The organism is Neptunomonas sp. XY-337 (genome assembly GCF_004959845.1).
GTDB lineage: Bacteria > Pseudomonadota > Gammaproteobacteria > Pseudomonadales > Balneatricaceae > Neptunomonas > Neptunomonas marina.
This window is the reverse complement of sequence record NZ_SPLL01000002.1, coordinates 402,654-633,339: the sequence shown is the minus strand read 5'-3', so window position 1 is coordinate 633,339 and position 230,686 is coordinate 402,654. Positions and strand designations below refer to the sequence as shown.

General features: G+C 50.9%; 225 protein-coding genes, 2 tRNA genes, 1 other RNA gene and 1 pseudogene (2 of these 229 only partly in view). 99 read left to right on the top strand and 130 right to left on the bottom strand.

Annotation, left to right across the window (positions count from 1 at the left end; genetic code table 11):
* The 3 genes in view from plsX to E4L36_RS06620 are tightly spaced (at most 18 nt apart) and all read right to left on the bottom strand, a layout consistent with a single transcriptional unit that may run on beyond the window.
* A protein-coding gene (gene plsX / locus E4L36_RS06630; protein WP_127695789.1) for a phosphate acyltransferase PlsX crosses the window boundary here: on the bottom strand, window positions 1–628 show its 5' portion. It extends 401 nt beyond the left edge of the window; only the first 628 of its 1,029 coding nucleotides appear in the window; its start codon is at window positions 626–628; its stop codon lies off the left edge, out of view.
* A 5-nt stretch (window positions 629–633) separates the two neighbouring features.
* Complete coding sequence (gene rpmF / locus E4L36_RS06625; protein ID WP_136679959.1) at window positions 634–813, bottom strand: 50S ribosomal protein L32; 180 nt, start codon at window positions 811–813, stop codon at window positions 634–636.
* Window positions 814–831: 18 nt separating this feature from the next.
* Entirely contained in the window at window positions 832–1,263 is a 432-nt protein-coding gene (locus E4L36_RS06620; protein WP_240770684.1) for a YceD family protein, read from the bottom strand.
* 211 nt (window positions 1,264–1,474) lie between these two features.
* Here E4L36_RS06620 and E4L36_RS06615 point away from each other — a divergent pair, with 211 nt between their 5' ends.
* Window positions 1,475–2,062, top strand: coding sequence for a nucleoside triphosphate pyrophosphatase (locus tag E4L36_RS06615; protein ID WP_136679957.1), 588 nt, complete (start codon window positions 1,475–1,477; stop codon window positions 2,060–2,062).
* Window positions 2,063–2,112: 50 nt separating this feature from the next.
* On the opposite strand, the gene E4L36_RS06610 is transcribed toward E4L36_RS06615, so the two are convergent.
* From E4L36_RS06610 to paaN, 5 genes are all read right to left on the bottom strand, one after another.
* The gene (locus E4L36_RS06610; RefSeq protein ID WP_240770683.1) at window positions 2,113–3,129 is read right to left on the bottom strand and encodes a S49 family peptidase; all 1,017 of its coding nucleotides are present in this window, start codon (window positions 3,127–3,129) and stop codon (window positions 2,113–2,115) included.
* The gene (locus tag E4L36_RS06605; protein ID WP_136679956.1) at window positions 3,126–3,788 is read right to left on the bottom strand and encodes an HAD-IA family hydrolase; all 663 of its coding nucleotides are present in this window, start codon (window positions 3,786–3,788) and stop codon (window positions 3,126–3,128) included. The genes E4L36_RS06610 and E4L36_RS06605 overlap by 4 nt, the downstream gene beginning before the upstream one ends.
* Window positions 3,789–3,846: 58 nt before the next feature.
* Window positions 3,847–4,593: an SDR family oxidoreductase gene (locus tag E4L36_RS06600; protein WP_136679955.1), complete on the bottom strand. Its 747-nt coding sequence runs from the start codon at window positions 4,591–4,593 to the stop codon at window positions 3,847–3,849.
* Between the two features lie 68 nt (window positions 4,594–4,661).
* Entirely contained in the window at window positions 4,662–5,447 is a 786-nt protein-coding gene (locus E4L36_RS06595; RefSeq protein ID WP_136679954.1) for an enoyl-CoA hydratase-related protein, read from the bottom strand.
* Window positions 5,448–5,458: 11 nt separating this feature from the next.
* Window positions 5,459–7,129 carry a phenylacetic acid degradation protein PaaN gene (gene paaN, locus E4L36_RS06590; RefSeq protein ID WP_136679953.1) on the bottom strand — a complete coding sequence of 557 codons (1,671 nt, stop codon included), beginning with the start codon at window positions 7,127–7,129 and terminating at the stop codon, window positions 5,459–5,461.
* Window positions 7,130–7,414: 285 nt separating this feature from the next.
* Here paaN and E4L36_RS06585 point away from each other — a divergent pair, with 285 nt between their 5' ends.
* The 7 genes from E4L36_RS06585 to E4L36_RS06555 all read left to right on the top strand — a co-directional run bounded on the left by E4L36_RS06585 (window position 7,415) and on the right by E4L36_RS06555 (window position 15,180).
* Window positions 7,415–8,608, top strand: coding sequence for a multidrug effflux MFS transporter (locus E4L36_RS06585; protein ID WP_136679952.1), 1,194 nt, complete (start codon window positions 7,415–7,417; stop codon window positions 8,606–8,608).
* A gap of 69 nt (window positions 8,609–8,677) precedes the next feature.
* Entirely contained in the window at window positions 8,678–9,223 is a 546-nt protein-coding gene (locus E4L36_RS06580) for a hydrolase (RefSeq protein ID WP_136679951.1), read from the top strand.
* Between the two features lie 183 nt (window positions 9,224–9,406).
* On the top strand, window positions 9,407–10,882 hold the full coding sequence (locus E4L36_RS06575; RefSeq protein ID WP_136679950.1) for an alanine/glycine:cation symporter family protein: 1,476 nt from the start codon (window positions 9,407–9,409) through the stop codon (window positions 10,880–10,882).
* A gap of 139 nt (window positions 10,883–11,021) precedes the next feature.
* A complete protein-coding gene (gene nadN, locus E4L36_RS06570) occupies window positions 11,022–12,857 on the top strand; it encodes an NAD nucleotidase (RefSeq protein ID WP_206064518.1) in 1,836 nt (611 codons plus the stop codon).
* 219 nt (window positions 12,858–13,076) lie between these two features.
* Window positions 13,077–13,667, top strand: coding sequence for a hypothetical protein (locus E4L36_RS06565; protein ID WP_136679949.1), 591 nt, complete (start codon window positions 13,077–13,079; stop codon window positions 13,665–13,667).
* Window positions 13,660–14,424 (top strand): phosphonate metabolism protein PhnP, encoded by a 765-nt coding sequence (gene phnP, locus E4L36_RS06560; RefSeq protein WP_136679948.1) that lies wholly within the window; start codon window positions 13,660–13,662, stop codon window positions 14,422–14,424. The genes E4L36_RS06565 and phnP overlap by 8 nt, the downstream gene beginning before the upstream one ends.
* 114 nt (window positions 14,425–14,538) lie before the next feature.
* Window positions 14,539–15,180 carry a TatD family nuclease-associated radical SAM protein gene (locus tag E4L36_RS06555; protein ID WP_136679947.1) on the top strand — a complete coding sequence of 214 codons (642 nt, stop codon included), beginning with the start codon at window positions 14,539–14,541 and terminating at the stop codon, window positions 15,178–15,180.
* Here the strand turns inward: E4L36_RS06555 and E4L36_RS06550 are convergent.
* From E4L36_RS06550 to E4L36_RS06525, 6 genes are all read right to left on the bottom strand, one after another.
* A complete protein-coding gene (locus E4L36_RS06550) occupies window positions 15,177–18,752 on the bottom strand; it encodes a PAS domain S-box protein (RefSeq protein ID WP_136679946.1) in 3,576 nt (1,191 codons plus the stop codon). The two genes, E4L36_RS06555 and E4L36_RS06550, sit on opposite strands and share 4 nt — an antisense overlap.
* Before the next feature lie 266 nt (window positions 18,753–19,018).
* Window positions 19,019–20,176 (bottom strand): type III PLP-dependent enzyme, encoded by a 1,158-nt coding sequence (locus E4L36_RS06545; protein ID WP_136679945.1) that lies wholly within the window; start codon window positions 20,174–20,176, stop codon window positions 19,019–19,021.
* 174 nt (window positions 20,177–20,350) lie between these two features.
* Window positions 20,351–20,953, bottom strand: coding sequence for a CBS domain-containing protein (locus tag E4L36_RS06540; RefSeq protein WP_136679944.1), 603 nt, complete (start codon window positions 20,951–20,953; stop codon window positions 20,351–20,353).
* A gap of 55 nt (window positions 20,954–21,008) precedes the next feature.
* The gene (locus tag E4L36_RS06535) at window positions 21,009–21,887 is read right to left on the bottom strand and encodes a PhzF family phenazine biosynthesis protein (protein ID WP_136679943.1); all 879 of its coding nucleotides are present in this window, start codon (window positions 21,885–21,887) and stop codon (window positions 21,009–21,011) included.
* Between the two features lie 18 nt (window positions 21,888–21,905).
* Complete coding sequence (locus tag E4L36_RS06530) at window positions 21,906–22,802, bottom strand: DMT family transporter (RefSeq protein ID WP_136679942.1); 897 nt, start codon at window positions 22,800–22,802, stop codon at window positions 21,906–21,908.
* Entirely contained in the window at window positions 22,803–22,973 is a 171-nt protein-coding gene (locus E4L36_RS06525) for a DUF1127 domain-containing protein (protein WP_127695752.1), read from the bottom strand.
* Between the two features lie 175 nt (window positions 22,974–23,148).
* On the opposite strand from E4L36_RS06525, the gene E4L36_RS06520 reads away from it, so the two are divergent.
* From E4L36_RS06520 to E4L36_RS06505, 4 genes are all read left to right on the top strand, one after another.
* A complete protein-coding gene (locus tag E4L36_RS06520; protein ID WP_136679941.1) occupies window positions 23,149–24,600 on the top strand; it encodes a PLP-dependent aminotransferase family protein in 1,452 nt (483 codons plus the stop codon).
* Window positions 24,601–24,645: 45 nt separating this feature from the next.
* Window positions 24,646–25,959 carry a guanine deaminase gene (gene guaD, locus E4L36_RS06515; protein ID WP_136679940.1) on the top strand — a complete coding sequence of 438 codons (1,314 nt, stop codon included), beginning with the start codon at window positions 24,646–24,648 and terminating at the stop codon, window positions 25,957–25,959.
* Window positions 25,960–26,044: 85 nt separating this feature from the next.
* Window positions 26,045–26,665 (top strand): TetR/AcrR family transcriptional regulator, encoded by a 621-nt coding sequence (locus tag E4L36_RS06510; protein ID WP_136679939.1) that lies wholly within the window; start codon window positions 26,045–26,047, stop codon window positions 26,663–26,665.
* A gap of 96 nt (window positions 26,666–26,761) precedes the next feature.
* Window positions 26,762–26,992 carry a hypothetical protein gene (locus E4L36_RS06505; protein ID WP_136679938.1) on the top strand — a complete coding sequence of 77 codons (231 nt, stop codon included), beginning with the start codon at window positions 26,762–26,764 and terminating at the stop codon, window positions 26,990–26,992.
* On the opposite strand, the gene E4L36_RS06500 is transcribed toward E4L36_RS06505, so the two are convergent.
* Window positions 26,989–27,864, bottom strand: a complete 876-nt coding sequence (locus E4L36_RS06500) for a LysR family transcriptional regulator (protein WP_206064517.1) — start codon at window positions 27,862–27,864, stop codon at window positions 26,989–26,991. The two genes, E4L36_RS06505 and E4L36_RS06500, sit on opposite strands and share 4 nt — an antisense overlap.
* Window positions 27,865–28,006: 142 nt before the next feature.
* On the opposite strand from E4L36_RS06500, the gene hppD reads away from it, so the two are divergent.
* A complete protein-coding gene (hppD, locus tag E4L36_RS06495; RefSeq protein WP_136679937.1) occupies window positions 28,007–29,041 on the top strand; it encodes a 4-hydroxyphenylpyruvate dioxygenase in 1,035 nt (344 codons plus the stop codon).
* Between the two features lie 98 nt (window positions 29,042–29,139).
* On the opposite strand, the gene E4L36_RS06490 is transcribed toward hppD, so the two are convergent.
* From E4L36_RS06490 to E4L36_RS06460, 7 genes are read right to left on the bottom strand one after another with little or no spacing between them, the layout of a single operon-like run.
* The gene (locus tag E4L36_RS06490; RefSeq protein ID WP_136679936.1) at window positions 29,140–29,916 is read right to left on the bottom strand and encodes an HAD-IIB family hydrolase; all 777 of its coding nucleotides are present in this window, start codon (window positions 29,914–29,916) and stop codon (window positions 29,140–29,142) included.
* A gap of 23 nt (window positions 29,917–29,939) precedes the next feature.
* Window positions 29,940–30,761: an endonuclease/exonuclease/phosphatase family protein gene (locus E4L36_RS06485; protein ID WP_136679935.1), complete on the bottom strand. Its 822-nt coding sequence runs from the start codon at window positions 30,759–30,761 to the stop codon at window positions 29,940–29,942.
* Complete coding sequence (locus E4L36_RS06480; RefSeq protein ID WP_136679934.1) at window positions 30,762–31,571, bottom strand: carbohydrate ABC transporter permease; 810 nt, start codon at window positions 31,569–31,571, stop codon at window positions 30,762–30,764.
* 12 nt (window positions 31,572–31,583) lie between these two features.
* Window positions 31,584–32,444, bottom strand: a complete 861-nt coding sequence (locus E4L36_RS06475) for a sugar ABC transporter permease (RefSeq protein WP_127695733.1) — start codon at window positions 32,442–32,444, stop codon at window positions 31,584–31,586.
* A 53-nt stretch (window positions 32,445–32,497) separates the two neighbouring features.
* Complete coding sequence (locus E4L36_RS06470) at window positions 32,498–33,784, bottom strand: ABC transporter substrate-binding protein (protein WP_136679933.1); 1,287 nt, start codon at window positions 33,782–33,784, stop codon at window positions 32,498–32,500.
* Window positions 33,774–34,814 (bottom strand): ABC transporter ATP-binding protein, encoded by a 1,041-nt coding sequence (locus E4L36_RS06465; RefSeq protein WP_127695729.1) that lies wholly within the window; start codon window positions 34,812–34,814, stop codon window positions 33,774–33,776. Before E4L36_RS06465 ends, E4L36_RS06470 begins: the two co-directional genes overlap by 11 nt.
* On the bottom strand, window positions 34,811–35,584 hold the full coding sequence (locus tag E4L36_RS06460; RefSeq protein WP_136679932.1) for a DeoR/GlpR family DNA-binding transcription regulator: 774 nt from the start codon (window positions 35,582–35,584) through the stop codon (window positions 34,811–34,813). The genes E4L36_RS06465 and E4L36_RS06460 overlap by 4 nt, the downstream gene beginning before the upstream one ends.
* A 567-nt stretch (window positions 35,585–36,151) precedes the next feature.
* Between E4L36_RS06460 and E4L36_RS06455 the strand changes: the two genes are divergently transcribed.
* From E4L36_RS06455 to E4L36_RS06435, 4 genes and pseudogenes are all read left to right on the top strand, one after another.
* A complete protein-coding gene (locus E4L36_RS06455; protein ID WP_136679931.1) occupies window positions 36,152–36,514 on the top strand; it encodes a DUF6232 family protein in 363 nt (120 codons plus the stop codon).
* 85 nt (window positions 36,515–36,599) lie between these two features.
* Window positions 36,600–37,780, top strand: a pseudogene (locus tag E4L36_RS06450) (IS3 family transposase).
* 121 nt (window positions 37,781–37,901) lie between these two features.
* Window positions 37,902–38,141, top strand: coding sequence for a hypothetical protein (locus E4L36_RS06445; RefSeq protein WP_136679930.1), 240 nt, complete (start codon window positions 37,902–37,904; stop codon window positions 38,139–38,141).
* 699 nt (window positions 38,142–38,840) lie between these two features.
* Complete coding sequence (locus tag E4L36_RS06435; protein WP_136679928.1) at window positions 38,841–39,407, top strand: hypothetical protein; 567 nt, start codon at window positions 38,841–38,843, stop codon at window positions 39,405–39,407.
* A 416-nt stretch (window positions 39,408–39,823) separates the two neighbouring features.
* Here E4L36_RS06435 and E4L36_RS06430 read toward each other — a convergent pair whose 3' ends face one another.
* Together E4L36_RS06430 and E4L36_RS06425 are read right to left on the bottom strand one after the other, a co-directional pair.
* Entirely contained in the window at window positions 39,824–40,516 is a 693-nt protein-coding gene (locus E4L36_RS06430) for a response regulator (RefSeq protein ID WP_136679927.1), read from the bottom strand.
* On the bottom strand, window positions 40,509–42,149 hold the full coding sequence (locus tag E4L36_RS06425; protein WP_136679926.1) for a sensor histidine kinase: 1,641 nt from the start codon (window positions 42,147–42,149) through the stop codon (window positions 40,509–40,511). Before E4L36_RS06425 ends, E4L36_RS06430 begins: the two co-directional genes overlap by 8 nt.
* A 216-nt stretch (window positions 42,150–42,365) precedes the next feature.
* Here E4L36_RS06425 and E4L36_RS06420 point away from each other — a divergent pair, with 216 nt between their 5' ends.
* The 3 genes from E4L36_RS06420 (at window position 42,366) to E4L36_RS06410 (ending at window position 45,489) form a co-directional block, all read left to right on the top strand.
* The gene (locus tag E4L36_RS06420) at window positions 42,366–43,346 is read left to right on the top strand and encodes a tripartite tricarboxylate transporter substrate-binding protein (protein ID WP_136679925.1); all 981 of its coding nucleotides are present in this window, start codon (window positions 42,366–42,368) and stop codon (window positions 43,344–43,346) included.
* 124 nt (window positions 43,347–43,470) lie between these two features.
* On the top strand, window positions 43,471–43,941 hold the full coding sequence (locus tag E4L36_RS06415) for a tripartite tricarboxylate transporter TctB family protein (protein ID WP_136679924.1): 471 nt from the start codon (window positions 43,471–43,473) through the stop codon (window positions 43,939–43,941).
* A gap of 3 nt (window positions 43,942–43,944) precedes the next feature.
* Window positions 43,945–45,489, top strand: coding sequence for a tripartite tricarboxylate transporter permease (locus E4L36_RS06410; RefSeq protein WP_136679923.1), 1,545 nt, complete (start codon window positions 43,945–43,947; stop codon window positions 45,487–45,489).
* A 46-nt stretch (window positions 45,490–45,535) separates the two neighbouring features.
* Here the strand turns inward: E4L36_RS06410 and cysG are convergent, their stop codons facing one another.
* The 5 genes from cysG to E4L36_RS06385 form a co-directional block, all read right to left on the bottom strand.
* Window positions 45,536–46,978: a siroheme synthase CysG gene (gene cysG, locus E4L36_RS06405; RefSeq protein WP_136679922.1), complete on the bottom strand. Its 1,443-nt coding sequence runs from the start codon at window positions 46,976–46,978 to the stop codon at window positions 45,536–45,538.
* Window positions 46,979–47,120: 142 nt separating this feature from the next.
* Window positions 47,121–47,744 carry a phosphoadenosine phosphosulfate reductase family protein gene (locus E4L36_RS06400; RefSeq protein WP_127695707.1) on the bottom strand — a complete coding sequence of 208 codons (624 nt, stop codon included), beginning with the start codon at window positions 47,742–47,744 and terminating at the stop codon, window positions 47,121–47,123.
* 20 nt (window positions 47,745–47,764) lie between these two features.
* A complete protein-coding gene (locus E4L36_RS06395) occupies window positions 47,765–48,250 on the bottom strand; it encodes a DUF934 domain-containing protein (protein WP_136679921.1) in 486 nt (161 codons plus the stop codon).
* Window positions 48,234–49,892, bottom strand: coding sequence for a nitrite/sulfite reductase (locus E4L36_RS06390; RefSeq protein ID WP_136679920.1), 1,659 nt, complete (start codon window positions 49,890–49,892; stop codon window positions 48,234–48,236). The genes E4L36_RS06395 and E4L36_RS06390 overlap by 17 nt, the downstream gene beginning before the upstream one ends.
* Before the next feature lie 67 nt (window positions 49,893–49,959).
* Complete coding sequence (locus E4L36_RS06385; protein WP_127695701.1) at window positions 49,960–50,745, bottom strand: sulfite exporter TauE/SafE family protein; 786 nt, start codon at window positions 50,743–50,745, stop codon at window positions 49,960–49,962.
* 261 nt (window positions 50,746–51,006) lie between these two features.
* Here E4L36_RS06385 and cysD point away from each other — a divergent pair, with 261 nt between their 5' ends.
* The 11 genes from cysD (at window position 51,007) to nth (ending at window position 62,841) form a co-directional block, all read left to right on the top strand.
* Window positions 51,007–51,924, top strand: coding sequence for a sulfate adenylyltransferase subunit CysD (cysD, locus tag E4L36_RS06380; protein ID WP_127695699.1), 918 nt, complete (start codon window positions 51,007–51,009; stop codon window positions 51,922–51,924).
* A gap of 54 nt (window positions 51,925–51,978) precedes the next feature.
* Window positions 51,979–53,637, top strand: a complete 1,659-nt coding sequence (gene cysN, locus E4L36_RS06375; RefSeq protein ID WP_136679919.1) for a sulfate adenylyltransferase subunit CysN — start codon at window positions 51,979–51,981, stop codon at window positions 53,635–53,637.
* Window positions 53,638–53,787: 150 nt separating this feature from the next.
* A complete protein-coding gene (gene rsxA, locus E4L36_RS06370; RefSeq protein WP_127695695.1) occupies window positions 53,788–54,369 on the top strand; it encodes an electron transport complex subunit RsxA in 582 nt (193 codons plus the stop codon).
* Window positions 54,370–54,382: 13 nt separating this feature from the next.
* Window positions 54,383–54,973 (top strand): electron transport complex subunit RsxB, encoded by a 591-nt coding sequence (gene rsxB / locus E4L36_RS06365; protein WP_127695693.1) that lies wholly within the window; start codon window positions 54,383–54,385, stop codon window positions 54,971–54,973.
* Window positions 54,973–57,678, top strand: coding sequence for an electron transport complex subunit RsxC (gene rsxC / locus E4L36_RS06360; protein ID WP_136679917.1), 2,706 nt, complete (start codon window positions 54,973–54,975; stop codon window positions 57,676–57,678). Before rsxB ends, rsxC begins: the two co-directional genes overlap by 1 nt.
* Before the next feature lie 14 nt (window positions 57,679–57,692).
* Entirely contained in the window at window positions 57,693–58,745 is a 1,053-nt protein-coding gene (gene rsxD, locus E4L36_RS06355) for an electron transport complex subunit RsxD (RefSeq protein WP_136679915.1), read from the top strand.
* Window positions 58,742–59,374 carry an electron transport complex subunit RsxG gene (gene rsxG, locus E4L36_RS06350; protein ID WP_136679913.1) on the top strand — a complete coding sequence of 211 codons (633 nt, stop codon included), beginning with the start codon at window positions 58,742–58,744 and terminating at the stop codon, window positions 59,372–59,374. The genes rsxD and rsxG overlap by 4 nt, the downstream gene beginning before the upstream one ends.
* Window positions 59,371–60,081 carry an electron transport complex subunit E gene (locus E4L36_RS06345; RefSeq protein WP_127695685.1) on the top strand — a complete coding sequence of 237 codons (711 nt, stop codon included), beginning with the start codon at window positions 59,371–59,373 and terminating at the stop codon, window positions 60,079–60,081. The genes rsxG and E4L36_RS06345 overlap by 4 nt, the downstream gene beginning before the upstream one ends.
* A gap of 116 nt (window positions 60,082–60,197) precedes the next feature.
* Entirely contained in the window at window positions 60,198–61,196 is a 999-nt protein-coding gene (locus E4L36_RS06340) for a response regulator (protein WP_240770682.1), read from the top strand.
* Window positions 61,193–62,164 (top strand): sensor domain-containing diguanylate cyclase, encoded by a 972-nt coding sequence (locus E4L36_RS06335; RefSeq protein WP_136679911.1) that lies wholly within the window; start codon window positions 61,193–61,195, stop codon window positions 62,162–62,164. The genes E4L36_RS06340 and E4L36_RS06335 overlap by 4 nt, the downstream gene beginning before the upstream one ends.
* Before the next feature lie 41 nt (window positions 62,165–62,205).
* The gene (nth, locus tag E4L36_RS06330; RefSeq protein ID WP_136679909.1) at window positions 62,206–62,841 is read left to right on the top strand and encodes an endonuclease III; all 636 of its coding nucleotides are present in this window, start codon (window positions 62,206–62,208) and stop codon (window positions 62,839–62,841) included.
* Between the two features lie 247 nt (window positions 62,842–63,088).
* On the opposite strand, the gene yfaE is transcribed toward nth, so the two are convergent.
* The 3 genes from yfaE to nrdA all read right to left on the bottom strand — a co-directional run bounded on the left by yfaE (window position 63,089) and on the right by nrdA (window position 66,830).
* On the bottom strand, window positions 63,089–63,355 hold the full coding sequence (yfaE, locus tag E4L36_RS06325; protein WP_127695677.1) for a class I ribonucleotide reductase maintenance protein YfaE: 267 nt from the start codon (window positions 63,353–63,355) through the stop codon (window positions 63,089–63,091).
* A gap of 11 nt (window positions 63,356–63,366) precedes the next feature.
* On the bottom strand, window positions 63,367–64,497 hold the full coding sequence (gene nrdB / locus E4L36_RS06320) for a class Ia ribonucleoside-diphosphate reductase subunit beta (RefSeq protein WP_127695675.1): 1,131 nt from the start codon (window positions 64,495–64,497) through the stop codon (window positions 63,367–63,369).
* Window positions 64,498–64,568: 71 nt separating this feature from the next.
* Complete coding sequence (gene nrdA / locus E4L36_RS06315) at window positions 64,569–66,830, bottom strand: class 1a ribonucleoside-diphosphate reductase subunit alpha (RefSeq protein ID WP_136679907.1); 2,262 nt, start codon at window positions 66,828–66,830, stop codon at window positions 64,569–64,571.
* Between the two features lie 442 nt (window positions 66,831–67,272).
* On the opposite strand from nrdA, the gene E4L36_RS06310 reads away from it, so the two are divergent.
* Window positions 67,273–67,356 (top strand) — tRNA-Tyr (locus E4L36_RS06310).
* Window positions 67,357–67,520: 164 nt separating this feature from the next.
* Window positions 67,521–67,727 (top strand): DUF2788 domain-containing protein, encoded by a 207-nt coding sequence (locus E4L36_RS06305; protein WP_127695671.1) that lies wholly within the window; start codon window positions 67,521–67,523, stop codon window positions 67,725–67,727.
* A gap of 14 nt (window positions 67,728–67,741) precedes the next feature.
* Here the strand turns inward: E4L36_RS06305 and E4L36_RS06300 are convergent, their stop codons facing one another.
* Window positions 67,742–68,221: a pyridoxamine 5'-phosphate oxidase family protein gene (locus E4L36_RS06300; protein WP_136679905.1), complete on the bottom strand. Its 480-nt coding sequence runs from the start codon at window positions 68,219–68,221 to the stop codon at window positions 67,742–67,744.
* 93 nt (window positions 68,222–68,314) lie between these two features.
* Between E4L36_RS06300 and kdsA the strand changes: the two genes are divergently transcribed.
* The 3 genes from kdsA (at window position 68,315) to E4L36_RS06285 (ending at window position 72,639) form a co-directional block, all read left to right on the top strand.
* Window positions 68,315–69,163: a 3-deoxy-8-phosphooctulonate synthase gene (kdsA, locus tag E4L36_RS06295; protein WP_127695667.1), complete on the top strand. Its 849-nt coding sequence runs from the start codon at window positions 68,315–68,317 to the stop codon at window positions 69,161–69,163.
* 71 nt (window positions 69,164–69,234) lie between these two features.
* On the top strand, window positions 69,235–71,202 hold the full coding sequence (locus tag E4L36_RS06290) for an SUMF1/EgtB/PvdO family nonheme iron enzyme (RefSeq protein WP_136679903.1): 1,968 nt from the start codon (window positions 69,235–69,237) through the stop codon (window positions 71,200–71,202).
* 24 nt (window positions 71,203–71,226) lie between these two features.
* Complete coding sequence (locus E4L36_RS06285) at window positions 71,227–72,639, top strand: hypothetical protein (protein ID WP_127695663.1); 1,413 nt, start codon at window positions 71,227–71,229, stop codon at window positions 72,637–72,639.
* A gap of 3 nt (window positions 72,640–72,642) precedes the next feature.
* On the opposite strand, the gene E4L36_RS06280 is transcribed toward E4L36_RS06285, so the two are convergent.
* On the bottom strand, window positions 72,643–73,125 hold the full coding sequence (locus E4L36_RS06280) for an SEL1-like repeat protein (protein WP_136679901.1): 483 nt from the start codon (window positions 73,123–73,125) through the stop codon (window positions 72,643–72,645).
* Window positions 73,126–73,294: 169 nt separating this feature from the next.
* On the opposite strand from E4L36_RS06280, the gene cysK reads away from it, so the two are divergent.
* From cysK to E4L36_RS06260, 4 genes are all read left to right on the top strand, one after another.
* Window positions 73,295–74,263 (top strand): cysteine synthase A, encoded by a 969-nt coding sequence (gene cysK, locus E4L36_RS06275; protein WP_136679899.1) that lies wholly within the window; start codon window positions 73,295–73,297, stop codon window positions 74,261–74,263.
* Window positions 74,264–74,370: 107 nt separating this feature from the next.
* Window positions 74,371–75,303, top strand: coding sequence for a bile acid:sodium symporter (locus E4L36_RS06270; RefSeq protein ID WP_169051492.1), 933 nt, complete (start codon window positions 74,371–74,373; stop codon window positions 75,301–75,303).
* An 81-nt stretch (window positions 75,304–75,384) separates the two neighbouring features.
* Window positions 75,385–75,684, top strand: a complete 300-nt coding sequence (locus E4L36_RS06265; RefSeq protein ID WP_136679895.1) for a hypothetical protein — start codon at window positions 75,385–75,387, stop codon at window positions 75,682–75,684.
* 2 nt (window positions 75,685–75,686) lie between these two features.
* Complete coding sequence (locus E4L36_RS06260; protein ID WP_169051491.1) at window positions 75,687–76,658, top strand: NAD(P)-binding protein; 972 nt, start codon at window positions 75,687–75,689, stop codon at window positions 76,656–76,658.
* Here the strand turns inward: E4L36_RS06260 and E4L36_RS06255 are convergent.
* The 6 genes from E4L36_RS06255 to E4L36_RS06230 all read right to left on the bottom strand — a co-directional run bounded on the left by E4L36_RS06255 (window position 76,655) and on the right by E4L36_RS06230 (window position 81,371).
* A complete protein-coding gene (locus tag E4L36_RS06255) occupies window positions 76,655–77,116 on the bottom strand; it encodes a DUF3833 family protein (RefSeq protein ID WP_136679890.1) in 462 nt (153 codons plus the stop codon). The two genes, E4L36_RS06260 and E4L36_RS06255, sit on opposite strands and share 4 nt — an antisense overlap.
* Before the next feature lie 72 nt (window positions 77,117–77,188).
* A complete protein-coding gene (locus tag E4L36_RS06250; protein ID WP_136679888.1) occupies window positions 77,189–78,517 on the bottom strand; it encodes an AarF/ABC1/UbiB kinase family protein in 1,329 nt (442 codons plus the stop codon).
* Window positions 78,510–79,076 (bottom strand): glutathione peroxidase, encoded by a 567-nt coding sequence (locus tag E4L36_RS06245; protein ID WP_136679886.1) that lies wholly within the window; start codon window positions 79,074–79,076, stop codon window positions 78,510–78,512. The genes E4L36_RS06250 and E4L36_RS06245 overlap by 8 nt, the downstream gene beginning before the upstream one ends.
* 29 nt (window positions 79,077–79,105) lie before the next feature.
* A complete protein-coding gene (locus E4L36_RS06240; protein ID WP_136679884.1) occupies window positions 79,106–80,071 on the bottom strand; it encodes a DUF523 and DUF1722 domain-containing protein in 966 nt (321 codons plus the stop codon).
* 35 nt (window positions 80,072–80,106) lie between these two features.
* On the bottom strand, window positions 80,107–80,781 hold the full coding sequence (locus E4L36_RS06235; RefSeq protein WP_136679882.1) for a ChrR family anti-sigma-E factor: 675 nt from the start codon (window positions 80,779–80,781) through the stop codon (window positions 80,107–80,109).
* Window positions 80,778–81,371 carry a sigma-70 family RNA polymerase sigma factor gene (locus E4L36_RS06230; protein WP_127695641.1) on the bottom strand — a complete coding sequence of 198 codons (594 nt, stop codon included), beginning with the start codon at window positions 81,369–81,371 and terminating at the stop codon, window positions 80,778–80,780. Before E4L36_RS06230 ends, E4L36_RS06235 begins: the two co-directional genes overlap by 4 nt.
* A 133-nt stretch (window positions 81,372–81,504) precedes the next feature.
* Between E4L36_RS06230 and E4L36_RS06225 the strand changes: the two genes are divergently transcribed.
* Genes E4L36_RS06225 through E4L36_RS06215 form a run of 3 tightly spaced genes read left to right on the top strand, consistent with a single transcriptional unit; the run spans window position 81,505 to window position 84,917 of the window.
* Window positions 81,505–82,890 (top strand): FAD-dependent oxidoreductase, encoded by a 1,386-nt coding sequence (locus E4L36_RS06225; protein WP_136679880.1) that lies wholly within the window; start codon window positions 81,505–81,507, stop codon window positions 82,888–82,890.
* Window positions 82,883–83,695, top strand: coding sequence for a DUF1365 domain-containing protein (locus tag E4L36_RS06220; RefSeq protein WP_136679878.1), 813 nt, complete (start codon window positions 82,883–82,885; stop codon window positions 83,693–83,695). Before E4L36_RS06225 ends, E4L36_RS06220 begins: the two co-directional genes overlap by 8 nt.
* Complete coding sequence (locus E4L36_RS06215) at window positions 83,682–84,917, top strand: cyclopropane-fatty-acyl-phospholipid synthase family protein (RefSeq protein ID WP_136679876.1); 1,236 nt, start codon at window positions 83,682–83,684, stop codon at window positions 84,915–84,917. Before E4L36_RS06220 ends, E4L36_RS06215 begins: the two co-directional genes overlap by 14 nt.
* Before the next feature lie 65 nt (window positions 84,918–84,982).
* On the opposite strand, the gene E4L36_RS06210 is transcribed toward E4L36_RS06215, so the two are convergent.
* Entirely contained in the window at window positions 84,983–85,336 is a 354-nt protein-coding gene (locus E4L36_RS06210; RefSeq protein WP_136679874.1) for a hypothetical protein, read from the bottom strand.
* 49 nt (window positions 85,337–85,385) lie between these two features.
* Window positions 85,386–86,546, bottom strand: coding sequence for an aromatic ring-hydroxylating dioxygenase subunit alpha (locus tag E4L36_RS06205; RefSeq protein ID WP_169051490.1), 1,161 nt, complete (start codon window positions 86,544–86,546; stop codon window positions 85,386–85,388).
* 89 nt (window positions 86,547–86,635) lie between these two features.
* Between E4L36_RS06205 and E4L36_RS06200 the strand changes: the two genes are divergently transcribed.
* On the top strand, window positions 86,636–87,208 hold the full coding sequence (locus tag E4L36_RS06200; RefSeq protein ID WP_169051489.1) for a TetR/AcrR family transcriptional regulator: 573 nt from the start codon (window positions 86,636–86,638) through the stop codon (window positions 87,206–87,208).
* 15 nt (window positions 87,209–87,223) lie between these two features.
* Here E4L36_RS06200 and E4L36_RS06195 read toward each other — a convergent pair whose 3' ends face one another.
* The 9 genes from E4L36_RS06195 to E4L36_RS06155 all read right to left on the bottom strand — a co-directional run bounded on the left by E4L36_RS06195 (window position 87,224) and on the right by E4L36_RS06155 (window position 94,515).
* The gene (locus tag E4L36_RS06195) at window positions 87,224–87,652 is read right to left on the bottom strand and encodes a nuclear transport factor 2 family protein (RefSeq protein ID WP_127695627.1); all 429 of its coding nucleotides are present in this window, start codon (window positions 87,650–87,652) and stop codon (window positions 87,224–87,226) included.
* A 13-nt stretch (window positions 87,653–87,665) separates the two neighbouring features.
* A complete protein-coding gene (locus tag E4L36_RS06190; protein ID WP_136679868.1) occupies window positions 87,666–88,442 on the bottom strand; it encodes an SDR family NAD(P)-dependent oxidoreductase in 777 nt (258 codons plus the stop codon).
* Window positions 88,439–88,993 carry a DUF3833 domain-containing protein gene (locus tag E4L36_RS06185; protein ID WP_136679866.1) on the bottom strand — a complete coding sequence of 185 codons (555 nt, stop codon included), beginning with the start codon at window positions 88,991–88,993 and terminating at the stop codon, window positions 88,439–88,441. The genes E4L36_RS06190 and E4L36_RS06185 overlap by 4 nt, the downstream gene beginning before the upstream one ends.
* Before the next feature lie 9 nt (window positions 88,994–89,002).
* Window positions 89,003–89,530, bottom strand: coding sequence for a chalcone isomerase family protein (locus E4L36_RS06180; RefSeq protein ID WP_136679864.1), 528 nt, complete (start codon window positions 89,528–89,530; stop codon window positions 89,003–89,005).
* Window positions 89,511–90,032 carry a DUF2878 domain-containing protein gene (locus E4L36_RS06175; RefSeq protein WP_136679863.1) on the bottom strand — a complete coding sequence of 174 codons (522 nt, stop codon included), beginning with the start codon at window positions 90,030–90,032 and terminating at the stop codon, window positions 89,511–89,513. The genes E4L36_RS06180 and E4L36_RS06175 overlap by 20 nt, the downstream gene beginning before the upstream one ends.
* 110 nt (window positions 90,033–90,142) lie before the next feature.
* Window positions 90,143–91,336 carry a Na+/H+ antiporter NhaA gene (nhaA, locus tag E4L36_RS06170; protein WP_136679862.1) on the bottom strand — a complete coding sequence of 398 codons (1,194 nt, stop codon included), beginning with the start codon at window positions 91,334–91,336 and terminating at the stop codon, window positions 90,143–90,145.
* 841 nt (window positions 91,337–92,177) lie between these two features.
* Entirely contained in the window at window positions 92,178–92,894 is a 717-nt protein-coding gene (locus E4L36_RS06165) for an aspartate/glutamate racemase family protein (RefSeq protein WP_136679861.1), read from the bottom strand.
* A 9-nt stretch (window positions 92,895–92,903) separates the two neighbouring features.
* Window positions 92,904–94,145, bottom strand: a complete 1,242-nt coding sequence (locus E4L36_RS06160; RefSeq protein WP_136679859.1) for an FAD-dependent oxidoreductase — start codon at window positions 94,143–94,145, stop codon at window positions 92,904–92,906.
* 22 nt (window positions 94,146–94,167) lie between these two features.
* Window positions 94,168–94,515: a RidA family protein gene (locus E4L36_RS06155; RefSeq protein WP_136679857.1), complete on the bottom strand. Its 348-nt coding sequence runs from the start codon at window positions 94,513–94,515 to the stop codon at window positions 94,168–94,170.
* A gap of 680 nt (window positions 94,516–95,195) precedes the next feature.
* On the opposite strand from E4L36_RS06155, the gene E4L36_RS06150 reads away from it, so the two are divergent.
* The 4 genes from E4L36_RS06150 (at window position 95,196) to E4L36_RS06135 (ending at window position 99,326) form a co-directional block, all read left to right on the top strand.
* Window positions 95,196–95,660 (top strand): tripartite tricarboxylate transporter TctB family protein, encoded by a 465-nt coding sequence (locus E4L36_RS06150; protein WP_127695609.1) that lies wholly within the window; start codon window positions 95,196–95,198, stop codon window positions 95,658–95,660.
* A 12-nt stretch (window positions 95,661–95,672) separates the two neighbouring features.
* Window positions 95,673–97,196 (top strand): tripartite tricarboxylate transporter permease, encoded by a 1,524-nt coding sequence (locus E4L36_RS06145; protein WP_136679855.1) that lies wholly within the window; start codon window positions 95,673–95,675, stop codon window positions 97,194–97,196.
* 85 nt (window positions 97,197–97,281) lie between these two features.
* Window positions 97,282–98,232, top strand: coding sequence for a tripartite tricarboxylate transporter substrate binding protein (locus tag E4L36_RS06140; RefSeq protein WP_136679853.1), 951 nt, complete (start codon window positions 97,282–97,284; stop codon window positions 98,230–98,232).
* 161 nt (window positions 98,233–98,393) lie between these two features.
* Window positions 98,394–99,326, top strand: coding sequence for a LysR family transcriptional regulator (locus E4L36_RS06135; RefSeq protein WP_136679851.1), 933 nt, complete (start codon window positions 98,394–98,396; stop codon window positions 99,324–99,326).
* Between the two features lie 42 nt (window positions 99,327–99,368).
* On the opposite strand, the gene E4L36_RS06130 is transcribed toward E4L36_RS06135, so the two are convergent.
* Together E4L36_RS06130 and E4L36_RS06125 are read right to left on the bottom strand one after the other, a co-directional pair.
* Window positions 99,369–99,821 carry a GNAT family N-acetyltransferase gene (locus E4L36_RS06130; RefSeq protein WP_136679849.1) on the bottom strand — a complete coding sequence of 151 codons (453 nt, stop codon included), beginning with the start codon at window positions 99,819–99,821 and terminating at the stop codon, window positions 99,369–99,371.
* Window positions 99,822–99,824: 3 nt separating this feature from the next.
* Window positions 99,825–100,571 (bottom strand): GNAT family protein, encoded by a 747-nt coding sequence (locus E4L36_RS06125; RefSeq protein WP_136679847.1) that lies wholly within the window; start codon window positions 100,569–100,571, stop codon window positions 99,825–99,827.
* Window positions 100,572–100,856: 285 nt separating this feature from the next.
* On the opposite strand from E4L36_RS06125, the gene E4L36_RS06120 reads away from it, so the two are divergent.
* From E4L36_RS06120 to mmsA, 5 genes are all read left to right on the top strand, one after another.
* Entirely contained in the window at window positions 100,857–102,320 is a 1,464-nt protein-coding gene (locus E4L36_RS06120) for a PLP-dependent aminotransferase family protein (RefSeq protein WP_136679845.1), read from the top strand.
* Between the two features lie 353 nt (window positions 102,321–102,673).
* Window positions 102,674–103,690, top strand: coding sequence for a TRAP transporter substrate-binding protein DctP (dctP, locus tag E4L36_RS06115; RefSeq protein ID WP_127695595.1), 1,017 nt, complete (start codon window positions 102,674–102,676; stop codon window positions 103,688–103,690).
* 67 nt (window positions 103,691–103,757) lie between these two features.
* A complete protein-coding gene (locus E4L36_RS06110; RefSeq protein WP_136679843.1) occupies window positions 103,758–104,393 on the top strand; it encodes a TRAP transporter small permease in 636 nt (211 codons plus the stop codon).
* Between the two features lie 2 nt (window positions 104,394–104,395).
* Window positions 104,396–105,697, top strand: coding sequence for a TRAP transporter large permease (locus tag E4L36_RS06105; RefSeq protein ID WP_136679841.1), 1,302 nt, complete (start codon window positions 104,396–104,398; stop codon window positions 105,695–105,697).
* Window positions 105,698–105,871: 174 nt separating this feature from the next.
* Window positions 105,872–107,398, top strand: coding sequence for a CoA-acylating methylmalonate-semialdehyde dehydrogenase (gene mmsA, locus E4L36_RS06100; RefSeq protein ID WP_136679839.1), 1,527 nt, complete (start codon window positions 105,872–105,874; stop codon window positions 107,396–107,398).
* Window positions 107,399–107,443: 45 nt separating this feature from the next.
* On the opposite strand, the gene E4L36_RS17900 is transcribed toward mmsA, so the two are convergent.
* From E4L36_RS17900 to E4L36_RS06055, 10 genes are all read right to left on the bottom strand, one after another.
* Window positions 107,444–107,617 carry a hypothetical protein gene (locus E4L36_RS17900; RefSeq protein WP_206064516.1) on the bottom strand — a complete coding sequence of 58 codons (174 nt, stop codon included), beginning with the start codon at window positions 107,615–107,617 and terminating at the stop codon, window positions 107,444–107,446.
* A 2-nt stretch (window positions 107,618–107,619) separates the two neighbouring features.
* Window positions 107,620–107,934 (bottom strand): hypothetical protein, encoded by a 315-nt coding sequence (locus E4L36_RS06095; RefSeq protein ID WP_136679837.1) that lies wholly within the window; start codon window positions 107,932–107,934, stop codon window positions 107,620–107,622.
* Between the two features lie 2 nt (window positions 107,935–107,936).
* Window positions 107,937–108,551 carry a LysE family translocator gene (locus tag E4L36_RS06090; RefSeq protein WP_136679835.1) on the bottom strand — a complete coding sequence of 205 codons (615 nt, stop codon included), beginning with the start codon at window positions 108,549–108,551 and terminating at the stop codon, window positions 107,937–107,939.
* 27 nt (window positions 108,552–108,578) lie between these two features.
* On the bottom strand, window positions 108,579–108,947 hold the full coding sequence (locus tag E4L36_RS06085; RefSeq protein WP_136679834.1) for a VOC family protein: 369 nt from the start codon (window positions 108,945–108,947) through the stop codon (window positions 108,579–108,581).
* Entirely contained in the window at window positions 108,948–109,451 is a 504-nt protein-coding gene (locus E4L36_RS06080) for a hypothetical protein (RefSeq protein WP_136679832.1), read from the bottom strand.
* Window positions 109,435–110,106 (bottom strand): YoaK family protein, encoded by a 672-nt coding sequence (locus tag E4L36_RS06075; protein ID WP_136679830.1) that lies wholly within the window; start codon window positions 110,104–110,106, stop codon window positions 109,435–109,437. The genes E4L36_RS06080 and E4L36_RS06075 overlap by 17 nt, the downstream gene beginning before the upstream one ends.
* Window positions 110,107–110,138: 32 nt before the next feature.
* A complete protein-coding gene (locus E4L36_RS06070) occupies window positions 110,139–111,200 on the bottom strand; it encodes a DUF3137 domain-containing protein (RefSeq protein ID WP_136679827.1) in 1,062 nt (353 codons plus the stop codon).
* A 5-nt stretch (window positions 111,201–111,205) separates the two neighbouring features.
* Window positions 111,206–111,769 carry a LemA family protein gene (locus tag E4L36_RS06065; RefSeq protein ID WP_136679825.1) on the bottom strand — a complete coding sequence of 188 codons (564 nt, stop codon included), beginning with the start codon at window positions 111,767–111,769 and terminating at the stop codon, window positions 111,206–111,208.
* A 170-nt stretch (window positions 111,770–111,939) separates the two neighbouring features.
* Window positions 111,940–113,337 carry an aminotransferase class V-fold PLP-dependent enzyme gene (locus E4L36_RS06060; RefSeq protein WP_136679823.1) on the bottom strand — a complete coding sequence of 466 codons (1,398 nt, stop codon included), beginning with the start codon at window positions 113,335–113,337 and terminating at the stop codon, window positions 111,940–111,942.
* Between the two features lie 118 nt (window positions 113,338–113,455).
* Window positions 113,456–114,361: a LysR family transcriptional regulator gene (locus E4L36_RS06055; RefSeq protein ID WP_136679821.1), complete on the bottom strand. Its 906-nt coding sequence runs from the start codon at window positions 114,359–114,361 to the stop codon at window positions 113,456–113,458.
* 174 nt (window positions 114,362–114,535) lie between these two features.
* On the opposite strand from E4L36_RS06055, the gene hisD reads away from it, so the two are divergent.
* Complete coding sequence (gene hisD / locus E4L36_RS06050) at window positions 114,536–115,846, top strand: histidinol dehydrogenase (protein ID WP_136679819.1); 1,311 nt, start codon at window positions 114,536–114,538, stop codon at window positions 115,844–115,846.
* A 9-nt stretch (window positions 115,847–115,855) separates the two neighbouring features.
* On the top strand, window positions 115,856–117,043 hold the full coding sequence (locus E4L36_RS06045) for an aminotransferase class I/II-fold pyridoxal phosphate-dependent enzyme (protein WP_136679817.1): 1,188 nt from the start codon (window positions 115,856–115,858) through the stop codon (window positions 117,041–117,043).
* A 39-nt stretch (window positions 117,044–117,082) separates the two neighbouring features.
* Here E4L36_RS06045 and E4L36_RS06040 read toward each other — a convergent pair whose 3' ends face one another.
* The 10 genes from E4L36_RS06040 to bktB form a co-directional block, all read right to left on the bottom strand.
* The gene (locus tag E4L36_RS06040) at window positions 117,083–117,745 is read right to left on the bottom strand and encodes a hypothetical protein (protein ID WP_136679815.1); all 663 of its coding nucleotides are present in this window, start codon (window positions 117,743–117,745) and stop codon (window positions 117,083–117,085) included.
* Between the two features lie 176 nt (window positions 117,746–117,921).
* Window positions 117,922–118,467: a hypothetical protein gene (locus E4L36_RS06035; RefSeq protein ID WP_136679813.1), complete on the bottom strand. Its 546-nt coding sequence runs from the start codon at window positions 118,465–118,467 to the stop codon at window positions 117,922–117,924.
* Between the two features lie 185 nt (window positions 118,468–118,652).
* Complete coding sequence (locus E4L36_RS06030; RefSeq protein WP_136679811.1) at window positions 118,653–119,303, bottom strand: hypothetical protein; 651 nt, start codon at window positions 119,301–119,303, stop codon at window positions 118,653–118,655.
* A gap of 8 nt (window positions 119,304–119,311) precedes the next feature.
* Window positions 119,312–119,791, bottom strand: a complete 480-nt coding sequence (locus E4L36_RS06025; RefSeq protein WP_169051488.1) for a sigma-70 family RNA polymerase sigma factor — start codon at window positions 119,789–119,791, stop codon at window positions 119,312–119,314.
* Window positions 119,784–120,332 (bottom strand): DNA-binding domain-containing protein, encoded by a 549-nt coding sequence (locus E4L36_RS06020; RefSeq protein WP_136679807.1) that lies wholly within the window; start codon window positions 120,330–120,332, stop codon window positions 119,784–119,786. The genes E4L36_RS06025 and E4L36_RS06020 overlap by 8 nt, the downstream gene beginning before the upstream one ends.
* Window positions 120,332–121,165 carry a DUF692 domain-containing protein gene (locus E4L36_RS06015; RefSeq protein WP_136679805.1) on the bottom strand — a complete coding sequence of 278 codons (834 nt, stop codon included), beginning with the start codon at window positions 121,163–121,165 and terminating at the stop codon, window positions 120,332–120,334. Before E4L36_RS06015 ends, E4L36_RS06020 begins: the two co-directional genes overlap by 1 nt.
* 16 nt (window positions 121,166–121,181) lie before the next feature.
* Window positions 121,182–121,454: a DUF2282 domain-containing protein gene (locus E4L36_RS06010; RefSeq protein WP_136679803.1), complete on the bottom strand. Its 273-nt coding sequence runs from the start codon at window positions 121,452–121,454 to the stop codon at window positions 121,182–121,184.
* A gap of 305 nt (window positions 121,455–121,759) precedes the next feature.
* Window positions 121,760–122,620 (bottom strand): hypothetical protein, encoded by an 861-nt coding sequence (locus tag E4L36_RS06005; RefSeq protein WP_136679801.1) that lies wholly within the window; start codon window positions 122,618–122,620, stop codon window positions 121,760–121,762.
* A gap of 682 nt (window positions 122,621–123,302) precedes the next feature.
* Window positions 123,303–123,390 (bottom strand) — tRNA-Ser (locus tag E4L36_RS06000).
* Between the two features lie 214 nt (window positions 123,391–123,604).
* On the bottom strand, window positions 123,605–124,789 hold the full coding sequence (gene bktB / locus E4L36_RS05995; protein WP_136679799.1) for a beta-ketothiolase BktB: 1,185 nt from the start codon (window positions 124,787–124,789) through the stop codon (window positions 123,605–123,607).
* Between the two features lie 175 nt (window positions 124,790–124,964).
* Between bktB and E4L36_RS05990 the strand changes: the two genes are divergently transcribed.
* Window positions 124,965–125,978 carry an AraC family transcriptional regulator gene (locus E4L36_RS05990; protein ID WP_136679797.1) on the top strand — a complete coding sequence of 338 codons (1,014 nt, stop codon included), beginning with the start codon at window positions 124,965–124,967 and terminating at the stop codon, window positions 125,976–125,978.
* 87 nt (window positions 125,979–126,065) lie between these two features.
* Here E4L36_RS05990 and ftsZ read toward each other — a convergent pair whose 3' ends face one another.
* The 3 genes from ftsZ to pspF all read right to left on the bottom strand — a co-directional run bounded on the left by ftsZ (window position 126,066) and on the right by pspF (window position 130,172).
* Complete coding sequence (ftsZ, locus tag E4L36_RS05985) at window positions 126,066–127,298, bottom strand: cell division protein FtsZ (RefSeq protein ID WP_127695545.1); 1,233 nt, start codon at window positions 127,296–127,298, stop codon at window positions 126,066–126,068.
* A 107-nt stretch (window positions 127,299–127,405) separates the two neighbouring features.
* Window positions 127,406–128,704 (bottom strand): cell division protein FtsA, encoded by a 1,299-nt coding sequence (ftsA, locus tag E4L36_RS05980; protein ID WP_136679796.1) that lies wholly within the window; start codon window positions 128,702–128,704, stop codon window positions 127,406–127,408.
* A gap of 412 nt (window positions 128,705–129,116) precedes the next feature.
* On the bottom strand, window positions 129,117–130,172 hold the full coding sequence (gene pspF, locus E4L36_RS05975) for a phage shock protein operon transcriptional activator (RefSeq protein ID WP_136679795.1): 1,056 nt from the start codon (window positions 130,170–130,172) through the stop codon (window positions 129,117–129,119).
* A gap of 200 nt (window positions 130,173–130,372) precedes the next feature.
* Between pspF and pspA the strand changes: the two genes are divergently transcribed.
* The 3 genes from pspA to E4L36_RS05960 are packed head-to-tail and all read left to right on the top strand — an operon-like array spanning window position 130,373 to window position 131,718.
* On the top strand, window positions 130,373–131,044 hold the full coding sequence (gene pspA / locus E4L36_RS05970; RefSeq protein WP_127695280.1) for a phage shock protein PspA: 672 nt from the start codon (window positions 130,373–130,375) through the stop codon (window positions 131,042–131,044).
* A 2-nt stretch (window positions 131,045–131,046) separates the two neighbouring features.
* On the top strand, window positions 131,047–131,289 hold the full coding sequence (pspB, locus tag E4L36_RS05965; RefSeq protein ID WP_136679792.1) for an envelope stress response membrane protein PspB: 243 nt from the start codon (window positions 131,047–131,049) through the stop codon (window positions 131,287–131,289).
* Between the two features lie 9 nt (window positions 131,290–131,298).
* The gene (locus E4L36_RS05960) at window positions 131,299–131,718 is read left to right on the top strand and encodes a PspC domain-containing protein (protein WP_136679790.1); all 420 of its coding nucleotides are present in this window, start codon (window positions 131,299–131,301) and stop codon (window positions 131,716–131,718) included.
* Window positions 131,719–131,777: 59 nt separating this feature from the next.
* On the opposite strand, the gene rmuC is transcribed toward E4L36_RS05960, so the two are convergent.
* On the bottom strand, window positions 131,778–133,172 hold the full coding sequence (rmuC, locus tag E4L36_RS05955; protein ID WP_240770681.1) for a DNA recombination protein RmuC: 1,395 nt from the start codon (window positions 133,170–133,172) through the stop codon (window positions 131,778–131,780).
* Between the two features lie 123 nt (window positions 133,173–133,295).
* Here rmuC and E4L36_RS05950 point away from each other — a divergent pair, with 123 nt between their 5' ends.
* The gene (locus tag E4L36_RS05950) at window positions 133,296–133,607 is read left to right on the top strand and encodes a hypothetical protein (RefSeq protein WP_136679788.1); all 312 of its coding nucleotides are present in this window, start codon (window positions 133,296–133,298) and stop codon (window positions 133,605–133,607) included.
* Here E4L36_RS05950 and E4L36_RS05945 read toward each other — a convergent pair.
* Window positions 133,576–133,929 (bottom strand): hypothetical protein, encoded by a 354-nt coding sequence (locus tag E4L36_RS05945; protein ID WP_127695288.1) that lies wholly within the window; start codon window positions 133,927–133,929, stop codon window positions 133,576–133,578. The genes E4L36_RS05950 and E4L36_RS05945 overlap by 32 nt on opposite strands.
* Before the next feature lie 227 nt (window positions 133,930–134,156).
* Between E4L36_RS05945 and E4L36_RS05940 the strand changes: the two genes are divergently transcribed.
* Genes E4L36_RS05940 through E4L36_RS05910 form a run of 7 tightly spaced genes read left to right on the top strand, consistent with a single transcriptional unit; the run spans window position 134,157 to window position 139,634 of the window.
* A complete protein-coding gene (locus E4L36_RS05940; RefSeq protein WP_136679786.1) occupies window positions 134,157–134,807 on the top strand; it encodes a class I SAM-dependent methyltransferase in 651 nt (216 codons plus the stop codon).
* Window positions 134,807–135,151, top strand: coding sequence for a hypothetical protein (locus E4L36_RS05935; RefSeq protein WP_136679784.1), 345 nt, complete (start codon window positions 134,807–134,809; stop codon window positions 135,149–135,151). The genes E4L36_RS05940 and E4L36_RS05935 overlap by 1 nt, the downstream gene beginning before the upstream one ends.
* A 26-nt stretch (window positions 135,152–135,177) precedes the next feature.
* Complete coding sequence (locus E4L36_RS05930; RefSeq protein WP_136679782.1) at window positions 135,178–137,496, top strand: YdbH domain-containing protein; 2,319 nt, start codon at window positions 135,178–135,180, stop codon at window positions 137,494–137,496.
* Window positions 137,497–137,522: 26 nt separating this feature from the next.
* On the top strand, window positions 137,523–137,720 hold the full coding sequence (locus E4L36_RS05925; RefSeq protein ID WP_127695296.1) for a YnbE family lipoprotein: 198 nt from the start codon (window positions 137,523–137,525) through the stop codon (window positions 137,718–137,720).
* 13 nt (window positions 137,721–137,733) lie between these two features.
* A complete protein-coding gene (locus tag E4L36_RS05920) occupies window positions 137,734–138,072 on the top strand; it encodes a YdbL family protein (protein WP_136679780.1) in 339 nt (112 codons plus the stop codon).
* 19 nt (window positions 138,073–138,091) lie between these two features.
* Window positions 138,092–138,616, top strand: coding sequence for a disulfide bond formation protein B (locus E4L36_RS05915; protein ID WP_136679778.1), 525 nt, complete (start codon window positions 138,092–138,094; stop codon window positions 138,614–138,616).
* A gap of 1 nt (window position 138,617) precedes the next feature.
* Window positions 138,618–139,634, top strand: coding sequence for a lipid A deacylase LpxR family protein (locus E4L36_RS05910; protein ID WP_136679776.1), 1,017 nt, complete (start codon window positions 138,618–138,620; stop codon window positions 139,632–139,634).
* A gap of 51 nt (window positions 139,635–139,685) precedes the next feature.
* Here E4L36_RS05910 and E4L36_RS05905 read toward each other — a convergent pair whose 3' ends face one another.
* The 4 genes from E4L36_RS05905 to E4L36_RS05890 all read right to left on the bottom strand — a co-directional run bounded on the left by E4L36_RS05905 (window position 139,686) and on the right by E4L36_RS05890 (window position 144,963).
* Window positions 139,686–141,653 (bottom strand): TonB-dependent copper receptor, encoded by a 1,968-nt coding sequence (locus tag E4L36_RS05905; protein ID WP_136679774.1) that lies wholly within the window; start codon window positions 141,651–141,653, stop codon window positions 139,686–139,688.
* Between the two features lie 112 nt (window positions 141,654–141,765).
* Window positions 141,766–142,689 carry a Dyp-type peroxidase gene (locus E4L36_RS05900; protein ID WP_136679772.1) on the bottom strand — a complete coding sequence of 308 codons (924 nt, stop codon included), beginning with the start codon at window positions 142,687–142,689 and terminating at the stop codon, window positions 141,766–141,768.
* Between the two features lie 127 nt (window positions 142,690–142,816).
* Window positions 142,817–143,653 (bottom strand): sulfurtransferase, encoded by an 837-nt coding sequence (locus tag E4L36_RS05895; protein ID WP_136679770.1) that lies wholly within the window; start codon window positions 143,651–143,653, stop codon window positions 142,817–142,819.
* A 26-nt stretch (window positions 143,654–143,679) separates the two neighbouring features.
* The gene (locus E4L36_RS05890; protein WP_136679768.1) at window positions 143,680–144,963 is read right to left on the bottom strand and encodes a tryptophan--tRNA ligase; all 1,284 of its coding nucleotides are present in this window, start codon (window positions 144,961–144,963) and stop codon (window positions 143,680–143,682) included.
* Between the two features lie 167 nt (window positions 144,964–145,130).
* Between E4L36_RS05890 and yaaA the strand changes: the two genes are divergently transcribed.
* The gene (gene yaaA, locus E4L36_RS05885) at window positions 145,131–145,907 is read left to right on the top strand and encodes a peroxide stress protein YaaA (protein ID WP_136679766.1); all 777 of its coding nucleotides are present in this window, start codon (window positions 145,131–145,133) and stop codon (window positions 145,905–145,907) included.
* 55 nt (window positions 145,908–145,962) lie between these two features.
* On the opposite strand, the gene E4L36_RS05880 is transcribed toward yaaA, so the two are convergent.
* From E4L36_RS05880 to dnaX, 6 genes are read right to left on the bottom strand one after another with little or no spacing between them, the layout of a single operon-like run.
* Window positions 145,963–146,406: a YcgN family cysteine cluster protein gene (locus E4L36_RS05880; protein ID WP_127695314.1), complete on the bottom strand. Its 444-nt coding sequence runs from the start codon at window positions 146,404–146,406 to the stop codon at window positions 145,963–145,965.
* Window positions 146,406–146,696 carry a YcgL domain-containing protein gene (locus E4L36_RS05875; protein ID WP_127695316.1) on the bottom strand — a complete coding sequence of 97 codons (291 nt, stop codon included), beginning with the start codon at window positions 146,694–146,696 and terminating at the stop codon, window positions 146,406–146,408. The genes E4L36_RS05880 and E4L36_RS05875 overlap by 1 nt, the downstream gene beginning before the upstream one ends.
* Window positions 146,697–146,698: 2 nt before the next feature.
* Window positions 146,699–147,877 (bottom strand): ribonuclease D, encoded by a 1,179-nt coding sequence (gene rnd, locus E4L36_RS05870; RefSeq protein ID WP_136679764.1) that lies wholly within the window; start codon window positions 147,875–147,877, stop codon window positions 146,699–146,701.
* Window positions 147,878–147,897: 20 nt separating this feature from the next.
* Entirely contained in the window at window positions 147,898–148,494 is a 597-nt protein-coding gene (gene recR, locus E4L36_RS05865) for a recombination mediator RecR (protein ID WP_136679762.1), read from the bottom strand.
* A 2-nt stretch (window positions 148,495–148,496) separates the two neighbouring features.
* Window positions 148,497–148,823: a YbaB/EbfC family nucleoid-associated protein gene (locus tag E4L36_RS05860; protein WP_127695322.1), complete on the bottom strand. Its 327-nt coding sequence runs from the start codon at window positions 148,821–148,823 to the stop codon at window positions 148,497–148,499.
* A 21-nt stretch (window positions 148,824–148,844) separates the two neighbouring features.
* Window positions 148,845–150,851: a DNA polymerase III subunit gamma/tau gene (gene dnaX / locus E4L36_RS05855; protein ID WP_136679760.1), complete on the bottom strand. Its 2,007-nt coding sequence runs from the start codon at window positions 150,849–150,851 to the stop codon at window positions 148,845–148,847.
* A 272-nt stretch (window positions 150,852–151,123) separates the two neighbouring features.
* Between dnaX and E4L36_RS05850 the strand changes: the two genes are divergently transcribed.
* Window positions 151,124–153,016 carry a DUF255 domain-containing protein gene (locus E4L36_RS05850; RefSeq protein ID WP_169051487.1) on the top strand — a complete coding sequence of 631 codons (1,893 nt, stop codon included), beginning with the start codon at window positions 151,124–151,126 and terminating at the stop codon, window positions 153,014–153,016.
* 2,240 nt (window positions 153,017–155,256) lie between these two features.
* Here the strand turns inward: E4L36_RS05850 and ffs are convergent.
* Together ffs and E4L36_RS05840 are read right to left on the bottom strand one after the other, a co-directional pair.
* Window positions 155,257–155,353, bottom strand: an RNA gene (gene ffs / locus E4L36_RS05845) — signal recognition particle sRNA small type.
* A gap of 111 nt (window positions 155,354–155,464) precedes the next feature.
* Complete coding sequence (locus tag E4L36_RS05840) at window positions 155,465–156,379, bottom strand: LysR family transcriptional regulator (protein WP_169051486.1); 915 nt, start codon at window positions 156,377–156,379, stop codon at window positions 155,465–155,467.
* 154 nt (window positions 156,380–156,533) lie between these two features.
* Here E4L36_RS05840 and E4L36_RS05835 point away from each other — a divergent pair, with 154 nt between their 5' ends.
* A complete protein-coding gene (locus E4L36_RS05835; protein WP_136679755.1) occupies window positions 156,534–157,103 on the top strand; it encodes a cytochrome b in 570 nt (189 codons plus the stop codon).
* A complete protein-coding gene (locus E4L36_RS05830; RefSeq protein ID WP_136679754.1) occupies window positions 157,100–157,678 on the top strand; it encodes a YceI family protein in 579 nt (192 codons plus the stop codon). The genes E4L36_RS05835 and E4L36_RS05830 overlap by 4 nt, the downstream gene beginning before the upstream one ends.
* A 67-nt stretch (window positions 157,679–157,745) precedes the next feature.
* Here the strand turns inward: E4L36_RS05830 and E4L36_RS05825 are convergent, their stop codons facing one another.
* From E4L36_RS05825 to E4L36_RS05815, 3 genes are all read right to left on the bottom strand, one after another.
* Window positions 157,746–158,219, bottom strand: a complete 474-nt coding sequence (locus tag E4L36_RS05825; protein ID WP_136679752.1) for a peroxiredoxin — start codon at window positions 158,217–158,219, stop codon at window positions 157,746–157,748.
* 71 nt (window positions 158,220–158,290) lie between these two features.
* Entirely contained in the window at window positions 158,291–158,758 is a 468-nt protein-coding gene (locus tag E4L36_RS05820; protein WP_206064515.1) for a DUF3465 domain-containing protein, read from the bottom strand.
* 69 nt (window positions 158,759–158,827) lie between these two features.
* Window positions 158,828–159,685, bottom strand: coding sequence for a DNA ligase (locus tag E4L36_RS05815; protein ID WP_136679750.1), 858 nt, complete (start codon window positions 159,683–159,685; stop codon window positions 158,828–158,830).
* A gap of 149 nt (window positions 159,686–159,834) precedes the next feature.
* Here E4L36_RS05815 and E4L36_RS05810 point away from each other — a divergent pair, with 149 nt between their 5' ends.
* Window positions 159,835–160,200 (top strand): STAS/SEC14 domain-containing protein, encoded by a 366-nt coding sequence (locus tag E4L36_RS05810; RefSeq protein ID WP_136679748.1) that lies wholly within the window; start codon window positions 159,835–159,837, stop codon window positions 160,198–160,200.
* A gap of 17 nt (window positions 160,201–160,217) precedes the next feature.
* On the opposite strand, the gene E4L36_RS05805 is transcribed toward E4L36_RS05810, so the two are convergent.
* Entirely contained in the window at window positions 160,218–160,691 is a 474-nt protein-coding gene (locus E4L36_RS05805; protein ID WP_136679746.1) for a DUF2947 domain-containing protein, read from the bottom strand.
* A gap of 99 nt (window positions 160,692–160,790) precedes the next feature.
* Here E4L36_RS05805 and E4L36_RS05800 point away from each other — a divergent pair, with 99 nt between their 5' ends.
* From E4L36_RS05800 to E4L36_RS05785, 4 genes are all read left to right on the top strand, one after another.
* On the top strand, window positions 160,791–161,111 hold the full coding sequence (locus E4L36_RS05800) for a hypothetical protein (RefSeq protein WP_136679744.1): 321 nt from the start codon (window positions 160,791–160,793) through the stop codon (window positions 161,109–161,111).
* A gap of 152 nt (window positions 161,112–161,263) precedes the next feature.
* Window positions 161,264–161,641 carry a ribosome-associated translation inhibitor RaiA gene (gene raiA / locus E4L36_RS05795; protein WP_127695352.1) on the top strand — a complete coding sequence of 126 codons (378 nt, stop codon included), beginning with the start codon at window positions 161,264–161,266 and terminating at the stop codon, window positions 161,639–161,641.
* A 103-nt stretch (window positions 161,642–161,744) separates the two neighbouring features.
* Window positions 161,745–162,200, top strand: a complete 456-nt coding sequence (locus tag E4L36_RS05790) for a MaoC/PaaZ C-terminal domain-containing protein (protein WP_136679742.1) — start codon at window positions 161,745–161,747, stop codon at window positions 162,198–162,200.
* Between the two features lie 285 nt (window positions 162,201–162,485).
* Window positions 162,486–163,085, top strand: coding sequence for a discoidin domain-containing protein (locus E4L36_RS05785; protein ID WP_136679740.1), 600 nt, complete (start codon window positions 162,486–162,488; stop codon window positions 163,083–163,085).
* An 81-nt stretch (window positions 163,086–163,166) separates the two neighbouring features.
* Here E4L36_RS05785 and E4L36_RS05780 read toward each other — a convergent pair whose 3' ends face one another.
* From E4L36_RS05780 to E4L36_RS05760, 5 genes are all read right to left on the bottom strand, one after another.
* Complete coding sequence (locus tag E4L36_RS05780; protein ID WP_136679738.1) at window positions 163,167–163,601, bottom strand: universal stress protein; 435 nt, start codon at window positions 163,599–163,601, stop codon at window positions 163,167–163,169.
* Window positions 163,602–163,613: 12 nt separating this feature from the next.
* Complete coding sequence (locus tag E4L36_RS05775; RefSeq protein ID WP_136679736.1) at window positions 163,614–166,193, bottom strand: TRAP transporter permease; 2,580 nt, start codon at window positions 166,191–166,193, stop codon at window positions 163,614–163,616.
* A gap of 100 nt (window positions 166,194–166,293) precedes the next feature.
* Complete coding sequence (locus E4L36_RS05770) at window positions 166,294–167,262, bottom strand: TAXI family TRAP transporter solute-binding subunit (protein ID WP_136679734.1); 969 nt, start codon at window positions 167,260–167,262, stop codon at window positions 166,294–166,296.
* A gap of 155 nt (window positions 167,263–167,417) precedes the next feature.
* Entirely contained in the window at window positions 167,418–168,248 is an 831-nt protein-coding gene (locus E4L36_RS05765) for a 3-keto-5-aminohexanoate cleavage protein (RefSeq protein ID WP_136679732.1), read from the bottom strand.
* On the bottom strand, window positions 168,230–169,591 hold the full coding sequence (locus E4L36_RS05760) for an aspartate aminotransferase family protein (RefSeq protein ID WP_136679730.1): 1,362 nt from the start codon (window positions 169,589–169,591) through the stop codon (window positions 168,230–168,232). Before E4L36_RS05760 ends, E4L36_RS05765 begins: the two co-directional genes overlap by 19 nt.
* A 132-nt stretch (window positions 169,592–169,723) precedes the next feature.
* On the opposite strand from E4L36_RS05760, the gene E4L36_RS05755 reads away from it, so the two are divergent.
* Window positions 169,724–170,620, top strand: a complete 897-nt coding sequence (locus tag E4L36_RS05755; protein ID WP_136679728.1) for a LysR substrate-binding domain-containing protein — start codon at window positions 169,724–169,726, stop codon at window positions 170,618–170,620.
* On the opposite strand, the gene E4L36_RS05750 is transcribed toward E4L36_RS05755, so the two are convergent.
* From E4L36_RS05750 to E4L36_RS05730, 5 genes are read right to left on the bottom strand one after another with little or no spacing between them, the layout of a single operon-like run.
* Window positions 170,617–171,066 carry a hypothetical protein gene (locus E4L36_RS05750; protein ID WP_136679726.1) on the bottom strand — a complete coding sequence of 150 codons (450 nt, stop codon included), beginning with the start codon at window positions 171,064–171,066 and terminating at the stop codon, window positions 170,617–170,619. The genes E4L36_RS05755 and E4L36_RS05750 overlap by 4 nt on opposite strands.
* Before the next feature lie 9 nt (window positions 171,067–171,075).
* Entirely contained in the window at window positions 171,076–171,849 is a 774-nt protein-coding gene (locus tag E4L36_RS05745; protein WP_136679724.1) for a heme ABC transporter ATP-binding protein, read from the bottom strand.
* Window positions 171,846–172,910, bottom strand: coding sequence for an iron ABC transporter permease (locus E4L36_RS05740; protein ID WP_136679722.1), 1,065 nt, complete (start codon window positions 172,908–172,910; stop codon window positions 171,846–171,848). Before E4L36_RS05740 ends, E4L36_RS05745 begins: the two co-directional genes overlap by 4 nt.
* On the bottom strand, window positions 172,910–173,773 hold the full coding sequence (locus tag E4L36_RS05735) for an ABC transporter substrate-binding protein (RefSeq protein ID WP_240770680.1): 864 nt from the start codon (window positions 173,771–173,773) through the stop codon (window positions 172,910–172,912). Before E4L36_RS05735 ends, E4L36_RS05740 begins: the two co-directional genes overlap by 1 nt.
* A complete protein-coding gene (locus E4L36_RS05730; RefSeq protein ID WP_136679719.1) occupies window positions 173,770–174,855 on the bottom strand; it encodes a ChuX/HutX family heme-like substrate-binding protein in 1,086 nt (361 codons plus the stop codon). Before E4L36_RS05730 ends, E4L36_RS05735 begins: the two co-directional genes overlap by 4 nt.
* An 81-nt stretch (window positions 174,856–174,936) precedes the next feature.
* On the opposite strand from E4L36_RS05730, the gene E4L36_RS05725 reads away from it, so the two are divergent.
* The 3 genes from E4L36_RS05725 to E4L36_RS05715 all read left to right on the top strand — a co-directional run bounded on the left by E4L36_RS05725 (window position 174,937) and on the right by E4L36_RS05715 (window position 179,748).
* Window positions 174,937–175,905 carry a ChaN family lipoprotein gene (locus E4L36_RS05725; protein ID WP_169051485.1) on the top strand — a complete coding sequence of 323 codons (969 nt, stop codon included), beginning with the start codon at window positions 174,937–174,939 and terminating at the stop codon, window positions 175,903–175,905.
* A gap of 76 nt (window positions 175,906–175,981) precedes the next feature.
* Complete coding sequence (locus tag E4L36_RS05720) at window positions 175,982–178,120, top strand: TonB-dependent hemoglobin/transferrin/lactoferrin family receptor (RefSeq protein ID WP_136679715.1); 2,139 nt, start codon at window positions 175,982–175,984, stop codon at window positions 178,118–178,120.
* 254 nt (window positions 178,121–178,374) lie between these two features.
* Window positions 178,375–179,748, top strand: a complete 1,374-nt coding sequence (locus E4L36_RS05715; RefSeq protein WP_136679713.1) for a GGDEF domain-containing protein — start codon at window positions 178,375–178,377, stop codon at window positions 179,746–179,748.
* A gap of 17 nt (window positions 179,749–179,765) precedes the next feature.
* Here E4L36_RS05715 and E4L36_RS05710 read toward each other — a convergent pair whose 3' ends face one another.
* From E4L36_RS05710 to E4L36_RS05670, 9 genes are all read right to left on the bottom strand, one after another.
* Window positions 179,766–180,551, bottom strand: coding sequence for an amidohydrolase (locus E4L36_RS05710; RefSeq protein ID WP_136679711.1), 786 nt, complete (start codon window positions 180,549–180,551; stop codon window positions 179,766–179,768).
* Window positions 180,552–180,563: 12 nt separating this feature from the next.
* Window positions 180,564–181,712: a pyridoxal phosphate-dependent aminotransferase gene (locus tag E4L36_RS05705; RefSeq protein ID WP_136679709.1), complete on the bottom strand. Its 1,149-nt coding sequence runs from the start codon at window positions 181,710–181,712 to the stop codon at window positions 180,564–180,566.
* Between the two features lie 65 nt (window positions 181,713–181,777).
* A complete protein-coding gene (locus E4L36_RS05700) occupies window positions 181,778–182,335 on the bottom strand; it encodes a DUF3299 domain-containing protein (protein WP_240770679.1) in 558 nt (185 codons plus the stop codon).
* A 23-nt stretch (window positions 182,336–182,358) separates the two neighbouring features.
* Window positions 182,359–183,609, bottom strand: coding sequence for an ABC transporter permease (locus E4L36_RS05695; RefSeq protein ID WP_136679706.1), 1,251 nt, complete (start codon window positions 183,607–183,609; stop codon window positions 182,359–182,361).
* Window positions 183,599–184,315, bottom strand: a complete 717-nt coding sequence (locus tag E4L36_RS05690) for an ABC transporter ATP-binding protein (protein ID WP_136679705.1) — start codon at window positions 184,313–184,315, stop codon at window positions 183,599–183,601. Before E4L36_RS05690 ends, E4L36_RS05695 begins: the two co-directional genes overlap by 11 nt.
* An 8-nt stretch (window positions 184,316–184,323) precedes the next feature.
* Window positions 184,324–184,992: a DUF2796 domain-containing protein gene (locus E4L36_RS05685; RefSeq protein ID WP_136679703.1), complete on the bottom strand. Its 669-nt coding sequence runs from the start codon at window positions 184,990–184,992 to the stop codon at window positions 184,324–184,326.
* A gap of 78 nt (window positions 184,993–185,070) precedes the next feature.
* Window positions 185,071–185,826 (bottom strand): transporter substrate-binding domain-containing protein, encoded by a 756-nt coding sequence (locus E4L36_RS05680; RefSeq protein WP_169051484.1) that lies wholly within the window; start codon window positions 185,824–185,826, stop codon window positions 185,071–185,073.
* 4 nt (window positions 185,827–185,830) lie between these two features.
* Entirely contained in the window at window positions 185,831–186,559 is a 729-nt protein-coding gene (locus E4L36_RS05675; protein ID WP_136679699.1) for a HAMP domain-containing protein, read from the bottom strand.
* A 138-nt stretch (window positions 186,560–186,697) separates the two neighbouring features.
* Window positions 186,698–186,952, bottom strand: a complete 255-nt coding sequence (locus E4L36_RS05670; RefSeq protein WP_136679697.1) for a GIY-YIG nuclease family protein — start codon at window positions 186,950–186,952, stop codon at window positions 186,698–186,700.
* A 245-nt stretch (window positions 186,953–187,197) separates the two neighbouring features.
* Here E4L36_RS05670 and E4L36_RS05665 point away from each other — a divergent pair, with 245 nt between their 5' ends.
* Both E4L36_RS05665 and E4L36_RS05660 read left to right on the top strand, forming a co-directional pair.
* Complete coding sequence (locus E4L36_RS05665) at window positions 187,198–188,406, top strand: cation:proton antiporter (RefSeq protein WP_136679695.1); 1,209 nt, start codon at window positions 187,198–187,200, stop codon at window positions 188,404–188,406.
* Window positions 188,407–188,449: 43 nt separating this feature from the next.
* A complete protein-coding gene (locus tag E4L36_RS05660) occupies window positions 188,450–188,971 on the top strand; it encodes a hypothetical protein (protein ID WP_136679694.1) in 522 nt (173 codons plus the stop codon).
* A gap of 10 nt (window positions 188,972–188,981) precedes the next feature.
* Here E4L36_RS05660 and E4L36_RS05655 read toward each other — a convergent pair whose 3' ends face one another.
* Window positions 188,982–189,314: a multidrug efflux SMR transporter gene (locus E4L36_RS05655; protein WP_136679692.1), complete on the bottom strand. Its 333-nt coding sequence runs from the start codon at window positions 189,312–189,314 to the stop codon at window positions 188,982–188,984.
* A gap of 156 nt (window positions 189,315–189,470) precedes the next feature.
* Here E4L36_RS05655 and E4L36_RS05650 point away from each other — a divergent pair, with 156 nt between their 5' ends.
* The 10 genes from E4L36_RS05650 (at window position 189,471) to E4L36_RS05605 (ending at window position 202,489) form a co-directional block, all read left to right on the top strand.
* Window positions 189,471–190,502 (top strand): nitronate monooxygenase, encoded by a 1,032-nt coding sequence (locus E4L36_RS05650; protein WP_136679690.1) that lies wholly within the window; start codon window positions 189,471–189,473, stop codon window positions 190,500–190,502.
* Window positions 190,503–190,511: 9 nt separating this feature from the next.
* Complete coding sequence (locus E4L36_RS05645) at window positions 190,512–190,982, top strand: DM13 domain-containing protein (protein WP_127695413.1); 471 nt, start codon at window positions 190,512–190,514, stop codon at window positions 190,980–190,982.
* A 20-nt stretch (window positions 190,983–191,002) separates the two neighbouring features.
* Window positions 191,003–192,001 carry a hypothetical protein gene (locus tag E4L36_RS05640; protein ID WP_136679688.1) on the top strand — a complete coding sequence of 333 codons (999 nt, stop codon included), beginning with the start codon at window positions 191,003–191,005 and terminating at the stop codon, window positions 191,999–192,001.
* A gap of 14 nt (window positions 192,002–192,015) precedes the next feature.
* Window positions 192,016–192,819, top strand: coding sequence for a class III extradiol ring-cleavage dioxygenase (locus tag E4L36_RS05635; protein WP_136679686.1), 804 nt, complete (start codon window positions 192,016–192,018; stop codon window positions 192,817–192,819).
* Between the two features lie 338 nt (window positions 192,820–193,157).
* Entirely contained in the window at window positions 193,158–194,504 is a 1,347-nt protein-coding gene (locus E4L36_RS05630; RefSeq protein WP_136680038.1) for a sodium-dependent transporter, read from the top strand.
* 286 nt (window positions 194,505–194,790) lie between these two features.
* Entirely contained in the window at window positions 194,791–194,997 is a 207-nt protein-coding gene (locus tag E4L36_RS05625) for a cold-shock protein (RefSeq protein ID WP_127695419.1), read from the top strand.
* A gap of 247 nt (window positions 194,998–195,244) precedes the next feature.
* The gene (locus tag E4L36_RS05620; RefSeq protein ID WP_136679684.1) at window positions 195,245–196,528 is read left to right on the top strand and encodes an FAD-binding oxidoreductase; all 1,284 of its coding nucleotides are present in this window, start codon (window positions 195,245–195,247) and stop codon (window positions 196,526–196,528) included.
* Window positions 196,529–196,577: 49 nt separating this feature from the next.
* On the top strand, window positions 196,578–198,083 hold the full coding sequence (locus tag E4L36_RS05615) for a Na+/H+ antiporter NhaC family protein (RefSeq protein WP_136679682.1): 1,506 nt from the start codon (window positions 196,578–196,580) through the stop codon (window positions 198,081–198,083).
* A gap of 192 nt (window positions 198,084–198,275) precedes the next feature.
* Entirely contained in the window at window positions 198,276–199,358 is a 1,083-nt protein-coding gene (locus tag E4L36_RS05610; protein WP_240770678.1) for an efflux RND transporter periplasmic adaptor subunit, read from the top strand.
* Window positions 199,359–199,363: 5 nt separating this feature from the next.
* Entirely contained in the window at window positions 199,364–202,489 is a 3,126-nt protein-coding gene (locus E4L36_RS05605; RefSeq protein WP_136679680.1) for a multidrug efflux RND transporter permease subunit, read from the top strand.
* 80 nt (window positions 202,490–202,569) lie between these two features.
* On the opposite strand, the gene E4L36_RS05600 is transcribed toward E4L36_RS05605, so the two are convergent.
* The 4 genes from E4L36_RS05600 to E4L36_RS05585 form a co-directional block, all read right to left on the bottom strand.
* Entirely contained in the window at window positions 202,570–202,797 is a 228-nt protein-coding gene (locus E4L36_RS05600; RefSeq protein WP_136679678.1) for a DUF1272 domain-containing protein, read from the bottom strand.
* Window positions 202,798–202,915: 118 nt separating this feature from the next.
* The gene (locus E4L36_RS05595) at window positions 202,916–203,551 is read right to left on the bottom strand and encodes a cupin domain-containing protein (protein ID WP_136680036.1); all 636 of its coding nucleotides are present in this window, start codon (window positions 203,549–203,551) and stop codon (window positions 202,916–202,918) included.
* 25 nt (window positions 203,552–203,576) lie between these two features.
* Complete coding sequence (locus tag E4L36_RS05590; protein WP_136679676.1) at window positions 203,577–204,230, bottom strand: TetR/AcrR family transcriptional regulator; 654 nt, start codon at window positions 204,228–204,230, stop codon at window positions 203,577–203,579.
* Between the two features lie 18 nt (window positions 204,231–204,248).
* The gene (locus E4L36_RS05585; RefSeq protein ID WP_206064514.1) at window positions 204,249–205,526 is read right to left on the bottom strand and encodes an FAD-binding oxidoreductase; all 1,278 of its coding nucleotides are present in this window, start codon (window positions 205,524–205,526) and stop codon (window positions 204,249–204,251) included.
* Window positions 205,527–205,740: 214 nt separating this feature from the next.
* Here E4L36_RS05585 and E4L36_RS05580 point away from each other — a divergent pair, with 214 nt between their 5' ends.
* Together E4L36_RS05580 and E4L36_RS05575 are read left to right on the top strand one after the other, a co-directional pair.
* Window positions 205,741–207,084, top strand: coding sequence for a glutamine synthetase family protein (locus E4L36_RS05580; RefSeq protein ID WP_127695435.1), 1,344 nt, complete (start codon window positions 205,741–205,743; stop codon window positions 207,082–207,084).
* A gap of 162 nt (window positions 207,085–207,246) precedes the next feature.
* On the top strand, window positions 207,247–208,365 hold the full coding sequence (locus tag E4L36_RS05575) for a polyamine ABC transporter substrate-binding protein (RefSeq protein WP_136679674.1): 1,119 nt from the start codon (window positions 207,247–207,249) through the stop codon (window positions 208,363–208,365).
* A 77-nt stretch (window positions 208,366–208,442) separates the two neighbouring features.
* Here the strand turns inward: E4L36_RS05575 and E4L36_RS05570 are convergent, their stop codons facing one another.
* From E4L36_RS05570 to E4L36_RS05545, 6 genes are all read right to left on the bottom strand, one after another.
* Window positions 208,443–209,165: a glutamine amidotransferase gene (locus tag E4L36_RS05570; RefSeq protein ID WP_136679672.1), complete on the bottom strand. Its 723-nt coding sequence runs from the start codon at window positions 209,163–209,165 to the stop codon at window positions 208,443–208,445.
* A 68-nt stretch (window positions 209,166–209,233) separates the two neighbouring features.
* Entirely contained in the window at window positions 209,234–210,055 is an 822-nt protein-coding gene (locus tag E4L36_RS05565; RefSeq protein ID WP_136679670.1) for an ABC transporter permease subunit, read from the bottom strand.
* Complete coding sequence (locus E4L36_RS05560) at window positions 210,052–210,903, bottom strand: ABC transporter permease subunit (protein WP_240657020.1); 852 nt, start codon at window positions 210,901–210,903, stop codon at window positions 210,052–210,054. The genes E4L36_RS05565 and E4L36_RS05560 overlap by 4 nt, the downstream gene beginning before the upstream one ends.
* Window positions 210,904–211,004: 101 nt before the next feature.
* Window positions 211,005–212,174 carry a polyamine ABC transporter ATP-binding protein gene (potA, locus tag E4L36_RS05555; RefSeq protein WP_136679668.1) on the bottom strand — a complete coding sequence of 390 codons (1,170 nt, stop codon included), beginning with the start codon at window positions 212,172–212,174 and terminating at the stop codon, window positions 211,005–211,007.
* 182 nt (window positions 212,175–212,356) lie between these two features.
* Window positions 212,357–213,448, bottom strand: a complete 1,092-nt coding sequence (locus tag E4L36_RS05550) for a polyamine ABC transporter substrate-binding protein (protein ID WP_136679666.1) — start codon at window positions 213,446–213,448, stop codon at window positions 212,357–212,359.
* Between the two features lie 250 nt (window positions 213,449–213,698).
* Window positions 213,699–215,036, bottom strand: a complete 1,338-nt coding sequence (locus tag E4L36_RS05545; RefSeq protein ID WP_136679664.1) for a glutamine synthetase family protein — start codon at window positions 215,034–215,036, stop codon at window positions 213,699–213,701.
* Between the two features lie 222 nt (window positions 215,037–215,258).
* Between E4L36_RS05545 and E4L36_RS05540 the strand changes: the two genes are divergently transcribed.
* From E4L36_RS05540 to E4L36_RS05530, 3 genes are all read left to right on the top strand, one after another.
* A complete protein-coding gene (locus E4L36_RS05540) occupies window positions 215,259–215,966 on the top strand; it encodes a GntR family transcriptional regulator (RefSeq protein WP_136679663.1) in 708 nt (235 codons plus the stop codon).
* A gap of 229 nt (window positions 215,967–216,195) precedes the next feature.
* Complete coding sequence (locus tag E4L36_RS05535; RefSeq protein ID WP_127695451.1) at window positions 216,196–217,584, top strand: aspartate aminotransferase family protein; 1,389 nt, start codon at window positions 216,196–216,198, stop codon at window positions 217,582–217,584.
* 158 nt (window positions 217,585–217,742) lie between these two features.
* On the top strand, window positions 217,743–218,576 hold the full coding sequence (locus E4L36_RS05530; RefSeq protein WP_136679661.1) for a LuxR C-terminal-related transcriptional regulator: 834 nt from the start codon (window positions 217,743–217,745) through the stop codon (window positions 218,574–218,576).
* A gap of 30 nt (window positions 218,577–218,606) precedes the next feature.
* Here the strand turns inward: E4L36_RS05530 and E4L36_RS05525 are convergent, their stop codons facing one another.
* The 6 genes from E4L36_RS05525 to speB all read right to left on the bottom strand — a co-directional run bounded on the left by E4L36_RS05525 (window position 218,607) and on the right by speB (window position 228,198).
* Entirely contained in the window at window positions 218,607–221,756 is a 3,150-nt protein-coding gene (locus E4L36_RS05525) for a CusA/CzcA family heavy metal efflux RND transporter (RefSeq protein ID WP_136679659.1), read from the bottom strand.
* A 10-nt stretch (window positions 221,757–221,766) separates the two neighbouring features.
* Window positions 221,767–223,476, bottom strand: a complete 1,710-nt coding sequence (locus E4L36_RS05520; RefSeq protein ID WP_136679658.1) for an efflux RND transporter periplasmic adaptor subunit — start codon at window positions 223,474–223,476, stop codon at window positions 221,767–221,769.
* A 10-nt stretch (window positions 223,477–223,486) separates the two neighbouring features.
* Window positions 223,487–224,878 carry a TolC family protein gene (locus tag E4L36_RS05515; protein ID WP_136679656.1) on the bottom strand — a complete coding sequence of 464 codons (1,392 nt, stop codon included), beginning with the start codon at window positions 224,876–224,878 and terminating at the stop codon, window positions 223,487–223,489.
* Window positions 224,879–224,978: 100 nt separating this feature from the next.
* On the bottom strand, window positions 224,979–225,338 hold the full coding sequence (locus tag E4L36_RS05510; RefSeq protein ID WP_136679654.1) for a hypothetical protein: 360 nt from the start codon (window positions 225,336–225,338) through the stop codon (window positions 224,979–224,981).
* Window positions 225,339–225,459: 121 nt separating this feature from the next.
* Window positions 225,460–226,947 carry an aldehyde dehydrogenase gene (locus tag E4L36_RS05505; protein WP_136679652.1) on the bottom strand — a complete coding sequence of 496 codons (1,488 nt, stop codon included), beginning with the start codon at window positions 226,945–226,947 and terminating at the stop codon, window positions 225,460–225,462.
* Window positions 226,948–227,232: 285 nt separating this feature from the next.
* On the bottom strand, window positions 227,233–228,198 hold the full coding sequence (gene speB / locus E4L36_RS05500) for an agmatinase (protein ID WP_240770677.1): 966 nt from the start codon (window positions 228,196–228,198) through the stop codon (window positions 227,233–227,235).
* A gap of 111 nt (window positions 228,199–228,309) precedes the next feature.
* Between speB and E4L36_RS05495 the strand changes: the two genes are divergently transcribed.
* Together E4L36_RS05495 and E4L36_RS05490 are read left to right on the top strand one after the other, a co-directional pair.
* Window positions 228,310–229,227 carry a LysR family transcriptional regulator gene (locus E4L36_RS05495; RefSeq protein WP_136679650.1) on the top strand — a complete coding sequence of 306 codons (918 nt, stop codon included), beginning with the start codon at window positions 228,310–228,312 and terminating at the stop codon, window positions 229,225–229,227.
* A gap of 137 nt (window positions 229,228–229,364) precedes the next feature.
* Window positions 229,365–230,686, top strand: partial view of a TonB-dependent receptor gene (locus E4L36_RS05490; RefSeq protein WP_136679648.1) — the 5' portion only. Its footprint extends 802 nt past the window's final position; only the first 1,322 of its 2,124 coding nucleotides appear in the window; the start codon lies at window positions 229,365–229,367; the stop codon falls past the right edge of the window.

The window sequence follows — 230,686 nt, the reverse complement described above, 5'->3', positions numbered from 1 at the left end:
CTTCCTGCTGAAGGATCAGCTCATTAGCCATCCTCACCAACTCACTTCCCTTGATGCTCTCCTCACCCACATTGAGCAACCCTACCGTTGGGCGAGCGATACCATCGACCGTTTCTGCCATCACACTCCCCATGATAGCGAACTGCAAGAGGTTCTCTGGCGTGCAATCAACATTCGCTCCCAGATCAAGCATGTAGCAATGCCCAGACTGGGTTGGAACAGACGTGATAATTGCCGGACGATCAATCCCCGGCTGCATTTTTAACACCAACCGCCCAAAAGCCATGAGCGCCCCGGTGTTACCCGCACTAACACACGCATCCACCTCGCCTTCTGAAACGAGACGAACAGCCATAGCCATCGAAGATTGCTGCCTATTGCGAATAGCAAGTGACGGCTTTTCATCCATAGGAACTGCATCAGGTGCATGAACTAGTACTAAACGAGACACAACCGAGAGCGGCAGACGCTGCTTCTTGAGCCGCCTTTCGAGCTCAGGCTTATCACCAATCAGATGAATTGTTAGAAAAGGATATCGGCGCAAAGCCGATAGAGATGCAGGGAGGGTGATGCGGGGACCGAAATCCCCGCCCATCGCATCAACAGAGAGAATGACGCGATCTGACAAGAATATTATTCGCTGTCAGTAGATACAGCCTGACGGCCGCGGTAGAAGCCATCAGCTGTCACGTGGTGACGACGGTGAATTTCACCAGTCGTAGCATCTACGGACAGAGTTGGACCACTCAAAGCATCGTGAGAACGACGCATGTCACGACGTGAACGAGACTTTTTACTTTTCTGAACTGCCATGGTTAGCTAACTCCTAAATCATTTCTTATCGGCCTTCAACTGGGCCAATACGCTGAACGGGTTCGTTTTTTCTGGTTCGGGCTCGTCGATTGCCTCTGCGTCGCCAAAGGATGTCTGAACACTGCAATCCGCATGGTATGGAACAAGCGGCAGACTCAGTATAAGTTCCTCTTCGACTATCGGCAAAAGTTCAATATCTTCTTCCTCAACGATTAACGGATCATAGTAGCGAGGTAGCTGTTTAGCCCTCTCTTCGTTAAACGCGATCGCTAGATTGAACTCTGCTTTAACATCAACTTCTACCGGATCTAGGCATCGCTGACACGTCATGTGAACACGACCTTCAGCACTACCTGTAATAGTACGAATTCTCAATTCGTCCAACGAAAAGAGCAGATCAACACTGATCTCATCTTCACCTTGGCACAGATAAGAGGCAAGACGAGGCATTTTTTCAGCCTTTACTTGACCTGCAATTCGTACCTCCCGCTCAGCAAGCTTTCGCGGGTCAATTATTTTCGGCAAGTTACCGTACGACATAAGCGCGCAATTCTAGGGGCACATGGCCCATCTGTCAAAGGAAAACGGGTTGCAAACCCGAAAAAAGCGCGAGTATTCTACGCCTTTCTTTCACGATAGATAACCCCTTAGGACAATAAAGATGCAAACACTGGTGTTAGCCTCTAGCTCCCCATATCGACGTATGCTGCTCGACAAATTGGAACTCCCCTACCAACATGCAAGCCCTGATATTGATGAGTCACCAAAACCAGCCGAACAACCCGCCGCACTCGTAAAAAGGCTTGCCATTGAAAAAGCACAAGCCATTGCAACACAGTTTGATAGTGCGATTATTATTGGCTCTGATCAGGTTGCCGTTTGTGATGGTGTGATTCTCGGCAAACCGGGGACTGCCACGAAAGCGCACGAACAACTTAAGCTACTATCAGGCAAACGCGTCACGTTTCTAACAGGCTTGGCGGTCATTAACACACAACATCAAACGATAGATGCCATAGTAGAACCCTTCAACGTGCAGTTTCGCACCTTAAGCGAGCAACAGATAGAAAACTATGTAGCCAAAGAGCAGCCGCTCAACTGCGCTGGCAGCTTCAAGTCAGAAGGCTTAGGAATAGCGCTGTTCGAGAAGCTAGAAGGGGATGATCCCAATAGTTTGATCGGCCTACCACTCATTCAGCTCACAAAGATGCTGCTAACACAGGGCATCGATGTGCTCAGCTCTCAGTAAGCGCAAGTAATAAAAAAGGGAGCTAAGCTCCCTTATTTTTTACGCTGACATTAACGCAACTGCACACCGTCGGTTAGGCCAACTTGGCTACTTAACGTCTTCGCGAAGATAACACCAAAACGCTCTACCACTTCGTCCAGCGCTGACTTGCGCGGCGAATAGTCACGCAGCTTCTCTATATCTAGCTTATCGCGTGCCACAGAACTTGCACTGCCCAAGCCGTCGATTAGGCCGCTTTCGAGAGCTTGTTCGCCCGTCCAAACCAAACCACTAAACAGCGCTGGGTCATCCTTAAGACGATCACCACGGCCTTTCTTAACTTGGTCGATAAACTGCTGATGTGTTGTATCTAAAACCGATTGCCAAAACACCTTATCCTGCTCTCGCAATGGGCTAAATGGATCCAGCAGCGCTTTGTTGTCACCAGCCGTGAACGTGCGGCGCTCCACACCAAGCTTGTCCATCAGATCAACAAACCCAAAGCCACCCGAGACAACCCCGATCGAGCCCACTAAACTTGCTTTATCTGCGTAGATCTCATCAGCAGCGGCTGCAATATAGTATGCACCCGAAGCACCGATATCCGTGATCACAGCGTACAACGGTTTTTCGGGGTATATTTCCCTAAGGCGCTTTATCTCGTCATAAACATAGCCCGACTGTACAGGGCTACCGCCAGGACTGTTGATGCGCACAATAACGGCTTTCGCAGCATCGGCCTCAAATGCATTGCGCAGCGACCAAATGATAGAGTCAGCATTGGCTTCCTCTTGAGCGGATATCGGACCAACAACTTCGACCACTGCGACGTGAGGCAGCGAACTATCACTCTGCTCTGGTGCAAACCCATAACGGAACAGAAACGCACCGAGAATAATAAACAGATAAGCAAACGTGAGTAGTTTGAAAAAGATGCCCCAACGCCGAGCACGGCGCTGCTCGACAAAGAGACCATTAAGCATTCGCTCAATGAGTTTCCACTCTTTGCCCGAGCCTTTCTTAGCCGCATTTTCTAGCTTACGCTCAAGTTCCTCTTCCACGCTTTCTCCCCATTGATTCTGACTCACTCACACACTCCTTGAACCGTTTCGAGCCACCGCGCAATCTCCGCAAACGCATGCACTTCCAAGACCGGCTCATACTTACCCAAGCGGTCGATATGATGAGCGCCATAACTAACAGCAATTCGCCCAACATTCGCTCGCTGCGCCATCTCCATATCGAACTCGGTATCACCCACCATCAGCGCGTGCTCTGCAGCAACCCCTGTTTCGGCAAGAATCTCATGGAGCATGTGAGGATCTGGTTTTGATGTTGTCTCGTCAGCACACCGCGTAATTTCAAACAACGATCCCAGTCCTGTCTGCGCTAATACTCGGTCCAACCCTTTACGGCTTTTTCCGGTTGCGACCGCTAGGCGGTAACCCCTATCGCGCAGCGCCTCTAGAGTTGCTTGCACGCCTGCGAAGAGTGCCGTTGGCGTATTATCGCCTTCTAAATAGTAGTACGCATATCGCTCACGCATTGGTTCAATCATGTCGTCGTTAATGCCCGGAAAGAGCTGCCGAATCGCCTCCGGTAGCCCTAAACCGATTATCTCACGCGCTTCATGATCTTCTAAGCTTGGCAAGCTCAAGTCGCGCGCTGCCGCCTGCATACTTGAGACAATGCGGGCTGTCGAGTCGATGACCGTACCGTCCCAATCAAAAATCAATAACTTGTACAACTCATCACTCCTTAAAAACTACAGCTATCCAAACCGCTAACAACGCAAAGTAGACTGATCAATCTTCCTGAATCACGGGGCGAATATGCAGCTCACTCACATCGATGTAAGCAGGCTGTGTCAGCGCATAGTAAATTGCGTTTGCGATATCGTCAGGCTGCAAAATCTCACTGCCCTCAGCATACATATTCGCTTTAACGGCATCACGAATCTTCGGATGGTTAATGCTATCGGGTAGCTCCGTGGCCACAGCTCCTGGCTGAATATCGGTTACCCGCACACCAAAGCGAATCGCCTCTTTACGCAGCGTATCGGAAATTGCCCGCACAGCGTGCTTAGTACCCGCATAAACGCCCGCACTCTGGTACGTCTGGCGCGCAGCGATTGAGCTGATGTTGACAATGTGCCCTGACTTTCGTTCCGCCATCCCTGCGTAAACAGCATTGATAGCATAGAGCACACCCTTGATATTCACGTCAATCATCTGCTCCCATTCATCCACTCGGCCAGATAAAATAGGGCTGATTGGCATCGTACCGGCATTATTGATCAGAATATCAACACCGCCGCGCTCTGCGATCTTTTCGCCTATCACCTCCATTACCGGACGGTCAGAGACATCGGCAACTTCTAAGGCAACCGCCACGCCGTATTTCGCCTCAAGCTCTGCCGCGAGCGCCACTAGCTTTTCTTCGCGCCGCGCCGTCAAAACTAAATTCACACCCTCTTTCGCGAGGCGGCGTGCTGTCGCCTCACCAATACCGGAACTTGCGCCGGTGATCCAAGCTGTTTTTCCTTGCAGCATGCTTACTCTCTCTGTACCAAATAAAACGGGCGCCTATGCGCCCGTATACTTTCTACACTGTAAAGAAATCAGCGGTGTTTGAAAACCGGCTTACGCTTCTCTGCAAATGCGTTCATGCCCTCTTTGCAATCTTCGAATGCAAAGGTCGCGGCAAAATTGCGGCGCTCGAACAACAACCCGTCCTGCAGATCGGCATCCACTGCAAGATCAACAGACTCTTTGATCATCATAACCGCAGGGCGCGAATGGCTAGCAATCTTCTTAGCGACTTTGCGTACTGTATCAAGCAGAGCGTCCGCAGATACAATTTGCGAGACAAGCCCAGCACGCTCGGCCTCTTCTGCATCCATCATGCGGCCGGTCAAGCACATATCCATCGCCTTCGCTTTACCCACCGCCTTAGTCAGACGCTGAGTACCACCCGCTCCTGGCATGGTACCGATGCAAATTTCGGGCTGGCCGAACTTCGCGCTATCCGCAGCGACGATAAAGTCACATGCTAGCACCAACTCACAACCACCGCCCAATGCAAAACCTGCTACCGCAGCTACCACCGGCGTACGCGCTTCATCAATTGCACGCCAGCAATCACGTTGGATACGCGGAAAATCCGAGACGTAGAGATCATGGAAGGAGAGGTCCTTCATCTCTTTAATATCAGCACCTGCGGCAAATACTTGGTCACCACCTGTTAGTACGATACAGCCGACAGCCTGATCGGCCTCAAGTGCATCAACAGCTTCGCCTAGCTCGCGCGTCAGCGTTTGGTTTAAAGCGTTCATCGCCTTCGGGCGATTAAGGGTAATCACCCCTACGCCATCAGCAACCTCAACCAGAAGTGTTTCGTACGTCATAACCCCTCCGATTAACCTTTTGGGTGGCGACGGCTTTGCACCACGCGGAAACGGTTTGCAACGTAAGCCAAGTCTGACAAACACGCATTAGCAGCAGGGTTTGCACCCGTTGCATGGAAATCACTGTATGCCGCGCTTTGGTTCACAAAGATACCGCCAGTCAGGTTACAGCTTAGCGCCACACCTGCATCCAATGCCGCATCTTCAATCTGGTCGAGTACCGCATCGCTGCTCGAGTAGCAGCCCATGGTAATAGCACCGTGGGCTTTAACCGCACGACGAGCTAGCTCAATTGCGTGATTGGTATCGTCGGCCTTAACAACAAAGCTGATTGGACCGAACAGCTCTTGCATATATGTTGCTTCATCCGCTGCATCAATGCTCATCAGCAATGGGGAGCGCATACGCGCATTCGGGAAATGTGGATGTTCAACAACGTCAGACTCACGTACAACCGTGCCCAGCTTGTTGCTGCCATCTACGCGTGCCGCTGTTGCATCCGCTTGGATCGCACCCAAGACCATAGCAGCGCGCTCGGGATCAGACAGGAACTTAGTAATTGCCATACCCAGATCCGCCGCAACGTCGTCAAAGCTTTTATGGCCAGCATCCGTTTCGATTCCGCCTTTTGGCACGAAAATATCTTGCGGCGTTGTGCACATCTGGCCAGAGTACAAGCTCAACGTAAACGCCAAGTTACGCAACATACCTTTATAGTCATCAGTAGAGTCGATAACGATGGTGTTTACACCCGCTTTTTCAGTGTAAACCTGCGCCTGCGTGCAGTTTTGCTCCAACCAGTCACCAAATGCTGTGTTACCGGTGAAGTCGATCAATTTAATCTCATCACGTTTAGCAAGTTCAGCCGTACCCGGCTTCGCAGCATCTTCGTCGATCACCAAAGAAACGATATGCGGCGGTAGGCCATGCTCCTTGAGCACATCTTGAGCAATCTGAACGCTGATAGCCGCTGGCAAAATTGCCGCTGGGTGCGGCTTAACGATCACTGGGTTTCCAGTAATCAGGTCAGCAAACATACCTGGGTAGGTGTTCCATGTTGGGAATGTAGAGCAACCGATTACCAAGCCGATACCGCGACCAACAGTGGTGAACTTCTTCTCCAGTACTAGCGGATCGTGCTTACCCTGTGGTTTAGTCCAAGTCGCAGCCCCCGGTGTGTGAGTCATTGCCGAGTAGCCATAAGCTACCGCTTCCAAGCCGCGATCTTGCGCGTGAGGGCCACCCGCTTGGAAGGCCATCATGAAGCCCTGACCTGAGGTATGCATAACCGCATAAGCAATCTCAAAGCTACGCTTGTTCAGACGCTCTAGGATTTCAAGACAGACAGCTGCACGGCCATCTGCACCTTGATCACGCCATGCTTGGCGTGCGCTTTCCATCTCGGGCAACAACACATCAAGATCAACTAACGGGTATTTTACATTGAGATCAATACCATAAGGAGAAACCTCAGCACCCGCCTCGCCAACAATACCCGGCATATCAAGAGAGAACGCGCCGTTCAGGTGCGCCTTAAACGCCGCTTCACCGTCAGCGTTAGCCGTTTCGCCATAAGCGCGCGGACTTGGGTTCTCTGAGTATGGGCTCCAGTAGTCACGCGTCTGGATGGCATTTAGGGCGGATTTAAGTGTGTCCTGATGTTTTTCAAACAGTGTGCTCATGAGGATTCTCTATCATTATTCTGGTCTTTGTTACTTGCCAAGATACACCAAAGCTTGTGATACATAAATACTGATCAAAAACTATTTTGTGTATCTCTTTAGTATAAATGGAGTGGCATCTTTATACGTATCATCAAGGTAGCCCCTACCTAGCACCGTTAAAAGTGATGCAGCCTCGGTAAAAACCTGACATAAGAAGCGCAATAATCTTTTGCGATTTTGTAACTTGTTGACTGAAATTATTCTCCGTTAAAGTAGCCTCGCCACTACTATAAGAGTCACCTCATGTTCGCACCTACTTCACTCGCTACGATCTTAGTCCTCGCATCCGTGGTTGCATTGGGCCCGCTTTCCACAGACATGTATCTGCCTGCACTCCCCAGTCTTGTTGATGAGCTTAACTCCTCGATTGATCAGGTTCAGATTACGTTATCGATTTTTTTTGGCGGCTTTGCGGTCGCACAGCTCGTTTACGGGCCACTCGCCGACCGCTTTGGCCGTAAATCGATTCTGCTCGGTGGGCTGGTACTATTTACACTGGCGTCTTTTGGCTGCGCAATGGCCACAACTATTGAAGAGTTGATTGCATATCGCTTCTTGCAAGCCCTCGGAGCCTGCGGCGGCCCTGTTCTGGGCCGCACAATGATCAGAGACATCTACGGCCCCACTCAGTCTGCCAAGGTGCTGTCGATGATGGGTACAATTATGGCGCTCGCACCGGCAATCGCACCGATTATTGGTGGATATATGCTGCTATCACTTAATTGGGCGGCGATCTTCGTATTTTTGGGGGTATACGGTGCAATAACAACGCTACTCATTGGCTTGAAGGTTTCGGAGTCTTTAGCGCCTGAAAATGTCAGTAGCCTCCACCCTAAAGCCATCTTTGCCAACTACAAAACGCTATTCAGCAGCCCGGTTTTTCTCGGCTATACACTGTGTTGCAGTTTTACCTTTTCAGGCCTTTTCTCATTCCTCTCAGGCTCCTCGTTTGTATTGATCGACTTCTTTGGTGTACCGGAAGATCACTACGGTTTTTACTTCACCGCCGTTGTACTGGGTTATATGTCAGGAACGCAGATTGGCCAGCGTATTGGGCCGCGTCTGGGCATTAACAGGATGCTATTGCTCGGCACATTGCTCGCAGCCATTGCAGGTAGCGCCATGATGGGAGCATCGCTCTTAGGTTTACATAACTTATATTGGGTGATTTTTTGCCAAGTCTTATTTATGGCGGCCGTCGGTATCGTGATGCCACAATCTACCGCCGGTGCCATGAGCCCCTTTGCTAAAATGGCAGGTACTGCATCTGCACTACTGGGTTTTACGCAGTCGGCAATCGCTGCAGGCGTGGGTATGGTGGTAGGACATACATACTCAGGAACTCCGACCGTCATGGCAACGAGTATCGCGCTAATGGGCTTTCTGGCGCTACTGAGCTTTATTTTTATCGTAAGGCCTGCCACCGCGCAGCAATAACGCTCGACCACAGGGTAAAAGCCCTGTAAAAAATAGAGATCAAACCAATCTGCTATCGAGGGAAAGCATATGCTGATACAACCGGACCGCTCTAGCCTCTTGATCATTGATATCCAAGCTAAGCTTGCTCCCGCGATTCATGATGCTGATCGACTTATAAAAGATTGCCGCTGGCTGGTTGAAATCGCTCAAAAGCTCGACATCCCAACACTGGCAACAGAACAATACCCTGCAGGCATCGGCAGTACGGTACCGGAACTGGCGGAACTCATCTCCGCTGAGCAAATGGTAGAGAAAATCTACTTTTCCTCCGTCGCAGACCCCGATGCAGGCCAAGTGCTTGAAGCGCAATGTAAAGAACAAGTCGTTGTTATAGGGACGGAGTCCCATGTGTGTGTCTTGCAAACAGCAGTACAGTTAAACGAACAAGGGAAAGGTGTATTTATTGTCGCCGATTGCGTTGGCTCACGGAGCCCCGCAGACCGCCAACTAGCACTAGATAGAATGCGCCAGCTAGGCATCCATGTTGTTTCCAAGGAGATGGTGGTATTTGAATGGCTACAGAAAGCCGGTACCGATCAATTTCGAGAGATCAGCAAAAACTACCTTAGATAGCGCTTTTTGCATCCAAAACTTTGGGGTTAACGCCGCAAACAGAAAAATACACCACATAGAAACCCTACAGCATACTTTCGTCTAAACATTAGAAAAAAATAATAAAAATCTACTAATCCAAACAAGGTAGACTCTCCGGCGATAATTCTAACTAAAATCTGCTTCTCTTATGGAGAGTCCCTTATGCAATCTGTTGTCGATTTTTTAAACGGCATTATCTGGAGCCCTGCACTTATTTACCTGTGCTTGGGCGCTGGTTTGTTCTATTCCATTCTTACGCGCTTTGTCCAAGTGCGCATGTTCGGCGAAATGTGGCGCCTACTTTTCTCAGGCAATGCATCTGATAAAGGTATCTCATCATTCCAAGCACTGGCTGTATCCCTATCCGGGCGTGTCGGTACGGGTAACATCGCCGGTGTTGCTGCGGCAATCGGCTTTGGTGGCCCAGGTGCGGTTTTCTGGATGTGGGTAGTTGCCTTCCTTGGTGCTGCTACGGCATACGTTGAATCAACACTTGGTCAGATCTACAAAGAGGAACATGAAGGCCAATACCGTGGTGGCCCAGCGTTCTATTTTGAAAAAGCGATGGGCCAGAAGTGGTTCGCGTGGGTTTTCGCAATCGCAACGATCATGGCATGTGGCTTCTTGCTACCAGGTGTACAGTCAAACAGTATCGGTAATGCAGCAGAGATCGCCTTTGGCGCAGGTGCAACTATCGAAACCAGCTTCGGCGCATTGAGCTTCACTAAGATCTTAACGGCCGTAGGTATTATCCTAGTACTTGGTTTCATCATCTTTGGTGGCGTAAAGCGTATCGCGCAGTTCACTCAGGTTGTCGTGCCATTTATGGCGCTAGCCTACATTTTGATTGCATGTTCAATCATCGCGCTTAACATCGACCAGCTACCGGGCGTTATCAGCATGATTCTTGCTGATGCGTTCACTCCAATGGCAGGCTTTGGTGCTGCGATTGGTTGGGGTGTAAAACGCGGCGTTTACTCGAACGAAGCTGGCCAAGGTACAGGTCCTCATGCAGCAGCGGCGGCAGAGGTTGACCACCCAGCACAACAAGGCTTGGTACAGGCGTTCTCTGTCTACATCGATACCCTATTTGTATGCTCTGCAACAGCGTTCATGATTCTGATCACCGGTGCTTACAACGTACACGGTGCTGGAGATGCATTCCTAGTTCAGAACATCGCAGCGGATATCGCAGCAAACAGTCCAGCCTTTACACAGGCTGCCGTTGAGCAAGTATTACCTGGTGTGGGTGAGCCGTTCATCGCACTGGCATTGTTCTTCTTCTCGTTCACAACGATTTTAGCGTACTACTACATCGCTGAAACCAACCTGGCTTACTTAAAGCGTACCATCAACCTTCCGGGTCTGGACTTCTTGCTAAAAGCAGGCCTACTGGCAGCAACATTCTACGGCGCGATCAAAACAGCAGACCTTGCATGGGGTCTGGGTGACGTAGGTGTTGGCTTGATGGCATGGTTGAACATCGTTGGTATTCTGATCATCTTCTTCATGGCAAAACCTGCGGTAAAAGCCCTGAAAGATTATGAAGCACAGCGTAAAGCAGGCGTTAAAGATTACACATTCGATCCACAGAAACTTGGCATCAAAAACGCTGAGTTCTGGGAAAAGAAAAAGTAATGCGATAGCATATTAACAACTAAAGCCCCGACCTAATTCGGGGCTTTTTTCCTTCAGATGACAACATTTTTGCAGTAAAAGTGTCACTTTTCTAAATTAGTCTAGCCCTTATCAAGACATCGTATTAGGGATTAGACTCATGCCGCATTTCACCATGTTCAAAAAGGCCGCATTCGCTGTTGCGGTTACCACTGCACTGGCAGGCTGCAACGACAGCAACAATGACTCACAAGCCGCTAGCGAACTTACACTCAAAATTCTGCACATTAACGACCACCACTCTCACTTACGCGGAAACAGCGGTGATATCGAAATAGCAGGCGCAAGCACGGATGTAAAAATGGGCGGTTTTGCGAAGGTCGTGCAGAAGATGAACGACCTACAAGCAGGCGCCACCAACGTGCTTAAGCTTCATGCAGGCGATGCCATCACGGGGGATCTTTACTATACGCTTTTCAAAGGCGAAGCGGACGCCGCCATGATGAACCAAGTCTGCTTTGATGCTTTCGCACTTGGTAACCATGAATTTGATGATGGCGATGCTGGCTTAAAAGCCTTCCTAGATCACCTCAATAGCGGTGCCTGCAACACCGATGTACTGGCCGCGAATGTGATCCCAGAAGTGGGAGTCTCGCCACTCGCGCAAAGCAGCGCCACCGATTATTTCAAACCTTATACCATTAAAACCTTCGGTGATCAGAAGGTGGGGATTATTGGAATCGATATCGCATCTAAAACCAAGAACTCCTCAAGCCCAGATGCAACCACCCAGTTCCTCGATGAAACAAGCACTGCTCAGCGCTACATCGACGAACTAAGTGCAATGGGTATCGACAACATCATCTTAATGACCCACTACCAGTACAAAAACGACCTAAAACTGGCCCAAAGCCTTACCGGTGTTGACCTAATCGTCGGCGGTGACTCCCACACACTACTCGGCGATCAGTTTACTGCGCTCGGCCTTAACAGTGCTGGCCCTTACCCCACTCAACTCACCAATAAAAGCGGCGAACCGGTGTGTATTGTGCAAGCCTGGGAGTACTCGAACGTTGTTGGTGAGCTAGATATCACCCTGCAAGACGGCAAAGTGAAAAGCTGTATCGGCACACCCCACTTGCTACTGGCCGACACATTTGAACGCGACGACACAGAGCTTGCGGGTACTGAACGCCAAACCGTGCTGGACGCTATCGCTGCCAACGATGTGCTATCGGTCGTAATGGATGACCCAACCGCTGCCAACGTGCTTGCTGGCTATTCAGACCAAGTTGACTCACTCAAGCAAGCGGTGATCGGCTCCAGCACAGACGACCTTTGCTTAGAACGCATCCCAGGCCAGGGCAAAAGCGCGCTATGTGACGCTGCAGCCACCCAGTCAAACGGTAGCGATATCTCCAATATCGTTGCCAAAGCGTTCCGCACGATGAGTCTGACCTCAGATATCGCAGTTCAAAATGGTGGCGGTGTACGCGTCGACATTCCACAAGGCGATATCACGGTGGGTGACGCGTATACGCTACTACCTTTTGCCAACACGCTGGTTGAACTCACGATGACCGGTGCGCAGATTAAGGCGGTTCTCGAAGATGCCTTCGATTACGCTATCTCACCTGACGGCTCAACAGGCGCATACCCCTATGCCGCTGGTTTGCGCTGGGATGTTGACCGCTCCCAAACAAAAGGTATGCGCTTCAGTAACCTAGAGGTGATGCGCAAAGGCACAAGCACATGGTCAGCGCTCGACCTTAGCGCGTCTTATAAAGTCGTTACAAACAACTATATTGCCGGCGGACGTGACGGCTACCTAACCTTCGGCGTGATCTCGGCTGAAGAGGGTAAGGTCGTTGACACATTCCTCGACTACGCACAATCATTTGTCGACTACGTAGAAGCTGAAGGCTCTATCAGTAAGCTGCCACTGAGTGAGTACAGCACACAGAAATACTACGATGAAAACGGCGTACTCCAGTAACCCTCCAAGCCTCTGAAAAAAAGCCCGCAACAGCGGGCTTTTTTTCATTTCAAACCAAGGTCTAAAAAAGATCTTAAGAACAAGCTTCTTCAAACTGTCATAATTTATTTGTAGCCTGCCGCTACACTTATAGATGCCACTGAACGTGCAAGGATGAGAGCCTCCAGCACAAACGGCGGACGATATACGTCACAAAGTTTGCCAATGAATGGAGTGTAAATGGCTAACGTTTTTTACCTAATGGGTGCCTCCGGCAGCCAAAAAGATACACTAATCAACGCTCTAAAGACGCTGATTACCAATGACTCATTAATGATCGCTCCCCGCTACCGCGCCCCACTTCCAGCCCACATAGATCGTAACGATATTGGCCTATCATCAGAAGAGTTTCAACGACGCAGCGCCATGCAGCGCATCATTTTTCGCTGGGAAGCCAACGGTAATAGCTACGGACTGGGTAGCGAAACTGAAGCTTGGCTTGCGCTGGGGCAATCAGTACTCGTGAAAGGCTCTCGCGAAAGCCTAAAAACCGCCAAAGCTCACTTTGGTAAAAAACTGGTCCCCATTCTAATACATGCCGATAACAACCTGCTGCGCAGCCAAATGCTGCAATCAGGCACAGCATCATCCAGTGAGATTGAAGCACGCTTGATACGCGCGCAAGCGTACGTCACATCATTAGCCCCCCACTGCCACCTCATAAAGCTTGAGCGTGACATCAACAAAACTATTCAAGCATTGGAAACTTTGATTCGCATGCACTTAAACACCGAAAAAAACCACCACGAGGTGTGCGTAGATCATGCTTGAGTTTGTCTTCCTTGGCACAGGAGGCGCAGCACAAATACCGGTATGGGGCTGCACATGCAACGCGTGTCAACGCGCGACAAAAGACGCAACTAAGCAGCGCAAACCCGCCAGCGCCATGCTGAGCACTCCGAGTGGTAACACCCTAGTTGATGCCGGTAGAACAGACCTTGCCGAGTTATTCGCCCCAAGCGATATTCAGCGCGTACTCCTGACACACTTTCATATGGATCACGTACAGGGGCTATTTCACCTACGCTGGGGCAACATCGATCATGCCATCCCAGTATTCCGCCCCGATGACCCAAAAGGCTGTGATGATCTTTATAAACACCCCGGATGCCTAGCCTTTCAGACGCCGCTGACCGCATTTGAATGTGTTGAGTTTGACCTGTTCACCGCAACACCCGTTCCACTGCAGCACTCTAAACCAACGTTCGGCTATGTAATTCAAGCAAAATCCACTCGACTCGCCTATTTAACAGACACGAGTGGCATCGCAGATGAAACCGCAGACTTTCTAAACCAAACCCCTTTGGACATCCTTATCTTGGATTGCGCAGAGCCTCCCCGAAAGGAACGCCCCAGAAACCATAATGACCTCAATGAAGCACTACGCATTGTGCAAAGGTTACAACCCAAACAAACATTCCTGACGCACATCAGCCACAAGCTAGAGAACTGGCTTGATAAAAACCCCGGTTCCCTGCCGGCGAACGTTACACTGGCTTATGACGGTATGCGCATACCTTTAAATTAGAAAATGATGATATAAATATAAGACGTTTGTTGTATGTGCTTGACGCTCATCAAATCGCGAGCGCAAGTGGTGTTCATATAATAGGGGTGCCGTTTAACCAGTCAGGGATTCACCATGAAAGCGCGCCCTAATCCAACCAAGCGTGCTTGCCAACAGCAAGCCGACATACTGGTCTATCAAATTGATAACCGCCTTTACATCAACCTCACTGATCGATGCACACTTGCCTGTAAGTTCTGCCCTAAGCACAACGGCACCACAAAGGTACACGATTATCAGTTAGCACTAGGATCACGGCCAAGCCCAGAAGCTATTATTGAAAAGATCGGCGACCCAACGGCCTATGAAGAGATTGTTTTTTGCGGTTATGGCGAGCCAACACTGCGCTTAAAAGCGCTTGTAAGTGTTGCAAATGCCGTCAAAGCAGCGGGCGGAAAGACACGGCTGAATACAGATGGCTTAGGCAACCTCTTCCATAAAGAGGACATTATTCCACTACTCTCTACCTGCATTGACGCTGTGTCTGTTTCGTTAAATGCTCAAAACGAATACCTATACGAAAAGCACTGCGCGCCAAGCCTACCTCATAGCTATCCGGCAGTTTTAGCATTCATTGAACGCTCCGCCAGCTGGATCCCCGACACCACTGTCACTGCCATCGAGGGCTTAGAGGGGATCGATATACCCTCGTGCGCGCGTATTGCAGCGGAGCGTGGAGCAAAGTTCCGCTCCCGCGCGCTAGACGTTGTCGGTTAAGCGTTAGCGCGCTTCGGAAACGCGGTATAGATCAACTGCCCCTGAGCGAGGAAAGTCGATACTAACTCGCTCCCTAGCGGCATTCCCAAAAAATACCCCTGCACAACATCACAACCTAGCTCACGCAAAACCTCGAGCTGCTGCGCGGTTTCAACACCCTCTGCGACGACTTCAAGGCCTAACGAGTGGCCAAGCGCGATGGTGGCACTCACAATCTGTCGATCATTTGGGTCATCCAACATATCACGCACAAAGCTACGATCAATCTTCAGCCGAGACGCACTCAACTGCTTCAACGCGACCATGGAAGAGTAACCCGTACCAAAGTCATCAATAGCCAAACGCAGGCCCGACGAAGCGGCACTCTCGAGCATATCAAGCACCTCGCTACCAGCATCCATACACGCTGACTCAGTGATCTCCACTTCAAAGGTACCGAGCGGTAACTCCGAATCGATCAGCAGCTCAAGAAGCGCCTGAACGCCCTCCTGATTGCGCAGTTGCACGGGCGAAAGATTGAAAGAGACTGCACCAAACTGGTAACCGGATTCATCCCAGCTCGCGATCTGTGTCGCAACATGCTGCGCCACCCAAAAGCCGATATCGTCGATCATGCCACGCTTTTCAGCGACAGGAATAAAGGTCAATGGCGAAATCGCGCCGATCTCAGGATGCTGCCAGCGCAATAGCGCCTCAAAACCGATCAACTTACCGCTTTGGCAGCAAAACTGTGGCTGGTATTCCATATGCAGCTGCTGCAAGAAGCGCGCGCTACTGAGCATATGTGCAAGTTCGGCCTCGCGCTGGACACGCTCAGTCATCTCTGACTGATAGAAGATGTAGCAACCTCGGCCACGCTCCTTCGCCTGATAAAGCGCGATATCAGCCCGTGTAATCAGATCATCCGCACTCACGTGCTCATCGCACAGGACAATACCGATGCTGGTATTGGTTTTGAGTTTATTCCCTAAAAAGTCAAACGGCTGTTCAAAACACTGAATCACCTTCTCAGCCATGACCGCAATATCCGACGGCGTTGTCACACTGCTTTGCAGTATCGCAAACTCATCGCCCCCTAAACGCGCGAATGTATCGCCATCACGCAGGCTCTCTTGAATCCGCTTTGCGACCTCAATCAGCAGTTGATCACCTGCAGGATGCCCAAGCGAATCGTTCACCTCTTTGAAGTGGTCGATATCCAAAAGATGCAGGGCCGAGTGCTGACCAGAACGCCGATCCAAGCTCAACTCATGCTCAAAACGATCAAGGAACAAACGCCGATTCGGCAAACCAGTCAACGCGTCATGAAAAGCAAGATAACGGATCTGCTCCTCGGCTTTACGTCGGTGGGTAATATCGTGAAAGGTAACTACCGCACCAGAAACGCGATCATCGTCGTGAATTGGCGAACTCCAATACTCCACTGGAATTGAGTGGCCATCTCGGCACCAAAACACATCATGCTCAATTCGATAGCTGCGGCCATCTCTGATCGACTTCATGATACTGCACTCAAACTCATCAATAGCGGAGCCATCCTCACGCTTTGAATGAATCAGAGTACCTGCTTTGCGGCCGATCAGCTCATAAGCACGATAGCCCAACATCTTCGCTGCAGCCGGGTTGATAAAGGTCATCACACCGCTAGCATCGACGCCAAAGATCCCTTCATTGGTGTGCTCAAGCAACAAGCGTGAACGCTGCTCCGCAGTTTTCACCGCCTCTTCATAACTGATCCGATCACGAATATCCTTAAATACGGTGATCATGTAAGTGGTGTCTTCATAGACAAAAGGCCGTGATGAAACCTCAACGGGAATCTCTTCGCCACTGCGCAGTCTGTGCGTTGTGCGTGCGATACGCTGTGTATGCTGAATCTCCTGCCAACGCCGCTGTATATCCTCAAGCGAACATTTTGTATCCCAATCAACGAGCTTGGTTTGGTAAAGTTGTGTAGCGGGCACGTCAAAGTGCTTAATGGCGGCACTGTTCGCGTACACGATCTTAAAACCCTTATCTGGCACCGTGCAAATAAGCGGATCTAAGCTGATATCCACCATCGCATTGACCAACGATAGCTGCCCACTGAGCATCGTGTTCTCAGTAATATCGCGGCTCACGCCCAGTACGCCAACCATCCGTTGGTCACCGTCGTAGACTGGCGTTTTAAAGGTATCTAGGAGTACTTTTCTGCCATCTGCATAGGTCACCCATTCGTTGATGCGTAACGGCTTTTGGCTACCAAGCACCTCCTCGTCGCCACCACGCATCCGTTTAGCGCTCTCAGTATCTCCAAAGAGGGTGAAATCATCTGTGCCCACCAGCTCAGACTCAGCTTTGCCACTCATCATCTCGAAGGCTTTATTACAGCCAAGATACCGCGACTCGTTGTCTTTGAACGAAACCAAATCCGGGATCGAATCAATCAAGGTGCGAAGCCGACTCTTCTCCGCCAATAACGTCTGCTCTGACGCACGCTGGGCGGTAATATCGCTCCCAGATGAGAGAATTCCGATACGCTCACCGTTCTCGTCTTCGAGCATACGATTGTTCCAACGAATCAAACGATACTCACCTTGCTGGGTGATAATAGGACGCTCAATCTCTTGCTTAGGCTGTTTATCCGAGGCGAGTAAACGCTGGTAGGCATCAGATGCAGGCTGGCGGCTCTCTGGCGGCAGAAAGCTATCAAACCAGTTAAGCCCGATAGCGGCGTCTTGCTCGATCCCAAACAGTTCACATGCAAAACGATTGAGCATCGTGACACAGCCGTTATCATCGAGCGTGACAATGATGACTCCCGCAATATCGAGATAATAGTTGGCGCGGTGATGCTCCTGTTCTAGCGCACGCAGGGTTCTATTACGATCCTCAAGACTTTGCCCAATGCCCACGTAAACATCCTTACCACTGCTTGAGAGCAACTTCTGCCCATGCACTTCTAATGCATACATGGAACCATCTTTGCGCTTGTGCAAGGTTTCAAAGTGGAACAAGTTATCGTCTTGCAGTTGGGAGTGCATAATCTGCTTAAAACTGCCGCGTGCTACAAAGAGATCAAACGCAGAGACCGGCAACCCAATCAGCTCTTCGCGCTGCATTCCTAAATTTCGATAGGCAGCCTGATTGCAGTCAAACACAACACCGTTAGCATCAACCCAATAAACTGTAAAGTTAACCCGTTCAAGAACGTCGCGAGCATCACCCGGCGAAAAATGCTGTTTGCCGTGCGCAATCAACTCAACACCCAACAGGTTTTTATCATCAGCATGGGCACGAAATAGGTAGCAATCAACTGCATGATAACGCCCAGCCTCGCCTTTTAAACGCAAGGATTCGGCGTAGCTTTCATGCTGAATCTGACCGCCAGAGGGCAGGCGCGGGCGATCTTCAGGGTGCACTCTGCTGATAAAAAAATCCGCAGCTTGCCACTGTTCGATCGAAAAGCCTAAGAAGTCCGTTTCCTTTGATTTGAGATCCAGAAGGCATCTATCGCCACAACGGTAGCGCCCAATAATCCTTCTATCACCAGACTCCAGACGTGCTAAATCAAGCGTCTCACTGATGCTCATTTTTCTTCTTTTAATTGTCGAGTTGGAAAGCCGCAAAGAAAGCAAAAGGCGTTAATGCTCGTAAACTGCAGCCTTGCTATGTGACTCAACTATAGCACCAAATAAGCGACAACCCCTACGAGCTAAGACAAAAGGCTAACATCGCATAACCTGGATCAACACAAGCGAAATCATACCTAAATCGCGATAGCTGAACCCAGCAAAATACGTGCTGCCATACCCGCAGAAAAGCGCCCAAATGAGCGCTTTCAGCCGGTAGAGTTCAGCTAGACAAAGTAGGTCTTCAAGGGCGGAAAACCATTGAACTCTACTGAGCAATAACTGCTGGTATAGGCCCCCGTGGCTAGCCAATACATCCGATCACCTGGCTGCAAAGAGAGCGGTAATGTGTACTTGTGATTTTCGTACATGATATCCATGCTATCGCAGGTTGGCCCGGCAATAACCACCTCCTCCTCTTCACCATCACGCTCGGTACAGATCTGATATTTAATCGACTCATCCAGCGTTTCGATCAAGCCATTGAATTTGCCAACATCCGTGTACACCCAACGCTCTAGCGCGGTAGCTGACTTACGAGAAACCAATACCACCTCTGATACCATCACCCCAGAATCACCGACGAGTGAGCGGCCAGGCTCTAAGATAATTTCAGGTACTTCATCTGGAAAATCCTCTGAGAGAAAACGGGTGATCTCCTGCACATAGGTCTCGAATGGATTGGTTTTTTGAATGTACTGAGCAGGAAAGCCGCCACCCAAGTTGATCATCTTCAGTTTGATGTCATATTCGTTGTACAGACGATCCCAAACCACTTTTACCTTCGCGATGGCACCATCCCAAATATCGATTTCTCGCTGCTGAGACCCCACATGGAACGATACACCATACGGCTCAAGGCCAAGATCACGCGCCAAAACAGCCAACTCCACAGCCATCTCTGGGTTGCAACCAAACTTACGTGATAGCGGCCAATCAGCGCCTTCAGAGCCCTCGGTCAGAATACGAATATAGATACGTGAACCCGGCGCGACCTCAGCAATTTGACGAATATCTTCCTCTGAGTCTGTGGCATACATACGCACACCCCTCTCATAGAAGTATGCAATATCACGCTTTTTCTTGATGGTGTTGCCGTAGCTACAGCGCGCCGGATCGACGCCATGACTCAAAACCCGATCCAACTCATAGATCGAGGCGATATCAAAATTAGACCCCAGCTCAGCCAGCAGCGAGATCACCTCGTTGGCTGGGTTCGCTTTAACAGCGTAATATACGCTCGCGTATTTGAAACCATCCACAAGCTCAAGGTATTTCTCGCGGATTGTGTTTAGGTCAACAACCAAAAAGGGTGTTTCTTTGCGCTCAGCAAAGCTCAAAATACGTTGCCACGCCTCAGGGCGCAGATGATCTGGGCAGTTCACTCGTAGCGATACTCCAAAAGCAAAAACATAAGTAGTAAAATTTGTAAATACCCCCTAAGGGATAGGCGGCGGAGTATAGATAAAAGTGCGGTCTCAAGAAAGTGAATTTTATTAACAAAAAAAGGCTGTACCGATGAAATTCAGTACAGCCTTGGATACCACCTCACAACGCGGCTAAACCTCTACACCATGCCCCAGCACGCGCTCGATATCAGCGAAGGACTTAGCCTCGTACATCACATCAAAACCAATCTTTAGGAGCCGCGAGATATCACTCGCGGAGATGATTCCGCGGATGCGTTTCACTCCCGCAAGGCTGGTATCGATAACCAACACGTGCTGCCCACCCGAGTCTTTCAGCGTCAACATAACATCGCCAATCTTGGCATGTTGAACCTGCTCATGGGTTAAGGCTTGTAGCTGATCTCGCGGCATCATGATGTGTTTAACTTGAACATCCTCCCGCGCGAGCCCTCTGGTCTCCATGCACGAGATGACGCGCCGACCCATAATATCGCGTGCACTGATAATGCCCGCCACATCTCCAGACTCATCAAGCGTAAACAACAAACGTACATGCTGGTGTTTCATGTACTCTAGCGCTTCATCAACCTGCATGTTTTGTGACACGGTAACAGGTTCGGTGTGTTCAAAATCGGTCATGACATCGACGGCCGGGCTGTGCAAGCCCACTTGAGCTTGCAACTGAGCCGGCGTTAACAGGTGTGTGACATCGGTAATCTCTTGCAGACGGATATGGCGAAACTCCTGAAACATAATAAGCCTCCGGCGTTTTTGTTTTTCTTTTAGCTTAGCAGTTAACCGTAAGAGTTCACTTTGGCAACATCAGTTCCCCGCGGGCAACCACCACAGCATGCCCACCAACGCTAACAATATTTTCTTGCCCAACACGTTCGGTGCCAGCTTCAATAAGCGAAGGGCGGCCAATCTCCGCACCTTGAGTAATCTGCCAAGTGCCAAACCACCCATTACGCAGCGCCAAGCTGCCTACCAGTGCCGCAGCCGCGCTGCCCGTTGCTGGATCTTCCAAAACCCCACAAGCAGGGCAAAACATACGCATATGGATTGTCTGATTGGCTTTGTCCGCTACGAACAAACACAGATCAGGCACCGCATCGGCCCCTAAATGCGCTCGCCATGCGGCAAGATCTAGCTGAACACTCTCTAGCTGCTGCGAGTTGCTCAATTGCACCAACTGATAAGGCACACCGCTATTACCAATCCATGGTTCACCAACCACCGCATCACTCGCTAACCCCACCATTTCGCTTACCGATTGAGCGGTTAAATGGCTAGCTTTATAAGTGGGAGTTACCGCACTGCGCAGCGTGGCTTTGACGCTATCCGCTCCACGCTCAATCACTATCGGCACCGGCCCAACCTGCTCATTTAACACTAAATTGTCAGCCCCCTCTGGCAGCCACTTTAGATAATCCAGCAGTACCGCCGTACCCACAGTAGGATGCCCTGCAAATGGGATCTCGCCTTGAGGCATGAAGATTCGCACAGACCAAGCGGCATCCCCTGCTTTTTCCGTGATGAACACTGTTTCAGATAGGTTCATTTCACGCGCAATCTGCTGCATTTGTTGATCGGATAACCCCTGCGCATCCACAAATACTGCCAGCGGATTACCGGTAAACGCCGTTTGCGTAAACACATCTAACGTGTAGTAAGTTAAAGTTTTCATCTGCGCGACTCCTTTTGGTTATTTAAAACGCCGTCCCCAATACACCAACGCGACGACCGTTAACGCACAGGCCAATGTCCATTGATCTAGCACCTCGCCCATAAAGGTGACAGCAAACGCTATGGTAATAAATGGCTGCAACAGCTGTGTTTGGCTCACCGCAGCAATACCGCCCAACGCCAAACCCTTGTTCCACAGGAAAAAGCCGAACAGTTGGCTCACGAGCGCTAAATAGAGAAAACTCCCCCACCCTATCCAACTGTGGGTATTAGGCTCCACACCCAGCAGCAGATAAGTGGGCCACGTAACCGGAGCAGCTAACACCAATGTCCAGCAGATCACTTGCCAACCGGGCATTTCGCGTGAAAGCTGGCCGCCTAACGCATAACCAAGGGCCGCCAACACAACCGCTGCAACCAACACAAGATCACCAGCAGCTAGCGCGCCAACACCATCACGGGCCATAAAAAGCGTTACGACCAGCGCGCCTGACACACTACAGAGCCAAAACCCCAAACCACAGCGCTCCTTTGCAATCCAGGCCGCACAGATGGCGGTTAGCAAGGGCAGAATCCCCATCACGACACCACCGTGGGACGCTTCAACGCTTTTCATAGCGATCGCAGAAAGCACTGGAAAGCCAAACACCACACCACACGAGGTCAACAGCAAGCGCTTAATCTGGCTCCTAGAAGGCCACTGCGCGCGATAGAGCAACAGCAGTGCTGCAGCAACCACAGAAGCGATGGCCGAACGGCCAAAACCCACACTGACCGGATCAAAATAGGTCACGCTCCAGCGCGATGCTGGCAGCGTTAGGCCAAACAGCACCACAGCGAACGTGCCATAAAGCAAGCCTTTTACATCGTCCGAAAGCCCCGACTTTTCCGCTAGCGGGGTGCTACCTGCCCACATCTAGCACCTCCAAAATGGCTTACGTGATTCTTCCAACGCATCCGCGCGCGATACACCAATATCTTTTAGTGCTCGTGCATCAAGCATGGCTAGTTGTTTGCGGGTGCGATAGCAGCGGGCCATGCGCTGCAACTTTTGCCAAACTGTATTAAGCAAACCGATAACGAACATGTGAACTCCCTCCACGTAATTGAATTTACAGCATCTATGCTATGCGCTACCCTGAAGCCATTACAGATTTAGAAACAAAAAATAAAACCAGCACAGATAAAACAGCACAGATAACTGTCATGGCTTCTAAGCTATAAACTGTACTGGTAGCGATAAACCAAGGCGACAAACTGTCATGAAACTTTATGAACAAGTGGCGGATGCCATCGCGGCACGGATCGATCAGTCTTACTATCAAGTTGGCGAAAAGCTGCCCTCTATCAGAGCCATCAGCCAAGCGCATGGTGTTAGCATCTCAACAGCACAAGAAGCCTACCGCCTCCTTGAAGAACAAGGCCGAGCAGAAGTTCGGCCCAAGTCAGGCTTCTATGTCTTAGCACAAAGCAAGTCACCTCAGCAGCTACCCGATCTAAGCCGCCCCGCCCAGCGTCCGATGGAAGTATCGCAATGGGAGGATGTACTGGAGCTGCTGTGCGCCAACACAAATAGGGAGATGATCCAGCTCGGGCGCGCTATTCCGGAACTAGGGGCCGCAACGCTTAAACCCCTAAGCCGCATCATGGCGGATCTCAACCGGCAAGACCCGCTGGCCACGCTCAACTATGAACACCTAAGAGGCTCCGATAATCTGCGTTTGCAGATTGCTCGCCTTATGGTGGATGCTGGTTGCGTGCTGCACCCTGATGACATCGTCACCACCACGGGCTGCCAAGAGGCGATTTCCACCAGCTTACGAGCAGTGACAGAACCCGGTGATATTGTTGCGGTTGATTCACCCAGCTTCTATGGCTCGATGCAAGCGGTGAAGGCGCAGGGTTTAAAAGCGCTCGAAATCCCTACGCATCCTGAAACGGGCATCAGTCTTGAAGCCCTTGAGCTGGCTTTGGAACAGTGGCCGATCAAAGCTATTCAAATCACCCCTACGTGCAACAACCCGCTAGGCTACACAATGCCAGAGGCGAACAAAAAGCGCCTACTCGCAATGACTAAGCGCTACGACCTGCCCATCATTGAAGATGATATCTATGGTGATTTGGCCTATCAGGCGCCGCGCCCCCCTGCGCTGAAATCCTTTGATACCGAAGGGCGTGTACTTTATTGCTCATCCTTCTCGAAAACACTCGCGCCGGGGCTGCGCGTCGGTTGGTGCGCACCGGGGCGCTATCTCAATCAAGTGATCCATATGAAGTACGTGGTCACTGCCAGCACCGCCACTTTGCCGCAAATGGCGATCGCCGAGTTTATCGCGCAGGGTGGCTATGAGCGCCATGTACGTAAGATGCGCGCCCAGTATCAGCAGAGCCGCGACGTCATGATTGGCTGGATCGAGAAGTACTTCCCGGCTGGCACCAAGATCAGCTACCCCCATGGCGGCTTTCTTTTATGGGTCGAGCTGCCATCAGAACTCGATACAAGTGAGCTAAACGAATACCTGATCCCGGAAAATATCTGCATCGCCCCCGGTGTACTTTTTTCGGCATCTGGTAAATATCAAAACTGTATGCGCCTCAACTTTACCGATCCACCCAACGCCAAGAATGAAGCGGCGGTCAAGCGCGTGGGTGAACTGGCCGCTCAATTGATCACAGAGCAAAAAGCCACCCTTAACGGAACGAAGCGGGTATAATGCCGCGCTCTTAAACTGACTTTCAAGACAGGAAACGACCACCTTATGACTGCATCACGCCATGCCTATCGCGCTGCCATTATCCATATGCTTGACGACCCAGCTAGCAGCGCCGAGCAAGATAGCTATGAGTATTTTCAAGATGGTTTGCTGGTCGTTTCCGATGGCAAGATCGTACAGCTAGGCGAAGCAGAACAAATCCTGCGAACACTGCCTGCCGATGTGCCCATCACCCATTACCCAAACCATCTGCTAACTGCTGGGTTTGTTGATACTCACATTCACTACCCACAAACAGAGATGATCGCCTCCTACGGAGAGCAGCTCCTCGATTGGCTCAACAACTACACCTTCCCAACCGAGCAAGCCTTCGCCGATGCAGACCATGCCAAGCGCGTCGCTACGCTCTTTCTCGACGAGCTAATGCGCAACGGCACCACCACTGCGCTGGTCTTTGGTACGGTGCATCCAGAATCAGTGGATGCGTTTTTCACTGTGGCGCAGCAGCGCAAGCTGCGGATGATCTGCGGCAAAGTGATGATGGACCGGAACGCACCGGATTACCTGACGGATACGCCCGAGCAAAGCTACACCCAGAGCAAGCAGCTCATCGAGAAGTGGCACCATAAAGATCGGCTGGCATACGCCGTGACACCGCGCTTTGCGCCCACCAGTACGCCAGCGCAGCTTGACCAGGCCGCACGCCTGCTAAGTGAGTACGAGGGTTTGTATCTCCACACCCATCTTGCCGAGAATAAGCAAGAGTGCGCGTGGGTGAGCGAGCTATTCCCCACCAGCGAAAGCTACCTTGATGTCTATAAACAGCATAATTTACTGGGTAAACGTAGCGTCTTTGCGCATGGCATCCATCTTAACGATACCGATTGCTGCCAACTGCGTGATTCCGAGTCAGCCATTGCGTTTTGTCCAACCTCAAACCTCTTTCTCGGCAGTGGCCTTTTCAACTTACCCATGATGGAGCAGCATGATGTTGCTGTTGGGCTAGGCACCGATGTGGGGGCTGGTACCAGCTTTTCTATGCTGCAAACCCTTAACGAAGCCTACAAAGTGATGCAGCTACAAGATGCCAAACTCTCACCGCTGAAATCACTCTACTTAGCCACACTGGGCGGTGCACGGGCGCTGCACATTGATGACAAAGTCGGCAACCTAACCTCTGGTAGCGAAGCTGATTTTATCGTGCTGGATCTCAACGCGACGCCGCTGATCTCCGCCCGTATGGCCAACGCAAGCGCCATCGAAGAGCAGCTATTTGTCTTGATGATGCTGGGTGATGATCGCGCTATCGAGGCAACCTACGTCAGTGGCGACTTAGCATGGCGTAAACCCAGCGCTTAAATCACCGCTCCACTATCGTCGCCTTGCGGCTTGGCAACAGGCCGCATAGCATTGCCCCATTTACTATCGAGCACACCCCAGCACCATGAGCCGTATCCGCGCACGTAATCACGAAATTATCCTTCGCGCCGCTTGCATCGAGTTTGCAAAAAGTGGCTACGCAGGCACCAAAATCATCGATATCGCCAAGCAGGTTAACCTGCCAAAGCCCAATATCTATTACTATTTCCAAAACAAGCAGAACCTCTACCGCTGCGTACTGGAATCGATTATCGACCCTATTCTGGCGGCCTCTGACCCGTTTGAGCGCCACGATGATCCAGCTATCGCGCTGGCGGAATATATCCACACCAAAATTCGCATCTCCCAAGAGCACCCCGACGCCTCCAAGGTGTTCGCAAACGAGATCATGCACGGTGCGCCCCACCTGCCTGCGGATATCGCAGCCAAGCTGATGGCACAAACGGTGATGTGTACTGCAAAACTCAATGAGTGGATGGATGCTGGCAAAATGGATCGTGTTGATCCACACCATCTACTGTTTACCCTGTGGGCCTCGACTCAAACCTATGCTGATTTCGATTGGCAGATACGCTCCGTCACAGGAAAAGCGCAGCTGGATACTGAAGATTATCAAACCGCGGCCGACCTAATATGCCGTCTAACACTACGCGGTTGTGGTCTGAGCTTGCCAGAATCGTCGTAAAATTGCGCTATGCTTAGTTGGAAAGGGACCCACGACGCGTCATGAGCACGTCGCTTAATGTAGGGAAGTTTTTTGATTGGGGAACAAAAGCGACCAATGAGCGAAGATCCGATCCAGACCTTATTGCGCCACTGCACCTTGCAGCAGCTAGAGGCAATCCATACTGCACTTGAAAAACGTGCTGCAGAGAGGGCCGCTGAAACGGCCGCACGCCGTGAGCGTCAGAAGCTCGCTGCGCCGCCACGTAGCAGCACCGATGTTGAGAAAATGGCCGATGATCTTGGCTTAGACCTCTCTGGCTTAATGCGCGAGATTTCCAAGCGCTAGCTAAATGCAGCCGCCAGCTGCGCCTTAAGGTGCAGCCCGGCTTTGCCAAGCGGTTGGCTGGCACGCCAGACTAGGCGTGGCGTATAGCTTAACCGAGCCCCACCAATATAAGAGACCTCCACCAGCTCACCTTCGGCTAACTCGTCCTTAACCAGAAACTCAGGCAGCCAGCCAAAACCAAGCCCCTGACAGATGGCTGCTTTTTTGGCTGCAAAATCGCTCAGATAAAAGACCTTCTCGCCACCAAAGGTTTGCCGCCCACCATGCGCACGATCAAAGCTCGAATCGTGCACTGTCAGCTCGACATACTGGCGCAGCGTTTCGAGCGTACAGTGCGATTGCCCCGCTAATGGGTGCGCCGGAGAGGTCATCAGCATGGTATTAATTGGCGCTAACCGTTGCTGCTCTAGTTGTTCTGAAGGCTCATGAACAAGCGCCAACATCAGATCAGCTTGCGCCCTTTCAAAGCGCTGCTGAACCCCTCCTAAAAACTCTGTACGCAGCTGAATACGGGTTGGAATATCCATATCCGTCATCGATTTCAACACCTGCAAGATCGGCGGCAGCGGCAACATACCATCAATCACTACTTCCAGATTAGGCTCCCAACCTAGGCGAAACTGTTCAGCGATACGGTCCAGATTATCCGCTTGCAGCAGTAACCGCTGCCCCTCTTCCAGAATACGGATACCCAGCGGCGTCAGCTGCGCCCGATAATGGCTGCGATCAAATAAAGCACCGCCAAGCTGCTGCTCTAACTTACTCACCTGATAGCTGATGGCAGATTGAGTTTTATGTAGCTGCTCAGCCGCTTTCGCGAAGCTACCGGCCTCCACAACCGCCTGCATTACCCGTAACGCATTCAGATCCACTCACACACTCCATCAAATTTTTTAATAATGTTAAGCAAAATATTGCGCTTTCTTTAAACATTCAACCCTTTTAACGTAGCGACTAACGCCCTTAGGCGATTACAACAAGAATCTGTTCCACCCAACACAGGAGTAGCACGCTATGAGTCATAACCCCATTGGTCTGCGCGGTATCGAGTTCACAGAGTTTGCCAGTAACGATAGCGACTTTATGGAGAAGGTTTTCTACGCCTTTGGTTTCTCTAAGCTCAAGCAGCATCGCAGCAAGGCGATCGACTACTTCAACCAGAACAATATCCATTTTTTGCTCAACCGCGAGAAGCAGGGTTTTGCGGCGGATTTTACCCGCTCCCATGGGCCAGCGATCTGCTCAATGGGCTGGCGGGTCGATAATGCCGAGCAAGCATTGGCAGAAGCGGTAAAACGCGGTGCTAAGCCTGCCGACCCCGCCACAACCGATCTCAACTACCCTGCCATCTATGGCATTGGTAACAGCTTGATCTATTTCATAGATACCTTTGGCGAGAAAGGCTCTATCTATGCTGATGATTTTGTCGCGCACCAAGAGCCCGTTATTCGCGAGAACCTTGGCTTTATTGAGATCGACCACCTGACCAACAACGTCTACAAAGGCACGATGCAGACGTGGTCCGACTTCTACAAAGATGTTTTCGGCTTTGAAGAGGTGCGCTACTTTGATATCAAGGGGCAGAAAACTGCCCTGCTATCCTATGCACTGCGCTCGCCTGATGGCAGTTTCTGCATTCCGATCAACGAAGGCAAAGACGATAACAACAACCAGATTGATGAGTATTTGGATCAATACAATGGCCCGGGTGTGCAGCACATCGCGTTTCGCTCCGATGATCTGCTTGGCTCACTGGACCGCTTAGATCGCAGTGTTATCGACACGTTAGATATCCATGATGATTACTACGATGAGGTCTTTAATCGGGTTCCAAATGTCACTGAGGATCACGCCCGTATCAAAGACCACCAAGTGCTGGTTGATGGCGACGAAAAGGGCTACCTGCTACAGATTTTCACCAAGAACCTGTTCGGCCCTATCTTTATCGAGCTGATTCAACGCAAAGAGAACCTTGGCTTTGGCGAGGGCAATTTCCAAGCACTATTTGAATCGATCGAGCGCGACCAAGAGCGCCGCGGCGTGATCTAAACCCCGCACCATTATGTCTTCACATCTTTCGATGTGACCCTCTTAGGGCGCCACTGGCGCCCTGTTTTCGTTGATACGCTACAAACTTACAGTCCAACTTACAGCCCAACTAAGTGCTCAGCCAGCTCCGCAAAGCCGTGCCCACCCGGCTGGGAGCACAAATAGCGTGGTGGTACTGATAGCTCTGGTAAGAAAGGCGTAATATTGGCAACCCCCACCGTATGCGTGAGCTTAGCGAACATCGATTCATCATTGGGCGAATCACCAATAAACGCGCACTCCGATAACGCAATATCCGGCTGCAGATCTAACCACGCTTGCGCGGTATCGGCCTTACTGTAGCTGCCCAACCATGCGTTGATGTGAATTGAGCTGAGCCGCGCATGGAGGCCTTGCTCTCTTAACCACTGGGTTGCTGCTAGCGCCGTCTCACGCTCAATCTTGATCTCTTGGCCAATATCAAATGCGATATCCGTTAAACGATAGGCTTGATCACCCGTTACAGGGATCTGCGGAAAACTGCGTTGGAATGCAGCACTCACGTGCTGAAAACGCAGCTGATTTTGTGCTCTTTGCTGTTCAGGCTCACGGTAGTGGGTTTCGATCTTGCCCTGCGGGGTACGTGTCATCCAGAAGGCGCCGTTCTCGCCAATCACCGTATCAACCGGCCACGTGCGGATCAGGCAATCACACCAACCGGCACAGGCTCCCGTTACCGGTATCACTTTGATGCCTGCACGGCGCAAGCGATCTAGGGCGATGAAAGTATCTACAGGCAGCGTTCCCTGCCAAGTTAGCGTATCGTCCACATCGGTAAACAATACACGGATGGGAGTTTGTAGCTGAGCAACTGGCTGAATGTTTGCAGCAGTCATGAAAAGTCCTTAAGCGTCCAAAATCAGGGATAAAATTCGAGGATAAGCGGCTGATGATCTGAGGCGTCGCAGGTTTGCTCCGCGCCAATATCCGCTACAGAAAGCGCCGCCGCATGATTCAACAAACCAAAGTCTCGGCAATGCGGCCCCTCTGGCCATTGGTGTTTATCAAACACCCCGCAGGTGGGTGCATGGGTTTGATCACCGTGGCAGATATGCCAGCTATCCAACCATCCCTGTGCGAGCAAAAACTGATAGTCGTCACTTTCGGGGGTGAGGTTTAGATCGCCACATAGCAGCACACCTGCAGGTGATGGCGGCTGTCGATAACTGCCTTTGCTGCCTGCTGGCGCGCGGCGCAGAGCTTGTTGCTCTGCACGTGTTTTTTGCGCGCTCAGATAAGCCAGCTGCTCGCGCCGCTCCTGCGCACAATGAAAGGCTAAATGGGTATTAAAGATACGCAGCATCAAACTGGCACTGGTAACGACCACCTCTGCTGCGGTGCGCGGCATCTGCAGGTGTTCACTGCTCACTGGCGCCGGTAACAGGTGCGTGCGCGCATCCACCAGCAGCGGGCTGCGCACTAACGTCAGGTTGCCAAATTCGCTGCACCCCTCAGGGTGCTGCCAGCTAAACCCCGGTGCCCAAACGGGCGTAAACCCTGCGAAATATTGGCGAATAGTGTCGAGCTGATCGGTATTGCCGTGCTCTGGCAGGTGCCGCGCCACCTCTTGCAGACAGATCACATCCGCATTCTGCGCATGTAATAACGCGAGGATATCCGCCATTGAGTTGCGGCCATCACACCCCAGTGCGGCCTGAATATTCCAGCTAACCACTCGCATCTACTTAATCCCCGCGCGCATAAACGACTGCACAAACTGGCGCTGAAACACCAAGAATAGGATCAGCAACGGGCCAACAGCGATGAGTGTTCCGGCACAGATCACCGACCAATCAACACCCGACTCAGGCGCCCCGAAGATCGCCATACCCACCGTCAGCGGGCGGCTTGCGCTGGTATTGGTGATCACCAACGGCCACAGAAAGTTGTTCCAGTGGTAACTAATCGACACAAGCGCAAACGCCAGATAGGTCGGCTTGGCGAGCGGCACATACACTTTCCAGATCACCCCAAGGGTGGAGCAGCCCTCAAGCCGAGCCGCATCTTCTAGCTCTTGTGGAATAGTCTTGAACGTTTGGCGCAGCAGAAAGATGCCAAACGCACTGGCAAGATAGGGCAGCGCCACGCCAAGGTAGGTATCCACTGCCCCAATACTGGCAAGGGTTTGGTAGTTCTCAACAATCAAGATCTCTGGCACAACCATCAGTTGCAGCAGAATCAGGCCAAACACCACACCACGGCCAAAAAAGGGTAACCGCGCCAAGGCATAACCGGCCAAGGTACAGAGCACCAATTGGCAGCTTAAAATAAGTAACGTGATCGCCAATGTGTTGATCATGTAGCGCACGAACGGGGCTTGCTCCCAAGCGGTATAGAAGTGTTCCAGCGTCAGTGGTGCCAGCAAGCTGAAACGGGTTGCGAACTCTGCTGGGTGAAAGGCTGCCCAAAAGGCGTATAGCAGTGGCAAGATCCAGATGAGGCCAAGGCTCCATGCTGCCACTGCGCTCAGTGAATGCGTCAGTTTATTCATCGCTGGCGTCTCCTATCGATAGTGCGTTCGGCGCTCAAACACACCAAACTGCAACAGTGCTAACGCAACCAGTGCCAGCAATAGCAGTAGCGTTAAGCTGGCTGCATAGGCTGTATCAAAAAAGCTGAAGGCGTTTTCGTAGATGTAATAGAGCAGCAGGTTGCTGGCGTTGTTTGGCCCGCCCTTCGTCAAGATAAAGAGGTGATCCACCATCTTGAACGCGTTGAGCACTGCGTTCACCAGAATAAACAGTGTGGTGGGCATCAGAAGCGGAAAGGTGATACGGCGAAACTGTGTCCAGCGCCCTGCCCCCTCAATAGACGCCGCTTGATAGAGCTCGGGGCTGAGGCTCTGCAGGGCGGCAAGATAGAAGATCATAAAAAAGCCTGCCTCTTTCCAAACCGTAATCACCATCAAGCAATACAGGCTCAAGTCAGGATCGCCCAACCAGTTGTAGCCACGGTGTTCAAACAGGCCCAATAGTTGATTTAACAAGCCGATCTCGGGGCTGTAGAAAAACAGCCAGATATTGGCCACAGCGATCATCGGTAGCACCGTGGGGGTAAAATACGCTAAGCGCAGCCAGCCACGCCCTTTCATCTGGCTATTCACCCACAGCGCCATTACCAGCGCGATACCGATAGCCAGCGGCACAGTAAACAGCGCGTACAGTGCGGTGTTCACAATGACCTGATGCAGCACATCGTCTTCCATCATGAACTGGTAATTTTCGAGCGTGAAATCACTTGGCTGGGTGCCCAGCGAAAACACACTGCGCCATACCGTTTGCACCGTTGGGAAATAGGTAAAGGCCATCAGCAAACACAGTGCGGGTAGTAACAGCAGCCAAGCTTGAACAGAATGTCTGGACATAAAACAGGTACTCGATCAGGGGCCGGTTACCCAGCCCCTGCATAGGTTTAGAACTAACGGTAACGCTTCAGAATACGATCAGCTTTTTTCTGAGCGCCATCCAACGCCTCTTGTGCGCTAGCGCTGCCAGTTAATGCGCTTTGAATCGCATCATCTAACAACTTGCGTACACGGCCCGCTTGGTGGGTGGATAGCTCAGCCGTTGCGTGCGCTAGCTGATCCCGTGCAACCGCCGCAGGTGGGAACGTTTTCACATAGTCTTGCAGCGCTTGGGTATCGTAAGCGGCTTGGCTAACGCCCATGTAGCCGGTGGCGATACTCCAGTTAGCAGCTTGCTCTGGAGAGGTCATAAACTTCACCAGTTTCAGTGCCGCTTCGCGCTCTTGCGCAGTGGAATCTTTAAACAGGTAGAAGTTACCGCCACCTGTTGGGCTACCCAAAGATTGCTTGGCGGGCAGCATGGCGACACCAAAATCAAAGTTGGCGTTTTTCTTAACCGCCGTCAGGTTACCCGTGGAGTGCCACATCATGGCGGTTTTCTGCTCGAGGAAGTTTTGGCGTAGTGTTCCCCACTCGATCGCGCCTTTAGGCATAATCTGGTGCTCGTTGCCGAGCGCTTGCCAAAATTGCAGCGCTTCAACCACCGCTGGCTGATTGAAGTAGGTTTCGTTACCTGCCTGATTCATCAACACCGCGCCGTTTTGCTTGGTCAGCGCACCGAACATCCAGTATGGATAGCCTGTGGATGGGATCATCGCGCCCCACTGTGTCGTTTTGCCCGACGCATCTTTTTTCGTTAGCTGCTTACCCATTGCAGCAAGCTCATCCCACGTTTTGGGTGGCTGCTCTGGATCTAGGCCAGCGGCGCGGAATAGATCTTTGTTGTAGTACATCACGATAGTCGAGCGCTGGAACGGCACGCCCCACGTTTTATCATCAACGCGGCCATTCTCCATAAGCGCGGGATAGAAGCTTTGTAGCCACTTACGGTCTGCTTCTGTTTCCACAACGTCATCAAATGGGATGATTGCATCCAGATCCATCAGCTCATGCACATCAATAGAGAACATCACAGAAAGTTGCGCAGGCTTACCACTTTTTAGCGCTGCCAACGCTTTGATACGTGCATCGTTGTAGTTACCAGCGTAGATCGCTTTTACATCGATATCGGGGTTATTTTTCTCGAACTCTGCAATCATGCCATCCACCACTTTAGTGAGTGGCCCACCCACCGCAACGGGGTAGTACATCGTCAGTTCGGTTGCTGCGTGCGCCATCGACGTGAAGCTTGAAGCAATGAAACCAGTAGCTAATAGCCACTTTTTACCCTTAGTAAACATGTGCAAGATCCTTTGAATGTGGATTTAACAATGGAGTTTGATTGGCCAAACGTTGGCCGGTTTTGTGGGAAAAGTAGTGCTCTTGGCCCGCAGGCCATTGCAGTGTTAGGTGCTCATCCGCATTAACCACCTGATGCCCAGGCAGCGTGAAGCTGACCATTTGGCCGGGGAAGCGCGTCTCTAGGCGCGCCTCTACACGGGTTTCAGCGCCCTGATATTCTGTATGCACAGCGCGGGCAGCCACCCCTTGGGTTGCAAGACTGATATGCTCGGGCCGCACGCCAACAAGGTGCTCATCGCCCACCAAGAGATTCATGGGCGGCTGGCCGATAAACTCAGCCACAAAGCGGCTAGCAGGTTGGCTATACAGCTGGTTAGGCGTGCCGATTTGTTCGATCTTGCCGTTGTTGAGCAGAATAATCCGATCAGCCATGCTCATCGCTTCAATCTGGTCATGGGTGACGTAGATCACCGTGAGATTGAGCTGTTGTTGCAGGCGGCGAATCTCACTGCGCATCTCGTGGCGCAAACGGGCATCAAGGTTAGATAGCGGCTCATCCATTAAGCAGATCGGCGCTTGGCTCACAATCGCGCGGGCCAGCGCCACACGTTGGCATTGGCCGCCCGAAAGCTGCCCCGGCTTTTTATCTGCCTGCGCCACTAGCGATACACAATCCAACGCATAGGCCAAGCGGCGTTGTTGCTCATCTTTGGGCACACGGCGCGCTTTAAGCCCGAACAAAATATTCTCGGTTACGCTAAGGTGCGGAAACAGTGCATAAGACTGAAACACCATGGATAGCTGGCGCTTACCGGGCGCGGCCTGCGTAACATCGTGGCCATCTATCTTGATCTGGCCAGCATCGGGCTTTTCTAGCCCAGCAAGCATCTTGAGGGTGGTGGACTTACCGCACCCAGATGGGCCCAACAGCGCAATAAACTCACCCTTGCTAGCGGTAAAGCTGATGCCATCAACCGCGGCCTTCCCTTGCCAGTGTTTCTCTAACTGGTTGATCTGGATAAAGCTCATAGCGCGGCCTCCGCACATACCACCACATCGATATCGTGACGTAGGCATAGGTCTTCGAACGGTGCGGGTAGCTGATCAACAAAGAGGCGATCAATATCGTTTAGGTGGCCTGTTTTGACCGGCGCACTGCGCAGATACTTGCTGGCATCCGCCACCAGAAAGCGCTGCTCGCAGTTCTCTAAAATCGCTTGGGAGATGTGAGACTCTTCCGGGGAGAAATCCAGCAGCGCCCCATCGGCGCTTAAGCCGCCAATACCGAAAATACCAAAGTTAACCTGAAAGCGGCGCAAGTAGGCGGTCGCATCTTCACCCATTAAATCCTGATCGGATGGGCGCAACCGGCCACCACATAGATAAGTGCTAATACGGCTATTCCGGCACAACGCCAGCGCCGCATTTAGGTTGTTGGTGATTACCGTGGCACCCGGGTGGTTTAACATCGCCTCGGCCACCTGCTGAGGTGTCGTGCCAATGCCCAGAAACAAGCTGCACCCTTCTGGCAGCTGCGCAACCACGCGCTCGGCAATCCGCTGTTTTGCTCTTAGGTTGATAACGCAACGGTTTGCAAAGGATAGATTATGGGTTTGTACCGGCAGCGTGATCCCGCCATGGACACGCTTTACCAGCCCCATATCGCTAAGATCGTTTAGATCTTTACGAATGGTTTGGACAGATACATCAAAGTGGTCGGTAAGGTCTCCGCTGGCCAAAACCCCACCCTGCTCTCTGAGCAATGTAAGAATGGCCTGCTGGCGGGTAGAAAGCTGCATGTTCGAAACTCCGATTAGATTTCGAACGAAATTATCGAAGCTTCTTATGAAACTAATATTGCTTAAATATGAATAAAGCGTGACACAAATATTTCATACGAAAGGCATAGATAGACGCACAGACGCTCTTGCGCTACTGGCTTCTAGGTAAGCTCTGCAAGACCATTGCAGCACAGCGGCTTTGCACCAACGACTCCCCTTTCAAGCCTTGCCATTGTATACATCAGCGAGTACTGTTTTAGCAGTGTTGTGGCAAGCAAACGCACCGATTGTGTTGCTTGAAAGCAGGAAGCTGGGCCATAAGAAAGAACACCATTATGCTGTATGGATAGCCAACCTATTTTTCCTGCCGTTTTTCGAGCCTCGCAAGGCGAATACTCGCCACTTTATTTTTCTGAAGCTGGTGGTGCTGATTTAAGCCCTTTTAAAACAGCGGCTTAAAAAAACAGCTTAAAGATCAGAAGGTAAAATTAGTTCACTTTAATAATTACTATGTTGCTCGATGGCGCCACAACCGGAATTTTATGCAACACTAGTAGTTTTTAAATTTTATGAAAAGAGGAAGTTATGGAAGAGAAAGTATTTTTTGAGTATGAAGATGTAAAAATAACCAACTCAAGGTTTTTGACTGATAGTCAAACTTTTGCAATGAGTAACGTGACATCAGTTAAACCTCATAGAAAATCACCAAATCGCACTCCTGGCGTAATAGGCATTATGATTGGTCTTTCTCTATTTTTTGCTCAGTCATTTATTATAGGCTTGATTGTTATTGGTCTTTCGATATATTTCATGACAAAGCAAAAACCTCTTTATACTGTTATATTGAAAACATCTTCAGGTGAAAATCGAGCTTTAAGCACTTACCAAAAAGAGTATTTAAATCAAGTAATAGATGCATTAAATGAAGCAATTATTTATCGTGGATAATTTTGCCTAACAAGTGCTATATCTCAAGATACTGTAGTTCCCCCGGTTTAGTGGACACCTCAAACTAATTGAGTTGAGGTGTTCAGTGCCAGCCCATAAAAATCCAAAGAAGACGCGACATTACAGCAATGAGTTCAAGGCTAAAGCTGTTAAGCTGAGTCACTTAAAAGGGGCAAGCGTGAAAGGTGTTGCGGAGTCACTCGGCATTCACCCCTTCATGTTGTCTCGGTGGCGAAAGGAATATCGAGAAGGAAAGATCGTGTCGGACAACCGGTAAAAGCTGGTTAAAAAACCGCGTACAGTCAGTGAAAACGAACGAGTTCGTCAGCTGGAAAAGCAGGTCCAGCAGCTGAAAATGGAGAATGATCTGCTAAAAAAGTGGCAACAATTTCTCGCGGAGGAACAGCGGAAAAGTTCAGGTTCATAGACCGTTATAGAAGGCTTTATAAGGTCAACATGCTGTGCCGGTTTCTGGGTGTATCGCGCAGCGGTTTTTATGCTTGGTGCGGGCGTAGTCAGAGCAAACGAGCGCAACAAGATCGGCGCTTATTGGCGTATATACGAGACATCTTTCGTAAAAGCCGTGAAACATACGGCAGTCCGCGTGTTTATCATGCCCTCAAGCGACAGGGCATCGTTGTGAGCAAGAAGCGGATAGAGCGGTTGATGCGGGAGGATGGCCTAAAAGCCCGGGTCTCTCGAGTCTATAAGAAGGTTGTGGGGCTGCATCGTTTTTACCAGCGCTCACATAATTTACGTAAAGACCTTCCGAAGCCGGCGCGCAGGGACCAACACTGGGCGGCTGATCTGACCTACATTCGGGTAGGCAAGCAGTGGCTGTATTTGGCTGCTGTGATAGACCTGTATTCGCGACGGGCTGTTGGTTGGTCTTTAGGTAAACGGAAAACAGTGGCGTTAACAAAGTCCTCACTGATGATGGCCATTTGGAACAGGAAGCCGCCACCGGGTTTGATCTTCCATACGGATCGGGGCGTTGAGTATCGTGCTCACGAGTTCCAGGCGGTGTTAGATCGGCACGGTATGCATGCGAGTACAAACCGGCCGGGCTGCTGTACAGATAATGCGGAAATGGAGTCATTCTTCCATACGCTAAAGGGTGAGTTCATCAAAGGGAGAAATTTCTTTGGTGAGATGCATTTGAGGGATAAGCAGGCTGGTTACATCCAGCATTTTTATAATCGAATTCGATTGCACTCCAGTTTAAATTATCAGAGTCCGGTCGAATATGAAGCTATGACGGCGTAAGCGAAAGTGGTGTCCACTTTTTCGGGGGAAGATCATCCGGCCACGAAAAGCGTGGCCTCCACCGGACTCGCTAACGCTCGCCGTTTAGCGGGGCGTTAAATATCCTCAGGAGGAGGTATCTATGAAAGACATTAACTCTGATTTGAGAAAGTTAGTTCTCGGAAATGGAATTAGAGGGACTTTGCTTCTTATATTTTTTAACTACGGCTTTTTCTCTTTCGTCCTTAATCTTGCGGAATTGGCGACAGACTTTGGAACGCCGGCGTTTGGTGGGCCGTGGGGTGTGCTGTTATTTTCCTGTGGCATGGCATCAATCTGGTTGAGGTGGCCGCATAACCTGAGGGATGAAAAGAATATTTAACAAGCGGCTGTTGTCGCCACTTCGTGGCTGGGACTGTCTTTTCGCTGCTTTGCAGCTACAAGCCAGCCCCAAAGCTGAGCGTTATGAGCCTCGTACTTATTGAAGCACATCTTGCAGTAGCGGTTGTATGATTTATAACCTAAGTGTGAGTGGTACAGGTAAATCAATGGTCATGGAGGACTTGGATAATGTTGGAAAAAGTAGAGCAAATACTTGATAAGAATGACTTGTCTTATAAAACTGTAGGTAACTCTCTTCACTTAAAGTTAGCTCGAGCAGGCGGAAATGTCACAATCAAATATGACTATTCGACAAATTCGTATCTATATAGTTGCAATGAATACCTATTAGGTTTCTCTAGTATTATTTTCTTTATGTTATCTTTCAACACGTTATACCAGCCTGAGAAGCAAATGTGGTCTGGCTATGTAGCTGGGTGCATGTTTGCAGCAGCAGTGTTTAATCTATTCCAAATAGTACTGGCTCACATACAAATGTTGGATTTAAAATCTCAATTTAGAGAAGTAGGCGTTTATCTAAAGTCCGGCTCATAACAAGTATAAAACAAGTGCTTGGTACCAAAATCCATAACAAGCGTAAGCAGGTTCAGGCCTGCGGGCTTTGGGCAATAAACTCACTTGGGTTCGTTTATTGCCCCTGTTACGAACGTTATGTAGCTTTCAAATCAAGGAGCACAACATGCTTTTGGAAGAAGATATAAAAACATATTTTAATCATTTTAACCTTCCCGAAAAGTTTCTCTCATTGGTAGAGTTTGATAGAAATATTGCCAAAGGCGAGCGTTTCTCCGAAGGGTTTGAGCTTTCATTACAAACTGATAAATTTGGGCTTAAAACCTACTCAGGAAATGAAGAGTTTCTAAATTCTATATATGAATTTTCTCTAGCAGATGGAACTGGATCAACATATGCATTTTGGGTTAAAAATGGAGAGTCTAACCTTGCAGAAATGCCAATTATTGCTTTTGGTAGTGAGGGAGGGTTCCATGTTGTGGCAAATAACTTTGATGAGTTTCTGCAAATTCTAACTTTTGATAGTGAGCCAATGATTGATTGGGATAGTATCAATTACTTCAAAAGTCCCGAATATGATGAACCAAGTGCTAGAGTCGAAGATTATATAAATTGGCTAAAATCTGCTTGTAACCTTCTGCCTATTTCTGATGCAAATTCAATTGTTGAGAATGCGCAAAAAAACCACAAAGATTCATTGCAAAAGTGGTTTAATAAATTTTATAACCACTAAAGTAGCAACCGCCACATAACAAGTGGTTCCAGGTGACGCCAACGGCACACCTGAATCAAGCGTTATGTTTCATTTGAGGTAAGTGCCGCAAGATGTTTTATCGATTTATTGGCCTGCCTATTCTCGCACTGACCTTTCCCCCGAATTTAACACCATGACGACGATGAGATTTCCAGATAATCTAGGATCTAAATGGAGATCTCGACATGAAGAAGCGTTATACGGAATGATCTTCCCCCGAAAAAGTGGACACCACTTTTTCGGGGGAAGATCATAGCCTTCGGCGTCGCGTGATGCGGGCGTTATATTTTTTGAAGCGATAAATAAATGGAAGTTTTAGCGAATAGACCTTCTGCATGGTTTCTATTGCAAGAAGGTTGTGATTACTACAAAGCCCTTATGCACCGTGTCACGTCTTAGCCTTGCTTACTATGGTATCGCCGCTCAGGCCGTCCTACCGAGCCGTAGCTGACTTCGGCGAGTAGTTGCTGCTCAGCAACAAGATATTCCAGATAGCGCCGCGCGGTGGTGCGGCCTGCGCCGATGCGCTCGCCGACCTCTTCGGCGTTTAAGCTACCCGTCTCGGCTGCAAAAACCTGCTGTACTTTTTCTAGCGTCAGGGCATCAATCCCTTTAGGCAAGCGGTTAGATACCACCGGCGGTTCGTTGGTATGGCTGCGGGGCAGCAGGCGGTCTACTTCGCGCTGATCAAGGGCGCTCAGTGCGGTTAGCTTTTCAAGGTGTTGCTGATAGTTAAGCAGGGCTTCTTGAAGGCGTTCATACACCAAGGGTTTGAGGATGTAATCGAAGATGCCGCTTTGCAGCGCGGCTTTTAGGGTTTTTACCTCTTTGGCTGCGGTAATCAAGATAACGTCGATATTGCGGCTTTGCGCACGTAGCTCGCGCAGTAACTCTAGGCCAGTGCCATCAGGGAACTGGATATCCAGCAGCAGTAGCTCAGGCGCGAACACCTCTATCAGGTCGCGTGTCTCTTTTAACCCGTGGGCAATGCCCACCAGCTCAAAGCCTTCAACACGTTCTAAAAAACGCTTTTGAATCTCCGCAATTTGCGGGTCATCTTCTGCAATCACAACCCGGATATTAGCCATCTCTGCTGTCCTCTGGTTCGCCGGGGGTTACTAGCTGTTTAGGTAGGTAAACCACAAAGCGTGCGCCCTGCGGCGAAGGCTCTAGCATTATGGTGCCGTTTAGGTCCTCTAAAATGCCTTTTACAAGGTGCAGCCCGTAGCCGCGTCCGGTTTCGCCTTTGCTCGAAACGCCCTTTTCAAAGATGCGTTCGTGTTCGGTCTCGGCAACGCCGCCACCTTGGTCCTCAACTTCAAAGACAAGGTCATTGCCAACATCGGTCATGGATAGGAACACTTGCCCGCCCTTGCCTTGGTGCGCAAGCGTGGCCTCTAGCGCATTATCAAGTAAGTTACCGATAATAGTGACCAAGTCCTCTGCGGGGATGTTGGCGGGCAGCTCCGCCATGTGGCTTTCTGGGTCGATCTCTAGGAGCAAACCCATCTCTTTGGCGCGGTTATATTTACCGAGCAAACAGCCCGATAGCACTGGATCGGGCACGGCGTTTAGCAGCAGTTTAATCAGCGCTTGGTGGGCTTTTGTCTCTTGGCCAATCAGCGCGAGTGCCTCGTCTGTGGCGCCAATTTGGATCAGCCCCGCAATGGTGTGCAGTTTGTTGGCGTATTCGTGGGATTGGCTGCGCAACGAATCGGCATACTGCTGTATCCGAGTCAGTTTCTTACTCACCTCAGCCAGTTCATCTTTGGGGCGAAAGCTTGATACCACACCGGTAATCTCATCACCTTGGCGCAGCGGAATGCGGTTGGCGATGATGATGCGCTCGCCCCGGCGCACCTCGCGGTCAAACTGCGGCTCGCCAGACTGCAATACATCGAGCATTGCGCTGTCTGGCAGAACCTCTTCAATTGGGCGGCCAACATGCGGCTGGGCTTCCGGTAAGCCGAGCGCCACCACCGCGGTGCGGTTAATTGTTGTGATATGGCCGGTTGCATTGATGGCGATGATCCCCTCTTTTACCGACTCAAGCGTTGCGCGCTGTTCGCTAAAGAGGCGTCCGATCTGCTCGGGCTCTAGCCCAAAGATCGCTTGTTTGAAGTGGTTCGCAAACCAGATGGCGATCATGGCACTCACACCAAACGAGAGCAGAATCACCACAATTAGCGTAACGCTGTAGCGGGTGATTGTTAGCGCCACCTGATCAAGGTGATAGCCCACCGATACAATGCCCAGCACCTGCTCGCCATATTCATCAAAAATGGGAGCTTTGCCACGCATCGACCACCCCATACTCCCTTGCGCTTTCGCCAAGTAGGTTTGGCCAAAACGCAGCGCGGGGGCGTTGTCATCACCATCGTCATCGGCCATCGAGTAACCGATCATCTCCGCGCGTGGATGCGCCAGCCGCACGCCATCACGATCACCAATCACAATAAAACGTGCTTGGGTTTGCTCCGCCAGCGTCAAACTCAAAGGGACCAGATAGTCGGAATCACGCCGTTCTACAGCGCTGCGCACATTGGGCATGGCTGCGATTGTTTTGGCAACATCCAATGCCCGCTGGCCAATTTGCTCATCTAGTGAGTGGTGCAGCGTTAAAACGGCCACCAGCCCTATGACACCCGTTTGCACAACGGTCATTATGCCGAGTACGAGGATCATACGAGTTTTGAGTTTTAGTGCTTGTAACTTACGCATGTGTGTCTTTTATTGTTGTTAATAACACGCCTTTCACGATCAGCATGGTAGCGCCTTGTTTACGTTAAATAGTAGCGAACCCAGACGGCCATTACCCGTGAACAATATGAACAAAACGCTCTTTATGGCCTTAAATCCCATTAAAACCACAATATTCCCACCATCAGCGCCCACTTCTAAGCTAGCCCCATAAAACAAAAACAAGAGGTGCTAACTATGTTTCTGAACAAGCTATCTAAAGGTCACTTTGCCGGTGCTGTGCTAGCGGCGGCAATTTCTAGCGTATCGTTATCGGCGCAAGCATTGGAAAGTGTTCACTTTCTGATTCCTGGTGGTGCTGGCGGTGGTTGGGACTCAACCGCCCGTGGTACCGGCGAGGCGCTATCTAAATCAGGCCTTGTGGAGACTATCTCGTACGAAAACATGTCGGGTGGCGGCGGTGGTAAAGCCATTGCCCACCTGATTGAAACGGCGAGCCAAAAACAAGATACGCTGATGGTTAACTCTACGCCCATCGTGATCCGCTCGTTATCTAAGGTGTTTCCGCAGTCGTTTCGTGATCTCACGCCTGTTGCTGCCACCATTGGTGATTACGGCGCTTTCGTGGTGAAGAAAGACTCGCCCTATACCTCGTTTACCCAAGTGGTCGAAGATTACCGCAAGAACCCACGCGCCATTAAAATTGCCGGTGGTTCGGCACGCGGCAGCATGGACCACCTAGTTGCAGCAATGGCCTTTAAAGCCGCCGGCGGTGAGCCGCGCCAAGTTCGCTACGTGGCGTATGATGCCGGTGGTAAAGCGATGGCGGGGTTACTTTCTGGCGAAACCCAGCTTCTCTCAACGGGATTCAGTGAAGCGTTGGCACTGGCTGACGCTGGCGAAGTGCGCATTCTGGTAATGACGGGAACCGAACGCAATGAAGCGGCGCCCGATGTACCGACGCTAAAAGAGCTGGGTTACGACGCAAGCTTTGTTAACTGGCGTGGTTTTTTTGCAGCGCCCGGCCTTGCAGACAGCAAAAAAGCTGAGTTTATCGATACGCTCACCAAGATGTACGACACACCTGAGTGGGAAGCGGTGCGTGCCCGCAACGGTTGGACAGAGATTTTCAAACCCGATGCTGAGTTTGTCTCATTCCTAGAGGCACAGGAGCAAGAGGTGGGCGCTTTAATGAAGGAGCTTGGATTTCTGAAGTAGTGCTAACGCGAGCGTGATCTTATCTCGTAAGCCTATCTACACGCTCGCTTTCCAGGCTTTGTCGCTCTGTCGGGCAAAGCCTGCTTTTTGATTGTGCAGCGCGTTGCTGCTCGGAGCTTCCCTTATGACAATGACAAAAGACCATATAGGCGGGTTGATCTTTCTGCTGCTCTCCATCGCCTATGGCTACTACGCACGCCAAATCCCCCTGCTACCCGGTGATGAGTTCGAGCCGTTCCATGCCCAATCGCTACCCAATGCGCTGGCGATAATCGGTGCGGCGCTGGCCTTGGTGCTGTTGATTACCGCATCAAAACAACCGGATGACCGACTGCAGTTATCTGGCTACCACTTTTTGCTGGTCGCAAAGTTGCTGCTGCTGACTGTTGCTTTCGCGCTGGCACTGAACTGGATCGGTTTTCTGCTGGCTACGCTACTGTTTTTAATCGGCGGGTACTGGCTACTGGGTGAGCGCCGTATCAAGGTGCTGTTGATCGCGTCGGTCCCTTTTGCCGTGGCGATCTGGTTTATTTTGACGCAATTGCTCGATATCTATTTGGCACCCGGGCGCTTATTTGCTGGGTTAGGAGGCTAAACGATGTTAGACGGTATTATGACAGGCCTCACCACCGCGGTGATGCCCTTTAATCTGCTGATGGTCGTTGTTGGCTGTTTCGCGGGGACCTTTATCGGGATGTTACCGGGCCTTGGGCCGATCTCGGCAGTCGCACTGATGATCCCTGTAACTTACGGGCTAGATCCCTCTTCGGGCATTATTTTAATGGCCGGTGTCTACTACGGCGCGGTGTTTGGTGGCTCGACCTCCTCTATTCTGATCAACGCGCCGGGCTGTGCGAGTACGGTTGTCACCTCTTTTGATGGCTACCCGTTAGCACAACAAAACCAAGCAGGTAAGGCACTCGCGCTGGCGGCGTACTCTTCGTTCACTGGCGGTACCATCGGTGCCATCATCTTACTGTTTGCCGCACCTGCGCTGGCCACTGTCTCTTTGAGCTTCCAATCAAGTGACTACTTCGCGTTGATGATTTTAGGGCTGACCGCTGTCGCGGCTTTCTCTGGTAAGGGCCAAGTGATTAAAGCCCTCATCATGACAACATTCGGTTTGATGATCGCAACCGTGGGCACTGATGTGACATCTGGTACCACGCGCTTCACGTTCGGCAGCGTAGACCTTATTGATGGCATCAGCTTCTTGCTACTGGCGATGGCGACCTTCGCCCTCACCGAAGTGATTATGACGGTGCTCAAAGGCCAGCATGCGCAAGAAGAAGCGCAGATGGATATGAGCCAGCTTGGTAGTATGAAGCTAAGTAAAACCGAAGTGCGGGAGGTGGCCCCTACTGTGGCACGCTCCTCTGTATTTGGGTTCTTAATCGGCGTGCTGCCGGGTGCGGGCGCGACCATCGCGTCATTCCTTGCCTATGGCTTTGAGCGCAACCTTGCCAGTGCGAAGGAGAAACTCAAGTTTGGTAAAGGTGCGCTGCGCGGTTTAGCTGCACCGGAGTCTGCTAACAACGCAGCATCGACCGGTTCGTTTGTGCCGCTACTGACGTTGGGTATTCCGGGTTCTGGCACAACAGCGATTATGCTCGGTGCGCTGATCGCTTACGGTATTCAACCGGGGCCGCGTCTGTTTGTGGATAATCCCGATGTTTTCTGGTCGGTCATTATCTCTATGTACTTCGGCAACTTGGTATTACTGATTCTCAATTTGCCGCTCATCCCTTACATTTCGCGCTTACTCGTGATTCCGCGCCCAATACTGATACCGCTGATCCTGTTCTTCTCCATCACTGGGGTTTATCTGGTCAGCTTTAACACCTTCGATATCCATATGATGGTGCTAATTACCGTGATCGCCATTGGGCTTAAACTACTCGAATTCCCTATGGCCCCTATGCTGCTGGGCTTTATTTTGGGTGGGTTGATGGAGAACAACCTTAGCCGTGCGCTAATGATCTCTGATGGCAGCTTCGCATTTTTGTGGGAGCGGCCGCTGTCGGCCAGTATTGTCGCCATCGCATTGCTGGTACTTATTGTTCCGCCGCTGTTGGAGCATTGGAACCAGCGCAAAGGCCGCTCAAAAGGCATTGAGTCAGCGGTTAATGAGGGAGAGGGTTAACTCTAAATCGAGCACGCCAATCGGCGTGCTCTTTGGGTAACAAGCGCTACTTCTGCAAACGATTTGCAGCCATATTTAACGCATGTGCTTGGTTCTCTTCGATAACAGCATCACCGAACCACGCCAGTTTGTCTTGCAACGATACCACTTCACCTACAATCACCAGCGCCGGTGCTGGTAGTTGAGCCTCTTGCTGCTGTGCCACGATGGTTTCCAAGGTACCGGTCAGTACTTTTTGGTCTGGCGCAGTACCACGCGATACGATGGCAACAGGTGTTTGCTGCGGTTTCCCGTGGGAGGTCAAACCTTCAACAAGATCAGGCAACGTGTGCAGCCCCATGTAGAACACCACGGTTTGGTTGGGGTGCACCAGCTCGTCAAAATTAAGTGCTTCTTTACGGTTTTTTAGCTGGCCCGTTACAAACTTAACCGACTGGGCGAAGTTGCGGTGGGTAAGCGGAATACCCGCATAGGTAGAACACGCGCTAGCCGCAGTAATGCCGGGCACCACCTGAAACGGTATGCCGTGCGCTTTTAGCTCTTCTAGCTCTTCACCACCACGGCCAAAGATGAACGGGTCGCCCCCTTTTAGGCGCACAACACGTTTGCCGAGCTTGGCGTGTTCCACAAGCAAGGCATTGATGCCCTCTTGCGGTACGGCGTGGTCATCACGCTTTTTGCCTACGTAGATCAGATCAGCATCGCGGCGGCACATCTCTAGTACCTCAGGTGATACCAAGCGATCATAGAAGACCACATCAGCCTGCTGCATTAGGCGCAGGGCTTTAAAGGTGAGCAACTCTGGATCACCCGGACCTGCACCCACCAGATATACCTCACCAATCTGGTGCTCTGGGTCAGCCGCTTGGATGCTCTCACGCAATAAGGCTTCTGCCTCTTCATCGCGACCGGAGAACACTTTCTCTGCAATCTGCCCCTCCAGTACCGACTCCCAAAAACGGCGGCGCTCGTTTACGGTTGCAAAGCGGGCTTTGACCTCATTGCGAAAACGCCCCACTAACTGTCCTAGGCGGCTGTAACCCGCTGGGATAAGCGTTTCTAAACGCGCGCGCAGCATCCGCGCAAGTACGGGTGATTCACTACCCGAAGAGATGCCAATTACGATGGGCGAACGATCCACAATGGCCGGAAAGATAAAGGTACACAGCTTTGGTGTATCCACCACATTAACGGGTACATTGCGCTCCACCGCATCAAAATGGATACGTTCATGGAGGTCATTGTCGTTCGTTGCGGCCACCACCAGTACTTTGTCATCCACGAGCGCGCTGTGGTATTCCCCCACGATCACTTGATCTTCCTGATCTGTTGCCATGGCTCGCACTTCATCAGACACATGATGCGCAACAATTGTCACAAACACACCGGCACGCTTGAGTAAACGCAGCTTGCGCAAGGCGATATCGCCACCGCCCACAACCAGTGCATGTTTGCCTTTTAGATCAAAAAACAGAGGAAGATAATTCACGGACTCGGCCCCAGATGAATAGGAATAACGTTAAGTATAGCGATACCCGAGCGCAGAGACGATATTTGATGCAGGCATCAGGAACTCAGGAAGAGAGGCACCCCGCAAAAGCAAACATCGCCTAAGCGGGGCAAGTCGCGGGTTATAGCTGGGTGTGAAGACCACACTCACGCGTTTCAACCGCTTTGGTTGGGTCGAAGTAATCGTGTTCGTTTGGCAAGTTGTGCTCAGCAAGGTAAGCGTCAAGGTCGGCCTCTGTTAGGTTAAACAGTGGCGCTACTTTCAGGATGCCATCCTTACTTTGTGACACGATCTCTAATGATTGGCGGAACTCTGTTTGATCTTTACGGATCGCATTCAGCCAGACATCAGGCTTGATCTCGGCCAACGCACGCTGGAACGGCTCCAACTTCACTTGGCGCGTGAACTCTTCGTGCAGTGGATCATCGATATCCGGAATACCTTTCATCAACACGTTACGGCGCGCAGCGGTTTCACGTGGGATATAAACCTCAACATTAAGGTTCAGATCTTGGATCACTTGCTCCGCAAAGCGGTACGTGGCTGATGTGTTATAGCCCGAGTCCACCCACAATACGCGGATATCCGGTTTCGCCTGAACCGCCATGTGCAGAATCACTGACTCATACGGGCGAAAGTTTGTTGTCACTACCGGGTTCTCTGCCTGAGCGATTGCCCATGCAATGATCTCCTGTGGTGACTTATCAGCAACCGCGGCATTCGCAGCTGTTAGGTCGATACTCATTGAATAACTCTCCTTTGTGCTCAGCGGCGGAAGATAGGACGTGGATCTGCCACCGATCCTTGATAGTTAACGCTCATCTCGGTGAAGGCTGCCACATCTTCAGGTGTGAAGCGATCTTCAGAAAGCTCGTATGCAGTAAAGCCGCAGCTATCCATGTAACCCAAGCGATCTCGTGAAACATCGCCAACCGCGCGGATCTGACCTTTAAACCCATCACGCGCAAGGTAACGTGCGATGCTAAATCCACGGCCATCACGCAGTACTGGAAAGTCGATAGCGATCACGGCAAAGCGCTGCTGTTGCTCGCGCAGGGCAACGATATCATCATCACCATTGACGCAAACACCCAGCGCTTCGCTAGCCGCCAGTGCATCTTGGTTCGCTAGGAAATAGGTAAACGGGACGATCACTTTACCTTCGGGTAGCTCAGGATTAGCCTCAAGCTGGTCCGCGTCAAGGCGTACCCATTCATCCGTAACGACGGTTTGATTAATGAGCAGCGGCATAGACTCTCTCCTTAAATGGCTGGATACCCAAACGCTGGTAGGCATCAGCAAAACTTTCTTCTTCTTGGCGTTGTTCGAGATAAACGGCAAGGATCTTCTCGAGCGTGTCTGCTACTTGATCAGCAGCAACGGCCTTACCTAAGATTTTACCCAAACGGGCGTCCTCTTTAGATGAGCCACCCAAGGTGATCTGGTACCAGTCTTCACCTTTCTTATCGACACCTAGAATGCCGATATCACCCACATGGTGGTGGCCACAGGCGTTGATACAGCCAGACATGTTCAGGTTAATTTTGCCCAGATCATAGAGGTAGTCGAGATCATCAAACTTCTCGTTGATCTGATCGGCAATGTTCAGTGTTTTCGCGTTCGCCAGTGCACAGAAATCGAATCCTGGGCAGCAGATCATATCCGTTAGTGTGCCCACGTTAGCGCGGGCGAGGTCGGCACTGTCTGCAACCTGCCAAAGCGCGTAAAGATCGGCTTTTTTCACATCGGCCAACACGAGGTTCTGATCGTGTGTCGAACGAATTTCACCAAAGCTGTAGCGATCAGCAAGGTCTGCGACCAAGTCCATCTGCGCATCGGTGATATCACCCGGCGCTTTGAGATAAGGCTTCAGCGATAGCACCACGATACGATAGCCCGCTTGCTTGTGCTCGACGGTGTTACGCTCATACCAAGCTGCAAACGATTTATCAGCGGCGAGTTTTTCATCCAGCGTGGTGTCATTCGCGGCATCTGCATCGTAATCGAAGGGTTTAAAGAAGGATTTCGAGCGTTCAATCTCGGCCTCAGTCAGCGTTAGCTCCCCATCACGTGAGAACGCCCACTCCTCTTCCACCAAGCGCGAGAACTCCTCCACACCCAGTGCATTCACGAGAATCTTAATACGTGCTTTGTACTTGTTGTCACGGCGGCCATTCATGTTGTAAACACGTAGGATGGCATCCAAGTAAGACAACAAGTGCTGTTTAGGTAGGAAGGATTTCACCACTTTACCCACCACTGGTGTACGGCCAAGACCGCCACCCACCAACACTTCAAAGCCGATTTCACCCGCTTCGTTTTTGACCAAGTGCAGACCAATATCGTGCACCTGCGATGCAGCACGGTCTTCCGGGCCACCCGTTACCGCGATCTTGAACTTACGCGGCAGGTAAGCAAACTCAGGGTGCATCGTCGACCATTGGCGGATAATTTCACAGTACGGACGTGGGTCTTCAAGCTCGTTCGCAGAGACACCGGAGTACGGGTCCGTTGTGGTGTTACGAATACAGTTACCCGATGTTTGGATAGCGTGCATCTGTACTTCGGCAAGCTCTGCCAGAATATCTGGAACCTCTTCAAGCTTAGGCCAGTTGTACTGGATATTGGTACGCGTCGTGATATGGCCATAGCCTCTATCGTAGGTACGCGCGATATGAGCCAATTTACGCAACTGAAGCGAAGACATTAGTCCATATGGAATCGCAACTCGCAGCATGGGTGCTTGGCGTTGTATATAAAGGCCGTTCATCAATCGCAGCGCCAGGAACTCATCCTCTGGTAGCTCGCCTGCCAGAAAACGGCGCGTTTGATCGCGGTACTGTTCTACCCGCTCATCAACCAACTTCTGGTCTACTTCGTTATACTGATACATGAATGATTCACCCATTTTGGCAGCAAGCTGCCGTTTTCTGATTCCTGAAATTCAACGTTTTTAGTTATTAGCTGGCGAGGACAAAGCGTAGTCCAATCGCCAGTAGCACCGACCCCATAATGGGCTGCATCACCTGAGGTGATAGTCGTGCGCCTAGATGGCTGCCAAGGAATACCCCCGGTAACGATCCCAACAGCAGGAATGCCAATAGCTCCATATCGACATTACCCATCGTATAGTGCCCCGCTCCAGCCACACCGGTCAGTACCACAGCGTGTACGAGGTCGGTACCAACAATGTTCTGCATGCTCATGCGTGGATACAGAGTAATCAGCAGCGCCGTACCCAGTGCCCCCGCACCCACTGATGACAACGTCACAAGACCGCCTAAAACCAATCCGGCAGTCACCGTGATCATCGGGCGAGCGCGACGAAACACCTGCACCCAAGGCCGATCTTCCACTCGTAATGCCAAGTCGCGAATGCGGTTACGCGCAAACACGGCGATTGAGGTTAAGATCAGCGAGATACCCAGCGTCAGGTTCATTAGCGTCTCGATGCTGGATAGCTCTTCTAAACTCTTTAAATACTCAAGCGTAAGCAAACTGCCGGGAATACTGCCGGCCAACAGCAGCAACACAACGCGCCACTGCACCAGTTGCTTGCGCGCATAGGCAAAAACACCGCCTGCTTTCGTAAGTGCCGCATATAAAAGGTCGGTACTTACCGCCACCACGGGCGGGATACCAAAAATCACGATCAAGATAGGTGTCATTAATGCGCCGCCACCAATACCGGTCAGGCCGACGATGAAGCCCACTACTAACCCTGCAAAACTGTAGGCCAGTTCCATATATGCGTTACCTATCTAATGCCACACTAACGAAGTGGGCATAATACCGATGCACCAATATAACCCAAAATAATAAATTTCTATTTTGTTATTCTATTTTTGAATTAAAAAATCAATCCATCATATATAACAAAAGGAAATATAAAGATGAATATTTATTACTTTTGAAATATATAACGCTCTGCAATAATGCGTCGAAAATTACGGGAGCCCTGTCTACAGGCCCTAACAACACACGAGAAACCGAGCAGGCTGAAGCTGATGACATCAATACCAGAGCGCCGTCTTACCCATTTAAAGCAATTGGAAGCTGAGAGCATCCAAATCATTCGCGAAGTTGCAGCCGAGTTTGATAACCCGGTTATGCTGTACTCCATCGGTAAAGACTCTGCGGTGATGCTGCACCTTGCTCGCAAAGCATTCTTTCCTGGTAATCCACCGTTTCCGCTGATGCACGTTGATACCACGTGGAAGTTCAAGGAGATGATCCAGTTCCGCGACAAAATGGCGAAAGAAGCGGGCATGGACCTGATCGTGCATATTAATGAAGAAGGTGTAGAGATGGGCGTTGGCCCCTTCACTCATGGCTCATCAAAGCACACTGACATCATGAAAACCCAAGCACTCAAACAAGCACTGGATAAGTACAAGTTTGATGCCGCATTTGGTGGTGCACGCCGCGATGAAGAGAAGTCCCGTGCGAAAGAGCGGGTGTTCTCGTTCCGCGATCAGTTCCACCGTTGGGATCCAAAGAACCAACGCCCTGAGCTGTGGAACATCTTTAATACGCGTGTTGATCAAGGTGAAAGCATCCGTGTATTCCCACTCTCTAACTGGACCGAGCTAGATATCTGGCAATACATCTACCTAGAGAGCATCCCGATTGTTCCACTGTACTTCGCCGCTGAGCGCCCCGTCGTTAACCGCGATGGCATGATGATCATGGTGGATGATGAGCGTTTGCCGCTGCAACCGGGCGAAGAGCCAGAGCTGCGCAAAGTACGTTTCCGTACACTGGGCTGCTACCCACTTACCGGTGCAGTTGATTCAGAGGCGGATACGCTGCAAGAGATTATTCAAGAGATGCTGCTCACCACAACATCAGAACGTCAGGGCCGCGCAATCGACCACGATTCGGCAGGTTCTATGGAGAAGAAAAAGATGGAAGGTTACTTCTAACCGCCCTTTTTCATCACACGCTAAACCACCGAATTCGACAAGAAGAGTGTTAACATGAGCCACCAATCTGACCTAATCGCAACAGATATCGAAGCGTATCTGCAGCAACACGAAAACAAAGAGCTACTGCGCTTCCTAACGTGCGGTAGCGTAGACGACGGCAAATCCACATTGATCGGCCGCCTTTTGCACGACTCAAAAATGATCTATGAAGATCAACTCGCCGCCATCAAAAACGACAATGCGCGGGTAGGTAACGCGGGTGATGCGCTTGACCTCGCGCTACTCGTAGATGGCCTGCAAGCAGAACGCGAACAAGGCATCACCATTGATGTAGCCTACCGCTACTTCTCAACGGCGAAGCGCAAATTCATCATCGCAGACACACCAGGGCACGAACAGTACACGCGCAACATGGCAACAGGCGCATCCACATGCGACCTTGCAATCATCCTGATCGATGCTCGCCACGGTGTGCAGATTCAGACCAAACGCCACAGCTTTATTGTGTCTCAACTGGGTATTAAGCACACGATCGTTGCGATCAACAAAATGGACCTTGTTGAGTTCAGCGAAGCACGTTACGAAGAGATCAAAGCCGAATACTTGGCGTTCGCAGCGCAGCTCGATCTGCCTGATGTGAAGTTTGTGCCGCTGTCAGCACTGAACGGCGATAACGTGGTTAACAGCTCTGACAATATGCCTTGGTACCAAGGCGAACCGCTGATGGAGACGCTCGAAAACGTCGAGATCGCCAACGACTACAACTTCGATACGCTGCGCTTTCCGGTGCAGTACGTTAACCGCCCTAACCTCGATTTCCGCGGCTACTGCGGCACCCTGACATCAGGTGTAGTAAGGCCGGGTGATGAGGTTACCGTGCTGCCTTCGGGCAAATCTTCACGCGTTAAGTCGATCGTGACCTTTGATGGCGAGCTAGAAGAAGCATACCCACCCATGTCTGTGACACTCACGCTAGAGGATGAGATCGATATCTCCCGCGGCGACGTGATCGTGCACAGCCATGCCGTGCCAGAGCCAACAAACCGCTTTGACGCGACGCTCGTTTGGATGTCAGAAGATGCGTTAGTGCCCGGCAAAAACTACGAGATCAAGCTGCTCACAGGGCGTGTAGCGGGATCCATTACCGCGATTCGCCACCAGATCGACGTCAATACACTGGAACGCTCTGATGCAGCATCACTGGCCCTAAACGAGATCGGTGTCTGTGAGTTAACCTTAGAGCGCTCGATTTTATCGGATAGCTACAAAGCGTTTCGTGGCACTGGCTCATTCATCGTGGTTGATCGCCTGACCAACGGCACCGTCGCTGCAGGTATGATTATCGGGGCGCAAGCCGCGCAAGAGATCACGCTAGAGGACGCGCCAGCGGTTAGCACAACAGCGAAAGCCCGCCGTTTTGGCCAGCAAGCGACAACGTTGCAGCTATCGGGCAGCCAGCAAGCACTCGCGATCGCCTACACGCTAGAAAAAGCGCTGTTCGAGCAAGGCCGCGCCGTTGCAACACTGGTGAACGACGCTCCGGTATCTGCCGCCGTTGCAGCAGAGCTACTGAAGAGCCAAGGCTTAATCGTTATCAGCACTGTTAACCTGGCGCAGGCGGATATCACAATCGAACTGAACGATACCGAAGACAGTATCGTACAAGTACGCAATGTGTTAGCCGAGCTAAAGGATAAGAATCTGATATAATGCCGCGTCTCGTAAGAGCGTTGGTGCTGCCAACGCTCTTATTGAGTTAGGTCAAGCCTTTAACATCCATTCTGAACAGAATGTAATATAAAATCAGACACTTCTAATATTAAGGTTTATCACAGACGTTTTCAGCGTTAGATTGAGATCATGACAGACTTCCTACTCATTCTTGTCAGTACCGTTTTAGTGAACAACTTCGTGCTCGTGCAGTTTCTTGGACTGTGCCCGTTTATGGGTGTGTCGAATAAGCTTGAAACCGCGATGGGCATGTCGTTGGCAACCACGTTCGTTCTGACGCTGTCGTCTGTTTGTAGCTACTTGGTGTACACCTATTTATTGGCACCGTTTGAGCTTGGCTACTTAAAAACGATCTCCTTCATTCTTGTGATCGCCGTGGTGGTGCAGTTCACCGAGATGGTGGTGCATAAAACCAGCCCCCTACTCTATAAAGTGCTAGGTATCTTCCTGCCGCTGATCACAACGAACTGTGCAGTGCTCGGTGTTGCGCTGCTAAACATCAAAAAGCAGAACAGCTTTATTGAATCGATCTTTTACGGCTTTGGTGCGGCTGTAGGTTTCTCGCTTGCACTTATTCTTTTCTCTGCCATTCGCGAACGTGTTGCTGTTGCGGATGTACCTACACCGTTTCGTGGCGCGGCCATTGGTATGGTGACCGCCGGCCTGATGTCCCTAGCCTTTATGGGCTTTACCGGCTTAGTTAAGTTCTAAGCAGGAGCTATTGATGAGTACTGTTGTTATCGCAATTTGCGTATTGCTCGGATTAGCTGCGGTATTTGGCATAATCCTCGGCTACGCAGCTGTTAAATTTAAAGTCGAAGGCAACCCGATTGTTGACCAGATCGACGGACTACTGCCGCAAACTCAGTGCGGCCAATGCGGATATCCGGGCTGTCGCCCCTATGCTGAAGCCATTGCTAACGGCGATGCCATCAACAAGTGCCCTCCAGGTGGCCAAAGCACCGTCGAGGCATTAGCCGACCTGCTTGATGTTGAAGCCGTGCCCCTTGATGCCGTTGAAGAAACCGTTAAAAAAGTCGCCTACATTCGTGAAGATGAATGTATCGGTTGTACTAAGTGCATCCAAGCCTGCCCAGTAGACGCTATTTTAGGAGCGGCGAAGCAGATGCACACCGTGATCACCGCTGAATGCACCGGCTGTGACCTTTGCGTTGAACCTTGCCCTGTAGACTGTATTGATATGCTGCCACTAGAAACCACGCTAAATAACTGGAAATGGGATGCTCCACGCCCAGGTATTGAGCTCATCGCAACCGACGCAGGCCGCGGCACTGAACAGCGGGGAGCAGCATAATGGGTAAAGTGTTTGCGTTTCATGGTGGCATCCACCCACCAGAAAACAAGAAGCAGTCCACACGCACACCTATTGCAACCGCGCCTATTCCAGCGGTGCTGACTGTCCCGATTCAGCAGCACATTGGCATACCCGCTAAAGTGTTGGTCAATGTGGGAGATCAGGTGCTTAAGGGGCAGATGATTGCTGCCGCCGAAGGCCGCATTAGCGCTTCTGTCCACGCCCCAACATCAGGGAAAGTCGTCGATATCAGCATGCAGCCGGTTCCTCATGCGTCAGGGCTGTCGGCCCAGTGCGTCGTGATTGAAACCGATGGCCAAGAGCAGTGGAGTGAGACCCAAGGCCTTGCTGACTACACCGCTCTTTCCAAGCCTGAGCTGATCGACTTTATCCGCGATAAAGGGATTGCTGGGATGGGGGGCGCAGGCTTCCCAACAGATGTAAAGCTGCATCTGGGCGATGACCATATCGTCAACACATTGATCATCAATGCGGCGGAGTGTGAGCCTTACATCACTGCCGATGATATGCTGATGCGCGAACGCGCAGATCGCATCGTGCGCGGGATTGAAGTGATCCACCACCTGCTCAAACCACACCATGTTGTGATCGGGATCGAAGATAATAAAGCGCACGCCATCCGTGTGCTTGAAGAGCAACTTAAAGGCCACCCGCTTAACATCGATATTGTTGTGGTGCCCACAAAGTATCCTTCGGGCGGCGAAAAGCAGCTGATTAAGTTGCTCACGGGTGTCGAGGTACCCAGCGGAGGAATCCCTGCTGATGTGGGTATCGTCTGCCAAAACGTCGGTACCGCTGCGGCGATCAGCGATGCAGTATTTGATGGTAAGCCGCTCATCTCACGTATTGTAACGATCACCGGCGATGCAGCACGCAAACCGCAAAACTTCGAGGCTCTGATCGGCACTCCGTTTGATACGCTACTGGAAGCGGCCGACGTTGATCGCAACGCGCTTAGCCGCTTGGTCTGCGGTGGTCCGATGATGGGATTCACCATCAACGATGGCTCCATCCCTGTTATCAAAACATCGAACTGCGTTATTGCCGCAACCGCTGACGAGATGCCACCAGCCCCGCCTGCGCAAGCCTGTATACGCTGTGGTATGTGTGAACAAGTCTGCCCAGCAGAGTTGCTGCCACAACAGTTACACTGGTTTGCTAAAAGCCGTGAACTGGATAAAGCCAAACACCACAATTTGTTCGATTGCATTGAGTGCGGCGCTTGCGCTTACGTTTGCCCAAGTAGCATCCCGCTGGTTCAATACTACCGTTTTGCGAAAAGCGAGATCCGTAACGAAGAAGCCGAGCAGCGTAAAGCTGAGTTGGCTAAGCAGCGTTTTGAAGCACGCCTCGCGCGTCAAGAGCAAGAGAAGCTCGAGAAAGAAGCGCGCCGCAAAGCCCGTGCCGCAGACGCCGCAAAAGCACAAGCGCAGAAAGCGGCTGCACCTGTCAGCCAACCTGCATCGTCTGAAGATGAGCTCAAAAAACTTAAAACTGCCGCAGCGGTCGCACGCACCAAACTGAAAAAAGCGCAAACCGCACTCGATAAAGCGAAAGCAGATGGTGGCGACGATATCGCCCAGCTGGACCTGCAATTTCAGCAGGCCCAACAAGCCTCTGACAAAGCAGCTGCAGCATTGGCCAGCGCGGAAGTAGGCCAAACTGACGCAGCAAAACCGGCCGTTGATACCAAACAGTTAAAAACCGCCGCTGCGGTTGCGCGTACCAAACTCAAGAAAGCTGAAAAAGCCCTTGCTAGCGCCGAGGAGAAAGGCCAAGACGACCTCGATGCACTGCGAGCAACGGTCAAAGAGCTAACTCAAAAGGCAGACGCAGCGCAGCAAGCACTCGAGCAAGCAGATAGCGGCACGAGTGCCCCAGCAGCACCTGATACCAAACAGCTGAAGACCGCTGCAGCCGTTGCACGCACGAAGCTTAAAAAGGCGCAAAGCGCCCTCGCTCTTGCCCAAGAACAAGGCGCAGACAACGCAGATGAGCTGGCGAAAACAGTCGCGGAGCTAGAGGCAAAAGCCGCCGCTGCACAAGCAGCATTTGATGCAGCCGAATCCGGCTCATCTAGTGCACAGCCACAGGACAAAACAGCAGAGCTGCAAGCCGATGTCGATAAAGCCAAACAGACGTTAGAGAAAGCACAAAAAGCGCTAACTGCTGCACAGGCCAGCGGTAGCCCGGCCGTTGATAAGATGCGCGCAGGCGTCGAGAAGCTTGAGAAGAAATATCAAGACGCGGTAGCAGCGCTGCAAGCGGTAAAAGGCAGCACAGAGAAACCCGCTGCCGAGCCAGAGCTCGACTTAAAAGCACTTAAGCAAACGGTGTCGATTATGCGCACCAAGCTAAAGAAAGCAGAGAAAGCATTGGCAGAAGCACCTGACGATACCGCACTGGCTGACGAGGTCGCCCGCTTAACGCAGAGCCACGATGAGGCCAAGCAAGCGTTTGAAGCCGGTGAGGCCAAACAGATCGAACAAGCCGCAGCGCAAGGCATCGACCTGAAGCAGCTTAAGATTGACGCTGCCATGGCACGTGCAGCGGTTACCAAAATTGAACGCGCTATCAAGAAAGCAAGCGAACAAGATAGTGACTTGCGTGAGTTGGAAACAGAGCTTGTCGGTGCGCAACAGCATGCCGATAAACTCAACACCACGCTAAGTCAATTTGAGTAGGACAACGTTAACTAATGTCGCTAATTAGAATTACATCACCCCACGTCCATAAGCCAGCGAGTACCGCTGATGTAATGCGCTTGGTGCTGCTTGCAACGATACCTGGCGTTATCGCGATGACGTTCTTCTTCGGCTGGGGCACCTTGATCAATATCGCATGGGCAAGTTTACTCGCTCTCACTTTTGAAGCGGTTTGCGTTAAAACCCGAGCACGCCCAGTTAGCTTTTACCTCAAGGATAACAGCGCGCTTGTCACCGCGTTCTTAATTGCACTAGCACTCCCCCCATTTGCCCCGTGGTGGCTGACGGCAGTGGCAGTGTTTGTTGCCATTGTGATTGCAAAGCACCTGTACGGCGGCATGGGCCAAAACCCCTTCAACCCTGCCATGGTCGCTTATGCACTCGTCCTGATTTCATTCCCAGTGGAGATGACCCGCTGGACAGCGCCTTTTGTGATGTTAGGCGAAGGCTGGAATGTTGCTGGATTCACCGATACTTTGCAGCTGATTTTTGGTGGCTGGAGTAACACAGCAGATGCATTCACTGCCGCAACACCATTGGATGAGATGCGCCACCGCGGCGGCTTAACCACCGAAGAGGCATGGCGCGCTTCCGCAGTTTTAGCTAACGTCGGTGCTTGGCATGCCGTCAGTGCAGCGTATTTTATGGGCGGCATCTTCTTGCTCTACAAGAAAATTTTCACATGGCACGCACCCGCGGCGTTTCTCGGCTCACTCGCTGTTATTTCGACGCTATTTTATCTCGTTGCGCCAGACAGCTACCCAGATCCATTCTTTCATTTAACGGTTGGCGGCACCATGCTAGGGGCGTTTTTTATCATCACCGACCCCGTCTCTTCGGCAACCAGTAACCGCGGAAAAATTGTATTTGGTATCGGCATTGGTGTGCTTGTATTTACGATTCGCAGCTGGGGTAACTACCCGGACGCTATCGCGTTTTCAGTGCTTTTGCTTAACCTTGCAGCACCCTTTATCGACCAATATACGCAGCCTCGAACCTACGGACATAAACAAGCAAAACGTGGCGCTAAGGAGAAGACCTCGTGAATTTAGTCTCCTCATTACGTGAAAATACGCTCGGTATTTCGATCTTTGCTATCGTGACAGCAGGCTTGATTGCAATCACACAAGTCGCCACCAAAGAGACCATTGCAGAGAATCAACGTGAGCAGGAAGCGCGGGCGCTCTACGAAATTGTGCCCAACCAAACCATCGACAACGACTTGCTCGACCACGCAATCTCTATCGCGGCGCCGACGCTCGGTTATTCAGAAGGCACCGCCTACCAAGCGATCAAAGATGACAAGGTTACAACAGTGATTCTTCCTGTTATTGCAGCCGATGGTTACAGTGGCGACATTCACCTCATCGTTGGCGTTAACTCTGATAGCTCTGTTGCTGGCGTTCGCGTATTAGCCCATAAAGAGACACCGGGGCTAGGTGACAAAATCGATCTGAAAAAGTCCGACTGGATTTTAAGTTTTAACGGCAAATCGATGGATGCGGCTAACGACCCTCGCTGGGCCGTAAAAAAAGATGGGGGTGAGTTTGATCAGTTCACCGGCGCTACGATCACACCGCGCGCAGTCGTCAATGCCACAGCCGCAGCCATCCGTTATTTCAATGCACAGCGCACGTTATTGTTAACGCCGACAGCAAAGAGCACCTCATCATGAGTATCGATTATCGAAAAATTAGCTTGGATGGACTCTGGCACAACAACCCTGCACTCGTCCAACTGCTTGGCCTATGTCCACTATTGGCGGTAACAGCGTCTGTCGTGAACTCATTGAGTTTAGGGATCGCCAGTATCTTGGTGCTGGTTGGCTCTAACCTTACCGTATCTTTGTTCCGCCAGTTCGTGCCAGAAGCGGTGCGTTTGCCTGTATTCGTGATGATCATCGCCTCATTCGTTACGTGCATTGAGCTGCTGATGCAAGCTCTCACCTACGAGCTGTATTTAATACTGGGTATCTTTATTCCACTCATCGTAACGAACTGCGTGATCATGGGCCGCGCCGATGCGTTTGCGTCCAAGAACCCCGTCAAAGCCTCTGTGGTGGATGGGCTCATGATGGGGTTGGGTTTTACGGCTGTTTTAGTGGTTCTTGGTGCGATGCGTGAAGCACTGGGCGCAGGAACACTCTTTGCCGATATGCAGCTGCTTTTTGGTCCAATTGCTGAAAACTGGAAAATCACCCTCGTTGATGACTACAAAGGCTTCCTTTTTGCTATTCTTCCACCCGGCGCGTTCGTTGGTATGGGCTTATTGATCGCCCTAAAGAATGTGATCGATAACCGTTTAAAAGAGCAAGCACTCAAGAATACTCAAGAAGAGGCGCCATCTAGCCGTCGCGTGCGTGTCACTGGAAATATTAGCTAGTATGAAAATAGTCGCAATAGCCCGCGACTACTTGAGAAAAAACAAATAGTTGTTTGTTTTTTGCTTCATAAGTAGTTTAATTATAAGACTGATTAAGGCGATTATGGAGTAAGCTTTTGGGCGCCCCGATCCCCGTTGTAATTTGCGACGACTCCTCTCTAGCGCGCAAGCAAATGGCGCGCAGTTTGGAAAATTGGAACGTATCTATTACCTTCGCTGAGCATGGTCTTGAAGCTATCGAGGCGATCAAAGAAGGTAAAGGCGACCTGCTCTTTCTCGACCTTAACATGCCCATCATGGATGGTTACCAAGTTCTGGAGCGGATCCGCCGTGACGATCTCCAATCGCTTGTCTTAGTGGTCTCCGGTGATATCCAACCTGACGCTCATACCAGAGTAAGCAACCTAGGCGCACTCGACTTCATCAAAAAACCGATCAATGCAGAGCTACTCAGCGATGTTCTGCATCAGTACGGGTTACTGCACGAACTCTCGCCCGGTGAAAAGTCCAACGTTCAGCATCTCGATGTTGCCGTTGACCTGAAGAGCTACTACCAAGAGATCTCAAACGTTGCCATGGGTCGCGCAGGTGACCGTCTAGCACGACTTTTGAAAGCGTTTGTGCACCTCCCCATACCACGCGTTAACATCATTAGTATCGAAGAGCTCGATATGGCTCTGCGCGAGCACATTGGCCGCGAGCAGAGCGCCACCGTTACCCAAGGCTTTAGTGGCCCAGGTATTGCTGGTGAAGCCCTCCTGATGTTTACTAACTCCAGTATTCAAGACATGGCGCGCTTGCTGCGCTACGATGGAGAGATTAATGAAAGCGGCGAACGTGAGGTCTTAATTGATCTTGCTAATGTATTGAGCGGCGCATTTCTCAACAGCTTGGCTATCCAGCTAGATGTCTCGTTAAATCCGAGTGCCCCGGTCATTCTGGGCTTGCAAGGTGAGGCTCCCAACATTAGTAGTAGCAAGCACCGTTGGGAGAAAACGCTCTCAATCGAAATCAGTTATCGCATCACCGAGCACAATATTAACTGCGACCTGCTTATCCTCTTTACTGAAGATTCGCTGGACGAACTCAATGAACGAGCTAGCTTTTTCGAATGAACGCTAACAGCCCCAGGCACGAGATAGACGAGCTACACCTCCAGCTCGGGTTATTGCAAACCCTAGATGTTGGCCTGATCGTGCTTAACAAGGACTACCAGATCCACCTTTGGAACTCCTTCATGGAGAACCACTCAGGTTTACTGCATTCGAAGCTCTTCAAGCGCAATATCTTTGAGGTATTTCCAGAACTCCCTGGTCAATGGCTCAGGCACAAAATTGATTCGGTCTTCTTGCTCAAGAACCGCTCGTTCATCACTTGGGAACAGCGCCCTTACCTGTTTAAATTTAAGCCCCACCGTCCGATTACCGGTGAGGCTCCCTTTATGTACCAAAATGCTACCTTGATACCGCTAAAGTCGCCGGATGGACAGGTGGAGAATGTTGGCATCATCATCTATGACGTTACGGATGCAGCGATCGGTAAAATCGGGCTGGAGGAAGCCAACACCCAGCTCCAGCACCTTAGCCAAACCGATCAGCTGACATCGCTATATAATCGAGGCTTCTGGGAAGCCCGGCTACGCCATGAGTTTGATCGTTTCTCACGTACCCAAGCGCCTTCATCACTCTTAATGATGGATATTGATCACTTTAAAAAGATCAATGACAACTTCGGCCACCCCGCCGGAGACGAGGTGTTACGCCAAATGGCTGCCATTTTGAAAGATGTGACGCGCACGACTGATATCGTTGGGCGCTATGGTGGTGAAGAGTTTGGAATCTTGCTCATCGATAGTAACGCCAAACAATCGCTGCGCGTAACGGAACGTCTTCGTGACCGCATTAGCCGCCTTGTGGTTAAACACCTGAATGATGAAATCCACTTCACCATCAGCATGGGGCTAACTGAAATCAGTAATAGCTTCCAGACTCACGAACAATGGATACAGCTCGCTGATCAGGCGCTGTACCAGTCTAAATCTAATGGGCGAGATCGATTGACTATTCTCGGCACGGAAGATTAACTATCCCCCTCTTTTGCAGCTAAAAACCTGACCTCTATCTCATGAATAAAGAGAAGCGCACCGAGATCTTTACTCGCTGGCGGAACGACAATCCGCACCCAACCACCGAGCTTGAATACAACTCTTCGTTTGAGCTTTTAATCGCAGTGATTCTGTCTGCACAAGCCACAGACGTTGGCGTGAATAAGGCAACCCGCAAACTATACCCGGTCGCCAACACCCCTGAAGCGATCTACGCGCTAGGGCTGGAAAAGCTCAAGAGCTATGTGAAAACGATCGGGCTATACAATGCAAAGGCAGAGAACATCATCAAAACCTGCAAAATTTTGATTGATGAACATAATTCACAAGTGCCCGATAATCGCGAAGCACTAGAAGCACTGCCTGGCGTTGGCCGTAAGACGGCAAATGTGGTGCTTAATACCGCTTTCGGTCAGCCAGCCATGGCGGTCGACACGCATATTTTTAGAGTTTCGAACAGAACGCGTATCGCAGCGGGTAAGAATGTACTCGAGGTCGAGAAGCGATTAATGCGCCTCATCCCTAAGGAGTTTTTGCTAGATGCTCACCATTGGCTCATCCTCCATGGGCGCTACACTTGCACCGCGAGAAAACCAAAATGTGGTAGCTGTTTAATAGAAGATCTATGTGAATACAAAGAGAAAACTGAGCTGTAGCACCTTATCCACAAATTCTGTGGATAAAATCATGGGTAACTTTTTTATAACCGCTTACAGCCCAATAAATACGCGATCTTCCAACAATCTGAACAAAAAACAAACACCGCTACAACACATTGAAAATAAAGAAATATTCTTATTGACAGCAGAAAATCTTCGGAACTTATCAGCGATTAGATAGAGAATAGGTGCAAGCAGGCCAGTATGTGGATTAAAAACGGGCAGCGACCGCTACCCGTTAATACTACGAGCTTTCTGGCAGCTCTATTTCGATATGCGTTTTGGGAACACAGCAGCAGGTAAGCACCTCGTCATCCTGAAGATCAAGCAAGCTTTCCTGCACATACTCCACCTCACCTTCAAGTAGCCGCACTTTACAGCAGCCACAATAACCACCGCGGCAGTTATAAGGTGCAGGAATCTCCTGCACCTCAAGCGCATCCAGCAAGGTCGGCTCATATTGGTAGTAGAATGTATGGAAATGATTAACCTTAATCCGTGGTATCGACATAGCACTCTCGCTTACAGATCGAAGTCGTCAAAGTCGCCATCTTGAACTTCGTTGTCGATCTGACCAACAAGGTAAGAGCTAATTTCAGACTCTTGTGGCGCCACCTGTACATTGTCACTGACCAGCCAAGCGTTCATCCAAGGGAGCGGATTCTGGCGCGATGGGAACATCTCTTCAAAGCCCAACGCCTTCATTCGTACGTTGGTAATATACTCAACATAATCGCTCAAAATCTTTGCATTTAGACCAATCATGGAGCCATCTTGGAATAGGTAGCTCGCCCACTCCTTCTCTTGCTGAGCAGCTTCAGCAAAGATGGCGATAGCCTCCTGACGACACTCCACCGCAATCTGCTTAAAGTCTGGGTCATCAGCACCCGATGCTAAGATATTGAGCATATGCTGCGTACCCGTGAGATGCAAAGCTTCATCACGCGCAATGAGCTTGATGACCTTAGCGTTACCCTCCATCACCGCGCGCTCAGCAAACGCGAACGAGCATGCGAAACTCACGTAAAAACGGATCGCCTCCAGTACGTTCACAGACACCAGCGTCAAGTAGAGCTTCTTCTTCAAGTTCCACAGTGAAGCGTCATAGCGCTTACCATCAAAAGTATGTACACCCGCACCATGGGTTGTGTAGATAGAGGTCAGCTCTATCAACTCATCGTAGAGGCGCGTTACCGATTCTGCACGTTTAATAATTTCATCATTTGTCACGATCGTATCGAACACTTCAGACGGCTCGGTGATGATGTTACGGATGATGTGCGTATAAGAACGACTATGAATGGTTTCGCTAAACGCCCATGTCTCGAACCATGTCTCCAACTCGGGCAACGACACGATCGGCAAAAACGCAACATTAGGCGAGCGCCCTTGCACAGAGTCGAGTAGCGTTTGATATTTAAGATTGCTGAGAAAGATATGCTGCTCATGTGGCGGCATATTCATGAAGTCTTTGCGGTCGGTAGATAGATCCACCTCTTCTGGACGCCAGAAGAATGACAACTGCTTCTCAATCAGCTTCTCGAAAATTGGATATTTCTGTTTGTCATAGCGCGCAACATTCACACCACGGCCAAAGAACATTGGCTCCAACGTTGCATCATGAGAGGTAGGATTAAAAGTCGAGTAAGACATATTCGTTTCGTTCAGCAGAAAAGGCAAAGGTTTTGCGGGGCACACAACCCCGCGATTACAAAAACTGACTATTACAGCTTGCAGGCACCGCTCGCGCAGCCATCATCTTGCTCATCACGAGCACCATCACGCGTGTTGTGGTAGTAGAGCGTTTTAAGACCATACTTGTACGCGGTCAACAGATCCTTAAGCAGCTGCTTCATCGGTACTTTTTCGCCAGGGAACATGCTTGGGTCGTAGTTGGTGTTGGCAGAGATCGACTGATCCACAAACTTCTGCATGATGCCCACGAGCTGCAAGTAGCCGTCATTGCTACCGATGTTCCAGAGTAATTCGTAGTTATCGCGCAGCTCAGTGAAGTCTGGAACCACCTGTTTCATGATGCCATCTTTACTCGCCTTAACTGACACGTAGCCTCGTGGCGGCTCAATACCATTCGTGGAGTTAGTAATTTGAGATGATGTTTCACATGGCATAAGCGCCGTTAGCGTGCTGTTACGCAGACCAAACTCACGAATATCTTCGCGCAATGTTTCCCAGAAATACTGCAAAGGCTCTTCACAGTAATCATCGATATCACGCTTATAGGTATCAATTGGCAGAACACCTTTAGCGTATGTCGTTTCATTGAACTTCTCACACGCACCCAACTCTTTCGCCAACTGGTTAGACGCTTTGAGCATGTAGTACTGAATCGCTTCAAATGTACGATGCGTTAGCGCATTAGCAGACCCGTCTGAATAACGAACACCGTTCTTCGCCAGGTAGTAAGCGTAGTTAGTTACACCAACACCCAGAGTACGACGAGCTTTTGTTGTCAGCTCCGCTGCGATAATCGGGTAATCTTGGTAATCCAACAGCGAATCAAGGGCACGCACTATAAGATCAGAAAGATCTTCCAACTCATCTAGACTCTCCAATGCACCCAAGTTGAACGCAGACAGCGTACATAGCGCAACCTCGCCTTCCGGATCATTGATCTCTTTCAGCGGCTTCGTTGGCAAGATAACCTCAAGACAGAGGTTAGACTGTTTCACTGGTGCAACCTCAGGATCGAACGAACTGTGCGTATTACAGTGGTCTACGTTCTGAATGTAGATACGGCCAGTAGAAGCCCGCTCTGAGGCAAGCAAGCCAAACAGATCAACAGCTTTAACGGTCGATTTACGGATGCTGTCGTCTTTCTCGTACATTTCATAAAGACGCTCGAACTCTTCCTGATCAGCAAAGAACGCATCGTACAAACCAGGTACTTCGTGAGGGCTAAATAGCGTGATGTCACCACCTTTGATCAAGCGCTGATACATCAATTTATTGAGCTGCACACCATAGTCCAGATGACGTACACGGTTCTCTTCAACGCCGCGATTGTTCTTCAGAACTAATAGGGATTCAACTTCAAGGTGCCACATCGGGTAAAACAATGTCGCTGCACCGCCTCGCACACCGCCCTGCGAGCAAGACTTAACCGCCGTTTGGAAGTGTTTATAAAACGGTATACAGCCGGTATGGAACGCCTCACCGTTGCGAATTGGACTACCCAGTGCACGAATGCGGCCGGCGTTAACGCCAATACCCGCACGCTGCGAAACGTACTTAACGATCGCACCTGCTGTCGCATTGATAGAATCAAGGCTGTCACCACACTCGATCAATACACATGAACTAAACTGACGCGTAGGCGTACGCACACCCGACATAATCGGCGTTGGCAATGACAGCTTGAACAACGATGTCGCATCGTAAAAGCGCTTCACGTAGTCAAGACGCGTCTCTTTTGGATAGCCAGCAAACAGACAAGCAGCAACCAACATATAAAGGATCTGCGGGCTTTCAAAAACATCACCCGAAACACGATCTTGCACCAGATACTTACCTTCCAGCTGTTTCACCGCCGCATAGCTGAAATTCATATCACGGCTATGGTCTAAATGGCTGTTAAGCTCGTCAAACTCCTCTTTGGAGTAGTCTTCGATGAGGTGTTTGTCATAGCGGCCGGATTCAACCATCGCAGCAACATGGTCGAACAGATGTGGCACATCGAAGCTACCAAAGGCACGCTTGCGCAGATGGAAGATAGCTAAACGAGCAGCTAGATATTGATAGTCAGGTGCAGTTTCAGAGATTAAGTCTGCAGCAGATTTTATCAACGTCTCGTGAATATCAGACGTTCGGATACCTTCATAAAACTGTAAGTGTGCTTTGAGTTCAACTTCAGAAGGGGATACTTGATCCAGTCCCTGGGCTGCCCAGATGACTACACGGTGGATTTTTTCGAGATCAATCGTTTCAAGGCGTCCATCACGTTTAGTAACCATCAAATTTTGCTGCATAGCGACGCTCTTCCGCTCCGTCTAATAATTATCGACTAGGTGCTCGGCCTGACGTTTCCTTAAGACCAAACACTATGAATGGGTTACGTTTACGCTGCTCTAACAGACCACCAAAAACCAAACCACAAATTGTGGCCAAGTGGCTATTAAACACACAACATCTAGTGCATCAGCGAAAAGTTGCCACTAAATATAGAGGGAAAGCCTTTTTTTTCAATACTTGATTTTCGGGATTTTGTGTGCGCCAAGCGCGTCACTTTAAGGCTATCTTCAGCTGTGATGGGATCGCGATGGGACGCAATAATCGATTGCGTTTTTAGAAGAATAATTTTCAATTTATCACAAAAAATCACAAATCAATTTCATGCAAAAAAAAGCACTATTTTTTCGAATATTTGCTTTACACAAATATTTTTAATGCCTATTATACGCACCCCTTCAAGGTGAGGTTCCCGAGTGGCCAAAGGGATCAGACTGTAAATCTGACGCGAAAGCTTCGGTGGTTCGAATCCACCCCTCACCACCATTTCTTAGCTAAACACTGCTCAAACTTTTCCAAGCCCGCTCAAAGCGACCTAAAGACTCCTCATCAACGTGAAAATTCAGAAGATTCTGAATATTGTTGAAAATATGCTCAATTTCTCGTTATAATTCCTAGCAAATCAGTCAGGTATATACAGGTTTTCTAATATGAGACTCGCAGAAGTTGAAGCGCTAATGCTCAATGTCGGCTTGGTTGTTTTTGCCGGTTTCGTTTTCTTTATTATTTATGATCTTGCAAAGCGCTCTAACGCAGGCAAGTTCGGTACATTTGTGCTGTTTTTCGCTCTTGGTTTAGGGCTCGCTGCATTTTTAGTGAAAACAGTCATCGTAGAGATGATGGGTGGCAGTGTATAGCCACCCACTGCGCTCTATGCCCCTGTGATCAACGTTGCGCTATGCTTGTCCAAACTCACCGTATAAGCTTTGCCAAAACCTGCAACGTAACGCACGCTCTTAGGGTTTAACTGAAAGAGCGTAAAATCAGGTAGCGTACGCAACAATCCTACGGTCTTTCCAAGCTGCGCTTCCATACCATCCAGTATCTCTTCTTGATTCTCCGTAACCTGCGCAACTGCGCATCGCATCGAAATGCGCTCGCGAGCAAAAATATTTCGTGTGTCTTGCTCATCCCGTAATACCAGCACACCAATATCTTTTTCACTCAACAAGTGCTGAGTGTGCTCGGATAGACCACTCGTCAAAACGTAAAAACTATCCTCATATTGCAGATAGGGTACAACGCTGGCATTGGGAGTCCCGTCAGAGTCAACCGTCGCCATAACGAGCGTATCTATATCGCTTAAAAGTTGTTGGAAATTGCCCAGTACTACCTCTTGATCAACTGCCATGTATCACCTAACTGTCATAGAAAAGGGAGCCGTATTTTACAGCGGTATAACGTATAATGCAGACTTTACGTCTTACTCGGAATGAGCAGCATTATGGAACAAAAAACGGTTACAGTCGGCAATATCGAAATTTCCAACGATAAGCCCATGGTTCTTTTTGGCGGCATGAATGTGCTTGAATCACGTGATTTGGCGCTGAGTATTGCTGAGCACTACGTCAAGGTAACGGAAAAGCTCGACATACCTTATGTATTTAAAGCCTCGTTTGATAAGGCTAACCGCTCTTCCCTCAACTCCTTTCGCGGCCCAGGTCTTGATGAGGGCCTAAAGATTCTCGAAGAAGTTAAAAAGACATTTAATGTTCCGCTTATTACCGATGTGCACGAACCTTACCAAGCAGCCCCCACCGCTGAAGTGTGTGACATCATTCAGCTACCGGCGTTTCTCTCTCGCCAAACAGATCTCGTGCAAGCGATGGCAGATACCGGAGCGGTAATCAACATCAAAAAAGCGCAGTTCCTCGCGCCTCACGAGATGAAACATATCCTGCATAAATGCCAAGAGGCCGGAAACAGCCGCTTGATTCTATGCGAACGAGGTTCCGCTTTTGGCTATAACAACCTAGTGGTCGATATGCTTGGTTTCTCTATTATGAAGGAATTTGGCTTCCCAGTGATGTTTGATGCAACTCACGCCTTGCAGATGCCAGGTGGTCGCTCAGACTCTGCTGATGGGCGTCGCGCATTGGTGGCACAGCTATCCCGCGCAGGTCTTTCTCAAGGGATAGCGGGCCTCTTCTTAGAAGCCCACCCAAACCCCGCAGAGGCGAAGTGTGATGGCCCTTGCGCCCTGCCGTTAGATAAACTTGAGCCTTACCTTGCACAGATGAAAGCGGTAGATGAGCTTGTAAAAAGCTTCCCTGCTTTAAACACTGAAGGCTAAGTCAACAATTTGGCTTAAAACATGGCCCGTCCTTAGCTATGATGGCGTGACGCTTTGCAAAGGATCGGGCTATGTCGTCGCAACACAACTCTCCACTAAATCAACTCTCTGACGGGCTTATTATTGGCCCAGAGCATCATCGCTTTAAATTGGTTGGCAGCGCTGTTTCACACCCATTAGGGCAGCGCTGGGATGCCGAAGATATGAGCACCCCTAAACCAACACCGGTCTCACTCTTTGTACTTAACCCACAATTGATCCGCAGCAAACCATTTTTAGCTGAGTTCAAGAAGCAGATCATCTTTGCAAAAAACCTCAAGCATAAACACATTGCACAGACGTTTGGCTACTTTGTGCACAAAGGTGGGATGCTTTTTTTCACCACCGAGAGGTTCGATGGCCCGACGTTACAAACCCTTATCGACGATAAGCGCTCCAAGAAACTAAAAGAGACACAGCAACGTGGCCTTTTACTGCAGCTTGCGTCTGCAACCGATGCTTTAGTACAAAAGCTGCGCGATGCCCATGGTGCTCTCGCGCCGGATCTTATCTATATAAACCGGAAAGGTGGCGTAAAGATCTTGCCGATAAATCCCCGCAAACTACTTAAAGAGGTAGCTGTCGCATTAGAGCCACCTTTTATGGCGGCAGCCTATCAGCCACCCGAGGCGTATCATGAAAACCCTCTACCACTGAATGCCGACAGCTACTCCATTGCAGCCATGGTCTACGCGACGCTAACAGCTGCGCACCCGTTCAGCGCCAACGATAGCGAAGCTGAACGTGTCCAACGGCGTCTTAAGCCCTTATCGAAACTTGGCCCAAAGTGGTCACAGCTTGAAGCAAGTTTAAGCACCTTACCTGAAGAGCGCGCCCAAAGCGCAACAGCACTGATCGAAGGCCTCTTTGAACAGGACACGACCGAAGAAACAGCAGAACCATCCCCCGATGAAACGGACACTCACGACAGCAGCGTAGCCACCGAAACACCAAGTAGCCAAGCAGCCAAAAAAACAGCTGAGTCAGAGCCCAAACGATCACGCCGCTTTAGCGCAATCGGTTTGGGTATCGCCTTTGGTTTGGGCGCTGTTGCAGGTCTCTCGGTTAGCTTTCTACTACTTAGCCAGCAGCAAGCGATGATGACCGATAACATCAATGCTTGGAAAGCGCAGGCAGAGAATTGGAAAGCTCGCGCGCAAGAGCACGAGCTGGCCGTCGCCGCACTACAACAAAGCCTCGCGCAAGCTGAGCAAGCGGCCGCTGCCGGAGCAGCCCCCTCTTCACCTGGTGAGTCGAACGGCTTAAGTACATTTCGCGATGAACTCACCGTGGGCGGCTTTGGCCCCCATATGGTGATCTTACCAGCGGGTAGCTTCACAATGGGCGATAGTGCTGGCAAAGGTGATGATAATGAAAAACCAACATTGACCGTCACAATAGAAAAGCCGTTTGCGTTAGCAAAATACGAAGTCACCTTCGCAGAGTATGATCAATTTGCTCAGGCTACCGGCCGCAAACTTCCGGCTGATGAAGGCTGGGGACGCGGCCAGCAACCGGTGATCAATGTGAGCTGGAACGACGCTCAAGCCTACACACAATGGCTCGCAGCACAAACAGGACAACCATACCGCCTGCCGTCAGAAGCCGAATGGGAATACGCAGCACGAGCAGGAACCACAACAGCCTACTGGTGGGGCGATGAACTTTCATCAGCACACGCAGTCTGTGATGGGTGTGGCACGCAATGGGATGGCAAACAGCCAGCACCGGTGGGCTCTGTGAAAGAGAGCCCTTGGGGGTTACATGACATGAGCGGCAATGTTGATGAATGGGTCCAAGACTGCTACACCAGCAGCTACAACGGCCACCCAACGGATGGTAGCGCCCGCTTAAGTGGTAACTGTCAAAGCCGAGTCATGCGTGGCGGTTCATGGTTCGATATCGACCGTGTGATACGCCCAGCCAGCCGTTATCGGCACCCACTCAATGCCACACGTAATACTTGGGGATTCCGCGTTGCTTTGGATACCTCAAACTAATTCCGATCCATAGGATTATCAGCTATGAAGCATAACCTGCGTGCAGCAATTGTTATCTCTTTGTTTGCGTCGACTTCAACGCTTGCAGCACAACAACCCGTAACGATTACCGCAGAAGCACAGCAAGATCTCGCAGTAACACTCTATTCCGACAACCTTGGGTTAATTCAGGATACCCGAGCACTGCCTAAGCTCGACAGCGCAGACAGAGTGGTGGTGCGGGACGTCAGCCAGCAGATGCAGACAGAGACGCTGCAAATTACCAATGCAGGCCGTATCAAGGAGCAAACGCTCAATAGCGCAGTGGTCAACTACCATGCCATGCTAACGCACTATCTTGGCAAGCAGGTCACATTGTCACGCGTACAACCCTCCGGACAAGAGATCCAACAAAACGTCACCCTACTCAGCGTTGACGGTGCGACAATGCTCGTCGAAAACAATGCACGAGTCGAAACAGTGCCGATGAATGGCGATTGGCGCATTATCTTTCCCGAGAAACCGTCCGACCTGCTAATCAAGCCGAGCCTAACCTTCCGTACAGCCGGAACTGAGCAGCCTAGCAATGCAACGCTAAGTTACCTAAGCAGCGGTTTACGCTGGCAGATGGATTACGTGATGACGCTTAACGAGGCGCAAGACCGCCTCAACATCGATGGTTTGGCATCGCTGATGAACAATACCGGCACAGCGCTCGAAAATGCTCGTTTTCGTTTACTGGCGGGTGATGTAAACCAAGTCCGAAACGCACCGGTTATGCGCCGCAAAGAGGTACTAATGGCCGCTGCCATGGCAGACGAAAGCCAAGCAGGTAGCGGACCACAGAATATTGGCGAGTATAAGCTATACACCTTGCCAGAACCGATCACCCTACAAGACCAACAACGCACCCAAGTGCCGCTATTAAGCGCGAGCAACGTACCGGTGCAGTCGCTGCAGCGATATCAATTTTATGTTGGTAACCATATCGATAGTCATACAAGCAAAAGCAAACCGGAAAATATCATTCGCTTTAAAAATAGTGCAGAGAGTGGGTTAGACAAGGCGCTACCCGGCGGTAACGTAAGAATGTTTGCGCCCGATGGGCAATCAGAGCTGCACTATATCGGCGGCGCGCAGCTACCGCAGACATCCCGTGGTGAGCAGATCGAACTGAGCACCGGTGCGGCGTTCGATGTCACCATCACACGCAAACAAACCGCGTTTGAAAACACCTTTGATGGCGCTATTGTCGAGTATGAATTGACGATAAAAAACGCAGCGGCTCAACCGCGTCAAGTGGAGATAGGCGCGATGTTTTCACAACCATGGAAGCTTGAAAGTAGCACCTTTAAGCCCACCGAAACCAGTGGTGGCGCGGCTAAGTGGGCGATATCAGCCAGCGGAAAGACAGATACCGTTATGCGTATACGCGTGCGCCTGACTGATCGAAAATAACGCTCAAGGCGATGTCGGTAGCGCAGGCTGCCGACGTTGCCACATCTCCGCTTTCGCAGCATCCGCCGGTTGCCCTAACTCGCCGCTAGAAAACACTTTCATCAACCGCGAAATAGCTAACGTATGGCCTTGCTCAGCCGCTTGCTGATAGTAACGCAACGCCTTCTCTTCATTGGCTGAGAAATAGTGTTCAAACCCCTCTTCAAAGATACGACCCATCTGATATTGAGCTTTCATATCACCGTGATCGGCAGCGCGGTGCAGGTAGATACCACCTTGAATACGATTTTCGACCCCATCACCCCGAAAGTGTAACAGGTGCCCATATACAGAGAGCGCTTTAGTGTGGTCATTATCGGCACAGAAGCGAAAGATCTTCATGAGCCACTCATGGCGCTTGCGCGAACGTTTAAAAAAGCTAGAACGAAATACTCCGTAGGCCAGCGCAAAGATAATCGGTGCTAGCATCTTAATTAAAAACCGCATCACATGACCCCAATTCAGTTAAACGCCGCTAATATAGCACTTTATCTTGCTGATCATTCATTAATTACATTAGAACATAACCATATAGCGAACGAATCGATGAAAATAGCCAATCAGCACGGTAAACTCGATTTATCATAACCCAACGGAATAACAGAAAGGTTGCACAATGAAAGCGTTTCAGGACAACTCACTCACTATTGGCCGAACTCCTCTCGTCAGACTGGCACGTTTAGCACCCGATGCAGAGATCTACGCGAAGATCGAATCCCGCAACCCAGCAGGCTCCGTTAAATGCCGAATCGGTGCCAGCATGATCTGGTCAGCAGAAGAGTCCGGCCAGCTCAAACCAGGGATGACGCTGGTCGAGCCCACCAGCGGCAATACCGGCATTGCGCTAGCGTTTGTTGCTGCGTCCCGTGGTTACAAGTTGAAGCTCACGATGCCCTCTTCTATGAGTATTGAGCGCCGTAAGCTCATGAAAGCGCTGGGCGCTGAGATCGTCCTCACAGCACCAGAGAAAGGTATGAAAGGTGCCATCGATAAAGCACAAGAGCTGGTTGATGAAGCTCCCGACACCACACTGATGCTGCAACAGTTTCAGAACCCTGCAAACCCAGAGATTCATGTAAAAACAACCGGTCCTGAAATTTGGGAAGATACGGAAGGTGAGATCGAGTTGTTTGTGGCAGGCGTTGGCACCGGCGGAACGATCACGGGTGTCTCACGCTATATCAAGGAGGTTCAAGGCAAAGCGATCACAAGCGTAGCGGTAGAACCGGTTGATTCACCCGTTATTACCCAAACACTTAACAACGAAACGGTTCAGCCAGCACCTCATAAGATTCAGGGAATCGGCGCGGGCTTTGTACCGGGTAACTTAGATCTATCGTTAGTGGATCAGGTTGAACAGGTCAGCAACGAAGAGGCGATGGAAACCGCACGCCTATTGATGCAAAAAGAGGGTATTTTGGCTGGCATCTCATGCGGTGCCGCCACCGCCGCCGCGTTGCGTGTTGCTCAACAGCCAGAACATAAAGGCAAAAAGATTGTTGTGCTGTTGCCTGACTCTGGCGAGCGTTACCTATCCACGCTGCTGTTTGATGGTATGTTCACAGAAAACGAGCTTAACCAATAAGCACACCACCACTAACAAAGCCGCCAGCTAAGGGCGGCTTTTGTGTTTATGCGCTACGGAATCCGTGAAATAATTCCCACCCCTGCCGCACAATAAGAGAATGGCGTGTGAAGAATCTATTTCTCCCTGCTGGGCTACTGGTTAGCTTTGTCGTTGCATGGCTATTCCCCGCATTGGGTAACCAACTGAAAGAGCTGGGGCTGATCCCTTGGACGGTCGTCGCGATCTTTGTCGTGAACGGCTATCAAACCAAGCTAAGCGAGCTTCCGAAAGATAAGCACTTCTTCTCCGCGCTAGCGGCGGCTGGCATCATCACCCTACTACTCGCCCCTCTGCTGGGTAGCTTCGTCGCACACTTTTTAGCGTTTGGCAGTGGTATGGCGCTTGGGCTGATCGTTAAGGCAACGGTGCCCTCCACGCTCTCAACCTGTATCGTCATGACGCAATTGGCCGGAGGCAACGCACTTTGGGCATTGATGATCACTGTGATTCTCAATGTCATCGGTGTGTTCACGATTCCAATGATGCTATCGCTGACACTTGGCGGAGCAGATGGCATCGCGCTATCGCCTTGGGACCTGCTTTTTAAACTGATATTACTGGTGCTACTACCCTTTATCGGTGGCCTCGCTGCAAAGCGCCTGTTAAGCCTGTCGCCGAATCATATTGTTTTGCAGTACCTTCCCTCAAGTTGCGTTATCGCCGCCGTTTGGATGTCGCTATCAAGTTCTAACGATGTCTTCCGCTCGTTGGAATGGGGGGTGCTACTTAAAATCCTTATCGCAACCTTTATCGTGCACTTTGGTTTGATGGCACTCGCTTGGGTGGCTAGCCGATTACTTAAAACCCCAAATGAGGGCGTTGTCGCGCTATTGCTCACCAGCTCGCAAAAAACGCTGCCTGTTGCAGTAAGTGTTTTAGCAGCCTTGAACCAACAAGTGGGTGAGGCAATTCTGGTGTGTGTGCTATTTCATTTTATCCAGCTCTTTGCCGATGCGTCTCTGGTGCCGAAAATGGCCAAGCGCTGGCAGCAGGCTTAGCAAACATACTTAAGCGCTATCACAGTGATCGGAAACCGAACAATTACGTACAGAGTACGTGGTTAAATAGGTAAACAAGTGATGTTGATCTCCGAGCTAAAAAAGCTGTCCAAACAACACAAGGTTGATCAGGTTCGTTTTATTCGTCACGGTTTTCAGCCAATGCTGATTGAAGTGACTTCCCAACAGGGCAATGATATTGAATTGCTTACCGATCACCTACGACGACCGCTACGTGTACGATCGTTACCTGAGGCGTATGCCATCTGCCGCAAAGCGGGGATACACCAAGCTAAGTTGCAACAGTACATCCCACAAGATGAGGCATGTGCTGGCAACAGCTCGCTACATCAAGAACGCGATATGACATTGAGATTTTAAAGATGAGTGATATTCAAAACGCGGCTATCATTGGTGCCGGGTTAGCAGGATGCTATCTAGCCCAGCAGCTTACAAAAGCGGGCATAGCCACCACTGTATTTGAAAAAAGCCGTGGCACTGGCGGCCGCCTCTCAAGCTGCCGCTTAGGAGAGGGAAGTGCAGACCTAGGCGCCCCCTATTTCGATGCAACAACCGACGAGTTCCGTGACTGGATAAAAACCCAGCCCAATATTGTTCAGTGGTGCGATATTTCTAGCCCGGCCACCCCAGCACCAACGCGCTATACCGCAACACCGCGTCAAAGCGCACTAACACGCGCGCTACTATCAGACTCAACACTATGCGCCGCAACTCGCATCGCATCGATCCAAGAACATAGCGATGGGCGCAAGCAACTGATCACTGACGATCAGCAAACCTATGGCCCATTTGATGCGGTATTCGTGTGCGCCCCTGCACAGCAAGCTGCCGACTTACTGAGCCCCGAGCCTGACTTTGCAGATATCGCGAGCCGCGTACAGCCCACCATGAACTGGGTTATCGTGATCGAAGTAGAGGTCGAAGATAGTACCGAAGTGAACCACTACGAAGCGCCCCACCTTGTTATTGCTCGCGCCATTAAGGACAGTGCTAAACCCGGCCGTAAAGCCAGCGCAGAGAATCGCGAGACGTGGATGATTGAAGCGGACGCCGACTGGAGCCGAGTACACGAAGACGCTGATGCGGATTGGGTATACGAGACTCTGCTCAGCGCTTTTGCGGCCGTCTTAGCACGCCCATTTAACGTTACAGGAAAACGCACCCACCGCTGGCTGTACTCGCGCCATATCAACCCGGTAATTGGCAGTCTATGGAATGAAAAAAACCGCATAGGTGCCTGTGGTGACTGGTTAGATATTCGCGGCGTGGAAGGCGCTTGGCGTAGCGCCCATGATTTGAGTCAGCGCGTTTTGGCGCGTACGAAAGCAGGTTAATCCTCTTTAGTAAACACGATGGTCACCGTGCCCACATGCAGCCCCCATTTGGTAATACGAGCACGGCTGACCATTACCCCACCCGAAAACAGCACCATCTTGTCATCGAACGCAAATTTGATCGGTATACCACCTGCGCGCAGCGCCATCTGGTAACGCCACGAAAAACGGTTTCCTTCAGCTTTGCCCCGTGCCTGAGAGGGAATGTCGTCGGCAAAGCCGATATAACTCCCCGCACGATTTTGGATGCGCCAAACACGATGCTCTTTCTTGCCGTCGTCGAAGATAAAATGCTCATCGAGCGTCAAGTTTCCCTCGTCCACAGTGCCATCGACACTCACCACAAACGAGCGCTGGATTCGGCCAAAGCGATCTTCAAATAAGCCAGCTGCCTGCGTTTTACCGCGAAAGTACTCAAAAATGTTCAGCGTTGGCTGGCAAAAACTGGAATCGCTCACTTGACCTCCTACTCGATTGCATAGATAAACGTTTTACGCACCTGCAAACACTTCAGATCAAATGAGGAAAAGCTAGAAAAGATAACGCTGTGCGATAGCCGCCACATCAACGCGGGCTTTGAAGCGCGTTGCGATAAGATAGAGGCCGGCTAATTTACGGTGCAAAAACAGCACATCAGGTGGCGGCGTGTGCCACGCATCAGGGTTTGAACTGATCTCCAAGCCCTTTTGATGAATACGCTGTGCTAAATCCGTTGCGCCAAAATCGTAGACGCCATCGCTACGCAGCGGCTCCATCGCCATCATAAAAATATCGAGCACTAAAGGCAGATTACTTTGCTGGCGATTCTGCGCAAAAAAGCCAAGGTCAGAGAGCGCCTGCGCTAACGTGTCGCTCTGCTGCTCGATCGCTGCCCGTATCGCGCAGCAGTATCGTTCAACAAATGAGCGTTCAAACGCACGATTCGCACCAAAGTCGAGCAGCACAACCTTATCCTCTGCGGTGCTGTACTGGTAGTTGGCTAAGTTAGGATCGGTCTGTACGAAGCCGAACTGCGTAAATTCCATCAATAGAAGCTCAAATAGATCAGCGACACACCGATCGCGGACCGCTTGGGCAGCTGACTGCAAGGAGTCCAGCGAGATGCCCTCCACATAACTCATGCAAAGGATCTCAGGTGTTGAGTAGTCGCTGAAAAAGCGTGGCATCAAAAACCGATCTTTGAGTGCACTGGTACTTAATGCCGCGTAATACTCTTCGATGCTAGCGCCCTCAAGGGCGTAGTCTGCCTCGCGCTTAAGCTGTGAGCGGGCTTCGTCGATAAGCGGGTTGAGATCGAGCTCTTTAGGGATCAAGCCACTCAAGCGCAGCAGACCAAATACGTTGTCCAAATCGCTATCGATACTCTCTTTTACGCCGGGGTACTGGATCTTAACTGCCATGTCCTGCTCGTTACGGCTCATAGCTCGGTGTACCTGTCCAATAGAGGCAGCCGCGATGGGCTCGAAGGAGAAACGCACGAAGTTATCAGACCAATTTTCGCCCCAATTACGCTCTAAAGCATCATGTAGCTGCACAGCTGGCATAATGACCGCATCTTCGCGCAACCGCTCTAAAATAGCGGTAAGCTCCGCAGGCAACAGGTTGCCTGTGTCCATCGATAGCAACTGCCCAACCTTCATTGCTGCACCGCGCATCGTTGCAAGCTTATTTGCTAACTGCTGCATGTTGCTGGGAGTTAACAGTAGATCACGTGCCGCTGGGCGCTGTCCGCGTGCCAGTTGCTTTCCCCCATCAATCAACATATTGCCCGCAACACGGCCAGCTAACGATCCTAAACGCCCCAGCCGAGAGATACGTGAACGTGGCACCGCGACCGCACGTTTGGTTTGCTCACTCATTCGGCAAGTTCGCTTGGATGAGGTTCACGAGAGTAGAGTCATTAGGCTCGATGTGGCTCTTGTAGCTACCTAACAGCTTGCCCTCTGGTGAGATGAGATATTTGTGGAAGTTCCAGCCAGGATACTCGCCCGCCTCGCCGGCTAGCTGCTGGTAGAAAGGGTGCGCAGAGCCTTGACGTGCGTGTACTTTCTCAAACATTGGGAACTGCACACTGTATGTGAGGCGGCAGAAGTCGCTAATTTCTTGTTCGGTACCCGGTTCTTGACCGGCAAAATCATTCGATGGGAAGCCGAGTACCACCAAGCCTTTATCTTTGTATTTGGAGTAAAGGCCCTCAAGCCCCTCATACTGGTGGGTAAACGCACACTTGCTGGCAGTATTGACCACCAGAACCAGCTTATCTTGGTACGTTTCGCAGAGGCGTTCCGTTTGCGTCTCACCTAGCCGTTTAAAAGTGTAATCCAACAAAGCACTGCAAGACTGAGCAAAAGTGTACGGTGCGCTGGACCCAATCGCTACTACTAAACATGTCTTTAACGCCAAACGATTCCAGCCCATAACACCTCCACTACTTCGCACGCTATAAATCAAATGTAATTGCGCAGCCCTAGCTCATGGGGATATGGGTCTAGGTACGCTTGGGATTTTATGTAATCACTACCATGGCGTTTAAGATAATGCTTCAACAACGCAAGCGGCACCGTTAGGTTAACTTTGCTGGTGCGGTACTGATCAATGGCATCCAGTAAGTCTTGCTTTGTTTCAGAGTCAATATCACGCTTGAGATAACCCATAATGTGCATCAACACATTAGTGTGTGATTTACGGTTGGCGCGTTTAGTCAGTTGTTCCATTAAGCGCAAAATATAGGTGTTGAGCACCTCTTCTAATGGCGCTTTAGGCGCATCAGTCGCTAGATATTTACCCAGCTCCCGGTAACCCTCGTAGCTGTGCGCCATGAGTTGGTACTTGTGGCGGCTGTGAAACTGAATCACTTTGTGCAGCGTGGGTTGCTCCATCACGCTGCGTTGCCATTCGTAATAAACGAAAACGCGTGTAATAAAGTTTTCTCTGAGGATTGGGTCGTGTAAGCGCCCCTCCTCTTCGACAGGTAACGCAGGATGCAAGTCCATTAAACGTGCAGCATACGCACCGCGCCCAGATATGTTGGGCATACCATTTTCATGATAGATCTTGACGCGCTCCATGCCGCAGCTAGGCGAACCTTTCATCAACACGTAGCCGCACAACTCCTTGTGTGAATCGAACACCTCTTCGGCGTAGGCGTGCAACTTATCGGTTACGTCCATCGATGGATCTTTTGTGCCGACAACACGGGGGGCATCAGCGTCTCCAACGAGGCGTATCGGCTCGCGTGGGATTGGCAAACCGATCGCAACTTCGGGACAGAAAGAGATAAACTCGAAGCAATCACTAAGTACATTCAAGCAATAACGCGATTGTTTGTGGCCGCCGTCAAATCGGACTTTCTGGCCTAGCAAACACGCGCTGATCCCAACAGGAATAGATGGTTTTTGCTCTGAACTTTCCATGACCTACCCTCTAGTAAAAATAGCTTCCAGTAACACTAGAAACCGGTAATCGGTTGTACAATTTTTCCTAGCAAGGTGCTGAACTTCAGCGGCGCCTCCGTAGCGATCAAACAGATACAGTCAACTTCACTGTCCACCAGCGGCTGGTGTTCGATGTCGCCATCCAGATCGGCAATATCACCGGCTGTAAAGCGGCCAACCTCATCAGAGAACGAGCCTTGCAATATTAAGGTTAGCTCATTTCCATCGTGGGAGTGCGGTAACATCGCTTTGCCCGGCGCTATACGCAGCAAACGCGACACGCCGCCGCGTTCTGATTTGCATGGCAGGTCGTGATAATAAACACCTGGCACAATAGTGCGCCACTCAACGGTGTCTAACGATCCGCCAATGTAGTCCTGTAACGGCGCTGGGACCGAACGGGCACTTACGGCGCGATCACGGTGAATCTCTGTCGGCGCGATTGCGGCATTGACTGACGGCTCATCATCAAGCGCGGCTAGCACTGAATCGAGCGCATCGCCTTTAATGGCTGCAGGCTGCAAGCCTTCTAGCAACATGCCTCCGATCGCCTCGGAGTCTTTGACACGTTCACGGCATTTAGGGCACATGGCAATGTGGCACGCAACCACCAACGCCATCGCCTGTGACATCGATCCAGCCGCATAACTGACTAATGTCGCTTCATCAAGGTGATGTTTAACGTTCATACATCATCTCTCCACATGTGTTTCAACTTCTCAGAGGCTAGCCGGATGCGCGATTTGACGCTCCCGAGTGGTACGCCTAACCGATCCGAAATATCGGTGTGCGATCGGCCTTCAAAAAACGACATATAGATAACTTGTGCTTGGTTTTCCGGCAACGTGTTGATCGCTTTTATCATTCGATCTGTTAACACGGAATCTGCACACTCGTCTTTCGAGTCGTCTGGCTCTTCGTGCCACTCCTCTAAGCCATACTCTGGATACTTCTGTTTGCGCATCCAATCGATACTTTGGTTCCGCGCGAGCGTGAATATCCACGTGCTAGCCGACGCTTTTTTGCGATGATACAGATGCGCTTTTCTCCATACGGATAGCATCGTTTCTTGCATAATCTCTTCAGCAGTTGATTCCACTAGCCCAAGACGCAAAATGTAAGACTTTACACGCGGTGCAAAATGCTGGAATAGCTGCACAAACGAGCTGCGGTCGCGTTCCTCTGCAACCCGCTCCAGCAGAGCGCTCCAATCTTGAGCCGTTGTCGGCCTGATCATAGCTATATTTTCCACTTCATCACCCGGTGGTTTGTTATCCATAACGCTCCTTACGCTGGTGGGTTTAATTCAGATCATATGAGTTGGGCGAAAGGCTATCGTAGTGATCCTTTTCACAGGGGATCGCGTAAACTCCACTAACATCAACACTTTCCTGCCGACTGAGAACGACATTATGGAATCGAATAACAACTTAAAAGCCATACACCCCCGTAAAATTGCGGTGATCGGCTCCGGCATATCTGGATTAAGTTGCGCTTGGCTCCTCAATCAGGTTCACGACGTAACCCTGTATGAAAAAGATGATCGCCTAGGCGGACACTCCAATACGATTACTTGCAGTGTAGACAACCAAATCATTGATGTGGACACCGGTTTCATTGTTTACAACCCAGTGAACTACCCAAATCTCGTCAGATTCTTTGAGAGTTTACAGGTTGAAACATGCGAAACCGACATGTCATTCGCAGTATCGATTAATAGCGGACAACTGGAATACGCCGGAACGGGCCTTGCTGGATTACTCGCCCAAAAGCGCAACACGTTCCGTCCAACCTTCTGGAAAATGGTAAGAGAGCTGCTGCGCTTCTACCGCGATGCAAATACCCTACACCAAAAGTACGACCTAGAGCGTATGTCACTGGGCGAGCTGCTGAAAAGCGAGAAGTACGCAGATACCTTTATATACGACCACCTGCTACCGATGGGCGCAGCGATTTGGTCAACACCTGTCGATAAGATGCTCAACTACCCAGCTGGTGCGTTCCTGCGTTTCTGCCAGAACCATGGTCTAGTGCAACTCAAAGACCGCCCCCAGTGGCGCACCGTCGTTGGTGGCAGCCGCCAATATGTCGATAAGGTTGCTGACGCGTTAGGCGATTCGATTCGCTTAAATAGCCGCGTACACAAAATCACCCGGTTTGACGACTATGTCGTCGTCGAAGACCACCATGGCAACCAAGAGATTTATGACGATGTCGTACTCGCTTGCCACTCAGATCAGGCCTTGTCTTTGCTTGCAGATGCAACAGAGGGTGAGCGCACGCTGTTACAGCGCTTCCCATATCAGCGTAACAAAGCCTACCTACACCTAGATGCTAGCCTAATGCCACAGCGCGAGGCGGCATGGTCGAGCTGGAACTACCTATCTGAAGGTGAACGCGATGACTCACAGCGCGTCTCGGTAACCTACTGGATGAACAAGCTGCAACCGCTTGGTGTTGAGCGCCCGGTTTTTGTGTCGCTTAACCCACTAGAGGAGCCAGCACAAGGCACCATTTTACGCAGCTTCTTTTATGACCACCCAGAGTTTGGGAAAGATGCCCTCACCTCTCAACAGCAGCTATGGTCGCTCCAAGGTAAGCATCGCACTTGGTTCTGTGGCGCTTATTTTGGCTATGGTTTCCACGAAGATGGCATTCAATCGGGGATCGCTGTAGCCGAGCAATTGGGAGGCATTCCGCGCCCTTGGCAGCTTGATGAGCCAAACACCCGTATTTTTGTCACTGACACCACACCCAAACCTTTGAGCCGCCCCCAAAAGGAGCAAGCGCATGGATAAACTCGCATCAGCGTTGTACGAAGGGCATGTGATGCATCATCGCTTTCGCCCAGCGACACATCGCTTTATCTATCGCGTGTTCTCCTGTTTGATCGACCTTGATGAGCTTGAGCGCCTGAATAAACTGCGTTTTTTCTCAGTAAATCGTTTTAATCTGTTCTCGTTTCACGAGAAGGACCATGGCAGCGGTGAGCGAGGGTTACGCACAAGGATCACTCAGCTACTCAGCACGCGGGGCTTCGAGAGCGCAACAGGTTCAATCCGCGTGCTCTGCTATCCTCGCATTTTGGGTTACACCTTTAATCCATTAAGTGTCTATTTTTGTTACAACCGCCACCAAGAGCTCGAGGTGGTGCTGTACGAAGTTAATAACACGTTTGGCTCACGTCACACTTACTTGGTGAAGGCCGAGCAAGGCGCGACTGTGCTGCGTCAGCAGTGCAATAAGTTGATGTACGTTAGCCCTTTTATGCCGATGGATACCATGTATGGTTTTAGGATCGTACCGCCGACGAAACAAGTGGCTGTTTGTATTCGCCAAACGGAGGTGGATAGCGAAACCGAGCAACGACACCCTATCTTGCATGCCACCTTCACCGGCACTCATCAAACGCTAAACGATAAACAATTGATCAAAGCCTTTACGAAATACCCTTTGATGACCCTCAAAGTGATCACTGCGATTCACTGGGAAGCGCTGAAGTTATGGCGCAAAAAACTTGTGATTCAACCTAGAGATAAAGAGATCAGCCAAAGCATAAGCTGGCAGGACGACCACGGAGAGTTTCACTATGAAAGCCTATGAGCCATTATCGAACACAGCTGTATCGAGCAATGCTCCCAAAAGCTGGTTAGAGCAGCGCGTCGCACAGCGCTTGTCTACTGCGCTGCAAAAGGCCGAGTCGGGCTTATTAGTTACGTTCCCAAGTGGTTATCAACAGCGGATGGGAGGTGCCATTGAGCAAGCACCGAAAGCTGACCTAAAACTGCACAGTCTAAAGCCCTTCCTGCGCTTGTTGACCGGCGGCATCAATGGCTGGTCGGAAGCCTATCTTGCCGGTGAATGGGACAGCAGCGATTTGAGCACGCTCATCCGCTGGGGCTTACGCAACGAGCACGCCCTCACCGGCCTAGCGAAAGCACGTTTTCTTGTTCAAGCCCTGCATAACCTGTATCACAAGCGCCGTGATAATACGAAACAGGGCAGCCGCCGTAACATCGCCGCGCATTATGATCTTGGTAACGATTTCTACCAGCTCTGGCTGGACGATACGATGACCTACTCGGCGGCGTTGTATCGTGATTACGGCGAATCACTGCAAGCTGCACAGGTGAATAAGTACAACCGCATCTTAGAGCTTTTGGATGCACCCAAGGGCGCCTCGATTATCGAAATTGGTTGTGGTTGGGGCGGTTTTGCCCACCAAGCGGCCAGCCAAGGCTACCACGTTGATGGCATCACCCTCTCAACTGAACAGCTCAAGTGGGCGCAGGAGGTGGCGGTCTCAGCTGGTTTTGAAGAGCAGGTGAATTTAAGCCTAACGGATTATCGTGATGTAGACGCCAAATATGATGGTGTAGTATCCATCGAGATGTTCGAGGCGGTCGGTGAGTCACACTGGGATACCTACTTCGAAAAGCTTAACCAAGTGCTTAAACCGGGCGCAAATGCGGTTTTGCAGATCATCACGATTGACGACGAGCGATTTCATAGTTACCGCAAACAAGCTGACTTTATTCAACGCTACGTATTTCCCGGCGGCATGTTACCTAGCGTTGCGATGTTGCGGAAAAAAGCCGACGAGCATGGTTTTGAGCTCACTACACAACAGATGTTCGGCCATGATTACGCTCAGACACTACGTGAGTGGGCGGCTAAATTCGAGCAGCACTGGCCCACTATTCGCCAGCAAGGCTTTGATGATCGCTTTTACCGATTGTGGCGCTACTATCTTGCCTACTGCGAAGGTGGGTTTGATGAGAACTCGATTGATGTAGGGTTCTTTGTGCTAACACCGAAAGCATAGGGTTTAGAAATGGAAAAAGCGCGTGCAACAACGCGCTTTTTTGTTTACCAACCCGCCTTTTCTGCCTACGTCATTGCACTCGAAATTAGGCCGTAGATATAAGGATGGCTTATAAAAAGCAGCCCCGCAATCACAAACCAGAGTGTGATGACACACCAAAATAATACCGGATACTCCTCTTTAATAAGGGGTTCGAAGATATAAGTTTGGCCCGATGACACGCCCATAACAGCCCACAGCAGCATAAATAACCCCCAGATAATACCGGTGTTGAACCAAAGCTCAGCGAGAATCATGCCGACACCAAGCAGCGTGCGCCGAGGCCAAGGTTGAGCACCACTGGCACGTTGAACTTGGCGGCTACTGCCAGACGCTGCAGGGTTCGACACTTTCACACTTGAGGGGTTAGGTTTTTTCATGGTCTCTCTCTTGGTCACATTTCAGTCGGTTCGATGCGGTGATAACCACTCACTCCGCAAGCTCGCCACGAAACAGCTGCGCAGCATCGGTTTCGTGAATAGCCGCTGCGGAGTGATTAAATAGGCATTTCGCGAGGTATTGATGGAAATCCACAACAATCCGCTCCACTTCAAGTAGCTTGCCGCCGCTGTGATGCGTTGAGCCCATACCCGCCTGTACCCGCTCGCAAATTTCTTTATCTTCGCTTAAAAATGCATTGGTGAAGCTGTCCTTTACCACGTCTTCAGTACTGATTTTGTGAGCGGTAAGCCCACCACTTTGCACAAAGCAGTGCTCTGCACCGTCCGGTGTGATAGCGATCCAATCAAAGGATTCATAAGTTAAAATACCGATAAAGCCAGGTGGTAAGTAGATCAGTAAGTAGTGATTCGCGCACTCTGGCAAACTTCCAGAGAACAATTTAGCTAACGCTCCGCGCTGTGTAACGATCTCACCACCGGTGATACTCCAATCAGCGCCCCCAGCAACATAGTAAGCTTTCTTGCTAGGCGTATTCACTTCCAGCGTCTCTCGGTGCACCATAAAAAGATGGTAGCTTTCAATACCGTTCTCAACAGCCAGCTTCCAGTTGCTATTCCAACGCTCTGACACACCCACATAGGCATGTTTGAACTGGTCAAGCGGGTAGTTAGCAAGATAGGGATTAACCCGGTTAAAATTCGCAGCGAAATCCTCAGGCGCATCGCTCAAGTTAATAAACAATAAGCCCATCCACTCGGTTAGCGCGTATTTAGGTAATGCGTGAAGGTGCTTGTTCACACAGCCATTATCAAAAGGCGCTCCTTTCAGTGCACCGTCATCTGCGTAAGTCCAAGCATGGTAAGGGCACACGATATTTCGCTCAATACGCCCAAATCCGGTCTCAAGAAGAGGAGTACCGCGGTGGCTACAGTTATTGGACATCGCCCGAATGTGGCCATCTTTTCCATGCACAACTGCAATCGACTCACCCGCCAACGTAAAGGCGTAGTAACTACCCACCTCTTTCAACAAGTCAACGGCACAAACAAACACCCATTGTTGATGGAATATCTTCTGCGCCTCCAAAGCGGCTATTGCTTCGTCTCTATAAACTGCGAACGGCAAGCTTAGTGCTGCTTCCATCGGCTGCTTTGCACGCTCTTCATAAAGCTCAATTAAATCACTCATGCTAAACCACTCACTATTTATGAAACACATATGTATCATATCAACCAGAATTTAATGATACAATACCGTCTCATTAAATGGAGATCATCGTGACCGACCGACGCATCAAACGATCTAACCGCGCTCTTCTGGATGCTAGCTTTCAGGTGCTTTTACATAACCCCCATGCATCATTAAGTGAAATCGCCAATCAAGCCGGTGTAGGACGCGCCACGCTGTATAGACACTTCCCCACCCGCGAGAACCTTCTGGCGGCGATTGCAATTGAGTCCCTAGAGATAGTTGAGCAAGCCACTGCCAAACGGCTGCGCTGCGAGCTGCGTGAAACATCCGCTATCGAGCAGTTAGTCAGCGCACTGCTCCCACTGGCTGACCGGTTTCATTTTCTACAGATGATGTGGACAGATATTGAATTAGACGCTGAGGTATGCGCGCTTTACGAGCAGCAGATGGCGGCACTGGAGCGCTGGATAACCGCGGGGCAACGTAACGGCGTGCTGTCTGAGCAACTGCAGCCGCAATGGATCGTCGCCATGTTAGATAGCATGCTTTACAGCGCCTCGTGGCTGATCAGCACACACGCCCTTTCACCCAAAGAAGCGGAGCAACAACTCCTTATTGGGTTATTGAATGGAATAAGCAGTCACAAGGCGACCAACTGAATGGCTATTGGGGCGCTAGCCGTGCCCCATTTTACGCCGAACTTTGCGGATCACAGCGCCGAGCAGTGGCAGCATCTGCATCAGCTCCGACGCATCCCAATAGTCACGGTGTAGAGTGACCAAGCCATCACTGTTGGCCGTCAGGTAGCTACTTCCCGCCACACTAAACTCACCGGTTTTTCCACTCGCTGCGGAAAATGTCCACGTGATAAACGCCTCTTGGCCGTTCTGCTGCTGACTATGCACATCAAATCTAACCCAGTCGAGACGCTCAAACATATCCGCCATGACCGCTAAGAAGTCGGCTTGCGTGGTGGTATGGTTAAACGGATCTTGGAACTCAATATCTTCCGCTGTCGCAGCCGCGAGTTTATCAAGCTGAGCAGGCGCTAGCGTTTCAAGGATACCGCTATAATGTGCTGCCCAATGCTGTACTGCTGTCATGATGACCCCTTGTTTACGATGAACGGCCCGATTTGGTCGCCCGGCCGACGAGAGCAAAATACCAACGATATGGCAGGATACGAAAGAGTTTTAGCCAGTAGGTGAATCGTTTTGGAAAGGTAATTTCAAACCCGTCGCCAGACAAACCTCTGACAATACGATCTGCGGCATCCTCTGGTTCCAATAGTGCAGGCATGTCATGCGTGTTCTTGTCCGTTAGCGGTGTTCTTACAAACCCTGGATTGATCAGTTGTAACTTAACCCCAGTGCCCCGAAGATCAAGCCGCAGCGATTCACACATGTTGATCAATGCTGCTTTACTGGCGCCATACGCTGAAGCGGTGGGCAAGCCCCGATACCCGGCAACCGATGCCATAACAGCAATATGCCCGTGGTCTTGCGATGTAAACCGCTGCAATATAGGTGCTAAGCAGCGCACCGTACCGTTTACATTGACATCGATCTGCCGCTGAAAGCTCTCCTCATCGAACGCTTGTGCGGAAAACGGCTGATACGTTCCAGCGTTCAGTACCACCAGCTCTGGCCAACCCTCCTTCTCAAAGCCATTCAGGGCCGCTTCGATATCTGCTTTCTGGGTAATATCCAGTGGCATGGGCACAATACTCCCTGCCAGCCTACTACAGCGCTCCGCAAGCGCGTCGAGCTCTTCACGGTTTCGAGCAGAGGCATAGACGATCACACCTTCGCGTGCTAACGCCTCTGCCAGTGCTGCACCAATACCACGCCCAGCGCCCGTTACCCAAGCGCGCTGCCAACGAGCAATACTCATAAGCTGCACCCTGGCGTGCGTGGCCCACCCGTCTCACCGACCTTACGGATAGACAAAGTAATCTGCCCCACTTCTAAGCCAAATTTCGACATCGTCGCACGGTTGAGTAAGTTGTTCTCATCGATCAAGTACATCCAATCATTGATATTTAGCGTCCACTCCGTACCATCCACAGGCACTAATAACTGGTACTGCCAGTTCAGTGCATTTCCGACCGTACGCCCTGCAGCAGTGCCAACGACATCCCCCGCCGTACCAGTATAGCTATCGCCCTCTTTGGTTAGCCGCCAGCAGCGATGCTGCTCCTCGCCGTCATCAAAAATGAACTGCTCGTCCAAAATACCTTGATTGCCCTGCCATTCACCACGGATGGATGCGCTGAAGTGCCGCAACACGTTATCGCTGCGATCTTGCACCATACCATGTGCTACAAGCTGACCCGAGAAGAACCTCGGCAGCTCTAACTTTGGCGTTTTATCGGCATAGTCATCTACCGTTGCGGCACAACCGGCGACTAGAAATAGCGCCGCTAGAACCATCATTCGCTGCATCAACTCCACTTATTGGCCCCCTCTCAGTTTTTCTGCAAGCTCTGGAAACATACTTGAGCGGCCTAGCCATATTTTGACAAAAGCGGGCGAAAACTCCGGATCTTTCATCGTACCGATCCACGTTTGATTGAAGAAAAAGTGGCCTTTACCTTGCTCATCAATTTGAAAAGCTATTTGGTCGCCCTCTTTCACACTGGGCCACATCTGCTGCAGCTCTAGCATCCAGCGCTCAACTTGCGCTTGCGTCGCTAAGGGATTTAAGTGCTTACGCGTTTCATCAAGCAGCATTTTTTTGCGAATCTTGCGCTGATAATCAAGGCAGAGCTGCAAAGGCCCATCGTAGCCATCAAAGCGGCCCGTCGGGGTTCTTAACACCGCGTTGTAAACGTCAAACCAGAACACTTTAAGATGCGCTTCGCCAACATCTTGCCAAGACTCCTCAAAGCTTGGTTGAGTGAGCTGTGCAGCTTTCAGCGGCACAGCAAAGACAAACATTAGGCTGATGCTTAGCAGCCATCTAGTGGTGATGCGAAACATAACTCTCCTCCAGTTTTTCAGTGAGAACGAGTAGACAGGGGAACAGCACTGCCCAGACGGGCAAGAGCAACAGGAAGGTGGCAAGATAGCCAAAACTGAGTTCAACAGCGCCGAGCTTGGCTGCGGCAATGTAAGTAGAAGCGCCAGCGACAGCGCCCAGTACGCTCGCTAAAACCCGATACTTGCGCAATACACTTAGGCTGTTACGCAGTGTCGCGCTGAACGCAAACCATAAAAGAAGTAACCATATAGGAGGTAGTGAAAGTATTAATGAGGGAAAGGTGAAAACACCAGCTACGGTGAGCAATGAGTCAACGCTGAAACCTACCACACCGGATGCAATAACAACTCTGGCCTCAACAATAGGTTGCGAGTGAAAGGCAAGATGCAGCGCAAGTAGAGCAAGAACGGCAAATGCGGCAGTATCGCCTAGTAATATCGAGCCCCACCAAACGGCCTGAAAACCGATAGCATTCACCCAAAACCGCTCTGACCAACCCATATTTTTCTCCTTTTAATCTGTTACGAGATCGAAAAGGAGGTAGATCAGACCTGCGTGAAAGGCCCACAAAAAAGCCCAGCACTAGGCTGGGCTTTTCAGAGATTTAACAACTATGCCTCGGCATCGGGGTTCTTTTTAAGGCTCGCATTGAGGATCAGATAACCCACAATACCAGAACAGATCGAGCCAAAAATAATACCTAAACGTTCATCGAACATCTTATCAGCCACATCGCCAAAGGCCAGTGAGCCGATAAAGAGACTCATGGTGAAGCCAATGCCACAGAGCGCCGCAGTGCCATAGAGACCAACCCACGTCATACCCTTAGGCAAGCTCGCTACTCCCATCTTGATAAACAACCAGCAGAAGCCAAAGATGCCAAGCTGCTTACCAACAAACAAACCTAACGCAATACCTACAGGTACGCCATGGAATAGCTGCTCGGTCGTGATTCCTTTGAGGTTCAAGCCAGCATTGGCAAAAGCAAAGACGGGCAGGATAAAGAAAGCAACAACAGAGTGTAAGTCATGCTCAAGGCCACGCACCGGTGAGTACTCTGGGTCAGCTTTGGAACGCATCGGAATAAACATCGCGAGTACGACACCCGCCAACGTTGCGTGCACACCAGATTTCAACGTCGCGATCCACATGATGATACCGATCAGCATGTATGGGCTCTTCGAGATCACATTGAAGCGGTTTAGTAGGAATAGTGGCGGAATACAGCAAGCCACAACCACCAACGCTGTGAACGAGATCTGCGAGGTATAGAAGATCGCAATAATGATAATCGCGCCAATATCATCAAAGATCGCCAACGATGTTAGGAAGATTTTGATAGATGTTGGCACACGCGAGCCAAGCAGTGTCAAAACACCCAGTGCAAATGCGATATCAGTTGCCGCTGGAATAGCCCAGCCATTGATCGCTGCAGGGTCATCATAGTTAAAGAATGCATAGATGAGGGCTGGAACCGCCATCCCGCCAACAGCACCGATACCCGGCAAAATAACATTGCGTCGGTCCGATAACTCACCTTCTGCCAGCTCACGCTTTAATTCAAGCCCGACAAGAAAGAAGAAAACCGCCATCAAACCATCGTTAATCCACAACAAGAGCGGTTTATCGATATCAAGCGCGCCAACGCGCACTTCCACTGGTGTTGATAAGACAAGTTGATAGATAGGTTCCAAAGCAGAGTTAGCAAGCAACATCGCCAATACAGCTGCGAAAAACAGCAGAATGCCGCCCGCGGACTCCATCTTGAAAAACGTATTGATATAAGAGTTCTGATTTTGGTGCATTGTTATCCCAACAGTTAGAGGTCAGTTCGTATTTACAACTGGATTTCGTCAAGCAGCCCTAGCTGCTACTCACTCGTCGTCTTTTTGCCGCTCGTCTCCCGTGCCCGTTGCTGGATACGCTTTAAACTGTAACGTCCCCAAAAGATCGAAGAAAACGCTACATATCAGTAAAGACACATCAAACAAACATAAAAATGTTTCATTGATGAGTAAAAAATACTGTAAAAAACCAACAAGCTCAACCTTGACAAACCATCGAAATAGCTTAGCGAACAACAGGATACCGAAGCTATGGTTATGGCTGCCAACCATGACTATTTACTGACAAGTTCGTTAAGCCCAACTAAAAATTAGCGCTTAACAATCTCTCACCAATACATTATCCCGCCAATGATCGCCTTAAAAAACGCATTGGGAGGGTACTCAAATACGCTAACCTAACACCAATCAGTGTAGTTACCATTGAGGTACAACAAACATTTGAGCGTATCGGCTGTCTTTTTGGGCGTCATTTAACGTGCCCGGCTCGCTCCTCGACTCAACGTGCTAGCTCGTCACAGCCGCCATAAGCACTGTACTTATGCTTGTTTCACAACAGCAAAAGGATCGTCGATGTGCCCTGTGCTGGTACTGAGCAGGTAACCGCGCCGCATAACCAACCTCCTTAGCTCACGGTTTCTTGATAGCGCTGCTACCAACCAACGCTATTGGCATGTATTGAAAAGAAAGGAGAATCGAGAGCAAGCGATAAAAACGGTGAGTATCACGGCTGTTTCAACGTGATACTCACCCAAAGGAAGCGCTGTTCAGACGCTCCAACACATTGAGAAGAGAGAAAACCTTATGCGATTTGGCGCTCGACGGTCGCCGCAACCATGCGTGTTAGGCTGCTTAAATCAAAGATGGGTAAGCCAAACTTAGCTTGCAGGCGCGGTGCAAAGTGGGACAGGTCAGTACATTCAAGAACGATGGCACCCACCTCTGGGTTTTCGTTCAGCATCGTTTCTACCACACTCGTCAACTCAGCTTCAAAGATCTCCATATCCAGATCTACGCTGTCACCGCGCAGAATAACCTCAGCAAATTGACGCTGCGCCTGCATACCAGCAACAACGATAGGCTCATCCTGAATGCCCACGCCCGATAGATGATCAGCCGTCAACGCGTCGGAGTTCGCCACCACAACACCGACTTTTTGCTCGGACTTGAGCATCCGCGAAACCAGCGGCACTTGAATCAGACTAGAGATAAAGACCGGGATATCGACGGCATCGGCCAACGCTTTTTGATGGAGCGCCAAGAACCCGCAGCTTCCGGTGATCGCTTTAACGCCTTCACGCTCAAGTTCTTGTGCCGCTTCAATAAAGGGCTGTAAAAGTGCAGGGTCACGCTCACGAATTAAGCGGTCAATCGTTGCGCCTTGAACCGTTTTATACAGCATCGGGAAATCAAAGCTTGCCGGATGTTTGATATGGCCATCGGGCTTTGGAAAGTAGGATTCCAGCGAAATCACACCCATCGGCACGCCGCAAATATTGATACCACCTTTAATAATCATATAAATACCTTAACTAAATCGCTCGGGTGCGAACGGCTGCAAATCTACCGCGGTCGCAACGCCTTGAATGGTTTGTGTTACTAACTTGCCGGTCACCGCCGCAAACGTTAACCCCAAATGGCCATGGCCAAATGCGGCTGTAATGCGCGGGTGTGCTTTTAACGAGCCGATCACAGGCAGTGAATCAGGCGTCGATGGACGGCTACCGACCCAAGAGTCCTGCACTTGCGGCGTGAAGCCCAGCATCACTTGCGCATGCTTCAGCATGACATCAGTACGCTGCTCATTGGCTGGTGCATCTGCAAATGCAAACTCTGCAGTACCCGCTAAGCGCACACCGGTCGCCATAGGAGTGAGAAATATCGCTTTATCCAACCAACCTACCGGTCGGCCAATTTGGCTCTTTTCAGTATCCAACGTCAGGTGGTAACCGCGCTCGCTCACAAGTGGAAAACGGCAACCCAGTGGATCCAGCAGTTTTTGGGACGCAACGCCTGCGCACATCACCACATGCTCCACTGCTATGCGTTGATCCTGCAACTGTACCTCGACGCGATCAATAGATGGGTGAACGGCCACCACCTCTTGATTAAGGAGACGCCCCCCTTGGGCAGCGAAATACTCCGCATAACGCCGACACAGCGCCAGTGGGTTCACCGTAAAGCGCGTGTCCTTATAGAAAACGCCGCCTGCATAAAAGGGGGCAAGGTCAGGTTCTAACTCAGCAACCGCTTCAGCACCCACGTAACTCAGGTTAACGCCCTGCGCCAGCCGCTCAGCCATGTCGCCCTCTTGCGCTGCAACAAAGTTTTCTTGTGTTGCAAACAGACCCAAACACCCGTTAGCTTGCACCAAACTGCGCGCCCCTGTTAGCGCTAACAGATGATCATCATTCTCGCGAGTGTGATGCTGTAGCTGGGTAAGTGCAGCTCTCCCCTGCTCATACTTTGCTTGGGAACACGACTTTAAGAATCCCCAACCATAGGGCATCAGATGAGGCAGATAAGCGCCTTGCATAGAGAGCGGGCTTTCACTATCAAGCAACATGCCCGGCATTTTGCGCAGCATAGCGAACTTGGTAAAAGGCAGCCGCGCGTAGTCTGCAAACAGGCCAGCATTACCGAAAGACGCCCCTTTTCCCGGATCGTGACGATCGATCAGGGTGACAGTAAAGCCCGCCTGCTGCAGGCTAATCGCTGTTGACAGGCCTACAATGCCTGCCCCCACGACTGCTACATGCTTTGTTTCCATAACCGTATCAGCCTCTAAGCTATTAGAGTTTGGCGGCAACCACTTGTATTTCGACTAACAGCTCGTCTCGAGCAAGACGGGATTCAACACATGCGCGCACCGGTGGGTTTTCGCTATCAACCCAGGCATCCCATACCGCATTCATCTGCGCAAACTGGCTGATATCTGAAACCCAAATATTGGCGCTAATAAGCGCACTTTTGCTACTGCCAGCATCGGCCAACAGCGCGTCAATCTGCGCCAAGATCTGTTCCGTTTGACCGGCCATATCCTGCGATGGATCTTTAGCTACTTGGCCTGCGGTCCACACTAGGTTGGCAAAACTAACAAGCTGGCTCATGCGTTGATTTTTATGCTGGCGTTCAATCATCGGTTACTCGCTTAGATCTAATGTCGTTGATACAGCCGAATAGCGGCTGCTAAATAGATAGCTCTGAACCATCGAGAGAAGTGCAACACGTTGCAGGTGCAACGCTACCGAGAAGGACAATGTATAAAGGTGATAAGCACTCGGCAGATTAACAAGTAACCTAACCGGCTTCGAAACACTCTTTCTTATTGTTGTTGTCGGCCTGTCGTCACTAGACGATTCAGGTCAGAGCCTAAGTTAGAACTATTATTTTCCGCCAAAATCATAATAACAAATCCGATTTTTTTAATATTTAATCAGAAAAACTTATATTTTGAATGAGTACCGCGCTCAACCACGCTGATAACAATCGTTAATGCATACGAAACGTCGCCATTTCACAACCTTTATACAAATTCAAACAGCAAGCCCATTACAACTTCCGCTACCATAGTCTTATGTTCGATAAGTCAAACGGTGTGCGGATACACACTACTCACGGAAGAATAGACCTCCCCACCCAAAAACATAAGATTAACTTATGAAATCAGTGTTTTTTTCGAATTGTATCTATATAGGGTTTATTTAAACTGGTTTTAACAGTGGCCAATCGCCAGATACGCGTCAGCAATGCATTCAAGCATTGCCCGTAAGACGACATCGGCACTGGTTATAAAAATAAGAAGTTATTGGTGTTGCAAATGGATAGACGAAAAATAGACGTCGGGCTCTCGACGTTTTTGATCATCATCGCGGTGATCATTCTAACCAACGACAATCTCGCCGAAGGTGGTGCCGAAAGTGATTTGGGCATTATGTTCTTGCCACGTGCGGTAGCCGGTCTGATGATTTTATTCGCTGGCACGATTGCCATTCAGGCGTTCCAAAAACTCGCTCAGGGTAAGCCTCAAGAAGAGAATGAGATCATTTCCACCGATGGCTTCGGTGGTATTGCGATCTACATCGGCATCTTTGTCCTCTACTGGCTGGCCGTGCCCTATATCGGGTTTATGGTCACAACGCCATTCATTATGTTGGCGGTAGCCTACCTGCTGGGCGGGCGCAATTGGCTACCGATCACGGTGGTCTCGGTCGTTGTTCCTATATTGATCTATTACGGTTCGCGTGAGTTTCTGCGCGTTTACTTACCAACTTGGTCGCTATAGGAGGCACTGCAGATGTTAGACAATATTCTTAGCGGCTTCAGTTCGATTCTGGCTGTTGGCCCAATCCTCGGCATCATTTTAGGTGTAGTGGTTGGCATTATCTTTGGTGCTATTCCCGGTATCTCAGCCATCATGGCGATCGCAATCATGCTGCCCATGACCTTCTATGTTGACCCCATCATCGGCATTACGATGCTGCTGGCGGTCTACAAAGCAGGGATCTATGGCGGCTCAATCTCGGCTATTTTGATCAACACGCCGGGCGCGGCAGCCTCCTTCTTAACCGCGCAAGATGGTCATGCACTGACCAAAGCAGGTAAAGCCGGTAAAGCGCTAGATATGTCGCTATTCGCGTCCGTATCTGGAGAGATGCTGGCGACGATGGTACTGATACTCGTCGCTGCACCGATCTCGGCGATATCGCTACAAGCGGGCCCCATCGAGAAGGTCTTTCTATTGCTGTTCGCCTTCACGGTGATCGGCTCTATGGCGGGTGAATCGATTCCTCGCGGCTTACTTTCATGCTGTTTAGGTATGCTGTTTGCGATGGTCGGTATCGATTCAATCACAGGTTCCGCGCGCTTTACCTTTGGTATTGATGAGCTGATCGGCGGCTTCACCTTTACGCCGATGTTGATTGGTGTCCTTGTGATGCCGGAAGTGATCAATGTGATCCGCCGCCGCAAAATTCCTCATCACGAGCTCGCGATCACCCGCTCCCCTAACCCGGCGGACAATCGCATCAGCTTTAAAGAGTTCCGCAGTGTGTTTGGTACCATCTTGAAATCAAGCGGCATCGGTACCTTTATCGGCGCTCTGCCTGGGCTAGGCTCGAGTACAGCTGCGTTTATCGCCTATGGCGAAGGCAAACGTACTTCAAAGAACCCAGAAAAGTACGGCAAAGGCTCGGTCGAGGGCATCGCTGCTGCGGAATCCGCTAACAATGCGGTGTGTGGCTCCAGCATGATCCCGATGCTGACGCTCAGTATTCCTGGCGATGATGTTGCCGCACTGTTGATGGGTGCCTTTCTGATTCACGGCCTAACACCCGGTCCGATGATCTTCTTTGAGCACACTGAAACCATCTACGCAATCTTTGCAGGCTTCTTAATCACAGACCTGTTCCTGCTCGCTATCGCGCGCTCAGGCTTCAAGTTCTTTGTGAAGATGGCATCGCTGCGCCGTTATTACATCTTCCCATGTGTGACGGTGTTCGCCTTTACCGGCGCCTTCACCGCGGGCCAAAACATGAACGACATCTTGGTGTTGATCGCCTTTACGGTACTGGGCTACGGCATGCGTATTGTGGGCTTGAACCCGGCGGTCTTCATCATCGGCTTTATCTTGACACCCTTCCTCGAGCAGAACCTGGATCAGGCATTCGCTATTGTCGGTGACGACTATGGACGCTTCTTCGCCTCACCGTTCTCTTGGGTGTTTATCGCGCTATCGGCTTTCTTCGTGTTGTCTAGCGCACGCATGAAAGCAAAAGCCGCAAAGCGCGCTTCAGCACAAGGAGAGGAGAGCCCCGCCTAGCTGAGCAAACGATTTCACGGCGGTGCGCACGGTCGCACCGCTTGAAAAAATGAACGTCAATAAAAATAAATGAAAGGAAGTTGGTATGAAAAGCCCTAAAAAAACTCTGTTATCTCTGGCAACAGCAGTCGCGATGACTGTTGCATCAGGTGCGGCGCTTGCGGCCTACCCTGAAAAACCGATTCAGGTCATTGTACCTTGGGGTGCTGGCGGTGACTCCGACTTAACAACGCGCATCTGGGCAGACGCGGTCGAGAAAGAGCTAGGTGTACCGGTTGTTGTCGTTAATAAGCCAGGCGGTGGCGGTGTTGTGGGTACGTCATTCGTTGCTCGTGCGAAAGCCGATGGCTACACGCTCATCAATGCAGGTTTGAGCAACATGCTGGTGACGCCTAACTTCACCAAAACGCCTTACAGCTTTGATAGCTTCGAGCCGGTTGTAAAATTCACGTCAGTGCCTTTGGCCGTCGTGGTAGCCAAGGACAGCCCGTACCAAGACTTCGACCAGTTCATTAAAGGTGCCAATAGCAAAACACTGACCCAAGGCTCTTGGGGTGCGTCGTCTTCTGGTACGATTATGGCGAACATCATCGCAAACCAGTCGGGCTATAACGTGAAGTACGTTCACGCAAAAGGCGCAGCTGCGTCCATGGTATCGGTTGTAGGTGGTCACATCGACTCTGCGGTTTCCTTCCCACCTGCATTCGGTCCACACGTCAAAGCAGATCGTGCCCGCATCTTGGTAATGGATCAGAAGATGGATGCCTTCCCAGGCGTGCCAACCTTCTCTGACTATGGCATCAAAGGTAGCTTTGGCGGCTGGTCTGGTGTCTTTGCCCCGAAAGGTGTACCGGCAGAAGTTGTTGAGAAACTGAACGCGGCAACCGCGAAAGTGATGAAAGACCCAGAAGTGCTGAAAGCATACGAAAACATAGGCGCATTGGTGGACTATCGATACGGCCCAGAGTGGATCTCTGACCTAAAAGCAACTTATGCGATCTACACCGAAGAAGCTGCTCGCACGAGCAAGAAGTAACCATTCGCGTTATCCACCTCACCCGCTGTTCTAGCGGGTGAGTCTCTCCAGCCTTGCTGCAACTCACGGCTCCATACATTCCGCACCATCTTCTCATTGATATAAGCTAGAAATACGGAATAATAAGGTTTATCAGATTTTCTAATATATAGGTCGTTGCCATGAACCTAAAACAGATGGAAGCCTTCCGTGCCGTGATGCTTGCAGGCTCAGTCTCTCAAGCCGCTAAGCAGCTTTTTCGCACCCAACCTGCGGTCAGTATGATGATTAGCTCTCTGGAGGAGGAGATCGGCTTCCAGCTGTTTGAGCGCCATAAAAAACGACTCTACCCAACGCCTGAAGCGGAGTATCTGTACCGCGAAATCGAAGCGATCTTTAATCGCATCCAAGATGTGAGCCAAACGGTCCAAGATATCCAGAACAAGCAGTACGGTTTTTTGCGTATCGGCTGTATGCCCGGCCCATCCACCTTCTTTATGCCTAACCTGCTCGCCGACTTTCTAGAGGAGCACCCCAAGGTACAGGCCTCCTTACAAACCCGTACCTCAGATCTTGTCGCAGAGTGGGTTGCCTCAAACCAATATGACCTTGGGCTGGCCGAGGTTACCCAACACCAGTCGCAACTCTCGCTTGATGATCGCTTTACGCTACCGTGCTGTGTCGCGATACCGGCAGATCATCCGCTTGCTCAAGAGGAGGAGCTCAACACCGCCTTGCTCGATGGTGAGCCGATGATCACACTGCACCCTGATCATATGATTTTCCATGACCTCCTGAAGGAGTTTGAAAACAACGGACATCGGATGAACGTGCGCTTGCAGACGCGCTTTTTTATCCCTGCACTCACCTTTGTGGAGCGCGGCCTTGGCGTTTGTGTCATGGACTTGATCTCCGTCGATAGCTATCAAGGCTACGCAAGCCCCGGCAAGGTGGTGTTTCGGCGCTTTAATCCCGAAGTCGAGCTCAATATAGGTATCTTCTACCCCGACGACACACCGCGTTCTATGATCACTCAAGCCTTTGCCGAACGCTTACGCACCCGTCTAGATAGCATCCAAGCCAACCACGCCACTTTGCTTAATTGGGGTAGCTAAACGGGCCTGTCAGGTTTTGTGCTTAAAACTTGGCAGGAGCCCCTAGCAATCCGTATTCAATTGGTAGGTCTGCCAAAGTGTTTTATCGGCAATACGGTCATAAACGGCCCGCGCACGGTAGTTATTCTCCGCGGTAATCCAACGCACGAACGGCCAGTTCTGCGCTTGGGCTTCCTGCTGTAAACGCGCGAACATCTGCTCGGCCACACCTCGACTACGACAATCTGGATCGACAAACAGATCATCCAAGAAGCCAACTTCAGCCCCGCGCAGCGGCGATGGCATACCACGGTAGTGCATCAAACCGACACCATTACCCCATTCGTCTTTTGCAATCAGGGCGAAAAAGCGGTTGTTCGGGTCAAAAATCCACTGCCATACGGTGTTGAGTGTCTCATCTGTCATAGGCATGTTGTAGAACTCGGCATAACCTTTATAGAGCACTTCCCATGCTGATCTATCGCCGGTATGCAACGCTTTAACAGATACATTCATCTCTTACTCCTTGTCTGCTCTAAAGTGACGTAGTGGTTGCTGCTGCTTGCCCTGTGCATCAAAATTTTCAGGGGCGAGCCACCCTTCAAACATCGCTTTAACGTGTGGCCACTCACGATCAATAATTGAAAACCAAGCGGTATCGCGGCTGCGATTTTTATACACAACCGCTTGGCGAAAAATGCCTTCAAAGCTAAAACCAAAGCGCTCGGCGGCGCGTTTTGAGGGGGCATTGTGGCTGTCACATTTCCATTCAAAGCGGCGATAGCCTAGCTCATCAAACACGCGGCTCATCAACAGAAATATCGCTTCTGATGACATCGGCGTACGCTGCATACGTGGCGAGAAGTGGATATGGCCCACTTCGATAACGCCCATGCGTGGATCAATACGCATCAGCGCCGCCATACCAACGGCTAGCCCGCTAGCCTGATCGATCACGGTGTAGAAAAGCGGGTCATCGCCACAACACGTCTCGACTAAATATCGGTCAAAAGCCTCATAATCTGTAAACGGCTCAGCGAATAGATAGGTCCAGTTTTTGCCGCTCATGTCCAACGCAAAAGCATCGAACAACGGCCTAGCGTGATGCTCTGGAGCCATCGGCTCAAGCCGACAAAAACGCCCCACGAGAGGCGTGCTCGGTGGGCTTTGACACGGCACCCAACTCTCCAATGTCGGACCAATGGGTTGCCCAAGTTCGTTCTGATATAGATCACGTGATGCGGTAAACAGCGGCTCTGTTTTCATAACAACTCCTATACGCCTGTCTCGCCGGAGTAAGCCAAACCATGCCGGCACTCCAATAACGTAAACGCAGCATAAAGCCACCAATGGATCCATAGAAGATCCATTTTAAGAACACATACAGGAACCACTTTCACGTAAATTTAGCTTTGCAAGACGGAAATGGCCCTATTTGGTACCAAACGCTGGCACTACCTCCGAAGGTTTAGTACCAATAAGATTCACTTTATAAGAATAAAAACCCCTTGTTCATGGCGCAGTAGCATACCGCCCAAGGAGCTAAAACAGATGTTAAACCACCTTTTTCATCTCTCTCCTGATAGTGAATCCAGTTTGCAGCAGCAGATTCGGGAGCAGATCAGTAAAGCCATTATCGATGGGCATATTCCACCCGATCTACCGCTGCCCTCAACACGCAAACTTGCGCAAATGCTTGGTGTATCGCGCAATACCGTGATCTTGGCGTACGAGCACCTAATGTACGATGGCTACCTGATCTCACGTGAACGCGCCGGTTTCTATGTTAACGATGAGATCCTCAAAAGCTCCGTCAAAGAGGAGCGGCCCGTGGCGATCGAAAGCGGCAACAAGCCCGACTGGGACCAGTGCCTGAAGTTGCGCCCCACCGAGCGTAAGCTCAACAAAGTACACCGTTGGCGGGACTACCCTTACCCATTTATTTATGGCCAGCTAGACCCCAAGATGTTCCCAACCAACCATTGGCGCGAATGTTGTAAAGAGGCAGTTTCGGTACAGGCGATTGGCGACTGGGCCGGTGACCGCTATGACGACGATGATGCCCTCCTTGTAGAGCAGATTCACTCACGCTTACTGCCACGCAGAGGCGTCTGGGCGGAGCCTGATGAGATCCTGATTACGGTGGGCGCCCAACACGCGCTTTATATGCTGATGCGGGTTTTGCTCAACCAAACAACGCGCTTCGGTTTAGAGGACCCAGGCTATCCTGATCTTATCCATATGGCCGCCTGCACCGGCACACGGATTAAAAACCTCTCCATCGACCAAGACGGTCTAGAAACCGGAGAGCAACTGCGCGATTGCGACCTGATCTTCACCACCCCAAGCCACCAGTTCCCCACCACCGTAACAATGCCATTGGCGCGGCGCCAAGCCCTATTAGAGCAAGCTTCGCGTGATAACTTTTTAATCATTGAAGATGATTATGAGTGCGAAACCAGCTTTGCTGCCAATCCAACACCAGCGCTGAAAAGCTTAGATAAAAACGACCGCGTTATCTATATTGGCAGCCTCTCTAAAACCCTATCGCCCGGCTTACGGCTGGGGTATATGGTTGGGCCCAAACCTCTGATTCAAGAGATCCGAGAATTTCGCCGCATGATGCTGCGCCACCCGCCGATGAATAACCAACGCTCGGTTGGTCTCTTTCTCCATCGCGGGTACCACGACTCACTGGTGCGCAGTATTGTGCAGGTCTATGAAGAGCGCTGGAAAGCGGTGAGTGATGCGCTACAAAGCTGCCTGCCTGCCTCAGCGAAACCACCGGTGTTTGGCGGTTCCGCCTATTGGGTTAAGGGCCCCGATGGTTTAGATGCCCGAGAGCTGAAGCGTTTGGCCCTCGAGCGCGGTGTCGTTATCGAATCAGGGGATATCTACTTTCACCGCGCTAACCCACCTCAACAATTTTTCCGCTTGGGTTACTCCTCGATCGCCACCGAGCGGATTCGGCCAGGTATTGAGCGCCTAGCGGCGTTAATAGGTGAGCTTACCTAAGCGCATATTGGGCAATGGATACTGCCCCTCTCCTCTCACACATCATGTCCTTAAACAGCATATACTGCTCGGCCTTATCGTTACTTTGCTTAGCTAAAGCCCACACCTAAAGCAGCGCAATCTTCACAACCAACTCCTCTACAAGCCCCATAAATACTAGCGATACAGCCTGGTTCTATATTTCGGGTTAGCGTTGGGCCTATTGGCTATTGGAGCGCCAAATTTATATTGAAGTGGCTCCGACAACGCGGTCTTGTCTTACCAAAATCCACGTTGTCGGACTCGGACTATCAAAGCGCAGCGTGAACTTTTGCTGCCCTTTAGCGACAACAATAACAATCACCGAGGTAACTATGAAAATAACGACTCGTGCAAAGACTCTGCTCTCTACTTGCGTCCTATCTGCTGCCCTAACACTGCCTAGCGTGCAAACAGCACAGGCGGAAGAGCTGATGCTCGGCCACGCCTACCCTGCCGATCACATCTTCCATATGACATCCACCACCTTCATGGATGAGCTCAAGAAAACCGGTGCCGATATCGAGGTGGACTACCACCCAGGCGGAGCGCTAGGTGACTGGGCATCGATTTTTGAGCAAAGCATGGAAGGTGTTGTACCGATGACCATGAGCTTCGGTGCTTCCGAGTACGATCCTCGCCTTGATCTTTCTTGGTTGAGTTATGTGGTAGATGATTGGGCACAAGCACGCGAAGTGTACGGGCCAAACGGCAAAATGACTGATGTCTACAACGAGATTCTCAACGATCTCGACTTAGTGGTGCTAGGTATCATCCCAACGGGCTTCGGCTCCATCGCGATGCGCAAAGGCGTTGAAGAGACACCCACCAACTTCCCAGCGGACGGTAAGGGCATCAAGATGCGTGTACCGGCGATCCCTATCGGTATCGAGCGCTACAAGAGCTTCGGCTTCACACCCGTACCGATGCCTTTCTCTGAACTCTACACGGCTCTCCAGCTCGGTACGATTGATGCACGTGGCACCGCACCTTCGGTTGAGATCTGGCAGATGCGTGATGTTATCGAAAGCTACATTCTTACCAAAGATTACTTCGAGCACGCCTTCTGGGTTGTGAACAAATCGTGGCTGGAAGACCTACCAGCAGCTGAGCGCACTAAGTTAGTGGCAGCAGCAGATGCAACCATGGCGAAAGTTTGGGATGAAGCGCAAGCGATCGATGAAGGCTTCCTCGATAAAGTACGCGGTAGCGGTGTGAAAGTCGTCGAGCTATCACCTGAACAGATGGCGAAAGCGAAAGAGATTCTGTACGCCAATGAGTGGCCATTTATGGAGAAAGTGGTTGGCGCAGACATTATGAACATGATGCGCAAAATTGCAGGCATCAACTGATCCTTACGGTCAACCGGCGCTAGAGCGTGTGCTCGGCGCCCTTTCTGCTTTACATAGGATCAGTACCATGAACAACAACACACCTCAGTCAGTGGGCTATACCAAGATCTACGACTACGACCCTGATCTTAGCTCGCACCCAATGCCACCCCATCTACATGCGGTACCCGATACAGCCAACAACCGCTTAGATGGCTACCTTTTACGTTTTGAGCGCCTACTTAACGTTACGTTTCGCAGCTTGATGATTTTGGCAGGCCTTGGGCTTGCGCTACTCATGTTTACTCAAGTGGTGCTGCGCTATTTATTAAATTCTCCCTTCAGTGGTATTGAAGAAGCGTCAATTCTGCTGGCGGTTTGGATCTACTTTTTAGGCATGGGTTACGCCACTCGCGAACGCGAGCATATTCATGGCGGGATTGTCAGCCTAGTTGTGAAAGACCCCTACAAAGTGAAACTTATCCGCTTTATCGGCTCAATTACCTGCATGTTAGCCGCCATTCTGTTCGGTTACTTCGCATGTAAATATGCCCTAAAAGAGATCGATAAAGGCCGCGTCAGTATCAACCTGCGTTGGCCAAGAGGTATCTGGAGCGCCAGTATGATTGTCGGCTTTGCCATGATGGTCGGCTACTTTCTGCTCGAAACTATCAATGAGTGGCGCGATATACGCCGCATGAAACGCAGCCAAAAAGGAGCCTGACGATGACGCTGTTTCTTATCGCGATGGCGGTTGTTATCGTGCTAATCCTGATCGAAATTCCCGTGGCGTTTGCCTTTGGCATCGGCGCTGTGCTGTTCGCCTACACCACAGGCAACAACATCTCATTTCTTATTCCGCATGGCTTCAAGACCGCCAGCGGCTTTGCATTGCTGGCGTTGCCGCTGTTTATATTCGCTGGTCTTCTGATGGCCGAAGGGGGTATATCAGAGCGCCTACTGAACTTCGTTAACGCTATCGTTGGGCGCATTAAAGGCGGGCTCGGAGCTGTGACCGTGTTGACCTGCGCGCTGTTTGGTGCAATTTCCGGCAGCTCTTCAGCGGCGATTGCGGCCGTTGGCCAGATCATGATTCCGCGTATGATTCGCGAAGGCTACCCCGCGGGGCACGCCACAGCGCTGGTCGCGTGTTCATCGGTTCTTGCTCTGCTGATCCCACCGAGCATTCCGATGATCGTGTTCTCGATCACAGGAGGTATTTCTGTAGGCGCGGCGTTCCTATCAACGATTATTCCGGGCATTATCCTGACCATCGTTTACTGCTTACTCAATATCTGGTTCCTACGTAACGATCCAAATATTGAGGTCGCAGCACCGCTGCCCTTTAAAGAGGCTGCCAAAGGCGTGGTGAAAACCGGCCAAAGTGCCGCCTTTGCACTACTGATGCCACTGCTGATCTTAGGCGCAATCTACAGTGGTATCGCTACGCCAACAGAGGCGGCGGCGATTGCCGTGATGTATGCAATCCCCGTGGGTTTGTTCATCTATAAAGGCATGACTTTACGCAGCTTAGGCTCCGTTACGGTGCGTGCGGTTACCATGACAGGCTCCATTATGGCGGTACTCTTTTTCCTCTTTATCATGAGCCGTGCCATGATTTTGGAGCAAGTACCGCGCGACCTTGCACAAAGCCTGTTACAGATCACTGAGAACAAATATATTCTGCTGCTGATGATCAATCTGCTGTTACTGCTTATTGGCATGATCGTCGATGATATCTCGGGCAGTGTGCTGGCAGCGATTATCTTCCTTCCCATCATCAATGAACTAGGGATCGATCCTATCCACTTTGCGGCGGTGGTCGGTGTCAACCTTGGCCTTGGGAATGTGTCCCCTCCTTGTGCACCCATGCTCTACATGGCTGGCGGGGTCAGCAAGCTATCCCTTGACCGCTACATTAAACCCACGCTCAAGTTCTTGGTATTCGGCCACTTACCGATGGTGTTTCTCGTGACCTTTGTACCAGAGCTGTCGCTTTTCTTGCCCAAATTACTGATGGGCTACTAGTTGAACTTTTCACGCTGCTGAGGCGTTCGGGCTTCGATTTCGGAGCCCTTTTTTTACCACCCGCGTTGGAACTACATCTCACAAATTCGTGGATCTACGGCCTCAGAACCGCGCAACTTTATAGTGATGTTACTCGCGAATAACGCTTTAACCTGACACTAACGGAATATAACAATGACAAACTACATTAAGATAAAAAACCATATTAATGGCCAGTGGCTAGATGAAACGAATGGCCAGTATGAACCATTGAAAAACCCATCCACCGGTGCCGTTATCGGTGAAGTTCCGCTGTCCTCAGTGGAAACGTCTCGTGCCGCCGTTGCCGCTGCAGCCGAGGCCTTTCCTGCTTGGAGCGCAACGCCGCTGCCAAAACGTATGGACTACATCTTCAAGATGCAGCAAGCGATGAAAGATAACCTAGAGATGCTGGCTGAATCGATCGCCATCGACCAAGCCAAGCATATCGCTGAGGCGCGCGGTGAGGTGGGGCGCGTTATCGAAATCCTGCAGATGGCCTGCACGATCCCCGCACTAGTACAGGGTGAAACCGTTCAAGGCATCGCCAATAACATCAACGGACGGCTGATCAAAGCGCCGCTTGGCGTATTTTGTGGTGTTGCCCCTTTTAACTTCCCAGCACTGGTGTTTGGTTGGTTTATCCCCTTCGCCATTGGCACCGGAAACACCTTTGTTTATAAGCCTTCAACAGAGTCTCCGCTGTTCATGCAGAAGATGATGCAACTGTTGGTGGAGATCGGTCTGCCAGAGGGCGTGGTCAATATTGTTCATGGCGACCGCGAAACAGTCGAAGCTTGGTACGAAGATGACAACGTCGCAGGTGTTTGTCTGGTGGGTTCCACACCAACCGCAAAGGCGATCGCCGAAGGGTGTGGCCGCAGCGGTAAGAAAACCATGCTGCTAGGGGGTGCCAAGAACTTCTTGGTGGCGATGGAAGATGCGCCAATGGACTTGATGATCGAGAACATTTTGATGTCCGGTTACGGCTCAGCAGGCCAGCGCTGTCTTGCGGTCTCTAATATCGTAGTGGTGCCAGAGATCTACGATGAATTTGTAGAGCGCCTGTTGGAAGCTTCTAAGAATGTCACGGTTGGTGATGCGATGGATCCAGATGTGTTTATGGGCCCTGTTATCTCTGCCAAAGCGAAAGAGCGGATCGAGAACTACATTGAGATCGGCCAGCAAGAGGGCGCTACCCTTGCGCTAGATGGCCGTAATCCTGATGTCGCCGCTGCAAATAAAGATGGCTACTTTGTCGGCCCAACGATTTTCACTGATGTAACACCGTGCATGCAGATCGCTCGCGAAGAGATCTTTGGCCCGGTACTTAGCGTGATGAAGGTAGGCTGCATCAACGGTGCGTTGCGTGCTATTAAAAATCACGAGATGGGCAACGGCGCGGTCATCTTCACCCAAAACAGCTACTACACCGAGAAGTTTATCAACGAAGCAGATGTAGGCATGGTGGGCGTTAACGTGGGCATTTGCGCGCCGCACCCTTACCTACCCTTTGGCGGTATCAAAGGCTCGTTAGTGGGTAACAATAAGGTGCAAGGTAAGGACGCAATCGACTTCTTTACCCAAAGCAAAGTGGCGACCGTCCGCGTGGTTGACCCGAAAGCGGGTGAAGCGACACCGGCTGGCGGCAACTCCGATGTGCGTAGCTGCGTAGCATCTTAAAAGATGCCTAATGCCAACATGCCCAGCACCGCTGGGCATGTTTATCTAACCAAAGTAATAGATATGCAGCCCAATGGGCACGAGTGCTAGAGCTAACGAAACACACAACCCGATCAAGCTAGGCCGAATTAATAGGCTCTTTTTAGGGTTCTTGGGGTTATAAAATACCCGCACCTGCCCCTTCTCAAGATGCGTTACCCCTTTGAGCTGAGCTTGCAAGATCACACCTTTCGGTGCTGCAACAACCACCCATGCGACACTTTAGAGCCTTCATAACTCACACCATCAACCACATATCGGTAGAGCGCTTTTATCGTATGGCTATGGTAATTGTCATCAGTGATACTGCGGCGCGTGCCCAGCTCTAGCAACTCACCTGCAACGCTCGGCCAGCGTCTGGCGCGCATCTGCATCCACGAAGAGAAGCTCAGCATCAAAAGCGCATACAAAGAGATCCCAAAGAGGACGCCTGCCCGCTCACCCGCCATTAGTAACTGCCAATGGCCAGACAGATAACCCCATATCGACTCGTACAAAATTATGCCCGCTCACTCATCGCCAACTTCACGCCTAATGCAGCAAAACTAGCGGCAAAGCCACGCTGCATAGTCCGCGCTACCTTTTCCGAGCGTAACAACCAACGGCTGACATAATGGGCAAGCGCGCCATAGAGCAGAAAAACAGCGAGCGTCATGCCCATAAAGACAAGACCAAGCAAAGACATATCCAGCATCGGTGTCGTACTCGATGCAGGCAGAAACTGTGGCAAAAACGCGAGAAAGAAAAGCGTCAGTTTCGGGTTTAAAATATTGATGAAGAGCCCTTTCGAGGCGATGCTAAGCAAGCTAGCGGCAGGCGCCTCTCCTAGGCCAAAACCACCACTCGCACGCCACATCGACCATGCCATAAACAATAGATACGCAACGCCTGCAAATTTCACAAACTGAAATGCCATCGCACTGGTATGTAGCAACGCCGCAAGCCCAAAAATACTCGCCAACAGGGCGGGCACAATGCCAACCGTGCAGCCAATGGCAGCAAAACAGCTGGCCCGAACGCCCAGAAACAACCCGGTTGATAGCGTGTATAGAACACCAGTGCCGGGAATAAGCACCACAACCAGTGAGGTGATCAGAAATTCTGCAGTAAGCATACAAGCGCTCCTATCGTGCGGTGACGATTAGTCAGTGTTCTGCCCTATGCGCCACAGCACGCCGCTAGGGTCCCAAAGTACAAAATCACGCATCTGCCAAGGGCGATCTTCGGGCGGTTCTGCGCGCACCTGATATTTGGCCACTAAATTAGTAGTAAGAATATGCTGCCACCACGCCTCCACATCTTCGACTAACAAATGCATCACCATGTTGTTGGCAAACTCCGCTTGGTAGTAGTTTTGCAGCAAAAAGCTCGTTGTTCCTAAACGCAGGTAGGCGAGCTCATCAGACTGCCAAGCCAACTCAAAACCAAGATCCTGATAGAACGCTAACGACTGTGTAAAGGTTTTAGCAGGAACAAAGGTTTTCAGCTCGACAGGGGTTAAGTTTTCCATTCAATGAACCTCTTGTAAGTGAGTGCCGCACTCACTCTGCGGCAGCATCGCAGGGTCTAAATCGGGCATGTTTTGCGCCTGCTGGGCACCCCACAACACCATGACAAACATCAGCACCGGTAACATGAGTAACCCAACGGCCTTAAAAACCGCCACGCGGCCAACACTAACGCGGGTGGGTTTCATCACTTTGACATGCTGGGGCGGAAAGCGCTGCTCCTTCAAGCTCTTAAGGCCCAACGGTAGTGTCAACACAGCGACCACAACCAGTGTGAACAACGGTATACCGATAAAGATAATCTGCCAAAAGTAGCGCAGCGCGCTGATACCGAATAGCTGAACACATTGCGGGCGGTTTACGAACTCGTTAAACCAGGGAAGAAATAACCAGTGATGCAGCCCCATAAGCCCAGCAGCAAGGGTTAACAAGCCGATCACTCGGATTAACTTCTCTCGCGGGCTATATTGAGTAGCCCATTCGGTCGTATCATTCGGTACTGTCAAAACGCTGCTCCACTAGATAGACCCGATACAGGAAAGCCAACCCTAGGCAGACGCCAATAGGCAACAGTAACGTCATAAAGTGATACTCGCGGAACAACCATGCGCCTAGTGCGCCGCCACCGATAAAACCGCTGATAATCAGTAAAAACAGCTGGGCTTTACGCCGATCAAACGGCTCGCCTCGCCAACGAGCGCCGAGCATAATGCCAAGGTCAGTGAAGATACCGGTCATATGAGTCGTGCGTACAATAGCGCCACTGTATGTTGTGGCCAGTGCATTTTGTAAGCCACAAGCAGCGGACGCAAAGTAATGGCCGTGATACGAACCAAAGTATAGCAACCCAAGTGCCACCAAAAGTAAGGCGGCCTCCAGCAGTAAGGCGGTGTCATAGTGCCGCCCAAGCTTGAGCGTTGCGCCGTGTAATAGCGCACCCGCAACCACCGAGCCCGCTACAAAAGAGACGAGTAATAGCACTAAGTGTAATAGCGCTGAGCTAGGGTTTGTTAGATGCGTTCCGAGTAACGTCGCTGTCCCAGATAAGTGCGAGACGGCTTGGTGCTCAAATCCTAAGAGGGCGATGGCGTTCACGACTCCTGCCACCAGCGCCAATACAAAAGCGCCCAACTCAACCCACTTAGGTAGCCGCGAGATCACCGTCGCTCCTCCTTTCTAAGTCAATTCCGCGTTCACTGGCGAAGTTGCCCCTGCGATAGCTGTTGCATTGCAAGCTTTCTGGTTGCCATATAGTCGAGCTTTAATTGCTCGACCACGCCAGACAGCAGTGCTATCTCTTGGGCAATCAACGGTAGTTTTTCCAGCTCATACGCAGATGTGTGAATATCCGTAGGCTCCATGAGATTGCCGCTATAAGGCAACATGAGTAGCGCAGTGTTACCCACAAATTCGCACATTAGCCCGCTGCCCTGCACGTTCTCTCTAAAGAGATCATCCAACGCAATTAGGCGCTCCATCATGGCGGGCGATAGAATATAACGGGCAAGTTGCTGGTCATTAGCGCGCACTTCATAGCGCGCTTCAAAGTTTGGGTTCTCAAGCGCCACGGTTTGGTGCGAGAGCGCACCGCGTGCAAACAAGTTGCCAAGGGCACCCTTATCTTTATGCATAATCACGTGCGCACCAAACTCGAAGGGCATGGTTAACGATATCATGCCGCCTTTGAAGACAGTCCGTGTCGAGTCTTTGGTTTTCACTTTGAGATGCAGCTCGCAAAACTCAAAGCCAATATCATCAAGCTTTCCTTTAATCGCATCTTCGCTGCTCCAGCGCTCAAAACGGGGAACCACCTTGAAACGACTATCTAGCTCAGGATCAAACTCGCTTTTGGGTGCGTAGGTGAAATCGCCATAGAGTTTAACCAATATTGGCAGCACGCTCGATTTATAGTGAGCGATATAGTCCCTAGCGGGTTTATTCACCCAATGATCCACGAACAGCAAGGCGAGCACTGGGTACAGTAGTGCCTCAAAGAGATGCAGATTAGCTAATTGCACACCCCCAAATACCAGCGCGGCGGGGAAAGCAAAGTATTTTAGAACCTTCTTCCGTTTCTCGTACTGTTCAAAGTAGTGCTGGCGCTGCGCTTCTAATTGATCTAACCCCGGCTTGATGCGCTCCTCAATAACGGCGCGCAGCTCATCAGATATGGGACTATCGTTTACCGGGGCCTGTTTAGGGCGAAAACGCAGTAGATTAAGCGCCCCAAGCGAGTTGAGTAATGGAATTATCATAACGCTTAACCAAGGTACTGATTGGCATCAACCGGCGCACGATCAGCGCTACTCGCCTCAAAAAATGGCATCGCTGTCACACCTGCGATAGAGGCGATAACATTCCCAGGGAATACTTGGATGCTATCGCGAAGCCCACGGTTAGCGGCATTATAACTGCGTCGTGCAGCACTGATATGCTCTTCAACATCCGCATAGGCGTGCTGAGCCGCTAACATATTCTCTTGCGATTTTAGCTCTGGGTAGTTTTCAACCGATACCAGCAAACTGCCCATTTTACTTTCTAGTTGCTGCTCCAGCGCAAAACGCGTCTCTTGATCAGCCTTTGCGTCAGTTGCTTGCAAAACTTCACTACGCAGGCGCGTTACCTCTTCGAGCAACTCGCGCTCATGCGCCATGAACTTCGCCGCAATTTTTAAGATATTCGGTATTAAATCGGCACGTTTTTTCAATTGCACATCAATGCCTGAAAACGCTTCCTGCATGGCATTTCGGCGTTGAATGATCGAAACGTACCACAGGTACCCAACTACCAACACAACGCCCAACACGACCAAAACGATGCTCATCGAATCCAACTCCCTTTCCTCCGAATGTGATAAAACCGCCGTCTGTTTTTAGCTAAAAAGCAGCGTATTATCATTTAGTTGTGGTGATCAACACTACAACATCGCCACCACGGAAGAAACAGAGAGGCTAGGAAAACGCCACCTTTCAGACACTACCCAGCCGGTTATCTTTACGCCGTAGATAGTTCACTACCCACCCGCTCTACCTTTGTAATCAGCCGCTCTATATGCCCGGCATTCACCTCACCGTTAGCCAAGATCAATCGAATACCGGTGCGCCCTTTATACTGAGCATAATCAACGTAAGGGCCGCCGGAACGCATCATGATTTTGCAGATCTCGATATTCAAGGTACGGAGCTGCGCTTCAGTGAGGCCGGTACCGGGGTTGAATCGAAACAAGATATTTAGGTAACTCGCATCAGCCAGCAGCTCAAGCTGGCTGCTTGCGCCAATCTGCTCAACGCATGTTGCCCGCATCGCTTGGAGGTGATCGATTTTGGCAGCGAAGCCCTGATTGCCGAGCGCTTTCCAACTGAGCCAAACCTTGAGTGCATCGGCACGACGGCCACATTGAATGGAGCGTTCGCCCAAGTTATAGGCCGCATTCTCATCGGCATGGAATAGATAGTCACCCCCGCCGCCAGAGCAACAAGCCGTTAACGCACCAGCGTGCTTGACGAGAATGACGGCGGCGGTGATCGGTACGTTCATCAGCTTGTGTGCATCCCACGCAACCGAATCGGCTAGATGGCTATCTGCTAATAGGTGGCGGTGTTGCTGGGAAAACAGCACAGGAGCACCCCACGCGCCATCAATATGCAGCCAAATATTGTGAGCCTTGGCGATTTTGCTACACGCAGCGACAGGATCAAACGCCCCCGTTACCGTGGTGCCAGCGGTCAGGCCGATAAAAAACGGCACATGTCCGTTGACGATACTGGCGTTGATCTCGGCTGTGAGTGCATCGGGGCACATACGGCCCTGCTCATCTGTAGCAACGGCAATCAGGTTATCAGTACCGATTCCGAGCACATTCGCGGCTTTTTGTGCGGAGTAATGCGCTTGATCAGACACATATGCCACCAGCGTTTGACCTTGGCTACCACGTGTTTTGTAATCTGGACAGACGTGGTGGCGCGCTAGCATCATGCCAATCAGATTCGCTTGGCTGCCACCTGCAACCATGACGCCTTCGCTAGTATCGTCAAAGCCGACCAAACGGTTCCATTGGCGGATCAGCTCCAGTTCCATTAGCGTGGCCACCGGCCCCACTTGGTAGGTATGCATGGTGGCATTGCTCAAACTTGTGATCCAATCGCCCAGCAGCGCCGCATCGTTACGGCCTGAGTAGAGCAACTTGAAGAAATCAGGTTGTGCAGCATCGGGGTTGTAGTGCAGATAGTTGCGCACCGCGGCCTCTAGTGTCGGCCAGTCAGCGCCCTGCTCGCCTAAACTAACATCCAGTTGCGCTGCTAGCTCTTGTGCCGCGGGAGCTTGCACTACTGGGCGCTCCTCTGCCAACCATGTCGTTACCGCTTTGGTGAGTATCTCTAGCTGCTTTTCCATACATTGTGCCCAATCTAAGCCGATTATCATGTGTTAGATCGCAGTATATTCACGGCATTTAGCTAGGCTCCAATGCTGATTTTATTTGCAGCAGTTACTTTTCGGCATGGGCAACGCGTTAGGTGCCGCTGTAGAGCTCTTGTAAGTAGTGCCAAAACTGATCCGCTGCGTGACACGCTGGGCGGCGTAATCGATACAAGCGGATGGATAGGTCTAACGAGCGCAGCGGTTCGTCCAGTTGCACCAGTTGGCCTTGCTCTAACTCGCGGCGGATCAAGCTAAGGGGTAGCCAAGCGATACCATAGCCACTTAGCACCAGTGATTTGAGCGCTTCCGACAGCGCGTTCTCACAGGCCAGATGTAACTTCAGCTGCGCGGGCACATGAGGTATGCACTCACGCGCTAACAAGCGGCCAAAATAGGACTTCGCAGGGTGGCCTAAAACCTTGAGCGTGCCCTGCTCCGGTACCGGTAAAACCGGTTCACCAACAGTGTTGGCCGCAGAAACAGGCACTAACCGATCAACACCCACTTGCAGTGTTTCAACATCCTCTCGTTGGAGCTGACTAAAAATATCTTCAGAGGCGTAGCACAACAAAAAATCGCCATTACCTGCGAGAAACGCTTCAACGTTATCGTGCAAATTGCCAGACTCCACCTTCACCAGCGCTCCATTAGTGAGTGCTTCAAGGGTGGTCATCCACGCGGGGAAAAACGATACCGCCAGCGCATGTTGCGCCACTATCACCAGTTGCTCGCGCTCACTGGCCATATCTTGTATCTGATTACGCACCGCATAGGTTTGACTGATCATCTGGCGGGCTTGCTCAACAAAAGCCTCACCTGCGGTTGTCAGTGTGGTGGGGTATTTATCGCGATCAACCAGCCCAACACCCAACCAGTTTTCTAACGAGCGGATACGGCGGCTAAACGCAGGCTGCGTTACAAAGCGCGCTTGGGCCGCTTTGGAGAAACTGCCGTGCTCCACGAGTGCAATAAAGTCGATTAACCATTTCAGTTCCATAGTCTCACCTAGACGCCCATGCAAAAAAGTAACCGCCTGTACCAAAAACGGCATTGGCCTGCTGCTGCGCACTCCTCCTAGTATGGAGCTATTGCATGGGCGGAGATAAGCCTCCGCTCAACCAAAGTACCAAAACTTCGAGCCTCACAAGAAGAACGATAGAGGATTTAGACAATGGAATACATCAAGCGCGCAACGGCGGGTGTAACCGCCACAACAGATGAACGTATACAGCAAACCGTAAAGCAGATGCTGGAGCGCATTGACCGCGATGGCGAGGCCGCCGTACGCGAGTACGCCGCCCAGTTCGATAATTGGCAAGGCGACTTTGTGCTCAGTGATGAAAAGCGCGCAGCACTGATCTCTCAAGTACCGGAGCAAGTAAAAGCAGATATCCAGTTTGCCTATCACCAAGTACAAACCTTTGCCAAAGCGCAGCGCGCTAGCCTGAATGAGTTTGAGATCGAAGCAACGCCCGGCGTCAAGCTAGGTCAAAAGGTGATTCCCGTCAGCTGTGCCGGTTGCTATGTACCGGGCGGACGATACTCCCACGCCGCGTCTGCGCTAATGAGCATTGCAACGGCCAAGGTCGCCGGTGTTGAGACGATCATCGCGTGCTCGCCACCAAAAGATGGCAGCATCCACCCAGCCATCGTCTATGCCATGGACCTTGCCGGTGCCGATATCATCCTTGAGATGGGCGGCGTTCATGCGGTGGCAACGATGGCTAAAGGACTGTTTACCGGCGTAGCCGCGGATATTTTAGTCGGCCCCGGCAACGGCTATGTGGCCGAAGCAAAGCGCCTACTTTTTGGCGAGGTGGGTATTGATGTATTCGCAGGCCCCACTGAATCCGCCATTATCGCCGATGATAGCGCCGATCCTATGACCATCGCGGTGGACTTAGTCTCGCAAGCCGAACACGGCTATGATTCACCGGTTTGGCTTTTCACAACCAGCCGCCGAATTGCAGAGCAGGTTGCCAAGATCATGCCAAAGGTGGCTGCCGACATGCCCAACCACGAGGTGGTACAAAGCGCATGGGATAACCACGGCGAGATCATCCTCTGTGAGAGCCGCGAGGAGTGTGTCCGTGTGAGTGACGAGTATGCATCTGAACACCTACAGGTGATCGCAGAGGAGCTAGCATGGTGGCGCGATCATCTACGCAACTACGGCTCACTTTTTCTCGGTGAAGGCGCCACGGTCACTCATGGCGACAAATGCTCTGGCACTAACCACATTCTGCCCACCAAGCGCGTGGCTCGCTATAGCGGTGGCTTAAATGTGCAGAAGTTCTTGAAAATCCTCACCTACCAAGAGATCAGCGAAGACGCTAACTACGCGTTCAGCGCGGCAGGCTCGCGCATCTCACGAGCCGAGGGGATGGAGGGCCATGCTCGCGCCTGCGATTGGCGTTTGCGTAAGTACTTCCCGAATGAAACGTGGGATTTCCCCGTCTATCAACAGAAGCGCTATGACTAAGGAGCGGCTATGAAATGTTTTGAGAAGTCGTTCACTCAGCAAGAGCCAATCCCAGCAGCGGGTATCGAAGCGGCCATTAACGTGATGCAAAGCGGCCGTCTGCATCGCTACAACACACTGCCCGACGAGCAAAGTGAAACTGATCTACTGGAGTGCGAGTTTGCCGAATACCAAGGCGTTCCCTACGCTCTGGCTTGCTCTTCGGGTGGATATGCGCTGCATATCGCTATGCGTGCTGGCGGTGTCAAACCGGGTGATCAGGTGCTGTGTAACGCTTTCACACTGGCTCCTGTCCCCGGTGCCATCCACAACAGCGGCGCAGTGCCTGTATTGGTGGATGTTGCCCAAGACTACTGTATCGATCTTGCCGACTTAGAGCGCAAAGCGGCCAGCAGCGGGGCCCGCTACTTCCTGCTATCACACATGCGTGGCCACATCGCGGACATGGATGCAATTATGACGATCTGTGCACGCTATAACCTGTTCTTAATCGAAGATTGCGCCCATACGATGGGCGCGACATGGAACGGCCAAAAAAGCGGCACCTTCGGTGATATTGCTTGCTTCAGCATGCAGACCTACAAGCATATTAACTCGGGCGAAGGCGGCTTTTTAACCACACGCCATGATGATGTGATGGCACGGGCAATCATGCTCTCGGGGTCATACATGCTGTTTGATCGCCACTTTAAAGGGCCACCGCCGGCTACGTTCGATACGATTCGCTATGAGACCCCCAACTACAGTGGCCGTATGGATAACCTGCGGGCAGCCATTTTGCGTCCACAACTGGCCGACTTAGACGCCCAGTGCGCACGCTGGAATCGCCGCTATCGCATACTGGAACGTACACTTGCTGAGGCTGACAATATTTATATACCCAAGCGCCCTGCTAAAGAGGGGTTTGTGGCCAGCTCTATCCAGTTCTCACTACCAAACTTTAATCCAGCGCAAATCCAGCACGTTATCGATGAATGTGCCGCGCGCGGTGTGGTACTAAAATGGTTTGGAGGCGCCGAGCCAACCGATTACACCAGCCGCTACGATAGCTGGCGCTACATCAAAACGTTGCCCAAGCTAACGCAAACCGAGCAAATACTCGCCACGCTTTTGGACATGCGTATCCCGCTGACTTTTTCAAAAGAGGACTGCGCACTGATCGCCGAGATCATTGTAGAGGTGGTTGGCCAACAATAGAGATGTGCAGCAAGGCACTTGCCTGCTGCACTTAGCCTTTTAGCGCTTTGGCTGTTTGGCTTTTCTCAGGCCGACAGCACCTAATAGGCCACCTAACAAGACCAACCCTGCTAGTGGGATGGCTGGAATCTGGCGCGGGGGTTGTGGCAAGTTAAAAAGCAGCACTGAGCCGGTGGTTAGCGTTGTCGCGCCACGTTGCAATGTGGCATTTAACGTAACCTGCGTGCTTGTCCAAGGGTTGGTAAAGCTAAAATCCACCGCTTGTGCTGCTATGGTCTGGCCGGAAAGGATCACGCCGTCACACGAACTAAGGCCTATGGGCGTATTAAAATTATTCGTTGAGATGCTTGCTGCGTTGTTCACCGTGAAAGTAACTGATTGCTGGCCCGTTGCATCTGCTGGCATTTGGGCGGCAAAACTCACAGAACCAGTTCCGACACTCCCTTTGGCCTCTTCTAGGCTCATAGTGGCTGATGCGAATCGTGCATTATTAGACAGCGTATAGGTGAACACATCCCCATCCACCAGCGGGCCGTTCAAGGTATCCAAGCACAACCAAATCGCATCACCCGAGATATTCTCAGTAAAGCTTGGTGTATTCATCTCGGTTGTGGTGATATTTTCCGATGTAAGCGGTTGAAAATCCGCATATGCGGATGAGCTAATCAGTGTAGCGATCACAGCTGCGTTTAGGCGCTTCATTAATATTCCCTCGTTATCAAGCAGTCCGAATGTCGGTAATAACAAACAGTTAATACCAAGCCAGTCTAGCCCAATTGGTACTTCTGTCGAGGTAGAAACGTAGAGTATTTAAGAGGCGATCAATGTGCAGAAAGGAAGCACCAAAGCCCTAAAAGCAGCGCTTTGGTGCGAATCATTTAGTCGTACGTTACGTTGATAACGTTAGTTACACCCGGCTTGATGGTAATATCTCCCACGGCAAGTTGTGGATCTTGGCTACCATACTGGCCTTTAAAGTAATATTTGCCAGGGCGAACACCGCGTGCCTTGTTGGAGATGTAGATATTGCGCTCAAAGGCGATAAAGCCGCCATCAATATAGGGAAACATCTGTTCCGAAACGCGGCTCTCTTTTAGCAAGCCACCGCTAGCACCTTCAACTAGGTTACCGTAACGCACGAGCGTAACACCTTCACGGTTGCGCTGGTGCGTCACTTCTAGCTTGCCGAAATCTGCAGCACACTTGTTTTCGTTATGATAACGGCAGTTGTTACGCGCATGGCCCGGCGATAAGAAATCGTCATTTCGTGTACTCGTGCCGGTTCCTTTACCTAATACACCGGTTGAGCTAACAACAGACCCAAGCGCGCCATTCAAAGCACCTTCGATGACTTGATTAGATTGGCAGCCGGCCAGCGCAAGAGCAGCCAATAATCCTGAAGCGAGCTTAACATTCCTATTCATACTTATTCCTTGATAATAATTATAATTTGCAACAACGAGATACAAAGTGGCGAATTATTACACAAGGCCTAATTGAATAACATATTGATTAGCACAGTACGATACGCAAACGGCAGACGGATATTGGGCCGCACCACCAAACCTCCCAGCACTTGCCTTACAGCACCTCACTGGATCGCATCTAACTACCTGTCAATGACGCGTGGGTTTGGTTCTTCGATCAATGCCATTAAGAGGCCAGATTCCACCCAAAGCGCGACATTCAAGCCTTTCACCTGCATTTCGATGGGCGCTTGGCGATCTATCTTGGGTATATCACCAAAAATATGTGGATCATATCCAACTTCGTACAGTGTGCTTTTTTCGTTCGCTGAGCCCACGTATCGCAACTGCGCAGCGGTCACGCCTTGTATCGAGCAATACCGTGCACCTAACAATTGCGGTTTGACCTCAGCTAACCGATCTTGCAGATAGTTAGAGCTGACTGGCGAAAACTCCAACTCTGTAAAGAAGCTTTGCACGGCTGCCATGGAACGTGTGTCTAGCTCCATGGGACGCTGCTTCAGATGATTCTTGGCCACCTCATTGGCGATCGCCGCCAATCGGTCACTCTGCCCTGCATGCGGCCAATTCAAAAACGCTAACATAAACAGACAGACCGTCGCCGCCGCGGCAAACAGCTGCGGCCTTCTCCAACGCGGTTTCGTGGTGTGCTTTAGCAGATCCTGCTGCATCGACAACAAATCATCGAGCTGCGCCGCGTTCAACGCTTCCTGCTCAACGCGGTGCTTAACCTGCGCTTTAAAAGTATTCTCAGGGCGATCTGGCAACATCATCGCACCTCCTAACCAAGTAATCTTTCTGCTTTCAAACGCTTACGCAAGCGGTGTAAGCGTGTCAAAAATGTTCCACGGGGGATCTCTAACAATTCGCATGCCTCGTCGGTACTGTAACCTAGCACCGCCCAGTAGTAGAGCAGCTCGCGCTCTTGAGGCTTTAGCAGCCCCCAAACATTTTCTAACTCCTGCTCGGTAATCGAGATCGACTCTAGATCAAGCGGCGAAATATCGTAAACCTTGGTCTCCTCGTAGCTCTCCTGCTGCCAGCGTTTACCATGGCGGTAGTGATCGATATAGCGGTTGCGAATCAGGGTACGTAGGTAAGCATCAGGTTTTTTAATCTCTTCGCGCCCACGTTGCACCGTAACGAGATAGGACTCAAGCGCCGACTGCAGCAGATCGTAGGCATCAGACGGACACTGGCTTAGCACGTAGGCATACTGATAGAGCTTATTTAGCTGTGCTTTATCGACAAGTTCAGTCATCCGCATACCCATTTGGCGAGAGCGTTTCACCATTTATGTAAAGTGCAATGCCACGGCGATAAATATGCAGTGCTTTAGCACCAGCACAATCTGTGGAAATATCGGTATAAGGGTGAGCGAGATGCAGCTGTTGCAGTAAGGATAGCGTTAGTTTCTCGGGGGCGTACAGCACGACAAAGCTCGGATACGCCTCATCATCGGCATAGTACTGCTCGGTAATCGCATACTCAATTGCTGCAACATCGCTATAGAGAGACCAATCAAGATAGGAGCCTCGCGGGCCGTGAATCTGTGCCTCGATAAACCGGCTGAACTGATCGCCGTAGCGGTTAATATCCCAATGAGCGGCCGGATAGTGCGCGGCATACACGTGTGAAAGTTGCGAAAAGGTCTCTGCGCCTAGCAGACATTTAACCAGTTTAAAGGTATTACCCAGCGCCGCAGCATGCCCTGAAATGAGATTGGTTCGATAGGGCTCAACGCTTGGATCCGCAGCCAAAACCGCATCCGCGAACCTCTGTAAGCTATCTTGGTAACTCATCACACCACCTCTGCGTGGGCATCTAGAATCGCTTCGGCCTGCAACCGTTGCTGATTCAGCACCGAGAACTCAGGGAGCTGACTATCCCACTCGATTAGGGTTGGTATTGCACCATGCTCTTGAATCACGTTCGCATAAATCTGCCAGACATCCGTGCTTACTTCGCTGGCGTGGGTATCAATCAAGCGGCCTTCAATCTCGCTGAAGCCCGCTAGGTGAACTTCACCTACACGTTCAAGAGGCAGATCAGCAAGAAAATCATGAACGGTTTCTCCTAGATTTTGTTGGTTAACATAAGCGTTATTTAAATCTAGCAGCAAGCCACAACCGGTTTCCTCACAGAGTTCTCGCAAAAATATCGCTTCGCTGTAACCTGCATCGGGATAACGGTAGTAACGAGAGAGGTTTTCAACCAGTATTGATCGTCCTAATTGATCCTGAACTTGGTTAATCCGTGACGCCATATGCCGAATAGCTTCATCGGTAAAGGGAACCGGCAACAGATCATGAAAATGCACCGCAGCCTGCTGGGTAAAACAGGCATGTTCTGAAATAAGCCCAGGTTTGAACTGATCAACCATCGCTTTGAGCGTTTGCAAATAGTCACGATCCAGCGGCGCAGTACCACCTAAATTGAGGCTAACGCCGTGAAAGCTCAGCGGGTAATCTTGCGCCACCTGCTCTAGCAAACGCCGACTAAGACCGCCCCCCATATAATTACAAACATGCACCTCAAACCAAGGAATTGCTGGTTTAGTGCGCAATACCTCGCGAAGATGTGCAGAGCGCAGGCCTAAGCCTGCCCCCTGACACAGTGTATCGATATCTGCCATATCGCTATCGCACCGCCTACTTCGCAGGCTTCACTTTAGCGACGACACCACCGGCAATTTTCGCGCATTGACCTTCAGGTACATACACCCACTCGGTATCAAGGTTGTCTGCTTTCGCTTGGCCTGCACATCCGTGGGAGCCATCGAGCGCACCACAATCGTTCATACCCGCCTTCGCTATCCCGGCACATTTCTCCCAGTTTTTTGGTGCATCAGGCACTGCGTTCGCAGTTGTTGCAATCGCTGTAAGGCCCACAAATGTCGCTGTGATGAGTGTTTTATTTTTCATTGTTATCTCTCCGCATAAAGCGAGTTTCTCCCCGCAGGGAATTCAATCATGCTGCCAGATGGCAGCTGCGCTTAAACCGATTGAGTGGCCACTCGTTTCTTAGAGACGTGCGTCATGCCTATTTGATTGCATGTATTTAGTGATTGGCAGAAAAAGCGCTACCGGTGAATAGGTAACTGTCTCGTTCACACAACCCGCATAGGAAAGTGCGTTGTTGTACTGTGCGAACACCGAAGTGTATCGAGAGGAGTGCAAGAACCGTAAAGAGAAAGGCCGCCTACCGGCAGCCTTGTATTAAAAGTCAGCTATTTTCTCAAGCGCGTTACACCTAGCCCACCCAGCAACAAACCAAGTGCCGCAAGGCCGAGACCGCCCAAGGCGGGGATGCTCTGAGCATTGACCGGTGGTGGAGGCAGAGTATCGTCGTCTTCTGCGATACCTACGACATCAACTGGATCAAAGCCATCAAAAGCAGGATCTACTGAATCTGCCGCAGCGGTGACCACTGTAAATGAAAGATCACCATCCACGGCTGCATCGTCGTTCGCAGTAATTGTGAATGTCGCTGAGTAGCCATTACCAGCCGTTAACGTAACCGATGCGGCAGAAAGCGCGACTTCACCCGATACCGTCGAGAGGTTAACCGTGACATCATTCGTTGGGGTAACATCAGGCCCAGCAGAAACGGTGATAGTTTGTGCCGCCCCTCCCTCAATTACACGAAAGCCACTACTAGGGCTGACGGTAAGCGTCGCAACACCGTCCACGTTCTGGTTCGTCACCGAAACGGAGTTCGCAGATGCGCCGTTATAACTGGCCGTTCCGCCTGTTGCGGTAACAATATTGGTAACGGTATAACTAACATCCCCGTCATTGCCATCCCCGGATGCGCCGGGAGTCACAGTGACATACTTTGGCACATCAAAATCGGCCGCAGTAAACGTCAGCGCTGCAGAAACTGTACCTTCCGTTACATCAGTTGAGCTAGGAGTAACCGTAACTGTTTCGCCAACACTTGGGCTATCGTCAAGTGTCACCGCATACTGAACGGTTGTACCACCCTCGAAAGTTGTGAGTGTGGTGGGAGTTACAATAGCTTGAACCAAAGCATGGGCGGGTAATGCACTACACATCGCGATCCCGAGTCCTAATTTAAGCGCTCTCATTATCTTTCCTTTGATAGGGTAATTGTTATCGAACGACGATAATCGCACTCTATTTATATTTTGTTAAGCTTCAGCGACACTTTTTTACACGCACCTACAAGAAGTGGTGATTCACCTTTGAGGCCAAACTAAGAAGACCTCGGATAAATAGGTTTCACCTCGCTCTATTTAAGGCTCCGCAAGTATTCTAATGAAAGAGAAATCCCATAATGCAAGGCCTGATGGAAAGTGATAAACCATAAGCGGAAAGCTCGCGAGGCTAACGAGCATCGCCCAATGCCCTCCGGCGACGCCATGCAACATCGCTGGAAATAGAACTATGAAAGCCAGAAAAAAGTTATATAGCCCCCGCTGCTAACGGTTATATCCAATATGATAAGAAGCGCACTGAACGTGAGATGGCAGCATAGCGTTGCAGGTGAGGCTATACTCACCCGCAGGTTGAGCAAGGTGCGCTTAGCACAGTCCAAGTACGGCAACTATGCCAGCGCTCAGGCGCTATCAGATATGAGCACCAATCGATAAAGAGGGATCTATTTAGCACTCAGCCTTGCCGAAAACAAAGCATTTTCAGGTGCCAAAACGTGCGCAAAATGACATCAGATAAATGGTAATGCTTGACGCAAAAATTTATTGAGTTGGTCTAATAAAGAAACGTAGAAATGCTTAAGAGATAAGAAAATGGCGGTCAGGGAGGGATTCGAACCCTCGATACGTTGCCGTATACACACTTTCCAGGCGTGCTCCTTCAGCCACTCGGACACCTGACCGTTTTGATACGTTAACAAGCCGTTAGCGCCGCCTCGTTAAGTGGCGCGTATATTAACGGCATCTCCCGAGATCAGCAAGGGGCATGGCTAAATTTATGCTAAAAACTTGCTACTTTTCAGCTCTCTAAGTAGGAGCGTGCAAAAGATAACCAATACAACGAGCGGGTTAAAAACGGCCATCCTTGGCCAACCACAAGTGAGACCTTGCAGACAGTTAAACCCGTTCAAATAGTGCGGCGATACCTTGGCCACCGCCGATACACAAACTCACCATTGCGAAGCGCCCACCCACACGTTGAAGTTCATGAAGTGCTTTCACCGTAACGATGGCACCTGTCGCGCCAATCGGATGGCCAAGCGAGATACCACTGCCATTCGGATTAAGCCGTTCGCTTGGTAAGTTGAGTGACTTCGCAACCGCCAACGCTTGTGCGGCAAACGCCTCATTGACTTCATATACGTCGATATCGTCAACCGTGAGCTTTTGGCGAGCGAGAATTTCTTGGATCGCAGGTACCGGCCCTATCCCCATGATCTTGGGATCTACGCCAACAACGCTGTAATCCACAAGGCGCGCCATGGGCGCTAGCCCCTGAGCCTCGGCGGCTTCTGCATCCATCATAACCAACGCGGCTGCGGCATCGTTTAAGCCTGACGCGTTCCCAGCGGTTACGGTACCGTCACGTTGAAAAACCGGCCGTAGGGCCTGCATATCACTGAACTGACAATCAAAGCGTACGTGTTCATCCTGAGCAAAAGTGAGCTCTTTACCACGTTTACGCATCGTCACAGGAACGATCTGATTGGTAAAATGACCAGCTTCGATTGCCGCTTGAGCCCTGTTGTGGCTCAACACAGCCAGCTCATCTTGTTCATCTCGGCTGATATTATGACGAGCAGCTAGATTCTCCGCTGTGATGCCCATATGTATCCCATTAAAGGGGCAGTGCAGCGCAGCCGTCATTGGGTCGAGCATCTCCGCATCCCCCATCCGCTGCCCGAAACGGCCCGCTGGAAACCAGTAGGGAACACCGCTCATGGACTCAGCACCACCTGCCACCACGGTGTCGCAAGCGCCTAGTTCAATTTGTTGGGCTGCTGAGAGCACAGCCTGCAAGCCACTTCCGCAAAGTCGGTTAACCGTAAGAGCTGGAGTTGTTTCAGCTAAGCCCCCCTTGATTGCAGCATAACGCCCTAGATACATATCCTGAGCGGTCGCATGGATAACGTTTCCAAAGACGGCTTGCCCCACCGTACTCGGATCAACTTCAGCACGTTTGACCGCCTCGGCCACTAACATGCCTGCCAAGTCACTTGCTGCTTGATCTTTTAGACTACCGCCATAGGTTCCGATGGCGGTTCTCACACCACTCAATACCACAACTTCGCGCTTATTCATTTTGGCTCCAACTCTTAACACACTTCAGATACATCTAGTGTCGCCGTAGCGCCGGATTGCTGCAATTGCGAAACAAGCCCTTTGATTACCATTAAAGGACACACAAACAGACAAAACTTGCTTTTTTTTGCCTATATGGACATTATTTATAGCAAAAAAGGACAGCCGCATACTCATGAGTACGGACCATCACACTATTGCCATCCATTTTGCAAAAACGCTGATTGCCGCAGCTGAGCGTAACCATCTTGATATCGATATATTGTTAGAAAAGGCGGATCTCAATAGGGAAATGCTAACCAATTCCCAGCTTCGTATTACTGCAAACCAATTTGGTGGGTTAATGCACGCGCTCTGGCAAGCAGGTGATGATGAACTGATGGGGATGGCGGGTGTACCATCACGTTATGGTGTGTTTGCGATGATGGCTAAGCAGGCGGTACGCTGCCGTACGCTGCGCTCGGCACTGTATCATCTATGCAAATTCTACTCGCTCGTTGCGCCCGGACTAGAACTCACGTTTATCGATGATGGTGTGAACACGCGAGTTACCACTCAACTCAATTTCCCTGAACATGATCCAGACCACACGCTCAGAGAGTTTCTCATGCTGGTTTGGCACCGCTTTGCCAGTTGGCTAGTGGGACAGCGCATTCCACTCAGTCATATTGATTTTGAATACCCCCAGCCAGAACATGTTGCTGAATACCGTTTAATGTACCCTTGCCCGGCAAGATTTCAGCAACCAACGAATAGCCTTGTACTGCCAAGCTCGGCGCTAGGGTTGCCTGTGATTCAAACACCCGACAGCTTACGCAGCTATCTGCGAAATGCTCCGGTTCAGTGGTTTCAGCGCCAAGCTTACTTTCCTGTTTTTACCCGCAAAGTCATCGACTATTTAGAAGAGAGCCAACACGTGGGTGAAAGCTCGATGGACAACATTGCTGACGAGCTACATATGACAACACGCACACTGCGCCGCAAATTAGCTGAAGAGCAAACCACCTTTCAAGAGTTAAAGGACCGCGTAAGACGAGATCATGCCATTCATCAACTGAGCAGGCCCGCGCTAAGCATTGCCCAAATATCAAGAGAGTTAGGTTTTTCAGAGCCTGCCGCATTCACACGCGCATTTAAGCAGTGGACGGGCGTTCCACCGAGCAGTTATCGCGGTGGCGCAAAAGCGTAAGAAGTGGTGTTTCACAGATACAAAAAAAGCCGCTCATCAGAGCGGCCCAATCATTAAAGCACCTGAAAGGTCGATAGACCTCGGTAATCAATCTGCCTGACGGCGCAAGAAAGCTGGAATATCAAGGAAGTCCATATCATCAGTGCCTGTCTTTTGCGGAGACACGCTCTGCGATTGTGCAACGCTCTCACGTTCCTGCTCTTGCAAAGCCTGACGCTTACGCTCCTCTGCTCGGTTACGTAAAACGGCAGGTAGCTCAAGCTGATTGAAATCGGTTGATGTTGGCGCAGGCGCTGCAGGCTGAGATGATGCAACTGCTCGAGTTGTTGTACCACCATTAGCCACTTGCAGTGTTTGCGCTTCTGCCTGACCAAGCCCAGTGGCTACGACTGTTACTTTAAGCTCATCTGCCAGATCAGGATCAATCACTGTACCAACAACGATTGTTGCGTTCTCAGAGGCATACTCTTCAACGATATTACCCACCTCAGAGAACTCGCCTAGGCTCATATCAAGGCCGGCGGTAATGTTAACCAAAATACCGCGTGCGCCTTTAAGATCAACGTCTTCTAGCAGCGGGCTGTTAATCGCAGCTTCGGTTGCTACAGAAGCTCGATCATCACCTTTTGCTGTACCTGAGCCCATCATCGCCATGCCCATTTCAGACATTACGGTACGCACATCGGCAAAGTCGACGTTGATCATACCTGGGCGTGTGATCAGATCAGCAATACCCTGCACAGCGCCGCGCAATACATCGTTCGCGGTATTGAAGGCATTCAGCAGGCTGCAGTTACGGCCTAGCACCTGCATCAGCTTTTCGTTTGGAATAATGATGAGCGAGTCAACATTTTCCTTTAATTCTTTGATCCCCTCTTCGGCGATCTTCATACGCTTGCGGCCTTCGAACGGGAATGGCTTAGTTACCACGGCAACCGTCAGAATTCCCATCTCTTTCGCCACTTCAGCAACGATCGGTGCAGCACCCGTTCCTGTGCCGCCACCCATACCTGCGGTGATAAATACCATGTCTGCACCGCTGATCATCTCAGCGATATGGTCTCGATCCTCTACTGCGGCTTCACGGCCTACCTCTGGATTTGCACCAGCACCCAAGCCTTTCGTGAGTTCACCACCAATCTGTAGCACCGATTTTGCCAGCATATTCTGCAACGCTTGCGAGTCAGTGTTCGCGCAAATAAACTCAACGCCTTCAACATCTGTACTCACCATATGCTGAACGGCATTACCGCCACCACCACCTACACCAACTACCTTGATGACGGCGCTCTGTGGCAAGCTATCAACCAATTCAAACATGATCTAATCTCCTTCAGGTTTTGCGCTTTTCTTACAGCTTTCTTAAGTGCTGTTTTATTGTTGTCTGTATCTTACCGACTCTATCCCCAATAAGGGAGAGACTACGGCTAAAAATTCCCTTTAAACCAATCTTTTACCCGACTGATCATGCCCGGCCCTTGGGGCACGGGTAGTTCTTCCACTTCGCTAGAGCGATCTTCGCTCACCAGACCGCTACTGGATGCTGCCGTCGGTAGTGGCGCCGTCGACGCGCCTCCGAGCTGCTCCCCCTCCGCGGCATAATGCAACAGACCAATACTGGTGGCGAAAATCGGGTTTTGCAGGATATCATCCATCCCGCGAACACCGTGCGGCATCGCGAGTCGAACCGGCATATGGAAGATCTCCTCCGCCAGTTCAACAACCCCTTCCATCTTCGCGGTGCCGCCGGTTAGTACGATGCCTGCAGCCACCAGATCTTCAAACCCACTGCGGCGTAGTTCCGCTTGCACGAGGGTAAAGAGTTCGTCGTAGCGCGGTTCCACCACCTCGGCCAAGGATTGGCGCGACAGATCGCGCGGTGGTCGGTCGCCCACGCTTGGGACCTTGATGGTCTCGTCAGCGCTGGCGAGCTGCGCAAGGGCGCAGGCATACTTAATTTTGAGTTGTTCTGCATGTTGCGTGGGGGTGCGCAAAGCCATGGCAATATCACTGGTGACTTGGTCGCCAGCAATCGGTATCACCCCGGTGTGACGAATGGAACCGGCGGTAAAGACCGCGATATCCGTGGTGCCGCCGCCAATATCAACCATACAGACGCCGAGGTCTTTTTCATCTTCAGTGAGTACGGCGTAGCTGCTGGCCAGCTGTTCAAGCACAACCCCATCCACCTCTAAACCACAACGGCGTACACACTTCTCGATGTTTTGAATCGCGTTGGTGGCACCTGTGACTAAGTGGACTTTCGCTTCTAGGCGGACCCCTGACATACCCAGCGGCTCTTTGATGCCCTCTTGGTTGTCGATCAAGTATTCCTGCGGCAGGATGTGCAAAATTTTCTGATCGGCGGGAATCGCGACCGCACTGGCAGCATCGATCACGCGCTCTAGGTCATGTTCCGTCACTTCACGCTCACGCACGGCCACAATGCCGTGGGAGTTCAAACTGCTAATGTGGCTGCCCGCAATCCCCACAGTAACGGAGTGGATCTTGCAGCCGGCCATCAATTCCGCTTCTTCCACCGCACGCTGAATAGAGCTAACGGTGGATTCGATGTTGATCACAACGCCGCGTTTTAAACCACGGGAGGGGTGCGAACCGATACCCACCACCTCGAGCTGGCCATCTGGACGCACATCAGCCACTAGGCACACCACTTTGGAGGTGCCAATGTCTAACGCGACTATCATGTTGTGTTCATTTTCCATGGGGCCAACCATTCATATATAAAGGATCTAAAACTCAGTTCGCGACAAATTATATGCAAACATTGGGTTAATTCCAGTTACATACTCAAGAATTAACCCGCGTTATTAATGTACAAAATATAATCAACTATCGCCAATAGCTTATCGACGCATACTTTTATAACTTTAGATAAATCTACACATTTCAATAAGATAGAACACTGAAGCACCTAAGTTAACGCAGCAAATTATTATTAACTACATGAATAAAAGTGAATCTAAATTATCAAAAAAATCAAAATTCAATCTTGAATAAATGCAAAAAATCAAAATCCATTTTTGAATAATTCCAAAAATATCAAAAACCAATATTGATTATTCCATCACAAATCAAAATCCACTTTTGATTTTAAGCTTAGTTTTTGAGTGAAATTTATTCATTAGCAATATCGACGGCGTTTTTGCGCAAAAATTGCCGCAACGGGAGCATCTGCTGTTTCTTAAGCTGCGCGCGCAACTGATGGTAAGTCATATTGAGCGCCTCAGCAGCATCACGCTGGTTGTAGTTCACCGCTTTCAGGGCCTCTAACAGCACTCCCCTTTCAAACGCAGCCACTTGCTGCGCGAATCCCAACTGCGGCTCATCAACCGCGCCAGTCGTTTGATCTCCTTCGGAGGGCTCATCAGCTTCAGGCACCTCTTTTGACTCAGCCCACGGCACGGCGAAAGGATCAAGCAGCAGCTCTTTAAGTAGCTCATCCTCATCATCTTGACGATATATGCTACGTTCCACTGCATTTCGTAGCTCACGCACATTACCGGGCCAAGAGTAATCACGCAGCTGATCCAGCACATAGTCAGAAAAACCTGCAAAGTAGCTACGCCCCAACTCTAAGCACATACTTAACGCAAAGTGCTCCGCCAACAAAAGGATATCTTCTTGCCGATAGCGCAGCGGCGGAATATGAACAACATCAAATGCTAACCGATCAAGCAAATCAGCACGAAACTCGCCACTGTCTGCCAACTGAGGTAGATCTGCATTCGTTGCCGCAATAAGACGTACATCCGCTTGCAGCGTTGCCTGACCACCTATTCGTTCATACTCACCATACTCAATAACACGCAGCAGCTTCTCTTGAACGCGCAGGGAGCAAGTGCCTAACTCATCCATAAACAGCGAGCCTCCCTCTGCCCGCTCAAATCGGCCGAGGTGTCGTTTAGATGCGCCGGTAAAAGCGCCTGCCTCATGGCCAAATAACTCGGACTCCAACAAGCTTTCGGTCATAGCTGCGCAATTTACCTTGAGGAAGCTCTGATCCCAGCGCCTCGATAGGTAATGCAAACGCTCTGCCACCAACTCTTTACCGGTTCCACGCTCACCTATCACCAATACCGGCTTATCAAGCACAGCAACTCGCGAGATATGGTCTGCAAGATCCAGCATTAAAGCTGATTCGCCAATCATGGATTTATTATTTAACTTCATAGACTAAATGTTAGCCAAAAAATTAATTAACTTTTAGTCAAATTAACCAATATTAGCATTTATTTTTAATGATTTTTATAAAATTCATATATATCAATAACTTAAAAAATTGGCATAGAGTTCGCTAAATCAAAGCATCCATAGCCCTCGAGGCATGAGCACATGCTTGGAGAGGCATTTACACAGAAGGAGTGATAACAATGGGTATTTTTTCTCGTTTTCAAGACATCGTTAACGCCAACATCAACTCCCTGCTGGATCGTGCGGAAGATCCTGAAAAGATGATCCGCCTGATGATTCAAGAGATGGAAGAGACACTAATTGAGGTTCGCAGCACCTCCGCAAAGGTTATTGCTGATAAAAAAACACTGGAGCGCCGCATGGCTGCCCTGACCCAAGATGCTGAAGACTGGGAACAAAAAGCAGCACTAGCCATTACACGAGGTCGTGAGGATTTAGCACGCGCTGCACTGGCCGAGCAAGCGGCAGCAACTGAAACACTAGAGCTAGGCCACAACGAACTGGATGCTATTGAGTCGCACTTAGAAGACTTGAACAGCGAAATCAGCCAGCTCCAACACAAACTGGATGATGCTAAAGCGAAGCAAAAGTCGATGCTCGCACGTGAGCAGTCTGCCCGCTCACGCTTGGAAATTCGCCGCCGCTTTAACCGCGACAAGCTGAATGAAGCATTCGAGAAGTTTGAGCGCTACGAGCGGAAAATGGATAACATGGAGGCTGAGGTCGAAAGTTACGACTTAGGCAGCAAAGATCTGGCCGAAGAGATCGCTGATCTTGAGCGCGACGAGGCCATTGATGAAGCGCTGGCAAAACTCAAAGCCCGCATGGATAAAAAGGATTCTGGTGAATAACTATGTCTAGTTTAGTGTTTTTCTTCGTACCGGCTGTCATTTTCGTAGGCTTAGTGCTGCCGCTTTGGCTGGTACTGCACTACATCAGTAAGTGGCGCTCAGCTAAAGGGCTATCAGGCGAAGATAAACAAGCACTAGAGACTGCATTAGCCGAGGTTGATCGTTTAGAAGATCGCCTGCGCACACTTGAGACGATTTTGGATGCCGATCACCCAAACTGGCGTGATGAGCAAGCCGTAAAATAAGGAGGCTGTATGTTTTCAGCTAAATACCGAGGTTACGACATCGATCTATATCGCAGCACACGTTCACGTTGGATTGGCGGTGTCTGCGCAGGGATTGCGGAGAATATGAACTGGTCAGCAGGCGGGGTTCGTCTGGCTATCTTTATTCTCTTTATGTTTACAGGTCCGTTGGTGATCTTTGGCTACATCGCAGCAGTTTTTCTGCTCGCTAGCCGGCCAAGTCAGCAGACTTACCAAGCGGAGGAGTCTGTCTATCGACCCAACGCAAACCTAAAAGATAAAGTGCTAGATAAGAGCCATCCGGCGTCAGCCCGTGTTGCAGAGATCCGCGCACGTATGGCAAGCATTGATCAGCGTATTCGCCGACTGGAAGAGCATGTAACATCACGCAAGTTCCAGTTTGATCGCGAGCTACGCCGCAGCTTGTAACCAAGCACCCACAAAAAAGGCCACAACAATGTGGCCTTTTTTATTATGTTTATGTTGCCCTATTCGGGCTCAGACCGATCTACACCATCCACCGCTGTTGATTCAGATGCCGCAGCAACTAAGTCGTTTGGTAAAGATTTCTTCCCGTTAATACCTAGCTCATTCAGCAATACCGCTTGCTGCACGAGATTACCTCGGCCTTGGTACAGCCTTTTATACGCTTGGTCATGCGCACCTTGCGCCCGCTGCAAATGCTTACCCACATCCTCTAACGCTTCAACAAAGCCAACAAACTTATCGTGTAGCTCAGCGCCGCGCTTGGCGATCTCTTGCGCATTGCGGCTTTGATGCTCATAGCGCCAAATATTCTGGATTGTCCGCAGCGTTACTAACAACGTGGACGGGCTCACCAGCATAATATTCTGCTCAAAAGCGTAGCGGAAAAGCTCAGGATCCTCCTCTAACGCGGTTAAAAACGCGCCTTCTACCGGCACAAACATCAGCACAAAATCGAGCGAACGCACGCCATCGAGCTTTTGATAAGCTTTGTTGCCTAAGCCCTTGATATGTCCACGCAGCGAGATGAGGTGCGCTTTGAGGTGCTGCTGCCGCTCAGTATCTGACGATACGCTGCAATAACGCTCATATGCTGTGAGCGTGACTTTCGAATCGACAATAACATCCTTGCCATCAGGGAGATGCACAATGACATCGGGCTGATAGCGGCTCTGCTCACTCGCAAGCGAGACCTGCACTTGATACTCATGACCTTTGCGCAGCCCTGACTCCTCCAGCACGCGCTCAAGAATGATTTCACCCCAGTTACCCTGCGTTTTATTCTCGCCTTTTAGGGCTTGGGTCAGATTGACCGCATCTTCACTCATCTGCTGATTTAGTTGCTTGAGCTGCGTGATCTCAGCATGAAGGGCGCGCCGATCTTTTGCCTCCCTAACGTACACATCCTCAACCCGGCGCTTAAATTCGCCGAGCTGCTCGCGCAAAGGATTGAGCATCATCCCCATCTCACGTTGGCTCGACTCTGCAAAGCGCTGGGTCTTTTCATCAAAAATTTGCGCAGCCAGTGCCTGAAACTCCTGCTTCAACTGATCCCGTGCTTGAGTCAGCAGCAGCACCTTCTCTTCGGTTGCCTCTCGGTCAGCGTGCAAACGGGCCTCTAGCTCCGCCACCTGCGCCTGACGAATCGCTAACTGCTCACGAAGATCTGTTTGCACATAGCGAGCGTTTTCCAGCTCATCGGGCAACGTGCTTAGCTGGCGCAGTTGCGCTTCCATACCGGCAACATTCAACGCCTGCTGGTGAAGCTCCGTCTGCAATGCCGTATAAGCCTCGCGATGGCGGCGACTGCCGAGCCACCAACCTAGGAGCGCAACCACCAGCAAGAGCAACAAAACGCCTGCAAGCACCCAACTTTCTTGTGAACCACTATTAAACAAAAGCGTCCCTCTTATTACAGAGCAAACATACGATGCTGCTTTTCACCCACCCTGACCAGATAAAGCAACTAGCCACACCAATATTGTATATTTATACAGATAAAATAGCAGAGCCTACCCGATATGCTGACATTTGTAATGCTGCAAAATGCGGCAACCACACTCCAAGAGATGCCCACCAATGATGCGCTTAATCATGGATGCGCAATAGCAATAACCAACACGCTTGAGCGAGAAATTTTGGATATGACTGAAGCGCTCACAGCGCAAGGAGCACTTAGCAGCGCAGATAAAAGAAGGCTACAGGATGCACTCTCCAGATCAGAGCGCACCCGATTGATGGCATCAAATAGTGACGATTTCGACTTAATTCACACCTATCTCAGCCACCAGACGCGACATGCTACTGCCAGTAGTAGTAAAGCGTTGGAATAGCTGCAACAACCAATGCGCCCATAAACAGCAGATTTTTAAGATCGCCCAGCAAGCGCTGAAACAGCACTAAATGCACCACGGGGAAAGAGATGAATAAGCACACCCACGGGAACCACCACGTCAGATTTAGCACACCATAGGCCATCGCTCCGACCAGCGTCAACGCAGCTAGATTACCGAGCAGCACCACCAGCACTTGGTTATTTCTCTTTGCTAGCCAGCCCTCACGCTCAGCTTCAGGAATTTTATTTATTGCCCCTGCGCTCAACGCAGCCGACATCGAGACAAAGCCGCTAAAAAGAAAAACAAAGATCGGATCCACAACGCTCTCCCGCCAAAAAAATTTTGCCTATTGTAGAGTAAAACCTAGTGAAACCCTAAGCCTACGCTACCCATATTACCAATACGCAAATCAGGTGTGATCAGAGTGCTTCGCGCTACCCAGCCATATCGAAAGAAGTGCTATAATCGCGAAATTATTTTGCTAACCGATTCAGAGGCGGCGAGGCCTTCCCTCGCTTCCCACAGTAAAGAGAGATTTCCCGCTTTATGGAGTTCCTGGTAAACGAAGCTGTTGATGACTACGCCTTTCTTAATACCGGCGAGGAGCCTGCACTTTTGCAAGAGCTTATTGACGGCACAAATGAGAACATGGGCTGGCCACAGAAGCTATCTGGCCGCTTGGTGGGCCGTACGTTAAAGATGCTGGCAGCCATACATCAACCCAAGCGCGCACTCGAGATCGGCATGTTTACCGGTTATTCTGCACTTTCGATCGCCGAAGGGATGCCAGAAGACGGCAAGCTTATCTGCTGTGAAACAAACCCACGCGCGATTGACTACGCGAAAACGTTCTTTGATCGCAGCGAGCATGGCCATAAGATCGAGGTTATTTTTGGCCGCGCACTCGATACGCTCGAAACGCTGCCAGAACAGCTAGACGGCCCACTGGACTTCACCTTTATCGATGCTGATAAACGCAACTACTTAAACTACTACGAGCAAGTCAAAGCACTGACCCGCCCGGGTGGCCTCATCATTCTGGATAACGTTTTGTGGTCGGGCAAGGTGCTGCAGCCAGAGTCAGAGATCGACGACACACTGGTCGAAACTAACCGTATGATTGCCGCGGACCCTGACGTAGAAAACGTATTTTTAACGGTACGTGATGGCATCAACGTTGTTAGGAAGCTCCGCTAATGGCATGGACTGTGGGCAACCAAACCCTGGAAAACGCTGATCAAGTTCTACGCTACTATGTTGCCACCGAGGACGATGCAGCCGAGATGGCAATACTGCGCGATATCCGTGATCAGTTGCTAAGTGATATCGACAGCGTTCAGACACCAGCCGAAGTCAATGGCCTAATCTACTGGCTTTTAAGGGATCACCAAATCAATTGCGAGGGTGAATCACTTGACGAAACAGCGGAACGATTGGGTGACCTCGATATCGAAGCAGATGAAGATCGCTACACAGATCTGATCTTTACTCTAAAAATGGCGATTGAGCATCTCGATGACCTAATGCTTGATGCAATGTAAGCCCACCGAACACAAAGGAGTACGGGATGAGGAAGTGGCTGCTAGCCTTCACAGCGATGCTGATGGTGCTGCCGGTAGCGCTTTACATCTCCCTGCCCTTTCTTGCCAAGTCCGCAGTAGAGAGCTGGCTACTTGATCGCGGCTTTTCAAATCCGCAGTTCGCGCTGGGATACCCTGAGTTCCGCCAACTACGTATTAGCCAGCTAAGCGCCCAAAAAATCACACAAGACCGCACATCAACGCTCGAAGTTGGGCCTGTTACCGTATCTTATGAACCGTTAACCCTAATCTTGGAGCAGCGCTTAACGCGCGTTGAGATACCCCAAGCCAGTTTAACGGTTGAGCTCACGGGCGAGCCGCCAGCCAATATATCGGAAAGCTCCCCCCTCGATCTGTCGCTACTGATGCCGAACGAATGGATGCAACTCTCTCCCGCCGAGGAACTCGTCATTGGCCAGCTTCAGCTAACTTGGCTCGCGCCCACGCAACCTAAGCTACGCTTCGATGGCAACGTATACCTTACACAAACCCAGCTATTATCTCGCGTATTAGCAAACGTAGCAGATAAACAGGTGGTCCGTGCCGACATCACGGTTAGTGCCAATAACCGCGCCACTCTGGCGCTACTGGAGCGCAACCAACGCTTTTTTAATAGCGATATTGAGCTATCTCTGCACGAAGCAACGCTGCAAACTAAGCTCAGCTATCAGTTACAGCTTCAGGGCCTTGCAAGACTATCCTCTGAGGTCGCTCAACAATATCAGCAGACACTACCACGGAAATTTGATCAAACCCGTGGCAGTCTAAAAGGGTCTACAAGCCTTGCGGTCAGTCGAAACTTTACTGGCGATGTAACACAGTGGCTCAAAGCACTCGCCATTTCTGGGCGCCACACACTGATTGCTAGCCACCCAAAACCACTCGCCTTTGTCGGACAAACACAGTTAGAAGCAGCGCTATCTCATCAATCACAGGGTATCGACCAGTTTAATGTGACCCTAAACACAGCTACGCTGCAGTTAGCGCAGATCAAACATGAAGTCCATGCCACGCGCGCGATAGCCAATCTCACGGCCCCGTTTAGTGTGAAGCTCCCCGTTGATCAGCCACTCACAGCTGTGCTGTCACCGCTGCATGTCGCGCTTAATCTGGAGCAGCTCAAATACGATACGGCGCATATTAAAGCGCTGGACATCTCGTTAACACTCGAGAATATCGCACCAACAAAACTCAGCGCCAATGCCACACTATCGGCCAGCCCATTTGTGATACAGAGCGGGCAAACAACAGCGCCACCCATCGGCTTATCTGGATCTACTTACATCGCATGGCCCAATGTTAAAGCTGGCTTAGAGGTCTCGCTGCCCTCTATTCCCGCTCAAGGTGCTGGCGCCGTCACTTATAATGCAACGTCTGATGTTGCCGATGCACGCTGGCGCTTGGCGGAATTTAATCTCGCTGATAGCACCGCAACACTGTTAGCGATACTCCCGAAAGAGATAAAGAAACAAATTCCTGATGAGCTAAAAGTGCTATCGGGTACCTATGCTCATAACGGGGCATTTGAATGGCGCCAAGGCCGCTTAGATGGCAAGCTGCATCACAGCCTGAATAACCTTGCGCTGGTGCTGGAAAACAAAGCACTCCAACAAGCATTTTTATCAGGAACCACCTTCTTGCGCGGTAGCCGCCTCGACCAATCCCTCAAGGCGAATATCGATACCTTGGCAGTTGGCACTCCCATTACCGATATAACACTCGAACTACGCCTCAACAATATTACTCAAAAACCTAGTCTCGACCTCAAACACGCCCATTTACAGTTACTCGGCGGCCGTGCGAGCGTGTTGCCTCTGTTTACCCGACTGGATGCAGAAAAAATTAGCGCCAGCGTAAAAATTTCGGAACTTTCTCTACAGGAGATACTCTTACTAGAACAACAACCCGGCCTTACAGGCTATGGTATCCTTGATGGCGAACTCCCCCTTCAGTTCATGCCATCAGGGGTCCGGGTCGTTAACGGAACCCTCGCCGCACGCGCCCCAGGTGTCGTTCAATATCAGCCCGACGCAAGCGTCAAAGCACTAGGTCAACAAAACCTTGGTTTAGGTGTAGCCCTAGACGCTCTTGAGAATTTTCACTTTAATCACCTCTCTGCAAAAGCAAACTATGAACCTGACGGTTCGTTATTGCTGGCTACACGCATAGAGGGAACGAACCCAGATTGGAACCAAGGCCAACCGGTTAATTTTTCGATCAATATTGAAGAAAACGTACTTAAATTATTAGAAACGCTTCAGTTTGCCGACAAATTGACGCAACAAATAGAAAAGCGTTATCGTTGACCCACTCTGCCGTCATGGAGATAGTTATGCAGCAAAGGCTTACGGTTATCAGCCTGATTTTTGTCGGAGCCACGCTATTGGCGGGCTGCGCACCGCGCGTCGAAGTCGCGGTTCCTAATGAACCCATCACCATCAACCTCAATGTCAAAATTGAGCATGAGATATTGGTTAAAGTTGATCGCGAGATTGACCAACTGCTTGATGACCAAAGTGACCTGTTCTAAGGAGACCCGACAGATGCCTCGTACGATAAAACAGATCTTGTTAACAATGGTACTCAGCACATTGTTCACGAACGCTTGGGCGCTTTCCTTAGATGAAGCAAAAGCCAAAGGTTTAGTGGGTGAAACGCAGCAAGGTTATCTTGCCAGTGTTACCGCCAGCCCCTCCGGTGATGTCCGTGCGCTGATCGATTCGATCAACAAAAAGCGAGCAACCGCATACCAGCAAAGTGCCAGCAAAGCAGGCGTTGAGCGTAGCGTTATCGAAGCACGTATTGCACAGCGCCTTTATGAACGCGCAGGTTCCGGTAGCTATTTGAAGTCACCTGCCGGTCAGTGGTACCGCAAACCGTAATTTAGGGAAGTAATCTGCCGTGGCTACAATCGACGATGTAATCTTCTCTTACCGACGACTCAACCTGCTAGGGTTCGCTCTATCGGGCTGTGGGTTAGCTTATGCCTCTATTAGCTTAGCGCCCGTGTTGGAAGGTATCGATTGTGGCCTTTGCGCAATAGCAAGAGCTAGCCTATTGGGTCTGAGCATCCTGTTTGTTATCTCATTCTTGCTAAACCCTTGGGTGACGGGCCAGCGCATTTTGGCATTCATCGCGCTACTTATTGCAGCGGCAGGAATGGCAGCGTCGGTTAGGTATCATTGGCTCAGCGCGTCGTTTGCACCTAATGAGTGTTCGCTTGGGCTTGATGCTCTACAGGGCATCCCCCTCTTTCAAACACATATTGCTCCATACCTACCCGCAGGTACCGAGTGCATTCCGCCGAGTTGGCAGTTCTACGGTTTGAATCTTGCGGATGTTGCCATGCTGCTCTTCTTTTTGCTGATTTTAATAGCCAGCCGCCTGTTACTCAGACGACCACCAGCACGACGAACCTACTTCTAATATGATGCTAAAGAGAACCTTATCGATAGCTGCATTAGCAGCCAGCGCGCCGGTTATGGCCTCCGAGTGGACGCAAAACTATTATTTCGAGAATGACTTGTTTGCCAACACAGACCGCAGCTACACGAATGGCGTCAGGATGTCAGCGGTATCGCCCGATGTCACCAGCTATCTGGATGATCCCCGCGTCCCTGTATGGTTACGTCAAGCAAACACGCTTCTTGAGCCTTTTTACCCGGTACCCGAGACGCTAGGGGACGAGGTAACCCGTAAGTTTATCTTCACGCTAGGCCAACAGATGTATACGCCATCCGATGCCGAACGTACAACCCTCGATCTCAATGACCGGCCCTACGCCGGCTGGCTTTATGCAGGCTTTGGTTTTCACGCAGCAACCGCAAACAAGCTTAAATCGGTTGAGGTCAATTTGGGTATTGTGGGCCCCGCCTCATTTGCCCACGAGACTCAGGACTTTGTACACGAGCTACGTGGTATCGAAACGTTTGAAGGCTGGGATAATCAGCTAGAGAACGAGCTTGGGGTCCAGCTAATCTACGAAGAGAAACAAGCATGGCGCTGGGCGTTGAATAACCGTCTAGGTTATGACTTCATCAGCCACTATGGCGGCAGCATAGGTAATGTGGCCAGCTACTTAAACGCCGGCGGCGAAATGCGTTTTGGCTGGAACCTACCCAAAGATTTCGGCACATCAGCGCTGCGCCCAGGTGGTGATAACAGCTCGCCAGGAGCAACCCGTACCAGCCGAAGTATAGGCCTACACGGCTTTATCTCTATTGATGGTCGTATCGTGCTCAATAATATTTTTCTCGATGGCAATACCTTCCGCAATAGCCACTCGGTTAGTAAAAAGCACTTCGTAGCCGACGGAGCCATTGGTATCGCTAGCACTTATGAAAACTGGAAAGTATCAGTTGCACTGGTGCATCGCACTAAGGAGTTCAAACAACAAGGCAAAGGCCATGCCTTTGGCTCAATCACTCTCTCCTACAACTACTAAATAGCGCAATCTTTATAAGAAAACAGGGAGCCACTCGGCTCCCTTTCAAGGTTAGAATTCACCACGCAAGGTCAGCCAAAACTGCCGACCAGGCTCATTGACCTGTACCGGGTTTGGATCGAAAACATCATCACGGCTTTCATGTAATCGGTATGTTTTGTCGAAAATATTTTCGACACCAGCAGAGATACGCCATCCGGTGCTGATGTGATAAGCCGCATAAAGGTCAACCACGCCGTACCCGGGTGTTTTTGTTACATCAAGGCCCGCGCAACTAGAACTGGCTAGACACACATCGTTCTGCGCCCCTGCTAAGTTCCAGCGTACCCCAGCCTCCCAGGCGTCGCGGCTATAATCAGCACTCAACGACGCCATCAACGGCGCTATGCGCGAAAGCGGTTGATCATCATCGAGGTTATTACCCACCGTGTAACTGAGCTGCCCGGTAATACGCCAGTGGCTGCTCAAACGAACAGCTTGTTCAAGTTCAAGACCATAAAGCTCGGCGGCCACGTTTTTATAACGGCTAGCGCCTGCATGCTGGTAACGCAGAATATAGTCATCAATACGGTTGTAGAACGTTGAAACCAGCCACGGGTGTTGATCGCCCCCGCGTAGCGTTAACGTCAACTGCTGATGTTTTTCAGGATCCAGCGATGGGTTACCAATCCAATTCGCCTTCGCCATATATCGCTCAGTAGTATCAGCGGTGCGCACGCCACGCGATAGATTTGCACTAAAAACTCGCCCTGCGCCAAGGTCATGCTGCCAGTTGAGAAAACCTGAAACATTGTGCTCAGTTTGGGCGCTGAGCGCTTGGCCATACAGCTCAGCCAGCGTTTTACCAAAAGATCGCTCCCTAGAGGCAGCATCGGCCTCTATGCGATCATAGCGCAGACCCGCTGTTAACTTATCTTGGGCACTTACATGGCGTGTTACTTCTGCGAAGACACCCACTTGGTCGATAGATACATCCGGCCATAGCAGCCCCTTTTTTACGCCAGCCGGTAAAGCAAAGATCGCACCGCTCTTGTCGCGCTGCTGCGTATCAACCCCCGCAGTTACCTCATGCGCGCCGAGCCATCCGGTCGCGGTAATACGCCCACCGGTTGTGTTGGATTCGCTCGGTGCAGACATCACCATCTTACCGCCGCGGCGCGCGGTATCCATAAGGTGGTCCACTTCGCTCCGATAAAGCTCAGCCGAGACCTTCGAGATCACACTGCCTGCGGGTTTGTGCGCTAGCTTTAGACGGTAACTATCTGCATTCGATTTAGGCGAGTCCATACCTGCTCCAGCGAAAGATACATCGCGCTCTTCGTTGCGGTCATAACTAGCTTGAATAGTTGTGTTTTCGGTAATGTCACCGCCCATAATAATACCTGCAGAGCGCGTCAGGTAGGAGGAGCGCACTTCATCACCATTGCCATCCCGATAATGGGAAGCTTCGTCATAGTCACCTACAACGCGCACGTAACCAGATTCACTACCCGCCGCGAGATCTAGACTGCCTTGCCCGCCCTCTGCATTGTCTCGATAGGTGGTGGATAGATGCCCCACAACACCATCGCCATCGAACATCGGTGTCTGTCGCTCAATCAGTACCGTACCGCCTGTTCCACCGCTGCCGTACTTAACCGTCTCAAATCCTTTAATAAGCGTTAACGTGTCGTAGCTATTTACACTGGCATAAGTGCTCGGCGGGTCCATGCGATTAGGGCAACCACCATGGATAAAAGCCCCATCAATGAGCACATTTAACTGGGTTTCGCGCTGCCCACGAATAACCGGATCAATGCCACGCCCGCCCATACGGATACCACTCACACCGTTTACCTGACGAATGAGATCAGCTAGATCAGCGGAAGGCTTCTTGGTGAATGTTGTAACGGGCTCCTCTGCTACTTCTCCCAAACGGTCGGCATCGTAAGTAACCTTTAGCGTTAAGCCCTCATCTGCTGCCGTAAGTAGTGATGTCGATAACAGTGTCATCGCTCCCAAAGCGCCATAGCGACCCATATATTAAACCCTCCTAATAAAGAGGGGTATTTTATGAGCTTACGGCCTATTTTGAGCGTGACATAGTGTCGCGCGACAGAATGCCGCACGACGAAAGGATAACCCCTAGCACCTATGCTAGCGATTCAAACCACTCGCAGGAGGGTGCAAAAAACGCAGCTCCCGTGACGGCTTGTGTGAACTGCAACACCTTGTCAGTCGTGCCCGCAGCACTTTCTACTTGCCCCATCATACTGCGAAGGATCTCCGTAAAGTTATGGGGAGTACGGCAGTAACTCACAAAAACTAAGCCATTTTGCGTTGTCGTTCCGTATGGCATGCTATGGCGCAACAGCTCAAGAGAGCGGCCTTGCTCATCTTTCAAAGATGCGCGTTTTGTATGGGCGGATAATGGCTTCTCGGCAGACGGGTACTCAATATTGTCATGCTTAGTTCGCCCGTAGGTATCTTCTTGTGCTTTTAAAGGCTGCTTTTCCCACTTCGCGATGTCATGGATGTATCGCTGCACGTGAATATAACTCCCCCCGGCAAAAGCATGATCTTCATCGCCAACAACAGCCACCTCGACGCGATGGGCACCCTCTGGGTTTTCGGTACCGTCTACAAACCCTGTTAAATCACGGTTATCGAGATATCGAAAGCCGGAAACCTCTTCCACCACCTCACAAATGCCACCGAGAGCTTGCATCGCCGCTTTACCCATCTCAAATGTAACGTCACGCCGATTGGAGCGAAGGTGCAAGAAAAGGTCAGCAGGCGTTGCTGGCATGGTGTAGTTATCGGTGGCCAACTCAGGAAAACGGGTCAGCTCACGGGGGCGTTCACTAAACAGTGTGTCCCAAAAGTCACTACCCACAGCGATGACACTATACGGCGCATTATCGGCATAGCTTTCACATACGCTGGCAACACGCTGATACGCATCAGACAACGCAGCGCGCAGTTGATCGCGCTGGCCCGCTTTAACATTGAGCGTAATGAACAGGGCATCAGAACTCGCTGGCGCAACAACACCCGACTGGTAACATACCGTCATGCTTATACTCCTAAGTTAGATCTGACTTTAGATTAGACGAGTTTAGTCGCGCTATGGCGATGAGCTGAGTCAAACTCGCCTATGGTCTAATAAGAATGGCACTGAGCTTGAAGCGGATGGGGTAACCTTATTCAGCACCAAAAGCGATGGGCCGGTCCGCGTCGCGAATCCACTCACTCCAAGAACCAACGTACACGTTGGTATTCGTTAAACCTGCATGATGCATCGCCAATAAGTTATGGCACGCTGTAACACCCGAACCACACATATGCGTAACAGGCACTGTGGCATCAATCAATGCTAGCCACTCACGGCGCAAAACCTCTGGCGTTTTGAACAGGCCAGCTTCGGTAAGGTTTGCTTGAAATGGACGATTGACCGCCCCCGGGATGTGCCCTGCAACAGGGTCTATCGGCTCAGCGTCTCCTGCAAAACGTTCTTGAGAGCGCGCATCGACTAGCTGTAGTTGATCAAGTTGAGCCAACACCTGAGCAGTGCTCAGATACTGGCGCGCATCCCACGCCAACGCCGCGGTTGCAGCGTTAGGTTCTGGTATCTCTGTTGAGAGCTCGCCCACTTCCGCCTGCCAACTCGGCAACCCACCGTTGAGCACCGCTACCGCTTCATGGCCAGCCATTCGCAACATCCACCATAGACGTGCCGCCATCGCCCCTGCCATATCATCATAGACAACCACTTGAACGCCAGGTGCCACACCAAAAGCCGCCATAGTAGAGATAAAGGCCTGCTCATCAGGTAATGGGTGGCGCCCTACTTGGGTGCTCTTTTCGCCCGAAAGCACACTTTCCATATCGAGAAAATGCGCGTTCGGAATATGACCCGCCTCATAAAGCGCGCGGCCTTTTGCAAAGTCGGTCAAATAGGCGCGCGTATCGAAGATAACCCATGATGCGACATCAAAGTCGGCCTTAAGTTGGTCTGCGTTGATCAATGTCGAATACATGGGCACTCCGGCGCGTAATGGCTAAATTAACGAGTATATTGAGCGAACTCTTCGGTCAGCAGCTCAAGCTCATTTTCAGCTTTTTGCTTCGCTTTCTTTTTGAGTGTCGCTACTTCGGCCGCTTTCTCTTCGAGAATCAATGCGGCTTCTGCGGCCTTATCATCTGCAGCCTCAACACGATCAAAATAACGCTTTAACTGCATAAGAATGGCACGGCGACGCCCCTCTTCAGCACGCGCTATCTCTTCTGCTGACTTTTCCTTCTTTTCCTGCACCTGCTCTGATTGCTGCGCTGGCACGTAGTTTAGCGGGCGAATACCTGCCGCAACACGTACCTGATCAAGCAACGGCATAGAGCGAGCGCGAGCTTTCTCTGCACCTTTTTGCAAGACAGCTTCCACTTCGCCGAGGTCACCCATCAGTTCGTGATAACGCGCACGAGGTGCACTCAACTGACTATCAAGAAACTCAAACAGTTCACGCTTCGCATCACCCCATGCAATACCTTCAAGGTAGCGCTGACGCATCGCTGCGGCATCGGCTTCGTTAGCAAAGCAGCTGTATAAACGGAACAGTGTGCTGTTATCAGGGTCTTTCGGCTCACCTGGCGCACGCGTATCCGTCACGATCTGGTTGATCAACTTACGCAGCTCATCAGACGAGCAGAACAGTGGGATCGTATTGTCGTAACTCTTCGACATTTTACGACCATCTAGCCCCGGAATGAGCTGAGTCTCTTCATCGACTTGCGCTTCTGGTAGCTTGAAAAGATTTTGGTACGTGTGGTTAAAGCGCCCCGCAACATCCCGTGCCATCTCGATATGCTGCACTTGGTCTTTACCAACAGGGATGATATCTGCGTTGAACATCAAGATATCTGCCGACATCAAAATCGGGTAGCTGAATAGCCCCATTGTGACGCCATCATCCAAGTCCTGTTTCCCCGTGTCACGGTTGGCATCAACAGACGCTTTGTACGCATGTGCGCGGTTCATCAAGCCTTTAGAGGTCATACATGTCAGGATCCACGTAAGCTCTGGGATCTCTGGGATATCTGATTGGCGGTAAAATGTCGCTTTATCTGTGTCTAGGCCTAACGCCAGCCAAGTCGCTGCGATCTCTTGCGAGGAGCGTGCAACACGCTCAGGATCGTGGCACTTGATCAGCGCGTGGTAATCCGCCAAGAAGAAAAAGCTATCGTAACGCTCGTCTTCACTGGCTTGGATAGCGGGCTTAATCGCACCCAAGTAGTTACCAATATGCGGTGTCCCTGTTGTGGTAATACCTGTTAACACAGTCTTTTTCGACATTTTCCAAGAAGTCCTGCTGTAAAAATCTATGATAAATAATCCGCCAACATCATACACAAAAACAGCATAAGGATCGCCCCTGCCTTTCATCTGAACGTCGGGAATGGTAAAAAAGGAAGCGAATACAGAGCACTCTGGGCAACCTGAAAACGGAGCAAAAACACCCCATGCTGACAGTGATTTCACCGGCTAAAAATCTTGATTATGAAACGCCGGCCCACATCGATACCCACACCACACCGCGCTTTATCGACCAATCCCAAGCGTTGATTGATATCCTCGATAAGCTCTCGGTGCAGGATGTTGCAGAGTTGATGAAGCTAAGTGATAAGCTCGCCAGCCTTAACGTGGCGCGCTATGCCTCTTGGGAGCCTACATTCACAGAGGATAACTCCAAACAGGCGGTACTGGCCTTTAATGGTGATGTCTACACAGGTCTGGATGCTGCATCGCTGTCATCAGCGCAACTGGATTATGCGCAGCAGCACCTGCGGATCTTATCAGGCCTTTACGGCGTATTGCGTCCACTTGATCGTATGCAGCCCTATCGCCTTGAGATGGGCACCAAACTCCAAAACCCACATGGCAAGGATCTCTATGCGTTTTGGGGCAATGCGCTAACGGAATCACTGAACGAGGAACTTGCTAAGCAAGACAGCAAAGTACTGGTCAACCTTGCCTCTAACGAATACTTCAAAGCGGTGAAACCAAAGGCACTCGATGCACGTGTCATCACCCCTGTCTTCAAAGACTGGAAGAACGGCCAGTATAAAATTATCAGCTTCTACGCCAAGAAAGCACGTGGGCTTATGGCACGCTATATTATCGAAAATGGCATCGACAACCCGCAAGCGCTGCAAAACTTTGACTACGACGGCTACCAATACTCGGAGTCCCTGTCAGAGGGCGATACGCTTGTATTCACGCGTGATCACGCTGAGTAAGTGGCAATCCAATACAGAACGTCCAATAAAAAAGCCGGCAATATCGCCGGCTTTTTTAATCAATCATCACATAATCGATCAATTGCTCTTCGCTGATCTCATTATCTTTGACTTCGTAATAGCTCAGTACCGAAGCGCCCGCATTGATGACTGAGTCATCTTTGCCAGATAGCAGCGGGTGCCACTCGGGAAGGTCTTTACCTTCATATACAAGGCGATAAGCACAGGTTGGCGGCAGCCAATGAAAAGACTCCACATCTTCTGGCCGCAGCTTGACGCAACTTGGCACTAGCTGGCAGCGCTTTTCGTACTCGGTACAGCGGCAGTTATCAAAATCCAACAGGTGACATACAACTGTCGTATAAAAGACCTCTTCAGTGTCTTCATCTTCCACCTTGTGCAAACAGCACAGGGCGCAGCCATCGCAAAGTGACTCCCATTCAAAGGGTGTCATCTCGTCCAGTGATTTGCTTTGCCAAAATACGTTTTGGGCAACCACTAACGAACCCCTGTCTCCGGACGGTTTTTATAAAGGTCTAGCATGTAGTCATCTTTTGGTGGTGGCATTTGCAGGTAAAACCCGTTCTCTGCCACATCATCCAACAGCTTTTGGGTATCTTCAACGCGCGCTAGCTTACGCTCACTCGTCAGAGGCATATCCATCACATGGACCGGTTTACCGAACATCTCCAGCAACGGCTCGGGAACACGCTCAAGCTGTTCCCGCTTATCAACATAAAGATACATCTCATCTTTACGGGAGCTTTTAAAAATCGAAATAATTTTCATAACTATGAACCACTTTTCTCAAATTGGGCCAGTTGATTGAGCAACGCATCCCCAACCACAGACTTGCGCCAGCCACTTAGCTCACTGGGCAGTTGGTACTCGCCCTGAGGGTTTCGGCTGCGTATTAAGTTATCCAGATCTTTTTTACGCAACACCACCTCTGGTGCCATCTCAAGCCGCGCAGCCGTCTCACGCCCTATCGCTTTCAGTTTCTTAAGGCGCTTATTCCAGATAATCGGTAATGGCCGCTGAATAGGTTTCACAGGCTCGCTTTCTGCACTGTGCTGGGCATTGGCGATAAACGCAAGAATCGTCTCGCTGTCTTCACGGATAGCCCGCTGCTTAATTTCATCAACACGCGCCAAATCAGACTTATTCTTGGGCCATACCTGCACGAGGGAGAGTAGTGATTGGTTGCGCAAGATACGGTTGCGCGGGATATCACGACGTCTCGCTTCCTGCTCACGCCAACGGGTTACATCACGCAGCGCAGCAATCTTATGATCAGGCAGCCCCCACGCTTGGCTAAAGCGACGATAGTACTCGTGCCCCTCTGGATCGGTATCGACCACATTGCCAAGTACCATCTCCGTCTCTTCCGCAAACCATTCTGTGCGCCCAAGACGCTCTAGTTTGCTCTTGAGCATCAAGCAAATGGCGGGAAGGTAAGCAACATCCAGTGCCGCATAACGCTCTTGCTGCGGGCTGAGTGGGCGCTTTAACCAATCAGAGTTGGTTTCACCCTTACCCAAATGGACGCTCAGCGCATGTTCGACCAAGCGCTGCAGCCCCATCGTAAACCCCCAGCCAACAAACGCAGCCGCCAATTGAGTATCGAATAACGGGCGTGGTATCACATCAAAGGAGTGATTGAAGAGCTCAAGGTCCTCACTACCTGCGTGGATCACTTTCAGCACGCATGGATCGCGAAACAGCGCCACCAGCGGCGAAAAATCGGAGATCTCTAGCGGGTCAATCAAGTAACACTGCGTATCATCCGCTACTTGAATCAAGCCAGGGATAGGATAAAAAGTGTCGACGCGCTGAAACTCTGTATCGATTGCGATCATCGGCAGCTGCGCCCAGCGCTCGCAATACTCAGCCAGAGCACTATTTGTGTTGATATGAGCCGGCTGTTGCGCGGAGGCTTCCAACACATCCCATTGATACATCGTTTCCATAAATGCTCTGTATTATCCCGTCAAAGTAAGCGACGGCCTGCCAGCGCATGAGCCAGCGTGCCACCATCCACATACTCTAGTTCACCACCCACCGGCACCCCGTGCGCGATGCGGCTTACTTTTACATTACGGCCTTTCAGCTGCTCGGCGATATAATGTGCCGTTGCCTCACCTTCTACCGTTGGGTTAGTCGCCAAGATCACCTCTTCGATGACGCCCTCATCGATGCGTTCAACCAACCGATCGATACCGATATCATCCGGCCCAACACCATCGATGGGTGACAAGTGTCCACCCAGCACAAAGTAGAGGCCACCGAAGCCGCTCGTTTGCTCAATAGCCAAGATGTCCATCGGCGTCTCTAGCACACATAAAAGCTTTTCATCGCGGCTGGGCGAAGCACAGATCTCACAGATATCGGTTTCGCTTAAGGTACGACAGCGCTGGCATTCAGAGACCTGCTCGACAGCCGTACGCAGCGCATCTGAGAGCGTCATGGCGCGCTCTCTATCGCGCTCAAGCAAATGGAACGCCATGCGTTGCGCAGACTTCGGGCCAACGCCTGGCAAACAGCGCAACGCCGCGATCAACTCATGCAGTAAAGGGCTAAATGACATAATTAGAACGGCATGTTAAAGCCTGGTGGCATACCCATACCACCTGTCACTTTCTGCATGCGCTCTTGGGTTTGCGACTCAACTTTACGCACAGCATCGTTGATCGCTGCTGTGATGAGATCTTCTAAGATCTCTTTGTCTTCTTCCATAAGGCTGTCATCGATGCTGACACCCTTAACGTCGTGGCGGCCATTCATGACAACTTTCACAAGGCCTGCACCAGATTCACCGTTCACCTCAGCGTTAGCGATCTCTGCCTGAGCTTTTTGTAGCTCTTCCTGCATTTTCTGGGCCTGTTTCATCAGGTTCCCCATACCACCTTTCATCATGTTAATAACCTCTTAAATCTATCAATCTATTGGTGTGATGCTGTCGTAATCGATGGCACCATCAAACTCAGCGATCAACTGCTTCACGCTGGGGTTTTGTTCAAACTGCGCTACAGCCTCTGCTAGGCGTTCAGCGCGCAAGCGCTCAACATAACGCCTTGGCGTTTCACATGTCTGAGCTGCCTGCTCAAATTCTACCGCAAACTGGCTGTTAAAGTAGTTGTGCAGCGCAGCTTCGATACGGTTACGTTGGACGTCATCCAGCATTGCTGCTTGCTCAGCTGCAAAATGAAAGCGCCAAAGTCCATTAGACGCGGACTCCAACGATAAGTTAGCTGCAATGCTTGCGCTCATACCCGACAAGCCGATTTGCGGGTGCAATACGACCCACTGCTCTGGGGAAAAGCGTTCAAGTTCGATCCGCTCATCCGCCAACTCGGGAGCAACCTGCGCTATTTTAACCGCACTCTGGGCGCTTGCGATCTCTGGTACGGTAGCCAGTTCAGGCGGCTCAATTGCAGCCGTGTCTGACTCTGCACTAAGGCTAGCTTGAGGAGCGGCGGGCTGCTCTTCCCAAGGTGGCACATCGATATTTTCAGAATCACCAACACGGGCAGGTTCTGCCGCTCGGGGGGTAAACCCAGAACGCTCAGCCTTTTTTTCAGGCTTTTTTGCAGTATCGTCCTCAGCACTATCCCCTGCAAAATAATCATCGTCATAGGGAGGCGGCTCAAGATCAGACGCTGGAGCTGGAGCTGGAGCTGGAGCTGGAGCTGGAGCTGGAGCTGGAGCTGGAGCTGGAGCTGGAGCTGGAGCTGGAGCTGGAGCTGGAGCTGGAGCTGGAGCTGGAGCTGGAGCTGGAGAAGGTTCTGCTTTAGGCGGTGGCGTGTCAAGCGCGGCAGTGCTGCTCGCCTCAGCCAGCTCAACCGCAGGTGCGGCCGTGTCCGCTGGTCGAAACGCTAACATGCGCAACAACACCATCTCTAACCCTTCACGCGCATCAGGAGCGAAAGGCAGATCTTTGCGTCCTAACAACGCAAACTGATAAAACAGTTGCACGTCTTCGGCGGTGAGTTGCTGCGCCAGCGTAGCGACTTGCTCTTGATCGCCCATACTGTTATCAATCGCCTTAGGGACGGCTTGGGCCACAGCAATTCGGTGTAACAGGCTGATCAAGTCGCCCAACACTGTCATGTAGTCGGGTGAAAATTGGGCCAGCTCCGCCATCACCGCAAATAGTTCTTCCGGATTATGCGCTGCTAAGCTATCAAGAATACGGTATACCAAGCGCTGGTCGATGGTGCCCAACATGGCGCGCACATCCGCCTCAACCACGGCTCCGGCACCAAACGCTATAGCCTGATCCGTTAAACTCAGTGCATCACGCATCGAGCCATCAGCGGCCCGCGCCAACAACCACAATGCCGCTTCTTCAAAGCTAATTTGCTCCTCAGCTAATACATGCTGAAGATGACCAACAATACGTTCAGGAATTAGGTTTTTAAGGTTGAACTGCAAACAACGCGACAAGATGGTGATCGGCAGTTTTTGCGGATCCGTTGTCGCAAGCAAAAACTTCACATGCGGAGGCGGCTCTTCAAGGGTCTTTAGCAACGCATTAAACGAGTGGCTAGAGAGCATGTGCACCTCATCGATGAGATACACTTTGAAGCGTCCGTGTGTTGGCGCGTACTGCACATTTTCCAGCAGTTCGCGGGTGTCCTCAACCTTCGTTCGGGATGCGGCATCTACCTCAATCAGATCGACAAACCGCCCTTCGGCGATCTCCCGGCAAGCGCCACATTGGCCGCATGGCTCAGACGAAACACCTTGCTCACAGTTGAGTGACTTAGCAAACAGTCGAGCAATCGACGTTTTACCAACACCACGGGTGCCGGTAAATAGATAAGCATGATGCAGACGATCATCATCTAGCGCGTTGACCAGTGCTTTTAGTACATGCTCTTGGCCAACCATCTCAACAAAACGCTTGGGTCGCCACTTACGAGCAAGAACCTGATAACTCATATAACCGTCTGTCTGCCATTAGAAAAAACAGTGCCAATGCTACCGCTTCAACACGCTAATAGCTACTGAGTTGTGCTTTGTAAACGGAGATTAACCGCTGCTGCAACAGCGCTCAAAGCCACGGAGTTTGGTCTGGGTCTTCTCCTACCCCCGATTTACCGGGTCAAAGACTTTCACAGAAGTATCACGAGCACTGCTATTCACTGGACAACGCCCAAAGCAGAGCGCAAGAATCAATGATCACGCTGCTATGCATCACCAAGGAGATCACCATGCTAAGCGCCACACGCTCAATCCGAGTATCCATGATAACAAGCTTGGTACTATCGATATGGACCATATGTGCCAGTGCTGCGAATTTTGGTCACGATGGCGGCGTCAATTGGCAGCCTTGGGAAAAGGCGTCTTTTGATAAAGCACGCAACGAGGGTAAGTTAATCCTTATCAACGTGGGTATGGAGGGATGTACCGCCTGTAATCGAATGGAAAAGGTCACCTACCAAAACTCAGCAGTGATAGAGATGCTCAACGAGCACTTCGTTGCCATTGCAGTGGACGCAGAAGCGCGCCCTGATATTGGCGAACGCTATTCTGACTGGGCGTGGCCGGCCACCGTCTTTCTGCTACCAGATAGTACTCAGGTATTCGCGATGGCCGGCAATCGATTGCCGCGCAACTTCATTCCGATGCTAGAAGACTTGATCGCCAAGCATGAGCAAGACACATTATCTCCCGATCCGAATTCGCCTTACGCCTCAGCGCCTGAACCCGTAACTACCGAGCTGACACTCATCCGTGATCAAGTACGTAAACAACTAGACCGAGCTTACAATGAACAAAACAACAGCTGGGGGCGCTACGGCGTGAATACAGAGGTGGCTGGACCGCGCATGATGCACCTGTTCTACCGCGCCCACCTATACAACAACGACGAGCTGAAAGCGATGGGAATGGCTGTAGCAGAAAACTACCGCCGCTCCCTTGATCCCGTCTGGGGCGGTATCTATCAAGTTGCGATTGCACCCGGCATCACGGATATTCCAGACCGGTTCGCAAAACTGCGCGCCATTCCAGAGAAACGCTTAGGGAATCAATCCAACGCATTACTTGCTTTCGCAACCGCTTACCGCTTGAGCGGCGACGAGAACTACCGCAAGGCAGCCAAAGAGGTAGACCGGTATTTAACTACTTGGATGCTAAGCCCAACCCAAACTTGGTATGCCAATCAAAAAGATGAGCCTGCTGGCATGCAACACGACTGGTGGTCACAGGATTACTGGCTGCTGGATAGCGATGAAAAACGCCGCAAGTACGGTATACCGCCAATTGACCACGCCATCTATTCAGATGCGAATGCAGATCTTATCAGCGCCTATGCACTTGCATCGGTAGCATTCCAGCAACCAAACTACTTGGCAAAAGCCGCCGCCGCAGCAGAGTCATTACTGAAAGAGCGCCAACAACCCACAGGTTGGTTACGCCAGTCACTAGAAACACAACAGATGCAAGACGACCAGCGCGTACACCCACATACGGAAGAGGTAAGGCCCTTCTTAAAAACCCAAGCTAATTTTGGCGCCGCCCTGCTTACACTTTATCAAGCCAGTGGCGACCAACGCTGGCTCGACCACGCTTACACTATTGCCGATGCGATGCTTGAACATCTATACGACAAAGATCATGCAGGCTTTTTTGCAACCACACCCGATGACACTGCGCACCTAATTCCACCGCGTAAACCACTAGAAGACAACGCAGTCGCTGCAAGTTTCTTCCACGACCTTGCCGTGATCTCTAAGGTAGACAAATACAAGCCTATTGCAGAGGCAACGATTCGCGCCGTTGCCACGCCAGAAATACTCAACCGTGAGGGCAAGCAGACAGGGAAAACAGCACTTGCGCTTGAACGCTTAACTGCTGCGTATGTGGAGTTTTCAGTTGTATCGCCGACACCAACGCCCTCGGCTGCTGAACTATATCAAGCAGGCCTTACCGCCTACCATCCAAGAAAGTTAATTCACTATGAAGCGCCGGGGCGTTATCCCGATATGGGCAAAGCCGTGATGTTTATCTGCAACCCAGACCGCTGCTCAATTCCAATTACATCAACAAACCAAGTGCAGCGCATCGCAGATTCTTTCCGTGCTGGAGCGACCTCCCAATAACTCCATCGCCCGTAATGTGCTCCACACAGCGCGGGCTTCTCTTTTACCTCTGCTAGCTACGATGTTTTTATCGTGCGGCCGCTAGATATTCGTTCTCTATATTTTATTTGTCGTTAGCAGCCTAGCGAGTCGCCCACGAAAACTTCGACCAACTAAGTGATTCAACACTTCAAGCACCTTTCCGGTGCACGGCCAATTTGCCTTGGGTTTCACTATGTTTCAAAGCTCAATCGTAAAGCCCTCTCCCAATCCGAACGTCACCCCAGCCTGTAACGCCAAGGCTTCCCCTTCGACAACTTAGAGTTTGTAAATTACAGATTCAGCAGGTGGCAAAAAAGAGGGGGAGGGATAACACCGCGTAGACTGAGTTTACATAGACCTAAGCCCACCCATTAACTAAAAAAGGCTATGCTGATAGAAGACTCTTAATGCTATGATCTTAAAGCCTTTTTGATAGACAAAAAGATGTAGTCGAAATTTGTTTTAGGGATTTGAAATGAATAAGCTTTTAAAAAGCACAGCTCTACTTGCGAGTCTATTTTGTGCCACTTCAAGCTACGCGGCGATCCAATCACACACCTTTTCTGTGACAGGCGATAACGGCGAAAGCGGCACTGGGACATTTACGTGGGATGATACTGTCGTACCTAACGGCAGCACCCTCAGCACAGCCAACATGCTATCGCTGACTTACACAATAACGGGCGGAAATGTAAGCGGTGGATCAGTTACTTACACCTTGGCCGACTGTTCGTTTGCAATAGCCGAACCAACCCCCAGCTTTACTTCAGATATAAACTTTGAATGCAACTTACCAGGCAACGTCCTCAGTGCCATTCCCACCTTTACTGCTTCCCTCAATGGGAGCACCCTCACCCTATCGCCAGGAACTACCACCCCAGCGGCTCCTGTGAGCACCTCACCTAACAGTATTCCTACAATGCCTGTCTATGCTCTCATTCTGACAATGCTAGGCCTCGGCTGGCTGTCTAGAGAGAAACTAAAAAGTGCTAAGGCATAACACACAGTAATACTTAACGTGTTATCGGCTAGAGCGCCCTCACACTACAAGACACCTCGCCGAGGTAACTAAGTGTGAGGCAGTATGCTGAGCAAACGTAAACCTCAGCGTGTTAAAACCATTATCTCAGCGAGTGACGCTCAATGCTAAGCTGTTTACTCGACAAAAAGATGCTGCCAAAATTTGTTTTCGGGATTTGAAATGAATGAGCTTTTAAAAAGAATAGCTCTACTTGCAAGTCTATTTTGTGCCATTTCAAGCTACGCGGCGATCCAATCACATACTTTTTCCGTGACAGGCGATAACGGCGAAAGCGGCACTTACATTTACGTGGGACGATACTGCTGTGCCTGATGGCACCTCTCTTATCTTAACAAACATGCTGTCGTTGAATTATACGATAACAGGCGGAAACGTAAGCAGTGGATCAGTTACGTACACTTTGGCTGACTGCACTTTTGCAATAGCCGAACCGACACCCAACTTTGCTACTGACATAAACTTTGATTGTTCATCGGCTAGCAATACTCACAACCGAATAGTCTTCTTTACTGCTGAACTGAATGGCAGCACCCTCACTATATCACCAGGAACCACTACTCCTGTACCTACCACAAGCGCTTCACCTAACAGTATTCCTACAATGCCCGCCTATGCCCTCATTCTGACAGTGCCTGGCCTTGGCTGGCTGTCTAGGAAGCCGCTTAAAAACTCCAACGCTTAACGTGCAAGAACTCGTAAATAACGTATTGAAGATACGCGGACTAAAGCGCCCTCACGCGGAACCAAACAACATTGTAGATTCGATTAAGGGCTGGGATGTAAATGTGTGAGAAAGTCACACTGATTAGCTTACTGGTGCCAGTTTAAGAAGCCTTACTTTTTAGTACTAAACAACGTCCTCCTAAATCAAACAAGCAAAACTGACTTGGTTAACAACTTCATTATCAACACACCAATGAGCCGTTTAAGGCCTAGTTTTTTTGAAATAGAAAAGATTCGGAAAGGGAACCTTGCAAAATATAGTCAGAAACACCTTATTTTTTGGACTATCTGCTCCATTCCCCCTAACCTAGGCACCAAAAGCGTAGTCTTAGGTTACTTGAGACGAGAATGGCCATTGCAAAGCAAGTATGATGAGCATACTCAACATACACGACTTAAAAAAACCGATGTTGAAAAACTAATATAAAAGAAGAAACATAAAAGATGGGGGCAGCTCCACCAGCCACATCCCGGCACATGAGTCGACCGCTGTGGCTGCTCCCTTCCGGGCCTGACCAGGTTCACGGTGTATCATTGCGAGAGGACCAGCAGAGCTACCATCGCAGCAGTTATCAGCGTTTGCTAACAACAGGGTGCGAAGTATACCAACTCGCTTTGCGAATGCAAATATTCAACCCATTTCTTTTTAAAATGCTTGAAAATCAAACAACTAATGACTGAACCACCTCTCGAAGCCAACGATGCATAGGATCGCGATGGTTACGTTGGTGCCAGTACAAGTAGAAGTTGAGCTCAGGTGCGCGCAGCTCTTCTGGCACGGGCCTGAACACCACATCCCGCTGTTTGCCGACATGTTCAACAATACTTTTTGGCAGCATAAAAACCAGATCACTACGCTCGCAGTAGTCTGCAACGGAGGCAAAACTCGTCAGCCGCAGCACGGTATTGCGCTTCTTCCCCATCGCCTTCAGTGCCGCATCGGCAAACGCGGGCCCACGCCCAGTTAAGGAAATATAGCCATGCCGCGCCGTTAGGTATGCTTCAAGATCGATAGACTGAGAAGCGAGAGGATGTGCAGCTCCCATCATTAGCCCCACTTCGGTTGATTCCAGAAAGATACGGTGTAACTGGTCATCCTGCTGGGAGGGAGCCAGACCAGAGATCACAAAGTGAATATCCCCGTTCACCAAGGCGCTAAAGTAATCACTTGGGCGGGAGTCCAGTTCAACCTGCAGTGTGGGCGCAGCATGCTGCAAGTGAGCCAGTAGCTCAGGTACAAGTTGACACACTTCGACATCTGGGCCAGCCATCCGAACCACCTGCCGGGTACGCAATGGATCAAACTTCGGGGCCTGAACCATTTGGCGGATATTTTTCAGCACCCAAGTCAACTCCACCTGCAGATGCTCTGCTCGTGGCGTTAACGTGTAGTGTGTCCCGCTGCGGGCGATGAGAAGGTCATCGAAAGTGTCACGCAGGCGCTGCAACGCCCTGCTAACCGCGGGCTGGCTCATATGCAGCCGCTCAGCCGCTCGCGTTACGCTGCGCTCCTCCAACAATGCCTCGAGCACGACGAGCAAGTTAAGATCCACTGCCCGTAAATTCACTTCATGCATATCTACTATCACCATAATGCATTAGATGAATCAATTATCTTTGATTAGGCTTAACTGAGCAATAAATCGTACAGACCAAAAATTAAATGAAACTTATTTGTATTTTTATATCCAATACGTTTCATTCCTAATTAAGCGCATAACAAGGTTACTGATGGCTTTTACTAGACAAGTAGCAAACACGCCTTCCGCGTATGGATGGGTGAGTATCGGCTTCCACTGGGTCGTGGCGCTGGGAGTGATCGGCCTATATCCACTGGGCCTCTACATTGATTCCCTCAGCTACTATGATCCCGCATATCGCGTCGTTCCCGATTGGCATAAAGGCATAGGCATTTTGTTGGCGGCAACCCTCATGGCCCGTCTCCTTTGGCGAGTGATGCAAACACATCCAAGCCATATTCAGACACATACACGCTTTGAGCGGCTCGCCACCAAGGTGGTCCATAGCGCACTGTATATTTTGTTACTCATCGTTTTTACATCGGGCTACATGATCTCGACAGCGGACGGGCGTGCGATTAGCGTTTTTGGCTGGTTTGAGGTGCCTGCTCTGCCGGCAATTATCGACAACCAAGAGGATGTTGCTGGGGATATTCACTTTTACGTTGCAACAACACTCATTGTGCTGGCGGGCTTACATGCAGCTGCCGCGCTGAAACACCATCTTATTGATAAAGACACAACCCTCACCCGGATGTTGGGAGTAAAGGAGACATCATGAAAGCTCAGTTCAAATCAATCATCGCTGCAACCGCTTTAACGCTGGCGGCGACACCTCTATACGCAGCCGATTATGTTATCGACACAAAAGGTGCGCATGCTGATATTGAATTTAAAATCAGCCACTTAGGCATCAGCTGGTTAAAAGGCCGCTTCAATACATTCGATGGCAACTTCAGCTACGACGCAGCAAACCCGAACGCATCAAAAGTTAACGTCAATATTGATGTCACTAGCCTAGATTCAAACCACGCGGAGCGAGATAAGCACCTGCGTGGTGGTGATTTCCTCGATACTGACGAGTTTCCGAAAGCTTCTTTCGTTTCAACAAGCTTCAAGGATAACGGCGACGGCTCTGCTACTATGATGGGTGACCTCACACTGCGCGGTATTACCAAGCCTGTGACAATTGATGTTAGCAAAGTGGGTGAAGGGGAAGATCCATGGGGCGGCTACCGAGCTGGCTTCAGCGGCACAACATCGTTTAAGCTGAAAGATTTTGGTATCAACTACAACCTAGGCCCAGCATCAGAAACGGTTTACCTAGAACTCAATGTTGAAGGTATCCGTAAGTAAGCCCTCTTAAAACGTAAAAAGCGACTCACCGAATAGGGAGTCGCTTTTTTATTGACTAACAAAAGCGCTACAGAGCGGCTAAGACCGCTTCTGCCTTACTCACTTCAAACTGTTTCGGCTCTTCAATAAAAAGCTGCTTCACAACGCCATCTTCTAGCACCATCGCATAGCGGCGCGAACGTACACCACCGAAGTCGCCAGTTTCCATCTCTAGACCCATGGCTTTCGTTAGAGCAGCACCGCCATCAGCTACCATCGTGATTGCTTCAGCATTTTGTTGCTCGCCCCAAGCGCGCATAACAAACGCATCATTAACCGAAATACATGCGATGATATCAACATCCTTGGCTTTGAAGTCATCCGCTAGAACAACAAAGCCCGGCAAGTGATGCGCCGAACAGGTTGGAGTAAACGCACCAGGCACAGCAAACAGAACCGCCTTTTTACCAGCAAACAGCTGCTCTGCAGATACAACATCCTGCCCTTCAGGGGTTGCTACCGTTACTGAGACTGATGGGATTGTATTGCCAAGTTCGATCATAACTTTCCTCCTGATTAGTGGACTATTCTACTCAGGTTTAGGCAAAACAAACAGTCACCACGGGATCAACCTCACTCGTATCGCTTACCGTTCAGCTCCAACCACCCTCCTTCATGACGGCCACGCGGGTCATGGTGCGTCCAATGCACGACACCGCCGCGCTCATTCCACTCATACTCTCCCTTAAATGCGAGCATATCGCCTTCTCGAAGGCTATTAAGTCGCGGCGCAAGGTCAATATTATGAGCAATCAGAATCGTGTGCCCCGAAGCCAACTTAACAATCATCTTTTGATGCTTAGAGCCTTTTAGGTCGTCTGGCAACAACTTAACAACACGGCCACGGTCAACCACCATGACATCACTTTGGCGTTTAGCAAACGCACGCTCAACGGCACCGGAGGACACACTACTTGAGGCCGGCTGGCTGGCAGAACTAGAAGTACTCTGCGGCCCTATGATATCTGAAAGTTTGCCGCCACTGAGCAGCACAACACCAACGGCAACTAAAGCGATGAGCGTGCGAGGATTTAACTGCACAATAAGACTCCTTACTTAAGACGATAAAAGTCTAGTTTAGCAACACTGCCTTAATCGCAGCGGCACGCGTTAATACGCGGTGCGAATACGATGAAAACGTGCAAATCGCGGTAAACCTGTACGGGTCAAACCATTGTATCGAAACGTGATCACTGTGCCGATGGGCGGCGGCTCACGCCGATCTTGATCTGATAAACCGCTACCAATACGCAGCTCTTGGCCCTGAAACTGAATGATGAGCGCACCCACTAAACCCGCATATTTACCCTTTCCTTGGGTATACCCCATCACAACGCCTTCTGCGTCCTCATAGCCTTTGAGCTTTAAAACGTTATCGGTGCGGCCAAGGGCATAGTAGCTATCGCGACGATACAGCATCAGCCCCTCTCCTCCCGCAAGCTTAGTTTGTGTAAGCACGCGATGTAGCTGCTCTTCAGAAACGACTAAGTCCACGGGAACCAACTGAATATGAGGTGCATTAACCTGAGTAACCCAGTTAGAGAGCTGCTTATAACGTTGCTCAAACCGGCCGCGATGCGCAGGAAGATCGAACACCATAAAGCGCACCTTCTCCCAACCTGCATCGGCACGAGTCTGGCGAACGATACCGGAAACCTCAGAAAAACGGCCTCGTTCAATCCATAACTCCCCCTCGACAGGCACACTCGGTAACGGGTCGATAAACCACTGAGGTGCAGCAATCGGCTGCCCACTGCGGGTGAGCATCTGCTTACCATCCCAGTAGCCACGCACACCATCGAACTTTTCCGCGAACCAAAATGCCGTATAGTCGATTGGTAACGTGCGCTCATCAGCGCTTTTAGGTAGTTGTAACGGAAGCTCTTGCGCCAGCGCAAACTCACTGGGAGAGAGCAATAATCCCACTCCCAACACAAGCCCAATTCCTGTGCTATTTGTCTGTTTCATCTCATCATCCTTGATTCGTTAAACACACTTAACCTTGCCAGCACCAGATGAACTTGGGTTGAATCGGCGCACTAATAATCCTTTGCTATGTGCAGCAACACGTCCCGATTGTCGCTACAATGGCGCTATTCAATTAGGAGGAAAACAAGATGCTATCGGTTTTACCCGAAACCGCTGGAGATTTGATCGTTGTGCAAGCCTCGGATCAACTCACCGCGGATGACTACCAAAGCGTATTGGTGCCTGAGGTCGAAGAGAAGTTAAAAAGCCATCCCAATGTGCGGGTCGTCATCTACTTCGATCCCTCATTTACTGGCATGGAGCTAGGTGCTATTTGGGAAGATGCCAAGCTTGGTATGGCTCACGCGAATGACTTCTATCGTTTAGCCGTTGTGGGTGGCCCCGACTGGGCTGAATGGGCAACAGCGCTAGGTAACCATTTAGTGAAAGGCGAAGCGCGCCACTTTAGTGCAACGCAATACCTGCAGGCGATGCACTGGGTCAACGATGCCTAAATGATACAAGCGCCTCACTAGGGGCGCTTACCTACCTTAAATGAACCATCTTGGAAAAACTGAACTGTCTCTTTGCGTTTTTTACCAATCAGCAGCGGGCCATCGTCCAGAAAGAGAAAGTTCTTCCAGTGAGCTTTAAACAGTGACCAACGCGTTTCGACAACGTGGTCAGCTCGATAGCAGAAATAGACAACCGTTGAATCTTCCCACTGTAACGTATCGCGAATCAGCTCAGGCAACTCTGGCGCACTGCTATCCCATGCACTTTGCCACTCACCCTCTTCGGCCCAAGTAGCGGTTTTGCCTACCCAATCTTGCTTGGCTGGCTCTAGCGGATCATCACTTTCTTTACTGATATTCTGCTGCCAAAGCGTTAGCGCACGCGTTTCCGTCATCGGCAATACCTTACTCAACTGCTCTTCAGATAGCGGCATCTCTCGGTGGCTGTAGAACCACGCGTAACGGTATTGGGACAATGGTATATAGTGCATTAGCGCTCCTTGTAACGGGGTGATTGAGCAAAGCACCATTGTACCACTCTTTAGTAGACAGAATGGATTTTCATACGTTATTTCGGGCATAATGCGCGCATGAATAAACGACCTTCAAAAGCGGAAATTCGCCGACAACTCGAGCAGCAAATGCAGCGATATATCGCTAACGGCGGCGAAGTTGAAAAGATCGAGCGCGGCGCAAGCGGCCTTGTCGACGGCGCCTATGACCGCAATAGTTTTGTATTTGGCCAACCTAAACAGGAACGCACCCCTGTTCCTGAGGCACTTGCTGCAATCGACTCGCGCCGCCATTTCAAAACAGAGAAGCAAACATATAGCTTTTCAAAGCGCCCCCGCAAAAAAATTATTTACGACGACTTCGGCGAACCTGTCCGTGAAATTTGGGTTGAAGAATAGTCAAAATAATCCCTTTCCTTTCTGCCCAAAGTAGCGCTATAGTGAAGATGAACACATTGTCATAATCACTAAAAAACACGGAGTTACTAGGCGTTATCTTTTTTCTTGTTTTGGGTTGATTCTCGACCCATGTGAAGTGGTAAGGAAGAGTTATGATCATCAACATTACTAACCGTCACGACAAAGTATCACCTGCAGTTCGCGAAAAAATTGAGGCCCAACTGCATCACAGCCAAGAACGCTATGACATCATTTCCAGTGCTCAGGTCACACTCGACAAACACGAGCGCTCTGACCAAGTAGAGATTATCTTACACGCCGCAGGCAGAGAACTTGCCGCCAAAGCAACAGGCGAAAACCTATATGCAGCGCTAGACGCGGCAGTTGCCAAAGCAGACCGCCAGCTCGCTAAATTACGTGAGAAACAAACTCACAAAAAAGGCACGGTTAAACATAACGCCTTAACACCTGCGAGTGACGATAGCGATATGGATTATGATGAGGAAGAGAATCTCGTTTACTCCGCTTAATGACTGAAACACTGACTTCCAGAAGAGCCCTATTGAGGGCTCTTCTTGTTTCTGAACGACATTAAACACACTGCCAATAACGATAAGAAAGGAGCCCCCTGTTGTGAGTAAAGTGTACCTTGAGGACTACAATGTGGGTGAAGTATTCGACTCACCCGCCAGAACGCTGACAGAGACAGACATTATTAATTTCGCCGGCCTAACGAGCGACTGGCATCCATTGCATACCGATACCACCTATGCAGAAAACAGCCGATTTGGAAAGCGCATCGCACATGGCATGCTAGTGCTTTCAGTGGGTATGGCTCAACTGTTTCGTATCAGCACCGATACCATACTGGCGAAGGAATTTGTCGCATTTTACGGCATGGACAAAGTCCGCTTTACTGCACCAACCTTTATTGGGGATACGATCAAAGCGCAGGCCACCGTCATTGAGATCGACTACAAGAACCCCGACTCTGGCGTGCTTCTCTATGATGTTGTCATCAGCAATCAAAACGACGAAACCGTTTGCCGTTTTGACATGAAACTCTTCGTCGCAAGACAACCAAGCTAATAGACGAACCGATAGTGCTAAATCAGGCCGCAGCATAAGCGGCCTCTTTTCTCCATAACGTCTTGATTAACAGACTAAAATCCAATTTTCTTTACCCACTAGTTATAGGCATTCACTCGAGAACAACTAACCTTTTTTAGTGAATTTATAACCACTTTTAGCGACACTTTAGCAACTTTTCGCGGTAAACAAGCTATTAGTAGCGATACCTCACGCACGACCTCCCTCTTAGCATACACCTAACCAATCACTGCAATTGTCCCTAAACGAAAAGAGGAAAGGAAAATGCGGCCCTTAAAGAAAGCGATCTTTGCTGGTGCCCTGCTCGCCACCAGCTCATTCAGCCACTCAGGTTTAATTGGCGTACAGCATGTTGTCATCACATCCGCACTCGCAGCAATGGGTAACTCAGAAGGTTATATCCAAGTTGGCGAGTTCGAAGCATTTGAAACAGGATCGGGAATCAATGTCGCTCATCAAGCCAATGGAGGCAGCGCATCCTCATTATCTTTTTGGGGTGGCCATCCGCCGATGCAAGCGATTGATGGCGACTTCAGCAATATATTCCACTCTCGGGGCAACACCACAAGTGAGTTCTTGAGAGTCGACTTCTCTGCGATAACAGAGCTTTCTAGCATCAACATTAAAGGGCGGTCGACTGGCTTTAATCATCGCGACCTATTCAATATCGAGTTCTTCGATGCCAGCGGTGGATCGCTTTACCAAGCACTCAATGTGGATGCTCGTAATGGGTTAACCACATTTGGACTACCTAACACCAAAACGGATCCTGGGAGCGTACCTGTCCCTGCCACCGCAGCGCTCTTTCTGGTGGGTTTAGCTGGTGTAACTGCAAGCCAATCCCGTAAGACGAAAAAAGCCTAACGCTGCAACTGCAGAAAATAAAAAGGGAAGGCCCCCACCGAGGCCTCCCCTTTTTTAATACCTAGACTGATATAAAAGCAGCTAGCCTTTTACCACCAGCACCGGCATATCAGCACGCCCAACGACTTTAGATGCAATAGAACCAATTACAGTGCGCTCCATACGCGACTGCTTATGGCTCGCCATCACGATAACATCGGCACCGGCCTCTTCAGCAACCTGCAAAATAGTATCAGCAGGCTTACCTTCAACGACCTTCAGCGTGCACTCCTCAGGATCTACGGGCAACTTGTCAGCTACGTAACGCTCAAGCTCACCTTCAGCATGATGAACCACACTGTCAAACGTGCCCTGCGGGAAAAATGAACCCACCAGCGGCATTTGGTAGCCTGGCACAACAGTTAGTAAGATTAACTGGCCATGAGGTTCAAGAATACCTAGCGCGTGCTCTACAACCTTGTCGGTAAAGCTACCCACTTCAGTTAAGTCAATTGGAACAAGAATTGTCTTATACATAGAATGCTCCACTTACACGTTGCTACGTCGACGGCGTTGCAACCATCCTACAAAGAACAGCACACCCAGAGCCGGAATAAATACCCACTCTTTTGCTGGGCGATCAGCCGCTTTCTCAATACCTGTGATAGACCAGCCGAAATCAACACCTGATTTCTCCGCAGAACTACCAAAGACAACTAAGTCCACTACCCAGCCGCCATCCTGCTCCATTAGCATTAAGCCCATCGACTCGAGGCGCTGCATCGCATCGCCGGTTGCTTCCTCAAGCTGCAGCGATACCGTCTTCTTGACCTCGTCTCCTTCAATGGTTTCGCCCTCAAACTTCAACTGAATGAAGTCGCCAGAGTTCAACTGCTCCACCTCTGACACCAGCGCGCTTGGAGCCAACGACGTTGACGGCGGATACACCATATCCCACCAAAAACCAGGACGGAACAAACTGAATGCGATCAAGATAAGAACTAACGACTCCCAAAGTCTGCTTTTTACCAGCCAGTAGCCTTGTGTCGCTGCCGAGAAAACAAGGATGGCAACAACCGCACTAAAGATCGTCAGTAACAGATCCCACACCGAGTCGATACCGATCAACAGCAGCTGCGTGTTGAAGATAAACATAAACGGCAAAATCGCCGTACGAATATCATAAGTAAAGCCCTGAATACCTGTTTTGATTGGATCTGCCCGCCCTATTGCAGCCGCTGCAAATGCAGCTAAGCCAACGGGGGGCGTATCATCTGCCAGTATCCCGAAATAGAACACAAACAAGTGCACAGCGATAAGCGGTACGATCAAGCCGTTCTCAGCACCGAGCGTCACGATCACCGGCGCCATCAGGGTAGATACGACGATATAGTTCGCCGTCGTGGGTAGTCCCATGCCCAAGATGATACAGATCACAGCAGTGAAGATGAGGATCAACAGCAGGTTACCGCCAGAGATAAACTCAACAAACTCCGTCATCATCTGGCCAAGACCTGTGAGCGTCACAGTACCTACGATAATACCGGCAGCAGCAGTCGCTATACCGATACCCACCATGTTACGAGCACCGTTAATCAACCCATCGATAAAGTCATCCCAGCACACTTTAAACTGCGCTGCCCAGTTTTGATCATTTCGGAACCACTGTTTCAGCGGACGGTGTGTCAACACAACAGCGATCAAGAAAGCAACGGAGAAAAAGGCTGACTGCTGCGGCGAGTAGCCTTTTACGGCCAACGCCCATAGCAACACCACGATAGGCAGGCCGAAATACAGACCCGAGTAAACTGTCGGCTTTGTCTCTGGCAAGCGATCAAGTTCAATACTCGAATCATCCTCAGCAAGGTCTGGATAACTGGCGGCCAGCTTGACCAGTAGGAAGTAACCAACAACCGTTGCAAGGATCATCACGACATAACCTAGCGAACCGAGTGTCGCTTCCAAGAAGGTCGAGCCGTAGTACACGATGCCAGATAGCACCAACATGATCAGCGTTGTTGTCACCCATGAGAGCATACGCTGGGCAATCGTTGGCGCATGGATGCGCGTAATCCCCTGCATGTTCATCTTGAGAGCTTCAAGGTGAACGATATAGATCAGCGCAATGTAAGAGATCAGCGATGGCAAGATCGCATGTTTAATAACCTCAACATACGGAATACCCACGTACTCAACCATCAGGAAAGCTGCTGCACCCATAATAGGTGGTGTCAGTTGCCCATTTGTTGAAGCAGCCACCTCAACAGCACCCGCTTTGGTTGCTGGAAATCCAACCCGCTTCATCAGTGGGATCGTGAAAGTACCGGTCGTTACTACATTCGCAATGGACGAACCGGAGATAATGCCGCTCAAACCTGAGGCAACAACCGCTGCCTTAGCAGGGCCGCCACGCATATGGCCAAGCAAAGAGAAGGATACTTTGATCAAGTAGTTACCGGCACCTGCTTTATCTAGCAGCGCACCGAGCAATACAAAGAGGAATACGAATGCCGTTGACACACCCAGCGCCACACCGAAGACACCCTCGGTTGTAAGCCATTGATGGGAGGCAACTTTATTAAGGCTCGCACCCTTGTGAGCAATAACGTCTGGCATGTACTGACCGGCAAAGGTATACGTCAGGAATACCACTGCCACAACAACCAATGGTGGCCCTAATGCGCGGCGCGTTGCTTCAAGCAAAGTCACGACGCCCACAACCGCCATAACAACATCCGTTGTCGTAGGAGCACCAATACGCGTTGTCAGCTCATTTCGAAATACCAACAAATACAGACACGACATTGCAGCGCCGAGCGCAAATAATATGTCGAACGGGCTCAGACGATATTGGCTAGAGTTACGCGTTGCTGGGAACAAACAAAACGCTAAGAACGTAGCAAACGCGAGGTGAATAAACTTAGCCTGATCTTCGTTAAATGTCGCAAAATTGAAGATGAAAGGCAGTGGTGAGGCGTACCAAAGCTGGAAAACCGACCAACTGAGAAGAAGACCAATGACGAGCTTACCCATCGGGCCTGATAGCGCCCGACTACCCGTTTCGGAGTTCAATAACTCTTCGATAGTTTGGTCAGAATCTTTATCTGATGATGAAGCATCCGTTGTCATGAATCGCTCCTGAGAAGTGTACTAAAACAAAATAAGGCCTGCTCCAAGAACAGGCCTTATTCTCAATGCATAGGTCTAAAACCTAAGCGACGACTGAAACTTACAGAAGACCTGCTTCTTTGTAGTACTTCTCAGCACCAGGGTGCAATGGCGCAGACAAGCCGTCTTTTACCATCTCTTCTTTCTTCAGGTTAGCAAAGGCTGGGTGAAGCTTCTTGAATGTGTCGAAGTTCTCAAAGACCGCCTTAACAACATTGTATACCAGCTTGTCATCAACATTTGCAGACGTTACAAACGTAGCACCTACACCAAATGTTTGTGTATCGCCGTCAGTACCACGGTACATACCTGCTGGGATCGTCGCTGTACGGTAGAAATCGTTGTCAGCCACAAGCTTCTCAACATCCGGGCCTGCAACCGTTACCAGTACGCTATCGCAAGATGTCGTCGCTTCTTTAATAGAACCACTCGGGTGACCTACTGTGTAAACCATTGCGTCGATCTTGTTATCGCACAACGCTTTAGACTGTTCAGCCGCTTTCAACTCAGATGCAAGTTTGAAATCGTCTGTCGTCCAGCCTTTCGCATCCATCAGCACTTCCATCGTGCCACGCTGACCAGAGCCAGGGTTGCCGATATTAACGCGCTTACCTTTCAGGTCATCATATGTTTTGATGCCAGCGTCAGCACGTGCAACCACGGTGAACGGCTCAGGGTGTACAGAGAATACCGCGCGCAGATCTTTAAATGCGCCAGCGTCTTTGAACTTGCTTGTGCCGTTGTATGCATGGTACTGCCAGTCAGACTGAGCTACGCCCATGTCCAACTCGCCTGCACGAATCGTATTGATGTTGTATACAGAACCACCAGTACTCTCTACAGAACAGCGGATGCCATGTTCCTTACGGCTTTTATTAACCAAACGGCAGATTGCACCACCAGTTGGGTAGTAAACGCCTGTTACACCACCTGTACCGATTGTGATGAAATCCTGTGCCTGAGCACTTGGCGCCATCGCGAACATCGCAGATAGACCAGCACCCATCAGGGCCGTTTTAATAGTTTTCATCTCACTCTCCTCACTTAACTAACGCTTATTTAGCTATTGTTATATTGGTTGATATTTTTTAGTAACGATTACAAGTATGAGAATCGCCTTATACCTTCACCAATTGATATAAGACTAATATGTTTTAGACTTTAGTTCACGCCCCTACCGCATATTTATGACAGAAATAGTGGCATCGCACGTAATTCTTGTGCAGTCAGTACCTTACGTCCCTGCTGAGCGATCTTGTCAGCCAGTTCAGACACCTGTTCACTGTTGTTGTTTGCCAACGATCCATCAGGACGTAACAGGTTATTTTCGAACCCAACACGCACATCTCCCCCTGCTTGAGTCGCCGCTAACAAACACGCCTGCTCCTGCTGGCCAAATGCGCAAACAGCCCACCGTACATCACCTAAGCGGTCAGTCAGTGCTAAAAACGGCTCAAGGTCACTGAGTTCAGACTGCTGCTTGTTGTGATACCGGCCTAAAACAAACAAGAGGTGGTGCTTATTTTTTGGTAAGACACCACGCTCGACCAAGTCCACGTAACGCAGCAGATCATCCGCCGAGTAAACAATAAACTGCGATATCACCCCAGCGCTCGCTGCCCAACGGAAAAAACCTTCGGCTGTTTCCTCATCGCGCTCAGTCGGGATCAGCTCCTTAATCGCGAAGGAGGCAGCTTCTGGCTGCAATGCTCGTACCAACGCCATCTGCTGCGGTGGCTGGTAGATTCCTACGGCTTCTGTTGTCAGTTGGATGACGACATCTTTTTGCGGAACACGTTTACACACCGCCTCAAGTACCGCTTCATTATCAGCCACCTCTAGCGAGTGGCCACCCTCAGCATCGCGTGCATGGAGGTGCACCATAGCCGCGCCCGCCTCAACACACGCCTCAACCTCTAACGCAATCTCATCAGGGGTCACTGGCAGTGCTGGGTGATCTTGTTTGCCTCGTCGAGCACCGTTGGGTGCCACGATGACTAAGCTGTCTTGGCGCATGCTAAAAACTCCTTATAAACCTCTTCAGATACATGATTGATACTCGCAACCAGCTTATCAACTAGCTCGTCACGCTCAAATCGGCTCAAAATAAAGGGCGGTGCTAGCAACACATGATGACCCGCCTGCCCATCGATCGTACCGGCCATTGGGTAACACATCAGGCCGCTCTCCATAGCGGTACGCTTGAGCCTTGCATGGAACTGCGTTTTAGCAGGTAGTGGAGCTTTTGTGGCTCTATCTGCAACAAACTCAATGCCTTGGAAAAAGCCGCGGCCGCGCACCTCACCTACAAAGGGGTGATCAATTAAGCGCTCTTTGAGGCTCGCCTGAAGCAGCTCGCCCTCCGTACCAACTCGCGCGACGAGCTGCTCATTTTCAAAGGCGTTTAGTACAGCCAGCGACCCAGCCATCGCGGTTGCATGCGCCATATAGGTATGGCCATGCTGGAAAAAGCCAGTCCCACTCGAGACCGCTTGGTAGATCTCTTCCGTTGTTAGCATCGCGCCGATAGGCTGATAGCCCGCACCTAGCCCTTTCGCAATCGTCACAATATCAGCGGTGATTCCGTCATACTCGTGGGCGAATAAGGTACCTGTGCGGCCCATCCCACACATCACCTCGTCGAGAATTAACAACACGCCATACTTATCGCAGATTTCGCGAATGCGTTTGAAGTAACCGTCGACAGCAGGCAGGACGCCAGCCGTGGCACCCACCACAGGCTCAGCGATAAAGGCGATAACCGTATCTGGCCCCTCGTCCAGCAGTTGCTGCTCAAGCTCATTGGCAACACGCTGTCCATATTCGAAGCTCGTTTCATCTTCACGCTGATCACGGTACGCGTAACAAGGTGCGATATGCGCCACGTCAATCAGCAGCGGTGCAAACTGAGCACGGCGCCATTCATTGCCGCCCACCGCCAGCGCACCTAGCGTATTACCATGATAGCTTTGGCGACGGGCGATAAAGCGCTGACGCTGGGGCTCTCCCTTCTCGACAAAGTACTGGCGCGCCAGTTTAAGCGCCGCTTCTACTGCCTCTGAACCGCCCGATACAAAATAGGCATAGTTGAGATCACCCGGTGCCAACGACGTGAGCTTTTCACCCAACGCTTCTGCCGTCTCTGTTGTAAAGAAGCCGCTGTGAGCGTAAGCCAAAGCATCTATCTGTTGGTGCAACGCTTCGCGCACACCTGCGTGGCTATGGCCAAGACAAGATACAGCAGCGCCGCCACTTGCATCGAGATAACGTTTACCAGATTGATCAATAAGATAGACTCCGTCGCCTTTCACTGCCGCTGGCAGCTTTTGATTACATTGGCGATGAAAAACATGGCTCATGGTGCGCTTTAACCCCTTTTTTTGACAATGCAGCCATTAAAAAGCGGTTTAATCCACGCAACAATCGATATATTCTCCACCATTATGAGAAAACGGAATACCTACCCAAACGACTAGTGCGAGAGCCCTTTAATGCGCAGCCATTTTCCTCCCCTAAATGCGGTTAAAACCTTTGAGGTCGCAGCGAGAAAGCTGAGTTTTTCCAAGGCTGCGGATGAGCTATGCGTAACCCAAGGCGCTGTTAGCAAGCAGATCCAAACGCTCGAAAAACACCTTGAAGTATCGCTTTTTAAACGCACTGCCACAGGCCTTGAGCTGACTGAAGAGGGCCGCCAATACCTACCCGCCATTGCTGAAGCGATGAACTTGATTCAAGGCGCGACCTCACTGCTGCAGCAACAACGGCATCAACGCACACTCAACATCAGTTTAAGCCCATCTTTTAGCAATCTTTGGTTGATTCCTCGCCTAGCGATGCTGCAATCCGCACATCCGGATATCCATTTAGCGGTCGCATCGAGCGACGAGACCGTGCGCTTCACGGAAGGCACGATAGACGCAGCGATTCGCTGTTTACCGCTCTCTCCCAACTATGAAAACAGCACATTACTGGTTGCTGAGCAGTTACTGCCGATTATTCACCCCTCACGCCTTGCCGCTCAGCCAATCGAACAACCGGAAGATCTACTGCACCACCCTCTTTTGCTGCACATTACACGGCCACAAATCTGGACAGCCTTCCTCAATAACGTGTTGGGCAATGAACATCGCGGCCAAGCCCCACACTACAGCACTGGCTTTGAGCATTTTTATATGTCTTATGAGGCGATTCGGCAGGGCCAAGGTATCGGCTTACTACCCCACTTTATGGTCGAGCGGGAGCTCGCAGAGGGAGAGCTCGTGAACCCTCTGGGGATACGCTACACAAGCGGCTACGGTTTTTATCTCCAAATACCCGCTTTCAACGCGCAAAGTAGCCGAATTTATCAGTTCAAACAGTGGCTGGAAGAGCAGCTCAGGGCTGCTTAATGGACACGCCGCTCAGGGTAGCGGCGCTGGTGAAGCTCAATATTGAGATACTGCGCAACCAACTGGCGCTGACGCGGCTCATCGGAGAGGATTTTGCCAATCTCGCCGTCTGGCTCAACGGCAGCTAATTGTGAGCCCGCCAGCTGCGTATTGGCACTCATTAATACGCGGTCGGCTTCCTCCTCACGACCAGAGTGATGCAAGACATTAGAGAGGAAAACAGCCGATACAAACGCAATACGCTGGCTAAACAGGTCACCACGGCTCTGCTGACAAATCATCGGTGTTAGATCGTAAGCACTGCCGACCAGCGGCAATACACGATCCCAACCCCGTGCGAGATAATGTGGCTCTGCCGCCATCATCCATCGCAGCCAGCAGCCGATCAAAGCATGCTTGGGCATACGCTGTAGTTGCGAATGATGCTGAGGGCAGAGAAAAGTCATTATCACCTCCTAACGCGCAACCACCAGCGGCCACGACTGGCTTGGGTGCGGCACGACATCCACCGCAATGCCAAACAACGATTTGAGAATGTCAGGATCCAGCGCTTGTTCAACACTGCCCTGTGTTTTAACACGTCCTTGTTCTAGTAGTACCAACCGATCGGCATACTGCGCCGCGAGGTTGAGATCATGCAAAATGGCCATAACGCCAACCCCCTCTTGCGCTAACGATTGCGCCAGTGCCAGCACATGATGCTGATGAGCAAGATCTAATGCGGAGGTGGGTTCATCAAGCAGCAGATAACGCGGTTGCTCTGCAGCATCCCAAATCTGCGCGAGTACCCGCGCCAATTGAACACGCTGCTTTTCTCCACCCGATAGCGACGGAAACGATGAACTAATGTGGTGAGACATATCTACCCGCTCCAGCGCAGCTTTCGCAATTTCGCGATCACGCACTCGGCCGGTTGCGTGAGGCATTCGCCCCATCAATACGACTTCAAATACAGAGAAGGGAAACATCAACGTTGTATGCTGCGGCAATACGCCCACCATGCGAGCGATATCATGGGTGTCCCAGTTCTCGTAGCGCTGACCATTTAACGAAAGGTCACCCGCGAAATGGCGATACTCACCGGCAAGCACCCGCAGCAGCGTAGATTTGCCCGCACCGTTGGGGCCAAGAACAGCAACGACCTCCCCCGGATTTACGGCAAAGCTCACTTCATCTAATAGCCGCTTTGAGCCGATATCGAAACAGAGGTGCTCAACTATTAAGCTCATATCCCGCCTCCTTGTCGCGCACGCAGTACGATCAATGCGATAAAGAACGGACCGCCAATAATTGACGTAATCAGACCGATAGGTAATTCAGCGGGTGCGATCAATGTTCTGGCAATCATGTCAGCGATTAACAAGAACAGTGCGCCTGCCAACGCGGAAGCGGGCAGCAAATAGCGGTGATCAGGTCCCAATGCCAACCGAATGATATGCGGGACCACCAAACCGACAAACCCAATCATGCCAGACACAGCAACGCTGGCACCTACAGCCACCGCACTGAGGAGGATAATATTACGACGAACACGGCGTACATCGATACCTAAGTGGCGAGCTTCTGATTCACCCAACAGCAAAGCGTTCAGCCCTAGGGCATAACGCGGGATCATCACGATTACAATGGCAATAACAGAACCGGCAGCCAGCACCACATCCCATGTCGCGCCACCCAAGCTACCCATCTGCCAGAACGTTAATGTACGCAGCTGCACATCATCCGCCATATAGGTCATGATGCCGATCCCTGCACCCGTGACGATATTGATAGCGATACCGGCGAGCAACATGGTGGTAATCGAGACGCCGAGCCGTGAAGTCGCTATGTTCGCCACCACTAAGGTTGCCGCAAAGCCACCTAAGAAGGCGGTAAACATGAGCGCATACTGGCCCAGCACCTCGGTCACCACAGCGAGTGCGGAGCCACCAAACACGATCATACTGACCGCCGCCAGCGCAGCGCCACCCGAGATACCGATCAACCCGGGATCCGCCAGTGGGTTGCGAAATACACCTTGAATCGCAGCGCCAGACACAGCTAACGCCGCACCAACCAGCACCGCTAACAGCGAACGGGGCAAACGGATCGCATTGATAATCGTAGCTAGGTGCCGCTCAACCTCTCCGGCATCAAGCCCCAGCCCGCTGAGTAGAATCCGATAGGCATCACTCATCGAGATATCCATCGGCCCAACGCTGACGGAGGTCAATATGGCGAGCAGCAGTGCAACCAGTAAGCCTAATAGGGACCACTTAACTCGCCATTCGTGTTGCTCTAAGCTGTCCATTACTGCGCCGCTACTACCGCTGGGTAAAGAGCTTCGTGCAACTGTTTCATCGCCCGACCTATACGTGGCCCAAAGCCTAGCAGCAGCATACCGTCCATCGTAACCAAACGCTGATTGTCTGCAGCGGGAACACGATCCAACCCAGGGATAGCAAAAAGCTCCGCAGCTGGCATTGAGTGCTCATTACGCTTCATCATCAAGACAACGTCAGGTGCCATGGCCACCAATGCTTCTGTCGTCACCGGCTTGTAGCCCTCTATCCCTTGAACGGCATTCTCGGCACCCGCAAGTTTGATGATTGCATCGGCATGGGTATTAGCGCCGCCAACGACCAAGTTTCTGCCTCCGCTCGCGTTAAGGATAAACAACACCTTTACCGGCTTACTCAACCGCAATTGGCTGGCTTGAACAGTTTCAATATCCGCTTGAATAGACTGCCATAGCGCCTCACCCGCATCAGGTTGTTCTAGGAGTGCTGCAACGCGCTTTACTTTCTCACCCACGGCATCCACCGACGCTTTTGCTGTTACCGATGCCACGGTGACGCCTGCCGACTCGATCTGCCCTAAGATACCTGCAGGGCCCGCATCCTCAGAAGCGATCACAAGATCAGGCGCCAGAGAAAGTGTTCCCTCCGCTGAGAGAGCACGTTTGTAGCCAACCTGAGGCAGCTGCGTTGCCGCAGCGGGATAGACCGATGTGGTATCAACACCAACCAGTTTGTCCTCTTGCCCTAATGCATACACAATCTCGGTTAAGGCACCGTCCACAACCACGATACGCTCAGGTGCAGCCGATGCGATAACCGGTACGGCTAGCAGAGCAGCACTTAGCCAACGCATGCTGTGTGATAAGAGCTTCATGCCGCAACCTCTTCACCAAGCAGAGACTCAACGAGTGCGCGCCATGCACGATTCTCAGGTTGCCCCTCTTCTCGTACGCCAAAGAACTGAGCAATGGTTTCACCTTTCGCATCGTAGAGCTCCAGCGAGGTCACCATGCCATCTACTGTTGGTTTGCGAATCAGCCATGCTGAGGCAACCTGATCTTCCAAAAGGTGCAAGTTAAACTCAGGATCTAGCACGTTAAGCCATGGCCCAACACGTTTAACAGTTTCGATCACACCACTGTGGATCTGGATATTGCCGCTATTTCCCACAAAGCACATGATCGGCAGGCGCTGCTGTGCAGCTTCCTCTAGCAGATACCCCACAGAATTGTTCGCAACAGGGCACGCATAGGGCTCTCCCACCAACCGGAACGCTTGCTCGCGTGTGACTTTATGGCGGCGTAACAAACCAAAGAACTGGTGAACATCTGTCATCTTTTTCCATTCATTCACCAGCGCATGGGTATCAACATCACTATCAGATGCCATCTCAGTGTTGGCCTCTGGCGTGCTAAAGCTCACCTGCGCATCTTGGTCAGCCGCGCCAAATTGCTCAACCAAACGCTGATAGGCTGCAAAGTTACTGTTAGGCTGAAGGTAGATCTTCTGAATGGCGTTACCGGCTTGGTCAAAGAACTGCAAACTAAAGCGGTGCGAATCACCTAGTACTTCGCAAACAGCGTAACCAACAGTCCAGCGGGACAAGATGATACGCAGATCGATTTTCCGGTCGGGCGAGATAACCAGGCCCATTGGTCCGTTAATGCGGATGTTGTCGTAAATACCTTTACGTTCATGCACCGCCGATTCATTGCGCGTCAATGACATGATGTAGCCCAACTCAGGCAGCGCATAGATCAGATCTGAAAACTTGCGGTTCAAACGGATCGACTGGACGCCACACTGCTGATCGATCAGTTGTGCTTCCGGTACATCCAGACGCTCAGCCTGCTGACGACGGCGCAAACTGGGTTCAGCCTCGATGAGTGCCGCGAATCGCTCTGACAGTGAGGAGGAAGCAGTGACACGATTAAACATCTGCGCGAGATCGCCCATAATAGACTCCAATATTTAGAATAGAAATATATATTAATGATAACTATACTCATTTACATTAACAATACTAAGAGTATTAAAATGATTCCTAAAGCCCATTTCACCCCTATTCGCGAGCGGGTTTTGCTACCCTTGTTAACTTCTCTACTTATGCTTTTTAGTGGCCAAAGCACCGCAGCAAACTATCCCCATGCATGGTTGTCACCACTGCTGCAAGAGCATCCTCTAAGCGGCATGATTGTTAACCTGCAAACCGGCGAGTCAGTCGATTCTGCGCAGCTCATTGAGCAACTGAATGCGCAAGTGCACGTGTTAATTGGTGAAAACCATGACAACCCCGATCACCACATGATCGAGAGCTTTCTCATCGAAACACTGAGTGAGCACCAACCACGGCGAGCCGTATTCGAGATGCTATCCGAAGAGAACATGGACGCGGCACGCACCCTCTTGCCCGAAGACTCCGCTGAGGCGATCTACGAAAAACTAAACTGGAAAGAGAACCGTTGGCCTTGGGAAGACTACCGTGGGGCGATCACACAAGCGGTCCGCTATGGCAAAGGCGTTGTGCCCGGCAACATCAGTCGCAAAACAATCCGCTTGATCTACAAATCGCCGAGTGCTCTTGATCGTCCAGACCTTGCAACCGTTACGCAGATCCCGGAAAACGCTACCCAGATCATCGCGGAGCAGATCATTAGCAGCCACTGCGGCATGATCAAAGACGCACAACTGAGCAGTATGAACAACATCCAGCTCGCAAAGGATGCGCGCATGGCACACGTGATGGCCCGTGATCGCTCGTCACCAAGCTTACTCATCGCAGGCAGTTTCCATACCCGCAAGGATGTTGGTGTTCCCCTGCACCTTACGGCGCTCAGCCAGCAAAGCGTATCACTTGCGCTTGTTGAAGTAGCTGAGGATAAGCGCCAAATTGCAGACTATATAGATCACACACAGGCCGACTTTGCTTGGTTTACTCCCCGCCAACCTCGAGAGGATCATTGCGAGAAAATGCGCGAGATGATGAACAAAAAACCAACCAAATAAAACTAAATGATATTGATTCGCATTATATTTATTTATTATAGTAGTTGGCACCTATTCAACTTACTAAGTGCTAACCATGAAAAAACGACTTCTCTGCTGCTGTATAGGCAGTGTTGTGGCAACGGCTGCTAACGCAGCCGAGCCGACCTCTCAGGACGTTCGCTACCTCGACCGCGTTGTTATTAGTGCATCGCAAACCGAAGAAACACTGGGCGATACTCACGGATCTGTTAGCGTCATTTCCGAAGAAGACATCCAACGTAACCTCACCAATGACGTTAAAGGCCTGTTCAAGTACACACCTTCAGTGTCGGTCAGCGGCGGCGCACAAGGTGATGGACTCATCAATATCCGTGGCATCACTGGCAACCGCGTGCTGATCTCGGTCGACGGTGTTCGTCAAGCGAAAAACCTATCGTGGGGCTCACTTAACTCAAGCCGTAACACAGTCGATGTAAACACACTAAAGCAAGTTGATGTCATCCCTGGCCCCTCTTCGTCTATCTACGGCAGCGATGCGATGGGCGGAACCGTTTACTTCACAACCAAAGACCCGAGCGATCTCTTAACTGACCCACAAGATAACTTTGCCGGGAGCATTCGCTCGCAATATGACGACTCGAAAGAGGGCTTCAGCAATACGCTCAGTCTGGCTGGGCGCAATGAAACGGTAGAAGGTCTGTTCATCGCGACACGCGAGGATGCACAAGAGGTTCGTGTTCATGGTGATCTAGGTGGCACCGGCCCTACTCGAGAGAAAAGCGACCCGAAAGATGAAGAAGCGAACAGTCTCTTTGGTAAGGTGCTCTTCTCGCTCCCGCACGATCAAACGCTGACATTCACAGCTGAGCAGGTCAAAACGGACGAAGACACGACTCAATTGAGCTCTAGCAACGCAGATGCCTTTTACAACGAAGATAAAAAACGTACCAGGCTGTCAGGCCAATATGAACTGCTCGCAGATCACGCCCTGTTTGATAGCGTCACAGTCGATCTTGATTGGCAAACCACCGAAACAGATCAATACCAAGGCTATTTCAATGCGCGTTTCGGCGGTGACTACCGCTATACCGGCGAGTATGACGAAACCACGCGCAACGCTGAGATCAAGTTCAAGAAGCAACTGGTCACTGATGCGATTGAGCACGACCTGATCTATGCACTCGACTACGAACAAACAACCTTCGAGCAGTACCGTAGCAGTTCACTAAGCGGTGCAAATCGCTCCATGCCGCGCAGTGAGAGCGATGCAGTTGCCGCATATATCCAAGACCAGATGACTTTTGGCGATAGCGGCCTCAAGGTCACAACAGGTCTGCGTTATGATCGCTACAAAATCGATCCACAGCCTGATCAAGCATACCTCGATAGCAACCCACTGGATCCATCACCTGAGAACAATGAAGATAGCCAACTGAGCTTCCGCTTAGGTGCCACCTATGACATCAATGACACCACGACACTGTTTGGTCAATTTGGTCAGGGTTTCAAAGCGCCAGATATGGACCAGATGTTTGCAAACTACGGGCGCAGCGGTGCTTATAAATTTATCGCCAACCCGAACCTAGCACCGGAATCCAGCGATAGCTTTGAGGCAGGCGTACGCTTTAATACCGCACCAGCAAACCTAGAGTTCCTCGTCTTCTATAACGACTATGACAATTTTATCGATGAGGTAACACTGCCTTTCGATCCCCAGTACCCTTACGGTGTTTACCAGCAGCAAAACCTCGCAGGTGTGGTCATCAAAGGTGCTGAGTTTAAAGGCGCACTCTATCTTGAGGAGCTGGCACCAAACTTACGTGGTTTCGAGCTGCACACCGCCATTGCTTACGCCGAAGGCACCCAAAAAGTCGATGGGGTTGAAAAGCCCCTCGATTCAGTTGCTCCGCTCTCTGGTGTGATCGGGCTGCGTTACGATGCGCCCAATAAACGCTGGGGTAGCGAACTACAGTTAACCGCAGCCAAAGGCAAATCGCGCAGCGATATCTCGAGCGATAATCCGTTCGTACCGGCAGGTTTCGGTGTCGTTGACCTAACTGCATATTATCAAGTCAACGATGACTTGCGCCTTGATGCAGGCATTTTTAACCTCACTAACAAGGACTACCACACGTGGGACGAAGCGCGTGGCAAAACGGCAGACCTTGACGGCCTGGCACGTTTTTCAGAGCCCGAGCGCCATTTCCGCATTGGTGTGAATTGGCGCTTCTGATCCACTCCAAAACGAAAGCGGGCAAAAGCTCGCTTTTTTTGTTTATATTAGCCAACAAATTTCATCAAACTCTCTATAATGTAGCCGCTAAAAAGAGACAGCGCCCGTATTGCAGGTTCCAGCAATAGGCACGAGATGATTAAGCTTAAATACGGTCTGAAGGAGTAGACTGCGCACCTTTAACAAGCTCAGACGTTGATTGATTGCTAAATGTACTGCGTGTTTTTACAGCCTTTTAGGCACATCGCCATCTTATGAAGTTGATACGACCTTGGGTCATATTGTTGATCGTAATCACTCTGATTACTGTGATTGGCGTGATCTGGTTCAAAGCTGAACGGGCGTCTGGCGACCAGCAGGCCTACCGCACCTATCAATACTTGAGCCACCTGCGCACACTCGATACGCAGCTTGAGCGCGCGATCCTAAGAGGCGCACTCGATGGTTTCGTCAACTATGAAGACATTCACAGCATTCAAACTCGCTTTGCTAAGGCACTTTTAAGCCAGCCCGATTTACCTTCCCCTATTCCAAGCATTCTGCAGCCGTTATCAGCCTTGCTTAACCAAAAGCAGGAGATGACCGAAATACTACGCCAGCTAAGCCACAAAAAGCAGGATGTCGTTGCTGATGCAACACGCCGCAGTATGCTGCTGCGAGAGCAACTGAGTGAGCATGTTGTGGATGGCACGCTATCTGCCGAAGCTGCTAACAGCTTGCACTACTACATTAGCTATATGGTCGGAATCGAGTTTGAGAAACCCAACAGCGAATCGTTGCTGCCGGTGCCCAACGACTTCTCCGAACTGCCCGAGTTTTCACGTATCAACTGGGTCAACTTGCAGCATCGGCTGAGCCACTTTACGCAACTACGCCAAGAGTACAACAACACGATCCATGAACTCATTGCGTTAGACATCTCGGCGCCTTTGCAAAGCGCGAATCAAATATTGCTGCAACTCGCTATGGATCAAGAGACGCGATTTCGCCAGTACTTGCGCTTTATCGTGCTATACATCGCCGCGACAGTTGTCATCACAGGTATTCTGATAGCTACAATTCGCCACTATCGCAACAAGCAGACTGAGCAGCGTAGACACGCAACAACTGACCATTTAACCGGTCTTGGTAACCGTCGTCGCTTAGAAGATGAACTACCCGGTATTCTCGAACGCGCGAAACACAACGGCAGCCAAGTTGCGATTATCTTCGTGGATATTGATAACTTCAAGTCACTTAACGATATTTTTGGGCACGCTGAAGGTGACAAATATCTGCAGAAAGTGGCAGACATCATGAAAGCCGCTGTGCGAAAAGGCGATATCATTACGCGCTTTGGTGGTGACGAGTTCATTATTCTGCTGGAAGGCGCATCGCGTGATATCGCCGCCAAGGTAGCAGAGTTGGTCGTGTCCAACTGTTACGGCCAGTTTAAGCGCGAAGACGGCAGTGCTATTGAGGTCGGCGCAAGTATCGGTATCAGCTTATTCCCAGAGGATGGGCAAACGCTATCCGAAATACTGCTCCAAGCTGATAAGGCGATGTACCGCGCCAAGCACAGCGGCAAAGGCCGTATTAAGTTTCACAAAGATTTGGATGAGTATTTAGGGCGCACTAAACGCCCTTAGATATTTGAGCCATTTGCCTAGGGCATGCCAAGATCAAAATCATCCGCATCTTGCCAAACAGGAAACTTGTCGCGGAACTGTTGCAACGCTGCCCGATCGAGCGCAACCGTTTCAACAAACGCTTGATCCACTGGATGATCACAGACCAGCTCGCCTTTAAAATCAACAGCGATGGAGTCACCCGTGTAGTGTAAACCTGCCGCATCACTACCGATACGGTTCACTCCCACTACGTAGGCATAGTTCTCGATCGCACGCGCTTGTAGCAGGGTACGCCATGGGTTACGCCGAGCACCAGGCCAGTTCGCGACGTTGATCATCAAGTCATAATCATTGCGGTTGCGCAAAAAGACCGGAAAGCGCAAGTCGTAGCAGATGGAAGGCAAGATGCGCCAGCCTCGGTACTCGATGAGCGACCGGCTAGTGCCCGCATTGAAGTGTTCATGCTCGTTCCCCATCCGGAACAAGTGCCGCTTGTCATAGTAAGCAACCTCCCCTTCTGAGGTGACAAAAAGGAAGCGATTCACATAAGCGCCATCTTCTTTAATCGCAACCGATCCACATATGGCAGCGCCAAGCTCATGCGCCTGCTGCTTGAGCCAAGGCAATGTTTCGCCTTCCATAGGCTCAGCCATTGTCTCAGGACACATCATAAAGCCTGTGGTAAACATCTCGGGCAGCACAATAAGGTCAGTCGCCCCCTGCAGAGGCTCCATCACGTTACTCAGCATCTGTCGATTTGTTTCCGGCGCTTGCCAAGCGAGCTCTGTTTGTACGATGGAAACACGCAAGATATCAGTCATAAGTAGCTCCCTCTATAAAGTAACTAAACGCTCAGCAGCCGCTTTTAAGGTCGCTTCGCCTTTGGCGAAGCAAAAACGCACAATACGTGTATCAGGCGGTGTTTGGTAGAACACCGAAATCGGTATAGCCACAACCCCCGCATGTTCGATTAACCACTGGCAAAACTCGATATCCGGCACATCTTTAATGGCACGATAATCAACAAGTTGGAAATAGGTGCCTTGCGTTGGTAGCAGCTCAAAGCGGCTAGGCGCCATCAAACGACAAAAAAGATCACGTTTTTGTTGATAAAAAGCGGGGAGTTCAAAGCCATAATTTGGCGCATCAGCCATATAGTCAGCGATAGCCAACTGCATGGGTGTAGATATGGCGAATGTCAGATATTGATGGACTTTTCTAAGCTCTGCAGAGAGCGCTGCAGGCGCTAGGCAGTAGCCCACTTTCCACCCGGTAATGTGATATGTCTTACCAAAAGAAGACACCACAAAGCTGCGCTCCCGCAGGGCTTCATGCCCAGCCACACTCTGATGTTGCTCACCATCAAAGACGATGTGCTCATACACCTCATCACTGAGAACTAAAATATCTGTGTTGGCGAGCATATCCGCCAGCGTATCTAGATCGTGCTTGGATAGCGTGGTACCGGTTGGGTTGTGCGGCGAGTTAAGAATAATCAGCCGCGTCTTAGCGGTTATAGCATCGCGTACGGCTTGCCAGTCGACCTTAAAGTGTGGCGCCAAGAGCTGCAGGCGAACGGTTGTCCCGCCATTAATCTCTACCGCAGGCTCATAACTATCGTAGGCCGGATCAAACATAATGACTTCATCACCGGTACGAACCACCGCAGAGATCGCTGCAAATAACGCTTCTGTGGCACCGGAGGTGATTGTAATCTCGCGCTCTGCGCAGTAGTGACCACCGTAAAAGCGGCTGACTTTCTCTGCAATGGCCTCGCGCAATGCTGGCACACCAGCCATTGGCGCATATTGGTTCGCACCTGACGAGATGTGGTGCCCCACAGCGTCGAGCAGTGCTGTCGGCCCATCGAAGTCAGGGAAACCTTGGGAAAGATCAAGCGCATTATGTTGTGCCGCTAATTGCGACATTTGCGTGAAAATAGTGGTACCGACTTTCGGTAACTTCGTCTCTGGGTAGTTCATTACAGCGTGTGCTTCCCGGTGAAAAAAACAGTCTCCAGTATACCGAAAAGCACTGCTAAAACGATCTAGTACTCGTATGGCTCGATACGAAATGCTTCCATGCCATAGCCAGACGACGCCAACTCATGACTGAAGGTTTCGGTTTTCAACTTACCAGTCACCCACACGGCATCATAAATGCTCTCTAGCGTAACGCCCGGCTCATACTCAACGTAGATAATTTGATTGGATGGCGGTGGCGGCGTGTGAATACAAGCACCAAAGTAAGGGACTAAAAAGAACTTATAGATAACACGCCCCTCCCCTTCGATGGGCACGACAAAGCCGGGGACTTTCGCCATTTTTCCATCCATTTCAGGCACGATCGGCGCAGATTGCAACGCAATCTGTAGCTGATCCATCAGCTCAGCAGCGCGCGGGTCAAGATCATCTAGTGCGCTAAACTCTTCGACATCGATAATGCCCTCAAGCGTAAAGTCAGCAGGCATCAGGTGATCCCACTCAAGCACTTCAACTACTTCACCATTCACGGTTGCTGGCGTCTCATCTGCGGCTACAACGAAGCGCGTAGTAGCCAGCAAAAATACAGCAAATAGGCAAAACAACGCCCTTGGATATCCCACAAAGACTCTCCTAATCATGATAACTAGCGAGAGGATAACCCATCTGCGGCAGAAAGTCGGTACGCTTGTAACCCCGGCCAGATACCTGTCAGACCACCTGCAGCCACGACCATAAGAAGCAGCGTTAAGTACTCCCAAGAGGGGTAATAGCTTTCAAGATAAAGCCCCATATCTTCAAGCACAGGCGATAGAAGATAAAGCCCCAGTATGGCGGCTAATAAGCCCAACAATGCACCGACAAAAGAGACCAGCGCCGATTCAAGCACCAGCATAAACACGATGTGCCACGGTCTTGCGCCCACAGCACGAAATATCGCCAGCTCACGGCGCCGCGCACTAAGGCTGGTCAGCAAGACCGCTAACATACCGATCAAACCGGCAACGACAACGCAGGCCGAGACGATCAGCAGCGCACTCTCGACATTACGTAGCAGCTCCCAAAGCTGCTGTAAGGCAGCGCCAGGCAAAATAGCTTGTAAAGGTTCTTTGCGATAGCTATTAATCTGGCGCTGAAGGTGGAATGTACCAAGCTTCGATTTCACCCCAACCAGCACGGCGGTGACATCTTTAGGCGTAAGGGAGAGCTTGCGCACATCCTCCGCCGATTGCTGCATCCCAGCGATGGGTACGCCCGCTTCCCAGCCGACATGAATAGCTGTAATCGCCTCATTGCTGACAAACAAGGAGCGATCTACTGGAGTCCCTGTACCTGCCAAGATACCCACGATACGAAACGGCTTATCCTTGTGATCAGAGAAGCTCTTCTTGCCCATACCATGGGACAAAACTATCTGCTCGCCCAACTGATAACCGAGTACCTTAGCCACCTCGGCGCCGAGCACGACATCATAAAGGTCTTTATAAGGGGCACCTTGGCTAAAGCCCAATGCGGTATCACGACCAATACGGATATGCTCAAAAAAGGACGGCGCAGCACCCACTACACGATAACCACGATGGGAGTCACCCAAAGAGATCGGCTCAGCCCACTCGACATAACGATTAGCTGCGATCTTCTGGTAACTATCCCAGCTGATATTTCGAGTAGCCTGCCCAATGTGAAACACTGAGTACAGCAACAGCTGTAACTCGCCACCGCGTGCTCCAACAATAAGGTCTGTACCGGCGATCGAGCGGTCAAAGCTGGCGCGAACCTCTTCCCGTACTTTTTCAACACCGATGAGCAGAGCAACACTGAGGGCAATGGTTAGGACGATAAAAGCCAACGTGCCACGGCGGCTCCAGCTACTGGCAACCGCCTCTTTAATCAACATAAACACCACCCACCGTTTGTGAAGCCTGATTGATATCAGCTAACTGAATAACTCGATCAAACTGGGGGGCCAGTCGCTCATCATGACTCACTAAAATCAAGGTCGCATCCGCAGCTTTCACCTCAGCTTGGAGCAATGCAACGAAACGCTGTGCCGAGGCAGTATCGAGTGCGGAGGTTGGCTCATCTGCAATGATCAACTCCGGGGCACCAATCAACGCGCGAGCTATGGCCACGCGCTGCTGCTGACCTACCGAGAGCTGGCTAACCGGTCGCTTTTCATCAACAAGTTCCGCAAGGCCCAATGAGCTAAGCAGCGATGTACACGCGCTGCGAACCGAGCCAAAGCGTGCTATTGCGCGCTGCCGCCGCTGCTTCGAAACGCGGCAGGCCAGCTGCACGTTATCCTCAATCGACAGGTATGACAGCAGGTTAAGTGATTGAAAAATAAAACCGATATGATCAGCGCGGAAGCGGTCTCTTGCCACCGAGTTTAGCTGGCTCAACGCGGTGTCCCCGACCCTGATCAGCCCCTGCTGCGGGACTAACATTCCCGTCATCAAGTTGAGCAAAGTGCTTTTCCCGCTGCCGGATGGTCCTTGTAAAAAAACCATCTCTCCCGCAGCAATATTGCATGAAGGGATATCAATAACCGGCGACTGCTGAGCCCATGCAAAGCTCAGCGCCTCGATGGAGATCGCTGCCATATCGTTCTCTATTTCAGGGAGATACTCGCTGTTGCGCTGTTTACTTCTCCGCCCTTCTGGCCGCTGATACCAATAGCTTGATAACGAACGGTTTCTAGGGCTGGATAGTGGTTAAACAGACCCACCTGCAGGCTGTTGAGTTCCTTCGGTTTTTGGCATTCGAACGTATACTCAACCATAAAGTCGCTGTGACCGCCATGATCTTGGTGTTTATCGTGGTCGTGGTCGTGGTCGTGGTCGTGGTCGTGGTCGTGGTCGTGGTCGTGGTCGTCAGAAGCTGCCATATTTTCATCATGGCCGTGCTTATCTTCATGGCCGTGCTTCTCATGCGTGTCATGGTCATGGTCATCAGACATCGCCACTAAGGTCTGCTCAACATTAGCATGCTTAAGAATACACAGGGCAGCGTCGGGCAACAGAATGTTTTGGTAGCCATCACGCAACTGTTGAACCGCCGCAATCACTTGCTTGTGTTGTGCCTCGTTTTTGACTTCATGTTCAAAACCCACAATCGTATCAGCTGGCGACTTAAACATGATATCGAGGCGCTTGCCCTCAAACGCAGCATTTAACTCAGCAATGCCATGCTCATGAGCATCGCTCGCAGAAGCTGCACTAGCAGCAAAACCAACCAGTAAACAAGACCCTAAAACACATAACTGTTTCATCGTTTTCATTCCAGCACGTTAAGATTTTCAATTCGTTATAACATAACATATCGAAAATAAAAGATGGAGCCATCCATCTTTGCTGTACTAACGATATTTTGCGGTAATCTGGTCGATAGAGCCGTCTCGATACATCTCTTTAAGGCTACTATTCAGAAGATCAATCAGCGACGAGGGCGTATCTGGGTGAAATGCGATACCCATAACCGTACGCTTGAAGGTCAGCACCTCTTTGAGTGCCCCAACGCCCTCTTTTTTGGCAAGATAAGGCCCTAACAAGTGTCCTGTGGCCCATAAATCGATGCGCCCGCGCGCAAGCTTACGGGCGTTTAGTTCATCGCGACGCACCAAATCTAGTTCAAACCCTTGATCGGCTAAGAACAGTGCAGTCGCATCACCGCGGTAGGCTCCAATACGATACTGCTTTGCCTCTTCGAGCGAGCTAATCTTAATGTCGCTATCAGACATGGCAAGAAACACCCACTTGTTCTCCGTTAATGGGCTCACCCACTTAAACAAAGCTTCACGCTCTTCGGTGCGTGTGGTGGAGTAAACTCCCGTATTCACCTCAGTTTGCGCTTGGTTATAAGCACGATTCCACGGCAGCAGCGACAGTTCGTTTTGAATCTGGTTGCGCTCCATCAGCGCACGCACGATATCGGTTGAGATCCCGGTAATCTGGCCGTTACGTGCCAACATATTAAAAGGAGGGTAGTTTTCCGTCACCAGCACAATGGGTGGGTAGCTCGCAGCAGCGTCGTCCTGCGCAGCACCGGCTGTATCCTGAGCCACTGTCGATAGACTGCTGAGCAATAGCAGTGCAACACAAAGTAGACGACGCATCACGTTATTGCTCCCGCGCTTTATTCGCTTGGCGAATCTTCTTGAACGCAACGGAGAGGCTACGCTGCATACGCGATAGCGAATCAGCCAGTAGGCCGATCTCATCATTGCTGGAGATATCGATGACTGTATTTAAACGCCCTGAGCTGATCTCGCTCGCCTGCTCCGCCAAGCGACGAATCGGCGTGATCAAAAACTTACCGAGCAACAGCACCAAGATCACAAAAATAACTAGGTTCAGTGCTACAACACGCACCACTTCCAGTATCACTTGGAACTGAATGTCCTCTTTGACAAAACGGTCGCTGATATAGACCGAGACCGAACCAATCGCTTTGTCCTCGTAGAACACTGGCGCATCGGAGATAGCGAACGCACCGGTCTGAACAGTGCCGGACGAGCCGATTATCTCCCAATTGTAATCGCGCTCCTTAGCGCCCATCACATCTTTCCCGTCGCTATCGTGCACCACAATCGCTAACACACTGGGCTCAAGCATTTCAGCTTCAATCGAAGCATCAATACGCTCTTTATCCAAATTCCACACAGGGATGGTCAGGTGACGCGCAATCCGTTGGGCCGTTACATTTGCACGGTCTTCCAGTTGAGCTTCCTCCTTGGCGACCACCTCCAGCGCATCATAGACGCCGACTGCGGCGAGAATCGCTGTCGTACAGACCAAAGTGATCATAATAACTTTGCTACGAATCGATCCTGTGTATTGCCTGCTCATTAACTACTCCATTGACTGGTTTGGAACCTGACCGATAATACTTTCGTATAACCCTATACACAACAGGTGTAAAAGCTTTAATTCACGCGCCAAAGCAATCACTAAGGCAAGCGGTATACGCTGCCCTGCGATGACACATTAGTTATTGAGATTTGCGATTAGCGCTAGTTTCTTAGCTCGGCTTAAACGTTTAATGGCCAACTCACGCCGCGTCGCCTCCGCACGAGTCGGTTGCTTTTCTGACCATACCAGAGCAACCGGACGCCTTGCGCGTGTGTATTTGGCACCTTTCCGAGGGTCGTGGTTGTGCTCTTCTACCCGCCGCTCACAATCTGTCGTGATTCCGGCATAGAGTGTTTTATCAGCACATTCGAGGAGATAAACGAACCACACAAAGGGATCTCAATATAGTTATTTTTTTCAACAAGATAGCGCGATGTTAACACACTTTCAGTAGATATTAAGTGATTATGAACCCGTAACCAGAACATCACTAACGCATGGCATGCTGCTCGATATACAGCGGTGTATTGAGCAAAGGCAAGAAACAGATCGTCCTAGATATCAATATAAACAAATTCTAATACTCAGTGATACTATGGCTCTGTAACACGCTCTAGGGATGCCATGGAGGCTCTATGGAAGCACATCAGTTTTTACTTGCTTTACTTATTATTCTGGTCTCGGCACGCATCTTTGGGGAGCTGGCAGCAGCCATCGGAGCCCCGCCAGTCATAGGTGAGCTGGTCGCTGGCATTGTTATTGGCCCTAGCCTATTTGGGTGGGTGGAGAACCATGAGCTAATACACCTATTTGCCGAGGTCGGGGTTATCTTGCTGCTTTTCCAAGTGGGTATGGAAACCGATGTCGAAAAGCTGATTAGCGCAGGGAAAGAGTCAACCATCGTTGCACTGGGCGGTTTTTTTGCGCCATTAATCGCTGGCTTCTGTCTCGCCTACTATCTATTTGATCTGCCCTATTTGGTCGCCCTTTTCATTGGCGGCACCCTCACCGCCACCAGCATCGGCGTGACGGTTCGCGCCTTGACGGACCTTAATAGGCACAACAGCCGCGAAGGACAAATCACGTTAGGTGCAGCCGTATTGGATGATGTGTTGGGCGTTATATTACTCGCGCTGCTCTATGACTTTACCGTTTCGGGGGCCGTTAACTGGGCCAATACCGCTAAGGTGATGATCTTTGTTGGTAGTTTTTTTCTGTTAGCACCCATATTAGCGCGGCTTATGTCCAGCGTTATTCAACACCTCGATACCCGTATTGATAACCCGGGCCTGATACCCACCACCATCGTATCATTGGTGCTCTTCTTTGCATGGGCGGCACATGAGGCAGGCGCACCGGAGTTATTGGGCGGTTTCGCTGCTGGTATCGCTCTTTCGCGCCGTTTTTTCCTACCGTTTGGCCTATCGATGCACGCTCAACCCGCTTTTTCACACAAGATCGAGCGCCAGATGCTGCCCATTATTCAACTGTTCACGCCGATCTTCTTTGTCACCGTGGGGCTATCACTCGACCTCACCACCGTTGATTGGAGCTCGCCGCTATTTTGGTATCTGTCTATCAGCCTGCTAGCTGTCGCGATACTGGCTAAATTCACCGGAGCCATGCTGCTCAAGGAGCCATTGCAGCGCCGCCTTATTATCGGTATTGCAATGATGCCTAGAGGAGAGGTAGGGCTAATATTTGCGGGGATCGGCGCAACAGCGGGCGTATTTGATAACGACGTTTACACCGCGCTCATCGTCGTTATTGTCTATACCACGCTACTGGCGCCTTACCTGATGAAACAGCGGTTTAGAAAAGCACGGCACCCAATCGAGGCCTGATTAGGTTAAGCTGAGCGTACCAAAGACAACAAAGGAGAGGCGTATGGAGCTTCTGCACACAACAGCCGAACATCAGGTCGCGCTCTTTCAATCTGCTGCACTAAATGAAACACACCTGCAACCAACATATCGCCGCTGGATCGTGTGGGCAGCCGCGTTAGCCAGCAAAGATGATGCGGTGGTGCAGTTGATCTCACGCCATATCGAAACACTGCAATCAGACGAGCAATACGCGCTAGAGCACGCACTCAATCGGATGGCGGTCACCAATCCTTACTTCTTTAGTCGCCAGTTCTTCGCGCCTAATGCTGGCGGCAGTTTAGAGGCGCTAGCCATGCCTCCTTTCGCTTCTCTAGGGATCGAAAACGAAACGGCATACCACTATGCATGCATAGCAATTTCGATGATCAATGGCGGTTATGCCTGCTATCAAAGCCATATGAGCAGCTTGCTCCAAGCCGGAGAGACAGATGCAGCGATCGATCAAGCAATGCGCCTAACAGCAGCCGTTTCAGCGTTGCGCCAAGCGACCTTTAATGCCAGAACACTAGCACCCACCAGCTAGGCGATATCTGCTAGTGGCTGGTTGTTTTGGAGATTAAGCTAATCAGCAACACACCGGCCACGATCAGACCAAGCCCAAGCAGTGCAGGTAGATCAAGGCGCTGCCCATACAGTAACCAACCGACCAATGCGATTAACGCAACACCAACACCCGACCAAATCGCATACGCCACACCTAAAGGAATCGACTTTAGGGTGAGCGAGAGAAAGTAAAACGCCAAACCATAGCCCACGACCACAAGGCCTGACGGCAGCAGCCTGGTAAACCCTTCACTTTGCTTAAGTGCAGACGTAGCGACAACCTCCGAGATAATCGCTATCACCAAAAATAGCCAACTCTTCATGCTATGGCCTCAACGTGACGGAAGCTGCCCATTGTAGGGGGCAGGCTTGTGAATAGCTACTTCGCTGCAACGCCGGTATGATCATGAAAACTAAGGAATAGGTTAGCTCTACTAATCAGCCTAAAACGAGACAAGTTGCGCAGATAAGGAGTGTGTATGCAAGCACCGTTAGCCACCCAGTATCCTATTATTCAAGCCCCTATGGCGGGAGTTCAGGATTTCCGTTTAGCAGCGGCAATCTCAAATGCTGGTGGGCTGGGCTCGTTACCTGCTGCGATGCTCAATACAGAGCAACTCGAGCAGGCACTTCTGGCGCTCAGCGAAGCGACCGATAACAGCTATAACGTTAACTTTTTTAGCCACACACAACCTACAGTTCAGCCAGAGCAGATTACGCGCTGGCATGAAGCTCTGGCTCCGCACTTCGCCAAGTTTAATATTGACCCCAGCACACTCACGGGAGGCGCTTCACGACAACCGTTCAATGAAGCGGCCGCTGAGGTACTCGAGCGCTTCAAGCCAGCCTATGTCAGCTTTCACTTTGGCTTGCCAGACAAAGCGCTATTGGAACGAGTTAAACGCTGCGGCAGCGTGGTTATCTCCTCCGCCACTAGCACTGCCGAGGCGATATGGTTGGAGCAAAACGGCGCAGATATCATTGTTGCACAAGGCCTAGAGGCCGGCGGGCATCGCGGTCACTTTTTGGATAGACAGGTCGAACACCAAATGGGGACATTCGCCTTACTACCCCAAGTTATTGCAGCCGTTAGCTGCCCCGTTGTTGCTGCAGGAGGCATCGCAGATTCCAAGGGTATCAATGCAGCCCTTACGCTCGGTGCCTGCGCTGTTCAGTTAGGTACCACCTTCCTGCTCTGCGATGAAGCCACAACCAGCCCACTGCATCGCGCCGCCTTGCAAAGTGAGGACGCAAACCATACGGCTCTCACCAACCTTTTCTCCGGTGGCGCTGCACGCGGTATCGTCAATGGCGTTATGCGGGACCTTGGAGCCATGAATGAAGCCGCACCGCCTTTTCCTCTTGCTTCAACGGCGATCACCGCACTTCGACAAGCTGCTGAAGCACAAAATAACAGCGATTATTCACCGCTATGGTGCGGTCAAAACAGATCTGGGTGCCAATCCATTCCCGCAGCTGAGCTACTCTATAGACTGTGCCAAGACATCTAGGAGATCACTATGTTTAAAATGCTATCGTTGGTTGTTTCACACACCGCTACAGCACTCGCAGGTTTCGCTCTCGGCATCTATATGCTGCCCATTTTAATGGCGCCCTCTGCGCCACCGGAGAATGCGGTACAGCAAGTCGAGCAGGCTGCAACCTATCGCACGACATTCAGTAAAGAGCGCGCCGACAGTGATTTTCTGCACTGGGGCGAGGGCGATGTGTTTATCTCAGCAAAAGAGATCGCTTTCTCTGGTGAGCTAGCCCCAGGCCCTGCTTACAAGCTTTATCTCTCACCGGTGTATGTAGAGACAGAAGCGGCATTTGCCGAGCACCAAAGTAAGATGTTGAAAGTGGGAGATATCGCGACCTTTGATCGTTTCGTCGTGCCACTGGGTGATAACGTCGACCTGAGCCAATACAATAGCGTTATCGTGTGGTGTGAGTCTTTTGATCAATACATCACATCAGCACAGTTTAAGTAGCACATCATTAGAGGTAGTTCGTGTACAGCGATGACGATTTAAACCAAGCCGTTGATGCAGGCGTATTAACGGCCGAAGACGTGGGCCGCTTTCGTTCCTTTATCAGTGAGCAGCAACACACCCAATCAGTCGATGAAGAGCATATCCGACTCGTCAGCGGCTTTAACGACATCTTCGTTTTAATCGCGTGTGCACTAACACTGACAGCCCTCTACTTTGTAACAACCGCCCTAAACGATCTGCTCGGTAGTCTCCTACTCGCTTTTGGCGCATGGGGTTTGAGCGAGTACTTCACGAAGCGTCGACATATGGCCCTGCCCTCTATTGCGCTCTTGCTTGCTTTTACTGGCGCAGGTTTTGGTGTGGGTTGGCAACTGAGCGGCGCAATACCTGATGACCTGCCCGCGCGCTTTATGGTGGCCAGCGGCGTAGCAGCCGCCGCTGCCACGCTGCACTGGTGGCGATTTCAGGTGCCAATCACCATTGCGGCAGGTACCGCTGCATTGGTCGCTATGATCTTTTCGTTTGTTTTGGTTGAGTTCCCCGATCAGGAGCAACTCGCAAGCATAGTGATGCTTAGCTTAGGCGTTGGTGTGTTCCTCTTTGCGATGCGCTGGGATATATCAGATCTACAGCGCACTACCCGTCGTTCTGATGTGGCATTTTGGCTCCACTTACTCGCTTCACCACTGATTATCCATCCGATTTTTTTACTCGCAGGCGTGCTAGAGATGGACAACAGCATCACCGCGGCAGTCGCGACATTAGCGATCTACCTTGTTATCGGCTTGATCTCGTTATTGGTAGATCGCAGAGCGCTGCTCGTCTCTGCATTGTTCTATGTGATCTATACATTGAGTAGCTTGTTTGAAAATTACGGTGCCATTGAGCTCAATATTGCACTGGCCGCCATGGTCATCGGCTCTTTGTTGCTACTACTATCGGTTTTCTGGCGTAACTGCCGCGAACAACTCCTGCGCGCTGCCCCTGCAACTTTGCTGCGCTACCTTCCTCGCTAACACAGGCCATCCATATGTCAGATATCCTCCTTGCTCCTGTTCTGTTTCTGCCACATGGTGGTGGGCCACTGCCACTACTTGGTGAACCTAGCCATAAGCCGTTTGTGGACTGGCTCTCAACGCTAGCGCCTAACCTTCCAAGGCCTAAAGCGATTCTGGTCATCAGCGCGCACTGGGAAACCCCCGTCCCCAGCGTAACGGCCAGTGAAGATCCAGGTATCGTGCACGATTATTACGGCTTTCCCGAGGCGGCTTACAAAATAGAGTATCCAGTCAAAGGGAGCCCGGCACTCTCACGAACGGTTATCGCGCTCTTAAAGCAACAGGGGATGCTAGCGGTACAAGATGAGCTGCGCCCACTCGATCACGGCGTGTTTGTGCCCTTAACACTGCTCTACCCCAATGCCGATATCCCCTGCGTCCAGCTATCTTTGCTAGATCATTTAAACCCCGAAACCCACATTGAGCTAGGCGAAGCATTGCGCGAATTACGCAAGAAAGGCGTTTTGATCATCGGTTCCGGCTTGAGCTTTCACAACTTGAAAGTATTTTTTGACCGCCAAGCGGATGGCGCTCGAGGCGAACAATTTGACCAATGGCTAACGGACACCTGCTGTGCGCCGAATCACAGTTACGCCGCACGTTGCGAGCGTTTGATCAATTGGGAAACTGCACCCGAGGCGCGCTACTGCCACCCACGTGAAGAGCACCTCCTCCCATTACACGTCTGCCTAGGTGCTGGCGGCGATGCTCCTGCTGAGCATGTCTTCTCGGACTATATGCTCCGCCAGAAGGTGAGCGGATATCTGTGGCGCTAATAAAGAACACCTCCCTGCTGATGCATAGCAGATAATTTACACTTTTGCGGCGTAAACCTTTTAACACACGCGACTTTGCTTGCAACGGCTACGAAGTCGCTATAGTGTTCGACCTCCCAGTTAGAGTCCAAAAGATGAGACGGGCGATCAACACACAACTACGTCGTGTTTGTTGCGATCCAACAAAGCCGATCAGGTAGTCCAGCGCTAGCTTGCGAGCTAGGTTTTGTGTATTCGTATCATCAGCTCCTCACTTTGGCTTAATCGAATAGAGATAACAGGAGTATCTGGTGAGCAACCATACCGAGATCAACCCAGCGGCTCGCGCAGGCAGCCCCATGTGGTCATCGCGTCTAGCTTTCATCCTAGCGGCAACCGGCTCTGCAGTGGGCTTAGGAAATATCTGGAAGTTCCCGTATATCACAGGAGAGAACGGCGGCGGCGCATTCGTCGTTGTCTATCTGCTGTGTATTGCGATGATCGGTATCCCCATCATGATCGCCGAAGTCAGCCTCGGCCGCCGTGGTCGATTAAGCCCGATTAATACGATGAAGCAGCTCGCGCGTGCTGATGGCGCCTCGCAAAACTGGAAGTACCTCGGCTGGATGGGCGTGATCGCGGCGTTTTTGATTCTCTCTTTCTATTCAGTCATTGGTGGTTGGTCGCTCTCTTATATCGGCCACGCCTTCTCCGGCGAGTTTGAAGGTGCTGGCAGCGATAAAATTGGGGCAATCTTCGGCGCTATGCTATCCAGCCCTGAAACACTGATGATCTGGCATTCGGTATTTTTGCTTATCGTTGTCGCTATCTTATCCCAGGGTATTCGCTCTGGCTTGGAGAAAGCGGTAAACGTCCTCATGCCCATGCTCTTCTTGCTGTTGCTCGTGATGGTTGGCTACGCGATGTCAACAAGCCAGTTTTCGCAAGCGGTCGACTTTTTATTCACGCCGGATTTCTCAAAGCTCACAACAGAGGGCATATTAAGTGCGTTAGGTCATGCCTTCTTTACGCTAAGCCTCGGCTCCTGCGCCATGATGGCCTATGGCTCATTCTTACCCAGCCAAGTTTCTGTGGCGCGTACCGCGATCACCGTTTCAGTCATCGACACTGTTGTCGCACTGCTGGCAGGTTTGGCGATCTTCCCGCTGGCTTTTGCAAACGGACTTGAACCAAGTGCAGGCCCTGGCTTGATCTTCCAAACCCTGCCAATCGCGTTTGGGCAGATGCCTGCTGGCACGTTCTTCGCGACACTGTTCTTCTCTCTGCTTTTGATCGCTGCAATTACATCGGCGATCTCAATGCTGGAGCCTTTGATTGAATGGCTGGAGGAGCAACGGGGCATCAACCGTAAAGTGGCCGCTTTGATTGCGGGCGTGCTGGTATGGAGTGTCGGGCTTCTAACGGTGTTCTCGTTTAACAATTGGGCAGACCTACACCCGCTGTCATTTGTGCCCGTCTTCGCTGAGAAAACCTTCTTTGATATTTTCGACTACCTGACCGCCAATATCATGCTGCCACTGGGAGGCTTGTTTATTGTGGTGTACTTCGCCTGGTTTATGAATCCAGACGCCGCGCGCCATGAGGTGGGGATTAAGTCCGATAATGTATACCGATTGACTCATTTCGTTATGCGCTATGTTTCACCGGCTCTTGTTCTGATTGTCTTTCTCTATAACCTACTGTAACGAGTGACCTTTTATGGGGCAAAGCTCATTAGCTTGCCCCTAATTGAGCCAGCTGAAAATTGTTTGCTGAATACACTGAAGTTTGAATTGACACTTAATTTCATCACTCGCTATACTCGGCGTTGCTTTAGATTTCACCGATTTATGTTTCAATGCGAAGCCTTTAACGAGTGCCTCGTCCTGTAATTCATAATTTCTAGAAAGCTTTTGCACCAAAAAATTTACGCTGTTAATGCAAAACTGCATTTTCAGTACTTCCAATAGATTGAGTTTATAGGACTAATTAATGTCTAAGATTACTGGCACAGTTAAATGGTTTAACGAAGAGAAAGGCTTCGGCTTCATTCAACAAGAAAACGGCCCAGACGTTTTCGCTCACTTCAGCGCTATCCAAGGTGACGGCTACCGTACACTGGCTGAAGGTCAGCAAGTTGAGTTTGAAGTAACGCAAGGCCAAAAAGGCCCACAAGCGGAAAACATCACTAAGCTGTAATATCCGGTATTATCACTTCGCTTCTATCGACTCGATAGTAAGCAAAAAAAGCATGGCTAACGCCGTGCTTTTTTATTTGTATTATAAATCAAAGAGATACACACCCTCCTTACGTATAACAGAATATCTCTACAAATATCCCCTTCGGGGTATAGCTGTTAATACCTGCCAAGCTCTATCTTAAAAACTCAATACAAGTGCGTGGCTTGTTCACGCACGAGACACTGTTCATTGGTAGAGAGCAATTATGGCAAAACCTTCCCACACCGGATCTTACTATGCAGCTTCAGCGAACGACACTCGCCTGCGTCCTCAACTCAACGAGGAGATTTCGGTCGATGTCTGTATCGTTGGTGCTGGTTTCACCGGCATGTCGACAGCGCTTCATTTAGCAGAACAGGGCTTTCGTGTCGCTGTACTTGAAGCTAGCCGCATCGGTTTCGGGGCGTCTGGACGCAACGGTGGACAAATCGTCCATAGCTATAGCCGTGATATCGATTTTATCGAGCAGCACTATGGCGAAAAAACAGCCGCTACGATGGGCGCTATGGCCTTCGAAGGCGGACAAATTCTGCGCCGTTTCGTGAGCGATTACAGTATCGACTGCGATTTAAAGCCAGGTGGTATCTTCGCTGCATGCAACAAGAAACAGTTCCGCGAGCTTGAAAGCAAAAAGGCGTTGTGGGAACGCTATGGTCACAAACAGCTCACCCTTTTAGATGCGACACAAACGCAGCAGCACGTTGGCTCAGATCGTTATGAGGGCGCGCTACTCGACGACTCCGGCGGCCACTTCCACCCCTTAAACCTCGTGCTAGGCGAAGCCGCAGCGCTGGAATCGTTAGGAGGGGTTATCTATGAGGATAGCGCGGTCACAGAAATTAAACCGGGCAACAAAGCGACAGTATGCACGGCCCAAGGCAGTGTGACAGCCGATTTTGTCGTTGTTGCAGGTAACGCCTATCAGACAGGCCTGCTTCCTAAGCAAGAGAGCAAATCGATGCCCTGCGGTACGCAAGTCATTGCGACGGAGCCGCTGTCTAAAGATCAGCAGCAAGCACTGTTGCCAAACGATCACTGCGTGGAAGACTGCAACTATCTGCTCGATTATTACCGCATCTCTGGCGACGGCCGTCTGATCTACGGCGGCGGCGTTACTTATGGTGCGCGCGAGCCGGACAAGATCGAAGCGCTGATCGTACCTAAGATGCTCAAAACCTTCCCTGAGCTAAAAGGCACTAAAGTCGACTTTGCATGGACAGGTAACTTCCTGTTAACCCTGATGCGTCTGCCGCAATTCGGCCGCATTGAAAACAACATCTATTACGCTCAGGGCTACAGTGGCCACGGCGTTACAAGTTCGCATCTCGCTGGCAAAGTGCTGAGCGATGCTATCCAGAACCAAGCCGAGCGCTTCGATGTGCTCGCCAGCCTGCCGCAGTATCCGTTCCCTGGCGGGCGTGCTCTTCGCATCCCTTATACAGCTATGGGTGCTTGGTATTACGACCTTCGGGACAAGCTAGGAATCTAGGCACCCAAGGACGCTTCTCTTTTATAACAAATATAAACAAGGTGTATTTATGAATACCGATGTCGCTACGCCCGACACATTGAGTTCGAGTGCTTTGCCCCCGCGGTCGTTACGTGCCACCAGCCGCTGGGTGCTGTTTTTTGCCGCAATTATGGGCGGTTTTGTTTATCTATCTTCTACCCATGAAAGTGGAACACCCTACGGCGGGCTGAGCTTATTGCCCGCTATTTTGATCTTGATCGTTGCGGTCATTACCAAAAAACCGCTCGAGTCTATCTTCTCAGGTATTGTAGCGGGGCTCTTGTTACTCGACCCTAGCAACTTAATCACCGGTCTTGGTGATATCTCAATGAGTGTTGTTATGGATGAAACGATCGCATGGATCGTTCTGGTGTGCGGCATGATGGGCGGCTTGATCAATATGCTGGAGCGCGGCGGTAGCGTTTTAAGCTTTGGTGAACTGCTCGCTTCTCGTATCAAGTCAAAGCGCGCGACCATGCTCACAACCTGTACCTTGGGCGTGATGGTATTTATCGATGACTACCTAAACTCACTGGCCGTTTCAGCGTCAATGAAAAACCTAACAGACCGCTACCGCATCTCCCGCGAGAAGCTCGCCTTCTTGGTGGACTCCACGGCAGCGCCCGTCTGTATTCTGGTGCCGGTTTCGACGTGGGCGGTCTATTTCGCAGCCTTGCTGGAAGAGAACGGAGCGGCATCTAAGGGTGAAGGGATGTCTCTCTACATCGAAGCGATCCCTTACATGGCCTACGGCTGGATCGCGCTAATGGTGGTATTTTTGGTCGCAGCTGGCATTTTAGGTGACATCGGCCCAATGAAAGATGCTGAGATGCGCGCACAAGCAGGCCAGCCGGTTCCTGATGGTTGCGCACAAGATGGCTTCGATACTGGCAAGCTACCAAAAACGCATCCCGTTGTTGGGCTGATGAACTTTCTATTACCGATGGCGGTGTTGGTGGCTGCCAGTGTTTACTACGAGATCGACCTTTTGCTAGGCGCACTCGTCGCATCTCTTTTCACTATGATTCTCTATTTTTGGCAAAACCTGCTGTCGTTTGGTGAGCTAGTTGACGCCATGCTCGATGGCTTTAAAGTGATGCTTCACCCCATCGCCGTGGTCTGTGCAGGCTTTATGCTCAAAGACGTTAATGACCAGCTTGGCATGACACCTTACATTATTGAGTCCCTCACGCCTTGGCTATCTCCCGCCCTGCTGCCGGCACTAGTATTCGCTGCCATGGCCGCTGTGGTATTTGCCACAGGATCAAGCTGGGGTGTTTTCGTGGTATCGCTACCGATCGTAATTCCTATGGCCATGTCCATGGACATGTCGATGCCTCTCACCGTTGGCGCTCTGCTATCTGCATCGGCTTTTGGTAGCCACGCTTGTTTCTTCAGTGATTCAACGGTGCTGTCATCTCAGGGTTCTGGATGTACCGCAATGCAGCACGCATTAACACAGATCCCCTACGCGTTGATTGGTGCTGTTATTACCTTTGCAGCCCTCCTTGCGCTCGGTTTTGCATTCGCTTAAAACCATACTTTTTTGAGACCGGCCTGTGTGCCGGTCTCACCGCCGATCTTCACTTCTTATGTAAATCTCTATTCTAAGCTGGTATTTCTCCCGCTATTGCTCATTATTAAAGAATGAACACTGAACTTTTGCTCTAAGCGTGTACACTAAGCGCTTATTCTGACGTTTCGTCATCTATTGTTAGAGGGGCTTATGACTAACAGAATTATCTCTGCAATGCTATTCACATCGCTGAGCATAACGCTCTGGGCGGCAGATACACCCGCACCGGCCGTAGTGGTTGATCAAGTTAAGCGCGTTGAGGTTTCTTCCGGATTTCAGACGGTTGGCCGCGTGGAAGCCACTGAGCGTGTGGACATACTTGCGCGAGTCTCCGGCTTTTTAGAGAAGCAGTCCTTCGTGGAAGGTTCCGACGTTACCCAAGGTAGCGAACTCTTCCTGATCGAGAAAGATAGCTACCAAATCGCCCTACAACAGGCGCAAGCACAACTGGCTGGGGCTCAAGCCACCCAGAAAAACGCGCGCACCGAGTTAACTCGCGCACAAGCGCTGAAAAAGAGAAACGCCGTCTCCCAAGCCCAGCTCGATCAAAAAGCGGCCGAGTACGACCAAGCCAAAGCGAGTGTTTTGCAAGCACAAGCAGGCGTTAAGCGTGCACAGCTCGATCTTAGCTACACCCAAGTAACAAGCCCCATCGCCGGTCGTATCGGTAAAGCAAATTTTTCAACCGGCAATCTGGTAACCCCCTCCAGTGGAGTATTGGCAACCGTCGTTAACTTAGATCCCATTTATGTTGAGATATCCGTAAGTGAGAAGCTACTCATCGATGCGAGACGCCAAGGGATTAACACTGAAAACCCGCCGTTTGCGCCACGTTTGATTTTGGCAGATGGTAGCCAGTATGAGCATCTAGGCGAGTTCAACTTTGTTGACCCCGAAGTCGATCCAAATACTGATACCATTGGTGTCCGCGCCACCTTCCCAAATCCAGCTCATGTGTTGCTACCTGGCCAGTTTGTAACAGTGAAAATAGAGACGAAGCAACCTCAATTTGCCCTCACCGTGCCGCAGTCAGCCGTGCAAAAAGATCGTGAAGGGTTCTTCGTGTTAGCGGTTGACCGCAACAATATCGCCCAAATCCGCCGTGTTGATGTAGGGGAGCAGTTTGAAGGGCTATGGGCCATTAAGTCTGGGCTTGATCAGGGAGATCGCGTTATCGTAGAGGGCTTGCAGAAGGCTAAGCCCGGCAAACCTGTTACCCCAACACAGGAGTAAGCAGGATGTTCTCTCTGTTTTTCATCAACCGCCCCAAGTTTGCACTGGTCATCTCGATTGTGATGATCATCGCGGGTGGGCTAGCGCTGTTGGCGCTCCCCGTCGCAGAATATCCTGATATCGCGCCACCGAAAGTACAAGTCACCGCCAGCTACCCTGGCGCAAACGCCGAGGTGATCGAAAAGGCCGTCGCAGCCCCCATTGAGGCGCAGATTAACGGCGTCGAGAACATGCTGTATATGTCCTCAACGAGCAGCAATAACGGTAGCTACACGCTTGATATCACCTTTAAAGTTGGCACCGATGGCGACCAAGCCGCCGTCAACGTGCAGAACCGCGTTGCGCTCGCCCAGTCGTTGCTACCTCAAGAGGTTGTGCGCCAAGGCGTCACCACGCGTAAGCAAGCATCTGACATGCTCTTGATCGTGAACCTGTTCTCGCCCAACGGCACCCATGACGGCTTATTCCTGAGCAACTATGCCTCCATCAATATTCAGGATCAGTTAGCACGTATTAATGGCGTAGGTTCAGCAAGCCAGTTTGGCCCGCTCGACTATGGCATGCGCATCTGGCTGGACCCAGACAGAATGACCGCCCTAAATCTGAGTACTACAGAGGTCAGCAACGCGATTCGCCAGCAAAATATTCAGGCCTCGGTGGGTATCATTGGGCAAGCACCTGTTGATCTCAACCAACAACTCCAATACAACTTACGCGCCGAAGGCCGTTTGAACTCGCCTAGCGCTTTTGAAGACATTCTAATACGCGCGAATCCCGATGGTTCTAGCGTGCGGCTGAAGGATATCGCGCGGGTCGAGCTAGGTTCGCAAAGCTATAGCGCGGCCAGCCGACTGAATGGAGCCCCCTCCGCGGCTATCGTGATCTACCAGACCCCAGGTGCTAACGCATTAGATGTGGCGAATCAGATCTACAGCGAACTAGAGCGTTTGAGCACCCGCTTCCCTGACGATCTGGAATACAAAATCACCTATGACACCACCCAAGCTGTACGCGCCTCATTGAAAGAGGTGGTGGAAACCCTTGGCATAACCTTTGTGTTGGTTATTTTGGTCACCTATCTCTTCTTAGCGGATTGGCGCGCCACACTGATTCCAGCGGCAACCATCCCTGTCTCTTTAATCGCCACCTTCGCGGTGTTGAGTGTGGTGGGTTTCTCGGTGAATACCATCTCGTTATTCGCTCTGATTCTGGCTATCGGTATCGTCGTGGATGATGCCATTGTGGTGGTGGAGAACGTGAAACGGCATATGGCTGATGACAACCTCAGTGCGCCAGACGCAACTCGCGTTGCCATGAAAGAGGTTTTTGGGCCGGTTATCGCAACCACATTAGTTTTGATGGCCGTTTTTGTTCCTGTTGCGTTTATGCCCGGTCTCACCGGTAAACTCTACACAGAGTTCGCGCTGACGATCTCGGTGGCGGTCGCGTTTTCATCACTAAACGCATTAACGCTGTCCCCTGCGCTATGCGCTTTGTTATTGAAGTCGGGTAACGCACCTGAACGGGGCTTTTTTCATTGGTTCGATGCTCGCGTCGATAACCTTCGTACTGGCTACCTTAAACAAGCAACGTTTTTAAACCGCCACCTACTCTTTAGCGCTGGATTGCTCGCTGCAATAACGGCAGGCGTAGTGTATATGTTCAATACAGTCCCAACAGGTTTCATTCCCTATGAGGACAAGGGTGCGGTATTCGTGAATATTCAGCTGCCAGATGGTGCATCGCTCAATCGTACCAATGAGGTGCTAAGCGAAGTCGAGGAGATACTCGAAGCGCAGCCCGGCGTGCGTGAGGTGGTTGGAGTGTCGGGGTTCAGCCTACTGGGCGGCGCTGCATCCAATGGTGCCGTCGCGATTCCCATCTTTACCCACTGGGACGAGCGCCAAGATCCATCGTTAGCTTGGTATAAAATACTTGGCGATATCAACCAAAAAGTCTCAGGGATTGCTGGTGCTAATGTCTTTGCATTTCCGCCACCGCCTATCCCGGGGTTAGGTACCGCCGGAGGCCTAGAAGCACAAGTGCTTGATTTAAATAACGGCACACCTTTAGAGCTCTCTCAAGCGGTGAACAGTTTGGTGATTGCGGCAAACCAAAGCGATAAGTTTGCGCAGGTTTTCAGCACTTTCTCCTCCAACGTACCTCAGTTGGAGCTGATCGTAGACCGTCGCAAGGCAGAAAGCCTTGGGGTACCGGTAGCGGAGCTTTTTGGCACGCTCCAGTCATATTTAGGTTCGAGCTACATCAACGACTTCAACCTGTATGGCAAGAACTACCGCGTCATGATGCAGGCTGATGCCCAGTTCCGCGACAACATAGACGATATCTCCTCATTGCATGTACGCAGTACCAGTGGGGCACAAATTCCTATTGGCTCACTTGTTCAGGTCGAGACCGTACTTGGCCCGCAGTCATTAACACGCTTCAACCAGCGCCGTACCGCTAACTTAAATGCCACGCCAAGCAATAATGTCAGCTCTGGTGCCGCCATCGCCGAGCTGGAACAGCTTGCCGCCGAGGTACTACCGGATGGCTATGTACTCGAGTGGACTGGCACCACACAGCAAGAGCAAGAGTCGAGCGGTTACGCAGTCATGATTATGGGTTTGGCGATACTCTTCGCGTACCTGTTCTTGGTTGCTCAATACGAGAGCTGGACGATCCCTATGTCGGTGATGATCTCTATCGTCGTGGCACTCTTTGGTGCACTGATTCCCATGTACCTTTTGCCATTTCTCGACAACAACCTTTACGCCCAGATCGGTATCGTGATGCTGATCGGCCTAGCTGCAAAGTCTGCCATTCTGATTGTGGAGTTTGCCAAGGCACGCCGTGAAGAGGGCGAGTCGATCCTAGAAGCGGCTGCCAACGCAGCAAGCCTGCGCTTTAGAGCCGTGTTGATGACCGCCCTATCCTTTATTTTGGGTGTACTACCGCTGGTATTTGCCTCTGGCGCTGGGGCAGCAAGCCGCATCTCAATTGGCTTTGTTGTACTGGCGGGTATGGTGGCCGCAACGGTCATCGGCTTAGTGTTTATTCCGTCACTCTACGTCATGATGCAACGCTTGCGCGAGCGCGTTAAAGGTACGCAACCTAAGGTAGACCAATAAAGCTTTACCACCACTCACCGCCAGTGGCGTTAAAACCAATAAGGGCAGGATATCCTGCCCTTTTTCGTGTTCTCTGGTAACTAAACGGCTGAAGTTGATGAAGCTCCGTTCAACGGGCTTACCATAGCAGATACCGGCAAGCTCGGGCGCTCAACCAGCTTGCTGCCATGGTTAGGGCAAATATGATTTAAGTGCTCACGGGCGCAAGTGAGGCAAAATGTGCACTCATAAGCGCAAATGACCGCTTTTGGAGAGTTGGGTGGGAGCACTTCGCCACAGCACTCACAGGTGGGTTTCAATTCCAACATAATATGCAAACTCCTTTTCGCCGAGATAAACACGAGGGCTATCAATCCGTGCCCCGCGCTTCATCTACCAAGCTTAGAAAAGAAATCGGCTTTTTCCACAAAGAACGCGTGGTTTTATCTACAACCATTGTTTAATGAACAGTAAACTCGCGGTACTCGCAGTCACACGTAAAACCGACTGGCTTTTCGGGATGCGTAGCCAATCTCGCGCCATCCATCGCCATCCTGACGACTCAAGCGCTCCCGCTATCACGAGTACTTCGATCCGCTGCCCGATAATATCCAACAGGAACTCTTCACCGGCTGGTAAACGCACTAGGTTTACGGTCTCAATCGCGCTCGTATGTAGCTCTTGTACTTGCCGGCTCAAAATTGGCGCATCTTGCCATGCAGCTATGCGCACAACATCGCTATAGTGTGGATCAAACTGGTTCAGCTTGACGAATATCTCACAGCCTTCGTGACTAAAAGGCGCATGCTCACTGCCGGGCGGGTTACGCAGATAGGTACCTGCGGGGTAGTCTCCTGACTCATCAGAAAATACGCCCGATAGCACCAAGATCTCCTCGCCTTGTGGGTGCGGATGGGATGAGAACGATGCGCCCGCGGCATAGCTCACAATACTGGTGGTATGGCCCGATTCAGCCGCCGCACGTTCTAGCGGCTGACGCAGCACCCCCGCCATTGGGCTGGGTAACCATGGCTGATCAGCATTGTGAATCAGCAAAGGCTGAGTCATATCCATGTTTAGCATCATCGTCTCGCTTTATACGTCTTCGTTATTCGCTAAGGTGGGCCTTTAATAGCGCACAGAGCATCAACTTGGTATCTGCCAGCGTCCGCTTAGCCCGCTCCCCTTTTTGATTAACCACCACCAGAAACGCGGCATGGCTGCACTCAAGGTATAGGCGTGCGAGCCGCTCGCGCTCATTGATACGGCGCTTAATCCCCATCCGTTTAAACAATTCTGCCATGTAGGAGATCACCATCGCATCGTGCTGCTGATCTAGCTCACGTAGCTCGGGCACAGAGAACATCGCCTGTACCAAGGCTAAAACCGCTCTCTGACGCTGATAAACCTTAAGGTTTCTCGCCAACATCGCATCAACTAATGTCTCCAGAGGCGTGCTCTCGATATCCCACTGCACCATATCCAGCAGCGCACGCTCAATCTCATCTAACCACTGTTTACCTATTGCATAGAGAATGGCGTACTTATTGGGGTAGTAGTGATATAAGGCGCCGACGGAAATTCCCACCTCTTTGGCAATGAGAGCAGTGCTTAAATCATCAAGCCCAACCTGCTCCAATAATGTATTGGTAACATCAAGAATCTGCTGGTTACGCTGCTTCGCGCGCCCTTGCACTTGGCTACTGCGCGCTTCCAGCTCCTGAGATTGCTGCCGGGCAACGACCTGTCGTTTCGAAACCATCTCTCTTTTTCCCTGACATTACAGCCGATCGCGGAGCGCGTAATATAACATGCCCGCTACCAATCCCGGCCAGCGCAACAAGGTGCCTCCTGGAAAGGTTCGGGTGGGTAGCTGAGTAAAGGTTTCAAAGCGCTCGCTTTGCCCACCGATCGCTTCAGCCAACAACTTGCCGCCCAACGTTGCTAATGCTACACCGTGGCCAGAGTATCCCTGCGCAACCCACGTATGTTGATCCAGACGCGCAAAATGGGGCATTCGGTTCAGTGTGATGGCTAGCGTGCCGCCCCAGCCATAATCGATCTGTACATCTTGCAGCTCAGGATAAAACTCCAACATATGCTTGCGTACAAACTGTTTGATGTCGCTGGGGAAGCGCCGTGTATAGTTCTCTCCGCCCCCCCAAAGTAAGCGATTATCCGCAGACAGCTTGAAGTAATTGATCACAAAACGTGAGTCCGCTACCGCAACGTCGTCACGATTAATTTTGTGAGCCAGTGTATCCGGCAACGGCTCAGTGGCCAAAATGAAATTATTGATCGGCATGATCTTACCGGCAATGCGTGGTTCCAGCTTCTCCAGATAGCCATTGCAGGCCAATACAACCGACGCAGCGCTCACATGCCCTTGCGCTGTTTTTACCACCACACCCGCGGCGTTTTTTTGTATCTCCGTCACCCGAGATTGCTCAAAGATCGCCACACCGGCTTGCGTACACGCGTTCGCGAGACCTAGCGCGTAGTTCAAAGGATGGAGATGCGCCGCATCTTGCCAATACTCACCACCATGGTAATGATCTGTGCCCAACAGGTCGGCAACCTCCTGCCTATCAACATAACGGATTGCGTTATAGCGCAGCCTATCCTGCTTGTAACGGACCGAGGCTTGCATCTCTTTGGCATGGCCCGCTTTGTTTGCCACATGCAACACCCCTGATTTTAGGTCGCAGTCGATCTTATGCTTGGCAATGAGCGCCTTCACTAGATCAACCGACTCCAGAGAGAGCTGCCAGAGCCTATCCGCGCCATCTTTACCTAGCGAATCGCTCAGCTCATCATGATCCATATTGTGACCTTGGCAAACTTGGCCGCCATTGCGCCCTGATGCTCCCCACCCGACACGCTCGGCATCGAGTAACACCACCGAGTGGCCTTGCTCGGCCAGATGCAAAGCCGCAGAAAGCCCAGTAAAGCCAGCACCCACGATACAAACATCCGCTGTTTGCTCTCCTTGTAGCCTCGGATGTTCAGAGACACCTTTCGCGGTTGCTGCATAGTAGGAATCAATATGGCCCATCATGAGTACGGCTCTCTCCACGTATAAAAAGCATTAAACCGAATCTTAATTCGGTTTTTTTTACGAAACAAGCTACATTCTATATTGATAAACACAAATCTTTGGTGCTTAATAATTAGCCATACCCCAGCAGTAAAACCGAATCTTTATTCGAATTTAACCATCCGCTAGCAGTGCACTACACGCTGACAGCAGCAGAGAACTCAACAGGTGACTTATGGAAGCCGTAGCTAGGTTTCTTCAGGAAAATGCAATCACGGAAGTCGAATCTACACTACCCGACATGACGGGTAATGCCCGCGGCAAGTTTTACCCAACACAGAAATTTCTCTCCGAGCAAGGTGGCCGTATTCCCGAGTCGTTATTGGTACAAACCGTGACGGGGGACTGGGCAGACAACCATTACGATCTGGTCGATGCCAGCGATCGCGATATGATTCTGACACCAGACGCCACAACCTTGCGTATTGTTCCTTGGGCCGGAGAGCCCACCGCGTCGGTGATTAACGATTGCTACACCGTTGATGGTGAACTACATCCTTTAGCGAGCCGCTCCGTGCTACGTAAAGTGCTCAAGCTCTATGAAGACGAAGGTTTACAACCGATTATCGCACCCGAGGTTGAGTTCTATCTTATCCAGAAGAATACCGACCCAGACTACGAGCTAAAGCCAGCTGTTGGACGCTCGGGCCGCCGCGAAACCGCGCGCCAGTCTTTTAGCATTGATGCCGTCAATGAGTTTGATCCCATCATCGATACGCTCTATGACTACTGCGAAGCACTAGAGCTCAATGTCGATACACTGATCCACGAATCCGGCCCAGCGCAACTAGAGATCAACTTCCTGCATGGCGACCCGTTAGAGTTAGCCGATCAAGTCTTTATGTTTAAGCGCACTGTGCGTGAAACTGCCATTAAGCACGGTATCTACGCCACTTTTATGGCGAAGCCGATGAGCCATGAACCCGGCAGCTCGATGCACATTCACCAAAGCTTGATCGACTTAGAAACACAGCAAAATATCTTTGCCGGAACCGATAGCCGCTTTAGCGAACGTTTCTATCATTATGTTGGTGGTTTACAGAAGTTCACACCAAATGCGATCAGCTTCTATGCACCCAGCGTTAACTCCTATCGCCGTTTTGCGCCCGAGATGTCCGCCCCGGTCAACATGAAGTGGGGTATCGATAACCGGACAACAGGCCTGCGTGCACCGGAAGCAACTGCAGACGCAACCCGTATCGAAAACCGTTTTCCAGGCGCTGATAGCAACCCCTACCTTGCCATCGCAGCAAGCCTTGCTTGTGGCTACCTCGGACTCAAGAAGCAGCTGCAGCCTACCAAACCGACCTCGGATCTTGCTGCTGAAGAGGGCGATATGGTGGAGCTAGCACGCTCCTTAGAAGAGGGGCTGCGCTTGCTTGAAAGCTGCCCGGAACTTTGCGAAATCATGGGTGAAAAGTTCGTTGAAGCCTACATCGGCGTTAAACGTGCTGAGTTTGAAACCTTTCACCAAGTCATTAGTTCGTGGGAGCGTGAATTCCTGCTACTGAACGTTTAACAAAATCAGGCAGCCTCGGCTGCCTTTTTTGATCCGATTTTCTGGTCAGCTCTGACAGATTTATTCGTTGGACTCCCTGACCTCATAGATTACTATGATCGGCATTCGTGTTGCGTCATTTGAGACGGATGTCGAACCCACTGCAACTGGAGACTGTAAACTATGAAAAGCGCTCTACCCTCTCGTTTTACCTTTACGCTTTCAGCATTAGCTTTAAGTATTGCAGCCTCCTCAGCCGCTCAAGCGCAAGAGGAGTTAAACTTTTATAACTGGTCTGACTATATCGCTGAAGAGACGATAGAACGCTTTGAGAAAGAGACCGGCATCAAGGTGACTTACGACGTTTACGACAGCAACGAAACACTCGAAGCAAAGCTCTTAGCGGGTAACTCAGGTTATGACTTGGTTGTGCCAACGTCACACTTTATGGAGTTACAGATCAAAGCGGGTATTTTCCTGCCAATTGATAAAACAAAGCTGCCGAATTACAAGCACCTCGACGCTAGCTTGATGGAAACACTAGGCCGTAAAGACCCGGGCAACCAATACGGTATTCCCTATCTTTGGGGCACAACAGGTATTGGCTATAACCCAGCACAAGTTGCAGCGGCACTGGGCGAGGATGCACCCGTCAATAGCTGGGATCTGGTTTTCAAACCAGAGTATATGTCGAAACTACAAGACTGTGGCGTCACGTTCTTAGACTCACCCGATGAGATGATCCCGTTTGCGCAGCTTTACGCAGGAAAAGATCCAAACTCCCACAACATGGCCGACTTTAAACCCGATGCCGACGCCGCCAAGGTACTGAAAGGTGTTCGCCCCTACGTGAAGCAGTTCCACTCTTCGCAGTATGTGAACGACCTTGCTAATGGGGATAGCTGCGTTGCCGTCGGTTTCTCTGGCGATGTATTTCAAGCCGCGGCACGTGCCGAAGAGGCGAATAACGGCGTTGAGGTGAAGTACAGCATCCCTAAAGAGGGTTCTGAGATCTGGTTCGATATGCTGGTGATCCCTAAAGACGCGCCCAATGCAGAGAACGCTCATAAGTTTATCAACTACCTGCTGCGCCCTGACGTCATTGCAGAGATCACTAACTATGTTTGGTATGCCAACCCAAACAAAGACGCTACCGCACTGGTTGATAAAGAGATCACTAGCGACCCTGCTATCTACCCTGATGAGGCGACAATGAACAACCTGTATATCAGCTCTCAGGTACCACCGAAGATCGCTAAAGTCCGCAACCGCTTATGGGCAGAGATCAAGCGCGGCAAATAACACCTATGCCAAACCCACAAAAAAGCCAGCGAAATGCTGGCTTTTTTATGTTTCGAGATTCTACTCTTTGACTGTGTTTATTTGACCCGCGCCTCTAAGAACTCGGCCATCCAGCGCGCAACTTCCAGAGAATCGGCCTTTGCGCCTGCTTCACGCAGTGACGCCAGCCCTGCTTGTGCCGCCGCATTCGGAATACCATCTCCGTCGCGTAGCGTAAGTAACGCTTCTTCATAGGCCACGTTGAACTCAGGGTGAGACTGCAGCGTAAAGATTCGATCATCGTAAACAAGCCCTGCCAACGGGCAAAACTCTGACGTAGCAAAGACTTCAGCGTTATCCGGTTTGGTGACAACTTGATCTTGGTGCACGGCGTTGATCGTAAATGCGTTCGGTACATCCTTAATAAAGTCGGTTTTCCCTTCCAAACGATAGGTATGCAAACCTACCCCCCAACCTGCTGCATATTGCTCTACGACACCACCAAACGCCTCGGCCACAATCTGATGTCCAAAGCAGATACCCACCATCGGGCGCTCAGACTGATGGATAGCCAGGATAAACTCCTTCAACGTCGTCATCCACGGTAGTTGCTCATAAACATTGGACTTTGAACCGGTGATAATCCAGCCGTCACACTCGGTTGGGCTGCTCGGAAATTGGCCCGCTTTTACCTCAAAAACCTCATATTGATAGTCGTAGCCCGCCTTATCAAACAGCTGCATAAACATCTGCGCATAAGAGCCATGCTCATCGAGTAGCTCGGTTGGCGTAATACCGGTTTCAAGGATACCTAACTTCATTTTTACTACCTTTTATAAACTGAGCCGCGAAAAACGCGCAGCAGGCAGAGCCCCTACTGCGCAACGCGCTAGTTGTTGTCTAAACGTTCTAACAAGCGAGCTTGGCGACGCATTTGGTACATCGCAGCGATCACGCCAACCGCAACAATCAATATCATCAGCGTTGCGAGGGCATTGACCTCTGGTGTTACGCCTAAACGTACTTTCGAGAAGATCACCATAGGCAACGTACTGTTACCCGGCCCCGAAACGAAACTCGCGATTACCAAGTCATCCAACGACAGCGTGAAGGATAATAGCCACCCCGAGATGATCGCTGGAGCGATCAAGGGCAACGTCACGAGGAAGAATAGCGAACTTGGGCGCGCACCCAGGTCCATCGCTGCCTCCTCGAGTGACTCATCCATCGACGAGAGCCGCGCCTGCACGATAACAGCAACATAGGCCATACAGAAGGTGGTATGTGCAATGATAATCGTGCCAGTCCCTCGCCCTGAGGGCCAGCCAAAGATACGCTCCATCGCCACAAAGAGCAGCAGCAACGAGAGTCCGGTAATGACCTCTGGCATAACCAGTGGCGCCGTTACCCAACCAGATAAGATCATCTTGCCACGGAACGGGCCGAAACGACTCATCGCATACCCTGCTAACGTGCCGAGCACCACAGCCAGCGATGCGCTGATAAAGGCGATCTTCACGCTCAACCAAGCCGCCTCAATGATCTGATCATTGTTGAATAGCTCGGTATACCACTTCAGTGACCAGCCACCCCATACCGTTACAAGCTTGGACTTGTTGAAGCTGTAAACGATCAGAGCGACGATCGGCGCGTACAGGAAAATAAAGCCAGCCGTAGCTGATAGGTTCAGGAACCATGAACGTCGTTTCATGATGCTGCCTCCTTACCTTGCGTATTTCGGATCAACATAATCGGCAACACCAGCACGATGAGCATAACAATCGCCACCGCTGAGGCCATCGGCCAGTCCCGGTTCAAGAAGAACTCATCCCAGAGCACTCGACCAATCATCAAAGTATCCGAGCCACCCAACAGCGCAGGAATAACAAACTCACCAACCGCAGGGATAAATACCAACAAGCAACCGGCGATAATGCCCGGCAGTGCCAGTGGCAGTGTCACTAAACAGAAACCGGTTACTGGCCGAGCACCTAAGTCCTCTGCCGCTTCCAGCAACGTCATATCCATCTTTTCGAGGGCGCTGTATAGCGGTAACACCATAAATGGCAGGTAGGTGTAAACGATACCCACATAGACGGCGAAGTCTGTTTGTAACATCTGCAAAGGCTGGTCGATCACACCCATACCCAGCAGCATATCGTTCACGATACCGTTCTTTTTCAAGAACCCCATCCATGCATACACACGCAATAGAAACGAGGTCCAGAATGGTAAAATCACCGCAGCTAGCAGCAAACCACGCACGCTGCCCTCACTGCGCGCAATCAAGTATGCGATAGGAAACGCGACAATCAGTGTAATAAGCGTTGAGATCGCGGCAATTTTGATCGAGTTAAGATACGCATCCAGATAAAAGGTATCTTCGACCAAATAAAAGTAGTTACCTAAGTTAATTTTGAGGTTGAGGTAAGCCTCTTCTAAGTTCCACTCCAGCAGTGATGTGTAAGGCGGTACGGCAATCGCCGTCTCGGCCAATGAGATCTTGAACACCACCAGAAAAGGCACGAAGAAAAATAGCCCGAGCCAAAACATTGGCATCGAAATAACCGCTAACTTTCCCCAACGGATGCGCGAGAAGAACGGGCGCTTCACGCCAATTTGTGACTCATCGCCTATCCAGGCCGATCCTTTTAGAATACTCATGACGTGAGTACCACGGTGCTATCGGACTTCCAAGATAGGAAGACCTTATCGTTCCATGTAAAACGATCACCGACATGGCGGTCGAAGTTCGGTTGAGTGACTCGTACCTCTTTGCCGCTGTTCAGGCGCACTCGGAAGACTGAAAGGCTGCCCATGTAAGCGATATCTTCGATCTCGCCCTCTAGGATGTTATCAACGTCGGTTGGGCGCTCGTAGCTGATAGAGATCTTCTCTGGGCGCACCGCCACACTTACCTCTTGGCCCGGCGCACAGCTAATACCATGGTGTTTTACAATCGTTGTGCCCGCTTCAGCCGATTCGATATGCACCGCATCCGGCTCATCTTGCACGACGAAACCGGCAAACAGATTCACGGAGCCGATAAAGCGTGCAACGAAGCGGCTGTTTGGATACTCGTAAACATCGTGTGGCTCATCCGTTTGCACGATCACACCGTGGTTCATGACACCAATACGGGTTGCGAGCGTCATCGCTTCCTCTTGGTCATGGGTTACCACAACGAAGGTAACTCCCAACTCCTCTTGAATGTTCACAAGTTCAAATTGGGTCTCTTCACGGAGCTTTTTATCCAACGCGCCCAGCGGCTCGTCCAACAACAGCAACTTAGGACGTTTAATCAAGGAACGAGCTAGCGCAACCCGCTGACGCTGACCACCAGAAAGTTGATGTGGCTTGCGCTTGCCAAGATGCCCAAGCTGTACCATATCCAACATCTGTGCAACACGCTGTTTCACTTCAGCACGGCCCACGCCTTCGCGCTTCAAGCCAAAAGCCACGTTGTCTGCAACCGAGAGGTGCGGAAACAGCGCGTAAGACTGGAACATCATGTTAACCGGGCGCTTCCACGGCTGAATACCCGACATATCGGTACCGTCGATAATAATGCGACCGCTAGTAGGCGTCTCGAAGCCTGCCAACATGCGAAGTAACGTGGACTTACCGGAGCCCGACCCGCCGAGCAAACAAAACAGCTCATTTTTGTATATATCTAGCGAGATGTTATCCACCGCAGTGAACTCGCCAAATTTCTTAGTCAGGTTTTCGATACGTAGAAAGGGTTCAGCACCCTCTTGCTTCCATGCGGGTACACTATCAGTTGCAGTATTAGATGACAGTGATGTCTCGGTATTCTGGGAGGAGGTCATAACTTACCCTCGCGTCGTTGCTATACAGATCCCTCCACCTGCCCACACAAGGCAAGCGTCAGGGTTAAAACGGCTAGCTAAATATGCTGAAGCACAAACGATACGTCAGTGCCTTTGGCGCCTTATCGTCGCAGTTATAGAACACCGGGAACGCGTTGACACGTATCCCGGTGCGCTATCTATCAACGTCCGGTTTTAATGCCACTCCATGCACGGGTCAACTTGCGATCAAACTTCGCAGTGTGTGCATTTTGCGTGAACAGACGCGCTTTTACCTCATCGGCAGGGTAAATGCCTGGGTTGTTAACGACATCTTCATTCAAGAGAGGACGAGCCGCCGTATTTGCAACGGCATAGTAAACGAAATTAGCGATACTCGCGCCAGTTTCTGGACGCAGAATGTAATCGATAAATTGGTGAGCCGCCTCAGGGTGCGGAGCATCAGCAGGGATTGCTAGCAGATCAAACCAGACCAGCGTCCCCTCTTTCGGAATCATATACTCGATGGTGTGCTTCTGACCTGCCTCTTGTGCACGGCTCTGAGCTTGCAGAATATCGCCGTTATAGCCTAAGGCAACACACACATCACCATTCGCTAGATCCGAGATGTACTTACTGGAGTGGAAGTACTTGTAGCTACTACGCACTGACTTTAATAGCTCAGTTCCTTTCGCTAGATCCGCTTTCTTCTCGGAGTTTGGATCAAGGCCCAAGTAGTTCAACGCGATAGACATCACCTCAGCCGGTGAGTCGAGTAAGCCAATACCGCAATCCGCTAGCTTAGCCGCAACTTCCGGCTTAAAGATCAGATCATAAGTATTGAAAGAGTCTGTACCAAGGCGCTTGGTCACCTCTTCTTTATTGTAGCCAAGCCCAATGGTGCCCCATGTGTAGGGAACGTTGTGCATATTGCCAGGGTCGTGACGTTCAACCTTTTCAACCAGCTCAGCATCGAGGTTTTTCAAGTTGCTCAGCTTCTGTTTGTCGATTTTAGCGTAGATACCCGCCTTTACCTGACGCTCCAGAAAAGAGCCCGTTGGGATGACAACATCGTAACCTGTGCCACCAGACATCAACTTCGCTTCGAGCACTTCGTTAGAGTCATAAACATCATAGTTGACCTTGATGCCCGTCTCTTTCTCAAATGCTTCGATAGCCGCTGGGTCCATATAATCAGACCAGTTATAGACGTTTAGAACCTTCTCTTCGGCCAATGCCGCTGTTGAGATCGACGCTGAAAGCGCAATAGCCAGTGCGGCCTTTTTGCTATACATAGGTACACTCCGTTTAGGTGCCACCGCTTCACACTCTCTAATGAAGGATGGTGACATGCTTTTTGTTATTGTTGCTAACCTAACTCTCTGTAGCTTTAGCCGTGCATTATGCTTGTTGTGCTAAACCTACAGCGAAAACCAGCTTTTGCCGCCCTTTGTGCGATAGCGGCAGGTACCAATCTACGTAGCTGACTGCACTTTCGACATACCTCGCAGGTGGTATGACGAAAGTTCAACTGCGTGGTATTTATCAAAGAAAGCCTAAGTAAGACTCGTATTCGATATCTGAAATCTGCGCATGTAATTTTTGCTGCTCTTGGCGCTTCGCCGCGGTGAAAACACGAATGAACTCTTCACCCAAGTACTCGGATAGCACATCACTGTTCGCGAACGCCTCAGTGGCATCATCCCAGCGATTAGGCAAGACCAACTCAGGGTCCATCTCGGCATAGGCGTCACCTTCAACCGGAGCAGGTGGCATCAGTTTGTTATCGATACCGTACAAAGCACCCGCTAAAATCGCCGCAAGTACCAGATATGGGTTGGCATCCGCTCCTGCCACACGGTGCTCGACGCGACGCGCGACACATGGGCTATCCGGTACGCGGATCGCTACGGTGCGGTTTTCGTAACCCCAGCTAGCGAAGGTTGGTGCATGAGCGCCCACCATGAAACGGCGGTAAGAGTTCATATGGGGTGCGAACGTCAGCATGCCATCTGCCATCGTCTGCATCATGCCTGCAACAGCGTGCTTGAGCATATCGGTGCCTTCGTCGCCGCCATTATCAAACACGTTTTCACCCGCCTCGTTTAGCAAGCTGAAATGCACATGGAAACCGTTACCGCTCTTGTCCGCGTATGGCTTAGCCATAAAGGTGGCAGCGTATCCGTGCTTGCGTGCAATACCGCGCACCAGACGCTTAAACATGATCGCCTGATCACCCGCTAACATAGGGTTATCAACGTGGTTTAGGTTAATTTCAAACTGACCTGGCCCAAGCTCGGAGATAATAGTGTCCGCCGGCACTCCCTGCTGTTCACACACTTCACGGACTTCCGCAAAGAACAGCGCTAAACCATCCATCTCATCAATGGAGTAACAATCAGTCTCAGATAGGCGGCGGCCGTGCCCTTCCACTAAAACAGGTGGCTGCGGGCGCTGTGTTTCTTCTGACTTGCCGTCCATCAAGTAGAACTCAAGCTCGGTCGCAACGACGGGTGTCAGCCCTTTCTCTTTATAACGCTTAACCACTGCGCTCAGAACTTGGCGAGGATCAGCTAAAAAAGGCGAGCCATCTGGGTTGTACATCGTCGCCAAGATTTGGTCGCGGGCAGTTTCAGCCCAGCTCACGGGAACGGGCTCTGGATGCACTGGCATACAAACACCATCACTATCGCCGGTTTCAAAAACCAGACCATTCTCCAGTACATCATCTCCCCAGAAGTCGAATCCAACCACTGAGCGCGGCAGCTTGACCCCCTCTTCCATCACTTTATCCAGTGTATTGCTTGGCATACGCTTACCGCGCAGGTTGCCATTTAGGTCGGTGATGAACAGATCAAACTCGTTGTTATTATCAGAAGACATAAGATTCTCTCTAAACACGGTGTCATCCAGCGCCGCACAGCTGAGTGCAGCCTTCTTCAGCTAGATGATCACAGGTCACAATCTAATTGAATTGTGATCACAAATACACAACAATGTGATCACGAATTTCTCTTTCGGTCAACTATTCGTCAGTAGCTTATTGCATTCACCCTCAACCGCGATAGCGGTAACATAAGGGCAAACAACAAGATGACAAAGCCAATGGACAAGAAATCCCCTATCGAAATTACCTTAACCGAGCGAAACGAGGGTGTAACTATCACCCAGTGGGTATATTCGATGCTCCGTAACGCCGTCATGAACGGAGAAATTTTGCCAGGCCGCGCGCTTACAATCCGCGAACTGGCGGCACTTCTCGATGTCAGCCCCATGCCTATTCGTGAGGCATTGCGGCAGCTCGCAGCCGAGGGCGCACTTGAGATTCAGGGGAACCGCCGGGTGCTCGTTCCCCATATGACAGCCATGAAATTCGATGAACTTTGTGAAGCACGCATTGCGATAGAATCTCATGCGGCGGCTCGTGCGCTCCCCTATATTGATAACGTGAAATTGGACGAATTACGCCAGCTAGACCGCCTGATTGATGATGCTCAAGAGCAGGGAAACCTCAATAAAATTAGCATCTTGAATCAGAACTTTCACCGCAGCCTGTACACGGCCAACCCCCACCAGGTGACGCTTCCGTTGATCGAGAGCATCTGGCTGCAACTCGGCCCATTTATGCGCTTAGCCACCAATCATCTCAAAGATCACTACCTTGTCGATCGTCATAACGATGCGATGCAAGCCATTGAAAGAAAAGATGCTTTTGCGCTACAAATCGCCATTTCGGCCGATATTCGCGAGGGTTTTGCCTTCGCCAGCACCCCGGAGTTACTGCAGCGCTTTATCGAAGAGTCTGAGAGCTAGCCCCTGCGCACCATCCCTGCTCCGTTACGCCCCATATTTTCTTTTTTGATATCAAGCACTTCGAGGTATATGCCTCGAAGTGGTGCAATTTTTTATCAACTTTGTGATTGACTTTTAAATTTTGTGATCACAAAATCAATTCAAACTTGATCACTCAACGACCCCATCGAAAATTCACACGACCTGTGTTCAAGCGGTGGTGTCGCTGCTACTAAATTGGAGTAACGTTATGTCCAGCCATCGCACAACGACAGCGGCTAACACCGCCGATATTCAAGCCACCGATGCTAGCCACCACATGCACCCATTTACCAACACAGGTGCACTGAACCGCAAAGGCGCACGTGTTATCGAACGCGCCGAAGGCGTTTACCTGTGGGATAGCGAAGGCAACAAGATTATCGATGGCATGGCAGGCCTTTGGTGCGTCAACATGGGTTACGGGCGCAAAGAGCTTGTTGAAGCAGCGCACCAGCAGATGCAAACACTGCCCTACTACAACACCTTTTTCCAAACAACTCATACACCTGCTGCAGAGTTAGCTAAAGAGATCGCAAGTGTTACGCCTGGCGATCTAAACCATATCTTCTTTGCAAACTCCGGTTCCGAAGCGGTTGATACTGTCATTCGCTTGGTGCGTCAGTACTGGAATATCAAAGGCAAGCCGTACAAGAATATCTTGATCGGTCGTGAAAATGCGTATCACGGCAGTACGATTGGCGGCACCAGCCTAGGTGGTATGAGCGGCATGCATAAACAAGGCGGCCCACTAGTACCGAATATCGAGCGTATTCGCCAGCCATACTGGTACGGCGAGGCAGGCGATATGAGCGAAGAGGAGTTCGGTCTTGCCTGTGCACAAGCACTAGAGGAGAAGATTCTTGCCGTAGGGCCTGACAACGTTGCGGCGTTTGTAGGTGAGCCGATCCAAGGCGCTGGCGGTGTTATCGTGCCACCCGCTAATTACTGGCAAGAGATCAAACGCATTTGCGACAAATATGACGTACTGATCGCAGCAGATGAAGTTATCTGTGGTTTTGGTCGTACCGGCAACTGGTTCGGCTGCCAAAGCTTTGATTTCCAGCCCGATCTGATGTCCATGGCCAAAGGCCTCTCTTCAGGTTACTTACCTATCGCGGCTGTTGCCGTTGGAGATCGCATTGCCAACGCGTTTATCGAGCACGATGAAGACTTTAACCACGGCTTCACCTATTCGGGCCACCCTGTGGCGGCGGCGGTTGCTATCGAAAACATCCGCCTTATGAAAGAGGAAAACATCGTTGATTACGTCGCGAACGATATCGGGCCTTACTTTCAAACCAAGCTGCGTGAAATGCTCAGCGAACACCCACTCGTTGGACACATCGAAGGCATGGGGCTAGTTGCAGGTATCGCGCTGGTTAAAGACAAAGCGACCAAAACGCTCTTCCCAGATGATTTAGATATCGGCCTAATCTGCCGTGACCACTGTTTCGAAAACGGTCTTATTATGCGTGCCGTGGGTAGCCGTATGGTGCTTTCGCCACCACTGGTTATCAGCCACGCCGAAGTGGATGAAGTCCTAGAAAAGGCGCGCCACTGTTTTGATCTTACCTTGGCCTCTGTAGATAAGGGCTAAATTAGCCCTAACACGGTAAGCACTGAAGCACCGCATGCTTCACTTTCTACTGGCTGCCTCGCGCAGCCAGATTTTTTATTGCTCGATTCCATCGTAAACTACGAGTCAACGCCGCGATATTAGCCTATCGCCAGAAAGCAGCAAACGCAGGCCCCACCATGAGCCAAAGATACCAACAAGATGCACAATTCAGCGCATGGAAGAAAGATGTCGCCAGTTTAATAGACCATGTGAGACTGCGCAGCTTCCCACACGTGCTCGCTGACTTTTTAGGTACCCTGTGCCACTTCGATACCATCTTGATGGTTACGTTTAAAAAGAGTTTTAGGCCTGTCATTCTCTACCCGACAGACCCTGCAGAGCAGAGCCAAACGCTACACAATTACCTTAGCAAATCCTATATTCTGGATCCGCTCTTCAACCGTATCCAAGCAGGTGGGCTTCCCGATGTTAGCCGCCTCATCGAGATCGCCCCTGACTCCTTCGAAACGACCGAATACTACCAAACATGCTACAAGGATTTTGATCTCGTCGATGAGATAAACCTTGTCATTGAGCTGGACAAAACCGTCACCTGTGCCATCTCTCTAGGGCGGAAAACGAACCTTGGCACCATCACCCGCGCCGAACTGCTGCGTTTACAGGACAGCTTCCCCGTGATTAGTGCGTTAGTGCGCCAATTCTGGCTTTCGCAAGCGGCCGAGTATGTTCAGTTTGAAAAATCCGATAGCGCAATGAAACAAGCATTGAAAACCTTCGGTACGGGCGTGTTAACAAAACGCGAACAGGAGATATCAGGGCTAATTTTACAGGGCCACTCCTCCAAAGCGATCGCCTCGATGCTCAATATCAGTCTTGGAACCGTGAAAGTGCATCGTAAAAATATCCACACTCGTTTGAACACCTCAACGCAGTCTGAGATTTTCACGCTCTTTCTAGCCCACCTCAACGAGATAGAAAACGCACATAACGGCAACGAAGGAGAGGCCTAATAGCCTCTCCCTCTTTACATTACCTACCCCTCACGACGATGTTGGCAACTGGCGATTGAACCGTTCAATCACCGGCCACTTAACCAAGCTGTAAACAACCGGCAACACGATCAGCGCCAGTATGACAGCACTGGTCATACCGCCAACCATAGGGGCAGCAATGCGGCTCATGACCTCCGCCCCTGTACCATCCGCATAGAGAATGGGAAGTAGCCCAATAATGATTGTTGCCACCGTCATCATAACAGGACGCACGCGCAACCCCGCTCCACGCAGCAACGCATCCCGATACTCAGCACGCGTAATAGGCTTTCCTACTTCTTGGGCCTCAGCCTGAAGCTCGCGAAGGGCTTGGTTGAGATATACCAGCATAATGACGCCTATCTCTACAGCAACGCCTGCCAGCGCGATAAAACCTACCCCCACCGCCACTGAAAAGTTGAAGCCCTCCCAATACATCAACCAAAGCCCGCCAATCATCGCCATCGGCAGCGTTGCGATGATGATAGCGACTTCACTAAACGCTTTGAAATTGAGATACAGCAACACCACGATAATCGCTAAGGTGAGTGGCAAAACATACGATAGCTTTAGCTTGGCGCGCTCCATATATTCATATTGCCCAGCCCAAATAATGGAGTACCCCACCGGCAGTGATAGCTCGCGCGCTAACATCGCCTTCGCATCAGCCACATAGGTACCAATATCTACGTTGTCGATATCGATAAATGTCCACCCATTAAGGCGTGCGTTTTCGCTTTTGATGCCGGGAGGGCCCTCTTTAATCTGTATTGATGCCACATCACCCAGCGTTATTTGAGCACCGTTTGGAGCCATCAAAGGCAGCATCGCTAGCTTCTCAGGGCTATCACGATAATCTTGAGGATAACGTATGTTCACCGGATAGCGCTCTTGGCCCTCTACGGTTTGGGTAATGTTTCTCCCCCCAATAGCCACGGCTACACGCTGCTGAATATCAGCAATATTCAGCCCATAACGACTCGCCCGCTGGCGATCAATATCCACATTGATGTAGCGCCCACCGACCACACGTTCAGAGTATACCGATGCGGTCCCCTTAACTTGTGGTAGCAGCATTTCAAGCTGCTGCCCGATAGATTGAATCACGCCCAGATCAGGCCCCGCCACCTTGATACCAACCGGCGTTTTAATACCGGTGGCCAGCATATCGATACGTGTTTTGATGGGCATTACCCATGCGTTGGTAACGCCCGGCAGTTTCACTAAACGATCTAGCTCCGCTTTTAGATCTGCTGTCGTCAAGCCTGCACGCCACTCAGAACGCGGTTTAAGCTGGATAAATGTTTCGATCATCGTTAAAGGAGCGGGGTCCGTTGCAGTTTCAGCCCGGCCCACCTTGCCAAAGACATTGGCTACCTCTGGAACTGTACGAATCAGTTTATCGGTTTGCTGCAGTAGCTCACGCGCTTTGCCGATCGATATTCCCGGGTACGTTGTTGGCATATACATCAGATCCCCCTCATCCAGTTCAGGGATAAACTCGCTACCAATCTTATCGACCGGATAAAAGCCTGCGAGCGTCACAACCAGCGCCCCCACCAACGTCGCTTTAGGGAACTTCATGACCCGCTTCAGCACGGGAAAATAGAGCGCAATCAGTAACCGATTTAGCGGATTCTTGCGCTCGGAGATCACTTTTCCGCGGATAAAGTAGCCCATCAACACCGGCACCAATGTGATCGCAAGCCCTGCTGAGGCCGCCATTGCATAGGTTTTGGTGAACGCCAGAGGCGCAAACATCCGCCCCTCTTGCGCCTCAAGGATAAACACCGGCAAAAATGATACGGTGATAATCAGTAAGCTGAAAAACAGTGCAGGCCCGACTTCCGAGGCCGCCCGTGCAACCACTTGCCACCGGTTTTGGTCAGTGAGCGGGGTTCTCTCCATGTGCTTATGCATGTTTTCAATCATCACGATGGCACCATCTGTCATCGCACCGATAGCGATTGCGATACCACCTAACGACATGATATTGGCGTTAATTCCCTGCCAATACATCACGATGAACGCCACCAGTATGCCAAGGGGCAGCGTGACAACCGCTACGATGGATGAGCGAAGATGGAAGAGAAATGCCACACATACCAGCGCAACAACGGCGAGTTCCTCCAGCAACTTACTCCACAAATTGTCCACCGCGCGGGTGATCAAGTCAGAACGGTCATAAACCGGAATGACTTCAACTCCATCCGGTAAGGAGCCTTCCAAAGAAGCGAGCTTCTCTTTAACACCAGCAATTGTCTGCTGGGCATTTTCCCCAAAGCGCATCACAACAATGCCGCCGACGGTTTCCCCTTCGCCATTCAGTTCCGCCACGCCCCGGCGCATTTGCGGTCCTACCACCACCTCAGCAACATCGGCAATGGTCAACGCCACGCCTTGCTGGTTTACACCCAGCGGGATCTGCGCAATATCTTGCGCCGACTGAATATAGCCACTGGCCGTGACCATATATTCCGCCTCTGCCATCTCAATGACAGACGCACCTGCTTCTTGGTTACCCCGCTTTAGCGCGATCTCAATCAAACTTAAAGGGATACGGTGGGCACGTAACCGGTCAGGATTCACCTGCACTTGGTACTGCTTCACCATGCCACCCACTGCAGCAACTTCGGATACGCCGGGCACAGTTTGCAATTCGTATTTGAGAAACCAGTCTTGCAGGCTACGTAGCTCGCTGAGATCGTGTTGGCCGGTGCGATCAGTGAGCGCATAGATAAAGACCCATCCCACACCCGTCGCATCTGGGCCTAGCTGCGTCGTCGCCCCTTGCGGCAAGCTGGATGTTGCTTGGCTGAGGTACTCAAGCACTCGGCTACGAGCCCAATAGATATCGGTATCGTCATCAAAGATGACGTAGACGTATGAGTCACCAAAAAAGGAGTAGCCACGCACCGTTTTTGCGCCGGGTACAGATAAAAGCGCCGTGGTTAGCGGAAAAGTCACCTGGTCCTGAACAACCTGTGGTGACTGGCCCGGGTAGCTAGTTTTAACAATCACCTGCACATCAGAAAGGTCAGGTATGGCGTCAACTGGCGTATTTTTTAGCGCAAAACTACCGCTTACAATAAGGACAGCAGCAGCCACCAAAACCAGAAAGCGGTTAGCAATTGACCACCGAATAATAGCTTCAATCATTAGGCCGCCCTCAGTGTTGCTGCGTATCGGAGTGGTTAGCATGGGTGGGCGCAGGCGCTAGCTCAGTGATCACAAGATCATCACGCACCTCAAAGGTAAAGCGCACCACCGCTCCAACCGTTAACGCAGCAAGATCAACGTCCTCGCTTGCGATAAAGTCCATCGTCACGGCCGGTCGATCCCACTTTTCAATGGCATCTCGGCTGATGTTGATAACACGGTTTTCAATATCAATACGGTTAATCGTGCCGTTTACCGTGGCGCTCGAGACACGCGGCTGCGACATAATATGGATGCCGGTGATTTGATAATCTCCCGCCTCCCCTTTAGCCACCTCAAAGTGCAGTGTCTGCCCTTTTTCTAGCTGGTTGATATCCACCTGATCTGATGCCACAAAGTTCATGGTCATTGCTGGCCATTTCCACTCAGGTGCAGGCTCATGGCTGATGTTGACGAGGCGTTCTGCAGGCGTCACTGCGTTGACCTCCCCCGCCATCCAGACCTTACTCGGCGCAGGCGCCATGCGCAGAAAATCAGAAGACTTACTCGACTCCGAGTCCAACAGGAACTGAGCTGAGGTGACGATACGGTCAGTTTGCAACACCCCGTCCAGAACCTCGATGTAGCGATCATTCATGCGCCCTAACTGCACAGCCACCGACTTAAACTGCCCCTCCTCCAGTGCCACAACAACACGATCTTGTCGGCCTGTCCGAATGACCGCCTCACGGGGCACCATCAACGTCGTTTCACTATCACGCGCAAATAGCGTCAGAGATGCAAACATGTTGGGGCGCAGGCGTTGATCAGGGTTGGCAAAGCGCATCCGCAGGCGCAGGGTGCGCGTGTCAGCAGATAGTGTTGGGTAGATATACTCGACGTTCCCTTGCCACTGCTGCCCCGGAAAATAATCGAGGCTCATCTGCACCGGTTGGCCTTGGGTGACTAAAGCCGCTTGGTTTGCAAAAACCTCCCCCTCAACCCAAACCTCATCAAGCTTGGCAATACTCATCAGCGTTGTGTCCGGCTTCACATAGAAGCCCTCGCGCACCGATAAATTCTCGATCATGCCAGACTGAGGCGCATAAAAAGTCACACTCTGCTGCACTTCTCGGGTTCGCTCTAGCTCTTTGATAAAGTGACTTGGTACATGCAACGCCGCCAGACGGCTACGAGCAGCCTTGGCCAAGATGCGATTGCCTCGTTTCAACGCGATCAACAGCTCCTGCTGAGCGGTCACTAATTGCGGTGAATAGAGGCGATACAATGGCGCTCCTTGCTCCACAGGGCTTCCCGTCGATTCAACAAACAGCGCTTCAACCCAACCCTCAATACGCGGATGGATATGTACTAACGCATCTTCGCTGTACTGGACGTAACCGACAGTAGCCACTCGGGACTCAAAGGGCGCTTCGATAACCGCTGCCGTTTTCACACCCAAGTTGTTAACAACCTGCGGAGCTATTTCGACCGCTCCGACCACCGTGCTGTCACTAGCCTCCTCATAGACAGGCACAAGGTCCATGCCCATAGGTGACTTACCCGGCTGGTCACGCCGATAGTTGGCATCCATCGGCGCCACCCAGTACAGCGGTTGCTTTTCAGCGCTTTCGGTACTCGGCTGGCTTTGCAAAACAGCCGGGACAAATAAGATAACGCCACCTATACCGAGCGCGGCGCCAGCGGTCATCACCAACAGGTTTTTGATAATTCCTGACATCTTTCTCTCCTTACTCGCCCACTCGCTCTGCACCGCTTTGGGTGAGCAGATAATTGAGTCTTACAATGCTTTTTAAGCGTTCAACGGCAATATCCAGCGCTGCGATGCGTGTGTTCATACCCGTCACTCGAGCTTGCAATGCCGCAGAGATCTCGCCGTCATCCAAGGTGTAAGCGTTCAATGTGAGCTCAGCAAGGCTGGTCGCTTGCGCCAATAACGTGCGCTCAAACAGCCGATGCCGTGTCTCTAGACTCGCCAATGTGCGCATCTCGCTATGCATGGCACTTTGCATCTGGTTCATAAGCAGCACCGCTTCTGTTTTCACCGCTTCACTCTCTGCGATGGATGCAACCACGTTGCGATCTTGTTTCTGGCTCGCAAATAGCGGCAGATCAAACGAGATGCCAATTGAAAACAGATCTGCGCGGCTGGGGCCATTGGGCGCATCATCCCGATAGCTATATCCAGCACTCACAGCCCATTGGGGTTTGTACTGCTCGCGCGCCAGCGCAATATCCTGCGCTTTCACCTGCTGATCGACACCAGCCGCTCTCAACAAAGGGTGTTGGCGTAAAAGGTCCATGCGCTGAGCATCTGTTTCAGGAAGGGTTGGCCGCTCAAGTACTGGCAAGCTATCTGGCAGGCGGCCAGCGAACCTTTCCGTGGCGGGCAAGGCCGCTGGGTATAACCACTGGGTTATACCGGCCAAAGCAGCACTCAAACTCTGCTGCTGGCGTAGCAGCCGTTCTTGTAGCTGTGTGACGCTCATCTGCGCTTGAACAACATCGTGCTGGCGAGCTGCGCCAATGCCAAAGGCATAGTTACTCCGAGCAACGTCTAAAACCTTTTCGACCCATGGCAGCTCGCTTTCTATCAGGACTGCTGTCTTATCAGCTTTGATCGCATCGAGCCATAACAGCGATACATCGCGTTCTACCTGTGCTTTACGGTTATCACGCAAGAACGACTGCTTTGAAGCAGCCACCTCTTGGCGGGCCTGCTTGATAGACAGAGTGTCCCCGCGAGGTAACAACTGGGTCACGCCGAACTTTAACTGTGTCATCGCCTCTTGGTTAAAATCAGCGGTATTGGTGGGTAGGTTCGCCAGCGTTACGGAAAACCGCGGATCAGGTAGGGCACCGAGCGCGACACTTCGTTCAAGCATCGCCTGCTGCTGATAAAGACTCCCCTGCAGCCAAGGGTCATTTTGTAACGATATCGCTACCGCATCGTTCAGCGTCAGCGGAGTATCCGCTTTGGCCATTGACGCCACCACTAGCAAGCCAGCACCGAGCATACAGCGCACAGAGCCATACAGGCCTTGGCTATAGAAAGAGATATTGGACATGCGTAAGCGCAGCTGAGGCTGCGCTCCACATCGATAGAGTTTTTTGAAATGCATAATCTTACCCCCAGATATTCTGGGCTAAACCCATTACAACGAACGGGCTAAAAACAGGAAAAAGCGGCAGTGCGCAAAATCAGGGCGCACTTTCCCTGTGTTAGGTAAGAATGGGAGGACGATAGAGGGACTGAACTGTATCGCGCGGCTGCGCTAAATGCTGCTGCGATAGCAAGGCAGCACGTTCGATTTCAAAGCGCAGTGGCCCAGCGTAAGCTGCAGATAACGCAGCACAAAACATCGCAGGGCAGTGTTCATCAGCTTGGCAGCAGTCGGGGGTGGATTCTCCCATCACGTTGCTCTGCAGCATAGCGTGATGCTCTGCCATCTGAGAGTGATCCATCATTTCGGCGTGGCTATCCGCTTGCTGACACACCATAGCCGTCAGCGCGACTGTCTGGCCGATAGGGGCAAACAGTAAGGCACACAACGTGAGTATATGGATAAAAGACTTCAGCATGGGCGAATCAACAGATAGATACAGTCGCTAAATAACGCTAGATACCAAAGATGCTACGGCAGTTACGAGGGGATGTAAATGCTAAGAGCAGCCCCTGCACCTTGCAGGGGCTTGATGGACCTTACGACAAACGGATCATGACGTTTTTCACATCGGTGTATTTCTCGAAGGCATGTAGCGATTTATCACGGCCATTGCCCGATGCTTTCACACCACCAAACGGAACCGTAGTATCGCCCTCTCCCCATGTATTTACCCACACCATACCGGCTTGAATCTGGCGGCTTACACGGTGAGCACGCGAGAGGCTCTCGGTCCACAGAGCAGAGCCCAAACCGTACTGGGAATCGTTCGCTAGGCGAATCGCCTCCTCCTCTGTTTCAAAAGTACATACCGCAAGCACAGGGCCGAAGATCTCCTCTTTCACAAAGGTCATGCCGTTGTGTGCGTTATCAATGATGGTCGGCTCAACAAAGAAACCTTCGCCTGTTTGGTGCTCAGGTACGCCACCCAAAAGTACACGGCCACCCTCTTCGATAGCGGAGTTTACATAGCGCGCAACCGTGTCCAGCTGTGCTTTGTCTACCAAAGGCCCCATCGTTGTTGCTGGGTTGAGCGGATCACCCGGCTGAAAACGCTTAGCGGCTGCCACCAGTTTTTCGACAAACTCATCTTTAACCGATGCATCAACATACAGGCGCGAGCACGCGATACAGACTTCGCCTTGATTGCCAAAGATGGCAACGGCTGCTGTTTGTGCGGCTTTATCCAAGTCAGCATCGGCAAACACTAGATTTGGCGACTTACCGCCAGCCTCTAGCCACACCCGTTTCATGTTGGATTCGCCAGCGTAGCCCATGAGCATCCCCGCCACACGCGTCGAGCCGGTAAAGGCTAATACGTCTACATCCTGATGCAGCGCCAGCGCTTTACCCGCGGTGTGGCCATAGCCTGTCACAACATTGAATACGCCATCAGGGATGCCCGCTTCTTTAGCAAGCTCCGCCAAGCGTAGCAAGCTGAGAACTGACTTTTCCGATGGTTTTAGAATGACGCTATTACCTGCCGCCAACGCCGGTGCCACTTTCCACGCCGCCATCATCAAAGGGTAGTTCCAAGGTGTGATACAGCCCACAACGCCGCACGGCTCGTGGCTGATCAACGCCAGTGTATCCACGCCCGTTGGTGCGATTTCGCCATAGACTTTATCGATACACTCCGCTGTCCACTCGAAGCAGTCGATCGTATCAGGGATATCGATGGCGACCATCTCAGAAATTGATTTACCCATCTCAAGGGTATCGAGCAGTGCTAGCTCATCTCGGTGCTGGTCGAGTAGCTGCGCAAGACGTAGCAACACTTTTTTACGTGCACGTGGCGCCATCTGCGACCATACACCCGACTGAAACGCCGCACGGGCATGGGATACAGCCACATCAATATCTGCTGTGTCGCAGCTGGCTACATTAACCAAGACCTCTTCCGTTGCAGGATTGACTGAGGGGAAGGTCTCGCCACTGATGGCTGGGACAAACTCACCGTTAATGAACGCGCCCTCACGAAAGCGCAGTTCGCTGCGTAGCGCTTCCCATTCCTGATAACTTTTCATTACGTCTTACTCCTGCATAAATTTGGCATCATTAACTGACAGACTATATAGCGCCGCACCGACGCACTATACACCCGAATAGGTATGTGAGGGGATGGACTCATACGCGAGGCGATGTTGGCTCTCTGGCCAACCGTTTTGCCTCGCTATGATGGTGATGGTCTCAGGATTCAGCCGTTGATCACGGCCCAACCTCTGTGCCTGCCGGTTCGGGTTAACCGCACGTTACCCCGCTTGTATTTAGGTACGTCCTCATTTCCCCACCTGCCCATGGCAGGTGGTTTTTTATCGGCTTAAATAGCAGCCTCCCGCGCCGTTGTTAGCAGCCAATACATACAAGTACTCAAGTGCGAGCGTTGCTCCTGCCAGCGATGTCACCTCAGCATGGTCGTAAGCCGGTGCCACTTCCACCACATCCATTCCCACAAGGTTAGCGCCCTGCAAACCACGGATAATTTTAAGCGCCGTATCGATTGATAGCCCGCCGCACACTGGTGTGCCTGTGCCGGGTGCAACCGCTGGATCAAGACCGTCGATATCAAAGCTAACGTAGGTTGGTTTGTCACCGATACGCGCTTTTATCCGCTCAAGGGTCGCGTCAGGACCATGACCATTGACCCACGCCGCATCCAGCACTTCGAAGGGGTGATCTTCGTGCTCATATGCCGTCCGGATGCCTACCTGTATGGCATGATCCGTATCCACCAGCCCCTCTTTAACCGCATGGTAGAACAGCGTGCCGTGATCATACTGGGTGCCCCCTGAGTAGGTATCGGTATGGGCATCGAAATGCACCAGCGCCACAGGGCCATGCTTTTTAGCGTACGCGCGCAGCACCGGTAGCGTAATGTAGTGATCTCCGCCAAATGTGAGTGCTTGTGCGCCGCTCGCTAGTACCTGATCAATGTGCGCTGTGAGGTTATCAACCAATGTTTGTGGTTCGCCATGGCGAAACAGCAGGTTGCCGGTATCCGCAACGTTTAAGTGCTCCTCAAGCGCGAAGTTCCAAGGCCAACGCGCGCCCTCCCAAATAAGGTTTGCCGATGCAGCACGCACACCTTGTGGCCCAAAGCGCGCACCTGGGCGCCCTGATGTCGACATATCATAGGGAACGCCTGTCACCAGCACGTCACCACTAAACTGCGCCGGATCTGGTACAAAAGGAACCTGCATAAACGTCATGCCTAATGTGCCATAGAGCGGCATATCTGCATCTGCGACCACGGGGCCGGGTGTGGTTGTTTTTGTCATTGTTTTGCTCCTGTCATCTCAATAGAGAACAGGCTACTTCACTCACCACTATCTGTGAAATGCATATAGATGATATAACTATTAATACGATAGATATTAACGAGTACTGGCATGTCGGATCTACACAACTTTGACCTGAACCTACTGATTCAGTTTGAGGCGCTCATTAGCGAGTGTCATGTCAGCCGTGCCGCTGAAAAAGTGTTTCTCAGCCAGTCGGCGATGAGCCATGCCTTGGCAAGACTACGTGAGCACTGTAACGATCCTCTTTTAGTACGCACGCCACAGGGTTTGCAGCCTACCCAGCGTGCCAAAGCGATGTTGCCAGAAGTACGCAACGCACTTGCTACCATCGAGCGCGCTATCGCAGCCCCCACCGCGTTCGTGCCAGCCACCAGCCAACGCTGCTTTACGCTGGCGGCAACGGACTACTTCGAATCGGTTATTTTTCCAGACTGGTTCTGCACATTACGCAAGCGCGCCCCTTATATTCAGATCGCTATCGACATCATCCCTGAAGACCGAGCGCTACAGCGCCTCTCCAGTGGTGAAGTCGATTTGATTATCGGGCTAGAGAGCGACCTTTCCACTCCTAGCTATCTGGATATCGATATCTGGTGTGAGGAGCATTTAGTGGTGATTGGCAGCGAGCACTATAACCATCGTGGTCCACTGGATCTGCCAACCTATTTGGCGGCTGAGCATATCGCCTTTTTTGATCTGGCCTCACAAGCCGACAGCGCCGTTGATCGCTGGTTAGCCCAGCAAAACCGACATCGCCAAGTGGTTGCTAAAGTGAGTAACTATATGGCGGGCGCGCGCATGGCTGCCAATAGCCAGATGCTCGCAACACTGCCCAAACGCATGGCGGAGCTATTTGCGACCTTATTACCGGTAAAAATCTTTGCACTGAGTGATGCGTTCCCCACCCAACGGATGACGCTCATTCAAGACCCTCGATTACGCAATGAAGCGGGACGTCAGTGGCTGGTGGACCAATTGAAACTCGCCACATCGGGTGACATTTAAGCTCAATTATCAGCGCTCCAAGACGGTATTAACACACGCTTGCAGCACTGCGACAATCTGCCGCGTGACATCATGTCACATTGTTTACAAGCCTCTATACCCTTATTTTCCGGTCAGTTTTTCTTGGAGTTAAAAAGATGATCGGAACCCCCACCCCTAAAAAACAACTGTGCGTTGTTATCTCTGCCTTGATCAGCAGCCAAGCGCTCGCTGTGGATGGTCCAACCGATGTGATCACCGTGACCGCCACGCGTGCAGAGCGCGTCTCGTCTGAGGTGCCTGAGAGCATCGCCGTGATTGATCAAAGCCGTCTTGCGCAGGAGCGCATGGGTAATATCAACGATGCGCTCAGAGGCACACCGGGTGTCTTAGTTGAGTCGACCAGTGGCGCATACAGCTCGCGGATGATCGTGCGCGGCGCAGGCTTAAAGGCCCAATACGGAATTCGCGAAGTGATGCTGCTACGCGATGGGGTGCCGATCACCGACCCCGATAGCTTCACACGGATGGACTTTATCGATACGCAAGATATCGAGCAGATCGAGGTGAGCAAGGGACCCGGAAATATCTATGCTGCCGGATCGACCGGCGGTGCCATACAGATTATTTCTAAATCGGTTTTCGATGATCGGCGCGACCAACTACGCATCGGCGCAGGCGAGTTTGGCACCAAAAACCTCCATGCACGCAAGTCTTACATGTCGGAGGCAGGCAACGCAGTGGCGATTACCGCATCGCACCGCAAGTCAGATAATAACTGGCGCCGTTGGAACGATTTTGAATCGAATCAGCTCAGCATCAAAACAGGCTATCTGCCCAATGACTTCACCGAACTCGAGACCGAGCTAAGCTACACCAAAGCGCAGCTCAACCTCCCTGGAGATATGACGCAAGAGCAGTTCGAGGCGTTTCGCCAAACCGGCAAACAAACCGACAACAACAGCCCCTTCAAGCACAACGCACGGGACTCCGAGATCATCTTTTTCAATAGCCGTTTAAATATGGATCTGGGCAGTTTTACCTTTAAGCCGCGTCTCTATTTCAACCACTGGAGCCACTTCCACCCAGTGACGGGCGGTATCAACGATACGCCGGGTGTGAATATCTGGGGCACAGACCTCGAAGTGGAAGTCCCTCACAACCTGCTTGGTCAGGACAACTTAGTGATGGGCATGACCTACCGCCAAGACCGCAACCTAGGCGCTAAAAAATACGCCTACCAAGATATCGTGACCGCTGGCCCCAAAGTGATTCGCACGCTATCTAACGATCCGGGCGAGCTATTAGAGGAGCAAGATGAGAAGAACAACGTGGTGGGCTTCTTTGTGCAAGAGAGCCTGCAACCCAACGAAAAACTGTTGATTGATGCAGGCTTTCGCTTTGACCACATCACCATCGAGCAAAACACTTGGAGCAGTGATACACGCTACAACTACGGCATGGGCGGCTATGTGACCGT

Coding starts and splice junctions, on each gene's coding strand:
- rpmF (WP_136679959.1), bottom strand. CDS start 813: ATGGCAGTTCAGAAAAGTAAAAAGTCTCGTTCACGTCGTGACATGCGT.
- E4L36_RS06620 (WP_240770684.1), bottom strand. CDS start 1,263: ATGCCTCGTCTTGCCTCTTATCTGTGCCAAGGTGAAGATGAGATCAGT.
- E4L36_RS06615 (WP_136679957.1), top strand. CDS start 1,475: ATGCAAACACTGGTGTTAGCCTCTAGCTCCCCATATCGACGTATGCTG.
- E4L36_RS06600 (WP_136679955.1), bottom strand. CDS start 4,593: ATGCTGCAAGGAAAAACAGCTTGGATCACCGGCGCAAGTTCCGGTATT.
- E4L36_RS06595 (WP_136679954.1), bottom strand. CDS start 5,447: ATGACGTACGAAACACTTCTGGTTGAGGTTGCTGATGGCGTAGGGGTG.
- paaN (WP_136679953.1), bottom strand. CDS start 7,129: ATGAGCACACTGTTTGAAAAACATCAGGACACACTTAAATCCGCCCTA.
- E4L36_RS06585 (WP_136679952.1), top strand. CDS start 7,415: ATGTTCGCACCTACTTCACTCGCTACGATCTTAGTCCTCGCATCCGTG.
- E4L36_RS06580 (WP_136679951.1), top strand. CDS start 8,678: ATGCTGATACAACCGGACCGCTCTAGCCTCTTGATCATTGATATCCAA.
- E4L36_RS06575 (WP_136679950.1), top strand. CDS start 9,407: ATGCAATCTGTTGTCGATTTTTTAAACGGCATTATCTGGAGCCCTGCA.
- nadN (WP_206064518.1), top strand. CDS start 11,022: ATGCCGCATTTCACCATGTTCAAAAAGGCCGCATTCGCTGTTGCGGTT.
- E4L36_RS06565 (WP_136679949.1), top strand. CDS start 13,077: ATGGCTAACGTTTTTTACCTAATGGGTGCCTCCGGCAGCCAAAAAGAT.
- phnP (WP_136679948.1), top strand. CDS start 13,660: ATGCTTGAGTTTGTCTTCCTTGGCACAGGAGGCGCAGCACAAATACCG.
- E4L36_RS06555 (WP_136679947.1), top strand. CDS start 14,539: ATGAAAGCGCGCCCTAATCCAACCAAGCGTGCTTGCCAACAGCAAGCC.
- E4L36_RS06550 (WP_136679946.1), bottom strand. CDS start 18,752: ATGAGCATCAGTGAGACGCTTGATTTAGCACGTCTGGAGTCTGGTGAT.
- E4L36_RS06540 (WP_136679944.1), bottom strand. CDS start 20,953: ATGTTTCAGGAGTTTCGCCATATCCGTCTGCAAGAGATTACCGATGTC.
- E4L36_RS06535 (WP_136679943.1), bottom strand. CDS start 21,887: ATGAAAACTTTAACTTACTACACGTTAGATGTGTTTACGCAAACGGCG.
- E4L36_RS06530 (WP_136679942.1), bottom strand. CDS start 22,802: ATGTGGGCAGGTAGCACCCCGCTAGCGGAAAAGTCGGGGCTTTCGGAC.
- E4L36_RS06525 (WP_127695752.1), bottom strand. CDS start 22,973: ATGTTCGTTATCGGTTTGCTTAATACAGTTTGGCAAAAGTTGCAGCGC.
- E4L36_RS06520 (WP_136679941.1), top strand. CDS start 23,149: ATGAAACTTTATGAACAAGTGGCGGATGCCATCGCGGCACGGATCGAT.
- guaD (WP_136679940.1), top strand. CDS start 24,646: ATGACTGCATCACGCCATGCCTATCGCGCTGCCATTATCCATATGCTT.
- E4L36_RS06510 (WP_136679939.1), top strand. CDS start 26,045: ATGAGCCGTATCCGCGCACGTAATCACGAAATTATCCTTCGCGCCGCT.
- E4L36_RS06505 (WP_136679938.1), top strand. CDS start 26,762: ATGAGCGAAGATCCGATCCAGACCTTATTGCGCCACTGCACCTTGCAG.
- hppD (WP_136679937.1), top strand. CDS start 28,007: ATGAGTCATAACCCCATTGGTCTGCGCGGTATCGAGTTCACAGAGTTT.
- E4L36_RS06490 (WP_136679936.1), bottom strand. CDS start 29,916: ATGACTGCTGCAAACATTCAGCCAGTTGCTCAGCTACAAACTCCCATC.
- E4L36_RS06485 (WP_136679935.1), bottom strand. CDS start 30,761: ATGCGAGTGGTTAGCTGGAATATTCAGGCCGCACTGGGGTGTGATGGC.
- E4L36_RS06480 (WP_136679934.1), bottom strand. CDS start 31,571: ATGAATAAACTGACGCATTCACTGAGCGCAGTGGCAGCATGGAGCCTT.
- E4L36_RS06475 (WP_127695733.1), bottom strand. CDS start 32,444: ATGTCCAGACATTCTGTTCAAGCTTGGCTGCTGTTACTACCCGCACTG.
- E4L36_RS06470 (WP_136679933.1), bottom strand. CDS start 33,784: ATGTTTACTAAGGGTAAAAAGTGGCTATTAGCTACTGGTTTCATTGCT.
- E4L36_RS06465 (WP_127695729.1), bottom strand. CDS start 34,814: ATGAGCTTTATCCAGATCAACCAGTTAGAGAAACACTGGCAAGGGAAG.
- E4L36_RS06460 (WP_136679932.1), bottom strand. CDS start 35,584: ATGCAGCTTTCTACCCGCCAGCAGGCCATTCTTACATTGCTCAGAGAG.
- E4L36_RS06455 (WP_136679931.1), top strand. CDS start 36,152: ATGGAAGAGAAAGTATTTTTTGAGTATGAAGATGTAAAAATAACCAAC.
- E4L36_RS06445 (WP_136679930.1), top strand. CDS start 37,902: ATGAAAGACATTAACTCTGATTTGAGAAAGTTAGTTCTCGGAAATGGA.
- E4L36_RS06435 (WP_136679928.1), top strand. CDS start 38,841: ATGCTTTTGGAAGAAGATATAAAAACATATTTTAATCATTTTAACCTT.
- E4L36_RS06430 (WP_136679927.1), bottom strand. CDS start 40,516: ATGGCTAATATCCGGGTTGTGATTGCAGAAGATGACCCGCAAATTGCG.
- E4L36_RS06425 (WP_136679926.1), bottom strand. CDS start 42,149: ATGCGTAAGTTACAAGCACTAAAACTCAAAACTCGTATGATCCTCGTA.
- E4L36_RS06420 (WP_136679925.1), top strand. CDS start 42,366: ATGTTTCTGAACAAGCTATCTAAAGGTCACTTTGCCGGTGCTGTGCTA.
- E4L36_RS06415 (WP_136679924.1), top strand. CDS start 43,471: ATGACAATGACAAAAGACCATATAGGCGGGTTGATCTTTCTGCTGCTC.
- E4L36_RS06410 (WP_136679923.1), top strand. CDS start 43,945: ATGTTAGACGGTATTATGACAGGCCTCACCACCGCGGTGATGCCCTTT.
- E4L36_RS06400 (WP_127695707.1), bottom strand. CDS start 47,744: ATGAGTATCGACCTAACAGCTGCGAATGCCGCGGTTGCTGATAAGTCA.
- E4L36_RS06395 (WP_136679921.1), bottom strand. CDS start 48,250: ATGCCGCTGCTCATTAATCAAACCGTCGTTACGGATGAATGGGTACGC.
- E4L36_RS06390 (WP_136679920.1), bottom strand. CDS start 49,892: ATGTATCAGTATAACGAAGTAGACCAGAAGTTGGTTGATGAGCGGGTA.
- E4L36_RS06385 (WP_127695701.1), bottom strand. CDS start 50,745: ATGGAACTGGCCTACAGTTTTGCAGGGTTAGTAGTGGGCTTCATCGTC.
- cysD (WP_127695699.1), top strand. CDS start 51,007: ATGACATCAATACCAGAGCGCCGTCTTACCCATTTAAAGCAATTGGAA.
- cysN (WP_136679919.1), top strand. CDS start 51,979: ATGAGCCACCAATCTGACCTAATCGCAACAGATATCGAAGCGTATCTG.
- rsxA (WP_127695695.1), top strand. CDS start 53,788: ATGACAGACTTCCTACTCATTCTTGTCAGTACCGTTTTAGTGAACAAC.
- rsxB (WP_127695693.1), top strand. CDS start 54,383: ATGAGTACTGTTGTTATCGCAATTTGCGTATTGCTCGGATTAGCTGCG.
- rsxC (WP_136679917.1), top strand. CDS start 54,973: ATGGGTAAAGTGTTTGCGTTTCATGGTGGCATCCACCCACCAGAAAAC.
- rsxD (WP_136679915.1), top strand. CDS start 57,693: ATGTCGCTAATTAGAATTACATCACCCCACGTCCATAAGCCAGCGAGT.
- E4L36_RS06345 (WP_127695685.1), top strand. CDS start 59,371: ATGAGTATCGATTATCGAAAAATTAGCTTGGATGGACTCTGGCACAAC.
- E4L36_RS06335 (WP_136679911.1), top strand. CDS start 61,193: ATGAACGCTAACAGCCCCAGGCACGAGATAGACGAGCTACACCTCCAG.
- nth (WP_136679909.1), top strand. CDS start 62,206: ATGAATAAAGAGAAGCGCACCGAGATCTTTACTCGCTGGCGGAACGAC.
- yfaE (WP_127695677.1), bottom strand. CDS start 63,355: ATGTCGATACCACGGATTAAGGTTAATCATTTCCATACATTCTACTAC.
- nrdB (WP_127695675.1), bottom strand. CDS start 64,497: ATGTCTTACTCGACTTTTAATCCTACCTCTCATGATGCAACGTTGGAG.
- nrdA (WP_136679907.1), bottom strand. CDS start 66,830: ATGCAGCAAAATTTGATGGTTACTAAACGTGATGGACGCCTTGAAACG.
- E4L36_RS06305 (WP_127695671.1), top strand. CDS start 67,521: ATGAGACTCGCAGAAGTTGAAGCGCTAATGCTCAATGTCGGCTTGGTT.
- E4L36_RS06300 (WP_136679905.1), bottom strand. CDS start 68,221: ATGGCAGTTGATCAAGAGGTAGTACTGGGCAATTTCCAACAACTTTTA.
- kdsA (WP_127695667.1), top strand. CDS start 68,315: ATGGAACAAAAAACGGTTACAGTCGGCAATATCGAAATTTCCAACGAT.
- E4L36_RS06290 (WP_136679903.1), top strand. CDS start 69,235: ATGTCGTCGCAACACAACTCTCCACTAAATCAACTCTCTGACGGGCTT.
- E4L36_RS06285 (WP_127695663.1), top strand. CDS start 71,227: ATGAAGCATAACCTGCGTGCAGCAATTGTTATCTCTTTGTTTGCGTCG.
- E4L36_RS06280 (WP_136679901.1), bottom strand. CDS start 73,125: ATGCGGTTTTTAATTAAGATGCTAGCACCGATTATCTTTGCGCTGGCC.
- cysK (WP_136679899.1), top strand. CDS start 73,295: ATGAAAGCGTTTCAGGACAACTCACTCACTATTGGCCGAACTCCTCTC.
- E4L36_RS06265 (WP_136679895.1), top strand. CDS start 75,385: ATGTTGATCTCCGAGCTAAAAAAGCTGTCCAAACAACACAAGGTTGAT.
- E4L36_RS06260 (WP_169051491.1), top strand. CDS start 75,687: ATGAGTGATATTCAAAACGCGGCTATCATTGGTGCCGGGTTAGCAGGA.
- E4L36_RS06250 (WP_136679888.1), bottom strand. CDS start 78,517: ATGAGTGAGCAAACCAAACGTGCGGTCGCGGTGCCACGTTCACGTATC.
- E4L36_RS06245 (WP_136679886.1), bottom strand. CDS start 79,076: ATGGGCTGGAATCGTTTGGCGTTAAAGACATGTTTAGTAGTAGCGATT.
- E4L36_RS06240 (WP_136679884.1), bottom strand. CDS start 80,071: ATGGAAAGTTCAGAGCAAAAACCATCTATTCCTGTTGGGATCAGCGCG.
- E4L36_RS06235 (WP_136679882.1), bottom strand. CDS start 80,781: ATGAACGTTAAACATCACCTTGATGAAGCGACATTAGTCAGTTATGCG.
- E4L36_RS06230 (WP_127695641.1), bottom strand. CDS start 81,371: ATGGATAACAAACCACCGGGTGATGAAGTGGAAAATATAGCTATGATC.
- E4L36_RS06225 (WP_136679880.1), top strand. CDS start 81,505: ATGGAATCGAATAACAACTTAAAAGCCATACACCCCCGTAAAATTGCG.
- E4L36_RS06220 (WP_136679878.1), top strand. CDS start 82,883: ATGGATAAACTCGCATCAGCGTTGTACGAAGGGCATGTGATGCATCAT.
- E4L36_RS06215 (WP_136679876.1), top strand. CDS start 83,682: ATGAAAGCCTATGAGCCATTATCGAACACAGCTGTATCGAGCAATGCT.
- E4L36_RS06210 (WP_136679874.1), bottom strand. CDS start 85,336: ATGAAAAAACCTAACCCCTCAAGTGTGAAAGTGTCGAACCCTGCAGCG.
- E4L36_RS06205 (WP_169051490.1), bottom strand. CDS start 86,546: ATGAGTGATTTAATTGAGCTTTATGAAGAGCGTGCAAAGCAGCCGATG.
- E4L36_RS06195 (WP_127695627.1), bottom strand. CDS start 87,652: ATGACAGCAGTACAGCATTGGGCAGCACATTATAGCGGTATCCTTGAA.
- E4L36_RS06190 (WP_136679868.1), bottom strand. CDS start 88,442: ATGAGTATTGCTCGTTGGCAGCGCGCTTGGGTAACGGGCGCTGGGCGT.
- E4L36_RS06185 (WP_136679866.1), bottom strand. CDS start 88,993: ATGCAGCGAATGATGGTTCTAGCGGCGCTATTTCTAGTCGCCGGTTGT.
- E4L36_RS06180 (WP_136679864.1), bottom strand. CDS start 89,530: ATGTTTCGCATCACCACTAGATGGCTGCTAAGCATCAGCCTAATGTTT.
- E4L36_RS06175 (WP_136679863.1), bottom strand. CDS start 90,032: ATGGGTTGGTCAGAGCGGTTTTGGGTGAATGCTATCGGTTTTCAGGCC.
- nhaA (WP_136679862.1), bottom strand. CDS start 91,336: ATGCACCAAAATCAGAACTCTTATATCAATACGTTTTTCAAGATGGAG.
- E4L36_RS06165 (WP_136679861.1), bottom strand. CDS start 92,894: ATGATTATTAAAGGTGGTATCAATATTTGCGGCGTGCCGATGGGTGTG.
- E4L36_RS06160 (WP_136679859.1), bottom strand. CDS start 94,145: ATGGAAACAAAGCATGTAGCAGTCGTGGGGGCAGGCATTGTAGGCCTG.
- E4L36_RS06155 (WP_136679857.1), bottom strand. CDS start 94,515: ATGATTGAACGCCAGCATAAAAATCAACGCATGAGCCAGCTTGTTAGT.
- E4L36_RS06150 (WP_127695609.1), top strand. CDS start 95,196: ATGGATAGACGAAAAATAGACGTCGGGCTCTCGACGTTTTTGATCATC.
- E4L36_RS06145 (WP_136679855.1), top strand. CDS start 95,673: ATGTTAGACAATATTCTTAGCGGCTTCAGTTCGATTCTGGCTGTTGGC.
- E4L36_RS06140 (WP_136679853.1), top strand. CDS start 97,282: ATGAAAAGCCCTAAAAAAACTCTGTTATCTCTGGCAACAGCAGTCGCG.
- E4L36_RS06135 (WP_136679851.1), top strand. CDS start 98,394: ATGAACCTAAAACAGATGGAAGCCTTCCGTGCCGTGATGCTTGCAGGC.
- E4L36_RS06130 (WP_136679849.1), bottom strand. CDS start 99,821: ATGAATGTATCTGTTAAAGCGTTGCATACCGGCGATAGATCAGCATGG.
- E4L36_RS06125 (WP_136679847.1), bottom strand. CDS start 100,571: ATGAAAACAGAGCCGCTGTTTACCGCATCACGTGATCTATATCAGAAC.
- E4L36_RS06120 (WP_136679845.1), top strand. CDS start 100,857: ATGTTAAACCACCTTTTTCATCTCTCTCCTGATAGTGAATCCAGTTTG.
- dctP (WP_127695595.1), top strand. CDS start 102,674: ATGAAAATAACGACTCGTGCAAAGACTCTGCTCTCTACTTGCGTCCTA.
- E4L36_RS06110 (WP_136679843.1), top strand. CDS start 103,758: ATGAACAACAACACACCTCAGTCAGTGGGCTATACCAAGATCTACGAC.
- E4L36_RS06105 (WP_136679841.1), top strand. CDS start 104,396: ATGACGCTGTTTCTTATCGCGATGGCGGTTGTTATCGTGCTAATCCTG.
- mmsA (WP_136679839.1), top strand. CDS start 105,872: ATGACAAACTACATTAAGATAAAAAACCATATTAATGGCCAGTGGCTA.
- E4L36_RS06090 (WP_136679835.1), bottom strand. CDS start 108,551: ATGCTTACTGCAGAATTTCTGATCACCTCACTGGTTGTGGTGCTTATT.
- E4L36_RS06085 (WP_136679834.1), bottom strand. CDS start 108,947: ATGGAAAACTTAACCCCTGTCGAGCTGAAAACCTTTGTTCCTGCTAAA.
- E4L36_RS06070 (WP_136679827.1), bottom strand. CDS start 111,200: ATGATAATTCCATTACTCAACTCGCTTGGGGCGCTTAATCTACTGCGT.
- E4L36_RS06065 (WP_136679825.1), bottom strand. CDS start 111,769: ATGAGCATCGTTTTGGTCGTGTTGGGCGTTGTGTTGGTAGTTGGGTAC.
- E4L36_RS06060 (WP_136679823.1), bottom strand. CDS start 113,337: ATGGAAAAGCAGCTAGAGATACTCACCAAAGCGGTAACGACATGGTTG.
- E4L36_RS06055 (WP_136679821.1), bottom strand. CDS start 114,361: ATGGAACTGAAATGGTTAATCGACTTTATTGCACTCGTGGAGCACGGC.
- hisD (WP_136679819.1), top strand. CDS start 114,536: ATGGAATACATCAAGCGCGCAACGGCGGGTGTAACCGCCACAACAGAT.
- E4L36_RS06045 (WP_136679817.1), top strand. CDS start 115,856: ATGAAATGTTTTGAGAAGTCGTTCACTCAGCAAGAGCCAATCCCAGCA.
- E4L36_RS06040 (WP_136679815.1), bottom strand. CDS start 117,745: ATGAAGCGCCTAAACGCAGCTGTGATCGCTACACTGATTAGCTCATCC.
- E4L36_RS06035 (WP_136679813.1), bottom strand. CDS start 118,467: ATGAATAGGAATGTTAAGCTCGCTTCAGGATTATTGGCTGCTCTTGCG.
- E4L36_RS06030 (WP_136679811.1), bottom strand. CDS start 119,303: ATGATGTTGCCAGATCGCCCTGAGAATACTTTTAAAGCGCAGGTTAAG.
- E4L36_RS06025 (WP_169051488.1), bottom strand. CDS start 119,791: ATGACTGAACTTGTCGATAAAGCACAGCTAAATAAGCTCTATCAGTAT.
- E4L36_RS06020 (WP_136679807.1), bottom strand. CDS start 120,332: ATGAGTTACCAAGATAGCTTACAGAGGTTCGCGGATGCGGTTTTGGCT.
- E4L36_RS06015 (WP_136679805.1), bottom strand. CDS start 121,165: ATGGCAGATATCGATACACTGTGTCAGGGGGCAGGCTTAGGCCTGCGC.
- E4L36_RS06010 (WP_136679803.1), bottom strand. CDS start 121,454: ATGAAAAATAAAACACTCATCACAGCGACATTTGTGGGCCTTACAGCG.
- E4L36_RS06005 (WP_136679801.1), bottom strand. CDS start 122,620: ATGAGAGCGCTTAAATTAGGACTCGGGATCGCGATGTGTAGTGCATTA.
- bktB (WP_136679799.1), bottom strand. CDS start 124,789: ATGAATAAGCGCGAAGTTGTGGTATTGAGTGGTGTGAGAACCGCCATC.
- E4L36_RS05990 (WP_136679797.1), top strand. CDS start 124,965: ATGAGTACGGACCATCACACTATTGCCATCCATTTTGCAAAAACGCTG.
- ftsZ (WP_127695545.1), bottom strand. CDS start 127,298: ATGTTTGAATTGGTTGATAGCTTGCCACAGAGCGCCGTCATCAAGGTA.
- ftsA (WP_136679796.1), bottom strand. CDS start 128,704: ATGGAAAATGAACACAACATGATAGTCGCGTTAGACATTGGCACCTCC.
- pspF (WP_136679795.1), bottom strand. CDS start 130,172: ATGAAGTTAAATAATAAATCCATGATTGGCGAATCAGCTTTAATGCTG.
- pspA (WP_127695280.1), top strand. CDS start 130,373: ATGGGTATTTTTTCTCGTTTTCAAGACATCGTTAACGCCAACATCAAC.
- pspB (WP_136679792.1), top strand. CDS start 131,047: ATGTCTAGTTTAGTGTTTTTCTTCGTACCGGCTGTCATTTTCGTAGGC.
- E4L36_RS05960 (WP_136679790.1), top strand. CDS start 131,299: ATGTTTTCAGCTAAATACCGAGGTTACGACATCGATCTATATCGCAGC.
- E4L36_RS05950 (WP_136679788.1), top strand. CDS start 133,296: ATGCTGACATTTGTAATGCTGCAAAATGCGGCAACCACACTCCAAGAG.
- E4L36_RS05940 (WP_136679786.1), top strand. CDS start 134,157: ATGGAGTTCCTGGTAAACGAAGCTGTTGATGACTACGCCTTTCTTAAT.
- E4L36_RS05935 (WP_136679784.1), top strand. CDS start 134,807: ATGGCATGGACTGTGGGCAACCAAACCCTGGAAAACGCTGATCAAGTT.
- E4L36_RS05930 (WP_136679782.1), top strand. CDS start 135,178: ATGAGGAAGTGGCTGCTAGCCTTCACAGCGATGCTGATGGTGCTGCCG.
- E4L36_RS05925 (WP_127695296.1), top strand. CDS start 137,523: ATGCAGCAAAGGCTTACGGTTATCAGCCTGATTTTTGTCGGAGCCACG.
- E4L36_RS05920 (WP_136679780.1), top strand. CDS start 137,734: ATGCCTCGTACGATAAAACAGATCTTGTTAACAATGGTACTCAGCACA.
- E4L36_RS05910 (WP_136679776.1), top strand. CDS start 138,618: ATGATGCTAAAGAGAACCTTATCGATAGCTGCATTAGCAGCCAGCGCG.
- E4L36_RS05905 (WP_136679774.1), bottom strand. CDS start 141,653: ATGGGTCGCTATGGCGCTTTGGGAGCGATGACACTGTTATCGACATCA.
- E4L36_RS05900 (WP_136679772.1), bottom strand. CDS start 142,689: ATGACGGTATGTTACCAGTCGGGTGTTGTTGCGCCAGCGAGTTCTGAT.
- E4L36_RS05895 (WP_136679770.1), bottom strand. CDS start 143,653: ATGTATTCGACATTGATCAACGCAGACCAACTTAAGGCCGACTTTGAT.
- E4L36_RS05890 (WP_136679768.1), bottom strand. CDS start 144,963: ATGTCGAAAAAGACTGTGTTAACAGGTATTACCACAACAGGGACACCG.
- yaaA (WP_136679766.1), top strand. CDS start 145,131: ATGCTGACAGTGATTTCACCGGCTAAAAATCTTGATTATGAAACGCCG.
- E4L36_RS05875 (WP_127695316.1), bottom strand. CDS start 146,696: ATGAAAATTATTTCGATTTTTAAAAGCTCCCGTAAAGATGAGATGTAT.
- rnd (WP_136679764.1), bottom strand. CDS start 147,877: ATGGAAACGATGTATCAATGGGATGTGTTGGAAGCCTCCGCGCAACAG.
- recR (WP_136679762.1), bottom strand. CDS start 148,494: ATGTCATTTAGCCCTTTACTGCATGAGTTGATCGCGGCGTTGCGCTGT.
- E4L36_RS05860 (WP_127695322.1), bottom strand. CDS start 148,823: ATGATGAAAGGTGGTATGGGGAACCTGATGAAACAGGCCCAGAAAATG.
- dnaX (WP_136679760.1), bottom strand. CDS start 150,851: ATGAGTTATCAGGTTCTTGCTCGTAAGTGGCGACCCAAGCGTTTTGTT.
- E4L36_RS05850 (WP_169051487.1), top strand. CDS start 151,124: ATGCTAAGCGCCACACGCTCAATCCGAGTATCCATGATAACAAGCTTG.
- E4L36_RS05840 (WP_169051486.1), bottom strand. CDS start 156,379: ATGCATGAAGTGAATTTACGGGCAGTGGATCTTAACTTGCTCGTCGTG.
- E4L36_RS05835 (WP_136679755.1), top strand. CDS start 156,534: ATGGCTTTTACTAGACAAGTAGCAAACACGCCTTCCGCGTATGGATGG.
- E4L36_RS05830 (WP_136679754.1), top strand. CDS start 157,100: ATGAAAGCTCAGTTCAAATCAATCATCGCTGCAACCGCTTTAACGCTG.
- E4L36_RS05825 (WP_136679752.1), bottom strand. CDS start 158,219: ATGATCGAACTTGGCAATACAATCCCATCAGTCTCAGTAACGGTAGCA.
- E4L36_RS05815 (WP_136679750.1), bottom strand. CDS start 159,685: ATGAAACAGACAAATAGCACAGGAATTGGGCTTGTGTTGGGAGTGGGA.
- E4L36_RS05810 (WP_136679748.1), top strand. CDS start 159,835: ATGCTATCGGTTTTACCCGAAACCGCTGGAGATTTGATCGTTGTGCAA.
- E4L36_RS05805 (WP_136679746.1), bottom strand. CDS start 160,691: ATGCACTATATACCATTGTCCCAATACCGTTACGCGTGGTTCTACAGC.
- E4L36_RS05800 (WP_136679744.1), top strand. CDS start 160,791: ATGAATAAACGACCTTCAAAAGCGGAAATTCGCCGACAACTCGAGCAG.
- raiA (WP_127695352.1), top strand. CDS start 161,264: ATGATCATCAACATTACTAACCGTCACGACAAAGTATCACCTGCAGTT.
- E4L36_RS05785 (WP_136679740.1), top strand. CDS start 162,486: ATGCGGCCCTTAAAGAAAGCGATCTTTGCTGGTGCCCTGCTCGCCACC.
- E4L36_RS05780 (WP_136679738.1), bottom strand. CDS start 163,601: ATGTATAAGACAATTCTTGTTCCAATTGACTTAACTGAAGTGGGTAGC.
- E4L36_RS05775 (WP_136679736.1), bottom strand. CDS start 166,193: ATGACAACGGATGCTTCATCATCAGATAAAGATTCTGACCAAACTATC.
- E4L36_RS05770 (WP_136679734.1), bottom strand. CDS start 167,262: ATGAAAACTATTAAAACGGCCCTGATGGGTGCTGGTCTATCTGCGATG.
- E4L36_RS05765 (WP_136679732.1), bottom strand. CDS start 168,248: ATGCGCCAAGACAGCTTAGTCATCGTGGCACCCAACGGTGCTCGACGA.
- E4L36_RS05760 (WP_136679730.1), bottom strand. CDS start 169,591: ATGAGCCATGTTTTTCATCGCCAATGTAATCAAAAGCTGCCAGCGGCA.
- E4L36_RS05755 (WP_136679728.1), top strand. CDS start 169,724: ATGCGCAGCCATTTTCCTCCCCTAAATGCGGTTAAAACCTTTGAGGTC.
- E4L36_RS05750 (WP_136679726.1), bottom strand. CDS start 171,066: ATGACTTTTCTCTGCCCTCAGCATCATTCGCAACTACAGCGTATGCCC.
- E4L36_RS05745 (WP_136679724.1), bottom strand. CDS start 171,849: ATGAGCTTAATAGTTGAGCACCTCTGTTTCGATATCGGCTCAAAGCGG.
- E4L36_RS05740 (WP_136679722.1), bottom strand. CDS start 172,910: ATGGACAGCTTAGAGCAACACGAATGGCGAGTTAAGTGGTCCCTATTA.
- E4L36_RS05735 (WP_240770680.1), bottom strand. CDS start 173,773: ATGAAGCTCTTATCACACAGCATGCGTTGGCTAAGTGCTGCTCTGCTA.
- E4L36_RS05730 (WP_136679719.1), bottom strand. CDS start 174,855: ATGGGCGATCTCGCGCAGATGTTTAATCGTGTCACTGCTTCCTCCTCA.
- E4L36_RS05725 (WP_169051485.1), top strand. CDS start 174,937: ATGATTCCTAAAGCCCATTTCACCCCTATTCGCGAGCGGGTTTTGCTA.
- E4L36_RS05720 (WP_136679715.1), top strand. CDS start 175,982: ATGAAAAAACGACTTCTCTGCTGCTGTATAGGCAGTGTTGTGGCAACG.
- E4L36_RS05715 (WP_136679713.1), top strand. CDS start 178,375: ATGAAGTTGATACGACCTTGGGTCATATTGTTGATCGTAATCACTCTG.
- E4L36_RS05710 (WP_136679711.1), bottom strand. CDS start 180,551: ATGACTGATATCTTGCGTGTTTCCATCGTACAAACAGAGCTCGCTTGG.
- E4L36_RS05705 (WP_136679709.1), bottom strand. CDS start 181,712: ATGAACTACCCAGAGACGAAGTTACCGAAAGTCGGTACCACTATTTTC.
- E4L36_RS05695 (WP_136679706.1), bottom strand. CDS start 183,609: ATGTTGATTAAAGAGGCGGTTGCCAGTAGCTGGAGCCGCCGTGGCACG.
- E4L36_RS05690 (WP_136679705.1), bottom strand. CDS start 184,315: ATGGCAGCGATCTCCATCGAGGCGCTGAGCTTTGCATGGGCTCAGCAG.
- E4L36_RS05685 (WP_136679703.1), bottom strand. CDS start 184,992: ATGAAAACGATGAAACAGTTATGTGTTTTAGGGTCTTGTTTACTGGTT.
- E4L36_RS05680 (WP_169051484.1), bottom strand. CDS start 185,826: ATGCGTCGTCTACTTTGTGTTGCACTGCTATTGCTCAGCAGTCTATCG.
- E4L36_RS05675 (WP_136679699.1), bottom strand. CDS start 186,559: ATGAGCAGGCAATACACAGGATCGATTCGTAGCAAAGTTATTATGATC.
- E4L36_RS05665 (WP_136679695.1), top strand. CDS start 187,198: ATGGAAGCACATCAGTTTTTACTTGCTTTACTTATTATTCTGGTCTCG.
- E4L36_RS05660 (WP_136679694.1), top strand. CDS start 188,450: ATGGAGCTTCTGCACACAACAGCCGAACATCAGGTCGCGCTCTTTCAA.
- E4L36_RS05655 (WP_136679692.1), bottom strand. CDS start 189,314: ATGAAGAGTTGGCTATTTTTGGTGATAGCGATTATCTCGGAGGTTGTC.
- E4L36_RS05650 (WP_136679690.1), top strand. CDS start 189,471: ATGCAAGCACCGTTAGCCACCCAGTATCCTATTATTCAAGCCCCTATG.
- E4L36_RS05645 (WP_127695413.1), top strand. CDS start 190,512: ATGTTTAAAATGCTATCGTTGGTTGTTTCACACACCGCTACAGCACTC.
- E4L36_RS05635 (WP_136679686.1), top strand. CDS start 192,016: ATGTCAGATATCCTCCTTGCTCCTGTTCTGTTTCTGCCACATGGTGGT.
- E4L36_RS05630 (WP_136680038.1), top strand. CDS start 193,158: ATGTGGTCATCGCGTCTAGCTTTCATCCTAGCGGCAACCGGCTCTGCA.
- E4L36_RS05625 (WP_127695419.1), top strand. CDS start 194,791: ATGTCTAAGATTACTGGCACAGTTAAATGGTTTAACGAAGAGAAAGGC.
- E4L36_RS05620 (WP_136679684.1), top strand. CDS start 195,245: ATGGCAAAACCTTCCCACACCGGATCTTACTATGCAGCTTCAGCGAAC.
- E4L36_RS05615 (WP_136679682.1), top strand. CDS start 196,578: ATGAATACCGATGTCGCTACGCCCGACACATTGAGTTCGAGTGCTTTG.
- E4L36_RS05610 (WP_240770678.1), top strand. CDS start 198,276: ATGACTAACAGAATTATCTCTGCAATGCTATTCACATCGCTGAGCATA.
- E4L36_RS05605 (WP_136679680.1), top strand. CDS start 199,364: ATGTTCTCTCTGTTTTTCATCAACCGCCCCAAGTTTGCACTGGTCATC.
- E4L36_RS05600 (WP_136679678.1), bottom strand. CDS start 202,797: ATGTTGGAATTGAAACCCACCTGTGAGTGCTGTGGCGAAGTGCTCCCA.
- E4L36_RS05595 (WP_136680036.1), bottom strand. CDS start 203,551: ATGCTAAACATGGATATGACTCAGCCTTTGCTGATTCACAATGCTGAT.
- E4L36_RS05590 (WP_136679676.1), bottom strand. CDS start 204,230: ATGGTTTCGAAACGACAGGTCGTTGCCCGGCAGCAATCTCAGGAGCTG.
- E4L36_RS05585 (WP_206064514.1), bottom strand. CDS start 205,526: ATGATGGGCCATATTGATTCCTACTATGCAGCAACCGCGAAAGGTGTC.
- E4L36_RS05580 (WP_127695435.1), top strand. CDS start 205,741: ATGGAAGCCGTAGCTAGGTTTCTTCAGGAAAATGCAATCACGGAAGTC.
- E4L36_RS05575 (WP_136679674.1), top strand. CDS start 207,247: ATGAAAAGCGCTCTACCCTCTCGTTTTACCTTTACGCTTTCAGCATTA.
- E4L36_RS05570 (WP_136679672.1), bottom strand. CDS start 209,165: ATGAAGTTAGGTATCCTTGAAACCGGTATTACGCCAACCGAGCTACTC.
- E4L36_RS05565 (WP_136679670.1), bottom strand. CDS start 210,055: ATGAAACGACGTTCATGGTTCCTGAACCTATCAGCTACGGCTGGCTTT.
- E4L36_RS05560 (WP_240657020.1), bottom strand. CDS start 210,903: ATGCCAATGTTTTGGCTCGGGCTATTTTTCTTCGTGCCTTTTCTGGTG.
- potA (WP_136679668.1), bottom strand. CDS start 212,174: ATGACCTCCTCCCAGAATACCGAGACATCACTGTCATCTAATACTGCA.
- E4L36_RS05550 (WP_136679666.1), bottom strand. CDS start 213,448: ATGTATAGCAAAAAGGCCGCACTGGCTATTGCGCTTTCAGCGTCGATC.
- E4L36_RS05545 (WP_136679664.1), bottom strand. CDS start 215,036: ATGTCTTCTGATAATAACAACGAGTTTGATCTGTTCATCACCGACCTA.
- E4L36_RS05540 (WP_136679663.1), top strand. CDS start 215,259: ATGGACAAGAAATCCCCTATCGAAATTACCTTAACCGAGCGAAACGAG.
- E4L36_RS05535 (WP_127695451.1), top strand. CDS start 216,196: ATGTCCAGCCATCGCACAACGACAGCGGCTAACACCGCCGATATTCAA.
- E4L36_RS05530 (WP_136679661.1), top strand. CDS start 217,743: ATGAGCCAAAGATACCAACAAGATGCACAATTCAGCGCATGGAAGAAA.
- E4L36_RS05525 (WP_136679659.1), bottom strand. CDS start 221,756: ATGATTGAAGCTATTATTCGGTGGTCAATTGCTAACCGCTTTCTGGTT.
- E4L36_RS05520 (WP_136679658.1), bottom strand. CDS start 223,476: ATGTCAGGAATTATCAAAAACCTGTTGGTGATGACCGCTGGCGCCGCG.
- E4L36_RS05515 (WP_136679656.1), bottom strand. CDS start 224,878: ATGCATTTCAAAAAACTCTATCGATGTGGAGCGCAGCCTCAGCTGCGC.
- E4L36_RS05510 (WP_136679654.1), bottom strand. CDS start 225,338: ATGCTGAAGTCTTTTATCCATATACTCACGTTGTGTGCCTTACTGTTT.
- E4L36_RS05505 (WP_136679652.1), bottom strand. CDS start 226,947: ATGAAAAGTTATCAGGAATGGGAAGCGCTACGCAGCGAACTGCGCTTT.
- speB (WP_240770677.1), bottom strand. CDS start 228,198: ATGACAAAAACAACCACACCCGGCCCCGTGGTCGCAGATGCAGATATG.
- E4L36_RS05495 (WP_136679650.1), top strand. CDS start 228,310: ATGTCGGATCTACACAACTTTGACCTGAACCTACTGATTCAGTTTGAG.